The following is a 209139-nucleotide window of genomic DNA, read 5'->3' on the forward strand; positions in this document are numbered from 1 at the left end:
GTTCCCCTCGACAGATACACACCTTCGCCGCGCTCCTTCAGCGAGGCCGTCGAAGCCTTCGACTACCCACAGGGCGCCATCGTTCGCAAGGTTCAGAAAGAGGGCCGCGTCGCCTTGTGCGGCTACATCCTGCGCCTCTCCAAGGCATTTGGCGGAAAGGCCGTGGCCTTCATCCCCACCACCAAGGACGGCGTCTTCCAAGCCTTCTTCAGACATCAGAAAATAGAAACAGTCGACCTCAACCTCAGCAGACGATAAGTGACAAAACTGTTCGCGATGTCTCCGCACACCTGTTCGCGATGTCCCCGGTCCAAACAGGGGGGAGATCAGATGTCGCATATGGCTTCGCCAATCTTCAATGATGACGGAAGGGCGAGGCGCGCAAGCTGCCAATCTCCCCCCTTGAGGGGGAGATGTCCGGCAGGACAGAGGGGGGTGTTCACGCGCCGTCATCACCCTCAAAACCTCGGAATGTCCGGAAACGCCACCTGCCCGCGGTGCACATGCATCCGCCCGAGCTCGGCGCATCGCCGCAGCTGCGGAAATACTTTTCCCGGGTTGAGCAGATGGTTGGGATCGAAGGCGCATTTGACCCGCATCTGCTGGTCGAGATCGATCTGGGTGAACATTTCCGGCATCAGGTCGCGTTTTTCCACGCCCACACCGTGTTCGCCGGTCAAGACGCCGCCGACCTTGACGCAGAGCCGCAATATGTCGGCGCCGAAGCTTTCAGCCTTGTCGAGTTCGCCCGGTACGTTGGCGTCGTAGAGGATCAGCGGATGCAGATTGCCGTCACCGGCATGAAAGACATTGGCGACGCCGAGACCGTATTTTTCCGACAGCTCGCGCATGCCGGCGAGCACGCGCGGCAGCTCCTTGCGCGGGATGGTGCCGTCCATGCAGTAGTAGTCGGGCGAGATGCGGCCGACGGCCGGAAACGCCGCCTTGCGGCCGGCCCAGAAGCTCAGCCGTTCCTGTTCGGACTGCGAAATGCGGCAGGTGGTCGAGCCGTTCTTGTAGGCGATCGCCTCGACCAGCCCGATCAGATGATCGACCTCGACGCCCGGCCCGTCGAGCTCGACGATCAGCAGCGCCTCGACATCGAGGGGATAGCCGGCATGAACGAAATCTTCCGCCGCATGGATCGCCGGCCGGTCCATCATCTCCATGCCGCCCGGGATGATGCCGGCGCCGATGATGTCGGCAACGCACTGGCCGCCCTGCTCGCTGGTCGGGAAGCCGATCAGCAGTGCACGTGCCGTCTCCGGCTTCTTCAGGATGCGCACGGTGACCTCGGTGACGACGCCGAGCAGCCCTTCGGACCCGGTCATGACGCCGAGCAGGTCGTAGCCTTCCGCATCGAGGTGACTGCCGCCCAGCCGCACCACCTCGCCATTCATCAGCACCATCTCGATGCCGAGCACATTGTTGGCTGTGAGGCCGTATTTCAGGCAGTGCACGCCGCCGGAATTCTCCGCGACATTGCCGCCGATCGAGCAGGCGATCTGGGAGGATGGATCGGGGGCGTAGTAAAAGCCCTCCTGCTCGACGGCGGTGGTGATGCCGAGATTGGTGACGCCCGGCTGGGCAACGACGACGCGATTGGGAAAATCGATCCCGAGGATACGGTTGAAGCGGCTCATCACCAAAAGCACCGCGTCCTCGAGCGGCAACGCGCCACCCGACAGCGAGGTGCCGGAGCCGCGCGGCACGACGCGGATGTTGCGGTCGTTGCAGTATTTCAGCACGCGCGAAACCTGCGCCACCGTTTGCGGCAGCACGACAACCAACGGCAGCTGCCGATAGGCGGTCAGGCCGTCGCTCTCGAAGGCGCGCATGGAATTGGCGGCGTCGACAACGCCCTCACCCGGCACGATGATGCGCATGTCGGCGACGATCTCGTCGCGCCGGCGCATCGTGGCATCGTCTGGTTTCGGCATGGCCAGGCCGGACATCAGCAGCCTCATTTCGCTTGACTGGTCAAAATCTTTTACCAGTGAAGCGCGTTGGGTGCAAATCCTGTAATGGCGGCGAATCCAACTTCAAGGCGGAGACAGGCTTACGCAGCGGCAATCTGCCGCTGCTATTCGCCGGGCGGCTTGCCGGGTTCGGAGTGCATCCGGCGCACGCGGCGCACGCCCCACCAGACCAGCAGGATGGCGACAGGCACCGAAGCAGCGGTAATGATCTCCGGGGCGAAGGCATGGCCGAAGATCGAGGCGCCCTTGGCGACATAGCCGACAAGGCCGACCACATAATAGGAGACGGCGGCGACCGAGAGCCCCTCGACGGTCTGCTGCAGGCGCAATTGCAGGCGGGCGCGGTTGTTCATCGAGGCAAGCAGGTCGCGGTTCTGCTTCTCGACCTCGACATCGACCCAGGTGCGCAGCAGCGTCGTGGCGCGGGTCAGTTTTCGCGATAGATTTTCCTGCCGCTCCTCGACCGAGCGGCAGGTGCGCATTGCGGGCGCCACACGGCGCTGCAGGAACCCGCGCCATGTGTCATAGCCGGGCACAGCCTCTTCCTCGAGTGCGTCCAGCCGTTCGCCGACGATGCCGTCATAGGCGCGGCTGGCGCCGAAACGGTAAAGGCTCGACGCCGCGTCCGCCTCCAGCTCCGCCGCAAGTTCGGTCAGATCGGCCAGCAAGGTCTGGCTGTCCCGTGTCCCGGCGACCTTCATCTCCAGCGTGGTCTGCGCCAGCCGATCCTCGATGCGGCGGGCGCGGCCGGACAAGGTCAATGCCAGCGGCAGGCCGAGCATGGCCAGCGTCCGATAGGTTTCGATGTCGATAAGCCGCTGCGACAACGCGCCGGTGCGCGCCGGGGTCAAGCCGCGATCGAGCAGCAGCATGCGCGTCAGGCCATCGCCATCCTGGCGAAAATCGGTGACGATGGCGGCGTTTCCGCGCTCGACCAGCGAGTAGCACAGGCTGGTCGGATCGAAACCGGCTATCAGTTGCTCGCTCGCTTGCGTCCATTTGCGGATTTCGAGCCTGATGCCGGAGATGCAGGTTCCAGGCGGGGAAAACCCGTTGCCGAAGGGTGAGTCCTCCTGCGTCCTGCCGCTTTCGGAAAGCGGCCCTTCCCACAAATAGGTCGAGAATTCGGTGTGCCGCTCCCAGCGCAGCGAGCCCTTGCCCCATTTCATGGCATGGTGGCGGGCCTGGCGGTCGGGCGCGGCGATGCCGAGGCGCCGCGACAGTTCGGAAAGTACCGCGTGGTCGACGCCGGAGCCGCCCTCCGTCATGAAGGCGAGTTGCATCAGGACGCGTGGCTTTTCGATCAGCGGATGCGGCCGGGCATGAACCTCGCCGAGTGCGCCGGGCCGGCCCTCATGCGCGGGAAAGCCCATGACGCTGCCCTTGGCGCGCGGCTGGAATTCGAGATCGGACGGGTCGTCTGACACGGCTTGTTCCCCGGGGGTTTCCTTGAACCCGCTTGCACTCGCGTCCCTCTAGTGCCAATGGCCTGACGACGCAAACGGCAAAGTTAGCCGAAGATCACGGGATCGGGCGGGAAATCGGCCAGCTTTTTGTCAATTGGATAAATAATTTGACCAGTTGGCGAGGCAGGCTCTATTCTGCGGCATCGGTTCACCTTCCAGGCATTCTGTTGAGCGACATTTTTTCCAGGATCGAGCATTCGCGCACCGCCGACGAGGTGGTGCAGCAGATCGAGAGCCTCATCCTCGAAGGCGTGCTGCGCACCGGCGACCGGCTGCCGGGCGAGCGCGAGCTTGCACGCCAGTTCGACGTATCGCGGCCGATCCTGCGTGACGCCCTGAAGGCACTGGAAGGACGCGGCCTTTTGACGACAAGGCCCGGCGGCGGCACGCATGTCGCCGATGTCATCGGCCAGCTCTTCACCAAACCGGTGACGGACCTGATCTCGATGCACCGCAAGGCAGTGACCGACTATCTGGAATACCGCCGCGAGATCGAAGGGGTTGCGGCTGAATATGCGGCACGGCGCGCCACCCCAGACGACATGGCGCTGCTCGATAAGATCATGGCACGCATGGACGATGCGCACCGGACCGGCGACTTCGACGACGAGGCCGAGATCGACGTCGAGTTCCACCACGCGATCTGCGAATGCGCGCACAACATCATCCTTTTGCACACGCTGCGCTCCTGTTATCGGCTGCTGTCGGAGGGCGTGTTCCAGAACCGGCTGCTGGTGTTCACCGTACCCGGCGCGCGCGACGCCCTGCTCGCGCAGCACCGGGCGATCCATGCGGCGGTGAAGGCCGGCGACCCGGCCACCGCCCGCCAGGCGGCGATGGACCACATCACCTATGTCGAACGGTCGATGGCGGAGGCCGAGCGCAGCGGCGACTGGCAGCGCGTCTCGCGGCTGAGGTTGAAACAGCGCGTTGACGCCACCGATACAGAACCAGCACGCAAACGCTCCTAGCTATCGAAACGGGAAGCCCATGAGCCAGATCCTGACCATCGCCGACCTCAAGGACCTCGCACGCCGGCGTGTGCCGAAGATGTTCTTCGACTATGCCGATTCCGGTTCGTGGACCGAAAGCACGTATCGGGCCAACGAGGAGGATTTCCAGAAGATCAAGTTCCGCCAGCGCGTCCTCGTCGACATGGACAACCGTTCGCTGGCATCGACGATGATCGGCGAAAAAGTGTCTATGCCGGTGGCATTGGCGCCAACCGGCATGACCGGCATGCAGCACGCCAATGGCGAGATGCTGGCGGCGCAGGCGGCGGAGGAATTCGGCGTGCCGTTTACCTTGTCGACGATGAGCATCTGCTCGATCGAGGATGTCGCCTCGGTTACCACGAAGCCGTTCTGGTTTCAGCTCTATGTGCTGCGTGACAAGGATTTCGTGCTCAACCTGATCGACAGGGCAAAGGCGGCGAAATGCTCGGCGCTCGTGCTGACGCTCGACCTGCAGATTCTCGGTCAGCGCCACAAGGACATCCGCAACGGGCTTTCGGCGCCACCCAAGCTGACGCTGACCAACATCGTCGACATGGCCATCCGCCCGCGCTGGTGCGCCGCCATGGCCGGCACCAAGCGGCGGACCTTCCGCAACATTGTCGGCCACGCCAAGGGCGTCGGCAACATGGCCTCGCTGGCATCGTGGACGACGGAGCAGTTCGACCTGCATCTGTCGTGGAAGGACGTCGCCTGGATCAAGGAGCGCTGGGGCGGCAAGCTGATCCTCAAGGGCATTCTCGACAAGGAGGACGCGCTGATGGCGGCCAAGACCGGCGCCGACGCGATCATCGTTTCCAACCATGGCGGGCGCCAGCTCGATGGTGCGTCGTCGTCGATCGGCGTGCTGGAAGAGATTGCCGACGCGGTCGGCGACACGATCGAAGTGCATATGGATGGCGGCATCCGCTCCGGCCAGGATGTCCTGAAGGCGCTTTGCCTCGGTGCCAAGGGAACCTATATAGGCCGGCCGTTTCTTTACGGCCTGGGGGCGCTTGGCAAGGAAGGGGTTACCAAGGCGTTGGAAATCATCCGCAAGGAGATGGACATCACGCTGGCGCTGTGCGGAAAGCGTCTTGTCACCGACATGGGCAAGGACCAGCTCCGGCGCCAGGTCCCGTGACCGCCTGACCACGGAGACACCGAAAAGTTGGCAGAATCCGGCATCCATTTTCTCGACGCGCATGGGCCGGACGGCATCCGTCTCTATGCGATCGGCGACGTCCACGGCCGGCTCGACCTGCTGGCCGCCATGCATCTGCGCATCAGGGCCGAGATCGAGCAGGAGGCGCCTGCCGAGTGGCGCGTCATCCATCTTGGCGACTATGTCGACCGCGGGCCGGACTCGAAGGGCGTCATCGATTTCCTGATCGAAGCGCAAGAGCGAGACCCTCGTCACCTGATGCTGGCCGGCAACCACGACATCGGCTTTCTCGATTTTCTCAAGACCCCTGACCCGGAAGGGCTTTTCATCCGGTTCGGCGGCATCCAGACGGCACAGTCTTACGGCGTAGCGATCAGTGAAGGCACAAGCGTGTGGTTCGGCAAGGCCGAATCGGCCGTGCGCAAAGGACATCAGGCACTGGTCGAGGCCGTGCCGCAAAGCCACATCGACTTCCTGCGATCGCTGCCGTTTTCCGTGACTTTCGGGGACTTCTTCTTCTGCCATGCAGGCATCAGGCCGGGCATTCCTCTGGAGAAGCAAAACCCGCAGGATCTGATCTGGATCCGCGACGTCTTCCACAACCACCCCGACCTCTATCCGAAGATCGTGGTGCACGGCCACACGCCGGTGCCGGAGGCGGAAGTGATGGCAAACCGCGTCAATGTCGACACGCTTGCCTGGCAATCAGGCATGCTGAGCGCGCTCGTCGTCGACGGCGCGGACAAACGCATCCTGACAATGACGATCAAGGAAGCTTGAGCGCCGCGCGTCGTAGGACGCGAAAGACGCTTCCCGCTTTAGCGCAGCGAGGCGGTGACGCCGTAACCGTCGACGGCGTTGTGGTTGTTGGCTGCGTCGGCGGCATAGATGCCGAGACCGCACAGCACGATGGCGGACAACATGGCAAAGGACAGAAGCGCTGCTTTCACGGAGGTCATCTCTTGTTGAGCTTTCTGCATCTGTGCACCAGGCGGTTACCAATGCGTTGAAACGGAGAATTCGCTTCAAAGTTTCGACGATTTTGCGCTTCTAGGCATGTTCTGTATCAACGGTGTGTCGCGCGGGTCACACAAAAGGTTCATAGCCGTTGCACAGAAGATGCAGAGCGCGCGCCTTCTAGGATGGCGGGCGGACACAAGCCAAGAATGAAACCGTTTTCCCCAGGCGGTTTCACCGCCGCGTGCCAATTATGTCACGCTGGAGGGTACGGAGAGACCAACGCTCAGATGGTCGCTACCCAGGCCCGGGCAATGGCGAGGCCAGCGGCATCCGCATCGGGCCCGTTGCGGGCCATTTCGCCATCGAGCTTGCCGGCCCAGTCGGGATGGCGCGCAGCGATGGTCGGGGCAAAGGACGCGCTCCAGTCCTTGACCATCGGCCGGTCGGCCTCGAAGTGAAACTGGAAACCGTACACGGCGCGGCCGACGCGAAACGCCTGGTTCTCGGCGACATCGTTGCCGGCAAGCCGCACGGCGTTTTCGGGCAACACGAAGGTGTCGTCGTGCCATTGGAAGATCGGGAACTTTGCCGGCAGAGCGCCCAGCACCGGATCGGCCTTGGCGTCAGGCGTCAGCGACACGCCGTGCCAACCGAACTCATTGGCGCCGCCGATACGGTTCTCGCCACCAAAGGCACGAGCGACGAGCTGGCTGCCCAGGCAGATGCCGAGCACGGCGCGATCCTTGTCGGCAAAGTCGCGGGTCAGTTCGAGCAGTGCCGGGAAATAGGGGTACTCATCGTCGGCCAGCGCATTCTGGCCCCCGCCGAGCACCACCATGGCATCATGCCCGGCCGCGTCATCCGGCAGGGGATCGCCCCTGTAAGGGAGACGCAGGTCGAGATCGGCGCCCGCTTCCGCAAGTGCTGCGCCGACCTGGCCGAGGCCGGTATTGTCGTAGTTCTGGACCACCAGCACCCGCATCGCAAAACCCTGCTGACATGAAAAAGCTGCGACGAGCGATATCATGCCGCTCGCATTGCAGCCAAGATGCGTGTCCGGAGAGAAAACTATGCCACTGCAGAACCGGGTCGATCCGTTCGGTATCATCCACGCGGTGCCCGATCGCGGCATGTTCACCGGCAATCGCGGCATCATCCACGACCCCGAGACGAAGACGCTCAAGAAAAAGCGCTGGGCGCTTCAAGCCTGGATCATCTGCGTCTGCCAATTCCGAAATGTGCGGCGCGAACCGATGGGCCGCAACAGGAAGGGCGGTAAAGCGGGCTGGACCGAGCTGTTCTTCCTCGACGAGGTGACCGCACTGGCGGCCGGGCATCGCCCCTGCTTCTTTTGCCAGCGCGAACGGGCCAGGGATTTCGTCGGCCGCTTCGGCGAAGCCTTCGGCATCGCCGAACCGCGCGCGCCGATGGTCGACAAGCGGCTGCACAAGGAACGGCTGGCGTCAGGCGGCAAGCCGCCAGTGATTGCGGTTGAAGACCTTGCCGGCCTGCCGGACGGCGCCATGGTTGCGGATGGCGGCACTGTTTATGCCCTGCGTAGCGGCAAGGCACTGCGCTGGTCCTTTGCGGGATATGAGCACCCCAACAATTTCGACATGCTCAAAAGCAAGACACTCTCGCTACTGACGCCGGCCACGACGCTCTGCGTGCTGCGGCACGGCTTTCGGCCGGTGTGGCATCCGACCGCCGAGGCTTGACGCCGGCGGCCGGCTCGCTCATTCCTCGGCGATGCGCGCCAATTACAAAATGCAACGTCTGTTCGTGATCGACGATCTCGCGCCGGACATCGAATTCGAGGCCGGCCAACAGCAGAGCCACTATCTCCTGCATGTGCTGCGGCTTGGCGAAGGCGCCGAAATCCTGGTGTTCAATGGCCGCGACGGCGAGTGGTCGGCGGCCATATCGGCGAAGACGAAAAGGGCGGTGCGGCTGAAGGTGTCGGCGCTGCAGCGGCCGCAGCCGCCTCTGCCCGATCTCGTCTACTGCTTTGCGCCGCTGAAGCAGGGGCGGCTCGATTATCTCGTGCAGAAGGCGGTCGAGATGGGCGCCGGCATCCTGCAGCCGGTCATTACCCGGCACACGCAAGTGGCCAAGCCGTCGATCGATCGCCTGCGCGCCAATGTCGTCGAAGCCGCCGAGCAATGCGGCATCCTGGCGGTGCCTCAGGTGCGCGAAGCCGAAAAATTCGACCGCCTGTTGACCGGCTGGGACACAGAGCGACGGCTGATCTTCTGCGACGAGGATGCTTCGACCAACAATCCGCTGGCCGCGCTGCAGGCGGTCAAGGAAAAGAAGCTTGGGCTGCTGGTCGGGCCGGAGGGTGGCTTTTCCGACGATGAGCGCAAGATGCTGCGCGCCCTGCCCTTCGTCACCGCCATTCCGCTCGGCCCGCGTATCCTGCGCGCCGATACGGCGGCGGTGGCCGCATTCGCGGTGATGCAGGCAACGGTCGGAGACTGGTGAGACGTCATCCCTTGCAAGGGACGCAGAGTTCCAGCAACGTTCAATTCCTGTTGACCTGTGGCTCAGGATTTTTCGCTTGATCGTCTGCTGACATTTCGTCCATTTACCGCCGGCGGTCATCCGGCCGCCTCTGAGGGTACCATCATGGCGCGCGATACGACCGATTTCCGCCCGATCGAAGGTGTCGACGAACTCGTCGAGCACCTGGCCGAAGGCAACAAGCCGCGCGACAAATGGCGCATCGGCACCGAGCACGAGAAATTCCCCTTCTATGTCGACGGCAATGCACCGGTCCCCTATGGCGGCGAGCGTGGCATCCGCGCCATCCTCGAAGGCATGCAGGAAAAGCTCGGCTGGGACCCGATCGTCGATGACGGCCGCATCATCGGCCTGGTCGAACCGACCGGCCAGGGTGCGATTTCGCTGGAACCCGGCGGCCAGTTCGAGCTTTCCGGCGCACCGCTGGAGACGATCCACCAGACCTGCCGCGAGGGCAATGCCCATCTGGCGCAGGTGCGAGAGATCGCCGAACCGATGGGCATCCGCTTCCTCGGCCTCGGCGGCAGCCCGAAATGGTCGCTTGCCGAGACGCCGAAAATGCCGAAATCGCGCTACGAGATCATGACGCGCTACATGCCCAAGGTCGGCACCAAGGGCCTCGACATGATGTATCGCACCTGCACGATCCAGGTGAATCTCGACTTCGAGAGCGAGGCCGACATGCGCCGCAAGATGCAGGTGTCGTTGAAGCTGCAGCCGCTGTCGACGGCCTTGTTCGCGAATTCGCCTTTCACCGAAAGCCACCCGAACGGCTTGCAGAGCTGGCGCGGCGACATATGGCGTGACACCGACAACCAGCGCTCGGGCCTGCTCGAATTCTGCTTCTCGCCCGATTTCGGTTTCGCCGACTATGTCGAATGGGCGCTCGACGTACCGATGTATTTCGTCATCCGCGACGAGCGCTATCACGACATGACCCACATCACCTTCCGCCAGTTCATGGCCGGGGCCGCGCGCAATGAAGTGCCGGACGGGCTGCCGACAATGGGCGACTGGGCGAACCATCTGTCAACGCTGTTCCCGGATGTGCGGCTGAAGCGCTTCCTCGAGATGCGCGGCGCCGATGGCGGGCCATGGCGGCGCATCTGCGCGCTGCCGGCCTTCTGGGTCGGATTGCTTTATGATGAGGCCGCACTCGATGCCGCCGAGGCGCTGACCTCGAGCTGGACGTATGAAGAAACGCTGGCGATGCGCAATGCCGTGCCGGAACAAGGCATCTCCGCACCGTTCCGCAACACCACGCTGCGCGAGATCGCGCGTGACGTGATGGTCATTTCCCGCATGGGACTGAAGAACCGTGGCAAGAAGAACCGCGACGGCTACGACGAGACCTCCTTCCTCAACACGTTGGACGAAGTGGTGGCGCGGGGCACCACCAGCGCCGAGGAGATGCTGTCGGCCTACCACACGCGCTGGGGCGGCTCGATCGAGCCGGTTTTCATGGAATACGCCTATTAACCCTCGGATTTGGCAAAGCTGACCGGCCGGCAAAAGTCGCTTCAATCGGAAGTGGAAACAAACTAGGCTTCTTCGGCGAGGATTTCCGGAGGAGACGCCGATGCCCACCTTGTTCGACATGCTGACGCAGGCCCAGAACGGCAACGGCATGCAGGCCCTTGCCCAGCAATACGGGCTTTCAATGCAGCAGACGCAGGCGGCGGTTGCCGCATTGCTGCCGGCCTTTTCGCAGGGGCTGCAACGCAACACCGCCGACCCCTATGGGCTCGGCGCCTTCATGACGGCGATGGCCAGCGGCCAGCACGCCAAGTATTTCGAGGACGCAACCCGGGCCTTCTCGCCGCAAGGCGTCGATGAGGGCAACGGCATTCTCGGGCACCTGTTCGGTTCGAAGGATCTGTCTCGCGCCGTGGCCAGCCAGGCGGCGCAAGCCAGCGGCGTCAATCAGCAGATCCTGCAGCAGATGCTGCCGGCGATCGCCTCGATGGTCATGGGCGGGCTGTTCAAGCAGACGGCAAACCAGATGCAGGCCGCCGGCGGTTTTGGCGGCGGTGGCAACAATCCGCTCGGCGAGATCATCGAGCAGATGATGCGGCAAGGCGGCGGCATGCAGGCCCCGGCGCCGCAGCCGCGCCAGGCGCCGCCGCCCCAGAACCCGATGGACAACCCGCTCGGCAAGGTGTTGCAGGACATGTTCGGCGGCGGCGCGGCTCAGCCACAGCCGCAAAGCCAGCCGCAGCCGGCGCCCAATCCCTACGGCGACAATCCGCTCGGCAAGGTGCTGCAGGACATGTTCGGCGGTGGCGCGCCTCAGCCGCAGCCGCAAGGGCGGGCGCAGCCGCAGCCCCAGCAGACGCAAAGCCCCTACGGAGACAATCCGCTGGGGAAAATCTTCGAGGAGATGCTGCGGCAAGGTGGCGGTGGCTTAGGCGGCATCCCCGGCGGACAGCCGGCGCCGCAACAGCCTCAAGCGCCCCCGCAACGTCAGGCACCGCAGCCACAGGCCAATCCGAGCGGCCGTCCGAAAAACCCGTTCGACGACCTGTTCGGCAAGATGTTCGAAACCGGCGCCCAGCAGCGTGACGACTACCAGAAGGGCGTGGAGACGATCTTCGACCAGTTTAAGCGGGACATGGACCGGCGGTAGGCGGTCTTCGCTGAGGTAGAAAGAGAAAAGCCCGGTCCTGGGAGGACCGGGCAGAGTGCAGGCGGGCCGGGGGGATCCGGCAGGGAGTGGGAGCCTGCATACTCGTCAGTCGCGTCGAACCCTGAAAAGGTTCACGGCAACCTAAACAACAAGCAACCGATCAGGCCACCTTGCGAGCGAAATCCTCGATCGTTTCGATGCGATCACTGGCGATCTCGCGCAGCATCGCCGTCGGGTCGCGGCCAAACGGCACGTCGATAGCGACATGCAGATCGGCGCGCGTCAGGCCGATATCGGCGAGTTCGGCGTCCGACATCTCGCCAAGGCGATAGAAGGCGCGGCGGTTTTTCCAGGCGCGGTAGATGTTGGAGACGGTGTTGGCCACGCGCGTCGCAACGGCCGGACGCGAGGTGATGCGCGAGGTCTCGGTGGCGAAATCGAACGTGGTCATTGTCGGTCTCCTTCAGACTCGAACGGGCAAAGCCTTGCGATCGGCGCTGGCGACAGCGGCCGTTCCGGCTTCGATTCACATGCCTTCATGTGGACAATGCCAATTTGCCATCGGCCGATTGATTAATCCAACGAATGTTTCTAATCTTTACCATCAACACCAGTGATGGATCATATCGATGAAATCGCCGCTCGATCTCGATCAATTGCAGACCTTCATCTCGATCGCCGATACCGGCAGCTTCACGCGGGCAGCTGAAGAGGTGCACCGGACCCAGTCGGCGGTGTCGATGCAGATGCGCCGGCTGGAGGAGCGGATCGGCAAGCCGCTGTTCGAAAAGGACGGACGCACCAACAGGCTGACCGAGGAAGGCGACAAGCTGCTCTCCTATGCGCGGCGGCTGATCTATCTCAACCGCGAGACCCTGGCGGCCTTCGACGACCGGCGGCTCGAAGGCACGATCCGCATCGGCACGCCCGACGACTATGCCGACCGTTTCCTGCCGGAGATCATGGCACGGTTCACGCGCTCCAATCCGCGCGTCGAACTGACCGTCATCTGCGAGCCGACGCCGGGTCTGGTCGAGCATATCAAGCGCGGCAATCTCGACCTCGCGCTGGTGACGCACAACGACGTACGCGGCCAGTCGGAGGTGGTGCGGCGCGAACCGCTGCTGTGGGTCACCTCGGCCAATCATGCCACGCATGAGCAGGAAACGCTGCCGATGGCCTTCGGCCGGCCGAACTGCATCTGGCGGCGCGCCGCCGTCGATGTGCTCGACCAGCAGAACCGCGACTATCGTATCCTGTTCACCAGTTTCTCGGCCACCGTCATCACCGCCGCGGTGCTTTCCGGGCTGGCAATCTCGGTGCTGCCGGAATGCGCGCTCAGACCCGGTATGCGGGTGCTGGGCGAAGCCGACGGCTTCGGCGCCCTGCCCGATTGCCGCATCGGCATCATGCGCGGCCAGACGTCGCGGCCGGAGATCGTCGATGCGCTCGCCCGCCATATTTCGGAAAGCCTGGACAACATCTCGGTGCCGGTCGGCGAAGACCCCGGAACGTTCGATTTCGCAGCGCTCGCCTTCACCAAGCTGCGGCGAACCAAGCCGAACCAGATCCTGCCCGGCTGGTAGGCAGGGCCAGGTGTGCGGGTTATGAACGGCTGGCCCGACGCAACCGCCTTGACGCGGGCGCCCAACCGTTCCCCAATCGACGGATGAGCGAAGTAGCATCCGAATCACGCACCAACGCCGCCGAATATACGGTGAGCGAGATTTCCGGCGCGCTGAAGCGCACGGTCGAGGACGTTTTCGGCAATGTGCGGGTGCGTGGCGAGATATCAGGCTATCGCGGGCCGCATTCCTCAGGTCATGCCTATTTCGCGCTGAAGGACGACCGCGCGCGGCTCGACGCCGTGGTGTGGAAAGGCACGATGAGCCGGCTGAAGTTCCGTCCCGAAGAGGGCATGGAGGTGATCGCCACCGGCAAGCTCACCACCTATCCCGGCAAATCCAACTATCAGATCGTCATCGACAATCTGGAGCCGGCTGGCGCCGGCGCCCTGATGGCGCTGCTGGAGGAGCGCAAGCGGCGGCTGCAGGCCGAGGGGCTGTTCGACACCGGTCGCAAGCGGCTGCTGCCGTTCATGCCGCGCGTCATCGGCGTCGTCACCTCGCCGACAGGGTCCGTCATCCGCGACATCATCCACCGCATCAAGGACCGCTTTCCGCTGCATGTCCTGGTCTGGCCGGTGCGCGTGCAAGGCGAGACGTCAGGCGCGGAAGTGACCGCCGCGGTCAACGGCTTCAACGCGCTGGCATGGGATGGCGCCATCCAGCGGCCCGATCTGTTGATCGTTGCGCGTGGCGGCGGCAGCCTCGAAGACCTCTGGGGGTTCAACGACGAGGCGCTCGCCCGCGCGGTTGCCGCTTCCGGCATTCCGGTGATCTCGGCTGTCGGCCACGAGACCGACTGGACGCTGATCGACCTCGTCGCCGACGTGCGGGCACCGACACCGACAGGCGCGGCCGAAATCGCCGTGCCGGTGAAGGCCGACCTCGAGGCAACGCTTGCCAGCCTCGGTGCGCGGCTGAAAGCGGCGGTGCTGCGCAATTTCGAGCGCAAGCGGCAGGCCGCCCGTGCCGCCGCCCGGGCCCTGCCCTCGCCCGATCAATTGCTGGCGCTGCCGCGCCGGCGCCTCGATGAGGCGACATCCAGGCTCGGCCGGGGCCTGTTGGTCTCCACCGAACGCAAGCGTGCAAGGTTTTTTGCCGTGAAACTGACACCGGCAATGCTGTCGCAGCGCATTGCAGAGGCCCGGCGCACCAACGAACGCAATCTTTTGCGAGCACAAGGGGCACTGCGTGCGATGGCAAGAGCCCGGCGTGCGGAGCTTAACCGGGCGGCGGATCAATTGCCAAAATGTGCCAGGGCTTCGCTGCAGCGGCACAAGCAGCAACTGGCCATGCTGCAAGGCCGCATCACGATCGAGCCGACGGCACGGCGGCAACGCGTGCAGAGGGATTTGCTGACAGCTTTGACAAGACGCGGCACGCAAGCAGTGGTGCTCAGGCTGGAGCGCCTGCGCGGCCGCGTCGTCCAGGCCGACAGGTTGATGGCGTCGCTGTCGCACAAGGCCGTCCTGGCCCGCGGCTTTGCGCTGGTGAGAGATGCGGACGGCGCCGTCGTCAAGCAGGCTGCCGACGTGGCGTCGGGAATGGCGCTTTCGCTCGAGTTCGCCGACGGGACCGCCGATGCGGTGGCAATCAGCGGCACGGCAAAACCGAAAGCCGTGGCCAAGCCGGCGGCCAAGGCCAAAGAGCCTGGCAATCAGGGATCCCTATTCTGACACCATGACCGACAATCCGCATCATCTGGCAACGCCCTCAGGCAAACCGCGCGCGCGAAATTTCGGCATCGGCTTCGACGGACGGCCTGGACCGTTCAACGCGATCACCGATGTGCCCGGCGTCGCGGTCGGCTATGCGACGCTGATCTCGGGCGATGGCGCGCTTGTCGTCGGCAAGGGACCGGTGCGCACCGGCGTGACCGCGATCCTGCCCAGGCCGCTTGCCGACCTCGCCAACCCGGTCTTCGCCGGGATCTTCAGCCAGAACGGAAACGGCGAACTGACCGGCTCGCACATCGTCGAGGAAACCGGTGCTTTCAACTTCCCGATCACCATCACCAACACGCATTCCTGCGGTGTTTCCCGCGACGGCACGCTGCGCTGGATGCAAAGCGTGCTGCCGGCGGCGCTCGACAGCGGCTGGGGACTGCCGGTGGCGGCGGAGACCTATGACGGCTTCCTCAGCGACATCAACGGCCACCATTTGACCTCGGAGCATGTTGCGCAGGCCCTCGACGGTGCCGCCGGCGGACCGATCGAGGAAGGCAGCGTCGGCGGCGGCACCGGCATGATCACCTTCGGCTTCAAGGCCGGCTCCGGCACGGCATCGCGCATCGTCGAATGGCACGGCCGTGCCTATACGGTCGGCGCCTTCGTGCAGTCCAATTTTGGCAAACGGCGCAATATAACCATTCGCGGCCTGCGCGCCGGGCCGCAACTCGTCGAACCGGCTGTCCGCGAAGGCACACCGCGCGCCGAAAAGGGTTCGATCATCGCCGTCATCGCCACCGACGCACCGTTCCTGCCGCATCAGATGAAGCGGCTGGCCCGACGGGTGCCGCTTGGCGTCGCCATGACCGGAGGCTTCGGGTATCACAGTTCAGGCGACATTTTCATCGCCTTCTCGACCGCCAATGCGAGCGCCGCGCGGGCGCCATCCGGCCGCATCGCCAGTGCCGATTTTATTCCCGATACCGACATCGATCCGTTTTTCGATGCGGTGATCCAGACCGTAGAGGAAGCAATCCTCAACGCGCTGGTTGCCAATGACGATATGACCGGACGCGACGGGAATTTCGTGCCGGCGCTGCCGAAGACGTGGCTGAAGGAGACGTTTGGCTGAAGACAAAAACGCGGGCCAGAAGCCCGCGCTGCAACAATGTCGCCGCTATGCGATCATTCGGCGGCTTTGATCATTCCGCGGCTTTTCTGGGGGCCTGCTGGCTTTCTTCGGCCTCGGCCGCTTCCTCAAGCCGGGATGCGATAAGTTCCTGGATATCGCCGACTTCTTCCTGGATATCCTCCAGCGGAATGCCGACCTCGGCCGCCTCGGCGGCGCACTCCTTGGCCAAGGTTTCGGCCTGCTTGTCGATCCTTGCCTGGGAGGATTGGCAATGGACCTTTTCGCCGATCCATCCCCGCAAGAATTCGATGGCGTGTTCGCTCATACTGCTGTTCCCTGGCGGCAAAGCCGGTTGGTAATCATAAACGTCGACATCCCGCAAAGGATGCATGTCCCCATTCCAGCCGAGTCGCGGTCAGCCGGCAAGCCAATGCCGTCCAAGGTCCACAGAGCCATAGGAGATCGAGGGGTCAAGGGCATTTTCTGATTCTGGAGGGGTCGGTACCGTTGGCTGGGTCACACCCAGCGCTGCGCCACTGTTTCTATTTGCTTTTTTCCGGTTTCCGAGCCGATTTCCGTCACAATAGATGGCGCAAAACACTACACATTCACAGTTGCTTCGAGGTGCTGCCCTCGGGCGCGCGGGTCGAAGCCGCCGCTATATAGTGACATCCTCCTGCAATGTCGACTCCGCCCGCTATCCTGCTTCTTTCCGCCGCGCCGAAGGGCTCCGCGACGGACGCAGAACAAGTGACGATGAACCCGAACCGGGTGGAGCAGGCCCGGCGGAGCCGCTCAGACGTGCACAGCCACCACCGCCGCGCAGTCGCCGGCCTTAACCAGCCCGGGGAAATGCCGCGCCGCAAGCATGCCCGACATTTTTGCCCGGATCTCCTGCGGAGCGACGCCGGTGCGGCCGGTGGAATGAATGCGCGCCAGCACCGAGCCTTCTTTGACGGGCTCACCGAGATCGACCATGGTTTCGATCATGCCGTCGTCTTCGGCGAACGAGAAGCAATCGCCCGACGGCATGTCGAGCCACTGGGTTCGAGTCTTCTCGACCGCACCATCTACAATGCCGGCATGACGCAGCACGTTGAGAATGCCGCGCCTCGCGATCCGCACGGTTTGCGCGCGCGACGTGCCGCCGCCGCCAAGTTCGGTGCTGACGAAGACCTTGCCCATCTCCTCGGCTGCCGTGTCGTACATGCCGACGGCGTCGATCTCGATCATGCGCATCGAGAACGGAGCGGCAAAGGCCGCGACCGCGTCAAAGGCTTTCTGTTCCAGCGCCTTGTCGGGCAAAGTGTGCGCCGCGCAGAACGGCACGAAGTCCAGCGTCTTGCCGCCGGAGTGGAAGTCGAACACGATGTCGGCGCGGGGAAGCAGCTCACGCTGGAAATAATCGGCGATCTTCTCGGTCACCGTCCCGTCCGGCCGGCCGGGAAAGCTGCGGTTCATGTTGCCCTTGTCGATCGGCGAGGTGCGCGTGCCGGCGCGGAACGCCGGATAGTTCATTGCCGGCACGATGATCACCGTGCCGCTGACTTGCCTGGGATCGAGGGTCCTGGCGAGATCGTAGAGGGCCAGCGGCCCCTCATACTCATCGCCATGGTTGGCGCCGGACAGCAGAGCTGCCGGCCCGTTGCCGTTGCGGATGACGCAGATCGGGATCATCACCGAGCCCCACGCGGAATCGTCGCGGCTGTAGGGCAAGCGCAGGAAGCCGTGCTGGACGCCGTCGCGGTCGAAATCGACGGTCGGCGCGACCGGTGATGAGCGTAGATTCGACATCGGGCTCAATCCTTCACCACCAGCTTACGCGGCACATTGGCCAGGCACTCCACACCGGTTTCGGTGATCAGGATGGACTCGGTGATCTCCAGTCCCATCGTTTCCAGCCACAGGCCGGTCATGAAATGGAAGGTCATGCCGGGCTTGAGTTCGGTGCGGTCGCCGGGACGCAAGCTCATCGTGCGCTCGCCCCAGTCCGGCGGATAGGACAGTCCGATCGAATAGCCGGTGCGGTTGTCCTTGACGATGCCATACTTCTTCAGCACGGTGAAGAAGGCGTTGGCGATGTCCTCACAGGCGTTGCCGGGTTTGGCCGCGGCCAGCCCCGCTTCCATACCTTCCAGCGTCGCCTTCTCGGCATCGAGGAATTCCTGCGTCGGCTTGCCGAGGAAGACGGTGCGCGACAGCGGGCAGTGATAGCGGTTGTAGCAGCCGGCGATCTCGAAGAAGGTGCCCTCGTCCCGCTTCATCGGTCTGTCGTCCCAAGTCAGATGCGGCGCCGAGGCATCGGCACCCGACGGCAGCAGCGGCACGATCGCCGGATAATCGCCGCCGATGCCGTCGACGCCGCGCGTGCCGGCATCATAGATTTCGGCAACGAGATCGCATTTGCGCATGCCGACCTCGATCTTGTCGAAGATGCGCTGGTGCATCGCCTCGACGATGCGAGCCGCCTTGCGCATATAGTCGATCTCGGTCGGGCTCTTGATCGCGCGCTGCCAGTTGACCAGCGCGGTGGCATCGACAAAGCGGGCATTGGGCAAATGCTTCTGCAGCGATGCGAAGGCGGCGGCCGAGAACCAGTAATTGTCCATCTCAACGCCGACTGTCAGCTTGCCCCAGCCACGATCCGCAAGCACGCTGGCCAAAAAATCCATCGGGTGGCGCTCGGTCGACTGCACATAGTGATCGGCATAGCCGACGATGTTATCATGCGCGAGATAGGCAGTGCGCTTGGCACCGTTGGCGTCCTGGCCGCGGCCGTACCAGACCGGCTCGCCCGATGGCGGCACGATAACCGCCTGATGCACGTAGAACGACCAGCCGTCATAGCCGGTCAGCCAGGCCATATTGGACGGGTCGCTGATAACAATAAGATCGACGCCCTTCACCTCCATGGCTTTGCGTGTCTTGGCGAGGCGATCCGCATATTCGCCGCGCGAGAATCTCAGGTTCGGTTGCATTGTTCTTGGTCCTCGTTTGTTGGGCCTTGAGCCTGTTTCAACTTCGTTGAAACCGGCCCGTCGTTCTTGTTTGGGCGTGATCTTTCGGAAAACCGGTTCCCACTTTTCCGGATCACGCCTTGGCCAGCATCAGCTTTCGAAAATGGCCCCGGAACCGGCCACCCGCGCCCGATCGCGGGCGAACGTAGCTATCGCCGTATCCTGAACGCCGGTGCCGGTCAGATCGGCGATGGTGATGTCGCTGGCCGAGCGCCGACCATGCCGTTTACCGGCGATGATCTGGCCAAGTTCGGTCACCTCTTCGTCAGCGGCCATTACGCCCGCCGCGATGGCGTGATGCAGCTCACCCAGCCGCCGCGTCTGACGGGCGCTGTCGGCGACATAGAGGTCGGCCATGCGCAGGATTGCCGGCGCGATCTCGTTCTTGTGCTCGGCGTCGGAGCCCATCGCCGTGATGTGCTGGCCGGCGGAAACGAAACCCGCCTTGATCAGCGGCTCGGTCGAAGGCGTGGTGGTGACGATGATGTCGGCGCCGACAACTGCGTTTGCCGCGTCGGGCTCGGCATGCACGAGAATGCCGAGCTTTTCGCGCAGGGCTCCGGCGGTTGCCTCGGCCTTTGCCACATCGCGCGCCCAGATGCGCGCCTCGGCAATCGGCCGCACCAGCATCAGGGCTTCCAATTGCAACCCGGCCTGGACGCCGGCGCCGAAGATCGCGGCAACTGACGAGTCCTGCCGCGACAGATGTTTGGCGGCGACGGCGCCGGCAGCAGCGGTTCGGATATCCGTGAGATAGCCGTTGTCGAGCAGCAGTGCTTCGACCAGCCCGGTTTTGGACGACAGCAGCACCATCATGCCGTTGACGCTGGGCAGGCCGAGCTTCGGATTGTCGAAGAAGCCGGGGCTGATCTTGATGGCGAAACCGTCGATATCAGGCACGTAGGCGGTCTTCACGTCGACCTCGCCGCGATGCTCGGGAATGTCGAGCCGCAGGATCGGCGGCATCGCCACCGGCAGGGTGGCAAGCGCACGGAAGGCGTTTTCGACGCAGGCGACGGCATCGAGATCGAGTGTCACGATCGCGCGCAATTCTTGCTCGGTGAGGATCGTCATCCGACTCATGCGGCGTGCTCCTTGAGCGATGGCGCCTCGCCGCAGACGATCCTGCGGTGCGCGTCCATATCGATGTTGCGGCCGGAGAGAAGCACGACCACCGGCCCGTCCGACCTGACCTTGCCGGCGAGCAGCGCGGCGATGCCGACCGCGCCGGCGCCCTCGACGATTTCGCGTTCGCGCGCATAGGCGTGACGGATGCCGGCGGCGATCTCGTCCTCGCTAAGCAGGACGATACCATCGAGCAAGTCGCGGCTCATGGCGAAGGTCAGCCGGTTGTCGAGGCCGATGCCGCCGCCGAGCGAATCCGCCAGCGTCGGCAATTCCTCCACCAGCACCGGGCGGCCGGCATCGAGGCTGGCCTTCATCGCCGCGCCACGCGCCATCGAGACACCGATGATCTTTGTGCCGGGGCTGACGCCTTTGATGGCCGCGGCAACGCCTGAGGCGAGCCCGCCACCCGACAACTGCACCAGGACGAGGGCGGCATCCGGGACCTGTTCGATCATCTCAAGCCCGAGCGTGCCTTGCCCGGCGACAATGTCGGGATGGTCGAAGGGCGGCAGCATAACCAGCCCCTCTTGCGCCACCAGCCGATCGACCTCCTGCTGGGCATCGTCCTGGCTGTTGCCGATAATGCGAACCTCCGCGCCCAGCCGGCGGATCCCGTCGAGCTTGTTTTCAGGCACCAGCCGCGACATGCAGATCACGGCGCGCATGCCCTCAAGCTTCGACGCATGCGCCAGCGCGCGGCCGTGGTTGCCGGTCGAGGCCGCGACCACGCCACGCGCCTTCTCCGCGGTGCTGAGCGAAGCGACGGCATTCGAGGCGCCGCGCAGCTTGAAGCTGCCGGTGGTCTGCCGGTGTTCGAGCTTGAGGTGGACGGGGACGCCCAGCTCTTCGGAAAGACTTTGGGACAGCACGGTCGGCGTGCGCTCGACCTTGCCGGCAATGCGCTCACGCGCGGCGCGAATGTGCTCAAGAGTGACCTGTGTCATGATCATCAATCAGGCGGCAAATGGCTGCGTCATCAGACGGCCGAATTCGGGACGCGGCGTGTCATCTCCGCACAGCCGCAGACAATTCCAGGCGGTCGCCTGGTTGCTGGTCACCACGGGACGTCCAATAGTTTTTTCCATGCCGGTGACCGCGAGGGCGCTACGCAGCGCCGTGCAGGAGACGAACAGCGCATCGGCGCTGGCGTCGGTCGCCTCACGCGCCAGTTCGACGAGGGCCGCCGGTGCGATGCGCGCCATCTCGCGGTCGTCCTCGAAACCGAGGCAGGTGAAGCTGGCGATCTCGAAGCCGTGCGCCGCGAAATAGGTGGCCATCGGCCTGGATGTCTCGACCGTGTAGGGAGTGAGGATGCTGATCTTGCTTGCGCCCAGCGCACGCAGCCCGCGCACGCCCGCCATCGGCGGGGTGATTATCGGCACGCCCGGCTTTGCGACCTGGATCGCCGCCTCGATCTCGGCATCGCCGATCACCACCGAGGCCGAAGTGCAGGAATAGCAGACGGCATCGAGTGGCTCATCCGGCAGGATCAGGGCCGCGCCCGCCGTCAGCGCCGGCTGCATCTTGCGCAGGTTTTCGGGCGTCGTCGGGTTGGCATAGGGAATGCGCGCGACATAGACGCCGACGCGTTCGCTCGCCACCATGCGGCGGAAATCCGGTTCGCTGGTGTGGTCGGTGGCCAGGATGATCAGGCCGACGCGCCGCTCCAGAGGACGCGCATCCAGTGCCGGCCGTTTCGGATACACCTTGATCTCGGGCAAGGGTTTCATCGGCTACCTCTCGATCTTGCCGTAGCGGCGTTCCAGCCAGCGCAGCAACACGACCGAAAACAGACTGATGACCAGGAAGAAAGCACCGACCAGGGTGATCGGCTCGATATAGCGATAGTAGGTGTTGGCGACGCTTTTGGCCTGGTTCATCAGTTCCAGCACGGTGATCGCCGACAGCAGCGGCGTTTCCTTGAACATGGCGATAAAGTAATTGGCGAGCGCCGGAATCATCGGTGGGATAGCCTGCGGAACGATGATGTGGGTCCAGGTCTGACCGGCGCTCAAATTGCACGCCTTGGCGGCCTCCCATTGGCCGCGCGGCACATTGTCGATGCCGGCCCGATAGACCTCGGCCGTATAGGTGCCGTAATGCAGCCCGAGCCCGATGACACCGGCGACCAGCGGCGGCAGCAGGATGCCGATGTCGGGCAGCACGTAGAAGATGAAATAGAGTTGCACCAGCAGCGGCGTGCCGCGGATGAATTCAGCCGCCCAGCCGACCGTGCGCGACAACGCTTTGTTGGGCGAGCGGCGCGCCAGCGCAATGCCCAGCCCGACGATCGCCGCCAGCACCGAGCCGAGCAGTGTCGCCAGGATGGTGATCTTCACCCCCTGGATCAGCGTCGGCATGATTTCCCAGACGAAGTTCCAATCCCACTCCATCAGCAAGCCCAATTTATCAGAAGGGAATTGGCCATCAGGCACGCACCCCGTCGAGGCCGCGCGCCATGCGTCGTTCCAGCGAGCGCACGCCCCACGAGATGAGCAGGGCGAGGATGAAATAGATGATCAGGATGGTGGTGAACGGCACCAGGGTGTTGCCGGTCTGGGCGCGCACCACCTGCGCCTGGAAGGTCAGGTCGGTGAGCGAGATCAGCGACACCACGGCGGTCGCCTTGAGCAATTCGATGGCATTGTTGCCAAAGGTCGGCAACATCACCAGCAGCGCCTGTGGCAGGATGATGTGGCGCATGCCTTGCCAGCGGCCGAGATTGAGCGCTGTGCAGGCCTCATACTGTTCGCGGCCGATCGACTGGATGGCACCGCGCACCACTTCGGCGGCGTAGGCGCCGACATTGAGGCCGAGCGCCAGCACGCCGGCCTGCAACGGGGTCAGCGAAATGCCGATGAAGGGCAGCACGAAATAGGCCCAGAACAACTGCACGAAGATCGAGGTGCCGCGGAAGAACTCGATGTAAGCGGTGGCCAACCAACGCAGCGCAAAGAAGCGCGACACGCGCCCCATGCCGGCGAGGAAGGCCATGATCAGCGCCAGCACCGACCCCATCAGCGTCAGCTCGATGGTGACAAGCGCTCCCTGCAATATCAGGCCGAAATAGCCGGACCACTGGGTCATTCGGTTTCCAACGTTGGGTTTAGCTCCCTCTCCCCGTTCACGGGGAGAAGATGCCGGCAGGCAGATGAGGGCGGCGCGAACTTGCGAAGGTTTGGCGCCGCCCCTCATCCGTCACTTCGTGACACCTTCTCCGCGTTGAACGGGGAGAAGGAAGAATCACTTCGCCGCGCAGAGCTTGTCGCGGCTGGTCGACATCGCGGCTGCCGCCGAGAAGCCGTAGGGCTCGATGATCTTGGCGAACTCGCCTGATTTCTTCATCTTGGCCAGTTCCACATCGAAGGCGTCGCGCAGTGCCTCGTCGCCCTTCTTGAAAGCGGCGCCGTCGCAATAGACCGGTGCGCCCTGCACCGGAGCGATGACTTCGAGGTTCGGATCGTTGGCCTTCTTGACCAGATCATTGATCGACAGGACGGGCAGCGAATAAGCGTCGATGCGGCCATCCTGGAGCATCTTCACGCCGCTCTGGCCATCCGGCACGACGATGACGCGATCGCGTGGCACGCCGGCATTGAGCGCGAGCTTCTCCTCGGTGCCGCCGCCCGGCGCGCCGATGGTCGCAGTCGTATCCTTGGCGACATCCTCATAGCTCTTGAAGCCCTTTGGATTGCCTTTCTTCACCAGCATCGCCTCGGCGTCGCACAGCACGGGTTCCGAATAGGCGACCGCAGCACAGCGCTCCGGCTTCATGAACAGGCCGGCGGTGACGACATCGAAGCGACCGGCCTGCAGGCCGGGGATCATGGCGCCATATTCGGAGATCGAAGCGGCAACGTCGGCGACGCCGAGCCGCTTGAATATCTCGCGGGCCACATCAGGCGCGGCACCCGAAACCTTGCCGTCGGCGGCGACCGCCGTATAAGGCGGCTCGTTGGCGATGGCGAGGCGGGCGAAACCTTGCGCCTTGAGCTGCTCGAGCTTGCTGTCATCGGCCGAACCGGGGATCGAGGCGGCCAGCACCGCCGTCAGTGCAAGACCGGCAACGCCGGCCAGAATGCCAAGTTTGTTCATTGTTCCCAACTCCTTGTTTCTTGTCTTGCTTTGTTGCATGGCGGCCCTCGCCGCCTCGGGACGACTTCGTCGCCCTGGGCATTGCGGTCAGACCCGATGTCCGGCCGCGATGATCTTCTTCAGGAAACCTTGCGTGCGCTCCTGCTTGGGATTGCGGAAAATCTCGTCCGGTTTGCCTTCTTCGACGATCCTGCCGCGATCGAAGAACAGCACCCGGTCGGCGAAATCATGGGCAAAGCCCATCTCGTGGGTGACCAGCAGCATGGTCATGTCGGTCTCGGCGGCGAGCTTGCGCATGACGTTCATCACCTCCTCGACCAGCTCTGGATCGAGCGCCGACGTCACCTCGTCGAACAGCATGATCTTCGGCGACAGCGCCAGCGCCCGAGCGATCGCCACGCGTTGCTTCTGCCCACCGGACAGCTGCGCCGGCATGTTCTTGGCCTTGTCGGCCATGCCGACCATTTCGAGCAGTTCCATCGCCCGCTTTTCGGCGGCGGCACGCGGCGTGCCCTTGGTCAGCATCGGCGCCAGCGTGACATTGTCCATGACGCACTTGTGCGGAAACAGGTTGAACAGCTGGAACACCATGCCGATCTTCTGGCGCATCCTTGTCAGATGCCGCTCATCGGCGGGCAACAGCTGGCCATTGCGCTCCATGTGGTAGAGCTGCTCGCCGTCGATCTGGATATGACCGCCATCGATGCGCTCCAGCGTCATCAGGATGCGCAGGATCGTCGTCTTGCCCGAACCCGATGGGCCGATCAGTGCCAGCTTCTCGCCGGGCATGACTTGCATCGACAGGCCGTCCAGCACCTTGAAGCTGCCGAAGCTTTTCGAGATGCTGTCGATCTTGATGATGGGCGCTGGTGCGGACAAATGTATTTCCCCGTGCTGGAGAAGCCTATGCCCCTTAACGATGCGGAACGCGCCAAATCATGTCAATTGGGAAAATAATATCATGACAATTATTCTGATTCCGCGCAATTTCCGGGCAAACCGGACCTAGATTGCGAGCAGCAGATGCTCCGGATCGCCAAGCAGCAGCTTGGTGACAACGCCGAGGCCGGCGCGCAGTTCCCCCTCGGTGGTCGAACCCAGCGAGATACGCACCGCCGGGTGCCAGGGCGCACCCGAAATACGGAAGGATGTTCCGGGCGCGATAGCCACGCCTTGCAGGCGGGCCTGGGCGACAAAGCTTTCCTCGGCACGGTCCGCGGGCAGTTGAAGCCAGACATGCAGCCCGTCTCGCCGGGCGCGATAGTCGACCCCCGCCAGCACCTGCGCTGCAATATCCTGCCGGCGCCGCAAAGCCGCGCGCTGCCAGTGGACAAGCTCCATCGCCGTGCCGTCGGTCACCCATTTGGTGGCGATCTCGGCCACCAGCGGCGTCGCCATCCAGTTCGAAACCAGATGCCGGTTGGCGACGGCGGCGACGTAGCGGTCGGGTGCGGCCAGATAGCCGATGCGCAGGCCGGGCACGGTGATCTTGGTGAAGGAGGTGACGTAGAGCGTGCGCTCCGGCGCGAACGCGGCAACCGGCGGCGGCCGGTCTTCGACCAGCGGACCCAGCACATCGTTCTCGATGATGGCAATATCGTGCTTGCGCGCGACCGCCGCGATCTCTTCTCGCCGCCGCGCATCCATCAGCGTCGCCGTCGGATTGATGACCGAGGGCTGCACGAAGACCGCGCGGATGTCGGAAAGCCGGCAGGCCTCATCCAGCGCTTCCGGAATCAGGCCGTTGTCGTCGATCGGCAGGCCTTCCAGGTTGAAGCCGAGATAGCGTGCCAACGGCACCAGCGTGTGGTGGCCGATCGCCTCCGTGGCGACCGTAGAGCCCGGCGGCGCGACGCTCATCAGCGCCACTGTCATGCCGGCGGTGGCGCCGTTGGTCAGGCTGACGTTCTGCGGCGATGCATCGAGGCCGCACAGTCTCAACCATTCGACCGCCACCGCGCGGTGGCGGGGAAACACCATGTTGGGCCGGAACGAAAGTGCTGAACTCGACGGCAGGTTCTCGGCCAGCCATCCCAGTGCCTGCTTCAGCCGCTCAAGATGCATCGGCTCGCAGACCGGTTTCAGGATCGAAAGGTCGATGACTTCACCGAGCCGCTCCGGCAGATAGGGCGGCTCGGGCTCGCGGCGCTGCGTCTGGACGAAGCTGCCGCGGCCGATCTCGCCCGAAATCAGGCCGCGCCGGATCAGTTCCTCATAGGCGCGGCTGACCGTCTGCACCGAAAGCTTGAGGTCGTCGGCCAGCCTGCGATGGGTCGGCAACCGCGCGCCATTGGCAAGGCGTCCGTCATGGATGGCGCGCGCGAACTGGTCGGCCAGCGACTGATAGGCCGGCCGCCGGATAAGCGCGGGATCGGGTTGCCACAATGTCATGACTTATTAGAGATCGAAATCAGTGCAATTGACAATCGAAATAATGCGCCGTCATGGTACTCGACGAAAAAGTGAGCCCTGATGACATCAGCGAAACTCGACCCGATCGACCTGAAAATCCTCGACGCCATCCAGCGCGACGGGCGCATCACCAAGCTGGCGCTGGCCGAGCAGGTCGGCCTGTCTCCGACGCCGTGCTGGATGCGGTTGCGCAAGCTGGAAAAGGCCGGCATCGTCTCGGGCTATCACGCCAGGATCGCCATGCGCGTCGTGGCACCCGTTGCCACCGTGCTGATGGAGGTGACGCTGGCCAACCACCGCCAGGCCGATTTCGACCGCTTCGAGCGCGTTATACGCGATGTTCCCGAGATCGTCGCCTGCTGGTCTGTCGGCGGCGGCGTCGACTATCTGTTGAAGGTAATGGCGCGCGACATCGACGCCTATCAGCGGCTGGTCGATGGCTTGCTGGACCGCGAGATCGGCATCGATCGTTACTTCACCTACATCGTCATCAAGACCGTGAAGGACGAGGTGGCGCTGCCCATCGCAGAGCTTTTGCCGGCGTCGTCATAGGAGCGGAGAGATTCTCTCGCCGGGCAACCCGATAGAGAGAGTCTCTCTACGCCAGGACTTCCAAACAGCCTCTCTATCTGCATCGGGCGGATAGTCTTCCCGCATCAGTCCGAACCGGGAGGCCTTGACCATGTCCGCGCATTTCGCCCGCTCGCATCGCCATGAAGCGCTCGACGGCCTCGCCGACCGCCGGCTGCTGCGCGAACTCGCCTATGTCGATGGCCACTGGACCGCAAGCGAGGCTGCCGAAAGCTTCGAGGTCACCGATCCGGCCACCGGCACGACCGTCGCTTTCGTCGCCGCGCTCGATGGCCGGCAGACGACAAAGGCGATCGATGCCGCGGCGCGCGCCTTCCCGGCCTGGCGGGCGCTGTTGCCGCAGGAGCGCTCGACAATTTTACGAAAATGGTTCGAGCTGATCGTCGGCGCCAAGGATGATCTGGCTCTGCTGATGACGCTTGAACAGGGCAAGCCACTGCAGGAATCACTGGGCGAGATCGACTACGCCGCCTCCTTCGTCGAATGGTATGCCGAAGAAGCAAAACGCCTGAACGCCGAGAGCGTCACCAGCCATCTCCCGAACGCCGAGATGATGGTGCGGCGCGAGCCGCTCGGCGTCGTCGGCGTCGTCACGCCGTGGAATTTTCCGTCGGCCATGCTGACCCGTAAGGCAGCCGCCGCCCTTGCCGCCGGCTGCACCATCGTCGCGCATCCGTCCTCGGAAACGCCGCTGTCGGCGCTGGCGCTGGCCGAACTCGGCGAACGCGCCGGCCTGCCCGTGGGCGTCTTCAACATCGTCACCGGCAAGGCTTCGACGATCGTCGGCCGGATGTGCGAAGATCCGCGCGTGCGTGCCATGAGCTTCACCGGCTCGACCGAGATCGGCCGGCTGATCGCCGCCCAGAGCGCGCCGACCATGAAGCGGCTGGTGATGGAGCTTGGCGGTCATGCCCCGCTGATCGTCTTTGCCGATGCAGATCTGGACAAAGCGGTTGATATCGCCATCGACGCCAAATTCGCCACGTCGGGCCAGGACTGCCTCGCCGCCAACCGCATCTACGTCCAGCGTCCGATCTACGATCGGTTCTGCGCCGCCTTCGCCAAGCGCATCGAGACGCTGCGGACCGGCAATGGCCTTGCCGAGAAGATCGACATCGGGCCGCTGATGCATGAGCGCGCCATCAAGAAGGTGGAGGAACAGGTCGCCGATGCCATCGCTCACGGCGCGCGCTGCCTCACCGGCGGCAAGCGGCACCAGGCCGGCCCGCTGTTCTACCAGCCGACGCTGCTGGCCGATGTCAGTGACGAAGCGCTGATCATGCGCGAGGAGACGTTTGGCCCGGTTGCCGCCGTGACGCCGTTCGACAGCGAGGATGACGTGATTGCCCGCGCCAACGCCACCGAGTATGGCCTCGTCGCCTATGTCGTGACCGAGAATGGTGGCCGGCAGCAGCGCATGGGCCGCGCGCTCGACTACGGCATGGTCGCCATCAACCGCGTCAAGATCACCGGCGCGCCGATCCCGTTCGGCGGCGTCAAGCAATCGGGCATCGGGCGCGAAGGCTCGCGCCACGGGCTCGAAGCCTTCACCGATCTGAAGTATCTCTGTCTGGACGTCGCCTAGGTTCGTCCTGCCATCCCTAAAGGAGTCAAAAAATGCTCGACCAGTCCAACGAACTCGCCGCCTGGGATCGCGACCACTTCTTCCATCCCTCGACCCATATGGGCACGCATGCGCGGGGCGAAAGCCCGACACGCATCATGGCCGGCGGTGAAGGCGTCACCGTGTGGGACAACAATGGCAGGAAGAGCCTCGATGCCTTCGCCGGGCTCTATTGCGTCAATGTCGGCTACGGCCGCCAGAAGATCGCTGACGCCATCGCCGCCCAGGCGAAGAACCTCGCCTATTACCACGCCTATGTCGGCCACGGTACCGAGGCCTCGATCACGCTGGCCAAGATGATCATCGATCGCGCGCCGCAGGGCATGTCGCGGGTCTATTTCGGCCTCTCCGGTTCGGATGCCAACGAAACCAACATCAAGCTGATCTGGTACTACAACAACGTGCTCGGCCGGCCGGAGAAGAAGAAGATCATTTCGCGCTGGCGCGGCTATCACGGCTCGGGCGTGATGACGGGATCGCTGACCGGGCTCGACCTGTTCCACAACGCCTTCGACCTGCCGCGCGCGCCGATCCTGCACACCGAGGCACCCTACTACTTCCGCCGCGCCGACCGCTCGATGAGCGAGGAGCAGTTTTCGCAGCATTGTGCCGACAAGCTCGAGGAGATGATCCTGGCCGAAGGCCCGGAAACCGTCGCTGCCTTCATCGGCGAGCCGATCCTCGGCACCGGCGGCATCGTGCCGCCGCCGGCCGGCTATTGGGAAAAGATCCAGGCGGTGTTGAAGAAGTACGACGTGCTTCTGGTCGCCGACGAAGTGGTGACGGGCTTCGGCCGACTGGGCACCATGTTCGGCTCCGACCATTACGGCATCAAGCCGGACCTGATCACCATCGCCAAGGGCCTGACATCGGCCTATGCGCCGCTGTCGGGCGTCATCGTCGCCGAAAAGATGTGGCAGGTGCTGGTTGAGGGTTCCGACAAGCTCGGTTCGCTCGGTCATGGCTGGACCTATTCGGCACATCCGATCTGCGTTGCCGCCGGTGTGGCCAATCTCGAGCTGATCGACGAGATGGATCTTGTGACAAATGCCAAGGAGACCGGCGCCTATTTCCGCGCCGAGCTGGCCAAGGCGGTCGGCGGCCACAGGAATGTCGGTGACGTCCGCGGCGACGGCATGCTGGCAGCGGTGGAATTCGTTGCCGACAAGGACGACCGGGTGTTCTTCGACGCTTCGCAGAAGATCGGACCGCAGGTGGCGACAGCGCTTGCCGCAAGCGGCGTCATCGGCCGCGCCATGCCGCAGGGCGACATTCTTGGCTTCGCGCCGCCGCTCTGCCTGACCCGCGAGGAAGCCGACATCGTCGTGTCGAAGACCGCCGATGCGGTCAAGAGCGTGTTTGCCAATCTCTGAGATCGACTATGAATGCCATGACCAGAACCCTCCCCGCCACCATGGCCGCCGTGCTGCTTGTCGGGCACGGCGGGCCGGAAAAACTCGTCTACCGTAGCGATGTGAAAGTGCCCGCGCCTGCGCCAGGTGAAGTGCTGGTCAAGGTCAGCGCTTGCGGCATGAACAACACCGATGTCTGGGTGCGCCAGGGCGCCTATGGCACGGAGGAGGACGCTGCCGCCGTGTCGACATGGCGGCGCCAGGGCAACACGCTTGTTTTCCCGCGCATCCAGGGCACCGACACCGTCGGTACCATCGCCGCCGTCGGCGAAGGCGTGTCGCCGGAGCGTATCGGCGAACGGGTGATGGTCGATTTCTCCATCTACAATCGCGACGACGATTCGCTTGCCGACATCGACTATATGGGCCACGGCCGCGACGGCGGCTACGCCGAATACCAGGCCGTGCCGGCCGAGAATGCGCATGTCGTCGATACCGACATGAGCGACGTCGAACTCGCCACCTTCTGCTGCGCTTACCTGACCGGTGAACAGATGCTGGAGCGCGCCGGCTTGAAGGCCGGCGAGCGCGTGCTGGTCACCGGCGCCTCGGGCGGCGTCGGTTCCGGCATCGTGCAACTGGCACGGGCGCGCGGCGCCATTCCCTATGCCGTCGTCGGCAAGGGCAAGGAACAGGCGGTGCTGGACATCGGCGCCGAGGCGGTCATCACCCGTGGCGTCGCAGACCTGCCGCAAGCCGTGATTGAAGCGACCGGCGGCCAACCGATCGACGTGGTGGCCGACCTGATCGGCGGCGCGATCTTCAACGACCTCTTGCGTATTCTCAGGCCCGAAGGCCGCTACACGACCGCGGGCGCGATTGCCGGTCCGGTCGTGCAACTCGATCTCAGAACCATGTATCTCAAGCAGTTGCAGTTGCATGGTTCGAGCCAGGGCACGCGCGCGGATTTCCGTCGCATCGTTGGTTACATCGAGGCGAAGAAAATCCGGCCGCTGGTCGGTGGCGTCTACAAGCTCTCCGATTTCCACCATGCGCAGGCGGATTTCATTGCCAAGGATTTCGTCGGCAAGCTGGTGGTGGTGCCGGATGCCATGTGGGGTTCGGCTGGCTGAACACTCTATGCCTCAACCCTGCTGGGCCGCCCTCAACAGCATGCCGAACAGATCGCGCGGTTCGTCGGGGTCGGCCAGCATGTCGAGTTCCTGGTAGAGGCCGGTCGAGCGCAGTTGATCCCTGACATAGCGCAGCGCCGAAAAATCCTCGATGGCAAAGCCGACCGAATCGAACAGCGTGATCTGGCCGGAATCGCGCCGGCCTTGCACGGCGCCTGACATCACCTGCCACAGCTCGATCACCTCATGATCCGGCGCAAGCTGCTGGATCTCGCCCTCGATGCGGGTCTGCGGCGGGTATTCGACGAAGATGTCTGAGCGCAGCAGGATATCGCGATGCAATTCGGTCTTGCCGGGGCAGTCGCCGCCGACCGCGTTGATGTGCACGCCGGAGCCGACCATGTTGTCGGTGAGGATGGTGGCGTACTGCTTGTCGGCGGTGACGGTGGTGATGATGTCAGCCCCCTCGACCGCCTCCTGCGCGGTGCCGCAGGCGACCATGTCGAAGCCTAGACCGGCGAGATTGCGGATGCATTTTTCGGTGGCCGAGCGGTCGATATCGTAAAGCCTCAGCCTGTCGACGCCGAGCAGCGCCTTGAAGGCCACCGCCTGGAATTCGGCCTGGGCGCCGTTGCCGATCAGCGCCATGCAGCTGGAGCCGGCCGGCGCCAGATACTTGGCGGCCAGAGCCGACATCGCCGCCGTGCGCAGCGCCGTCAGGATGGTCATTTCGGACAGCAATACCGGGTAGCCATTGTGGACGTCGGCGAGCATGCCGAAGGCGGTCACGGTCTGGCGTCCCTCGCGCATGTTCTTGGGATGGCCGTTGACATATTTGAAGCCGTAGACCTCGCCGTCGCTGGTCGGCATCAGTTCGATGACACCCTCGGCGCTGTGCGAGGCGACGCGCGGCGTCTTGTCGAACAGCTCCCAGCGGCGGAAATCATCCTCGATGTAGCCGGCGAGTTCGACGAGGAAGCGTTCGACGCCGATCTTCAGCACCAGCTTCATCATATGGTCGACGCTGACGAAGGGCACGATGTTGAGATTGGGGATCATTTTTCTTTTCCTTGCCGCATGCAGGCGGTCAGTCCTGGCGATGCGCGTTGTGCGCCTTCATCATCGTTGCCAGCGCCGGATCGTTTTGCTCCGGCACCCTGATGGCTCCGCCTGTGTCATAGAGGCGCACTTCCTGGCCCATCTTGACCTTGGCTTCGAGCCGCCCGATCGGCAGGTCGAACCCTATGATACCAGGTATGCGCCGCTCCATGCCGCCTGGTCCGAGCTCACGCATGCGCCAGCGATCGTCGCGATCCTTCTCCAGCACGTCGACAAGCTGCAGGAGATGCCGGGCGGTGCCGTGATCGTCGAGCGGCACCGGATGCCCATGACAATGCACGACGGCAAAGTTCCAGGTCGGCGCGCTGTCGCGCACCGCATTGCGCGGATACCAGGACGGCGAGATTGTCCAGCGCAAAGCCCGGTGCGGCATCGGCAAAGGCCTGCGGCGACAATGTGTCGATGCGCGCGCCCTCGCCGCGGATGCGTTCGGCTGCCGACGTCCAGCTCGCCTTGTTGTCGTTGCCGCAGACCCACATCATGCCGATTTCGGTGACAAAGGATCCTTCGCCAGCGATTTCGGGCAGCGACACCAGGATCTCTCGGCCACGGATGGATAGCTGCGACAGTTCCGGCATCAGGTAGAAGGCGTGCAGCAGCGCCGACGATCTGCCCGACGGGCCGCCGGCGGGATGGGTCTGCTCGACCAGCGTGACCTTCACACCGGCTTTGGCCAGATCATAGGCCGCGCTCGATCCGACAATACCGGCACCGACGACGATGACGTCGCTTCCATTTCGCATGGCTGTTCCCCACAGTTCTCTTGGCTGCTTTTCGACAAGGTAGGGCCAGCGATCGCGCAATGTCAACATCTCTTCATTGTTGACCGAGATTTAAATCTCTGTAATAAACTCGACAAAACAAGAGAACACGGATTCCGGGGAGGCCCATGGCGATACGCGATGTTCTGATGCGCGGGGATCTTGCGCTGACGCCGTCGGAGGAGAAGATCGTCCGACTGCTGTTGACGGACTACCCGACCTCCGGCCTCGGCACCGCCTCATCGCTCGCCCGGCGCGCTGGCGTCAGCGATCCAACCGTGGTGCGGCTGGTGATGAAGCTCGGCTATGAAGGGTTTCCGGATTTCCAGGCGAGGCTTCTGGCCGAAGTCGAGGCAAGACTGCACTCGCCGCTGCTGATGATGGAGGCCAAGCGGCAGAGCGGTTCCAACGACAGCGCCGTGCTGGCCTATCTCGATAGCGTCACCACGGCCTTGCAGAAAGCCACCGCCGCGACACCCGTCCAGACTTACGAGCGGGCGGCCCGCTTGCTGATGGAGGCCAAGGGCGAGGTCGTGCTGGTTGGCGGCCGGTTCAGCCGCCACATCGCCGGCATGCTGGCCGGCTATCTCGTGCAGTTCCGCTCCGGGGTTCGCGATCTCGGCGTGCTCTCTCCGCAGATCTTCGACACGCTGGCCGACCTCGGCCGGCGCGACGTGCTCGTCGTCTTCGACTACCGCCGCTACCAACTCGATGTGATGGCCTATGCAAAACAGGCGGCGGCGCTCGATGTGCGCATCGTCCTGTTCACCGACCAATGGCTGTCGCCGATATCAGATCTCGCCGAAGTCACCATCGTCAGCCCGCTCGAAGTCGCCTCACCTTACGACACGCTGGCGCCGGCGATCGCACAGATGGAAGCGTTGGTCGCCCATATCGTTTCGACGCTGGGCGACGAGGCCCGCGCCCGCATCGAGCGACTCGAAAAGGTGCGGCATGCCAATGCCGTGACGCTCGACAGCGAACCGCAAGAGAACGGCGCGCGCAAGACACCCGGCCCCCGCAAGACACCGGGACCCAAATCAGCAAAGCAGGACGACAAAGCATGACCCAGGCCCTACCCAAACGAGACGAAGCCTTCCGTGCCGGCGAAACGGCACTGCTGCTCGTCGACATGCAGCGCATCTGGCTGGAGCCGGGCGCCGATCCGTCGCATCCGGAACGTGGCCCCGATCATTATTTTTACCGGCAGACATCCTCGCAGACGATCCCCAACCAGGAGCGCCTGCTGGCGGCGGCGCGGGCCAATGGCGTCGAGGTGCTGCACACCATCATCCAGAGCCTGACCGAAGACGGCCGTGAACGCTCGCTCGACCACAAGCTGACACCGATCCATGTTGCGCCCAGTCTCCCCGAAGGACTGCCGGTGGCATCGCTGGCGCCGGTTGGCGACGAGATCATGCTGCCGAAGACGTCGTCGGGCATCTTCAATTCGACCAATGTCGACTATCTCCTCAAGAACCTCGGCATCCGCTATCTCGTCGTGGTCGGCGTGCTGACCGATCAATGCGTCGACATGGCGGTGCGCGACGGCGCCGACCGCGGCTATCTTGTCACCTGCGTATCGGATGCCTGCGCCACCATCACCCAGGAACGCCACGACATCGCGCTCAAGGCCTTCGGCGGCTACTGCTGGGTGGCTGACACCGACACGGTCGTCGACCGCTTCAACGCTTTGGGAAAACCGGCATGACGTCGACTGTCGAGCCTCTGGTTGCCGTCGTCACCACGGATCTCTCCGCCGTCACGCGGGGCCGTTTCGTTGCCGAAAGCAAGTTGCAGAAGACCGCCACGACCGGCGTCGGTTGGCTGCAGGCCAATCTGTCGCTGACACCGTTCAACTCGATCGTCGATCCCAACCCCTGGGGCTCGTCGGGCGACCTGCGGCTGATCCCCGATCTCGAGGCGCGCTTTCGCACGACACGCACCGGATCGGCAACGCCATTCGATATGGTCGCCGGCGACATCGTCGAGCTCGACGGCAGCCCATGGCTCGGCTGCACCCGCACGATGCTCAAAGACGCGCTGGCCGATTTGAAAGCCGCAACCGGCCTGTCGGTCATCGCCGCCTTCGAGCATGAATTCAACGTCGCCGACGGCGGCTTCGCACAGGCGCATTCAATGTCTTTCGCCGCACTGCGCCGCGCCGACCCTTTCGCGCCCAATCTGATGGCGGCGCTCGAGGAAGCCGGCGTCGTGCCCGAGGTGGTCATCGCCGAATTCGGCGACGAGCAGTTCGAGGTGACGCACGAGCCGGCGGACGCGCTGACGGCGGCCGACCGCGCCGTCGCCATCCGCGAAATCACGCGCGAGTTGGCGCGCAATGCCGGCTGGCGTGCGAGCTTCGCCCCCAAGACAGCGCCAACCGCCGTCGGCAACGGCGTCCACATCCATTTCAGCTTCGTCGACGAGGCCGGCAAGCCGATGACTTACGATCCGGCACTGGCGGGCGGCCTTTCCGCCAAAGCGGGCGCCTTCTGTGCCGGCGTGCTGCGCCATCTGCCTGGGATGACCGCCATGACGGCGTCGAGCGTGTCGTCCTTCTACCGGCTGAAGCCGCACAGCTGGAGTTCTTCCTACACCTGGCTTGCCGACCGCGACCGCGAGGCGTCGCTGCGCATCTGCCCGACGGTGACGATCGGCGGACGGGATCCGGCGCGGCAATACAACATCGAATACCGGGCCGCCGACGCCACCGGCAATCCCTATCTGTCGCTGGCGGCGATCATCCGCGCCGGGCTGGAAGGGCTGAAGGCGGGCCTGCCGTCGCCACCTTTGGTCACCGGCGACCCGACACTGATGAGCGAGGCGGAGCGGGCAAGTCTTGGTCTGGTGCGCCTGCCCGAAACCCTGCCCGCGGCACTGGACGCGCTGCTGGCCGACGGCACCGTGACGGGATGGTTCGCGCCCGTCTTCATCGAAACCTTCGTCGGCCTCAAGCGACATGAAGCCGAGCGTCTTGCCGGTCTCGATCCGGCCTCCATCTGCGATCTCTACCGGACGCTCTATTGATGACCGCAGTGACAAAAAAAGATTGGCCCGAGGCCGTCGAGGCCCTTAACGAGCACGGCCGTTCCGATATCGTGCTGTTGTGCGAGCATGCGTCCAACCACATGCCGGTCGAGTATCGACAGCTTGGCCTCGATGCCCACCATCTGCAGCGCCACATCGCCTGGGATATCGGCGCCGCCGAAGTGACCCGCCTGCTGTCGTCGAAGCTCGATGCTCCGGCCTTCCTCAGCGGCTATTCGCGGCTGCTGATTGACCTCAACCGGCCACTGGGCACGCCAGGCAGCATTCCGGTACTGTCGGAAGACACTGACATTCCCGGGAATGTCGGCATCGATGCGGCGGAGCGGACCCGGCGCGCCGAGATCATCTTTTCGCCGTTCCATGACCGGGTGACCGCTTATCTCGACCGCCGGGCACAAGCAGGCCGGCAGACGCGGATCGTGACGATCCATTCTTTCACGCCGGTCTTCCTCGGCGTCAGCAGGCCCTGGCATGCCGGCGTGCTGCATGACCAAGCAAGAGGTCTCGCCGAAGCGATCCTTTCGGGCCTGCGCACCGATGCGGCGCTCAATGTCGCGGCCAACGTGCCCTATGTGATCAGCCGCGACGCCGACTACGCCGTGCCCATTCATGGCGACGATCGCGGCATCGCCGCCGTCCTCGTCGAGATCCGGCAGGATCTTTTGTCGACACGGTCCGGCATCGAGGAATGGGCGGACCGGCTGGCGGCGGCACTGCCGGCACTCGAGACAGAAACCGTGCCGTGAGCAATCCAAGCCTGCGCGAGCGCGACGCCGCGACCATCGCCCAGATCGGCAAGTTGCGTTTCTCGCCGCTCAGCGTCATCGGCAGCCGGGGCAACCGGCTGATCGGCGGCTGCTGGCAATCACGCCCCGCGGCCACGGCTGCGGCAGAAATTACCCAAGCAGCCCCGCCTGATCGTTGCGCGGCATCTATTCCGCGATACGCACGATCAGCTTGCCGAAATTCTTGCCCTCGAGAAGGCCGAGAAAGGCCTGTGGTGCATTTTCGATGCCATCGACGATATCTTCCCTGTAGCGGACGCGGCCGGACGATATCCATTCGGCCATCTCACGATAAAAGGCCGGGCGCTGGTCGACAAATTCACGCTGGATAAACCCCCTGATCGTCAGGCTGCGGTGCAGCACTTGCTGCATCAATACCGGCAACCGGTCGACGCCGGCATCCGCGATGACGTTGTACTGCGCGATCAGCCCGCAGACCGGCACACGCGCAAATTCGTTCAGCAGCGGAAACACCGCGTCCCAGACAGGACCACCGACATTCTCGAAATAGATGTCGATGCCACCGGGGCAGGCTGCCTTCAACTGCTCGGCAAAATCATCGGCACGGTGATCGACGACCGCATCGAAGCCGAGTTCGTCTCGCACGAAGGCGCACTTGTCGGCACCGCCGGCAATGCCGACGGCACGCGCGCCCTTGATGCGCGCGATCTGGCCAACGGCCGACCCGACCGCGCCGCTGGCGGCCGCCACGACGACCGTCTCGCCAGGCTTCGGCTGCCCGATGGTGAGCAGACCGGCATAGGCCGTGAAGCCCGGCATGCCGAGCACGCCAAGCGCCGTAGTGATGGGTGCCGCAGCGGGATCCAGCTTGCGCAGCCCGACACAGTCGGACAAGGCAAAACTCTGCCAACCGGAATGGGACAACACGATATCCCCTTCGGTAAATTCCGGGTGGCGAGAGATCACGACGCGCGCAACGGTACCGCCTTCCATCACGCCGTCGACATCGACGGGCCTGGCATAGGATTTCGTAGCGTTCATGCGCCCGCGCATATAGGGATCGAGCGACAGATAGAGGATCTGCAGCAGCAGTTCGCCCTCTCCCGGCTGGACGACATCAACCGTCTCGATGCGGAAATCATCCGGCTTCGGCCGGCCTTGTGGCCGCGCCGCGAGCACGATGCGGGTGTTGGACTGGATCGACATCGAAAATCTCCCTGCGAAGAAGGCTCTACTCGAAAAACCGGTTGGGCGGACGCTTCAGGCCGAGATTCTCGCGCAGTGTCGACCCTTCATATTGCCGCCTGAAGATCCCTCGCCGTTGCAATTCCGGCACCACCTTCTCGGCAAAATCATCGAGCCCGGCGGGCAGGTATGGAAACATGACGTTGAACCCGTCGGAACCCTCGCCGATCAGCCATTCCTCCATCTCGTCGGCGATTGTTTCAGGCGTGCCGACAAAAGCAAGGCCGGAATAGCCGCCCAGCCTTTGCGCAAGCTGCCTGGCGGTCAGGTTCTCCTCGCGTGCCAGTTCGATGACGCGCTCGCGGCCACTCTTCGAGGCATTGGTCTCGGGGATTTCGGGCAAGGGCGCGTCAGGATCAAAACCGGACGCGTCATGTCCGATGGCGATCGACAGCGAGGCGATGCCGCTCTCGTAGTAGACGAGACTGTCGAGCTTCGCCCGCCTGGCCTGCGCGTCCTCGACGCTGTCACCGACAACGACAAAGGCGCCGGGCAGGATCTTGATGTCGTCACGCGACCGGCCAAGCCTTTCCGCACGGCCTTTGACGTCGGCGAAGAAGCGCTGCCCCGCCGCGAGATCGGCATGGGCGGCGAAAATGACCTCCGCTGTCTCCGCTGCCAGCTGGCGTCCTGCCTCCGAGGCGCCGGCCTGCACGATGACCGGCCAGCCCTGGATTGGCCGCGCGATGTTGAGTGGGCCGCGCACCGAGAGATGCTCACCCTTGTGGTCGAGCACATGCAGCCTGGCCGGGTCGAAATAGAACCCGCTTTCGGCGTCACGGATGAAGGCATCGTCGGCAAAGCTGTCCCACAGGCCGGTGACGACATCGTAGAATTCCCGGGCCCGCCGGTAGCGCTCGTCATGCTCGACATGCTCGTCGAGGCCGAAATTGAGCGCCGCATCCGGATTGGACGTGGTGACGATGTTCCAGCCGGCGCGTCCGCCGCTGATATGGTCGAGCGAGGCGAAGCGGCGGGCAACATGATAGGGCGCGTCGAACGTCGTCGATGCGGTGGCGACCAGCCCGATATGGTCGGTGACGGCGGCGAGCGCCGACAAAAGCGTGAACGGCTCGAACGAGGTGACCGTGTGGCTGCGCCGCAGCGCCTCGATCGGCATGTTGAGAACGGCCAGATGGTCGGCCATGAAGAAGGCGTCGAACTTCGCCGCCTCCAAGGTCTGGGCGAAGCGCTTCAGATGCGCGAAATTGAAATTGGCGTCGGCATAGGCGCCCGGATAGCGCCAGGCGCCGGTATGAAGGCTGACGGGGCGCATGAAGGCGCCGAGGTGCAATTGTTTTTGTGTCATGAAAGTCGTTTCGACCGATCGATACAGTCGAGCACTAGCGCTCGAATCCTAAACTCAGGATCGGACGGTCCGCGCAACTCGGGAAGATATCCTGTTCCTCCACACCGGCCGTTTGCAGCATAGGTTTTGCGCTGTCCGGGACCAGGACAAAAAATGGCCGGGCTCGAATGCGGCCCGGCCAAAAGAAGGTTTGAACCTTCAGAGGGGAACACCGTCCAGCGGAATGGGAGGAAACCGCTAGACGATTTTACCTTTTTGCGCCTATCTCGAAGCCTTGGCGACGAATGGCATTCCAAAAAACACATGAAACGGCAAAAATTCGTGCAGAGCTGAGTTCACGAACCCGCCACTCCGGCCTGGAGAAGATCGGCATAGTGGCGGCGTGCCACGTCGGGATGTGAACGCAGTCGGCTTTTGAGCACATTGGTGCCGACATCGCGGAACAACGGATTGTCCGGATCGCTTGCCGGCCCGCGCGCTTCGGCCGCCAATTCCTCGGGCAGGGTCAGAAGCGGTATGGTCGCGTCCAGCCGCGCACTGAAGAAGAAGGGAACGGAGATCCGCTCGACGCCGGCAGGCGGCGTCACGACGCGGTGAACGGTGGCACGCAAATACCCATTCGATGCCAGTTCGAGCAGTTCGCCAATGTTGACGACCAGCGTTCCAGGGAGCGGATCCACATTCACCCAGCTTCCGTCATATTCGACCTGCAGGCCCTTGTTGTCGTCCTGCAGCAGCAGGGTGAGGAAGCCGCCATCCTTGTGCGCGCCGACGCCCTGGTCGCCTTCGATCGCGTCACGGCCGGGATAACGGACGATCTTCATGCGATGGTTGGGCGAGTCCCGATAGATCGCGTCGAAGGCGTCCTCGGGCTGATCGAGCGATAGTGCGAAGGCTTTCAGCAGCCGAATGGCCACCGCGGTCGCCTTGGCCTGCCATGCAAGCAGTGCCGGCTTGAGCTCCGGCAGTGCAGACGGCCACTGGTTCGGCCCCTGCAGCCGTGTCCACGGTGCAATTCCAGGTCCCTGCGCTATGGGCTGGCGCTCGACGCCGATGTCGAGTTGCTCACGCCAGTCGGCCGCGCCCTTGGTCAGTTCGCCGCCGGCGCGGGTGTAGCCGCGAAACTGCTGGGATTTGACCATTTCGATGGCCAGCTTGTCGGCCTCCGGCAACGCGAAGAACCGTCGCGAGGCATCGAGCACGTCGTCGATCTCCGGGGCGGAAATTCCGTGGCCGCTGAGATAGAAGAAGCCAACGTCCCGGGCTGCCGTACGCAGGTCCAGGAGAAAGGTACGATACTCGGACGCACCTTGTTCGAGGCGGCTCAGGTCAAGCACCGGCACAATTCTGGGCATGGTCAGCTTCCTTCTTTTCTCTGCCCTGGCTTAGGAGAAGTAGAAGCGACCACCGGCAAGAGCTTCGAGCATGAATGCATCTCAAAGTGACACGCAAGGCGTGCCGATCAAAGCAACAGGAAGTCCAATCCGGGCCGGATGGAAGAACGTCAGCGCTGCATATTATGACCTGTCGGCAAATAATTTCCCGACAAGTGCTTTACCCGCCCTGCCTCTCGTGGACCGCACTTTCCAGTGCGACAGCGTATAAGTCGCAGCGGAAGCGCAATCGCGCGTGATCGTCTGTAAATCCCGCCAGCCGACCGGCAAGACGGCTTCAAGCCAGCTCGAACCGCTCGATGGCGCGCATGATGCCGCGCAGCTCGGCGAGGCCCTTCAGCCGGCCGATCAGCGAATAGCCGGGGTTGATCCTGGTCTTGCCGATGTCGTCGGCAAGCAGATGGCCATGGTCTGGTCGCATCGGAATGCGCCAGTCGGCACGGCCTTCCCTGCGACGGCGCGCCTCTTCCTGCATCAGAGCGAGGATAACATGCGCCATGTCGGTGCCGCCTTCGAGATGCTCGGCTTCGTAGAACGAGCCGTCATCCTCGATGGTGATGTTGCGGAGGTGGACAAAGTGGATGCGGTCGGCGAATTCCTTGACCATGGCGACGATGTCATTGTCGGCGCGCGTGCCATAAGAGCCGGTGCAGAACGTCAGGCCGTTGGCGGGGCTGTCGACGGCGTTAAGGATGAAACGCGCATCCTCGGCTGTCGAAACGATGCGCGGCAAGCCATAGAGCGAGAAGGGCGGGTCGTCGGGATGGATGCACATGCGCACCCCCTCCTCTTCGGCCACCGGAATGATCTCGCGCAGGAACCAGGCAAGGTTTTGGCGCAGCTCCTTTGGTCCGATCGCATCGTAGTCCGCCAGGGCCTCGCGAAAACTGTCCCTGTCATAGCTGCGCTCGGTCGCCGGCAGGCCGGCGATCAGGTTGCGTTCGATCCTGTCGATCGCTTCGCTGCTCAATTCCTTCAGCCGCGCTTCCGCTTCGGCGATACGGGCAGCGGTATAGCCGGCTTCGGCATTGACGCGCTTCAGCACGAACAGGTCGTAGGCTGCGAAATCGATGGCGTCGAAACGCAGCGCATAGCCCGTCGTCGGCAGCCGATAGGCGAGATCCGTGCGGGTCCAGTCAACCACCGGCATGAAATTGTAGCAGACCGTCGCAATGCCGGCCTTGGCGAGCGCGCGGATTGAGTCGCGATAGTAGCCGGCGTAGCGCTCGCGTTCCGGCGCGCCGATCTTGAAGGAGTTGTGGACCGGAATGCTCTCGACCACCGACCATGTCAGGCCGGCGGCCTCGATGACAAGTTTGCGCTCCAGAATGCTCTCGAGCGGCCAGGCGCGCCCGTCATAGATATCGTGCAAGGCGCTCACCACGCCGGTCGCACCGGCCTGCCTGACATGATCGAGCGTTACCGGGTCGTTTGGTCCATACCAGCGCCAGCACTGTTCCATTGCCGCTTCCTTCTGCGAGAGGATGGCAACCTATTGTTGGACCACAATGGGTGTCAAACTAGGAACCGGTTTCGGACAGCGAATGAAGGAGTTTTCCCAATGAAGGATTTCGACGGCAAGGTTGCCTTGGTGACGGGGACGACCGGGATTGGCCTCGCAACCGCCAGACGCCTCGCTGCAGGGGGCGCTGCGATCGTCGCCTGCGGCATCGACCGCGCGGCCAATGCGGCGTTGAAAGCGGAACTGGAAAGCTCCGCAGCCGGGGCGCTGGTGATAGGCGCCGACGTCTCCGTGCCCGATCAGGTTCGCGACGCGGTCGCGGCCGGCGTGGAGCGGTTCGGCGGCCTCGATATCGTCGTCAATTCGGCGGCGGTGCATCCGTACGGAAGCGCCGTCAGCACCGATTTCGAGACCTGGAACAAGGCGATGTCGGTCAATGTCGGGTCGATCTATCTGACCGCGCATTTCGGCATCCCGGAAATGGTCCGCAGGGGCGGCGGCGCCATCGTCAACGTCGCTTCGGTGCAGGGCTTTGCCTGCCAGCAAAACGTCGCCGCCTATGCCACCACCAAGGGCGCCATCCACACGCTGACGCGTGCCCTGGCCCTGGACCATGCGCGCTCCGGCATCCGCGTCAATTCCGTCAGCCCCGGCTCGATCCGCACTCCGATCCTGGAGAAGGCCGCCCGCGGCGAGAACGGCGCGGACGCCGATGTCGAGGCCGCCTACAAGCGCTTCGGCGAAGCGCACCCCATCGGGCGCATCGGCGAGCCGGAGGAGGTGGCCGAACTTATCGCTTTCCTGTGTTCGTCGAAGGCCGGATTCTGCACTGGCGCGGACTACAAGATCGATGGCGGCCTGACCGCCGGCATCGGCGTGAAGTAGATCGCGAATGGGGCCTGGCCTTTAGCGGGAGCGGCCGGCATCCGACAATTGGTTTGCCGAATTCTTGCAGATCAATGCTCAAGCAAATCGAGCAGCGAAATTGAGCTTTAGCGAAATTTCGGAAACGCACCGCCATCAGGGGCGTTGGCCCAGCTCTGCAAGGTCTGGCCGCCGTCGATCAGCCAATCCACGCCCGTGACGTGCCTCGCCTCGTCGGAGGCGAGGAAAGCCACGGCGGCCGCGACATCGTCCGGCTGGCCGATGCGGCGCAATGGAATGCGGTCGGCGAAATGCTGGACGCTGCTCTTGAATTCGCCGTCACCGGAAGCCGGCACGCCAAGCGTCGTCTCGATCACGCCGGGGCAAATGGCATTGACGCGTATGCCGTAGGGCGCGGCATCGAGCGCCGCAACCCGCGTCAGGCCGACCACGCCGTGTTTGGAAGCGACATAGCCGGCACCGCCCGAAAGGACGTCCCAACCGGCCATGGATGAGCCCATGTTGACGATCGAGCCACCGGTCCCCGCCTTGATCATCGCCCGAAGCGATGCCTGCAGGACGAGGAAGATACCGCGCAGATTGATACGGATGGTCGTATCCCAGTCCTCGACCGGCAGGTCGTGAACGGGAGCGACGACGCCGGAAATGCCGGCATTGTTGAACGCCACGTCGAGGCCGCCGAACGTCTCGACGGTCGCCTCGACGGCGCGCCGCACATCCGCTTCATCGGTGACGTCGGCTTCGATGGCAATGGCGTTTTCACCCAGTGAGCGAGCCAGCTGCTGCGCCGCCGCGCCATTGCGATCGACAATGGCGACGCGCGCGCCTTCGTCAAGGAAACGCCGCACCGCCGCGCCGCCGATCGCGCCGGCGCCGCCAGTGACAAGGATCTTCTTCTGGTCGAATCGTTTCATCCCCCGGTCTCCGGCTTTGGATAGGAGCGCCATGAATATTGTGGTTCGAAGCCGATCGTTTCGCGCGCATGGACCGTGTCGAGCACGGTACCGAAACCGGCGATCGGCCGCGATAGAGCGACATCGGGATAGACCCGGCGCACGAGCGCTTCGGTTTCCTCTTCCATGAAGGTGTCGGCGGCGCTGAGCAGGACGCGCAGATGGCCGTCGCCTTGCCATTCAAGCGCCCGCAGGAAGCCCTGCCCGGCGTCGCGCGCGTCGAGATAGGCCCACAGGTCGCGGGCACTGTCGGCAGTGGCGCGGCGCGGCCCGACGCCCTCGAAAAATGAACCCGGCGTCTGGATCCACGGCATGCGGATACTGACCGCCGAAAAGGCGCCGCGGCGCACCGCCGCGTCGACGATTTCCTCGCCCAGCCATTTCGACAGGCCGTACGGATCCTGCGCGCCGACCGGGTGGTCCAGGTCGACCGGCAGATAGGGCGGTCGCACAGGTTTTTCGAAAAAGGGATAGCCGAAGACGCTGAAGGATGAGGCATAGATGAAGCGCCTGGCGCCGGCCATGGCGGCTGCCTCGACCACATTGTAGGCGGTCGCGATGTTGGTCTTGAACACCTCGCCGCCGGCCCGGCCGGTCGGCCGCGGAATGGCCGCGACATGCACAACGGCATCGCAATCGCGCACCAGCTGCAGTGTCGATCCCAGATCGGTCAAATCGGCGGTTGCGTGGCGCCATGCGACCTCACCCGGCACCACGGCGTCGACACCAAGCACATCGTGGCCGGCCGCAACCAGAGCCTCGGCCACATGGCGGCCAAGCAGGCCGCTGGCTCCGGTGACGATGGTTTTCATATCTCGGCCTCGGCTCCGCAATTCAGCGGCTTGAATATCATTGATGGTCATACAAATCGAGCACATGCCTGACAAGCGTTGTCAAGGCCATTTCGCGATGGGCAAATAGCGCATACGCTTGTCGGAGCGCGGTGCGCAAGGCCGACCAGCACGCTTTGCGTCGAACGGGATTGACTTGGCATCCACTAGGGTTTTTTGTATGAGCATCAACGATCGGTCAAAGGAGCTCGCCATGCCCGTGGACAGTTTTTCCTCACATCGGCACGATGATGCGGTGCGCCTCGATCCACGCCGTGCAGCCGTTATCGTCATCGATATGGTCAATGAGTTCTGCAAGCCCGGCGGGGCCATGGTCCTGCCTGGGTACGAGACGCTGGTCGCGCCGCAACTGGCCGTGATCGAGGCCGCGCGCGCCGCCGGCGTGCCGGTGATCTGGGTCCATGACAGCCACCGGCCGGGCATGCGACGCGAGCGCGAATGGCTGAAGCGCACACCGCATTGCCTGGATGGAAGCTGGGGGCCGGAGATCATCGAGGATCTCGGCGCCCGCGCTGATGAGATCCATGTCATCAAGCGGCGCTACTCGGCCTTCTTTCAAACCGACCTCGACCTGACGCTGAAAGACATGCAGGTCGACCAGTTGGTCATTTTCGGCGTGGTCACCAACATCTGCGTGCGCTCGACCGTCCATGACGCCTTTTTTCAGGGCTATGAGGTGGTGGTGCCAAGCGATTGCTGCGCAGCGACGGGACCGCGCGAGCAGGAAAGCTCGCTCTACGACATAGCGACCCATTTCGGCGTGGTCAGCGATTCGGCTGATGTCGTCGCAGCCCTCCGCGACGGGACGTCGCTTCAACCAGCGGAGGTCGCGGCTTGAGCTTTTCCAAACCGGCGACATCCGAGACAGCGGCGATAGGAGTCCGGTGTGACGACTGAAAAGAAACCGCAATCCGAAAAAGGCGCGACCTCGAAAACGCCGAGCGGCGATGCACCCCCGAGCCGCGAGCAAGTGCTGCAGCAATACGCCGAGACCGGCTATGAACTGGACCGTCACCCGGCGCACGTCATCCGCCGGGCGCATCAGCGCGCGACACTGCGCTTCCAGCAGGTCATGGCCGGCGAAGACCTTTCGCCAACGCAATTCGCGGCGCTCGCCACGATCCTCAAGCATGGCGAAGTCTCGCAGAACCATCTCGGCCGGTTGACGGCGATGGACCCGTCGACCATCAGCATCGTCATGCGTAAACTGCTCAAACACGGGCTGATCACGCGCAGCGCCTCCGAAACCGACCAACGCCTGACGATGATCGCGCTGACCAGCAAAGGGACCGACTATACGCTGGAGCGCCTCGAACGCAGCGTCGAGGTCGGGCGGCGGTTCCTGTCGCCGCTCTCCCCGGCTGAGCAGGCGACGCTGCTTCGCCTGCTCCAGCGCATCAATGACGACGACCCATCGAATGGCGACGGCGGCAAATAAGCCTCGTCCAGTCCTTTTTTCCATAACAGCAAAAGTGAGAACCGATGTCGTCCGACCTCCAGTCGTCTGCCAACACGCTCGTCGTCCGCAATATCGGTCTCATGCTGAGCGGCGATCTCGCACAACCGATCATCGACGCCGACACCATCGTCGTGAGCGATGGACGCATATCAGGCATTGGCAAGGCAGGCGACATTGATGGCGGCAGCGCGGCGACGATCATCGATGCGATGGGCTGTGCGGTCGCGCCGGGTCTTATCGACAACCACGCCCATCCGGTGGCCGGCGACTGGACGCCCCGGCAGAACCAGATCGGCTGGATGGATTCGACCGTGCATGGCGGCGTCACCACGATCATTTCGGCTGGCGAGGTCCACACACCGGGCCGACCGCGCGATCTTGTCGGGCTGAAGGCGTTGGCGATCGCGGCGCAGCGCACCTTCTCCAACTTCCGTCCGAACGGCATGAAGATCCTGGCCGGGGCACCGATCCTGGAACCCGGCCTTACCGAGGAAGACTTCCGCAGTCTCGCCGAGGCCGGCGTGACGCTTGTCGGCGAGGTCGGGCTTGGCGGCGTCAAGGATGGGCCGACCGGCCGGAAGATGATCGCCTGGGCGCGCAAATACGGCATGACCTCGATGACCCACACAGGCGGCCCGTCGCTGCCCGGCTCCGGCCGCATCGGCGCGGATGTCGTGCTGGAGGTCGACGCCGACATCGTCGCCCACGTCAATGGCGGGCCAACCGCCCTGCCCGACGCGGAAATACGGCAGATCTGCGAGAAGGGTTCGAGGGCGCTTGAAATCGTCCACAACGGCAATCTGCGCACCGGACTGTTCGTGCTCGACCTGGCAAGGCAGCGCGGCGAACTTTCGCGCGTCATCCTGGGCACCGACAGCCCGGCCGGATCCGGCGTGCAGCCGCTCGGTATCCTGCGGACCCTGACCATGCTGGCTTCGCTTGGCGGTATTGCGCCGGAAGTGGCGTTCTGTTTTGCCAGCGGCAACACGGTGCGCGTGCGCGGACTGGACGATCGCGGTTTGATCGAGGTCGGTCGCGCCGCCGACCTGATCTTCATGGATCAGGCGATCGGCGGCGCCGGCGACGGGCTGCTCGACAGCGTGGCGCTCGGCAATCTTCCAGGCATTGGAATGGTCGTCATCGACGGCGTGGTGCGGACCGGCCGGAGCCGCAACACCCCGCCGGCGATGCGGGTGCCGGAAATCGTCCCCAGTTGACGACGTTCAGGGTATGTTGAGGTTCAGGTCGCGACGAGCCGTTATATGCGCGAAGTTTTTGCTGCCTCGGCCAGCTCGGCCATCAGCTTGCTAGCGGAACGCAGTTTTTCTTTGCCCAAGCGACTGGACAGTTCCGCTTTAGCCAAGTTCCACAACGGGAGCGCATCGACGACAAGCTTGCGCCCAGATATCGTTAGGCCAATCTGCTTTCCCAAGCGGCCGCGTCCGCCCTTTGAATGAACCAAAAGTTGCCCTTCCAAGTTCTGAAGATTTCGGCTCAGGGTCGTCGGGTCGACTCCCGCGCTGTTCGCAAGATCGACGAGTGTCGTTCCCTCAACCGCTCCGATGCCCACGAGGAGGCTGAACTGCTCGGCCGTCAGCCCGAGCGGTTTGAAGCAGGCGTTGTAATAGCGCGTGACCGCACGCGCCGTCGCACGAGCCTGAAAGCCCGGACACTCCGCCGCGACGCCTTTCAACGTTTCCGGATCAAAACCGCTCACGTCCGCCCTCTAGACAATTTCATCCTCGGATAATAGTGTATATGCATTATTAGGAGAATTCCATGCCAGCGTACGTGCATATCAATCTGCGCATCATCGACGCCGCCAAACAGGCGGCTGTCGCTCCGCGCTTTCAAGCGGCTCTGCAAGAGGCCGGCGGGCGCATCTTACATTTCGGCCCTGTTGCGCAGGTTCTTGAGGGCGAGGACGCGCCGCTCCCGATGGCCGGCGTATTTGAATTTGCAACCCTCGCCCAAGCGCTGGCGTTCTACAATTCCGAGAGATACGCGCCGATCAAGGCCGAGCGTCGGGAAGCCCAAGAGGCACGGATGTTCATAGTCGAAACCGGCTAAGAACGCCCTCGTCGAGTTGCATCATTTCGGACGCCAAACAGAACTCATCCGACGGCTGGAAACTGAACTCCGGTTCTATTTCTTCGACTTTTTTGTGTGTCGCAAATATCTTTATTTCTCAGAACCGGAGCGCAGCGTACTTTCGGGTACGCGAGCACGGGAAGCGCAGGAAATCAACGTTTGCAGGCCGGCATCGCCTGAATGTCGGTTATCCTAGCTGACGCCGTCCTTGCCGACGACCTTGTCTTTGGTCAGTCCGCCGACGCGCGGGTGCGGTCTGCCGGAATCGGTGACGGCGATAGCGACGACGATCTCGTCGGCACGCGGTGCGTCGGGAATACGAACTTCCATACCGTCGAAATGGCTGCGCACCCGCGCCGCATCCTTGTGACCGAGCGGAATATCGAGCGGCACGCCGAGGCCGCCGCGCTTCTTCGATGAAGGAATGAGCGCGGCGCCCTTGCCCAGCACGTCGCGGAACGGGGCGCCGAGCTTTGGATGAAGGATGGCGGCGGCATGTTCGAGCTCGCCATCGGCGCCGACGGCGGCCGCCTTGCCGAAGCTCTCGACCCGGTCGCCGGCAATGCCCAGAGCAGCGACGGCGCGCCTGGGCAAGATTTCGCCCAACGCTTCGCCGATGGCGCTGAGTGCCGACAGATCCTCGACGTAGGTACCCGCATAGGGGTTGCGGATGACCGCAATGGCTGCGGCACGCCGCGTCGGCGGATCGACAGGCCGCCCGCCTTCGATCCGGGTTTCCTCGACGATGGTGATGATACGGCGGATTTCCGGGCTCATCGCAATCCGTCCTCGCCCTTGATGTCGGCGGCGGCAAGGCCGCCGACCCGTGCATGGACGCGTCCGCCGGTGGTCATCGCCAGGATGACCGCCATTTCGTCGCTGCGCGGCGCATCGGCAATGCCGATCTCGATCGCATCGAAATGGCTGCGCACATAGGAGGCGTTTATGTGCGTGATCGGGATGTCGATGCGCGTTCCGGGGCCGCCGACTTTCTTGGTCGAAGGCACGATCGCCTTGGCATTGCCGAGCAGTTCGCGCATCGCGTAGCCGCCCGGATTGTGCCAGAGCGCGCCATGTTCAAGCTCGCCGGCGGCGCCGACTATGGCACCCTTGCCATAACCTTCGATGGCCTGGCCGCCCTCACCAATGGCGTCGATCAGGCGCCGAGCCATATCGAGACCGAGCGGCTTCAGGTCTTCCATGAAGCCGGTGATCTCTTCGACATAGCGTCCGGCAAAAGGGTTGGCGATGACCGCGACGATCGCGCCTCGCTTGAGCGGGCGTGCCGCGTGGGGTCCGCCCTCATGGAATATCTCTTCGATCTGAACCAGAAATTTCCTGACCACCACAGCCGGCATTGTTCTCTTCCTTCATCCCGTCGTTCATAAAACTCGTTAGAGTATCAACAATTATGCCTATCGACATTTGTCAAGCACAGACGTCGGGCAAGCGGGCGAAGGGCCAAGAAAACTGCATCGGATGACGATTGACAGCCTGTTAAGCCGCTCCTAAACTCATATGACCATCAACGAACTCGCCGTTGTCCCGGCGATGTGTGGGGGATGGTCAAAGCGTGGCTTCAAAAGCTGAAAAAAGCTGAAGGGGAATGACATGAAAAGGGCGCTCAAGAGTTTATTCCTGGCCGGCACGATGCTTGCCATTTCGTTCGGACCGGCCGCCGCACAGGCCAAGGTTTCCGTGGCCGCCATCTCGGGATACTTTGCACAGGGTTTTGGCGTTTCGATCGTCAACGGCCTCAACAAGGCCAAGACCGATTTCGGCATCGATCTCAAGCTGGTCGACACCGGCAATCGCGCGCTCGACTACCAGCAGCAGTTCGAGAATCTTGCCAAGGGCAAACAGTACGACCTGATCTTCGTGATGGGCTGGGAGCTGGTGGACTCGCTGCAAAAGGTCAGCGCCGAATATCCTGACCAACGCTTCGTGTTCATCGATGGCGTCCTCGACAACCCCAAGATGATCTACGCCAATTTCGCCGAGGAGCAGGGATCCTTCGTCGCCGGCGCGCTTGCCGGCATGATCGAAGCCAAGGGCACCGCCTTCGACAAGATCGGCGACGGCAAGGCCATCGGCTTTGTCGGCGGCCGCGATATCCCGGTGATCCGCAACTTCCTGGGCGGCTACGAGCAAGGCGCCAAATATGCCGCGCCCGACGTCAAGGTGAACTCCGTCTTCGCCGGAACCTTCGACGACCCGGCCAAGGGAAGCGAACTTGCCCAGGCGCTTTACGGCCAAGGCTCCGACATTGTCTACAACGTCGCCGGCCCGACGGGTGAAGGCGTGATGCAGGCAAGTGCCGCGGTCGACAAATATTCGATCGGCGTCGACATCGACATGTGCGGCTCGGCCCCCGGAAATGTGCTCGCCAGCATGCTGAAGCGCGGCGACATCGCCGTCTATACGCTGATCAAGGACGAGGTCGAGGGCCGCAAGATCACCGCCGGCACCCGCACTTTCGACCTCGCCTCGGGCGGTGTCGAGGTCAAGGTCTGCGATGACATCGCCGCCAAGATCCCGGCAGAGATGACCGCCAAGCTCGACGAGATCAAAAAGAGCATCGTCGACGGCAAGATCGTGATCGCCAAGGCGAAATAAGCCAACATCAGCGCCTCCCTCCCAAGAAAGCGCTAGACTGATCCGCCGCGGCTTGCCGCGGCGGATCAGTGTCCAATCTGCGAGAGCCATGTTGTCGAACACGCCGGGGTCGCCGACCCTCCACAGCAATGCCGCGATGGCCGTCAAGTTGACCGGCATCACCAAGCGTTTTGGCGCATTCGTCGCCAATGACGGCATCGACCTTGCGGTCCGCCGCGGCGAGATCCACGCCATCATCGGCGAGAACGGTGCCGGCAAGACGACGCTGATGAACATCCTGTTCGGCCTCTTGCAGCCGGACGAAGGCTCGATCCGGCTGAACGGTGAAGAGATCGTGATCGCCGATCCGTCCATGGCGATAAAGGCCGGCCTCGGCATGGTTCACCAGCATTTCAAGCTGGTTCCCTCGCTCTCGGTTGCCGACAACGTCTTTCTCGGCATGGAAATCCGTCGCCATGGACTGATCGACCACGCTGCGCAGGTGGCGCGAACGCGCGACCTGTCGAAGCGCTTCGGCCTGCAGGTCGATCCGACCGAGCGCGTCGGGCTGCTCTCGGTCGGCATAGAACAGCGCATCGAAATCCTGAAGGTCCTGGTGCGCGGCGCGCGCACCATCATCCTCGATGAACCGACCGCCGTGCTGACGCCGCAGGAGAGCCGTGAACTGTTCCAGACGCTGCGCAGCTTCGTGGCCGAGGGCATGACGGTGATCTTCATTTCGCACCACCTGGAAGAAGTGATGGAAGTGTCCGACACGGTGACGGTGCTGCGCAACGGCAGGAAGGTGGCGACCAGGCCGACGGCCGAGCTCAGCAAGGACGAGTTGGTGCACATGATGGTCGGCCGCGAAGTGAGCTTCGACCGCCGGCCGCGCGCTTCGCTGCACGGCGACGTGGTGCTCGAAGTGAAGGATCTGTGGGCGCGCGACGATCGCCTGCTGCCAGCCCTTCGCGATGCCAGTTTCACGGTCCGCTCCGGCGAGGTGGTGGGGATCGCGGGTGTGGCCGGCAATGGACAGACGGAGCTGGCGGAAGTGCTTTCGGGCCTGCGGCCGGCAAGCCATGGCGGGGCCTGGCTGAAGGGCCAGAATCTCACCGATCTCTCGCCCGCCGCGATCCGCCAGGCAGGCCTCGCCCATGTTCCAGGCGACCGCATGGTACGCGGGGTCGATCGCAACGCTTCGATAGCGGCCAACACCCTGATGGGCCGCCAGCATCGCGCACCATGGAGTTGTGGCGGCATGCTCAACTGGAATGCCATAAATCAAAACGCCGAAACGCTGATCAAGAGCTTCGATATTCGCGCGCGCGGACCGGGCGATGCGGTCAAGCGGCTTTCGGGCGGAAACATCCAGAAGGTCGTTCTGGCACGCGAATTCACCAATGGCGCCGATTTCCTGCTGATCGACCAGCCGACGCGCGGCGTCGACATCGGCGCCCAGGAGGCCATTCATGACGAGATCATGCGACAGCGCGCCGCCGGCCGCGCGATCCTGCTGATTTCCGTGCAACTCGACGAACTGGCCGCCCTTGCCGACCGCATCCTGGTAATGTTCAACGGGCGGATCATGGGCGAGGTCTCTGGCGATGATGCCGACGAGGAGCGCATCGGCATGATGATGGCAGGCGTGGCCGCGCCGGAATTCGCCGCGGAGACCGCATCATGAAAGACCATTTGCATGCCGTTTCCGGCCAGGTCATCGCCATCGGCGTGGCACTGCTGATGGGCGCGATCATCATCCTCATGGTCGGCGAAAGCCCGGTGCGTGTGTTCATGACACTGTTGCGCGGCGCCTTCGGCGATCAGGAGAAGATTGCCGGGACCTTGCTGCAGACGACGCCGATCCTGATCTGCGGTGTCGCTGCCTGCATCGGCTTGCGCGGCGGCATGTTCAACGTCGGCATCGAGGGCCAGCTGTTCCTCGGCGGCTTCGCCGCCGCCTGGGTCGGCTTTGCCATGCCCCTGCCCGCGGGCATTCACACGCTGGCAGCACTGGCGCTGGCGGTCGTGGCGGGCGCGGCCTGGGTCGCCATCCCCGCCTATTTCCGCGCCCGCTACAACACCAACGAGGTCGTCTCGACGATCCTGTCGAACTACGTGGCGGTGCTGCTCACATCCTATTTCACCATCTTCCTGTTCAAGCGGCCGGGCGGCTGGTCGGAGACGCCGCCGATCCTGGCGACATCCTATCTGCCGGAGATCTTCGCCTTCTCGCGGTTGAACTGGGGCCTGGTCATTGGCCTGGTGCTGGCGGTCGGCGCGGCCCTTGTCTTCCGCTACACCAAATGGGGTTACGGCGTCACGATGGTCGGCTCGGCGCCGAAATTCGCCGAATATGGCGGCGTCAACGTGAAACGGCAGGGCTTCCTGGTCCTGCTGCTTTCGGGGGCCGTCGGCGGGCTGGCCGGCGGTGTCGAGACGCTCGGCGTCCACCACCGCTTCATGGAAGGATTTGCTCCCGGTTTCGGCTTCGACGGGCTGATCGCCGCCCTGCTCGCCAATGGCTCGCCGGTCGCCACCATCTTCACCGCACTGTTCTTCGGCGCCCTGCGCAACGGATCGCTGCTGCTCGAGGTCGACACCAGCGCGTCGCGCGAAATCATCACCGTGATCCAGGCGCTGATCATCCTCAGCGTGTCGGCCCAGGTGCTGGTGAGAAAGCGTGGCGACAGCCAGGCAGGGGAGCGGCGATGGAAATTCTAGACAAGCTCATCAACGTCGCGCTGATCGCTGCGACGCTTCGCACCACCGCGCCCATCCTTCTGGTCGCGCTTGGCGGCTCGTTCACCACCAAGGCCGGCATCTTCAACATCGGCCTCGAGGGGCAGATGCTGGTCGGCGCCTTCTTCGCCGTCCTCGGTTCGATCTGGACCGGTTCCGCACTGGCGGGCGTCGCCTGCGGCGTTGCGGCGGCGCTCGTCTTCGCCCTGGTTTTTGCTGTCCTGGTGGTGAGCTTCAAGGCCAATGAAGTTGTCGTCGGGCTGGCGCTCAACATCCTGGCCGGCGGCATGACGATCTCGCTGATGAAAGCGATCTTCGGCACGCGCGGTTCGATCGTCGGTCACGGCATCGTCGGCCTGCCGAAAGTCCAGCTGCCCGGCGCCCGCGACCTTCTCGGCTCCTGGGCGCCGCTGATCTCCGGCTTCACGCCGCTCGTCTATGCCGCCTTCATCGCCGTGCCGCTGCTGGTCGTCTGCTACAACCGGACGCGGCTCGGCCTCTATATCCGCGTCGTCGGCGAAAAGCCGGAAGCCGCCGAGGCGCTTGGCATCTCGATCACCCGCGTCCGCTACATCGCATCCCTGCTGTGCGGATTGCTGGCGGGCCTCGCCGGCGCGCATCTGTCCCTCGGCTACATCACCATGTTCACCGAAAACATGTCGTCGGGCCGTGGTTTCATGGCGGTGGCGATCCTGATCTTTTCCAACGGCGATCCGCTGAAGGTGCTGGCCGGCTGCCTGCTGTTCGGCTTCGCCGATGCCTTTTCGTTGCGCCTGCAGACGTTTGGCTATCCGTCCTACCTGGTTCTCACCGTCCCCTATGTCGTCGCGCTGATCGCATTGTTCGCGCTGTCCTACCGGGCGCGCCCGAGGATCATCGCGGAGACGCTGGAATCGATGCGGAAGCTGCTGTCGGTAGACAGGAACACTGAACCCGGCGGCAAAAATCCCCAGTGAAGGAAGCCTTTATGGAACGCATAATCCTCGACGTGGATTCAGCCGGCGACGATATTCTCGCCGTGCTGTTTGCAGCGGTCAATCCCAAGCTCCGGCTTGAGGGCGTGACCACCGTGACCGGTGCGGCCGGCCCGATCGAACAGGTCACCAACGTCGTCCTCAACACGCTGACGCTCGCCGGGCGTAACGACATCCCGGTTCACGCCGGTGCGTGGCGGCCGATCGTCGGCAACGCCAAGGCCGACATGGAGGCGCCGGTGCATTTCGAAAAACGGCTTGTCGCCCGTTTCGGCGATCGCCTGAAGAAGTTCAACCCGCCGGCGCCGACGCCGGTGCGGCAGGCCACGTCGGGACATGCGGTCGATTTCATCATCGAGACGGTCATGGCCAATCCGGGCGAGATCACGCTGGTGACGACCGGCCCGCTGACCAACGCGGCGATGGCGCTGTTGCAGGAGCCGCGATTGACCGGTGCACTCAAGCGGCTGATCGTGCTCGGTGGCAATTTCCAGACGCCGGGCAACATCACACCCCTGTCGGAATACAACATCTGGGCCGATCCGGAGGCGTCGCGCATCGTGCTCAACGCCGATGTCGAGAAGATCCTCGTCCCCCTCGACATCTGCGAGGACAACCGCGTCGCCGACTCGATGCTGACGCGCGACGACATCGCCGACATGCAGGCCGTCGCGAGGGACAATCCCGTCCTGGAGATGATCGCCGACAGCTTCCCGATCTACATCGACATCTGGCGCGAATTCTTCGACCTCGTCGGGTTCCCGATGGATGACGTGATCACCGTGGCGCTGGCTTTCGATCCCGGCCTGGCGACGATGACCGAGCCGCTGTTCGCCGACGTCGTGCTCGACGGCAGGCTGGCGCGCGGCCAGACCGTCGCTTATCGCGGCCGGCAATTGCTGCCCGGCGGCGGGCCCAAGACCACCCGCATCTGCACCGGCCTGGACGGCCGGCGTTTCCTCGACGGCTTCAAGAAAACCATAGCGCGCTACGAGCGGGCGGCGTGAAAGACGACATGATGACCAAGCCAACTCCTATCCTGTTCGACTGCGACCCCGGCCACGACGACGCCATCGCGCTGGTCATGGCGCATCGCTCGCCGGCCATCGAACTCATCGGCGTCACCACGACCTGCGGCAATGCGGAGGTCGAGAAGACGACCGCCAATGCCTTGCGCATCCTGGAGTATATCGGCGCCGGCGACGTGCCTGTCGCGCAGGGCTGCCACCGTCCGCTGGCGCGCCCGCTGGTGCTCGGCACCGCCGATGGCCCGAGCGGGCTCGAGGGCTCGCCCTACCTGCCGCAGGCGACGATCAAGCCGGTCGACCAGCATGCCGTCGATTTCCTGGCCGACAGGCTGCGCGCCGCGCCCGAACCGATCCTGGTCGTTGCCACCGGCCCGCTCAGCAATATCGGCCTGATGATCCTCAAGCATCGCGACGTGCTGCCCAAGATCAAGGAACTGATCTGGATGGGCGGCGTGTTCTACCGCAAGAGCGAGATCATCACGCCGACCGAATTCAACGCGTTCTGCGATCCCGAAGCGCTGAAGATCGTGCTGGACAGCGGCGTGCCGATCCTGATGGTCGGCCTCGACGTCACCATGCAGGTGCTGATCGAGGCGCCGCAATATGCCGAACTCGCCACCATCGACACGCCGCTCGGCCGGCTCGTCAACGACTGGCTGCTGTTCTACGAGAAGCTGCACCGCAACTCGATGGGCGTCGGCGGCGCCATGCACGATCCGCTGGCGCTGGCGCTGGCCATCGACCCGACATTGGTGCGCACGCGCCCTGCCCATATCGGCGTCGATCTGTCCGGCACCTACGCCTTCGGCGCGACCATCGCCGACTACTGGGGCGAGCGCGGTGAAAAGGACAATGCCCGCATCGCCCATGAGGTCGACGCGGACCGCTTCTTCAAGCTGATGTTCGATCTGCTGCGGGACTGAACATCCAACGGACTGAGGGTTAGCGGAACAGATATTTCGAGACTTCCGGGTTGCCGCGACGCCACATCACATTGTCCAGGAAGTAATGGTGCACGTTGATGAATATCCACGCGATGAAGAGGAAAAGCGACGAGCCGAGCACCTGTTTGTCGTAGGGAACCAGGGCACTCAGCGCCATCGGCACGAGCCAGAAACCGAGAGCACCGAGAATTGTGCCGGCGACGATGAATATCAGCACCCGCAGCCTGTACATCGGCCCAAGAATGGACAGCACCCTGAATTCCGGATCCTTGACGGCATCCACGCGGTCGCGCTCGACATTGGTCTGGTAACGCCAGACGACTGCCAAATACTGCAACGAATGGAGCGCCGGCACCACGAGCAGCCAAAGCGGATTTAGAGCCACGAACAGAATCCAGGCATAGAGCGACACGACGTAAGCGACGACGCCGTTATACGGCAGCGCGCCGCCATGTTTGCGCCAGCGATTGACGAACATCACGGCGGTGGCCGCCGAGGAGGCAGCGGCGACCGCGAGCGCGATGTTGAGGAGCCAGGGCGGGACAGCGAATGTGTAGTAGTCCAGGCCCCAGTACTGCCTTTCGGTGATCACCACGTTTGTCTGGAGCCAGGCGAACAGCCACACGGCATAACCGTTGAACAGCAGCACTTTCTTGTCCTGGTCGCTGAAGAATTTGCGCTTCAGCACCGCGTCCACCATCAGCATGCCATAGCCTTGCTTGACGTAGTGCCAGCCGACGAAAAAGCCCATCGCGTTGGTGGCATATCCCAGCAGGCGGGCGTTGCCGGTTACCGAGCCATAGGCGAAGAAAGCGAGCATGATCAGCGGAACGGCAACCCCCGCAATGATGTAGCGGATCTGGAGATTCCTGTCGTATCCGTCGCCGCGCACCTTGCGTGCGAAATTGCGATAGAAAATCTGGTAGGAATGGGCAAAGTGCGGCTGGTTGATGAGATGCGACAGCAAGAACGCCGCCAGCGCCACGACGCCCTCATATTTGAGCGGCACGAAATACAGGACCGGCAGGATCAGGAACGCGCTCCCGCCGAGCATGAAAAAATCGATGAACGGACCAAACAGGTATTTCTGTGGAGGCGCCGCGACCGAGACCGGAGCATCCGCCGAAAGGTGAAGTGCCATGCTGCCTTCTCCCTGTGATTGTTTATCTAGCCATCAACCTGATAGGAATTTTTTCTTGACTCCCTGCCCTCAGCTATGGTACATTTTTGCCCATGGTGCTGATTTGCGCCAGCGACCCCGCCGCACAGGCGGGTTTTTCGTTTAATACTCCCTCAACCTATGCGCCTGCGAAGGCTCCGAAGGAACCCATCAACCAGAACTGCTCGCCAACACCAAATTCTTGTAGATCAGGAACGCCAGCGTACAGATCGCGGCCATCGAGATCGGCACCCCGAACGGTACGACGCCTTTGCGATCCATATGCTGGACGTAGAGCCGGAACGCCCCCTCAGGCAGCATGAACGGGGTTTTCACCACCATCACCGTGATCAGGGCAAAGACCAGCAACAACATGGAAAACAGGACGAGACTGCTGCCCCCGATCAGGAACGGCATGACCGCCATCAGCTTGACATCGCCGGCGCCGATCTTGCGCAAGGCCCAGAATGGGAAGAGTGCGACAAACAGGAGAAGCCCGGCAAGGGCGCTCAGCCCCATGTCCCACCACGACCCGGATTGGAGCGACAGCAACAGCAAGCCCCCCGCACCCAGGCAGAGCAGCAGCAGCACGTCACGATTGGAAATCTTCTGGGCGGTGAAATCGACCCACGCAATCCTTGCCAGCAAAGGGATGGCGAGCGCCTTCAGCAGCAGGGCTTCGACGAGCAACATGCTAGCGCTCGACGTTCTGCACGCTGGACGACAAAAGCTTCAGATTGTTGGCGACGGTCGGGTCGTTGGGCGCCAGCTCGTAAGCCTTGAGGAAGTTCGAGCGGGCATCCTGCAGCTTGCCGCGCAGCAGGTAGGAATAGCCGACATTGTTGTAATATTCGGGCGTCGCGCCGCCCAGCTTGAAGGCCCAGGCATAGGCCCGGTCGGACAGGTCGAAGCGGTGGATCCGGTCGGTGCAGGCGGCCAGCCCCATCCAGGCGTTGCCATCATTAGGGGCCAGTTGCGTCGCTTTGAAGAACAGTGCGCCGGCATTGCCGTAATTTTCGGCACGGAACTGGTCCTTGGCTTCGGCGACAGCCTGGTCCGAGGCATAGTATTCGACGTCGCTGACCGTTTTCAGCCCGTCGAAAGCATCGCCAAAAGACGTCACGTCGCCCTTCGACGGCTCGTTCGTGCGAACGATCCCGTCGGTTGTATCCGCCGTCTGGCAGCCGGCAAGCACCGCCATGAACAGACAGGCCGCGGCCGCGATAACCCTCTTCATCAATGTGTCCCCTAGGGTCCCCGACTCATATTAGGACTAAAACATATACCTAACTAGTAGAAAATGCCCTTCATGCGAATGACCACAGGCAGCATCACAACCATCATGACGACCGGAAAGATGCACAGGCCCAGCGGAATCATCATCTTCACCGGAAGCGCGTTGCCGCGCTCCTCAGCGCGCAAAATCCGCTGGCTGCGCATTTCATCGCTATAGACGCGCAGGGCATCCGTCAGGCTGGTGCCGAGTTCCTCTGATTGTCGAAACAGCACGGCCAGGGCTCGCGCTTCGTCCAGCCCGATGCGATCCGACAGTTCGCGCAACGCTTCCCGTAACGGCTTACCCGCGCGCAACTGCAAGTTCATGATTGCAAGCTGGATGCCGAGCCATTTGTGGGTGCCGGCCAGTTCGGTGCCGACGCGCTCGACCGCCGCCTCCAAGCTCATGCCGGCATCGGCGCACGTGATCATCATGTCCATGAAGTCGGGAAAACCGCGACGATAGGTCTGCTTTTGCCGATTCTCGAATCGGTCGAGCGCGATACTGGGAATGACAATGCAACCAAGCCCGATCAAGGCCGCGCCCATAAATGCGAACAAGCCCGGCAGCACACGTGACAACAATGCATAGATGACGAGAAACCCGATACATACTGCCGCTAGGCGGCATAGCGTATAAATTATCGGGGCGCTGGATTTGTAAAAACCGGCCCGAAACAACTTTGCCTCCAGCGCATTCGGTTCGCCGCGTTCCTTCTCCAGAGCGCGAAAATAGGCATCAACCGGCCGTTGCGCCGAAATCCTGTTGATCTCCTGCTGGGCGTAGAGCGAGCGACGATCGGCAATCCCCTCGGACAAAAGGCTACGGGCCACGAGCCGTCGCGTCTGGACGACAGGTATGAAGGTGAAGGCAATCAGCAGGAATAGCGCCGCCCCCGCCAGGAAGATGGCGATGGACAACAACAGGCCTAGATTTTGAAGGTTTGCAAACAAGGTTTGTCTCGCTCGTCAAAAATCGAAAGTGACCATCCGGTACATGATGAAGTCGCCCACCAGCGCCCAGCCTCCGAAGATCACAAACACCGGCATGAGTATCGGACTGTCCCAGACATCGCCGTAATAGCTTGGCGCGATGAGCATCAAGATGCCGAACATGAAGATCGGAAAGAGCGAGATGATCCAGGCTGACATGCGGCCTTCAGCCGAAAGTGCCTTGATCTTCAGCCGCAGCTTACGCCGCTCTCGCAATACGGAGGACAAGTTCGATAGGATGCCGGTAAGATTGCCGCCTGTCTTGGCCTGAATGGAGAGCGACACCGATAGAAGATGAAGGCCTTCGAAGCCAACTCTCTCCGATAGTTTTCGAACCGCCTGTTCGAGGCTAAGTCCAAAAGTTATTTCGTCGGATACGATGCCGAATTCGGTGCCGAGTGGATCAGGCATTTCGCGCGCGACCAATCCGATCGCCACAGTGGTCGGGTGTCCGGCGCGCAATGAGCGCACGATCATGTCGAGTGCATCGGGAAGCTGGGCGGCGAATTTCAGGATTCGCTTGTTTCGCGCGCGCCGTAAGACGAGAAGCGGGAGGATGAAGCTGACAAAAACGAAGGTGATGGTCGCGGCAAGAGCCGAAAACCCCAGGATCATATTCAGCACCAGTGCCAGTGCGGCCCCGGCGAAGATGAATACTGCCGCGAAGGTCAGTGGATTGCCTGTAATTCCGGATTGGGTATAGAGCCTGTTGAGCCGAACCGCACCAAAGGCGAAGTCGCCCGTTGCCGTCAGCCCACGCTCCTGCAACAGTCTTTGGAGGCTTTGTTCTGCTGGCGCCTCCTCACCCAGCCGTTGCAAGCGGCGATTTATCGCCCCCGCCCGCGCCCGCCGACCCGCAAAGGACAGGTAAAAGGATTCGGCAGCAAGAATCACCGACGCTGCCGCCAGCACATAGATGAAATAGAGGAGCGTCTGGCCGGTCAGCATCAGAGCGCAACCTGCGGATTGAAGGCGTCCTTGGCGAAATGGTGGCCCAGCGTTGCGGCCTCCTGGGCAAAACGCGGCCGCACACCTGTGGCGCGGAACTCGCCGACAATGGTGCCGTCAGCGGTCACGTCGCGCCGGACGAAATGGTAGATCTCCTGCATCTGAACGACATTGCCCTCCATGCCCGTGATTTCCGAAATGGACGTCACGCGCCTGCCGCCGTCTGACAGGCGCTGCGTCTGCACGATGATGTCGATCGCCGACGCGATCTGCGCCCGGATGGAATCATGGCTCATCGGCATACCGGCCATGCCGACCATCTGTTCGAGCCGCGAGATCGCGTCGCGTGGCGTGTTGGCGTGGATGGTGGTCATCGAGCCCTCATGGCCGGTGTTCATCGCCTGCAGCATGTCGAAGGCTTCCTCGCCGCGAACCTCGCCGACGATGATGCGGTCCGGCCGCATGCGCAGGGCGTTCTTGAGCAGTTCGCGCTGGCGAACCTCGCCCTTGCCCTCGACATTGGGTGGGCGTGTCTCCAGCCGGCCGACATGCGGCTGCTGCAATTGCAGTTCGGCCGCATCCTCGATGGTAATCAGTCGCTCCTTGGACGGGATGTGACTCGACAGTGCATTGAGCAAGGTGGTCTTGCCGCTGCCGGTGCCACCCGAAACCAGGATCGATTTGCGTGCCTGGACAGCGATGCGCAGCAGGTCGATCATCGGTGGCCGGATCGAATTGAACGCCATCAAACGGTCGAGCGAATAGGGATTCTTCGAGAATTTGCGGATCGATACCAGCGGGCCATCGACCGAGACCGGCCGCACGGCGATGTTGACGCGAGAGCCGTCTTCCAGTCGTGCATCTACCATCGGCACCGACTCATCGACGCGCCGGCCAATGGCTGCGACGATCTTGTTGACGATACGCAGCAGATGCGCCTCGTCGCGGAAACGGATTGCCGTCTCTTCGATCATGCCGCGTCGCTCGATGAAGACCCGCTTGTGGGTATTGATCAGGATGTCCGAAATCGAATCGTCCTTCAGCAGAGGTTCGATCGGGCCAAGACCGAGCATCTCGTCTGCCGTGTCGCCGGTCAACTGGTCGAGTTCACGAGCGTTCAGCGGCACGCCGCGGCCACGAACGAATTCGCGCACGATCGGGCGGATCTCGTTCAGGATCTCATCCTTGGAGGCATTTTCAAGGGCAGTCAGATTGAATCGATCGATAAGGTGACGATGAAGTTCGACCTTGATCGTCAGAAAATCATTGCCATGCGATTCAATATCAGCGGCTGATGAAAGAGCCGGAGCAACAGGCTGCACCGCCAGCTGCTCGGTCTTTGACGCTGCCTGCTGTTCGCTTGGCCCCTTGATGAACCGCCCCAGCATAATTGCTTATACTCCCCTCGGACACGCATTAGCGGAAACTAAACGTTAACCAACGAGCGCACAAGCGCCCGGATGCCCGACGCACAGCCATTACTTTCAGCATAGTTAAGATCAAAGCCTGCAAATCCCTTGTTTATTTGATGCAGAGGGTATGCGGGGTTCTCCCAATTTATCCGGGGATCTCGGACTCATCCGACCGCGCCGCAGAAACGAGCAAAACTGCCGCTTAAGTCCTTAGATATAAAGGAATATGCATTCTAGCTAATGCTTCCATGATTTCGCCACATGAGCGGCTGAATTGTGAACGAATGGTTAAGGGCGATCGAAAAATGAAAGGAATCAATCCCTTGATAAGATTTGGCTTTGCTATCTTCTTACCGAATCACGTATATGAAAGTTAAGGAACCCTTAATGTCGTTTGACTCTGCATTTTCTCGGGACCTAGGATCGAGATGACGGGGGATGCTTGGGTATGGATTTCATCTCTTGCTCTGTCTCGTCGGGTTGAAACTCCAAAGGGAGAAATTGACATGAAGAAGCTCATGACGATGACCCGGCAGTTCCGCGACGATGAAAACGGCGCTGCCATGGTCGAATACACAGTACTGCTCGGCATCATCACGGTTGCGGTCATCGCTTCGGTGATCGTTGTCGGTACGTGGGTCAGTGGCAGATGGACTGGCCTTACTGCCGCGTTGGCAACTGTGCCAGCTCTGCCGGCAGCGCCGGCACCGGCGCCGGGGCCGTGATTGCTTAGCCAAAGCTCAGGGAGAGGCCTAGGCCAGAGAGTTTGGGCCTCTCTCCAGCAACTAGGGCAGGACCGGTCGCGGAGCGATCGGATTTGATCGGATAGACTTCTTATGCGCGCCAACACCGTCATCATGATCGTTCTCGCCGGCGTGTTCGGCGTACTGGCTGTCGTGCTTGCCAACATCTGGCTCGCCAACCAGCGCAGCGCCATGGCCCGGACGGAAGATGTGCCGCGCGACACCGTCGTGGTGGCCTCTGTAGCCCTCAAATTCGGCGACGCGCTGACATCGGACAAATTGCGCGAGGTCGCCTGGCCGGCTGGCGCCACGCCGATTGGCGCCTTCAAGACGACGAAGGAAGCCTTGGCCGGCGACGCCCCCAGACAGGCATTGCAGTCGATCAGCGCCAACGAGCCCATACTCGCCTCCAAGATCACTGGCCCCGGCCAGCGCGCCACGCTTTCGGCCGTGCTCGGCGAGGGCATGAAAGCCGTTTCCATCAGGGTGAATGATGTGCTCGGCGTTGCCGGTTTTGTGTTCCCGGGGGACCGTGTCGATGTGCTTTTGACGCGCACCGTGCGCGACAGCGACGGCGCGGACAGAAGCTTCGTCGACGTGTTGCTGCAGAGCATGAAGGTGCTTGCCGTCGACCAGGTCGCCGACGAAAGCAAGGACAGTCCAACCGTGGTCAAGGCAGTGACGCTCGAAGCCAGCACCAGGGATGCGCAGAAGCTGACGCTGGCGGCCGGCGCCGGACAATTGTCCCTGGCGCTGCGCCAGGCCGCCGCCAGCCAGGGCGAGACGACCGAACGTATTACACTTTCCGACCTGACCGGTGATACGCCGGAAGACGTCGCCGCCAGGCAGGCGGAGCTGGACAAGAAGGCAGCAGCGGAAGCGGAGGCAGCAGCCGAGCGCAAGCGCGCCGAAGACAAGATTGCCGGGTTGACCCAGGCCGTGGAAAAAGTGGGAAACCGTCTCGACGAACTGGGCCGGGCTAAGCCGGTTCCTGTCGCGGCACCCGAGACGAAGGAAGTCGTCAAGGAAGTGGTCAAATACATGCAGCCTGAGCCGCCGGCGCGGGCGACGGTCGGTGTTTTTCGCGGCGTGAAGCTCGAGACATATGACGTGCCGCGACAACAATAGCTAAGCGCGGCGAAACGGATGCTGCCACCGGCAGCGAGTGGGGAGACGGGGATGCGAGGTTCTTGGTTAGGGATAGCGACGGCCGCGTTGTCGTGTCTGGCGGCGCTGTTGCTGTCGAGCCTGGCGGCCAATGCGGCCGACCGTTTCATCGACGTGTCGACCCCTGCCGTCCATCGTGTTTTCCTGCCGATGTCGCAATCGGTGACGATCCAGGTGAGTGCCAATCTGGGTGACATCGTCGTCGGCGACGAGAAGATCGCCGATGCCCAGCCGATGACCGATCGCACGCTCTACGTCATCGGCAAGGGCGCCGGCACCACCACGGTCAATCTGTTTTCGACGGACAAGCGCTCTCTCGGCGCCCTCCAGATCGAGGTCGGCGTCGATGTCAGCGACATGGCTCAGGCGATCCGCCAGGTGGCGCCGAAGTCGCGCATCGAAATCGGCTCGGTCAACGGCAAGGTCAGGCTTGGCGGCCATGTCAAGGACGGCGCCACGCTGGCGTCGATCCTGGAAGTCGCACAGCAATATGGCCCCGACGCTGTCATCAACTCGGTCATCGTAGACGACAGCCAGCAGGTCAATCTGGAAGTGCGCGTGCTGGAAGCCAAGCGCAACGCCGGCCGCGATGTCGGCGTGTCTATCAAGAGCACCAACGGCAATGGCACAACCCGTACGGGTACCGGTGTTGCTGCCGTTGACGAAGACAATATTGTGCTCGGACCGGGCGGTCTGCTCAGCGGCCTTCTATCGAACACCAACCCGTTCGCGGCCCTTATCACCCGCGTGATCGACAGCAATATCAAGGTCGATCTGATCATTGAGGCACTCGAGGCCAAGGGCGTGGTTCGCACATTGGCAGAGCCCAACCTGACCACGCTTTCAGGCGAGCCGGCAAGCTTTAACGCCGGCGGCGAAGTGCCTATCCGCAGCGTTGACAAGAATGGCGAAGTCCAGATCGAGTTCAAGCAATTCGGCGTCAACCTACTTTTCACGCCGGTCGTGCTCGCCGACGACAAGATCCACATCAGGCTGGCGCCGGAGGTCAGCGACCTGACCGGCTTCACCACCGCCGGCGATCCGATCTTCACCAACCGTAAGCTGACAACCGTCGTCGAATTGCGCGACGGCCAGAGCTTCGCCGTCGGCGGCCTGCTGTCCAGCAAGACCATCAAGCAGCAGAACCAGGTGCCGTGGCTTGGCCAGGTGCCGGTTATCGGCACGCTGTTCCGCAATTCGAGCAACCAGAAAGAAGAAACCGAGCTGGTCGTCATCGTCACGCCGCATATCGTGCGGCCGGTGAAGCCCGGCGAACAGTTGGCGACACCGTTCGACAAGACGCGGCCTGCCAACGATCCGGAATTCTTCGTGCTCGGCCAGCTGGAAGTGACCAAGGACATGGTCCGCAAATATGAATTGGGCGAAGGCGTCACCGGCCCTTATGGCCACATGCTCGACTTCAAATCGAAGGACAAGATGCTCTATGTCAAGAAATAGCGCCTTGATCCTCATTCTGTGCGCCGGCGCGCTGTCGGGCTGCGCCGCGGACTATCTGAACCACTATGATTCGGTGACCCTGGCCGCCGGCGACACGCAGAAGTTCAATTCGATGCTGCAGACGGTTGACCCGCTCAACCCGGCTTCCAGGAACACACATATCGAAGGTGACGGCACACGCGCGGCAGCCGTTGCCCAGGCCTACAAATATCCACCGCCACCGCCACCGCCGCCGGCTATCACGGTCAACGTGGGTGGGTCGGGCGCGACGACGCAGTGAACTGAACGGAAGGATGCGGAGGGCGCCGGGCATGCGAGGGGCTCTGGCGCAGGAAAGCAGAGAGTAAGGTCATGTTGGGGACCATTCGTGCCTTCTGGAACGATCAACGCGGCATAGCGCTGATCCTCGTCAGCGTCATGCTGCCCGCAATCATCGGTTTTGCGCTGCTCGTGGTAGACATGACCCGCGCCTACAGCCTCCACAATGATCTCCAGAAAGGGGCCGACGCGTTCGCACTTGCCGGAGCGGCGGAACTCGACGGGCGAACGGACGCCATCCTCCGCGCGAATCGCGCCATCCTGAACCTTGTTCACAACAAATACCGCTTCTCCAACCAAGTCGGCCAGCAGACGTTGACTTCGACAACGTCGACGACGACCAGCGGCATTAGCGTGCGCTATCTCAGCAGCCTGCCTACCAACGACAGCGACCCTATCGCCAATGCCAACGTGACGACGGATCCGGCGGTTGCTCGCTTCGTCGAAGTTAGGGTCAAGCCTGTTGGCTTCGCTGCAACATTTCCCGCCTCGTTTCTGACTGGAAACGCCGCCAGCAATAGCATGAACATCGGATCGACGGCTGTCGCCGGCAACGCCGGCGCCACGGTTTGTCAGATGATCCCCGCGTTCATTTGCAACCCCTTTCCGGGGCAGGATCTCAATCAGGTCGCGACTTCGGCCAGCCTTCTGAGAAAGAGCCTAAAGCTCATCGCGGGCAGCAACTCTTGGGGTCCGGGCAATATTGGTTTCCTGCGGCCAAGCGACGGCCATGGATACGGAGAGACCGATCTAGCGACAGACATTGCCATCGGGCGCGTGCCCGAGTGTGTCAATTCCAGGTTGATCTACACTCAGACTGGCACTTTGAGCAACAAGGTCACGGACGCATTCAACACCCGCTTCGACATATACAAAAACGGCGGAGGTTTCCCGTCCAAGGGCGACAGCCGGTGGCCGCCAGCACCGAACGTACGCAAGGGATACAAGATGACAGATGCCTGCACCGGCACCCTCCAGGCGGACACCACGAAATTCCGCGGGCTGACGCCGGATTTGGCGTTCAGCGGCCAGATCGGCAACGGAAGCTGGGATTATGATGGCTATGTCAGCGTGAACAAGCTTACAGCTGGCCTGGCTGGCTTCAGAGATGCTAACGGCAATGCGTACAGCAATGCCAACCCACCATCTCGGTACGATCTCTACAAATATGAGATTGAGAACGGTCTTGTCGGCACCCAGTCCGTTGGAGGAGAAATTGGCACTCCCGCCTGTGCACCGACGACCGGCGGGATCGACCGCCGGCTGTTCCAGGCGGCCATTGTGGATTGCAGCTCTCAGGCCGTCGTAAGCCAACTCAATGGTCAGAGCGGCGCTGTACCCGCTATGGGCTTCGCAAGCGTATTTCTGACCCAGGCGGTCACGGGTGGCGCAGTCATGGCGGAGATCGTGGATATCAACGGCGTCCGCGGCCGCGGCACCCTGTCATCGCTGGTGCGAAACGAAGTGCAGCTTTACAGGTGATGTGATGCTGGCGGGGTTAAGCTCAATTCTGCGCAGGTTTGGTCTTGAGGAGCGAGGCGCGGTTCTCGTTGAGATGACGCTGATTACGCCGTTGATGATCAGCCTTTCGGCGGGCGTGTTCGAATTCGGCAATCTTTTTCACCAAAAACTGCTGATCGAAACCGGCCTCAATGACGGCGCTCGCTATGCAGCACGCTGCAACCAGACATTCAACCCATCGCTGGACTGTGCCACCTACGCCGCAAATATCGCCGCAACTGGAACCTACAATTGCGGCGGCAATTGCGGCATCGCCAGCCGCGTCACTGGTTGGCTACCGACTGCAGTTGCGGTCGATCCCAACTACCTTGTCATACCGGTGACCACCGACGTGAGCACCGGCCTGCAGAACTACAGTAGCTCTTCATTAAATGTCCGAGTGGTTCGGCTCTCCACCTCCTTCACATATACTGGAGCGTCTTTGCTCAATTATCTCGGTCTGGGACCGATCACCTTTTCTGCTGCTCACGAAGAACGGTACATAGGGTGGTGAGATGCGTACCCTAGCCCGTTTCAGAATTGATGAAGCCGGGGCCGTGATGGTTGAGGCCACCATAAGCATGGTCCTGCTGCTGGTGCTCACTCTTGGCTTCGTTGATTTCGGCTACGCATGGTATCAATGGAATGCTGCGGCGAAGGCCGTGGAAATAGGCGCGCGCATGGCCTCCATCTCGACACCAGTTGCACCCCAGATCACTGGCGCCGGAGTCGCGACAATACCAGGCAACCCGGTTCCCGTGGGCAACTACGATTATACGTGTAATGGCGCCACCAGCGCATGTACTTGCGTCGGTTCGGGGTGTGTAGCCGGAACCTTCACTCCAGCGAACTTCAATCGCGTCTTTCGCGGTGATGCGGTCGGTGTCGGCACCTGTCCAGCTCTCGCAGCAGGGCAACGGCCAGGCATGTGCCATTTCTTTTCGCGGCTCCAACCCTCCAACATCATCATCAAATACACGGCAACTGGGCTTGGATACCAAACCCGCGCGAGCGGGTCGGTGCCGACGATAACCGTGAGCCTTCAAAACATGAGCTTCCAGTTCTTCTTCCTGAGTGGACTGCTCGGTTTCAACAACATCGCCATGCCCTCCATGCTGAGCACGGTCACGGGCGAAGACATGAAGAGTACCGCGCCATGAACGCCATCAACACCAAGGTTACGCCGACCAAGCGCAAGCAGGTGGCGCTGTTTTCGTCGGATCCGAATTTCAAGCGCGATGTGGCGACGCGGCTCGATGCGCTGGCGATCTATGACGTCAGGGTTTCCGAGACGAGCGATTTTCTGAAAGGACCGCCGGCGGACACACGCCCGGGCATCGTCATCCTCGATCTCGGCAATGGCGAGCTGCTCGGCAGGCCCGGCATCGTCGAGGCGCGCGCGCTGTGGGCCAGCGTGCCGCTGATCGCGGTTTCCGACGAGCTGAGCTCGGAGCAGACGCGCGTTTTGGTGCGCATGAACGCCTCGGACTGGCTGCACAAGCCGCTCGACGGCAAGGAACTGCTCAACGCGGTGACCTTCCACGACACCGGCAACCAGGGAACCAAGAGCCGGATCATCACCTTCATCAGCGCCAGCGGCGGCGCCGGCGCCACGACGCTGGCGCTGTCGGCTGCCGAATTCCTGGCGTCGAAATCAGCTGAGCGCGCTGCGTCCACCTGCCTCGTCGACCTGGATTTCCAGAGCGCCAATTGCGGCGCCTATCTCAATCTGTTCAACCAGTTCGACCTTGCCGGCATCATCGGCCAGCCGGAGCGGCTCGATGTCGAGCTGATGGACGTCATCAAGCTGTCGCGCCCGTCCGGCCTCACCCTCTACGCATTCGAGCGGCCGCAACTGCCGTTCGAGCCGCATGGCAGCGATTTCGTCTTCCGGCTGCTCGACCTCGTCGCCTACCGCTTCGACGACATCGTCATCGACCTGCCCAATCTGGAAACGCCCTGGCACAATTCCGTGCTGTCGACGAGCGACGAGATCTTCATCGTGTTCGAACTCAATGTCGCGTCGCTGCGGCAGGGCAAGCGGCTCTACAAGAAGATCCGCGAGCTGCGCGGCAATGCGGTCAGCATCACGCTGGTCGCCAACAAGCACAAGCGCAAATGGTTCGGGAACCATTTTTCACGCAGCGAGCTCGAAAAGATCTTCAAGGCGCCGCACATCAAGTCGGTCGCGCTGGACAATGCGCTTCTGACCGATGCGCTGAACAGGGCCATCCCGCCATCGGAAGTGGATGGGCGGGCGCGCTTCAACAAGGATCTGAAGCGGATGTTCAAAGAGCGGCTCGATGACGCTGCCCGATAGATACCGGATCGCCCCAAAGCTCGCCGGCGCCTGCGTGCTCGGCATGGCGCTGGCGCTGTCCGTCCACGGCTTCGCCGAGGCGCGATCAGCACTTTCGGAGCGGCCGCCGCTGCCGGCGATGGGACCCAGCCTGCGCAAGGCCGTTACCTTTAGAACCGCCGAGCAGCCGGGAACGATCATCATCCGCAAGGACGAGAAGGCGCTTTACCTGGTGACCCGCCAGGGCCAGGCGCTGCGCTACCAGATCAGCGTCGGGCGCGACGGGTTCGGCTGGACCGGCATCGTCAAGGTGGGGGCGAAGACCGAATGGCCGGAGTGGCGCCCGCCGCAGGAAATGCGCGCGCGCCAGCCGGAGCTGCCGAAAATGGTGCCCGCCGGCCCCTACAACCCGCTCGGCGCAAGGGCGCTCTACCTGTCGCGGGACGGGCGCGACACGCTCTACCGCATACACGGCACCAACGACCCGTCGGGTGTCGGCTTCGACGGGACATCGGGCTGTTTTCGCCTCACCAACACGGATGTGATCGATCTTTTCAAACGCGTCGCGGTCGGCGCAAAGGTGGTGGTCCAATGACGATGATCAGCGAACCGGACATGCCGGCGATCGATATCGGAAACCAGGAACAGCGCGAACCGGCTGCCACCGGGAAACCCAGCAAGGCAAAGACGATCGCCGTCATCGTCGCCGGTGGCGCGCTTCTGATCACCGCGGTCAACATGGCGGCCGCGGTCTATCTCTATCGGGGCATGAGCGACCTGCGTTTCGTCGAGGCGCGGCTGGAGCAGCTCGGCGCGTTCGAGCAGCGGATCGCGGCCCGGCTCGACACGGTCAACAACGGTTTTCAGAGCCGGTTCGAGAAACTGGACAGCCAGTTGCAAGGCAGCTTCAACGAGATCGATGCCAGCATTGCCCGGCTTGGGCAGAATGTACCGGTCGCCGGCGGCGAGGCCATGCCGGGTGCGCAAGAACCCTCCGAGATCGCTACCAGCACGCTGGCGCAAGCGCCCGAAGCCCTCGACGGCGAGAGCGCGAGCGAACCCGGCGTCATCGAAGCGCCCGCACCCAGGAGGAGAATCGCATCGGCGTCGCCCCCTGCTCCCAGCTCCAATTACCAGCGCATCCAGCAGCCCGACGGCAAGGTCTATTACCGCCGGATCAACTAGACCCAGCAGAGCCCGGATCGTGCAAGGTGTAAGTGGCGAATGATCTAGAGATCGCGCTGCAGCGCCAGGATGCGGATGGCCCGGACGGACCGCTCCCGCGCCTCGGTGAGAAAGGCGATGTGGCAGTAGGCACAGGCCACGAAGCCCAAAAGCAGCACCAGGCTGTTCTTCAAGGTGAAGTCGACGGCCAGCGAATAGGGAAGACCCTTGGGCGACGTGAATTCGGCAATCGTGCTCGCCGTTTCCGAATGGCTGCCGACCGCGATCATCAGCCCGGCGAAAATCAGGGCGATATGGTTGGCGAGGAAGAAGAAAGCCGACCGCTTGGCGTGGCACGCCATCCAGCAGACGATCGATGCGGCGGCAAGGATAGCGGCTTCGAACGCCATGGAACCGCCCAGCCAGACATCCACCTGCTGCCAAAGCACCGTCGACAAGGGGCGCAGTTCAAGCCATAGCCACCATGCGGTGGGGCTGGCTGGATAGATGCCCAGCAACAAGGTCGCCATGCGCTCCCCTGCCAGGACCGCCAGAATGAGAAACGGAAAGGCGAAAAGCAGGAGCGGCTTGCGTTTCATGTTCCCTCGACAATCTGCAAACCAGGATAGACCGCATAGATTGCTCAAGGCTTAACAGCCCTACTTCCGGCCCTCTCCCGATTGCGAGCGTTCCAGGACGGCGAAGAAGATCACGGTGAGCAGAAGCACGATCAGCAGCAGCACGAACGCGGCTGCCGCGCCTTCGTTGAGCGAAAGGCCGAGAAAGGCACGGCGATAGGCAAAGAAGCTCAGCACTTCGGTCGCGTTGCCCGGCCCGCCCTTGGTCAGGACATAGGGCAGATCGTAGGTCCGGAATTCGTTGATCAGCTGGATGATGATGGTGATCGCCGCGACCGGCCGAAGCATCGGAAGCGTGATGTAGAGGAATTGCTGCCAGCCGCGCGCGCCGTCCACTTCAGCCGCCTCATAGGGATCGCGCGGCAAAGCGGCGAGCCCCGCGGCGAGGATCAGCACGACGAAGGACATTTGCTGCCAGATGTCGATCGCCGCCATCGTCCAGAGCGCCATGCCTGGCGTGCCCAGCCAGTCGAGGCGCGGCAGGCCGAACGTTTCCATCAGATGATTGGCGATGCCGAGATTGGGCTGGAGCAGCATGCGCCAGATCAGGGCGACGCTGATCGGCGACATCGCCATGGGAATGGTCAGAACCGCGAAATAGACCGGCTTCATCCGGACCGTCCGGTTGAGCATCAGGGCGATGCCGAGCCCAATCACGAATTCACCGACCACCGTCACCGCCGAATAGCGCACGGTGAGCCAGAGCGCGTTCCAGAACAGCTCATCGCCGATCATCGAAGCGAAATTCTTGAACCCGACAAGCGGCAGGAACTGCGGCTTGATCAAGGTCATCGAGGAGATCGAGAGGATGCAGGCATAAGCCAGGGGAAAGCCCATCACGATCGCCAGCAGCAGCAGGCCGGGCAAGGCGAAGGCCCAGCCGGTCCGCCACTCGCGGCCACGGGCAGCCCATCCTTTTTTGATCGCATTGTGCATCGTGGCCGAGCCTTGGTCGGGGTGGCGTTGCTGATCTCGTCAAGATCCGGGGTCTGGAAGATCCGGCGCGGCTGACACCGCCGCGCCGGGTCTCCTTGCCGAGCCGGACCGCTATTTGTCGAGGAGCCCCTGCAGGCCGTCGGAAGCTGCCTTCAGCGCCGCGTCCGATGTCGCCTGGCCGCCAGCCGCCAGCGAAAGCTGGGTACCGAGCAGATCCTCGTATTGCGCCGAATAGGTGAAGATCGGGAACGACTTGCCGGTCGCCACCACATCCTGGGCGGTCTTGTAGAAGGGATATTTCGCCAGCACCGCCGCATCGGCATAGACATCGCTGCGCACGGGCGCGTGGCCCTCGAGCGCGCGCTTCACCGAAACATCCTTGCTCTGCACCCACTGGATGAAGGTCCAGGCGGCTTCCTGCTCTTCCGGCGACGTGTTCTTGGGAATGCCCCAGCCCCAACCGCCGCTCTCGCCATGGCCGCCCGGCATCACCGACAGGCCGACCTTGCCGGCGACCGTCGGACACTTCACGGCATCGTCCATCTGCGGCAGCATCCACCAATAGGTGACCATGCTGAAGGCGGAACCGCTGCACATCAGGCGCATGGTGTCGTCGAGCGTCGCCGATACGGCACCTTGCTGGGCGCCGTGCTGGATATTGTCGACATAGAGATCGAGCGCCTTCTTGGCCTCTGCCGTGTCGAGGCTCGCCTTGCCGTCGGTATTGAGATAGCTGCCGCCGGCGGAGAACAGGTAGTTGGAGAATTCCATGCTGTTGGGATCGCCGCGCTGGCCCTGCATCGCGGCCCCGGCGACACCGGCATTGGCCTTCATGAATTTGGAAATTGCCACATAATCTTCGAGCGTCGTCGGCAAAGCGAGCTCCTTGCCGGTTGCCGTCTTGTAGGCGGCCTTGAGCTTCTCGTCGCCGACCAGGTCCTTCCGGTAGAGGAGGCCCATCGAGTAGTTGTACATGGGCACCAGGAACAGCTGGTCCTTGGTTCGGCCGAGCAGGTCAAGCGTCGAGGGAATGAAGGGGCTCAGATCGTATTTGGATTTCTCGACGAAGGGTTTCAGGTCGGCCAGCCAGCCGGCCGCCGGAAATTCGCCGGCCCACAGGAAGTCGACCTCGAGCACATTGTAGTAGCTCTGCGGCGCGGTCAGCTGCGACACCAGCTTGTCGTGCATGTCAGGATAGCCGATCTTCTCAAACTCGACCTTGATGCCGGTCTGCTTCTCGAATTCGGGCAACAGCGCTTCAATGATCTTGGTTTCCGGCACGTCCTCCATCAAGGCGTGCAAGGTGATGGGCTCAGCCGCCCTGGCCGGAAGCGATGCGCCGACAACAGCTGCCCCGCTCACGGCCGTCATCAGCATTTTGATCAAGGTCTGCTTGTTCCAAGTCATAACTCTCTACTCCTCTTTCCCTCTGGACGCGGCGGTGATCCCGCCACGATTTCATAACCGGCTAGCGAGCCATGTCGGCTCTCGGAGCGGCCGGCCTATTTCACGCTGCCGAACGTCAAGCCCTGGACGATGAAACGCTGGATGAAGCGGGAAGCCACGACCAGCGGCAGGATGGCAAGGACGACGCCGGCAGAAACCTTGGCGATCTGGACGCCGTTCGAGGTCTGCAACGCCGCAAGCGCAACCGGTATGGTTGCCGTCTTCGGCCCGCTCAAAACCAGGGCAAACAAAAACTCATTCCACGCCAGGATGAAGCCGAGCACGCCGGCGGCCGCGATACCGGGCATCGACACCGGCAGGACAATACGCCAGAAGGCGCCCCAGGCGGTCGCGCCGTCGGTCATCGCCGCCCATTCCAGATCCACTGGAATGCCCTCGAAGAAGCCCATCAGGATCCAGGTCAGGAAAGGCAGGTTGAGCGCGGCATAGACGATGATCAGCCCGGTCAGCGAATTGCTGAGCTCCAGGCTTCGGAACAGCGTGAAAGTCGGCAGCACCAGCGCCACGGGCGGCAGCATTTGCGTCGCCAGAACGGCAAAACGCGCCCAACGACCGCCCGTGCGGAAGCGGGCGAAGGCATAGCCGGTGGTGGCGGCAAAAGGCAATGCGAGCAGAACCGAGCCGAGCGCGACGATCAGGCTGTTGAGGTACGACTGACCGAAACGGCTCGACAGCAGCGCCGAATAATTGTCCGTCGTAAAGGCCGGCATCAGCTCGTTGCTGTAGGACAACTGCTCGGGGACGAAGCTTGTCCGCAGCACCCAGAGCGGTGGCAGCAGCACGATGGCGCAGACGACAATCAGCCCGAAATGCAAGCCGAAGCGGCGACGAAAGGCCGGCCGTTCGTTTCTGTCCATGCTGGTCATCGCGTGGCCCCCATGAGGCTCGGCCGCGCGATGACCAGTTCGGTTTCGGGATCAAAGAGGTGCATCGGCAGCGGGTCGATGTAGAGTTCGACCATCGAGCCGACGGGCGCCGTGAAATAACGGCTGAGGCGGGCGGCGATCTCCAACGGCTTGTCGCCCCCCGCGGGGTGAGCATCATCCCTGCCGGTGGCCTGACCGGCAATCTGGCCGATCAGGACGTTCTCGGCGCCGAGAGCCTCGACGGCCACGACCCGTACGGCAATCTTCTGCCAGTCCGGCTTGTCGGGGCTTTCGTGGAAATCCTCGGCCCGCACGCCCAGAATGACGCGGCGCCCGGCACGCTCGCCATAAGCGTTGCGGTGGCGGGCGGGGACGGCAAGCACGGCACCGCTGTCGGTCAGGACGGAGAGCCCTTCGCCAGGTGCGGCCTGAAGCGTGGCCGGAATGAGGTTCATCGGCGGCGTCGCCAGGAAGCGTGCGACGAAGGTGTTGACCGGGTCGGCATAGACTTCAAGCGGCCGGCCGGCCTGGATCAGGCGACCATCGCGCATGATGCATATGCGATCGCCCATGGTCATCGCCTCGACCTGGTCGTGGGTGACATGGACGATGGTGCGGCCGAGGCGCCGGTGCAGCTTCACGAGTTCGAGCCGCATCTCGGCACGCAGTTGCGCATCGAGATTGGACAGCGGTTCGTCAAGCAGGAAGGCCGCCGGTTCGCGAACGATCGCCCGGCCGAGCGCGACACGCTGCCGCTGGCCACCCGAAAGCGCTGCCGGCTTGCGGCCGAGAAGATTCTGCAGACCGAGCAGGTTAGCGGCGTCTGCAATCTTGGCATCGATGACCGCCGCGTCGGTGCCGCGCATCTTCAGCCCGAAGGCCATATTCTGCCGCACCGACATATGCGGATAGAGCGCGTAGCTCTGGAACACCACGGCGACGTTTCGGTCGCGCGGCGCGACATTGGCGACGCTCTTGCCACCGATGCGAAGATCGCCGGAGGAGATACTCTCCAGACCGGCAATCATCCGCAGCGTCGTCGACTTGCCGCATCCCGACGGACCGAGAAAGATCACGAATTCACCATCGGGAATGGTGAGATCGACCTCATGCACCCCGTAATTGCCATTGCCGTAGAGCTTGGAAACGCGATCGAGCTCGATAGACGCCATAGACTTTCCTCATGAACCCGTCTGACCCGGCTGACGCCGAAGGCCGAAGTCGAGCGAACGGTCATCTTAGAGAACAAAATATAACATTAAAAGCCTAACTTCTGATCATATGTGTTCACTTTTTTGGATAGGCGCGTGCCCGCATCAGTATCCGGCTACAGCCGCCGAAAGCCGTCAGGTCATGTAGACGCCGCCGGTCACGTTGACGCCCTGGCCGGTCATGAAGCGGGCTTGATCCGAGCAGAGGAACACGACGACGTCGGCGACATCCTCCGGCAGCTCGAGCCGGCCGAGCGGCGTCTGCGCAATATAGTCGGCGACCACCCGTTCGGGCGTGACTTGCCGCAGATGCGCCTCCCATTCGACTTCGCGCGACTGCATGCCGGTCTTGACGAACCCCGGACAGACGGCATTGACGCGTATCCCCTTGGGCGCGAGCTCGCGGGCAAAGGCCTGCGTCCAGCCGAGCACGGCGAACTTGGATGCCGAATAATGCGCCAGGAGCGGCGCACCGACCTTCGCGGCAAGCGAGGCGGTGTTGACGATGCAACCCGTGCCTCGCTTGACAAAATGCCGTCCAGCGATCTGATTTGCCAGGAATACACCGCGGGCATTGACCGAAAAGTTGAAGTCCCACTCCTCATCGGTCAGATCGAGCGCGTGCTGCATGGTGGACACGCCGGCATTGGCGATCAGGATGTCGCAGCCGCCAAGCGCTTCCAGTACGGTGGCAAAGGCCGCCTCGACGGAATCGCGGCGGCGGACATCGACCGTGACGGCGGCGGCACCGCCACCAATTTCCTCAGCCGCCTGACGTGCCGCCTTGGGATCCAGATCGCCGATCGCCACGGCGACGCCCTGCCGCGTCAGGGCGGTCGCGATCGCCCGGCCGATCCCCGCGCCACCGCCCGTCACGAAGGCTCGCTTGCCCGCGAGTTCGGCAAGCACGGGAGGCGTGACGGAGACAGCCGGCATGGTCGTATTCTCTCTGCTTGATGGCGGAACGCATTTTGTTGATATCGAGATGCATACCAATAAAATCGAACACTGCAAACATATTTTTGTTTGAAAATGTTTGATCATGCGATAGTGTGAAGATCAGCAGACCGCTTCGTCGGCGGCTTACCCACCGGATACATCGATGGCAGACGACACCACCCTTCCTGAGACATCGCCGCATGGCGCACCACGCGACGCCGATCGTCAGCGCCTTCTCGCGCACGACCGGCAGGCACGCATCCTGGCTTTGCTGCGCCGGACGGGGTCGCTCACCGTCGCCGCGGCAGCGGCCGAACTTGCCGTTTCCGACATGACGATCCGCCGCGATCTCGTCGAACTGGAACGCGAGGGTAGGCTGGTCCGAATCCATGGCGGCGCGATCGAGGCCGACAACCCGCCGCTGGTCGCCATGGACAGCGAAGAGCCGAGTTTCGATTCGCGCTTGCGCCAGCGCCGCGACCCGAAGGCCGCGATTGCCACGGCCGCGGCCGCGCTGGTTTCGGGATACCGCACGATCGCTTTGGATGTCGGCACCACCACCTATCTGATGGCCGAGCACCTCAGGGACCTTCCGCACGCCAAGGTGTTCACCAACAGCCTCAGGATCGCGGCGGCGCTGAATGGCGGTGTGCCCGAAGTCTATGTTGCCGGCGGCCGCGTACGGGCCGACGAGATGTCGACCGGCGGGCCTGCGGCCATCGCCCAGTTCGAGGCGCTGTGGTTCGATGTCGCCGTGATCGGCGTCTCCGGTATCACAGCGGACGGCCTCTTCGATTATTCCTTCGATGATACCGATATGAAGCGCGCCTATCTGAGGCGGTCAGGCACCAAGATCGTCCTGTGCGATTCCGCCAAATTCCTGCGCATGTCGCTGGTGCGGATAGCGCCACTGTCGGACATCGACATCCTCATCACCGATGCCGAGCCGCCGGCCAAGATCGTCGCGGCGCTCGCCGCGGCCAAGGTCGACCTGCGCATCGCGCCGCCACTGACGCGCGACTGAGGCGCGCCATTTTCACTTTATCCCCAAGGAGAAGACTCGATGGTATTTGAATTTTTCGGCGACAAGAAGAAGGCTGTCATCTCGATGGCACATATCGGTGCCCTGCCGGGAACGCCCCTCTATGATGCCGATGGCGGCCTCGACAAGCTGATCGATGGCGTACTCTCCGACATCCGCAAGCTGCAGAACGGCGGCGTCGATGCCATCATGTTCGGCAACGAGAACGACCGCCCCTATGTCTTCAAGGCGCCGCCCGAGGGCATTGCCGCCATGACTGCCATCGTCCAGGCGGTGAAGCCCGAGCTGAAAGTGCCGTTTGGCGTCAACTATCTCTGGGATCCGACTGCCAGCGTCGCGATCGGAGCCGCCACCGGAGCCCGTTTCGTGCGCGAGATCTTCACCGGCCTGTTCGCTTCCGATATGGGCTTGTGGGAGCCCGATTGCGCCGCCGCCTCGCGCCTGCGGCACAACCTTGGTCGCGACGACATGAAGCTTCTCTTCAACATCAATGCCGAGTTCGCACACTCGCTCGACCAGCGCCCGATTGAATTGCGTGCCAAGAGCGCGGTGTTCTCGTCGATGGCAGACGCGATCCTCGTCTCCGGTCCGATCACCGGCCAGCCGGCCGACCAGTCCCACCTGCGCAGCGTCTGCGAGACGATCAAGGACGTGCCGGTCTTCGCCAACACCGGCGTGAACATCGACAATGTCCGCGACGTCCTTTCGCTGGCGAGCGGCGTCGTGATCGGGACCCATTTCAAGATGGGTGGCAATACCTGGAACGCCGTCGACGGCGATCGGGTCAAGCGCTTCATGGATGTTGTCGCCACTTTGCGCTGAGGACGGCTTCCACGGCGATGCCGGCCATCGCGCCGGCTCGCGGTGATCATATCGATCGTTGCAGGCCGGCGTCCGGAATGATCGACTGGTATCGAGCAGTGCGACACAACGAGGCAGACAGGTTTCGCCCGCCTGCCCTTCCCAGCATTTCAATGGATTCGACATGGCGTTCGTTCTCGGTCTCGATATCGGCACCACCTCGACGATCGGCATCCTGATCCGGCTTCCCGATCAGGTGCTGGGCCTCGCCTCGCGCCCCGTCACGCTGCATTCCGAGCATGCGGGCTGGGCCGAGGAAGATCCCGCGCAATGGTGGACCAATGTCCGCGACATCGTGCAGGAGTTGCTCAGGACCAGCGGCATCAAGGCCGAGGAAATCGTGGCGGTCGGCACCACCGGCATGCTGCCGGCGGTCGTTCTTCTGAACGAGAAGGGCGAAGTGCTGCGGCCGAGCATCCAGCAGAGCGACGGCCGCTGTGGCGCCGAAGTGGCCGAACTGCGGACCGAATGCGATGAGACGGCTTTCATCGCCAAGGCCGGCAACGGCATCAACCAACAGCTCGTCACCGCAAAGCTGCGCTGGATTGAGCGTCACGAGCCGGAGGTGTTCAGCCGCATCGCCACCGTTTTCGGCTCCTACGATTATATCAACTGGCGCCTCACCGGCGAACGTGCGGTCGAGCAGAACTGGGCGCTGGAGGCCGGCTTCGTCGATGTTTCGACGCACCGGATCGACGATGATCTGGTGGCGCTCGCGCACATACCGCGCTCGGCCGTGCCACGAAAGATCGCCTCGCATGAGATCCTCGGCTCCGTCTCGGCGAAGGCCGCCGATGAGACAGGCCTGATGGCGGGGACACCGGTCGTCGGCGGTGCAGCCGACATGATCGCCTCCGCGCTTGGCGCCGGCGTCGCCAAGCCGGGCGATGTCCTCCTGAAATTCGGCGGCTCGGTCGATATCCTGATCGCTACCGATCAGATCAAGCCCGATCCGCGCATGTATCTCGATTATCACCTGGTGCCGGTCCTGTTCATGCCCAATGGCTGCATGTCGACAGGCGGCTCGGCCCTCAACTGGTTCGTACGCAATTTCGCCGGCGGCGAGATGGCCGCGGCACAGGCCGAGGGTATTTCCGTACACCAGCTGCTCGATGCACTGGCGGCAGAGCGTCCCGCCGGTGCCGACGGCCTCATCATCCTGCCCTATTTCCTTGGCGAGAAGACGCCGATCCATGATCCAGCGGCCCGCGGCGTGATCGACGGCCTGACGCTTTCGCACGATATCGGCCATGTCTGGCGCGCTTTGCTCGAGGCCTATGCCTTTGCCATCGCGCATCATGTCGAGGTGCTCAACGACATGGGCCATCGGACCGAGCGCTATCTCGCCTCCGACGGCGGCTCAAGCAGCAAGGTCTGGATGCAGATTGTCGCGGATGTCTTGCAAAAGCCGGTCCAACGCCTGACCGGGCACCCCGGCTCCTGCATCGGCGCTGCCTGGACGGCGGCGATCGGCACCGGCCTGACCGACGACTGGTCGGGCGTTTCCGGTTTCGTCAGCTTCGCCGACCGGCTCCATCCCGATCCGCGAAAGGCCGACATCTACCGCGACGGTTACCGCCGCTATCGCGATCTCTATACACGCCTATCGGCTCCTGGCGCGACCAAAGCGGGATCGCCATCGTGATGTATCGCGCCGTCGCCTGGGACATCGACGGAACGCTGATCGACAGCGAGCCGTTGCATCATCAATCTCTCCTCGCCGGCTGCCGCAACTGGAACGTCGATCTTGACGACCTGCCCGACCAGGCCTTTCGCGGCATCCATATGGGCGACGTCTGGACAATGCTGCGTCCGCGCCTCCCAGTCGGGCTTGACCAGGCGGAGTGGCTCGCCGCCATCAATGCCCACTACGTCGCCAACCGGGCGGACGCCATCCCGATCCCCGAGGCGGTCGAGACGATCCGGACCCTGGCTGACCGCGGCGTCCCGCAGGTCTGCGTGTCAAATTCCGACCGGCAAGTCGTCAATGCCAATCTCGATGCGCTCGGCGTGCTCGACCATATGAGGCTCACAATCAGCCTCGACGACGTTCCGGTCGGCAAACCCGACCCAACGCCCTATCGCGAGGCCTGCCGGCAGCTCGCCATAGCTCCGGGATCCGTCGTGGCTGTGGAAGACAGCCGCACCGGCACCAAGGCCGCACGGGCCGCCGGTCTGTTCGTGGTTGGCTATCTCCCCAGCGGCGGCCCGCTCAGCGACATCGATCTCAGTGCCAACCGTCTGTCGTCGATCCTGGACCTGTTTCCCGGCTGAGGGTTTTCGCGTCGCCGCGTCCGGGTGCGCGCTTGGGCAAGCCGGAGGATCGGGCGTCCGCCGGCTGGTCCCAAGCGAATGCCTTGGCAGGAACTGACGAACGTTGGACCGGGTTCCGCTCGTTCCGCATTCGCCTTGCGTCTCGCCGAGCGAGCGGTCCATGCCGCTCGGTCTGCGCAAGTGACGGGATATTTGTTGTTAAAAGCTGCATATCCCGTTTCTCGCGTGGGTCCAGAGAAAATTTTCTCGCATCTCCATGACGCCTCTCAACTATTTGTTTTCCAGCATTTTTTTAATCCGGCATGATTGGCTCGCGCCGACCAATGCCAGAATTCCTCTTGCGCCGAAGCTGAATTTTAGGCATTCAGGATCAAGTTTGTATCTTTAGCATGCAAACCTAATTATCGGAGGATCTGAATGCGGCGTCTTGGTATCCATTCATTTGTCTGGACAAACGGCCTGACCCAGGAGGGCCTGGAAACGGCGCTCGCCAAGTCGGCGGATCATGGTTACCGGCTGATCGAGTTCGCTTATCTGCGGCCCGAGAAATTCGACCTCGACCGCCTGGCGAAGCAAGCCAAGGAACTGGACATCGAGATCGTGGTCACGATGGGCCTGTCGGCGGATGCGGACGTCTCGAGCGAGGACAAGGCCGTGGTCACCAAGGGAAAGGCGCTCTTGTCCGACGCGGTCAAGGCGGTCCGCGACATCGGCGGCATCCGATTGGGCGGCATTCTCTATTCGATGCACGGCAAGTATGACGGGCTGCCCACGCGAACCGGCTGGATGAACAGCGCCGACGCCATCGCCGCGACAGCCGAGGTGGCCAAGGATAGCGGCGTGCAGATCGTTCTGGAAGTGGTGAACCGCTTCGAGTCCAACCTCTTGAACACGACCGCGCAAGGCCTGAAGTTCATCAAGGACACCGGCCGCGACGACGTCTTCCTGCATCTCGACACGTTCCACATGAACATCGAAGAGGCGAGCCAGGCCGAAGCGATCCGTCTGGCTGGGGACAAGCTCGGTTATTTCCACTTCAACGAGAACTACCGCGGCTATCTCGGCACCGGTACGATCGATTTCGCGAGCATCTTTTCCGCGCTGGTGGACATTGGCTTCCACAATCGCGACGTCACCTTCGAGAGCTTCTCCAGCGCCATCGTCGATGAAGCCCTGTCGCGTGTGTGCGGCATCTGGCGCGACACCTGGACCGACAACAATCCGCTCGCCGCGCATGCCAGGGCTTTCATCGAAAGCCGTTGGGAAGAAGCCGTGCGCCGGGCCGAGATCAACAAGGCTGCCTGAAGACGAAAGGGCTGCGGGCCGACAAGCGCCCGCGCCATCTCATCCCGAGGAGGACGGGAAGATGACGCAGAACGAAGCTATCACCAACGAGAACGGCGCCACCGCGCCGCTTCTCCTCAGCGCCGAAAATGTCGCGAAGAGCTTTGCAGGCGTTCCCGCCCTGGTCGACGGGCGGATTCGGTTGCGCGCCGGGACGGTCAATGCCTTGTGCGGTGGCAACGGTGCCGGCAAGTCGACCTTCCTCGGCGTGTTGATGGGGATGCTGCGGCGCGACGCCGGATCCGTCACGGTGAAAGGCCGGGAGGTGAATTTCTCCTCCCCCGCCGAGGCGCTCGAGGCGGGTATCGCCATCATCACCCAGGAGCTTAGCCCCTTCCTGGACATGACCGTCGCCGAGAACCTCTATCTCGGCCGCGAACAGCGGCGCGGCCGCTTCTTCGTCGACGACAAGTGCATGCTAAGCGACGCGGAGGCGATCCTGGCGCGGTTGAAATTCAACATCCCCGCTGGTGCGCGGCTGCGCGATCTTTCGATTGCGCAGGCCCAACTCGTCGAGATCACCAAGGCAATCAGCCGCCGCAGCGACATCCTGATCATGGACGAGCCTACCTCGGCCATTGGCGAGCGCGAGGCGCAGATGCTGTTCGACGCGATCCGCACTCTGACCGCGGAGGGCGTAGGCATCATTTATGTCTCGCACCGCCTGACCGAGATCTTCGAGATCGCCGACGATTATACGGTCTTCCGCGACGGCCGTTTCGTAGGCGGCGGATCGATTTCCGAAATCGACCGCAAGGGCCTGATCCGGTCGATCGTCGGCCGCGACCTGTTGGACCATCATCGCGAACCGAAGGATACCGGCCCGCAGAAACCCTTGCTCGAAGCCCGCGGCTTTGCATCGAAGGGAAAGTTCGCCGACATCGACATGACCGTTCATGCGGGAGAGATCGTCGGCATATACGGGCTTCTCGGCTCCGGTCGCAGCGAGTTCGTGAATGCGCTCTACGGAAACGAGCCGCGGGATTCCGGCCAGGTGCTGATCGAGGGCAAGCCTATCGATCTCAAGACGCCCGCCGATTCCATCGGCGCCGGCATTTCGCTGGTCACGGAGGACCGCAAGCGGACGGGCCTGTCGCTGACCGCGTCGGTCGCCCACAACATCACCGTGGCCAACCTGCCGCATTATGCGCGCAAGGGCTTCATGAACGGATCGGCGGAAGCCAGGAGCGTGGTCGAGCACATCAAGCGCTTCTCCATCAAGACGGCGTCGCCGGACCTGCCCGTCCAATCCCTGAGCGGCGGCAACCAGCAGAAGGTTGTCCTTGCGCGCTGTGTCGACACCAACCCCAGGATCCTGATCTGCGACGAGCCGACACGCGGCGTCGACGAAGGCGCCAAGCGCGAGATCTATGCCTTCCTCGGCAATTTCGTGAAGGCGGGAAACGCCGTGCTGATGATCTCGTCCGAGGTGCCCGAAATCCTCGCCAATGCGGATCGCATCGTCGTTTTTCGCCGGGGCCGCATCGCAGGCGAGGTCGCCGGACCCGAGGCCACCCAGGAAACCCTCGTTCATCTGGCTTCCTAGCCAGACGATCCATTTCGTGGAGAAGAATCCAATGGTATCCGCCAGTCAAAGCATGAGCGGCATGAGCCTGGGAAAGTTCATCGCCCGTTATGGCATCGTCATCTCGTTTATCCTGCTGTTCGTCGTGTTGTCGCTGGCGTCGCCGAACTTCCTGTCCACCAACAATCTGCTGAACGTTCTGCGGCAGGTCTCCATGAACGGTGTGCTGGCTGTCGGCATGACCTTCGTGATCCTGACGGCCGGCATCGATCTCTCCATCGGTTCGCTCCTGGCGCTGGCCGGCGCCGTGGCGGCCAGCCTGGTCACCGGCGCGGATGCGTTCAATCCGCTCCTAGCAGTCGCGGCCGGCGTCGCCGTGGGCGCGCTTTGCGGCGCCGTCAATGGCGGGCTGATCGCCTACTTCAAGGTGCCGGCCTTCGTCGCCACGCTCGGAATGCTGAGCGTGGCGCGCGGCGCGACGCTGCTTTACAGCGGCGGCCGCCCGATTCCCAATCTCAGCCTCGAATTCCGCTGGCTCGGACAGGGTCTCGTGCTCGGCATACCGGTACCGGTGATCATTTTCGCCATCGTCTTCGCTGTCGCGGCGATCGTCCTGCGCTATTCCATTTACGGAAGACGGGTCTATGCGGTGGGCGGAAACCCGCGCAGTGCAAAGACGAGCGGCATCAACACCACCGGCATCATCTTTTCGGTTTACGTCATCATGGGCGCGCTGGCCGGTCTCGCGGGTGTCATGCTGACGGCCCGCACCACGTCCGCCCTGCCACAGGCGGGCATCGGCTACGAACTCGATGCCATCGCGGCGGTGGTCATCGGCGGAACAAGCCTCACCGGAGGTATCGGCCGCATCGGCTATACGCTGGTGGGCGTGCTGATCATCGGCATGATCAGCAACGGTCTCGATCTGATGGGGGTGTCCTCATACTACCAGCAGATCATCAAGGGTTCGATCATCGTCCTAGCGGTGCTGATCGACCGCTCTCGAGCCGGGAGAGAGTAACAGGCGCAAGCGGCGCGGCCGCACGCAACATGGAGGAAATGCACATGAAAACGACAAGACGCTTCCTGATGGGAGCAGCGGCCGGCCTTGCCCTTGCAGGCATGGTGTTCGGGGGGAGTTCGGCCGACGCCAAGACGTTGAAGATCGCGGCGATCGTCCAGAGCCTCAACACCGAGTACAATGTTCTGTGGGCCGATGCCGCCAAGGCGCACCCCGCGCTTGCGGACGGTACCGCCACGCTGACAGTTCTCGACGGTCGCCAGGACGTGCTGACGCAGTCGAACCTGTTCGACACAGCCATCACCGAGAAATACGACGCGATCATCTTCATCCCGGTCGACATCGACGCCGGCAATGAACCGATCGAGCGCGCGAAGGCAGCCGGCATCCCGGTGTTCGGCTCCAACACGATGGTTTCCAACACCGCACTCTACGACGCCTACATCAATTCCAACGATGTCGAGGCCGGCGAAATGCTGGCCAAGGCGGTGATCGACAAGGCCGGCCCACAGGCCAAGGTCGTGATCCTGGAAGGGATGCTGGGCCAGTCGGCCCAGGTACAGCGGCTTGAAGGGATCCAGAAGGTGCTGAAGGAAAATCCCGGAGTGACCATCCTGGAGCAGAACACCGCCAACTGGTCACGCGCCGAGGCCATCACGCTGATGGAGAATTTCCTGACCTCGCATGGCGATGCGATCCAGGGCGTCCTGGCCGAAAACGACGAGATGGCCGTCGGCGCCATCGAGGGCATCCGCAACCACGGCCTGGATCCCAAGGCGGTTCCGGTCGCCGGCGTGGACGGCATCAAGGACGCGCTTGAAGCCGTCAAGCGTGGCGAACAGTCGATGTCCATCCTCCAGGATGCCAACGGACAGGCGCAAGGGGCGATCGACCTCGCGCTGCACAAGATCGTCGGCGACAGCTACAAGCCGCGCGCGGCTGTCTGGGACGTAAACGGCGGCAAGCTCGCCTGGAACAACGGCAAGGACCAGCATTACTACGTGCCGTGGCTGGCGGTGACCTCCGAGAATGTCGACAAGGTGCTTGTCGGCAATTGACGCTCCAACAGGAGGATGCCGCTCGCTCGCGGCATTCTCCTTCGCGTCCGGCGCAGCGGGAATTGCTTGCTTCCGACATCAGGCGGTTCATTCTTTTGAGGACTTTGCGTTGCCGGAGGAAAAACAAGCTCGGGTGAAGTATAGGCTGGGAACGAACATGCGGAGTCCGCCATGAACCATGTAACCTTCGCCAGCAGCTCGCCTCGCAGGATCCGCCAGAGCAATTCGGTAGCGACGCTGAACGCGCTCCACCGCTTCGGCCCTTTGAGCCGGGCCGATCTCGCCAGGCATATGGGGGTCAACCGCTCGTCCGCCGGCAATATCGTCCTGGAGTTGGTCGAGGCCGGACTCGTTCGCGAAGTAGCGGAGAACGATGTCGCGAATCCGGCGGGCCAGCCCAGGGCCGGAAGACCGGGTATCCTCGTGGAAATCGTGCCTGAAGCCGTTTTCTTTGCCGGGATAGAGATCGGTGTCGAACATATGACATGCGTCGAGATCGATCTCGCGGGCAAGATCGTTCGCAGCGCCATGACGCGCTTCGAAGGACATGACAGCGATCCGAAGGCCGCGGTCCACATGGCGATCGAACAGGTGTTTCTCGAGATGCGGAAGGATAGCCTGGCGCGATGTCAGGGCATCGGCATTGCGGTGCCCGGACAAATGAACCAGGATGGTTTCATCCACGTCGCACCGATCCTGGGGTGGCGCAATGTCGATCTCACAGGCCTTGCCCGCAGCCTTCTTCCGGCCGAGATCCCGGTATCCGCGGAAAATGACGGCAACGCATTCGGCATCGGCATCACATACAGCCAGCCGGAAGCGGCGAGCGGCGTAACCTTCTTCATGGTCATCGAGAACGGTGTCGGTGGCGGAATTGTGATCGACGGCAAGTTGTTCCGCGGCGGCAATGGCCTGGCCGGAGAAGTCGGCCACCTCAAGACACGGAACCCGACATACCGGAATCTGGAGCAGGCCTTCGGGCGCGACCGCATCCTGTCATCCTATCGCCAGTACAGGCCGGACGCCGACTTGGACTTGTTCCTGCGTGACGTCCGCGATCGTGTTCCTCAAGCGGTGCAGCTCGCCGAAGAATGGGCTGTCTTGTTCGCATTTGCAGTCGTGCAGATCTCGCGGCTGATCGACCCGAACCGCATCGTGCTGGGCGGGTCCGTCGCGGAATTGTATCCATTGGTCGCCGCACGGGTCGACGTGCATATCCGCGAGCTCCAGGCCGAGACCTTTCCTGTCCCCGAGATCGTTTTCAACGAGAGCGCCATCTATGGAGCTGCCTTCGGAGCCGCTTGCATGATGCATCAACGCTTCATGTCGCTCGACAACCAGATGCTCAACAAGGACGCGGTTTCCGGTCCAGACGCCTCGGCGTCGTGAAACCGCAAACGACACCACACCCAGGATTTGACGCTTGATGAACGACCTCCCCCAAACGCTTGCACCGGACTCGCTCGGGCCAACCGTGACGATTGGAGAAATCCTGGTAGAGATCGTCGCGAGGCAGACAGGCACCGGTTTCCGGGAACCGATCGACCTCATTGGCCCCTTTCCGAGCGGCGCGCCCGCCATCTTCATCGATCAATGCGCGCGTATGGGCGGAGCGGCCGCGATGGTGGGCGTGGTGGGCGACGACGATTTCGGCGCAGTCAACATGGAGCGCCTGAAGCGAGACGGCGTAGACACTTCCGCCATCGCTGTTTCCGCGGATTATCCGACGGGCAGCGCCTTTGTCCGCTACCGCACGGACGGAAGCCGCGATTTCGTCTACAACATCGCCAAATCCGCCGCCGCTCGACTGGAATGGACCCCGCAGGTCGAGGCGCTGATCGCGCGTTGCGGGCATATCCACGTCATGGGAACGGTGTTCACAAGCCCCGCGGCCTGGGCGATCACCGAACGCGCGATCCCGCTGATCAAGGCACGCGGCGGCACCATGTCGCTCGATCCGAACCTGCGCAAGGAATTGCTGGCGCACGGCCAGACCGAGGAGAAATTCGCGAGCCTGGTGGACAAAGCGGACCTGCTGCTGCCGTCGGGCAATGAATTGTTCCTGGCCGCCGGCATGGATGGCGAGGAACGCGCAATCGAGGCGCTGTTCAAACGAGGGGTCAAGGAGATCGCCGTGAAGCGCGGCGAACGTGGCGCGTCAGCCCGTCAAAGCACGGGCGCCAGTGCCGATTGTCCCGGCCTCATCGTCGAGGAAACGGACCCCACCGGCGCCGGCGACTGTTTCGGCGGAGCCTATGTCGCATGCCGGCGGTTGGGGATGCCGCTGCGGACTTCGCTCGAATTCGCCAATGCGGCAGGGGCGCGCAACGTCACACGCCTCGGCCCCATGGAGGGAGCCGGCACGCGGGCCGAACTGGAAGATTTCATGGCAAGAACGGCGAGAAGAAGCTGATGCGTGTGGCGATCGAAGATGTGCCGGGCCTGCACAGGGAAGGAAAGAAAATCGGGGTGACCTCGGTGTGCTCGGCGCACCCCCTGGTGCTGAAAGCCGCACTGCGGCACGGCCGGGACACGGGCACCACCGTCCTGATCGAAGCGACGTGCAACCAGGTCAATCATCTGGGCGGCTATACGGGCATGACGCCGTCCGATTTCGCGGCGATGGTGAAAGCGCTCGCGGCAGTCGAGCAGTGCCCGACAGAGCTGATCGTGCTTGGCGGGGATCATCTCGGTCCCAATCCCTGGAAAGACCGGCCCGCCGAGGAGGCGATGGCGCAGGCCGGGACAATGGTCGATGCTTATGTCCGCGCCGGCTTCCGCAAGATCCATCTCGATGCATCGATGGGCTGCGCGGGTGATGAACCGGCGACGCTAGACGACCATACGGTGGCCGAGCGCGCAGCCAGAATGGCGGGCGTCGCGGAACAGGCGGCCGCGCAGAGCGGCGGGGCAAGCCCGGTCTACATCATCGGGACGGAGGTGCCGCCTCCCGGTGGCGCCGATCACGCTTTGGATGCGATCACCCCGACCAGTCCGGAGGCGGCTCGCCAGACACATGCCATTCACGCCAAAGCATTCCAGGCCGCCGGGCTTGAAAGCGCGTTTTCCCGCGTCATCGGGCTTGTCGTGCAGCCGGGCGTGGAGTTCGGCAACCAGAATGTGATTTTTTACGATCGGACCAAGGCCAGCGATCTGGCGGCAACTCTGAACACATTGCCGTCGCTCATTTTCGAAGCGCATTCGACGGACTACCAGGGTGAGAGGCCGCTGCGTGAACTCGTCGAGGACGGCTTCGCTATCCTCAAGGTCGGCCCCGAGCTGACCTTCAAACTGCGCGAGGCGCTTTACGCGCTCGATCTGATCGCTTCCGATCTGGTGCCTTTCTATGGCCAGCGGCCGCTTTACCACGCCATGGAAGAGCTGATGCAAGCCGCGCCCAAGAACTGGGCAAGCCACTATCATGGCAGCGACGCCGACAAGCGGACGCTGCGCCACTACTCCTATTCCGATCGCATCCGATATTATTGGGCGACCCCGCAAGCCCGTGCCGCCTGCGACCGGCTCTTCGACGCGTTGAAGGGCCGCAAGGTGCCGGTGACGCTGTTTCTCCAGCACCTGCCTTCGGCGCTCGCTTGGGCCGACCGAGCCTGCGACGTCGAAGAGATCGCGATCGATCACGTCCAGCGAAGCATCGAGATCTACGCCCGGGCATGCGGCACCTGAGCCCTCGTCCGGTTCTTCAAGGCCAGAGCGGATGGGCTGGCGGGCCGCAGAAATACTTACAGCGATGGTCCCAATCGGATCGGGCTGCCGTCGCTGAAACGGGATTGACGGAACCTGTGGAGATTGTGCCCGGTCTCGTTGCCCTGGATCAAATCGGACAGGATGCGGCCCATTCCGGGTCCTATGCCGAAGCCGTGGCCGCTCATCCCGGTCGCGACAACGAGGCCTGGGAACGCAGCGGCGCGATCGACGATGGGCACGACATCAGGCATCGCATCGATCATGCCCGCCCAGCTCGCCTTGAGCGGTACGGTCGTGAACTGAGGGAAAAGCTCCCTGAACCCGCCGTCGATGGCGCGGAGCGCCGACGTCTCGGGAGCCGGATTGAGGACGCGCATCCGTTCGAAAGGGCTTTCTTCATCCGCGTTCCATCTGCGCGGGGTCGACCAGCCGTCCGGGTAGCCTCGCGGCGCGGCCGGCAGGTAGCGTGTGCCGAACGGATTGGCCATCAGGGCGCTGACATATTTGCCTGCATGGCGAAATGCGTCCGGCCCTATGTAGAGTTGGCTGCTGCCTCCCGATGCGAGCGTGTACCCGCCATCCTGCCTGCGCCGGAAAGCGATGCGTTCGTCCGCGGCGGCACCGGCGTGGATTTCCGCCATCGGCGCTGTCGCAGCGACGGTCGCCCTGACGCTGAGCTGCGGAATCGAGATGCCGTGGGCGCGCAGAAACAGCGACGTCCAGGCGCCGCTGGCGACGAGGACGCTCGAGGCCGCGATGAGCCCCTTCTCGGTCCAGACGCCACTGATGCGTCCCGCGGAGATGTCGAGCATACGTGCCGCGCAATTCTCGATGATCGTCGCGCCTTCGCGGGCCGCCAGGCGAGCAAGCGCGGGCACGGCGACCCAAGGTTCTGCCCGCATGTCCGATGGAGTGATCATTGCGCCTTTGAACAGTCGCGACATGGCCGGGATCAGGCTTGCCAGCTCACCCTGGTCGAGGAGACGCGTGTCGACGCCATGAGCCTGGGCGATCTTCAGGAATTTCGCGAAACCGGCCATCTCCTTGTCTGTTCGCGCAAGATAGGTAACGCCCGTCTGCTTCAGTCCGATGTCCTCGCCACATTCCTGCGCCAGTTGCCGCCAGAGGCGCTGCGCTTCGATGACGATCGGCAGTTCGTCGGCATCGCGGCCCTGCTGCCGGATCCAGCCCCAGTTGCGCGAGGATTGCTCGGCGGCGATGCGTCCCTTTTCCAGCAGCGTCACCGAGACGTTCCGCCGCGCCAGGAACAGTGCCGTGGTCACGCCAATGACCCCGCCGCCGATGATCACGACGTCCGAGGTCCTCGGCAGGGGCTGCTGGAACTGGATCGGGGTGGCTTCGGTGAAGGGGAAGATTGTCAAAGAGCACTATCCTTTGGTATTCCGCAGCGGCGTCCGGTCTACGCACTTGATATCAGGGCAGCGATATCTGGCCGCCGTGAGATGTCGATACCACGCGAGGAGATTGATCGTCAGCTGCTGCTTGCCGGGAACGACGAGGCCAGATCGCGGCGCCGGCAAATCCACGCTTCTGAAATCAATTTCCGGGCCATGGCGCCGACCGGGGGCACGCTTGCCTTCAACAGCGAGTCGATCGCCGGCCAGGCGCCGGAAAAGCTATGCCGGAAGGGCCTGGCACCGGTGCCGGAAGGCCGCAGTATCTTCCGGACACTGACGGTGCGGGAAAACCTGCTGCTCGGCGGCATGATCCGCAAGGACAAGGCCGAAGCGGCCGCCGATCTGGGAACGGGTTCTGGAAATCTTTCCGATCCTCAGGACCCGCTACCGCGGCGTTGCCGGCCACCTTTCCGGCGGCGAGCAGCAGCAGCTTGCCATCGGCCGCGCCATCTTGCAGCGCCCGTCGCTGATGATGATCGATGAACCGTCGCTTGGCCTTGCGCCGCTGGTGATCGACCAGGTCTACGAAAGCCTCCGCCAGCTTAACGCCAGCGGGCTGACCCTGCTCGTCGTCGAACGGTCCACCGCTCGCATTCTCGACCTCGCTTCCCGCGTCTACGTGCCGCGCAACGGCCATAACGCGCTGGAGGGTTCGGCAAGCGAGCTTGCCGACGGGCATGCGCTGGAAGAGGCCTATTTCGGCTATGGCGATCGTCAGACGGCGCACGCATAATCGGGCAGGCAAGGGCTACAACAATGATTTTCGACTACTGCGTCATCGGCGGCGGCATCGTCGGCCTGGCGACGGCCATGCGGCTGCTGGAAACATATCCCGGCTGCAGCCTGATCCTGTTGGAAAAAGAGGAGGCTCTCGGCAAGCACCAGACCGGCCACAACAGTGGTGTCATCCATGCCGGCATCTACTATCCGCCAGGCAGCCTGAAGGCCGAGCTCTGCCGCAAGGGCGCGGATGCCACCAAGGCCTTCTGCCAGGAGAACGGCATCCGCTTCGATGTCTGCGGCAAACTGCTCGTCGCCACCTCCGCACTCGAAGTGCAGCGCATGGAGGCGCTCCACGAACGCTCGAAGCAGAACACGATCGAAGTCCGGCGCGTCAGCGAGGGTGAATTGAAGGAGCGGGAACCGAACATCCGCGGTCTCGGCGCGCTTTTCGTGGCCTCGACCGGCATCGTCAGCTATGCCGATGTCTGCCAAGCCATGGGGCGGCGCATCAGGGCGCTTGGCGGCGAGATCCGCCTGTCGACGCGCGTCACCGGCATTCGCGAAGTCATCGATTCCGTCGATATCGCGTCGGCCGGCGAAAACTGGCAGGCGAAAAAACTGGTGGTCTGCGGCGGTCTCCAATCAGACCGGCTGGCCGTGCTCGCCGGGCTTTCGATCGAGCATCGCATCGTTCCCTTCCGCGGCGAATACTATCGCCTTCCCGCATCGAAGAACGACATTGTCCGCCATCTGATCTATCCCGTCCCGGATCCAGCCCTGCCCTTCCTTGGCGTGCACCTGACGCGGATGATCGACGGCAGCGTCACGGTCGGGCCGAATGCCGTTATCGGTTTTGCCCGCGAAGGCTATCCACGGCTTTCGTTCAATGTTTCGGACATGGCCGACTACGCGCTGTTTCCCGGCTTCTGGAAAACCGTGTTCGCCAACCGCGGATCTGCGGTAACGGAACTCCGCAACTCGCTCTGGAAGCCAGGCTATCTGGAGGAGTGCCGGAAATACTGTCCGAGCCTCGAGCTCGCCGACCTGCTCCCGCACGAAGCAGGCATCCGCGCGCAAGCCGTGCGCAAGGACGGTGCCCTCATCCATGATTTCCTGTTCGCACAAACGGACCGCATGCTGCACGTCTGCAACGCGCCTTCCCCCGCCGCCACCTCGGCGATCCCGATTGCAGAGATGATTCGAGATCGCCTCATACAGGGCTGCTGAAAATGAGGCGGTACGCACTGGAGCCCAACTGAACGCTGGAGTATCTGTCTTGGCCAAGAAGGGAATTAGGGCACCGGCCGCGGCCAACGCAGCTTTTGCGTCGGAACCAGATCGGCGTACCACCAGGCCAGCAATCCCGCTCCCGGCGAAAGGGTAGCAACTTGGCCTGCGGTTTCCGCAAGCAAAGGTTCCGTGTGGACGACGGCTTTTTTGGCTGCGCAAAGATCTCAGGCGAAACGACGGCTGACGTCATTGGCAGGGTTCGCTCCCGGCTGACCGCCATTTTGTTGACCGTCATAGCTGGACGGCCTCCCTATGGCACCAGAATGGTACACGTCCATAGGACGCACCGACACCCAAGCCAGCCTAGCTAACCAGAAGCCTTTAAGTCTTTGAAATTATGTCGCTATTTATGGTACCGTTGGCTGGGATCGAACCAGCGACCTCCGGATCCACAATCCGGCGCTCTAACCATCTGAGCTACAACGGCACGTTGCCTGAGCGGATCGAAACAGAAACTCATCCGCCGCTCTGTCGTTCGGCGATGCGTCCTTACGGGCTTATGGATTCTAATTCAAGGCTTTTGGAAAGCAAAGGTCACTTCCCCACATCGGCGCGGCATTCGCCCGGCAAGAAGGCGCAGGACTAGGCGACGGACAAAGAAAAAGGCCGGCGGGAGGAGGTGCCGGCCTTTTCCTGTTACGAGCCAGCGGGAGGAGGTGCTGGCTGGTCACCCCGGGGAGCAGAGGGAGGAGGTTCCACTCACCGGGTATTCCTTGATGGCTGCCATCATACACCTGATCGTTTTTAAGAAAATGCGACCTTTTGTTGCATCTTCAGATCATGCGCAAATGTTAGGCAACCTTGATTTCCTTCATCGCCTTCTCGAAGGCGGTCTTGATCGGCTTGGAGACGTCCTCGGCGGCCTTGGAGGCAACGGCCTGGAAGTCCTTGGCCTGCTCGACGGTCGATTCGACGCGCTTGCGCAGGAAGGCGGTCTGCAGCTCGACGACTTCCGACAGCGACTTGGCGCCGATCAGGGCTTCGAGGTGGGAAAAACCGGCCTCGGCATTGGCACGCAAAGCGGAGATGGTCTTGAGCGACAGGTCGTTGGAAACGGTCTTGGCGGTCTCGTAGGTCGACTCCAGAGCCTTCTGGGTCTCCTCGGCGCCGGTCTTCAGCTTGGCATAAGCCTCTTTCGACTGCTCAACGCCCTTTTCGGCGAAAGCGCGAATCTGGTCAGTCGCCTTGGAAGCGTCGAAGCTCGGGAATTCAACGTTTTCGATCGTCTCGGCGGTCTTGGTCCTGGACATTTTCCATCCTTTTCAGCGGCAGCGGCTTTGACAGAAAGCCGTCTCGTTCATGTATGATGGCAATATAAAGGCAAATTTTGTGCATTGCAATATCTTTGTTGCAGTGCACCATAAATTTCTTTTGGGCCGTTAACCAAGAGCCCAGATTCCAGCCTTTGCACGTTCTGGCTTGTGGACCTTCGCGCCTCCGGCTTTTATTAACAAAGCGTTAACTGCAAAATCGCCGCTCCGTGAGGTCCGCCAAGCGCATGCCGTCCGAATATTCCTTCCTCGATGTCGCCGTGCTCGACGCGGTCCGCCAGCGCTTTGCCGCAGGCGACGCGATCGCGATCCTGTCGGCGGATCTGGAGCAGGTGATCTGGGCCAATGGGCCAGGAGCCGCGATGTTCGGTTATCCCGACATCGAGGCGATCATAGGCGCCTCGGCGCAGTTGCCCGTGATCGCCAGGCGCCAGATCATGGCGACCAGCGGATTTCCCGAGATTGGCAGTGACCGCGCCATCATGGTGCGGCTGGCGACCGGCATGACCAGCCGCGCCGTCGGCTTCCTGGCCAGTGCGGTGACCATGCCGGACGCCGAGAAGGCGATCATGCTGGCAGTGCCGGCGGCTCAGACAGGGTCACGCAGTGCCGGCGAAATCGCCGCGCGCGCCATTAGCGGCTTCACCGAGGATGGTCATTTCATCGCCTTTGTCGATGCCAGGGGCAACGTCGAGGCGGCCTCGGAAGGATTTTCGGCACTGGGCATCCTGCCGGAGACGCTGGCAGCACTGGTTGCCGACGTCGCAGCCGAGAGCGACCGCATCGTCAAGCGCCTTGTCCCGGGCGGCACGGCCTCCTACCCGGCAGGTCTGGCAAGATTGACCGAGGAGCGGCATCTGCTGGTGGTGATCGACGAGGACCAGCTCGACGACACAGCCCCTGCGGGCGAACACCTCACGCAAACCATTGCCGAGGCGGCACCAGCTGGCGATGCGGCTTCGCAGCCGGAACAGGGTCGCGAGACACCGACCGAGGAACCAGGCGCCGCACTGCCGACCGAGGACGTCGCCGCATCGCAGCCGCATGCGATCACCGACGCGATCGGGCAGGCGCCGACGGCTGCCAATAGCGATCAGGCGGCAGCAGAGCCCACACCGGCGCAACACGACCATTGGTACTTCAACGCCGGCGAGGACGGAGGGGAACAGGCGCCGCGACCAGCTGCGTCCGGACCTGAAGCGCCTCAAGAACCGGCGGCCCTGGAAGTCCAGTCCACCTCCGCGGCCACGCCGACGACCGTCTCGGCGATAGACCGCGCAGCGGCGCCGGTGCGCTTCGTCTGGCGCACCGATGCCGAAGGCAAGTTCAGCGCGCTGTCGCCGGAATTCGCCGACATCGTCGGCAAGCCGGCGGCCGACGTGATTGGCCGACGCTTCAGGGATGTCGCCGCCACATTCGGCCTCGACCCCTCGGGCGAGATATCGGGGCTCCTCGAACGGCGCGATACCTGGTCCGGACGCTCCGTGCTGTGGCCGGTCGTCGGCACCGATCTGAAGATACCCGTCGACCTGGCGGCGCTGCCTGTCTATGGGCGCAGCCGCGCCTTCGAGGGTTTCCGCGGCTTCGGCGTCGCCCGCGCCAGCGACGCGGTCGTCGATCCGGAGGCCATCGGCATGGCGCTGGTGCCCAATGGCCGGGCGCCGGCAACGCCGGAACCGCAAGTCATCCAACCCGCGCCCGAACAGCCGAACGCTGAGGAGCCCAGGGCCGAGGACGCTCAGGCATCGGATCCGTTCAAGGGCGAGGTGCCGGCGCTGACCATCGTGCCGAAACAGGAGCGGCGCTTTGCCGACAAGGTGATCCGGCTCGCCGAACATCGGCAGCCAGCCAACGACAAGGGCCTCTCGACCCTGGAACGCAGCGCCTTCCGCGAAATCGGCGAGCGGCTGAAGAAGGAGAGTGCTCCGGTCGAGCCACCAGAGACTGAGACTGCTGAGGCGTCGGCAGCGGAGACCGAGGCTCCGGTCAAGGCGTCCGACGACCCGATGCGCACCGGCGGCACCCCTGCGTCAGGGCCAGAGAACGAACCGGTCGAGCCATCCGAGACCGATGTCGATGCCGAAGACGAGCAGGATCTGGCACGGCTTGACGGTCACCCGGACGAAGCGGCTCGTGAAGCCCCCCCTGGGATGAATGTGACGGGCTCGTTGCTGGACTATGCCGGCCAAGATGACGAACGTGGCCCCGTGGCGGCGGAACCAGAGAACACCGCTGCGGTTTCGCCCGGCGAAGAGCCTGAAGCCACTGACGCGACACATGATGTCCTCGATGACGACAGCATGACGTCAGCAGATTTTCGCGATGCCGAAGACAGCGAGGATTGGGCGCAGCCCGACGAGGAAGCCGCATCGCCTGACGAGCAGGCGGTTGCCGCGCAGGCCGTCAATGCAGGCGACGCTGCGGAAATACGCGTCGAGCGCCCTCGCCTGCAGGTTCCGCCGCTCAAGGCCGAAGGGTTCGTGCCGTCGGCGTTTTCCGCGGGAGATGAACACAAGGCCCCGGACACGTCGCTGCTCGGTAAGCTGCCCGTGCCGCTGCTCATCCATTCCGGAGACCAGTTGCACTATGCGAACGAGGAATTCCTCAGCCTGACCGGCTACGAGGCGCTCGACGATCTGGCGGATGCCGGCGGCCTCGGCGCGTTGTTTGCCGACCCCTATGCCGACGACGGCGTTTCCGACGGCACCGATCGCGCGCTGCGGCTGAAGACGCGTGATGGACAGGAATTCCCGATCGAGGCCATTTTGCGCTCTGTCCCCTGGCGCGACGGCAAGGCGCTGATGCTGGTCGTGCGACGCTCCGGCGAGGATGATGCGCCGGCGAGCCTGCATGTGGTTGGCGACGAGCAGACGCAGCCGGATATTTCCGAGCTCAAGGCGCGCATCGCCGAGATGCGCACCATTATCGACACCGCCACCGACGGCGTCGTGCTGATCGGCCGTGACGGCACCATCCGATCGATCAGCCGGCCGGCCGAAGCACTGTTCGGCTTCGACAGCGACGATGTGACCGGCAAGCCGTTCGCCTCGCTGTTTGCCATCGAAAGTCAGCGCGCGGCACGCGACTATCTCAACGGACTGTCCGAGCCCGGCGTGGCGAGTGTCATGAACGACGGCCGCGAGGTTATCGGGCGCGAATCGCAAGGCCGCTTCATTCCGCTGTTCATGACCATCGGCCGGCTGCCCAACGACAGCGGCTTCTGCGCCGTCGTTCGCGATATCACGCAGTGGAAGCGGGCCGAAGAGGACTTGACGCAGGCACGTGCGGTGGCCGAGCGCGCGTCCTCGCAGAAGACCGATTTCCTCGCCCGCATCAGCCACGAGATCCGCACCCCGCTCAACGCCATCATCGGCTTTTCCGAACTGATGGTCGACGAGAAGTTCGGACCTGTCGCCAACGACCGCTACCGCGACTATCTGCGCGATATCAACCGCTCGGGCAATCATGTGCTCGACCTGGTCAACGACCTGCTCGACATCTCCAAGATCGAGGCTGGCCAGCAGGAGATGGCCTATGAGGCGGTGTCGCTCAACGACACGCTGGCCGAGACGGTGGCGATGATGCAGCCGCAGGCCAATCGCGAACGGGTCATCATCCGCTCCAGCTTCGCTTCGCGGCTGCCGGAAGTGGTGGCGGACCTGCGCAGCGTGCGCCAGATCGCGCTCAACATCCTGTCGAATGCCATCCGCTACACCCAGGCCGGCGGCCAGGTGATCGTCTCGACCGCCTATGAGACGTCGGGCGACGTCGTCATGCGGGTGCGCGACACCGGCATCGGCATGAGCCATGCCGAGATCGAGCAGGCGCTGAAGCCGTTCAAGCAGATCAACGCGCTGAAGCGCGGACGCGGCGACGGCACCGGGCTTGGACTGCCTTTGACCAAAGCGATGGTGGAAGCCAACCGTGCCCGGTTCACCATCAATTCGACCCCGGGCGAAGGCACCTTGGTCGAGGTCGCTTTTCCATCGACCCGTGTGCTCGCGGAATAGATCAGCCCTCCACGCTTCGATCCCGATAAAAAGAAAAAGGCGCCCAAAGGCGCCTTAAGAGATGGGATTGCTGTCACAACGGGGGCTTGAGCGAATTCGGATCCTCGGGGCTGAGGAACGGGATTTCTCCCTCAAGTTACCTGCGACTATCGACGCCGGACCTTAACAACTCCTTACCGGGGCGCCGGAAAATTTACGAATGTGTACCACTCATGAAATCTAGGTAAATTCTAGCGAGATATTTCGTTAACCATGCCGGAACGTCTTTTTTCATGCATGTCGTTGTCTCAAAACCGGGCCACTTTTGAGCGACATGCATTAGCAGCTACTCGGCCAATTGCGGCAGGTTCTTGAACAGCTCAAGCGCCTCTGGATTGGCGAGCGCCTCCTTGTTCTTGATGGCGCGGCCATGCACCACGTCGCGCACCGCAAGCTCGGTGATCTTGCCCGACTTGGTGCGTGGGATGTCGGTGACGGCGACGATCCTTGCCGGCACGTGACGCGGGCTCGCGCCGCTACGGATTTTTGCCCGTATGCGTTTTTCCAGATCCTCGTCGAGCTGCACGCCGGCGGCCAGGCGCACGAACAGGATGACGCGCACGTCGTTGTCGAAGTCCTGCCCGATGCACAATGCTTCCAGGATCTCAGGCATCTGCTCGACCTGATTGTAGATCTCCGCCGTGCCGATCCTCACCCCGCCCGGGTTGAGCGTCGCGTCGGAGCGGCCATGGATGATGAGGCCGCCATGCTCGGTCCATTCGGCGAAATCTCCATGACACCAGACATTGTCGAAGCGCTCGAAATAGGCCGCCCGGTACTTCTTGCCATCGGGGTCGTTCCAGAAGCCGATCGGCATCGCCGGAAAGGCTTTTGCGCAGACCAACTCGCCCTTTTCCTGCCGGACCGGCCTGCCGTCGTCGTCCCAGACATCGACCGCCAGGCCGAGGCCGGGTCCCTGGATCTCGCCGGTCCAGACCGGCTGCGTCGGCACGCCGAGCACGAAGCAGGAGACGATGTCGGTGCCGCCGGAGACCGAGGCCAGATGTACGTCCTTCTTGATGCCGTCATAGACGAAGCGGAAATCTTCCGGCGACAGCGGCGAGCCGGTGGAGGAGATTGCCCGCACAGTGGACAGATCATGCGTGCGGATCGGCTTGAGGCCGGCCTTGCGCACGGAATCGATGAACTTGGCCGAGGTGCCGAGGAAAGTCATCTTCTCGGCATCGGCGAAATCGAACAGCACATTGCCGTCGGGGTAGAAGGGCGAACCGTCATAGAGCAGCAGCGTCGCACCCGAAGCGAGACCCGACACCAGCCAGTTCCACATCATCCAGCCGCAGGTGGTGAAGTAGAAAAAGCGGTCGCCGTCGGTGAGACCGGCATGCAGCCGGTGTTCCTTGACATGCTGGATCAGCGTGCCGCCGGCCGAATGGACGATGCATTTGGGAATGCCGGTCGTTCCCGACGAAAACAGGATGTAAAGCGGATGCGAAAACGGCAGCGGCTCGAAGGCGACGGGCTTGTCGGCGAAGGGCGACAGCGCCTCTTCCAGCGCTACCGCCTTGTCGATAGTCCCGGCAACATCGCTCGATGTGCCGAGATAGTCGACGATCAGGATCTTGTGGAGAGTGCCGAGCTTGGCCGCGACCGCGGCGATCTTGTCGGCGACTTCGATCGCCTTGCCATTGTACCAATAGCCATCCGGCGCGATGAAGACGACGGGCTCGATCTGGCCGAACCTGTCGAGCACGCCCTGCTCGCCGAAATCGGGAGAGCAGGACGACCAGACGGCGCCGATCGAGGCGGCGGCCAGCATGGCGGCGACGGTCTCCGGCATGTTGGGCATCATGGCGGCAATGCGGTCGCCCCTCTTCACCTTGAGCGACAGGAAAAGCTGCTGCAGCCGCGAGGTCAGCGCGTGCAACTCGTTCCAGGACAGCCGGCGCTCGACCTTGTCTTCGCCGCGAAACACGATTGCGTCGCCTGAGCCGGTCTTCTTCAGCAGATTCCCGGCGAAATTCAGTGTCGCATCGGGAAAGAAAGAAGCGCCGGGCATCTTGTCGCCGTCGACGAGCAGCTTGTCGCCCTTGTCGCCGACGATGCCGCAGAAATCCCAGACCAGGCTCCAGAACCCTTCACGGTCCTCGACCGACCAGGCGTGAAGCTGCGAATACGAGGAAAACGCTACGCCGGCTTTGACTCCGGCGGCTTTGGTGAAGGCGGTCAAGGGTGCTGCGTCAATCTGGTCTTGCGTCGGGGTCCAGAGCGGTTGTTCGGCAGCCATGATCGTTCCTCCACGGTCGCCATCGCTTATGCATATCGCAGCGCAGCAGAGCAAGATTTTGTTCGGCTGATGCGACCAGATGTGCGCAAATGCCATCGCCGGGCCATAAAGACTTGAAATGCCTCAGCCCTAAGTCGTAGTGACAACTTGAAGTCGTAGTGACGGCCGGAAGTCCTGGTCACGACCGGGGTCGTGGTGACGATCGGGGTCGTGGTGACACCTGGGGTTACACCCGTCGGGCGATTGTCGGAATGGAAGCATACGGGGCCATATGCCATCATCTATGATCCGGCGCGGAATATGGGCGATCGGCGCTGCCGTGATCGTCGTCGCGCTGGTCGTTGCCGCCCTGCCGCTGATTGCCTCCACCCGTATCGTGCGCGACCGCATCGCCTGGGAAATGAGTGCGTGGAGCGGCTTCCGTGTCGCCATCGACGGTTCGCCGCGTATCGAGGTCTGGCCGACATTCCGCGCCATCCTGACCGATGTGACGCTGTCACAATGGACCGACACCGAGGCGCCGCCGGTGGTCGAGGCAGAACGGGTCGAGGTCGACCTTTCCGCCATGGCGGCCTTGCGCGGCGACGTGGTGTTTTCGACGGCGCGGCTGGTGCGGCCGACGATCCGGGTCCAGCGCACGCCTGCCGGCCTTTTCCTGCCCGCTGTCCCGACCGGCGGGCGCATCACGCGCTCCATCGACACGGCGCGCGGCCTGGTCAACGCCGACCCCGCCAAACCGGACCTCGACAAGCTGCCTACCGACACCTTCGGCACGGTCGAGTTTCGCGACGGCCGCATGGTAGCCTCCATCGGCGGCAAGGACGTCGAGATCCTGAGCAGTTTGAACGGTCAGGCAAATTGGGCGGCGATGAACAGCAATGCGACGCTGTCGGCAACCGGCATCTGGCGGGGCGAAAGCGTCGCGCTGGACGTCGCCTCGGCCAAACCGCTTGTGCTGTTTGCCGGCGGCACGGCGCCGCTGACACTGTCCTTCAAGGCGGCGCCCGCCACCTTCTCGTTCGACGGCACGGCCAGCATGTCTGAAAATACCTATTTCGACGGTCAAGCGAAGTTCTCGGCACCCTCGCTGCGGCGTGTCCTGGAATGGTCGCAGGCCGGCATCGCTCCGGGTGCGGCGATCGGCTCGGTCAGCATTTCGAGCAAGATCACCGCGACCGGCGGGCGCGTCAAGTTCGACAACACGGCGATTGCACTCGACAACAATCCGGGGATGGGTGCGCTGGACCTCTCGCTTGGTGAAGCACAACCGGTGATCTCCGGCACGCTCGCCTTCGACACGCTCGACCTCAGATCGTTTCTGTCGGCCTTCACCCCGCTGGTGCCGACCGGAGGGGCGGGGCCTGGCGAAATCGACACAAGTTTCGCCGACAAGATCAATCTCGATCTCAGGCTGTCGGCGGCGCACGCCACGGCGGGGCCGATCCAGCTCGCCGACGTCGCCGCCACGGCCCAGGTCAAGGATGGTCTGTCCGTCTTCGACATCTCCGATGCCTCGGCCTTCGGCGGCAACATCCAGACCAGCCTTCGCTTCGATCGCAAGCCGGAAGGCTCGCAGGTCGAAATCCGCCTTCTGGCGTCCGACATCGACGGCGGTGCTTTCGGCACGGCGGCGGGGATGACGCGGCTGGTGCCGGTCGGCACGGGCACCGTCTCGGTGATCCTCAAGGGGCCGGGCAGAACCTGGGATTCCATCTTCGACAATGCCGACGGCTCGGTCTCGGCGACCTTCGGGCCGGGTGCGTTGAGCAAGCTCAACCTGCCGGCCTTCCTCAAACATACCGAACAGGGCGGCTTCTTCGCGCTCGACGATGTCTCCGACGGAACATTGCCGATCGACGGTGCCGAGATCAAGGCCACCATTTCGAAGGGCGTGGCGCGAATCGACAAGGCCGAGGCCAATTCAGCGAAGTACAAGATCTGGCTGTCCGGCATCGCGTCCTACGCCGGACGCGGTCTGGCCTTGTCCGGCGGCGTCATTCAGCCTGACCAGGCGGCAATGCAGGCCAACGGCCAGCAAGGTCCCAACCAGTCATCGTTCTTCGTCGGCGGAACCTGGAGCACGCCGTTCATTTCCCCGATCAGCCGCGGCGTTTCGGGGGAATAAGCGGTCGCGTTTTCGTCTTCAGCCGCGTTGCGCGGCCTGCTCGTCGAGCTGGCGCTGCACCTCACGCCGCTTGTTGGCAAGCGAGGCGATGATGACGCCGATCGCCACGACGGCGATCAGGATGGTGCAGGCGGCGTTGATTTCCGGCGTCACGCCGAGGCGAACCTGGCTGTAGATCTTCATCGGCAGCGTCGTCGCGCCCGGCCCCGAGGTGAAGCTGGCGATGACCAGATCGTCGAGCGAAAGCGTGAAAGCCAGCATCCAGCCGGAGACGATCGCCGGCATGATGACCGGCAATGTGATCTGGAAGAAGGTCTTCACCGGCGTTGCGCCAAGATCCATCGCGGCTTCTTCCAGCGAGCGGTCGAAAGTCATGAGCCGCGACTGCACGACCACGGCGACGAAGCACATGGTCAGCGTGATGTGGGCGAGCGTCACGGTGAGGAAGCCGCGGTCGAGCCCGACGGCGACGAAGAGCAGCAGCAGCGACAGGCCGGTGATGACTTCCGGCATGACCAGCGGCGCAAAGACCATGCCGGAAAACAGCACCCTGCCCTTGAAGCGCGTGTAGCGGGTCAAGGTGAGTGCCGCCAGGGTGCCCAGCACCGTCGCAACCGTGGCCGAGATCAGGCCAACACGCGCCGTCACCCAGGTCGCGTCCATGAGACCCTGGTTGTGGAACAGCGAGACGTACCATTTGGTCGAGAAACCGCCCCAGACCGTGACCAGTTTCGATTCGTTGAACGAGAAGACGATGAGCAGCACGATCGGCAGGTAGAGAAAGGCAAAGCCAAGCACGATCGAGGTGATGTTGAAGCGGCTCCAGGTGGCGTTCATGAGGTCACCTGTCCATTTCCTGAGCGCGCGCCTGAGCCCGCTGGAACAGCATGATCGGCACGATCAGCAGCAACAGCAGGATGACGGCGACGGCCGACGACACCGGCCAGTCGCGATTGGCGAAGAACTCGTTCCACAGCGTCTTGCCGATCATCAGCGTCTGCGATCCGCCGAGCAGATCGGGAATGACGAATTCGCCGACGGCCGGAATGAACACCAGCAGACAGCCGGCGATGACCCCGGGCAGCGACAGCGGGAAGGTGATCTTCCAGAACGCGCTGATCGGCGGGCAACCGAGGTCCTTGGCCGCCTCGATCAGCGAATAGTCCATCTTCTCGAGAGCGGAATAGAGCGGCAGCACCATGAACGGCAGGTAGGAATAGACGATGCCGATGAAAATCGCCGTATAGGTGTTGAGGATGATCAGCGGCTGGTGGATGATGCCGGTGGCGAGCAGCAGCTGATTGAGCAGCCCCTCGGGCTTGAGGATGCCGATCCAGGCGTAGACGCGGATCAGGAACGAGGTCCAGAATGGCAGGATCACCAGCATCAGCAAGGTCGGGCGGATCGTCGCCGGCGCGCGCGCCATGCCGTAGGCGATGGGGTAGCCGACGAGCAATGTCAGGACCGTCGAGACCGCGGCGATGATGACGCTGGTCACATAGGCGTTGAAGTAGAGCGCGTCCTGCGTCAGCCAGGTGTAATTGTCGAGGCTGAGCTGTTTCAGCTGAGCCAGGAACCCGGAAATGCCGCCGCTGAAATCGAGCGCCGGCGTATAGGGCGGGATGGCGATCGCCGTCTGCGACAGCGAAATCTTGAAGACGATGACGAACGGAATGAGGAAGAAGAACAGCAGCCAGACATACGGGATGATGATGACCAGTCGGCCAACGAAGGCAGCACCCAGCCTGGCAAGGATGGATTTGCCGGCATTGGATGCCGGCGAGGCTGTTGAGGTGGTGACGGCGGCGCTCGACATGGTCGCCCCCTACCGCGTCAGCACGACGCCGGCGTCGGGCCGGAAGGAAACCCAGGCGCGGTCGTTCCAGCTCAACGGATCCTCGGTGATGCGGGCCGCGTTCATGGTGCTGGCGCGCACCACCTGGCCGTCGTCCAGCCTGACATGATAGACGGTCATGTCGCCGAGATAGGCGATATCGTAGACCTCGCCCTCGATGGCGTTGACGGCCTCGGCCGGCTTCTTCGACGACACCTTGATCTTTTCGGGCCTGATGGCGAAGGTGACGGCCGTCCCGGCCCCGGCGGTGCCGGCATTGTCGGTGCGGATGGTGATGCCGTTGCCGGCGTCTATGCTGGCGCTGCCCGCCTCGCCACGCGCGATCTTGCCCTCGAACATATTCACGTTGCCGACGAAGCCAGCGACGAAACGCGATCCCGGCGCCTCGTAAACTTCGGCCGGCGTTGCCACCTGCATCACCTCGCCCTTGTCGATGATGGCGATGCGATCGGCCATGGTCATCGCCTCTTCCTGGTCGTGGGTGACGACGACGAAGGTCAGGCCGAGATTCTGCTGCAGGTCCATCAGTTCGAACTGCGTCTCTTCGCGCAGCTTCTTGTCCAACGCGCCGAGCGGCTCGTCGAGCAGCAGCACCTTCGGCCGCTTGGCGACCGAGCGGGCGAGCGCGACGCGCTGGCGCTGGCCGCCGGACAGTTGATGCGGCTTGCGCTTGGCGAACTGCTCAAGCTTGACCAGCTTCAGCATCTCGGCAACGCGCGATGCGATTTCGGGCTTCGGCATGCCGTCCTGCTTGAGGCCGAAGGCGATGTTGTTCTCGACCGTCATATGCGGGAACAGCGCATAGGACTGGAACATCATGTTGACCGGCCGCCGGTAGGGCGGGATGCCGCGCAGATCCTGGCCATCGAGCAGAATGCGGCCGGCTGTCGGCTCCTCGAAGCCGGCGAGCATTCTGAGCAGCGTCGACTTTCCGCAACCGGAAGCACCGAGCAGCGCGAAGAACTCGCGCTCGAAGATGGTCAGAGACAGATTGTTGACGGCGGTGAAGTCACCGAACTTCTTGGTGACGTTGTCGAACTGGATGTACGGCTTGGCGTTCGGGTCGTTCCACGGTGCAAAATCCCTGCGGATGCTGCCAAGCGATTTCATGTCCCACTCCGTCCTGATTTTCTTGCTTCTTGCCCCAGGTAAAAACGGTCCCGGCAGGTGACTGCCGGGACCGTGTCGGATTGCTTACTGGCCGGTGACGATCTTGGTCCAGGTGCGCGTGATGACGCGCTGTGTCTTGGGATCGTATGGCGAGACGGTGTAGAGCTTCTTTATGGTCTCGGCATCGGGATAAACCGAGGGATCCTCCAACAGTGCCTTGTCGACGAATTGCTGCGAAGCCTTGTTGCCGTTTGCGTAGAGCACGTAGTTCGACGACTTGGCGATAACTTCCGGCTTCATCATGTAGTTGATGAACTCGAGCGCCTCCGCGACATGCGGCGCGTCGGCAGGGATCGCCATCTGGTCGAACCACATCTGCGCACCCTCCTTCGGCACGGAATAGCCGATCTCGACGCCCTGCTTGGCCTCGACCGCGCGGTTGCGGGCCTGGAACACGTCACCCGACCAGCCGACGGCCAGGCAGATATCGCCGTTGGCGAGCGCGTTGATGTATTCGGAGGAATGGAACTTCCTGATATAAGGTCGGACCTTGAGCAAGGTCTCCTCGGCCTTGGCGATATCGTCGGGCGATGTGCTGTTCGGGTCGAGGCCGAGATATTTCAGTGCAGCCGGAATGATGTCGGCCGGCGAGTCCAGCACGTAGACGCCGCAGTCCTTCAGTTTGGCCAGGCTGTCGGGGTTGAAGAAGACATCCCAGCTGTCGATCTTGTCGGTGCCGAGTGCCGCCTGCACCTTCTTGATGTTGTAGCCGATGCCGACCGTGCCCCACATGTAGTTGACCGAGTATTCGTTGCCGGGGTCGTACTTGGCAGTGCGTTCCGAAACCGTATTCCACATGTTGGAGATGTTGGGCAGCTTCGACTTGTCGAGCTTCTGGAACACGCCGGCCTGGATCTGGCGCGCAAGGAAATTGCCGCTGGGCACGACGACGTCATAGCCGCTGCCGCCGGCAAGCAGCTTGGTCTCAAGGATTTCGTTGGAATCGAAGGTATCATAGACGACCTTGATGCCGGTTTCCTTGGTGAAATCGTCGATGATCGAACTGTCGATGTAGTCCGACCAGTTGAAGACGTTGACGACACGATCTTCGGCGTGACCGCCGACGGTGAAAAATGTCAGGAATGCCGACGTTGCCGAAAGCCAGAGCGCTTTGCGGATCATGCTATTCTCCTTTGATGAGTGTTCCTTCACCGGCTCGTCGCGACATCAGCGCGACCGGCATTTTCTTCAGACTATTGAGCTTTCCAAGGGGCGACAAGCGCGAACTGCCGAGACCATGCAGGCGGTTCGATGAGATGGTTGGATGCCCCTGAGGCGGCCTGGGAGGCGTGCCAATACCGTCAGAGGCTTTCGCCATGGCGCGGGCAGAGATACGACGATATGGTCCGGTCCCGATCGGACCGGCTGGGAGACTTGGCAAGATACGCCTGTCTTGTTGTTGCCGTATTCCCAGCCTGCCCGTGCCGCAGCGACGTTGTCAATGGCAAAGCTGCAGGCCGCTTCAATTAGGTGACGGCACCCCGGTGACCCCTGCGCGTTCGGGCCTTGCCTGGCGCTTGAATTCGAGCCCGATATGGACGAGCAGCGCCGTGACCACAACCGCGCCGCCGATGATGGTGCGCCCCGACGGCACCTCGGAATGAATGAGCCAGACCCATATCGGGCCGAGGATCGGCTCGAACGTGCCGAGCAGCGCCGCGATGGCCGCCGGGATCAGTCGCGCGCCGGTGGCGAAGAAGGCCAGGCCGAGGCCGAGATTGACCACGCCGAAGGCAAACAGAAAGCCCATGTCACTGCCAGATACGGCGAGGGTCGATGCCTGCGAGACGGCAAAGCCGGCCGCGAGCATGGTGCCGAGGCACGTCGCCGGCGTCATGCGCACGCCGGAGAACCGCCGGGTGATGACGGTGGCGACCGAAAACATGACCGCGATCAACAGCGCCAGCCCATCGCCCATGGGCGAGACGGCGCCATCGAGCGATTCCGACACCATGATGGCGACGCCGGTGATGACGGCGGCGATTGCCACCCAGGTCGCGACACCAACCCTTTCGCGAAACAATGCCCAGGCAAACAGCGCCGCCAGCAACGGCACGCCTGCCTGCATCAAAAGGATGTTAGCGACGGTGGTGGAGGCGAGCGCCACGACGAAGGCGGTCGATGCCGTGGCAAAGCAGATCCCGACGGCAAGGCCGGGCAACCCCATGTCACGGAACAGCTTCAGCATGCCACGCCAGCCGTCACGCCAAACCATGAAGCAGACCAGGAAGGCGGCTGCCCACACGGATCGCCAGAAAATGACCGTCCAGCTGTCACCGACAGTGATGAAGCGGGCGATGGCGCCGCCGAAACTCCACATCAGCGCCGACAGGAAGACCAAAAGCATGCCGACGCGCTCCTCGCGCGGCGAGACGGCTGGCGATGCGACGATCGGCGATGCGGTATCGATCATGGCTGCCACTGTCGGGCTCTTGTGGACGGGACGATGCGCAAGGGACGACAAAAAGATGCTCTGTTCGCGTAACGCAAAGGCGCAGGCCGGAACTGAGCCAGCGGCCGCCGACAATTGTGGCACCTTGCTCCATTTCAGAAGAACACGGCGTCACTGAAAATCGAAAGCACTCAGGCCCGTCACCATCTCGTCGAGGCCGAGCGGGCGCGTCACCGGCGGTTCTGCCCGTGCCAGGCAGCCGACGCGTTCGCAAAGCCGGCAAGCAGGCCCGACCGGCGTCGCCGCGACGGTGCCGGCCTTTGCGGTGATTGCCGCACCGGGCAATGCCGCGCCATAGACGATGTCGTCACGAAAGCCGATGTCGCAACCGAGCAGCAGCGCGGTGCGGCGCGGGCGTTCCGAGAATGCGCCTTGCGGCCCTTCCAGCGTGCGGGCGATGCACAGGAACTCGGCGCCGTCGGGCATTTCCACTGCCTCGACGAAGACCTGGCCGGGCTGGGTGAAGGCGACATGCACGGGCAGCTTGGGACAGCCGCCGCCAAAGCGGCTTTGAGGAAAGCCCTGGCTGCCGGCCTTGCGGAAGCGGTTGCCGGCATTGTCGACCTCCAGCATGAAAAACGGCACGCCCGAGGCACCCTGCCGCTGCAGCATGGTCAGCCGGTTGGCCGCCTGTTCGAAGGAGACCCCGAAGCGCGAACGCAGGACATCGATGTCATAGCGGGCGCGCACGGCAGCCGCGTGAAAGGCCTGATAGGGCATCATCAGCGCATGCGCCGCATAACGGCCAAGTTCGAAGCGGGCCAGGCGGCGCGCCTCGTCGGTGCTCAGCTTGAGCGCCTGGATCTCGCCGGCGACGGCGACCGTCATGCGGATCAGGCAGGCCTCCATCGCGACTTCGCGCAACTGGTCGAACGGCGACAGGCGTTCGGACAGGAACAGGCGCTGCGAATGACGATCGTAACGGCGGCGCCAGTTCGGCATGGTCGCGACCGGCAGCACCTTGACCACGATGCCATATTCGCGCTTCAGCCAGGCCTTCAGCGCGCCGAACAGATCGTCGCCGGGATCGAGCACCGAGGTGAACGCCGCGGCCTCCTCCTCGAGGGCAGCGAAATGGTTCGGCCGGCGCTCGAAAATCTCGTGCACCTCGTCGATCGGCAGGCGGGCGCCGGAGAGCGCCGTCGCCCGACCCTCGCGTGCCAGCAATTCGTTGAGGTCGGACAGGCGCTCGGCCTGCTCGCGATAGGCGCGGAACAGCTTTATCACGGCCGCGGACGCATTGGGCGCCGCCTCGGCAAGCTCGATCAGTTCCTGATCACCCGGCAACTCGCCGACCAGCAGGGGATCGGTGAACACTTCCTTCAAGGCAGCGACAGATCCCCTCGCCTCGCCCTGCAGCTCGTGTGGATCGACCTTGTAGACGGAGGCCAGCCTGAGGATCAGCTGCACCGTCAGCGGCCGCTGGTTGCGCTCGATCAGATTGAGGTAGGACGGCGAAATGCCGAGACCCTCGGCCATCGCCGTCTGGGTCAGGCCCTTGGCGTTACGAATGCGGCGGATGCGCGGCCCGGCGAAGATCTTCTGGTCAGCCACGGACTGTCCTTTACAGCAATTTACACGAATTTCCTGGGCACGGGCCTTTTACAATAATGACAAATTTACAACGCACTTCTGTCAAACGCAACACAGGTTTTCTCTTATATCCTCTCAGTTTATCTGTTTTTTGTGGCTGATTTCACGCAAAAATGTAAATCCAGTCATACCCAACTACCCCCAAATGATTGACGCCTTGACACAGATCAGCAATTCCTCGGAGTGACCAATGACTGATTTTTACAACCTCGTCCCATCGGCGCCGGAAGGTCGCTTCGACGGTATCGAACGACCCTACTCGGCGGCGGATGTGAAGCGTCTGCGCGGTTCGGTGCAGATCCGCCAGAGCCTTGCCGAAATGGGCGCCAATCGGCTGTGGAAGCTCATCCACGAGGAGGACTTCGTCAACGCGCTCGGCGCCATGTCCGGCAATCAGGCGATGCAGCAGGTGCGCGCCGGGCTGAAAGCGATCTACCTGTCGGGCTGGCAGGTTGCCGCCGACGCCAACACGGCTGGCGCGATGTATCCGGATCAGTCGCTCTACCCGGCCAATGCGGCGCCTGAACTGGTCAAGCGCATCAACCGGACGCTGCAGCGCGCCGACCAGATCGAGACCTCCGAAGGCAATGGGCTTTCGGTCGAAACCTGGTTCGCGCCGATCGTTGCCGACGCCGAAGCCGGCTTCGGCGGGCCGCTCAACGCCTTCGAAATCATGAAAGCCTTCATCGAGGCGGGCGCCGCCGGCGTCCACTATGAGGACCAGTTGGCGTCGGAAAAGAAATGCGGCCATCTCGGCGGCAAGGTGCTGATCCCAACTGCGGCGCACATCCGCAACCTCAACGCCGCGCGCCTGGCGGCGGACGTGATGGGCACGCCGACCCTGGTCGTCGCGCGCACCGATGCGGAAGCCGCCAAGCTGCTCACCTCCGACATCGACGAGCGCGACCAGCCTTTCGTCGACCACGACGCCGGGCGCACGATTGAGGGTTTCTATCATGTCAGGAACGGCATCGAGCCCTGCATTGCCCGCGCCATCGCCTATGCGCCTTACGCGGATCTGATCTGGTGCGAGACCTCGAAGCCGGACCTGGCACAGGCCAGGAAATTCGCCGACGGCGTGCGCAAGCATCACCCCAACAAGCTGCTCGCCTACAATTGCTCGCCGTCGTTCAACTGGAAGAAGAACCTCGACGACGCGACGATTGCCAAGTTCCAGAAGGAGCTCGGCGCCATGGGCTACAAGTTCCAGTTCATCACGCTCGCCGGCTTTCACCAGCTCAACTACGGCATGTTCGAATTGGCGCGCGGCTACAAGGCGCGGCAGATGGCGGCCTATTCCGAGTTGCAGGAAGCGGAGTTCGCGGCCGAGGCCGATGGCTACACCGCGACCAAGCATCAGCGCGAGGTCGGCACCGGCTATTTCGACGCCGTGTCGATGGCGATCACCGGCGGCCAGTCGTCGACCACCGCCATGCATGAATCGACGGAGCACGCGCAGTTCAAACCGGCCGCCGAATAGCGAACAGAAAAACTCAGAGGAAACGCCCGACAGGGCTTGGGACACAAGGAGAAAACCAATGGCATCGATAAGCCGCGTCAAGGAACGCGCCGAGGAACAGTCGACGACGATGAGCGTCGACCAGCAGGCGACGATCCGCATGCTGGCCAACGACCTGCACCGCCTCAACCAGTCGGTTATGAAGGCGGTCGAGGCGGGCGTCTCGGTGGAACTCGTGCGCTCGGCACGACATCACGGCGGCGACGGCAACTGGGGCGATCTGCTGATCCCGGTGATCGTCACGCAGCAGAGCCACGGCTGACTGAAATTCATGCAACCGACCCTTCACCTGCGCAGCCCCTGCGCAGGTGAATTTTCTTTTTATGAAATGCACGTATGGACAGTCGAGTACAGTAGCGTTGCTTGAAATTCACTGTCCCGGCGATGATTTCGGGCACTTTTATTTCAACTTGACATAGGCTGCGATCTCACGCCAATTGCGCTCCGGATTCAACTCTGCATTGAAATAGGGGCGAGCTTCTTGGCTGACTTGTGTGCCCGGTGAATCGCGAAGGCGAGACTCCAAGACATCCGAATCTGGTGACCCGCGGCTCAACCGCCGAGGCGATCCGTGATCCGTCGCAGGTGCTTGTCGTCGGCAGGTCGCCAATCAATCGCGTGGTGATTTCAAAAATCGTCGAGCGATCCGGGCTCAAGCCGATTTCGGAATCTCCCGACACGGCGGCAAGGATCTTGCGGTCGCTCATTCCCGGCGCGGTTGTCCTTGACGGCGGCGCCGACAACAAGGACTGCGACAATCTGATGTCCAGCATCGACGCGTTGCGCCGCGCCTCGGGCAAATCGCTGCCACCGGTAATCCTGCTGTCAACCAAGAATGGCACCACGGAAAGCCTGGGCCTGTCTGGTGTCATCGACGTGGTGATCGCCAAGCCGATCACGCCCGAACGGTTGCAACCGGTGATCGATCGCCTGATCGGCCGCTGAGGCAATTGCGGGAAAGTGTGTAGCGGTTTTTCCGTCCGGAATCGAAACCAGGTAAGGCCGGGCGACCACGGATCGCCCGGCGATCAGGGATCGATGATGCTTTCGATCAGTCCGGGCAGTTGTCCGAGATCGGATATCTGGCGGAACCTCGATTCGGTTACCGGCGCTTCGACATGCTCCAGCACCCAGGTCAGTTCATGCGGCACATGAACACCCCAGCCGCCGGCCTCGATGGCCGGCACCACATCCGACTTCAGCGAGTTGCCGACCATCATGCTTTTCGCCGGACCATCGCCGTGGCGCTTGAAGAGCCTGCTATAGGTGGCAGCATTCTTGTCGCTGACGATCTCGACCGCGTCGAACAGATCGCCAAGGCCTGAGCCAGCCAGCTTGCGCTCCTGGTCGAAGAGGTCGCCCTTGGTGATCAGCACGAGGCGGAATGCGCCGGCAAGCTTTTCGACCGTCTCGCGGGCGTGCGGCAAGGCCTCGATCGGATGGCTCAGCATCTCGCGGCCGGCATCGAGAATCTCCGCTATGACCGAGCCCGGCACGCGGCCTTGCGTGACCTCGATCGCCGTCTCGATCATCGACAGGGTAAATCCCTTGATGCCGAAGCCATAGACAGCGAGGTTGCGCCTTTCGGCCTCCAGCAATCGTGCCGAGATGTGCTCCGCTTCGCCATGGTCGACGAGCATGGCGGCAAAGCGCTTTTCCGTCAGCCGGAAGAACTGCTCGTTCTGCCACAACGTGTCGTCGGCGTCGAAGCCGATCGTCGTCAGTTTGTCATTGCGCCGCATTGAACGCCTCGATTGGAATTGGGACGGCCGAAACTAAGCCGATTGGCGTGTTTTTCAACCGCACCGGGCAATGCCCGACGCGGCTCCCCTTCCCTTCCATAGGAGGGCACGGCTATACTCCACAATCCGCAACCCAATCTGGTGAATGATGCCGCCTGCAAAAAAGGAAGTCCGTCCGTCGAGCCGCGGAGGACGCGCCCGCACGCCTGCCTTCGTGAAAAACCAACGAGGCGTCAAGAACTGGAAGGAAGTCAGCGCCTGGCTGGAATGGCGCGGCATCGAGGACATCGAGTGCATCACGCCCGATCAGGCAGGCGTCGCGCGTGGCAAGATGATGCCATCGAAGAAATTCACCTCCAACACCTCGCTGGCGCTGCCGTCGGCAGTCTTCATGACGACGATATCCGGCGGCTACCCCGAGGATGGCAACGGCTTCCACTACCCCGAAGACGACGGCGACCTCAAACTGATGCCCGACCTGTCGACGCTGACGGTGGTGCCCTGGGAAGAAGACCCGACGGCAGCGGTCATCTGCGACCTCGTCCACCAGGACGGACGCTCGGTCGAGTTCACGCCGCGCAACGTGTTGAAGCGTGTGGTGGCCGCCTATGACAAGCTCGGCCTGAAGCCTGTGGTGGCGCCCGAGATCGAGTTCTACCTGGTGCGCAAGAATCCCGACCCGGACTATCCGCTGACCCCGCCGGTTGGCCGGTCGGGACGCGCGATCGGCGGCGGCGCCGGCTATTCGATCGCCGGCGTCAACGAATTCGACGAACTGATCGACGACATCTACCATTTCTCCGAAAGCCAGGGCCTGGAGATCGATACGCTGATCCACGAGGAAGGTGCCGGCCAGTTGGAGATCAATCTGCGCCATGGCGACCCGATCGAACTGGCCGACCAGGTGTTCATGTTCAAGCGCACCATTCGCGAGGCGGCGCTGAAGCACGAGATCTACGCCACCTTCATGGCCAAGCCGATCCAGGGGCAACCCGGCTCCGCCATGCACATCCATCAGTCGATCATCGACAAGAAGACCGGACAGAACATCTTTTCGGCCGCTGACGGCTCGGAAACCGACGATTTTTTCCACTTTATCGGCGGCATGCAGAAGCATGTGCCGAACGCGCTGGTGATGTTCGCGCCCTATGTCAATTCCTACCGCCGGCTGACACAGGCGGCGTCGGCGCCGGTCAACAACAAATGGGGCTATGACAACCGCACCACGGCGTTTCGCGTGCCGCGCTCGGATCCGGCGGCACGGCGCGTCGAAAACCGCATCCCGTCCTCCGATGCCAATCCCTATCTGGCGCTGGCGGCATCGCTTGCCTGCGGGCTGATCGGCATCACCAACAAGATCAAGGCCGAGCCCCCGGTCCTGACAACGGCCAATGCCGACGAGATCGACCTGCCGCGCGGCCTGCTCGAAGCCGTCGACCTGTTCGAGGGCGACGAGGAACTCTGCGCGCATCTGGGCAAGTCGTTCGCCGCGACCTATGCGGCGATCAAGCGCGCGGAATTCGAGACCTTCATGGAAGTGATCAGTCCGTGGGAGCGGGAGTATTTGTTGCTGAATGTGTAGGGGAGTAGGGGAGTAGGGGAGTAGGGGAGTAGGGGAGTAGGGGAGTAGGGGAGTAGGGACGGATGACCGAAAAAACAGGGTCCTACAAGGACTTGCTGGTTTGGGAGCAGGCGATGGATCTTGCGGTGGCGGTCTACGGTGCTACGAAATCCTGGCCCAAAGAAGAACTTTATGGACTGACCAGCCAAGTGCGGCGCTCTGCAACGTCGGTGCCGGCGAACATAGCCGAGGGGTATGGCAGGGAAATTCGAGGCTCCTATCTGCAATTTCTCCGTATTGCCCAAGGATCATTGAAGGAACTGGAAACTCAGCTTCTGATTGCTGAACGTATTGGCATCGCGCCGAAAGCGACGTCCGGCCCATTGTTGGCGAGTACCGAAAGTGTGGGAAAGCTTCTTCGACTTCTCATCCGTAAACTTGCAGCCGAATAGCCTCCCCTACTCCCCTACTCCCCTACTCCCCTACTCCCTGCGAGCATCATGCCCTACCAATCCCCGATCTCCCCCGGCCGTTCCTGGTATGAGGACACGGCCGGCCCGCGGCCTGAATACCCGGCGCTGGATGGCGACCGGACATGCGACGTCGTTGTCATCGGCGGCGGCTTTAGCGGCCTGTCGGCGGCAGCGCATCTGGCCAAGGCGGGCGCCAATGTCGTTTTGATCGAGGCGTATCGCTTCGGTGATGGCGCCTCCGGGCGCAATGGTGGCCAACTTGGCACCGGCCAGCGCGCCTGGGCCGAGGACCTGGAGGCCGAGTACGGCTTGTCCCGCGCCAAGGCTCTGTTTGATCTTGCCGAAGAGGCGAAGGCGCATCTCCTCGAATTCACTGCCGCCAACCAGATCGATATCGACTATATGCCGGGCCAGCTCTCGGTGGCGCACAAGCCGCGCTATGTCGATGACTACAAGGCGCATGCCGAGATCATGGCGAGCCGTTTTTCCTACCCGCATATCTCGTTCATGGATGCCAGGGAGACGGCGGAGCGGCTGGGCTCGACCGCCTATCTCGGCGGCACGCGCGACACCGGCACAGGGCACATCCATCCGATGAAGCTGGTGATCGGCACGGCGCGGGTGGCAGCGCTTGCAGGCGCGCAGCTGTTCGAGGGGACTCAATCAACCGGCATCATGTCCAGTGGCGGCAAGGTCAAGGTTTCGACACCGAGAGGCACGGTGACGGCGCAGAAATGCCTGATCGCGGTCAACGCCTATGGCGGCACGCTCGAGCCGGTGAGTGCCGCGCACGTCATGCCGATCGGTTCGTTCATCGGCGCGACGGTGCCTCTGGGAGCGGACTCGAACGTTTTGCCGGGCGGCGAGGCGGTCGACGATTCCCGCTTCGTCGTGCGCTATTTCCGCAGGTCGAAGGACGGACGGCTGCTGTTTGGCGGACGCGAGGTCTATGGCGTCAACGATCCCCGGGATATCCACATCCACATCCGCCGCCAGATCGCGGAACTCTATCCGGCGCTCGGGGATGTCGAGATCACGCATGGCTGGGGCGGCTATGTCGGCATCACGGTGCCAAGAAAGCCTTTCGTGCGCGAAGTGATGCCCAATGTGATCTCGGCCGGCGGCTATTCCGGCCACGGTGTCATGCTGTCGAACTACTTCGGTAAACTCTATGCCGAAACCGTTGCCGGCAACCGCGACCGGCTGAAGCTGATCGAGGATCTGAAAATCCCGCCTTTCCCTGGCGGCCGGCGTTTCCGTACGCCGCTGCTGTTCCTGGCGCTCAACTGGTTTGCGCTGCGCGACAGGATCTAGCCGGCCGGCCTGATGTAATATTGTAATATTTGTTGTAACATTTGTTGCCCGTGCGACGCATTGCGCAATTTCCCGCAAAGGCGCAGAATCCCCTATGTTGGCGTACTGATGCCACAATCGCAGGCGAAAGCTGCCGGTTCTGGGCGATTGTTCGGGGATTGTTGCGGGCCTGCCCGCGTTGTTTTTGGGACCGATGCGGATCAGACGCCGGACTTCCGGCACCGATCGAAAGAACGTCGGCCCGCTTATGGAGGTGGCAAGAGTGAGAGAGCCCTTCAGTTTCGGTACGCCGGAACGTCGGCGCTTTGCCATGCAGTTCGGATACGACATGCGGCCGTCCTTCTGGCAGGAAGTCCGTTCGAACTCGCATCTGGTGATCGCCGCGATCGGCACCGCCGCACTGCTTGGCGTCGCCGCCGTGGCGCTGTGGCTGGCGCTGCCGGCCAGCGACAGGCAAGCGGCAGCGAGCCCCGAACAGACCATTCCAACGGTTCCGGTGAAGACGACGAAAATAACCCCGGTTGGGGCCGCGGTCGCTGCGGCAGCCGTACCGCAGGCGCGCAAGTCCGACGCAATTCCAACAACTGTGGCGGCCGCGCAAGACAACATTCCCGCACTCGCCGCCAATGACCCGCGCTGGACCGGTTCCCAGCTGAAGGCCGCATCCGCGTCCGATTCGACTGCTCCCAGCCAGGTGGCGGACAAGGCACCCGACAAGCAAACGGCGGCATTCGCGCAGCCGGCAGCCGATACCGATGCCGCCACCGAACTTGCCAAGGTAGCCGCGCCCGGCGCAACCGCGGGCAACCATCCCGACGGCGCACAAACCGCCGCCATTCCCGAGGTGCAACCGCAAGTGCCGGCTCAAGAGCCAGCGGCAGAAGGTGATGACAGCCAGGCCAAGGCGAAGCCAAGGAAAGCCGCAGCCGCCGGAACAGGACGCATCCTGAGGGCCGTGACCATGCGAAGCGGCCCGAAGAAAAATGCCGCCGCCATCGGTACGGTGCCAGCCAAAACCTCGGTGCAGGTGATGAGCTGCAAGAAATGGTGCCAGATCACCTACAACGGCAAGACCGGCTGGATCTACAAGAGCTACATCAAGACCGGCGCCTGACGTCTACCGCTCAACGACAGGTCCGTCTCCCGTTCCGATGCATGCCGTCGCTCCAAGACCGCTGTGCGCTTTTGGACGACATGCACCAGGCGTTCAGATGCAGCGGCCGCCGTCGACCTCCAGCGCCACGCCGGTGATGAAGGCGGCTTCGTCCGAAGCCAGCCAGAGTGCGGCGTTGGCGATGTCTAGCGGTGTCGAAAGCCGGCCGAGCGGGATCGATGCGCGGAACTTCTCGCGGATCTCGGGTGTGTCGGCGCCCATGAATTTCTCCAGCATGCCGGTCTCGCCGGCAACCGGGCAGAGGCAGTTGACGCGGATGTTCTTCGGCGCCAGTTCCACCGCCATCGATTTGGTGGCGGTGATCGCCCAGCCTTTCGACGCATTGTACCAGGTGAGGCCGGGGCGCGGCCGCAGACCCGCGGTGGAGGCCGTGGTCAGGATGACGCCGCCGCCCTGCCGCTCCATGATCGGCACCACGGCGAGTGCCGCGTGATAGATCGCCTTCATGTTGACGGCGGTTATCAGGTCGAAGGTCTCCTCGTCGACATTGAGCATGTCGCCGTTGCGATGGGTGTAGCCGGCATTGTTGACCATGATGTCGATGCGGCCGAATGCGCTTTTGGCGGCATAGATCATCTCGTCGAATTCGGAGCGCAGCGAGACATCGGTCTGGGTCCAGATCGCCGCTTCGCCGATCTCGCCGGCGACGCGCTCAGCGCCCCTGGCGTTGAGATCGGCGACAACGACCCTGGCACCCTCCTGCGCAAAGCGCCTGGCGATGCCCTCGCCAAAACCGGACGCAGCACCGGTGATGACGGCAACCTTGTTTTCCAGACGCATGTTTTTCCCGCTCATGATTGATGACGATCAACCGGCGCGCCGATAGCGCACATCCGCGCGAACCCGTGGCTTCTGGCCGGATTGCTCGAAAGATGTGCGGCCATCGCCGATTTCTCCTTTGGCTTTCGCGTCGATCCCGCTCTATGCTGCAACTGCGAAGGCTTCCGGTGCCGCGCCTGTCGACAAGCCTCCGGGTCATCGGACTGTCAAGGGGCAGGCGCATACACCCAGATGTGACACCATGGCACTGGAAAATTTAAATCGATTAGATTATATCAGCCGCGTCACAGCGACCGGCGTCAGAGCGGACAGACCATGACCAGCCAGATCATCCCCGTCGATCCTTTCGACTTCATCATTTTCGGCGGCACCGGCGATCTGTCGGAGCGCAAGCTTCTGCCGTCGCTCTATTATCGCCAGCGCGACCATCAGTTTTCGGAGCCGACACGCATCATCGGCACCTCGCGCTCGAAGATGAGCGACGAAGAATTCCAGGCCTTCGCCAAGCAGGCGATCTCGGACCACGTCAAACCGGCCGACATCGACGCCAAGGAACTGAAGACCTTTCTGGCGCGGCTGTCCTACGTCTCCGCCGATGCGACGAGCGGCGCCGGCTTCGACAAGCTCAAGAAGGCGATCGGCGACAGCGACCGCATCCGCGCCTTCTACCTGGCGGTGGCGCCGGCGCTGTTCGGCGACATCTCGCACAAGCTGAAAGAGCACAATCTGATCACGCCGAACTCGCGCATCGTGCTGGAAAAGCCGATCGGCCGCGATCTCGATTCGGCACGCAAGCTCAACGACCTGGTCGGCGACGACTTCCACGAAAGCCAGATCTTCCGCATCGACCATTATCTCGGCAAGGAGACGGTGCAGAACCTGATGGCGCTGCGCTTTGCCAACGCGCTCTACGAACCGTTGTGGAATTCGGCCCATATCGACCATGTCCAGATCACCGTGGCCGAGACCGTCGGCCTGGAGGACCGCGTCACCTATTACGACAAGGCCGGCGCGCTGCGCGACATGGTGCAGAACCATATGCTGCAGCTCTTGTGCCTCGTCGCCATGGAAGCGCCGTCGTCGATGGATGCCGACGCCGTTCGCGACGAAAAGCTGAAGGTGCTGCGGGCACTGAAGCGCATCAACGGCAACGAAGCGCCGAAGCACACCGTGCGCGGGCAGTATCGCGCCGGGGCTTCGGCCGGCGGACCGGTGAAAGGCTATGTCGAGGAACTCGGCAAGGACAGCAACACCGAGACCTTCGTCGCCATCAAGGCCGAGATCGGCAATTGGCGCTGGTCGGGCGTTCCGTTCTATCTGCGTACCGGCAAACGGCTGGCGACGCGGGTTTCGGAAATCGTCATCGAATTCAAGCCGATCCCGCATTCGATCTTCGGCGACAGCGCCGGACCGATCTTCGCCAACCAGCTTGTCATCCGGCTGCAGCCGGACGAAGGCGTCAAGCAGTTCATCATGATCAAGGATCCGGGCCCGGGCGGCATGCGGCTGCGCCAGATTTCGCTCGACATGAGTTTCGCGCAGTCCTTCGACGGCCGCGCACCGGACGCCTATGAGCGGCTGATCATGGACGTCATCCGTGGCAACCAGACCCTGTTCATGCGCCGTGACGAAGTCGAGGCGGCGTGGAAATGGATCGACCCGATCCAGAATGCCTGGGAAAGTGCCAGGCAGGAGGCGCAGGGCTACACGGCGGGCACCTGGGGCCCATCGGCCTCGATAGCGCTGATCGAACGTGACGGGCGGACATGGCACGAGAGCAATTGAACAGCGCCGCCTACAGCTGGAACGGCTTCAGCGGGCGCCAGGAACTGGCGGCAGCCCTGGCCGGCCATGTTGCAGGCAGACTGACCAAGGCGATCGCCGAGCGCGGCACGGGGTTGCTCGCCGTCTCCGGCGGCACCACGCCGGCAAAATTCTTCGCCGCCCTTTCAGCGATACCCATCGCCTGGGACAAGGTGATCGTGACGCTGGTCGACGAGCGTTTCGTGCCGGCCTCCTCGCCACGCTCCAATGCCGGGCTGGTGGCCGCCAATCTGTTGCAGAACGCGGCCAAGGCGGCTCGTTTCGTGCCGCTCTATCACGAAGCCACCAGCATCGAGGATGCAGCCTCGTCCGACGATGCAGCGCTCCGATCCTTGCCCTGGCCGCTCGATGTCGTCGTGCTCGGCATGGGGCCGGACGGCCACACCGCCTCGTTCTTTCCCGATGCCGCCGAACTGGCAACACTGCTCGACCCGTCTTCCGACAGGATCGTGCTGCCGGTTCATGCGGCAAGTGCGGGCGAGCCGCGGCTGACCCTGTCGCTGGCCCGCATCGTCGAAGCCGGCTTCATCGCGCTGCACATCGAGGGTGAGGACAAGCGTATCGCCTTCGACGGCGCGGTGGCGCCCGGGCCGCGAAAGCCAATCCGCGCCGTGCTCGACGCAGCGCAAAAGCCCGTAGAGGTTTTCTGGGCACCCTGATTCTCGATTTACACCGGGCCCGGCAAACGGCGGGAGGATGTTTCCGGGACCTCGCCTGAAAGGACCGATACCATGACCGCCAGACGCGACATCGAAGCCATCACCGAACGCATCCGCCAGCGCTCTAAGCCCGGCCGCGAGCGTTATCTCAGCCGCATCGCCGAGGCGTCGAACCGCGCCGCCAACCGGGCCGTTTTGTCGTGCGGCAACCTCGCTCACGGCTTTGCGGTGTGCAGCCCCTCGGAAAAGCTCGCGCTGGGCGCCGACAAGGTGCCGAACCTCGGCATCATCACCTCCTACAACGACATGCTGTCGGCGCATCAGCCGTTCGAGAGCTTCCCCGCGCTGATCAAGGATGCAGCCCGCGAAGCCGGCGGCATCGCCCAGGTGGCAGGCGGCGTGCCGGCGATGTGCGACGGCGTCACCCAGGGCCAGCCCGGCATGGAGCTGTCGCTGTTTTCGCGCGATGTCATCGCCATGGCCGCCGCGATCGGCCTGTCGCACAACATGTTCGACGCCGCCGTCTATCTCGGCGTCTGTGACAAGATCGTGCCGGGGCTGGTGATCGCCGCCCTCACCTTCGGCCATCTGCCGGCGGTGTTCATTCCGGCCGGACCGATGACATCAGGCCTGCCCAATGACGAAAAGGCCAAGGTCCGCCAGCTCTACGCCGAGGGCAAGGCCGGACGCGCCGAACTGCTGGAGGCCGAGTCCAAATCTTACCATGGACCGGGCACCTGCACCTTCTACGGCACGGCGAATTCCAACCAGATGCTGATGGAGATCATGGGCCTGCACACGCCGGGCGCGTCCTTCGTCAATCCAGGCACGCCGCTGCGCGAGGCTTTGACCCGCGAGGCGACCAAGCGGGCGCTGGCGATTACTGCGCTTGGCAACGCCTATACGCCCGTCGGGCGGATGATCGACGAGCGCTCGATCGTCAACGGCGTCGTCGGCCTGCATGCCACCGGCGGCTCGACCAATCACACCATCCACCTGATCGCCATGGCGGCGGCGGCCGGCATCGCCATCACATGGCAGGATATTTCCGACCTGTCGGAAGCGGTGCCGCTGCTGGCGCGGGTCTATCCGAACGGCCTCGCCGACGTGAACCATTTCCACGCCGCCGGCGGGCTCGGCTTCCTGATCCGCGAACTGCTCGACGAAGGCATCCTGCATGAGGATGTGCAGACGGTGTGGGGCGAAGGCCTGCGGCCTTATGCGGTCGAGGCAAAGCTCGGCGCCGACGGAGGCGTGGTGCGCGAAGCCTCGCCGCGGACAAGCGGCGACGAGAAGGTGCTGGCGCCTTTCAACAAGGCGTTCCAGGCGACCGGCGGCCTAAAGGTGCTGTCAGGCAATCTCGGCCACGCCGTCATCAAGACTTCCGCGGTGAAGCCGGAGCGGCGTGTCATCGAGGCGCCGGCCAGGGTCTTCGACAGCCAGCAAGGGCTGAACGATGCGTTCAAGGCAGGCACGCTGACCGGCGATTTCATCGCCGTCATCCGCTTCCAGGGGCCGAAGGCCAATGGCATGCCGGAGCTGCACAAGCTGACCACCGTGCTCGGCATCCTGCAGGACCGCGGCCAGCGCGTGGCGCTGGTCACCGACGGACGCATGTCGGGCGCCTCCGGCAAGGTGCCGGCAGCGATCCATGTCACACCGGAAGCGGTCGAGGAGGGTCCTATCGCCAGGATCCATGAAGGCGACATCATCCGGCTCGACGCCGATGCCGGCACGCTGGAAGTGCTGGTGCCGGCCGGCGATTTCGCGCTGCGCCGGACGGCGGATGCCGACCTCATCGGCAACGAGTTCGGGTTCGGCCGCGAGCTGTTTGCCGGCTTCCGGCAACTGGTCGGCCGCGCCGATCATGGCGCCAGCGCCTTCGGCACGGCCTGACGGCAGTTCTGCGCAACCCATGAAAAGGGGCGGCACTTGGCCGCCCTCTTGCGGTTGTGCATACGATTCTATTGCACGGTTAGCTCAGCTCGCTCGCCGGCTTTGACCGTCACGTTGCCTTCTTTCGAACTGTTGTCGGATTTCTCCGAGACGACGGCATAGTCGCCCGCCGGGATCGCTGCCTGGTACTTCTGGTCGAATGCATAGCCAAGCGACTTGCGGTTGCCGTTGATGTCCTTTTTGGCCTCGAAAATCTCGATCTTCGAGGCTCCCGGCGCGGTGATCGCCAGCACGCCGGCATTCATTGCGATTTTCAGATCCTGAAATTCGCCGACCTTGACGGTGAACGGCTGCTCGACAACGGCGAGATCAACCGTCGCAATCAAGACATAGTCATCGGCCGGCAGATCGAATTTGCTGTCGGGTCCGTAGGCATAGGTCACCTCGTCCCTGGTTCCATCGATCTTCTTTTTTGCCTTGAGCACCTTGAAGCCGATGCCTGAACCGTCCGCCTTGTCGCCGCCGGCAGCATAATAAGCATTGGCAACGACATGGCCGACACCGACAATCATGTCCTTTTCCACGGTCTTGCCGGCAGCCAGCGGAATCGTTTCGGTAGCCACGCCCTGCCCGATCGTGACCGTCACTTTCTCGTCGCCGGCCGGCAACACGGCTTTCGTGGTCCCATAGAAGGTGGCGGGCATGTCAGCACCCGGATAATCGATGACGATAGCCGCGCCATCGACGACATCTGCCCCCTCGCTCGGTCGCGGATGGATGATGAGCGTGCCGGCATTCAAGTTGAAGAGAGGCTCGTAGACTTGGCCCGCCTCGATCTTGACTTTCTGCTCGGTCTTGGCCTGGCCGTCGCTGGCCACGACGATATAGTCGCCCGGTTCCAGATTGGCCTTGTAGGCGCCGTATTCGGTACTGACGTAGTCGCCGCGCGTGCCGTCGGGTTTCGCCTTGTAGATCTCCCAGGCATTGCCGTCAGTGACGGGATCGCCGCCCTCGGCAAGCACCGCTATCGGCAGGAAATTGAAGTCCGGTTTGGCCGGCTCGGGCGCGGGTGCCGGCGCAGGTGCCGGAGCCGGTTCAGGAGCAGGTGCCGGCGCCGCCACGGTCTCGGCAAGCGCCTCCTGCAGCGCCTTCTCGTCGGAGGCCTGGATGTATTTGCCGCCGGTGTTGTCGGCGAGGCAGGCGATCTGCTTGCCCTCGTCGGCGGTCAGGCCGAAGCCGACGACATCGGCGGTGAAGTCGACGCCGGATGCCTCGAGCTCCTTGCCAAGCGCGCAGGGGTCGCCGCCGCATGTTTCGAGCCCGTCGGTGATAAGCACGACGGTCGCCTTGTCCTCGGTGTATTTCAGCGCCTCGGCCGCCTGTTTGACCGCCGCCGTCAGCGGCGTCTTGCCGAGGAATTTCAGGCTGTCGGCGGCGGCCGAAATGGCGCTGCCCGAACCTGCCTGCGGCGGCACGATCAGCTGGATGTCGTCGCAGCTGCCCTTCTCGCGATGGCCGTAGGCCATGAAGCCGATCTCGTCGTCGGTGGGGACCGATTGAAGCACGGTTCGAAGCGACTCGCGGGCGATTTCGAGCTTGGGCTTGCCGTCGATCTGCGCCCACATCGAGCCGGACGCATCGAGAATGATGATGACCTTGTTTGCGGCGAAGCCGAACGTCGTCATCGACAAAAGGAGGATCGCCGCAGCGACGCCCCGTGCAAGTCCCGCCATCGAAATCTCCTAAATCCGCCCCTGATCCGGGCGGCAAGCTATTTGACGCGGCGCCGGGACACAAGTCCGGGCGCCGGTGCGCAGGGCTGCGGACCCAGCTTAACAAAAGTCCTGACGACAGCCAGTTCGGCGGCGGCGGCAGCCTTTTCCCCGGTAATAGGAATTTTTTCTTGACACCATGACCTCAGCTAAGGTACATATTTGGCTATGGTGCTGATTTGCGCCGGTGACCCGCCGCAATAGGCGGGGTTTTTCGTTTGTTGCACCCGTCAGCCTACGCGCGGCGAAGGCTCCGAAAGAACCCATTAACCCGAATTCATGGCCTTGGCCCGATGCGCCGGGCCGAATGCCGAACTCTCAACGAAAACGAAAACCAGCTTAGTAAGTCGTGCGGCGTTCTTCCGAAGGCGGCCTGCCGAATTGCAGCCGGTAGCTCTGGGCGAAGTAGGAATGCGAGGTGAAGCCCGTCGCGATCGCCACGTCGAGGATCGGCATGTTGGTCTGGCGCAGCAGTTCGCGCGCCCGCTCCAGCCGCAATCGCATATAGTAACGGCCGGGCGTGACGCTGAGATGGCGCAGGAACAGGCGCTCGACCTGGCGCACCGAAAGGCCGGCGGATTTGGCCAGCTGTACCGCCGAAAGCGGCTCGTCGAGGTGGTCGGCCATCAGTTCGACGATGCGCCTGAGCTTCTCCGACTTGCCGGTCAGGTCGCGTTCGGGTCCGACGCGCTGACGGTCGCCGGCCGAGCGGATGCGTTCGTGCTGGAACTGGTTGGCGACGCCATTGGCCAGGTTCGAGCCGAAATCGCCGCGCACGATCTCCAGCATCAGGTCGATCGAAGTGGTGCCGCCGGCACAGGTGTAGCGCTTGCGATCGATCTCGAAGACGTTGCCGGTGCAGTTGATGTCGGGGAATCGCTCGACGAAGCCGGCACGGTTTTCCCAATGGATGGTGCAGCGATAGCCTTCGAGCTGGCCGGCCTCGGCCAGCAGGTAGGACCCGACCGACAGGGCACCCAGCGCATTGCCGCGCCGGCCCCAGCTTCGCAAAGCCGCCAGCACCTTGCTCTTGCCGGGGAATTCGGTCGTCAGCCCGACCGAGACGAAAAGGATATCGACCGGCGGCAGGTCGGCAACGGCGTAGTCGATCTTGAGCGGCAGGCCATTGGAAGCCATCACCGGATCGCCATCGGCCGACACCGTGGTCCAACCGTAGAAGTCGCGGCCAAGCAACCGGTTCGCCGACCGGAACGTATCGATCGCGGCAGCCAGCGAGAACATGGAGAACTTGTCTACCAGCAGGAATGCGAACTGCCGGCCGCCTTGAACGGGGTCAGTCATGACCGGCCGTTCTGAGGGAACACTGGGGTTCGGCAAAGCTGCAGCTTTCTGGCGGGTCAGAAGGACGGCCGTTTCAATCCGGCCGCAAGGTAGGCGGAGGCTAACGTATTGGCCATCAGCATGGCAATGGTCATGGGGCCGACACCGCCGGGCACCGGTGTGATGGCGCTGGCGGCCCTGGCCGCTTCGGCATAGGCGACATCGCCGACGAGGCGGGACTTGCCCTCGCCCTTTTCCGGCGCCGGGATGCGGTTGATGCCGACATCGATGACGGTGGCGCCTGGCTTCACCCAATCACCCCTGATCATCTCCGGCCTGCCGACGGCCGCGACAAGGATATCGGCGGTGCGGGCCAAGGCCGGCAGATCCCTGGTGCGGCTGTGGGCGATGGTGACGGTGCAGTTGGCGGCAAGCAGCAGGTTGGCCATCGGCTTGCCGACGATGTTGGAGCGGCCGACGACGACGGCGTTGAGGCCGGACAGGTCCTTGCCGCGCACCCGCTCGATCAGAAGCATCGAGCCGGCCGGCGTGCAAGGCACGAACGCTGTTTCGAGTTCACCGGTGCCGAGCTTGCCGACATTGATGAAGTGGAAGCCGTCGACATCCTTTTCCGGCGCGATGGTCTGGATGATCTTGCCGGCGTCAATGTGGGCCGGCAGAGGAAGCTGCACGAGGATGCCATTGATGGCCGGATCGGCGTTGAGGTCGCCGATGATCTTCAGCAATGCCTCTTCGGAGGTTTCGGCCGGCAGCGTATGCTGGACGGAATGAAAGCCGCATTCCTTGGCGGTGCGCGACTTGGACGCGACATAGACCTGGCTGGCCGGATCCTCGCCGACGATGACCACGGCAAGACCGGGCTTGGCCTTGCCCTTGGCGACAAGTTCAGCCGTCAGGGTCTTGACCGTCCCCACAACGTCCCCGGCAACGCTCTTGCCATCAATCACTTCAGCCATGGACCACCCTCAACACCAGAATGCCCAAGCGCGTCGCTTCCGGAAGCGACGCGCTTTTCGATCTTTCACAGCGTGGCATCTTCACGAAAAATCCAACATGCAATCCCGCCAAAGCGCCGTCCCATGCCGTTTACGCGAAACCGGCATGTTTTTGTACGGCACCGCGCAGATTTTTGTGGCTCAGAAGTAGCGGCGGCGCGTGCGGCTCTCGGTCAGTTCGCGAACCGCTTCGCGGAATTCGCGCAGGCTGGCGCGGATTTCCTCGATTGGCGCTTGCTGCTCGGCATCCTCCACGGCCCGCGACGGCTCCGCCGATCGCTGATGAGGCTGAGGCGCCTGCTGCTGCGCGACGGGCGGCTGTGGATAAGACTCGGAAGCGGGCTGAGCCGGATCGGACTGCTGCCCGGCATTGGCGGCCGGCATCGATTGCGGATAGGGATAGCCCGGCTGCTGCGCGTAGCCCAATGGCTGCGCGTAGGGATAGAGCTGCGGCCCGGAATATGGCCGCTGCGTCATCATGGGAGGCGGCAGTGGCGGCTGCGCCGTCTGCTGCGGATGGCCGCCGGGCTGGAAAGGTGGTGCCGGGTATGCTGTCGCGACCGCCTGCCGCGGCTCGAAGGCCGGCGCCGGCCGGGGATAGGCGCGGTATTGCGGATCCTGCGTTGGCTCCTCGTTTTCGGCAGAGGCCCATTCGACGGTATCGAACGGCTCCTCCCGGGATGGCCTGCGCGAGACGGACTTGTGCAGCCTCGACAGCAAGGCACCGATCCGGCCGGGACTTTCTGCCGGCGAGACCTCGGCTTGCTGGACAGGCGGTGGCGCGGCCGGCGGTGGTGATGCAGGCGGGGGTGTCGATGGCTGCGGCGCTGGTGGTAATGGCGGCGCCGGCGGCGGCGCTGCCCGATATGCCTTGTCTTCGTAAGGCGTCCGGCGTTCGTCCGCGCCATGGTCGCGACGCGAGCGCGAATTGGCGGTGTCACGCAGGCTCTCATAGGCGCCACGCATGGCTCCGAGGCCAATGCCGGAGGCGAAACCCAGCAACAGGCCGGCGAGCGCGACCACGACCCGCGACGGCCCGTTCGGCTCGAGCGGCGCGAAGGCCTTCGAGATCACATTGATGTTGGCGGTGTTGATGTCCTTCTGCTCGCCGGTCTCCTTGGCGCGCAGCAGGTACTGTTCGTAGACGGAACGCTTGGCGGTCGCCTCGCGCTCCAGTTCGCGCATCGACACGAGGTCGCTGTTGACGTCGCCGCTGCGGACCTTCAGCTGCGCCAGGCGAGAGGCAAGATCCTGTTCGAGTTGGACGGCGCGCTTGAGGTCGACCTGCAGCGACGAGCCGATGCGGCGCAGCTCCGAGGCGATGCGGTCGCGTGCGCCGGCAATCTGGGCATTGATCGCCTGGAGTTCGGGGTGACGCGGCCCGAGCCGGATGGCGGCGCGGTCAGCTTCCTGCTTGAGCGACGCATATTGCGAACGCAGATCGCTCATCGTGTTGGAGTTGATCTCCTCCGGCAAGGTACCGGTGAGAACCGAATTGACGTCGACCGAACGCGCCGAGGCCGCCCGGGCGTTGAGTTCCAGGGTCCGGGCGCGCGCGACCGACAGCTGCTCGTTGAGTTTCAGCATCTCATCGTCGCTGATGAGATGGCCCTGCGCGTCAACGAGATCGTGCGTGGCCCTGAAATCCTCGACCTTGCGCTCGGCTGCCTCGACGCCCTTGCGCAACTCGTCGAGCCTGGCCGTCAGTTCGTCGGTGGCGCGGCCTGCGGTGTCCGACTGTATCTGGCCGAAAGTCTGCAGGAAGACATCCGTCATCGTGTTGGCGATGAGGGCCGATTTCTCGCCATTCTGCGTGGTGGCGCTGACGGTGATGACGAAGGTCTTGCCGCCGCGCTCGACCGAAAGGCTCTCAGCCAGGTTGCCGACAGCAAGCGCGCGGCGACGGCTGTCGTCGACACCCCCCGGCCCATCATTGCGGGACAGGACGGAGCGAATGAGCGACATGACGCTGAGGCCGCCGCCGCCTTGCCCATTGAATTCCGGATCGTTGACCAGATTGAGCTTGTCGACGACCTTGTTGAGAACAGTGCCTGATGTCAGCACCCGAACCTGGTTCTCGACGATGGCCAGCGTGGCGTCGGAAGCGACGACCGACTGGGTGAGATCGCGGTCGGTGAGCTTCAGGTCGCGCGGGTCGACGATCAGTTCGGTGGTGGCCTCATATTTCTTCGGCGTCGACAGCGCTATGGTGACGCCGAGCGCAGCGCCCAGTAGTGTCGTCGTCACGATCAGCAGCTTCGACTTGCCGACACCACGCACGACCTGCATCGGATCGATCAGCGGCTTCCACTGCTGGCTGTCCGTGCCGTCGTTTCGGGATAACGACGCGTCGCCTGCAGCGTAAGGTTCCGATGCACGATCGGCGCGACGGGCGCCAGCGGTTTCGGCGGCACCAGGCTGTGTCCGTGGCGTGGTTTGCGCGCGGTAAGCTTGCTCATGATCCCCGTCGGTCGCGACCGGATCCGACAGTTTAGGGTTGCGCGCCTCGCGCTGCGAACGGGCGAGGCGATGACGCGTGGCGGCATCCTCGCGCCATGACGGGTCTGCCCGGTCGCCTATCGAGACCAGGGACGCGTCGGGTTCGTCGCCGCGCACAGCCTGGCCAAGCGCCAGCAATGAGCGCTCGCGCTTCCAGTCTTCGCGGTTTTCCCTGTCGACCATCGTCTGGAACTTTACCCTTGGCGACCTGCGAACGGAGATTGGCCATTCGTTAAGCCACGCTAAACAGGCATGGAAAACAAAAGGTTAATTTTCCCGCGCCGAAGCGTCGGTTTCTCGTTTCGGTTGCATCTATTTTCGACACAAGCCCAGCCGCCAGAACGGCACGTTAAGTTTTCCGGCCTAGGCTCTCCTTGAGACATGACGCAGGCCAGTGACATACCGCAAAGGCGGCCCCTCGCCCGGATCGGCAGCTTTTTGGCCGAACGACGGGGGCTGCTTCGCGACTATTTCTCAGCGATCAGCGGTGCCGGTGGGCGACTGGTGTTTTCGCTGGCCTATTTCATCGCGCTGGCCAACACGCTGTCGATATCCGAATTCGGCATGTTCGCCACGGCGTCGGCGGCCGGCGTCATGCTGTCGCGCATCCTCGCCTTCGGGTTCATCTCGGCGCTTTACCGCACCGCCACCATCCGCCCCAATCTGATCGGCACCTTTTCCGCCGGCTTCCTGCTGCTCGGCGTGCTGTCGCTGCCGCTGCTGGCCGTGGCCTCGTTCGGCGTCTATCTGCTTTTCTTCGCCGACACCGTGCCGCTGTCGGTGTTTGCGGCAATCGTCTTTGCCGAAGCGCTGTTGTGGCGGCCGGTCGAGGTGGCGCTGATCGTCAACAACGGCCTGGGCAAGTTCGGCCGCGCCGCGCTGCTGGCCATCCTGGCGACCGCGCTGCGGGCGCTCGGCGCGGTGCTGTTCATGTTCTCAGCGCAACACAGCGTCTGGATATGGTCCTGGTTCTATATCGGCGCCAATGCCGCCTCGCTGCTGATCGCCTTCGGCTTCTTCTACCCGCGCCAGAGGCTGCGGCTGCGCGTCGAGCTGTATCTTCGGCGATTGGCCGATTCCATCTATGTGGCCGGCGCCGAAGTGCTGTTCTACCTGCAGATGGAGTTCGACAAGCTGCTGGTGCTGGCGATCGGCGGCCCGCATCTGGCCGGCATCTACGCCATCATCATGCGGCTGGTAGACCTGACGGCGATTCCGATCCGCACCTTCTCGATGATGCTGGTGCAGCGCATGATGCGCGCGCCGGAACTGTTGTCGCGTCTGGCGGTCAAGAGCGGCATCGAAGGCGGTGTGTTCGCGGTTTCGACGCTGGCGCTGCTGACACTTGGCATCGTGCTGCATTTCTTCCCCAATGCACTCGGCAAGAATGTCGCCGAGGCTGCCCCGCTGGTGGTGCTGGCAATCTGCGTGCCGGGATTGCGCAATCTGGTCGAATACCAGGCCGAGCTTTTGTTCGCACGCGGCCAAACGCTGGTGCGGGCGCTCAATCTCGGCCTGCTCGCCGGATTGAAGGCGCTGTTGCTGACTTATGTGCTGACGACCATCCTCGACACGCCGAAGCTGGTGCTGTCGCTCAATGTCGTCTTCCTGCTTCTGTATCTCGCCTCGACGCTGCTCACCTATTCGGCGATGCGCAAGCCGGCAAAGCCCGTCTAGGGCTTTCTCATTTGTGCATGACTTCTGGACAAACGGAAATCGTTTGTCCGAGAAAACCGGTTTCCGCTTTTCGGGATGATCTAATCCAGCCCAATCAGACGGCGGATGCGGCCGATATCGGTGCCGATGAAGGATTGCATGCCGATCGCCACCTGCTCCGGCGCCATGGCGGCAACGAAGCGGCGGAACTCGTCATCCGAAAGCGCTTCGCCAGTCCAGTGCACGCGGCAGAACTCTTCGGAACCGTGGAAGTGGCCGGCTCCGTCCAGCAGATCGTCGACATAGCGGCCGTAGATCATGCATTCGGAGAATTTGCGCGCCGAGCCGACGACCTCGACCCAGTTGCGACCATGGACCCTTTCGATCGCACCGCACATGGCCAGCACGGTGTCGCGCCGCCAGGCGATCAGCGTCGAGATGTAGTCATGGTTCGACGTCCGGGACGGGTCGATGCCGAGTGCCGATCCCGCATTGCGCGACCAGATGCGATGCTCCTCATGACCTTCGTCCGCCAGCACAGCGTCGCGGCGGAACAGGCGCACCTTGCCGTCGCGCCAGAAGGCGCTGCAGTCGAAAGGTTTCAGGAACGCAACATCGGAATCACAGAAGATGAGCACGTCTTGAGATGCATGCGCCGAGATGGCGATGCGGCGCAACTGCTGCACATGCCAGCCGCGCAGCGGCTGCGTCTTCAGGCTGAGCCAGACGCGCCGGCGAAACAGGCTGAACGGGTCGTCGAAGGCGTGCAGCCAGCGCGGCAGCAATTCCCGCTCGTCGACCACCGTGCGGCGGCCGGTCTCCAATTGGCGAAACAGGCCGACATCGCGATGCTCGACCAGGATGTAATGGTGCGCCGCGCCAGAAACGTGGCGATCAAGTGTCTCGCACAGCAGGCGACAGCGCTCGAAATCGGGCGCATAGCTTGCCGTCACGATGGCCGCCGTCGGGGTCTGCCGGAGCGGGCTTGGCTCGACAGCGGCACCTGGCACGAACCTGCTGTTCATTTGGTATCTCCCGCGGCTTCGGGCGCAAGCGAGAATTTCTGCCTGACGACGCGCAGCAGGAACAGCGGGTTGCCGACCACATAGCGGCGCCACAGGCGGCCCGGCTCGACAGCCAACCGGAACAGCCATTCGAGCCGCAGCCGGCGCATCCACAAGGGCGCGCGGGGCACCGCGCCGCTCAGGAAATCAAGCAACGCGCCGACGGCGATCGGCAGCGTGCAATGGCGCGCGTCGATATGGCGTTCGATCCACAATTCCTGGCGCGGCACGCCCATGGCCACGAGCAGCACGTCGGGCCGAAGCGCGGCAATCCGGTCGACGATTTCCTGCTCCTGCGAAGGGGGGAAATAGCCGTCATGGATCACCACGAACCGGTGCTGCACGGCCAGTGCCGCCAGCTTGACCGACGCCGCTTCGGCGTTGACGCGCGTCGCGCCGAGCAGCCCGACGGTCAGCGGCGTCGTCGAGGCCTGCAGGAAGGCCGGGACGAAATCGGTACCATTGAGATTGTCGGGAAACGGCGCCCCGTAGAGGAGCCTCGCCGCCAGATCGATGCCGATGCCGTCGGGCAGGATGAGGAAATCATCGAGTGCTTCGGCGAACACCGGGTCGGTATAGGCGATGTTGGCGTTGTGGGCGTTGAGGAAACTGATCTTGGTGAAGCGCCGCTCGGCAATCAACCGGTTCAGCAGGGCGATGGCATCGTTCCAGCGGACCGCAACCACCGGGATGCCAAGGATCGTCTTCAGCGTGTCGAGCCCGAACGCGGCGCGGGCGGAATGCATGTTCATGCAAACGCCTCCTGCCTGAGAGGGGCGAGCTTTTCGAGGCCGAGCCGGATGGCAGCGTCGAGCGCCTTGACCTGCGAGCCCCGGAACGCGCTGCCGTCAACGTCGCGGATGTCGGCCGCTGCAGCCTCGAGAGCCCTGGCGAAGGCAACGGGATCGTCGGTGACGACGCAATTGGAAGGACGGTGGTCGATGCCGCGCAGCGAACGGCTGGTGGCGACCGAAGGCAGGCCGAGCTCGAAGGTTTCGATGGTCTTCAACTGGACGCCGCTGCCGGCGGTGCTGATCAGCGGGATGACGGCAGCACCGCGCACGAAAGCTTGCGCGTCGGGCACGCGGCCGACAAATTCGACACCCGGGTGCTTCGACGCGACGCCCGAAGGCATGTGGCCCGCAATGCGGATGCGGAAATCGGGCCGCAGATGCGGCACGACCTTGCCCAGGAACCAGTCGAGGCCGATGCGGTTCGGCTGCCAGGTCCAGGTGCCGATCAGTGCGGCGTCGCAGTCGATGCGGCGCGGGCTTTTCAGGGTTGGCGCCTGGGCACCGGTCACCAGCGGCAGCACCGCCGAGCGGTTGTCGGAGGCGACACCGAGCGCGGCGCGGTCTTCCTCGGCCAGGGTGAAGACGAAGCGCGCCCGGCGGCAGAGACGCTCTTCCATAGTCTTGAGCAGCCTCGCCTCGCGGCGAAACAGCAGGCGCTGGAAGAGGCTGCCGGCGGCAGCGGCATTCTCCCGCGCCGAAAGATGCTCGACATTGTGGGCAACGAAGATCGAAGGCCGCTCAGCGAACAGCTTTTCGAAGGCGCCAGCGAACTGCACGGAATTCAAGACATAGCCGTCAAACGGTCCGGCACGCTCAATGGCAGCGAGAACATCGCTGTCGGACACGGCGCGCAGCTTGACCGACGCGAAGGTGAGGCCCGAAAGCAGCGCCTTGCCGACCCAGGCCAGCTTTTGCCGCGCGGAGGCATTGTCCGTGCGCACGTCGATCGCACCCAGCACCACGGTGTTTTCGGGGTCGGCCGCGGGCTTCCCCGGCCAGGTGAAGCCGATGACGGTGACGCGCGCGCCAGCGCGCCGCAAGGCAGCGATGATCGCAGCGTTGGCGATCTCGTAGCCCGAGGCGAGAGCGCCGTCGGGCACGATCGATGTGGCGAACAGCAGATGCATCTTACCTATCCAGTGGTGTAGCCGGTAGCAAAGTGCGGTGAACCCTTGATTAAGCCTGCACATTCGACGGCCGAAAGCCGCTGCCTGGCGGGCTTCTCCGTACAAGGTGATTAACGAAACCTTATCAACCGTGGTGCTACCAGAGCCCAACTCACCATGTGGCTGGACACGGATGATCCCTTTGCCATCGGACGGTTCGGTATCGGTCGCGGGACGCACGCCGCGGCTTGACGTCGAGGCCGTCGAAGCCGTCGTCACCTTGCCGACCTTCAAGCGTCCGGAGCAGGTGCTGGAAACGCTGGCGTCGCTGCGCGCGCAGCAAACCGGCAGGCGCTTTGCCGTGATCGTCATGGAGAACGAAGCCGAGGCGCGGGCCGGCGCCAAGGCGGTGCTGCCGCTGTTCGAGCGGGGCGAAATGCCGGGCCTGGTGATCATCGCGCATGAGCGCGGCAATTGCAGCGCCTACAATGCCGGCTGGCAGACAGCCATCCTGCAATTCCCGAACTTCAGGCATCTGCTGGTCATCGACGACGACGAGATCGCCGATCCGCAGTGGCTGGAACGGATGTGCCTGGCTGCCGAAACGCTCGGCGCCGACATTGTCGGCGGCCCGCAGGTGCCCGTGTTTGCCGACCCCGCCCATGCGCGATGGGCAGACCATCCGGTGTTCGCGCCGCCTTACCGGGAAACCGGACGCGTGCCGGCGCTCTATTCGTCGGGCAATCTTCTGGTCGGGCGCAACGTGCTGATCGCCATGGGTCCGCCCTTTCTCGATCTCAGATTCAATTTCATGGGCGGCGGCGATTCCGACTTTCTCAGCCGGTCGGTGCAAAAGGGCTTTGTGCTGGGCTGGTGCGCCGAGGCCAAGGTGCTGGAAACCGTTCCGGCGCGGCGTATCGAAGCCGACTGGATCCGCGCCCGCAGCCTGCGCAACGGCGTCATCTCGACACTGGTCGAAAAGAAGAAGCGCGCCGGCACGCCAATGGCCGGCGCCAAAGTGTTGCTGAAGAGCCTGGCACTGCTTGCCGCCTCGCCGTTTCGCGGCATGATCCGGCTGGCGCGGACCCGATCGCCGGCGATCGCCATCTACCCCGTCCATGTGGCGCTGGGCCGCGTGCTGGCCGAATTCGGATATGCCAATGAGCAGTACCGCCAGCCTGAGAAAAACTGAGCGCGCGCCGCTCGGCGACGCGTTCACGCGCGAAGGCGTGGCCACCGCCATTGCCGCGCTGCTGTTCACCGTCATCATGGTGTCGTTCCGGCCGTTCCAGCCGGGCGGCGCCGAACTCACCGGTCAAGGCGGCGACATCGTCAACCAGCTTGGCTTCGGTTCGCTCGGCGCCATGTCGATCTTCTCGCTGATGGCCTTTGCCGATCCGCGCGTGGTGCGCTCGCTGCTGAGCCCATCCTGGGTGTTGATGCTGGGCTTCTTTTTCCTCTCGGTGATCCTGTCGACCGATCCGCCTTCGGCGATGCGCGCCGCCTCCTTCACCCTGATCGGCATCCTGACGATGGCGACGATCCTAGTGCTGCCGCGCGACGCCGAAGCCTTCTCGAAGGTGATCATCTTCACCGCCGTCGTGGTCATGGGCCTTTCCTATCTCGGCCTCATCGTCTTTCCGCACGAGGCGATGCACACAGCCGACTCGCAGGAGCCCGAACATGCCGGACTGTGGCGCGGCGTGTTCACCCACAAGAACATTGCCGGGCCGGTCATGGCCTGCCTCAGCTTCGCAGGCCTCTATCTCTACCGGCGCGGGCAGCGCTACTGGGGCGCCGGGATCTTCTTCGCGGCGATGATCTTCATGCTGCACACCGGCTCCAAGACGACAGCCGGCCTGGTGCCGTTCTCGATCCTGATCGTCATGTTCCCGAGCCTGATAGGCATGCGGCTCGGCACGCCGATCCTGTTTGCGCTGGCCATCATCGCCACGGCTGTCGGCACGCTGGGCATCGTCTTCCTGCCGCCTGTAAAACATCTGGCGGCGATCTATTTCCCCGGCATGACCTATACCGGCCGCACGACGCTGTGGGAGTTCGCCGGCAGCATGCTGGCGAAGAAGCCATGGACCGGCTACGGCTATGAGAGCTTCTGGGGCACGCCGCTCTTGCTCAACCAGGACCAGCCCTTCGACCGGCCGTGGGACATCAGGACCATCGTGCACGGCCATGACGGCTATCTCGACATCGCCGTGCTGATGGGCATTCCGGCACTATGCGTGGCGGTCTACACCTTCCTCATCGCGCCGCTGCGCGACTACATGCGCATTCCGTTGCGCAGGGAAAACATCTTTCTCGGCGACTTCTTCATGATGGTGGTGCTGTTCACGGCGCTTAACGCTTTCCTCGAAAGCTTCTTCTTCCATCGCGGCGACCCGGTCTGGCTGTTCTTCGTGCTCGGCGTGCTCGGCCTCAGGCAAGTGTCGCTGCGGCCAATCGCGGTGCGCGATCCCGATCGTGGCTCGCGATCCTGATGGGGCTTCCCCAGGGAAGCGCCAGCGTCTATGTGAAGGCCTTCCTTTGGAGGGCTTTCTATGACGATCAGGCTTGTTCTCGCCGGCTGCGGCAATATGGGCTACGCCATGCTCTCGGGCTGGCTGAAATCCGGCAAGCTCGCGCCGTCGGCGGTTTTCGTGGTCGAGCCCAATGCCGATCTGCGCAATCGCGCGGCAGCGCTGGGCTGCGCTACATCAGCCGATGCGGGTAGCATACCGGCCGATGCCCTGCCCGATCTCGTCGTCATCGCGGTGAAGCCGCAGGTGATCCGCGACGTCACGGCCGCCTACAAGCGCTTCGGCGACGGCCGCACCACCTTCGTCAGCATCGCCGCCGGCACGCCTGCCGCCACCTTCGAGGAAATCCTCGGCAACCGCGCGCCGATCGTGCGCTGCATGCCCAACACGCCCGCGGCGATCGGCAAGGGCATGATGGTGGTGTTCTCCAACAAGCTCGTGTCCGATGACACCAAGCGTTTCGTCGCCGACCTTTTGTCGGCGAGCGGCGAAGTGGCCACCATCGACGATGAGGGCCTGATGGATGCGGTGACCGCCGTGTCCGGATCGGGGCCGGCCTATATCTTCCATTTCATCGAAGCGCTGACGGTTGCCGCCGAGAAGGCCGGTCTGCCGACGGCGACCGCCAAGCTGCTCGCCATGCAGACCGTCTATGGCGCCGCCTCGCTCGCCGCCGAAAGCGGCGAGGAACCGGGCGTGCTGCGCCAGCAGGTCACCAGCCCCAACGGCACGACGGCCGCGGCGCTGGCCGTTCTGATGGGCGAGGACCGGCTGACCAATCTGCTGACGCAAGCGGTGGAGGCTGCGCGGCTGCGGTCGGTCGAACTGGGGAGATAAATCCTCAGCTTGTCCCGTACAGCATCTCATCCTGCAGCCGGCGCAAGGCGAACAGCCTCGTCGTCTGGTCGGGCGACGCATTATCCGCCGTCAGCAATTCGCCTTTCGTGACCGGTTTCAGCACCTTGCCGCCCTCGAGCAGGCCGACCGGCACGGCGCGCTGGGCGCGGGCTTCGCCGACGGTCATCGTCCAGGAGCGGTAACAAGTCTCGCCGATCGCATCGAAGGTCTCGCCGGGGGCAAGGTCGCGCTTGGCAACGGCGCAGACTTCGGCCACGGGCCGCGGCAACGGCACCATGTCGGGCTTGCCGAAAAGCACGATGCGGGCGGCGGTCAGCGGCACTTCCAGCGATGTCAGATGATAAGGCCGGAACAGGCTGTAATAGGGGCCGTGCCCGATATGTAGATCGTCCATGCGCTCGATGATGCGCGGATGCGTCGCCTCGACGATGACGAAGACGCCGGGCGCGACGCCCTTGCCGACCGTGTAGTCGACGACGCCTTTCTTCGTGAGCAGACCGCCATCCTCGCGCGGGATGAGCACCTTGGCGAGGTCGTCGCGATCGGCCTTGGGGCCGTGCATGCCGGGGACGTCCGGCACCAGCCCGGTGGCGTTGGCGATGGCGCACATCTCGACCATGGTCTTGGAGCCGTCGACGAACTCGACCAGCATGCGCGGGTTCATGTTGCGGCGGATCGCTTCGGCGCGATAGTCGTCCGGCACGGCATCGTGGTTGAGCGGGTTGTTCTTGCCCTTGCCGGCCGACACGATGGTCAGCCCGAGCGCCGACGCAAACTCGATCAGTTCCATGCAGCTCGACGGCTCGTCGCCCGCACCCACCGAATAGACGACGCCAAGCCGGTCGGCCTGCTGCTTGAGATAGCAGCCGATGGTGACGTCGGCCTCGACGTTCATCATCACCAGATGCTTGCCGTGCTCCATCGCCATGAGGTCGAAATCGGCGGCGACGCCCGGCTTGCCGGTGGCGTCGATGACGACGTCGATCAGCGGATTGGTGACCAGCATCTCGTTGGATGTGACGGCGATTTTTCCCGCCTCGATTGCCGCGGTGACTTTCGAGGCGGTGTCGGCTTCGACCGCCATGGCTTCGTCGCCATAGGCGATACGGATAGCGTCGCGCGCGGTGTGCGGGCGGCGCGTCGAGACGGCGCAGACCGAAATGCCCGGCATCAGCATGCCCTGCGTGACCAGATCGGTGCCCATTTCGCCCGAACCGATGACACCGATGCGCACCGGGCGGTTCTCGGCGGCACGCTTGGCGAGATCACGGGCAAGCCCGGTCAGGGCGACGTTGGTCATGCAGGAATGTCCACAGCTTCGTGATTTGGGGTCGGATAGCAGGGAATGGGTTCTATTTGCTAACGAAACCCGGTCGCGACCGGCAATTTCCCACGAAATCGTCTCGGAAGGCACGTCCGCCGGGGCTCGATTCGCCGAAGCCCAACCAATTGACATTGCAGCGGACAACCCCAATAAAACATTCGTTTGTCAACAAAGGCAAATGTTCACCGACGCGACAGTCGGGAAGCATTCGCCTCTGGGCAAATTGGGGAGTGTCTTTGCGCCACGGCGTCAAAGGCTGGATGGAGCATCATTGCGAGGCGTCGAGCGAAGGCTCGCGGCTCCAGGGGAGGAAAAATGGATACTGTTCTCGCGGGCCTAAAAGGGGCCATCGATACGCTTGGCCCGACGATCCTGCTGCCAATTGTCATTTTCGTCATCGCCGTGGTTCTGGGCGCCAAGGTCAGCAAGGCTTTTCGCGCCGCCGTCACCATCGGCGTCGCCTTCATCGGCATCAATCTGGTGCTTGGCCTCATGTTCACGTCGATTGGCGACGTCGCCAAGGCCATCGTCACCAACACCGGCATCCATCGCGACATCATCGATGTCGGCTGGCCCTCCGCGGCCGCGATCGCCTTCGGCTCATCGGTCGGCCTTTGGGTCATTCCGGTCGGCATCCTCGTCAACATCGTGCTGTTGCTGACACGCATGACGCGCACGCTCAATGTCGACGTCTGGAATTTCTGGCACTTCGCCTTTGTCGGCTCGCTGGTCGTCGCCGCAACCGACAATCTGGCCTATGGCATCGCGGTCGCAGCACTTGTCGCAGCACTCTCGCTGTTGTTCGCCGACTGGTCGGCGCGCGCGGTGCAGCAGTTCTACGGGGTACCCGGCATTTCCGTGCCGCATCTCGCCTCGGCGCAGATCCTGCCGATCGCCATTGTGCTCAACTGGATCATGGACCGCATTCCCGGGATCAACCGCATCAACATCAACACCGATACGATCGAGCGCAGGTTCGGCGTGTTCGGCGAACCTGTCGTGATGGGCCTCATCATCGGCCTCGTGCTTGGTGCGATCGCCTTCTACAATGCGGGTGATCTCAGCGTGGTGCTGGCCAAGGTTCTGGGCACCGGCATGACGCTGGCCGCGGTCATGCTGCTGCTGCCGCGCATGGTCAAGATCCTGATGGAAGGCCTGCTGCCGGTTTCCGACGCAGCCCAGGCATTCGTGCGCAAGCGCACGGGCGATCGCGAGCTTCTTGTTGGCCTCGATTCCGCGATCCTGATCGGCCATCCGGCCGCGATCTCGTCGTCACTGATCCTGGTGCCGATCGCGATCATCCTGTCCATCATCCTGCCGGGCAACCGCGTCATCCTGTTCGCCGACCTTGCGGTCATTCCCTTCATCGTCGCCATGACCGCGCCGCTGGTCAAAGGCAACGTGTTCCGCATGGTGGTGATCGGCACGGTGACGCTGGCCATCGGCTTCTACGTCGCCAACGCGCTGGCGCCGCTGTTCACAAGTGCTGCCGTCGCATCGGGCTTCAAGCTGCCGGCGGATGCGCTGCAGATCACCTCGGTGGTCGACGGCTTCCTGTGGGTGCCTTACGTGGTCATCGAGGCGATCCAGGGGCTTGGACTTGTCGGCATCATCGTGATCGCGGTGGTCATCGCGGCATTGTTTGTCCTCTACCGCCGCAATCCGCTCGGCTGGGAGCGGGCCGCGGGCGCCGAGGACGAGCCGGCCGAAGAGACGGCCTGAACCTGATAGGGTCCACCCTTCAACCGATCGTGCGCCCTCCTCGGGGCGCCCGATTTCATCGACGGAGCCCGATCGTGCGCCCTCCTCGGGGCGCACGATTTCATCGACGGAGCAAAGAATGTCCGACGGCCTCATGCAGCTTCTGGATCCCGACGCGATCGTGCTCGGATCCGATGCCTCGACCAATGAGGAGATCATCCGCATCCTGGCGGGCCGGCTGGAGAGACTTGGCTATGTCAAAAGCTCCTATGCCGACGCGGTCGTGCGCCGCGAATTGACCATCCCGACAGGACTGCCGCTGGAACGCTCCGACAATGTCGCGGTGCCGCACACCGATCCGGAGCATGTGCTGAAGCCTGGCATCGCGATGGGCACATTGAAGCAACCGGTGATCTTCGCCAACATGGAGGATCCCGACGAGATGCTGCCGGTCGGCTTCGTCTTCCTGCTTGCCATCAACGACAAGGACAAGCAGATTGAGGCGCTGCAGGCCGTCATGGCCACCATCCAGAACCCGCAAGCCTTGGATGATTTGAGGTCGGCCAGAACCCTCGAAGACGTGCGAGCCGTACTCGGCTGATAACCAAGGAGAGAAGCAGAGATGTCCAGACAGAAAACCATTCTCTTCGCCTGCGGCACGGGCATCGCCACCTCGACCGCGGTCAATGTCGCCGTCACCGAGGAAATGAAGAAACGTGGCCTCACCTTCAATGCCCAGCAGGCAAAGGCCACCGAAGTGCCCGGGCTGGCCGACAATGTCGACTTCATCGTCGCAACCACCCCGATCTCCGCTTCGGTGACCAAGCCGGTCATCAAGGGCCTTGCCTTCCTCACCGGCATCGGCAAGGACAAAGTGCTCGACGAGATCGAGGCTCAATTGCGCAAGTGACGGTCCAGACGCCACGCGCAGGCTGACGCGGCTTCACACCACCCTGACGTAGCTCGTCATTCCCGATTTCTGGTGCTCGATGATGTGGCAGTGCAGCAGCCAGTCGCCGGGATTGTCGGCGACGAAACCGAGCTGAACCTTCTCGTTGGGCTGGATGAGATAGGTGTCGGAAATGACAGGCTGAACCTGGCGCGTCGAGGACGACAGCACCTTGAAGCTCATGCCGTGCAGATGCATCGGATGGGATTGCGGCGTCAGGTTCTCCATGTCGATGACGTAGCTTTGGCCAAGCTTCAGTTCGGCCAGAGGCGCGGTCGGATCCTTGGTGTCGCCGGGCCACGGCACTTTGTTGATGGCCCAGAAACTGTAGCCCAGCGAGCCGCAGATGCCATCGCTCGGGACATTTTCCGCCGTGGCGCTGAGCGCCAGGGAAATATGCCTGGCACTGGCGAGATCCACTTCCGCCACCGGATTGAGCTCCAGTGGAGCAACATCGCGAATGTCCCGTTTGAGGGAGTTTCCTGTCGCGCGCAGGGTTGCCAGGATTTTTGGCTTGGTGCCTCTGACGTCCCTCAAGCTGACGATCGCGCCTTCCTCGTCGGGCATGCGTATGGCCAGCTCCATGCGCTGGCCGGGTCCAAGCAGCAAGGCATCGGGGGAAAAACGCTCAGGCACCGGATTGCCGTCGAGCGCCATGACAGTCGCCTGTGCACCGTCGACGTGAAAAGCGTAGATGCGCGTCACGTCGGTGATGGCGACGCGCAGCCGCGCCAGTCCGCCGGCCGGCGCATCATATTGCGGCTGGTCGAGCCAATTGGCGGTGCGCACCGTGCCGTAAGTGCCGGTTCTCGCGGCATCGCGCGGCCGGAACTGGTCGATGAACTGACCGTCGTCGCCGAGGCGCCAGTCGCGCAAATTGAGGACGATTTCGGCATCGAATTTCGGATCGTTGGGATTCTCGACCACGATCACGCCGGTCAGGCCATGGCCCATCTGCTCCAGCGTGTTGCAATGCGGGTGGTACCAGAAGGTGCCGGCATCGGGCGGCGTGAAGGCGTAGTCGAAATGATCGCCGGTGTAGACGTAGGGCTGGACCAGGAACGGCACGCCGTCCATCTTGTTTGGAACGCGAATACCGTGCCAGTGGATCGTCGTCGGATCGTCGATCGCGTTGACAAGGCGTGCAGCGAAGGGCTGGCCTTTTTTCATTCTGAGCACGGGCGGCATTCCGGCGTTGCCATAGGTCAGCACATCCCTGGTCTGGCCGATATCCATCAGCTTCGCCTGGATCTTTGCCGTCTGCAAAACCACCGGCTCAGGCGTGGCAGCGGCCCAGCCACCAAGCCGGCCCATGGCCGAAAGCCCGACCCCGCCTGCGCCGGCAATCGCTGCCGTTTTCAAAAGCCGGCGTCGGGTGAGTACGGTCATTTGACGCTCCAGCTGCAAAAGACGGCTGCCCTGGGTTTATCGCAGCCTTGGATCGTAAGCGAGCATCCTGTGCCTAAACCGACTCCGCCACCGGCCTTAAGCAAAAGACGCTGGCGTGGACGGACAATCGACCACAATAAGCATCGCTGGCGGAGCGGCGCGCGACTATTTCGGCCGCGCCCCATAGGCGGCAAGGAATGCTTCGACCGAAGCATCGGCGTGCCGCTCGAGGTCCGCCTTCGAACGCGGGTTGCTTCCGGTGAACATGGCTTCGTTCATTGGGATCCAGAGAAGCATTCCGAAGAGATGGCTGGCCGCCAGACGGGGATCGCTGGTCTGCAACAGGCCTCGACTGGTAAGCTTTTGAAAGCATGATGCCACCGAGGCAAGCATGCGTTCAAAACCTTTTTCATACCAGCTCCGGCCAAGCTGCGGCATCCGATCCGCGTTGGCGATAATCAGACGCCGCAGCTTCAGCAGCTCTTCGTCCATCAGCGTCGTTGTCATGCGTCGGGCAAGCTGCTGTAGCCCACCCTCCATGAATTTCGCCTCGGAAAGCAGCATCGTCACGGACTCGACGACATCGTTGGTCTGGCTGGCGGTGGACTCGACGACTTCGCCGAAAAGCGTCTCCTTGTCCGTGAAATGCTTGTAGACAGTCTGCTTGGATGCGCCTGCTTTGGTGGCGATCTCTTCCATGCTGGTTCCATCATAGCCCTTGGCGATGAAGGCGGCCGTAGCCGCTTCAATGATTTCACGATCCTTGCGAGCCGACCTGGTCTCACCATCAATTTTCATAGCGCCTCTCAACCAGTACTAGACGGTACCGTTCCCGCATGGTAGCCATGGTCACAGTACTAGACTGGCTAGTACCCATCAACGGCAGCAAGGCTTAGACCGATGACCAAAATGATCTTCCTCAATCTACCGGTACGCGATCTGCAGGCGGCGACCAAGTTCTATCTCGCGATCGGGGGCACGCTGAACCCGCAGTTCTCGAGCGACCAGTCCAGCTCGATCATGTTCTCAGACTCGATCGGGGTCATGTTGCTGACGCACCAGCATTACAGCCAGTTCACAGCGCGGCAGATCGGCGACCCCAAGCGGGACAGCCAGATGTTGATCGCACTCACCGTCGACAGCAAGGACGAGGTCAATGTCGTAATCGAGAAGGGCGTGGCGGCAGGCGGTCGCGCCGATCCCAACCCGGCGCAGGATCTCGGTTTCATGTTCAACCGCCACATCGAAGATCCGGACGGCAACGTCTGGGAGCTGCTGTGGATGAACCCGTCGGCCATGCAATAGCCCATAGGAATCGAAGCGGGCCAGGATGACAATGGAGAAGCGACCGGCATTCGCCTGTCGCTTCCGTCAGGCGCGCCGGCATCGGCTATTCAGCCGCCTCGGCATAGTGTGCCGGCACGTAGTTGAGGATGGGGCCAAGCCAGCGCTCGGCCTCGACCAACGGCATCGCCTTGCGGCGCGCATAATCCTCGACCTGGTCGCGCTCGACCTTGGCGACGCCGAAATAATAGCTTTCGGGATGCGACAGATAGATCCCCGAGACGGATGAACCCGGCCACATCGCATAGCTTTCGGTCAGGCTCACGCCGGCATTGCCTTCGCCGTCGAGCAGCCGGAACAAAGTCGCCTTCTCGGTATGGTCGGGCTGAGCCGGATAGCCGGGCGCCGGTCGGATGCCGCAATAGGGTTCGCCGATCAGCTCGTCGGGCGCCAGCGATTCGTCTGGCACGTAGCCCCAGAATTCCTTGCGCACCTTCTCATGCATGCGCTCGGCAAAGGCTTCGGCGAAGCGGTCGGCCAGCGCCTTGACCATGATCGAGGAATAGTCGTCGTTGGCGCGTTCGAAGCGTTCGGCGATCGCCACCTCCTCGATGCCGGCGGTGACGATGAAGCCGCCGATGTAATCGGCCTTGCCGCACTCCGCCGGCGCGACGAAGTCCGCCAGTGCAACATTGGCCTTGCCGTCGCGCTTGGTCAGTTGCTGGCGCAAGGTGAAGAACGTCGCCAGTTCCTGCGACCGCTTCTCGTCCGTAAACAGCCTGATGTCGTCGCCGACGGCGTTGGCCGGCCAGAAGCCGATGACGCCGCGCGGCGCGAACCACTTTTCGGCAATGATCTTGTTCAGCATCGCCTGCGCATCCTCGAACAGCTGGCGCGCGGCGGCGCCTTGCGCCTCGTCTTCGAGTATTTTGGGATAGCGGCCCTTCAGCTCCCAGGTCTGGAAGAACGGCGTCCAATCGATGTAGCGCGCGAGCTCGGTCAGGTCCCAGTTCTCGAACACCTTCACGCCTGTGAAGGACGGCTTCGGCGGCTCATATTCGGACCAGTCTATCCGATGCGCATTGGCCCTCGCCTTGGCCAGCGGCAAACGCTGCTTGTCGGCTTCCGAGCGGGCATGCGCATCGGCGACCTTCTTGTATTCGGCGCGCACCGTATCGACAAAGCCGCCCTTGCTCTCGTTGGACAGCAAGGATGAGACCACGCCGACCGCGCGGCTGGCGTCGGTGACATAGACCGTCTGCCCCTTGCTGTAGCGCGGGTGGATCTTCACCGCCGTGTGCACGCGGCTGGTCGTCGCGCCGCCGATCAGCAGCGGAATGTCGAAGCCTTCACGCTCCATCTCGGCAGCCATGTGCGCCATCTCGTCCAGCGACGGCGTAATCAGGCCGGACAGGCCGATGATATCGACATTTTGCTCGCGCGCCGTCTGCAGGATCCTGGCCGCCGGCACCATGACGCCGAGATCGATGATCTCGTAATTGTTGCAGGCGAGAACCACGCCGACGATGTTCTTGCCGATGTCATGGACATCGCCCTTGACCGTCGCCATCAGGATTTTTCCGGCCGTTTTGCGTTCGCCATTGTCGATGCCGTTGGCGGCGTTTGCCAGCTTCTCGGCTTCCATGTGCGGCAGCAGTCCAGCCACCGCCTGCTTCATCACCCGCGCCGACTTCACCACTTGCGGCAGGAACATCTTTCCCGCACCGAACAGATCGCCGACGACGTTCATGCCGGCCATCAGCGGACCTTCGATGACATGCAGCGGCCGCTCGGCGGCAAGCCGTGCTTCCTCGGTGTCGGCGTCGATGAATTCGGTGATGCCGTTGACCAGCGCATGGCTGATCCGCTGTTCGACAGTCCATTCGCGCCAGACGAGATCGCGCTCCTGCGCTTCCTTGCCGGCCGTGCCCTTGAAGCGTTCGGCGATCTCCAGCATGCGTTCGGTGGCGGTGCCGCCGGCCTTGGGCGCGCGGTTGAGCACGACATCCTCGCAGGCCTCGCGCAGATCAGGCTCGATCGTATCGTAGACGGCGAGCTGGCCGGCATTGACGATGCCCATGTCCATGCCGCGCTGGATGGCATGGTAAAGGAATACGGCATGCATGGCCTCGCGCACCGGCTCGTTGCCACGGAACGAGAAAGACAGGTTCGACACGCCGCCGGAAATGTGGACATGCGGCAGCGTCGCGGTGATCTCGCCGGCCGCCTCGATGAAGTCGACGCCGTAATTGTCGTGCTCCTCGATGCCGGTGGCGATGGCGAAGACATTGGGATCGAAGACGATGTCCTCGGGCGGGAAGCCGCCCTGCTCGGTGAGGAGCTTGTAGGCGCGGGTGCAGATCTCGACCTTGCGCGCCTTGGTGTCGGCCTGGCCGTCCTCGTCGAAGGCCATAACGACGACGGCGGCGCCATAGGCGCGGACCAGCCTGGCATGATGCAGGAAGGCTTCTTCGCCCTCCTTCATCGAGATGGAGTTGACCAGCGGCTTGCCCTGCACGCATTTCAAGCCGGCTTCGATGATCTCCCATTTCGAACTGTCGACCATGACAGGAACGCGGGCGATGTCCGGCTCGGCGGCGATCAGGTTGAGGTATTCGACCATGGCCTTCTTCGAATCGATCAGACCCTCGTCCATGTTGATGTCGATGATCTGCGCGCCGTTGGCGACCTGGTCGCGGGCGACGTCGAGCGCGGCGACATAGTCGCCCGCCGTGATCAGTTTCCGGAACTTGGCCGAGCCGGTGACATTGGTTCGCTCGCCGACATTGACGAAGGGGATCTCGTCGGTGAGCGTGAATGGCTCCAGCCCGGACAGGCGCATCCTGGGCTCAATGTCCGGAATGGCGCGCGGCGGATACTTCCGCACCGCCTCGGCGATGGCGCGGATGTGCTCCGGCGTCGAGCCGCAGCAGCCGCCGACGACATTGACCAGTCCCTCACGCGCGAAATCCTCGATCTGGGCGGCCATGAAGTCCGGAATTTCGTCATACCGGCCGAATTCGTTGGGCAGGCCGGCATTCGGATAAGCGCAGACAAAGGTGTCGGCGACACCGGATATTTCGGCCAGATGCGCTCGCATGGCGTTGGCGCCGAGCGCGCAGTTGAGGCCGATGGTGAAGGGGTTGGCATGGCGCACCGCATGCCAGAAGGCGGTCGGCGTCTGGCCCGACAGCGTGCGGCAGGAGAGGTCCGTGATGGTGCCCGAAATCATCACGGGCAGGCGCACGCCCTTCTCGATGAAGATCTCTTCCGCCGCGAAGATCGCCGCCTTGGCGTTCAGCGTGTCGAAGATGGTCTCGATCAGGATGATGTCGGCGCCGCCATCGATCAACCCGCGCAGCTGCTCGCCATAGGCGAGGCGCAAATCGTCGAAGGTCACGGCGCGATAGCCGGGATTGTTGACGTCGGGCGACATCGAGGCGGTGCGGTTGGTCGGCCCGAGCGCTCCGGCGACAAACCTTCGCTTGCCGTCCTGCTGCTCGGCCCGAACAGCGGCGCGCCTGACCAGCCGCGCGCCATCGCGGTTCAGCGCATAGACGGCATGTTCCATGCCGTAGTCGGCCTGGGCGATCGAGGTCGAGGAGAAAGTATTGGTCTCCAGGATGTCGGCGCCTGCGATGGCGTACTGGTAATGGATCTCCTCGATCGCCCCGGGCTGGGTCAGGATCAAAAGGTCGTTGTTGCCCTGCTGATGGCAGGCGCAGCCGGCGAAAGCCTCGCCGCGGAATTGGTCCTCGTTAAACCCGAGGCCCTGGATCTGGGTGCCCATGGCGCCGTCGAGGATGAGAATGCGCTCGCGTGCCGCCGCTGTCAGCGCGGCAAGCACTTCCGAGCCGTCCGGTTTTGCCGCGACGGGGCCGAACAATGCGTCCAGCGAGGCAGAATTCTGCGACATTTTTTATCCCTTTGGCGACAGGCCTTTTCATGTCACATAAGGATATCTTTATGTCAATATACGGCAGATGCGCGTGATTGTCACCCACCCAACGCGAAGGCGGGTCCGTGGCGCCGGTTTTCCGACGGACCTACGCTCTGTCGACGCTCGCCAGGAAGCGGGCGAAGACCGGATCGAAGCGATCGGGCGAATCCCAGAACGGCGCGTGGCCGGATTTGTCGAGCAGATTCGCCTTGCCTTCCCATAGATTGGAGAATTTCACAGCCGAGACGAAATCGGTGTTGACGAATGGCTCGTCGATGCCGTTCAGAACGGCGATCGGCGGCGTCTTGCCGGCCACGATCTCGCGCTGGTTCCGGCCAGTGCCGGCCGCGAACTTTTCGAACATCAGGCGCCGCGCCCGTCCATCGGTGCGCGCCACCGTGTCGATGAGAAACGGCTCGAACGGCTCGCCGCAAGTGCTGCGCGCATAGGCCTCCACGTCGGCGCCGGTGAAGGTCTCCTGCCCGGCGAGATGCATATGCGGGCTCGGCTTGAATCCGCTGCCGACCTCCTCGGGCGAGACAGGCGGCGTGCCGGTGATCATCAAGCCAAGCAGGCCGGGAAAGCGGTCGATCATCTCAAGCCCGATATGGCCGCCGAGCGACCAGCCGAAGACGATGGCCTTGTCGATGCCGAGCAGCCCGAGCACTTCGGTCATGGCATCGGCATAACCTTCCATGCTGTAGGAACGCTCTGGATCGATCGCATCGCCGGACGCTCCATGGCCGGGCAGGTCGGGAGCGATGAGGTGATATCGCTCGCCCAACGGGCCGTCCAACTGGTTGCGGAAAACGGCACTGGAAGATGAATTGCCGTGGATCAGCATGACAGCGGTTCCCTGGCCGCTGGTCTCACGCACCGCGATCTTGCCGTGGCTGGTTTCAAGGGTCTTCTGCGAGATCGTCATTGTCCGCTCCGTCGGGACTTGCCCTGTTTTAATGCAGTTGCGCAGCAAAGCGCCACGGCTTCCATACCTTTGCGGGAACCATCTTCCCGGCCAGGTTGCGTTGAAAAATCCTTTTCAAATAAGAACAATTATGCGTAGATTGTCAATTATCCAACTCCCGATGAACGGGAGGAAAACAGGGAACAGCACGATGAAGCCCAAATCCGCCGCAAGTCGAATCCGCCATATACTGATGAGCACGACGTTGATCGGCATGTTTGCCGCATCAGCCGCCCCCGCCTTTGCCGACGTCGTCAAGATCGGCCTGCTTGCGCCGCTCACCGGCCCTGCCGCGGCGGACGGCCAGGAATTCCAGCGCGGCGTGCAGATGGCCATCGACGAAGCGAACGCAGCCGGCGGCGTTGCCGGGGATACGTTCGAACTGGTGGTCGGCGACGTCAAGGATCAGTCCGCCGGCAACGTCACCAGCGCCGTCGAACGCCTGCTTGGCGATCCGGGCGTGCACTTCATGCTGACCGGCTATGCCAGCTTGACCAATTTCGAGATCGACAACATGGCCGAGGCGGAAATGCCCTACATGCTGGCGGCCACCTCGCAGCAGACCAGGGACATCATCGCGCCGAGCCCCGACAAATACATGTGCTGCTGGTCACTGACGCCTTCCTTCGACGCCTACAACACCGACGTCACCCTGTTCGTCGAGAAGCTCGCGGCCGACGGCAAGATCACCCTGCCGACCAAGAAGGTCGCCATCATCTCGTCCGACAATGCCTATTCGAAGACCATCTCCGAAGGCATGAAGAAGACGTTCAAGGAGAAGGGCTGGACCATCACCGTCGACGAGATCGTACCCTTCGGCGAAGTGACCGACTGGCGTTCGATCCTCGCCAAGGTGCGCGAGAACGTTCCCGATGTCGTCATCAACACCGACTATCTGCCGGGCAATTCGGCGTCGTTCCTCAACCAGTTCCTCGAGCAGCCGACTAAGAGCCTCGTCTTCCTGCAATACGCGCCGAGCGTTCCGGAATTCGTCGAGCTGACTGGCAACAAATCGGATGGCGTCATCTACAACCTGCTCGGCGGCGCGCTGACGACGCCGAAGAACCCGCGCGCCGATGAGGTGGCAGCCAAGTTCAAGGCAAAATACGGCGTCGAGAGCGGCACCTACGGCGTCGGCCTCTACGAAATGACCAATGTCTATTTCGATGCGGTCAAGAAGGTCGGGGGTGCATCCGACCATGCGGCGATCATGAAGGCGCTGTCGGAGACCGACAAGCAGGTCGCGGAAGGGCGGCTGAAATTCGATCCCGCCACCCACCTGGCCACGCAGGGCGACGACTATATTCCGATCACCTTCTTCCAGATCTGGGATGGCCAGCGCACGCTGATCTCGCCGGAGAAATATGCCACCGGCGCCTTCAAGCTCCAGCCCTGGATGAAGTAGGGAATGGCCCTGCTTGAACTGGACGACGTGTCGAAGGCCTTCGGTTCGCTGAAGGCCGTCGATGGCGTGTCGTTCAAGGTCGAGGCCGGCGAGATCTTCGGCATCGCCGGCCCAAACGGCAGCGGCAAGAGCACCCTGTTCAACATCATCACCGGCATCCCGTTCGGGCCCGACCGGGGCAACATCCGCTTTGACGGCATTGCCATAAACGGCAAATCGGGACACGCCATCGCGCGCCTCGGCCTTGCCCGGACCTTTCAGCGCGAGACCAGCTTCGACGGGCTGACCGTGTTCGAGAACGCGCTGATCGGCGCCAGCTACGGCAAGCAGGAAAAGACAGCGGCCACGGCCCGCAATGCCGCCGCCGAGGCGCTGGAGTTCGTCGGCCTGGGATCCCAGTCGTTCGGCCGGCTTGCCGGCGAATTGTCCGTGTTCGAGCGCAAATGCCTGATGCTTGCCACGGCGATCGCCATGCAGCCACGCATGCTCTTGCTCGACGAGCCGGCATCGAGCCTGACCAAACCCGAGATCGAGACGTCGATCGGCCTGATCCGCCGCACCGCCGAACGCGGCATCACCATCCTGTTGATCGAGCACGTGCTGACTTTCCTGATGAGCCTTTCGCAGCATCTGCTGGTGCTCAACAATGGCCGCGTCCTGGCCGCCGGCGATCCGGCAGGCGTGATCGCCGATCCGCACGTCATCGAGGCCTATCTCGGCACGAGGAGGTCGGCGGCGTGAATCCCATCCTCAGCGTCGAAGGCGTCATCGCCGGCTATGGCCGCGTCACCGTGCTGCACGACATCTCGCTGGAGGCCGGCCGCTTCGGCAATGTCGGCCTGTTCGGCCCCAACGGCCATGGCAAGACGACGCTGCTGCGTGCGATCTCCGGGCTTCTGCAGCCGAAGAGCGGCCGCATCCTGTTCGACGGGCAAGACATTGTCGGCCACAGCGCACGCGCCATCGTCGGCGCCGGCCTGATCCATGTGCCGCAAGGCAATCGGCTGTTTCCCGATCTCTCGATCGCCGACTGCATGGCGCTCGGCGCCTATTCGCCGCGGGCCCGGCCGCATGAGGCGGAAAACCGCGAAAAGGTGGTCAAGCTGTTCCCGAAACTGGCGGAACGCTGGCGCCAGCGCGTGCGCACGCTGTCGGGCGGCGAGCGCCAGATGGTGTCGATCGGCACGGCGCTGATGAGCCATCCGCGCCTGCTGATCCTCGACGAGCCGACGCTGGGGCTGGCGCCCAAGATCAAGGACGAGCTCTGCGCCTCCGTCATGGACATTTCGCGCGGCGGCGTACCGCTCATCGTCGTCGAGCAGGACATCGAATTCCTGCTGGAACTGACGCAGCAACTCTACCTCGTCAACCATGGCGCCGTTGCGACCGAGATCAAGCCGGGCGAAAGCCTCGACCACGGCGAGATCATGTCGATGTATTTTGGCCATTAGGAAAATCCGAAGATGAGCGCATTGGCGGAAATCCTGTTCGGCGGCCTGTTCCAGGGCTCGCTCTACGCCATGATGGCGGTCGGGCTGGCTCTGGTCTGGACGACGATCGGCGTGTTCAATTTCAGCCATGGCGTGTTCATGATGCTGGGCGCCTACATCGCCTGGCAGCTGGTCGAACTCGGTCTGCCGGCGGCGGTCGCCTTTCCCATCGCCGTCGTCGTCATGGCCGGCGTCGGCTGGATCCTGCAGGTGAGTGTCGTGCGGCCGCTGATCGGCCGACCCAACATCGTGCTGGTCGTCGTCATCACCACGCTGGCAGCCGGGTCGCTGATCGAGAACGGCGCGCTGACCATCTGGGGACCGCGCTCGAAGCAGATCCCGGCGCTGATCACCGGCAACACCACCGTCGGCGCCGTCGGCGTCTCCCTGCACCAGATCGCCATCATCGTCATCACGCCGCTGATCCTGGCCGCACTTTGGATGTTCCTCAACCGCACGCGGCTCGGGCTGGCGCTGCGCGCCGTGGCGCAGAATGAAGATGCCAGCCATCTGGTCGGGCTGAACGTCACCGCGCTCTATGGGCTGGCCTTCGCCATTGCCGCGTCGCTTGCAGGCCTCGCCGGCATCTTCATGGGCGGCTATCGTTTCATGTCGCCGGTGATGGGCAGCGACCCGCTGCTCAAGGCGCTGATCGTCGTCGTATTCGGCGGAATATCGAGCATCTCGGGACCGATCTTCGCCGCCTATCTGATCGGCTTCTTCGAGGCCGCCTGCAGCTATTATTTCGGCCTGTACTGGACGCCGGCGCTGCTGTTCGGCGTGCTGATCCTGACCCTGATGGTGCGCCCCGAGGGCATCTTTGCCAGCCGCTCCCGAGGCCTAGCATGACCGACACGACATCGCCGATCACCCTTAGCCACACAGAGGCGGCAACCCCGATCGCTCCCGGCCGCACGCCGTGGAAGCAGGAGGCCATCGGCTTCGTGCTCGGCTTCGCCTTTCTGGCACTGCTGCCGCTGATCTTCGGCGACACCTATGCCCGCCACATCCTGATCATGGCCTTCATCTATGCGATCGTCGCCTCGAACTGGGACCTCAGCCTCGGCTATGGCGGCGTCTTCAATTTCGGCCATCTGGCGCTGTTCGGCATCGGCGTCTATGCCTACAGCCTGCTGACCAAGCTGGCCGAATTCGATCCGTGGATCGCGCTGTTTGCCAGCGGTGTCATCGCCACCCTGGCGGCGATCCTGGTGACCATCCCGATCCTGCGGCTGAAGGGCATCTACATCATCCTGGTCACTTTCGGCTTCGCGCAGCTGGTGATGCAGGTGATCATCAGCCAGTCCGCCATCACCGGCGGCACGCAAGGGTTGGTGCGCATTCCCGGGCTATACGTCTTCGACCACAACATGGTCCGTGACGGCAAATCAGCCTATTTCTACATCGCGCTGGCGCTGCTGGTGGCGAGTACCCTGTTCCTGCGCGTGTTCGTGCGCTCACGCACCGGGGCCAGCATCGTCGCCTTGCGCGACAATGAGGAATACGCCATCAGCCGCGGCGTCTCGATCGTGCGCCAGCGCATGCTGACGCTTGCCGCGAGCGCCTTCTTCACCGGCATCGCCGGCGCCTTCTACGCCGCCTACCAGCGCAATGCCTCGATCGACGTCTTCGGCATGAGCCTTGCGACCATCATCCTGTCGATGGTGCTGCTTGGCGGCACCAGCACTATTTACGGCGCCATCATCGCCTCTTTCGTGCTGACGATCTTCGCCGAATGGATGGCCGATTTCGGCGCGTGGCGGCCGATGATCACGGCGGTGCTGATCATCGGCGTGATGCTGGCCTACCCGAGCGGCTTGGTCGGCATGATCAAGGCTTCATGGGGCGCCGTCGCCGGACGCCTGAAGCGCCCAGCCTGATCGGCTCGGAGCGGCGGCTCCGCCTCAGCGGATGCCGCACCAATCGATGACGGACGCCGCGATCACCTTGGCGGTCTCGACCACCGATTCGACCTCGACATATTCGTCGGAACCGTGAAAGCCGTCGCCTGACGGGCCGAAGATGACACCGTCGACGCCGGCGCCGGCATAGTGCGCGGCATCGCACACGGCGACGAAGCCACGCGCCTGCGGCGCCTTGCCGACCATGGCCTTGCGCTTCATCAGCGATCTCACCAGCGGATGGTCGACCGGCGTGTTCATCGGCGGAAAATGCAGCCCGCCGAGCTCCCATTGGATCGCAGGCGGGTTGTCGCGCAGCCACGCATCGGTCTGAGCGAAATGGTGGACGAACGCCTCGAAATCGCGGCGATAGTCGGCCGAGTTCTCGTCGGGCAGGAATTTCATGTCGAGATCGAGCACCGCGACATCGGGAATGATGGCCGGGTTGGTCATCACGGTCGGCAGGCCGTGCTCGCCAAGGCCGGTGCCGCCATGCATGACGCCGATGTTGATGGTGTTCATGCCGAGCGGCAGCAGCGGATGGGATTTTGCTCGCGTCCGGTCCAGCTCATACTGGCGCATGGCGGCAATGAAGCGGGCGGCGATCTCGATCGCATTGACGCCCGGCTCCAGCCGGTCCTTGTCGTGGCGCTGCGGATAGATCTCGTTGTAGCGCAGCGCCGAATGGGCGTTGCGGCCACGGATCGTCACCCGCGCCCATTCCAGCCCGCCTTCGACCGGCAGGACATCGCCCCAGGTCGGTTCGGCGACCAGTACCGCCTTGGCGAGCTTGCCCTTCTTCACCGCGTCCATGGCGCCGAAGCCGCCGGCTTCCTCGTCGACGACCGAGTGGATGGCGAGCCGGCCCTGCAGCGTGATGCCCGCCTTGCGGATCGCGCGCGCGGCGGCGATGCAAGCGGCGACGCCGCCCTTCATGTCGACGGCGCCGCGGCCATAGAGCCGGCCATTGGTGATTTCGCCGCCGAACGGATCGACCGACCAGTCCTTCATCGCGCCGACCGGCACGACGTCGATATGGCCGCACAGGATCAGGCTGCGGCTCTCGTCTCCCGCCCATTCGCCGACCAGATTGGGCCGCCCGGGCAAGGCATCCCATTGCTCTGTCCTGAACCCGTCCTGCTTGAGGATCGGTTCGAGCAGCGCCTGGACATCCGCCTCGCGGTTGATCGCCGGATTGGGCTCGAATTTGGGGTTGACCGAAGGGATGCGGACCATGTCGCGGGTCAGGCCGATCAACCAGTCGCGATCGGTCTCGATCTCAGCCTGCACGGCGTCGATGATGGTCTGGTTGTCGGGCATTGTCGCTTCCTTTTCTGCGTCGCGGCGCTTTGCATCGCTGCACTGGGCGCAACGACACTATTTCCTTGTGGCTTTGGATTTGGCGGCGTCGTCGGCCGATGACGATAGGACGGTATCGAGCGTGACCGCGTTGGCGCTGCGGATCTTCTCGATGTCCTCGATGCGCTTGCGCACCCCGGCGCCATGGCCCTCCAGCGCGTGGGCAAAGACGGTTTCCATCTGGGCAACGGCCGTCGCCAGCGTGTCGAACGGCGAGTTGGCGTCGATCGCCGCGACCATGGTCAGGTCCGCGATGTCAGATATCGGCGACAGCCAGACATCGGTGAACAGCAGGATGGAGACGCCGCGCTCCTTGGCCTGCTGGGCAAAGCTCACCACGTCCGACTGGTAGCGCCGGTAATCGAACACGACGAGGAGGTCGCGCTTGCCAAGGTCGATCAACAGGTCGAAATCGGCGGGACTCAACGAACCGATGTCGCGCACGCCGGAGCGGAACTGCAGGAGATAGCCGGCCAGCATGGAGGCGATATGCCGGCTGAACCGGCCGCCCAGCAGCACGACCTGGCCCTTGCTCTCGAGCAGCATGTTGACGGCGCGCGTGTAGGCCTGCACCGGCACAGCCGTGCGCGTACGCTCCAGGCTGTCGGAAACCGAATGGAAATAGGCAAGTGCGGTGCCTTCGCTGGAGCCGCCCGGACGCTTGGCCTCCATCATCAAAAGCGGCGAATGCAGCCTGGATTCGACTTCGGTGAGCAGGCGTGCCTGGAAATCGGCAAAGCCGACATAGCCAAGCTTGGTCATCAGCCGCGTCACGCTCGGGTCGCTGACGCCGGCGCGCCGTGCCAGCCGGGTTGCGGTGCCCAGCCCCGACATCGGGTAATCGGCGAGCAGGACCTGGACGATCTTCTCTTCCGCGGAGGTGAACGCCACGGTCGTGTTGGCCAGTTCTTCGCGGATCGACATGGTCATCGCCTATCGCTGACGGAAGATGATTATCTTACAATTTTGTGAAATGGTGTCAAATCTGGAAAAAGTTTTACAGGATTGAATCTAGCCGCGTAGATCGCCCGCATCCGCCAGAATCCAATCCTTGCTCACTGCCATATGCACTTTCGATCTCGCTTGAGTATCTTGGCGGCGAGCCTGGTTCTCACGGACCCCGTTCCGGGGCCGGTTGTTACGGACGTGAAGTGAGGGTCATAACCTCAATCCAAAACCCCATCAAAGCGTCATTGGTGAACTGGTGCCCGCCGAACACGGATCGTGACGAAGCTGAACTGGCATTCGAACTTTTTCGCCAGTTGATGCATCTTAAGTCCATGGGCTACGAAACTCATATCGTGCCGAGTGATGCCGAACTGGCCCTTGCCGCTCGGGGCGGCGATTGTGGTTGCCTCGGCCTGCTGCTGGAACGTCATCGCGCACGGCTCTATGCGATAGCGCTGAACATGCTCGGCTATGGGGCGGACGCCGAAGATGCTGTGCATGAGACTTTCCTGATCGCGCTGAGGCGCATCGGCGAACTCAAGGATCCGCAAGCCGTCGGTGGCTGGCTTCGCACTGTGTTGCACCGCTGTTGCCTGCAACAATTGCGTCGAAGACGACGCGAGATCTTGACCGCCGACATTCCAGACCGCCCAGACGAACGCGCAAGCATTGAGGAGCGGCTGGAGAAAGTCGCGCTTCGCGAATGGGTTTGGGACGCCCTACGCAAGCTTCCCGAGCCGCTGCAGGCGACCGCCATGTTGCGCTATTTCGGAAGCTATCAGTCTTACGAGGAACTGGCCGCCATTCTGGGTGTCCCGATTGGGACGGTTCGCAGTCGTTTGTCGCAAGCCAAACGCAAGCTTGCCGAGATGCTGCTGGAAACGGCGGGCCTTGCCGACACAGAGGCTCGCTCGCAGTCTCGCGAGCGCCAGCGATTCTACTCCGAAATTTTCAATGGGCTCAACCAGCATGGCGAGCGTGACCGCTTCCTTGGGCACTTTGCAGAGGACCTGCATCTTGTCCGCGGGACGAGCAAACCAGTGCTGGGTCGCTCATTCCTTGCCTGGGAAGTCGACGCCGACACGGAAGCCGGCGTCCGCCTGGAACCGCAGCGCATTCTCAGCGCCAGCCAGGTCACTGTGATCGAGGGACTATTCGTCAATCCGCCGGAAGACCCTTTCCACTGCCCGCCGGGTGTCGTCCTGGTGATCTTTCAGCGAGACGGCAAGGCCCGACGCTTGCATCTTCATCTTTCGCCGCGTCCGCCTAGAATCGACGACGACTGATCGAACTTTTTCTCCCGTCCGTGACTCCTTACAGCACGCGGGCATCATCTGGCCCGGATGCAAATGGTTCCAAAGAGGAGAGAGATCATGTTCGCCTTCGCAGTTCCCCATGTTGCTTCCATCGCACACCACGGCGAGCTCGGGCCCAGCCGCTCGCGCCGCCTCCTTCACACGGCGTTCGCATCGACTGTCGTCTGCGCCACATTGTTGTCATCAGGCTTAGGCTGGGCCGGTCAGGCTGAGGTCGACGCCACCTATAAGGACGTCGAGCGGACGCTCGGCTCGGTGCCGACCTTTCTCCATCAGGTTTCAAAAGCAGCGCTGCCGGGCGCATGGGCAGAGGTGAAGGCTCTGCAGTTCTCCAGCGAAACCGCCCTGCCGCCGAAGGTCAAGGCTCTGATCTCGCTCGCCGTCTCCGCACAAATTCCCTGCCAGTATTGCATCTGGGAAGACACCGAGAGCGCAAAACAGGCGGGCGCAACGGAGGACGAGATCGAAGAGGCCGTCGCTATCGCCGCTCTGTCACGGCACTGGAGCACGATCTTCAACGGCATGCAGGTCGACTTTGAGACCTTCAAGAAGGATCTCGGCGGCGACGCTCAGGCTGCCGCGCCTGCCAAGTAGCGCGAGCCTTGTCGGCACATTGTCGGGATTGGGGCCAGGCCGCGGCAACCGTCGTCGGCATCCGCGGACCGGAATAGGGAGTGGAATTCTCATTTTACAGGGAGGTAAAGATGCCAGTAGTCTTCGGAGAAACCGTCAGCACAGTCAAAGATATCGTGTCCGTGCTAAAGAAACACGGTGACGCGGTGCGTGGCACCTATCGTGCCCGCTACCGCTTCGACCCGCAATCAGGCGATCCTTACACAACACCGCTACTGGAGCGACCGGCGAGCCTCAAGGACAATTCGCCGACCGCCGTCTTTCCCTGGGAGCAGATCTTTGCCGCGGCGGCTGTGTGCGCCGGCTCGGATTATCCGATGCTGGCAGCGCATGCGGGAGTCGATCTTCGTTCGGTCGATTTCATCGCGGAAGGCGTGTTCGACCCGCGTGGCGAGTTCGACGGACTTGATGGGCTCGCGGCGCCCGTGGACGCCCGGCATTGCTACGTGTCCCTGCACCTCAGCGCGACCGTGTGTTCTTCGGCGCCCCGCGCCGATCTGGAGAAAATTCATGAGCGCGCGATCTCGCACAACATGGTGCTTGGCGCCCTTAGAGGAATTCCCATGACCAGCGAATTGGTGATTCACCAGGCGTGATCCGTGTCGCAGAACGCGCCCGCTGGGCGGCCTGTGGCTTAGTCCCGCCGGTTGCGGCCGGCGGGCCAAATGTGCCTCGTGCACGTTTGCGCCACCACGATCCTGGGTTGCGAATCCCGTAACGGCCCCGGCCATCGATATGGCGCAACACATTTCGATACTGGATCGAACGGTGCTTTCGCCCTCTATTTGAAACTGGCGATGGGCAGGAATTTCACCGCGGAGCCGGTGAAGCGGCGGTGATCGGACGTCCGTCCCCGCGGTTGGAATCCATCGAGATAGACATGCTCCGGCGCCGTGCGGATGAAATTGGCGGCAATCATGGGCGCCCCTGTTGATGCGGCCCCACCGGTAATAGCGCGATCTGCCTCGGAATCGGGGCGCCGCTGGACACGGTCGGCCTTGGGGTTCGTCCTGACGCGATCTTCTGGCTTTGACGCCGGCGCCGCGATCCGCTCGCCGGCCAGCCCGTCGTCGGGGTGATGCATGGCCAGCAAGACACCGATGGCATCGCCAGATTTGGCTGCTTCCAGCTGGCGCGTCGGGCTTGACTGGCTTTCCGGCCGCCATGTCGGCAATGGGACGTTGAGCGCCATCATGTCCGGCGCGACGCTCGTGGCAGCGGCATCGGCATTCGCGGCGTCCGGCTTGGCAACGGCCAGCTCGGCCTGCGCCGTGGACGCGCCGGCGATTGCCAACGGTGCGGTTTCCGGGGTGGGAACGGGTGCCGTGAACTCGGCGCGCGGTGCGAAGGCCGGCAGCGGCACTGAGCCCGGCGCCATCGCCATGACGATCGCTTCAGGCGTCTTCCCCTTCTGCCCGGCAAGCGGTTCTTCGCCTGGATCGCTGGCAGCAATCTGGATGTCCGCCCGCTGGGCATCCTGCGGCGGCACGATAGCGATACGCTGTCCGGCCGGTCTGGGTTCGACGGACCTCGCCGGTTTGCGTGGCGCCGGCACCGCTTCCGCGACATCGTCGGACTCGTCTGCGCCGCCCCCGCCCAAGAGCGTCGCCAGCAGGCCACGCGGCCTGCGTTGGCCGCCGTCGACGCTTGCCAGCTCGATGTTGGGCGTGCCGGCGCCCTTGCGCGATTTGTAGGCGGCAAACGCCTGCTCATAGCCGGGCAGCGGTTTGCCGTCGCTCGGCACATGCAGTGTGTTGCCGTTCGGAAATACCCTGGCGAGTTCCTGGCGGCTGATGCCCGGCCAATGCCGCACATTGCCGACATCCATGTGTATGAAAGGCGAACCGGAGGTGGGGTAATAACCCACGCCGCCGCCCTGCATTTTGAGGCCGATGTCGCGCAGCTTCTTCAGCGGCACATCCGGCAGGAAGAAATCCATCGCGCGGCCAACCATGTGTTGGCTCTCCCGGGCCACACCCTTCGAGCGGCTGCGCAGCATGGCGTTCGTCGCCGGCGAACGATAGGCGCTGACCACATGGATATAGGCTGTCGAGCCGCTGGCGCGATAGGCCTGCCAGACAAGATCGAGCAGGCGCGGATCCATCTTCGTCGGTTCGTTGCGACGCCAGTCGCGCAGCATGAGATTGATCTTCTTCAATCCCGCCGGATCATAGCGCCCATTGCGCTTGAAGACGATTTCAGCCTTCTCGCCCGTATGGAGATGTTGAATCCTCAAAGCACGCGTCTCCGCGAACGCGCCGGTAGCGCACAGGCAAAGGAACGCTGCGATGATGGCAGGCAGGGTCCAAAGACGGGAAGCACCGGGGGCGTTTTGCACGTTTTCGCTCACGTTCATGCCTTGCACGTTCTTTTGTTTCGGGCGATTTAGATTTCCGCCCAGATCAGGAGCCTTTCGGCCCTCTTCCTGACAAGCATGGATCTGACCGGCGAAGACGGGCATCCATGCCACAATACGTCATGTCGATGAATAGCATCTTGGTTAATGAATCGTGTCTTGCCGGGATGCGCTTCGGCTGGATTTGCCTGTGGCAGCCATTTTCTGAAGCAATGAACCGCTGATCGGGTCTGCCGGCACGAGAGCCGCGCCATCCCATGTACCCGCCTCGCCCTCGCAAATGCAGAGGACGATCGTGCGGCAACAGGGATGTTGGAAACTGGTGCTGCGAGAGAGGATTGAACTCTCGACCTCTCCCTTACCAAGGGAGTGCTCTACCACTGAGCTACCGCAGCAACGGGCGTCTGAATAACCGCTGTCACCTTGAATTGCAAGGCGTTGAGCCCCTTTTCGGCACCCCGCGCCAATTTGGTACGTTGGTGCCAATGTGGCACCACACGGGCACTGCGCACACAGCAGCCAGCACCATTCGAGTGAGAGCTACACCATTCTTGTAACCTGCTTGGTGCCACAACGGTTTCGAATTAAATAGAGCCCCGTACAGAGGTTTCTCGCACCCCCGCCCTTCACTCACTACCAGGAACGGGCTCCGCGCGCGTCCTTGGCCCCGCCACGGCTCGAATTGATGCGGTTGCGCGGGTTTGCCTCCCCCCGATTCTCGCTAGAAGCCTTTTGCTTGGGCATAAGGCGACGGCTTTCGTGGCATGTCGGCCAGGTAATCGGTGAACTCACGCTCAAGCGCAGCGACCGCTTTTTCCTTGGTAGGCTCACGTCCGCGCTGCCCCCCATGCTTGCGCCAGCGGTCGTCATGCGTGGAGATCGACCAGGCCCAGGTGCCGGCGCTCGGACCGTGCTGCTCACCCAAGATGCGGCCGACGCTGTCTGATCCGAGGAAGGTGGGAGCAAAATCATGCGGTCGCGCCCCTCCACTGATGATGGTCCGGTCCCAATCGAGCCAGAGCCGTGCGCCACGATCCCGAACAAACCGGACTGCCTCAACTATGGTCTCGAAAGACCGGATCGGCTCGCCGTCCTCCAGCACCTCATAACCATCGGCCGCGGCGTCGCGGACCTTCAATCGATCAGCCGGCATCGTCGATCATCCTGGTGTACATGAGGGCCGAGATAGGATCGTCATCTTGAGCGGTCAAGCCGGTCGACAGCCTCAGCCTTTCATGCATTGCTGCCAAACAATCGTGAACCGAGGAGATCCTATGAGCAATCAAATCCATAACGAGCGCATTAAAATGCGGGCCGACTACATCAACAATCTCGCTGCAGTAGCAATGTCGACCGGCGTCATCATCCCTGCGGTGACCGCAGCTCTTACCACCCAAGAGCTAGGTTGGCGCACATTCATACCCCTGCTTATTGGAGGCATCTCGGCGACAGTGCTGCGCTTTTTGGTATCAGCTGAGTTGGCGCACCTCAAAGAAGATTGAGGGCCGGTTCCGGCGAGCGCAGCGATATCAATCCATGATCAGGGTCAAGGAGTGCCGCCTTCGCGATGGTCAATGGATTCGGCGATGACCTCGAACATTTGGGCACTTCCTCGGTAATCTCGGTCGTGGCGATGCCTGCTTTGTCGGCCGCTTTCATCGCTTTGTCTGCAAGATCGCTGATGACAACCGGATCGTCGATAGCGGTTTCGGGCAGCTGCTCTGCCATCCATTTGTCGAGGAAATTGATGCCGCGTGTGCTCATGAGGCAAGAATCCCCTCGGAACACTTAGGTTCCGTCGTCCCGCAAATCCTGCACCGAAGCATGGCGCAGCTTAGCCTCGCCGCGCAGATACCGCACTCGGGCCGTCATGCCAGGTCCGACCCACTCCACATTCGGGCCGACCACCGCCGTCGGCACGCCGGCAGGCGGTTGACCCTTGCGCACGCGCGCCATCAGCCGCTCGCGCAGCGCCTTGGTCAGCGCAATTGTGGCAGGACCAGCATATTTACCGTCGCGTGCCATCAGCCCGACCGTCTCCTTGCCCGGCTCGCGCTTGATGCCCAGCAGGTCGAACTCGCCGAACTCCCAGCACTTGGTCTTGACCCAGATATCGGACGGCCCGCTTCGGTAGGGGCTGCCCTGGCGCTTCGAGACGATGCCCTCCAGGCCCATCTTCTCAGCCGCTTCGTAGAACTCGGCGCCACCGCCCAGAACGTGCTGGCTGTATTGGATGATGCCCTTGGCCGGCTTCACCAAATCCCACAAAATCTCTTTGCGCACGATCGCCGGCCGCTGACGCAGATCCTCACCGTCCAGATACAGGATGTCGAAAGCGACGAAGGCCAGCAGCTCCGCGTTCCAGACCATACGGGAGTGCATGGCGTGAAAGTTGGGCCGCCCATCCGGTTCCGGCGCGATCACCTCGCCGTCGATGATAAATGATTTGGCCTTCAGCTGCTCGGCCGCGGTGACGATCGGCCAATAGCGCTTCGACCAGTCATGGGCGTTCCTGGTGAAGGCGCGAACGCCGGCCCAATCCCGGATCAGCTGGGTGCGGAAGCCGTCGAATTTGATCTCGTGAAGCCAATCGTCGCTGACGGGCGGCTCCAGCACCAGCAAAGGCTCCTGCGGCTTGATGAACTTCAATCGCGGTTCCGCGTTACGCATGCACACAAACTCCAGACGCAACTCAAGGCGCGATAGGCGGGTTTGGTTGCATTTTAGACAAATTGAATATGAGAATGGTTGATGAAGATCGAAGCTGATGAATGCCGGGCAGCGCTGACACTGATCAGACGCACGATCGAGGAGCACTGCCCGCCTGGTGTTTTGCCCAGCGAGGAGATGGTCAATGGGCTCTACAGTCCAGAGCTGATGGGCGAGGCCGAAGCCATCGCTGCCGCCATAGTAGCGACTGTCGCGAAACTCGAGGTTCAGCGTCGTTGAAGCCGCCGGCGCAGAGCATCAAGGAGTAGCCGACTGCGAGGACCTGTGGCGTTTGCCGACTGAGGCGCGGAAGAGTTCGCGGCTTGCTGTTGCTTCACTGCGATATCTAAGAGGATCGCGAGAAGCAGCAAACGAGCCGGAGCACGCGGGAGGCGGTCTGTCATGTCCGGGACAACGCGCCGAAGTAAGAAGTTCACGCTGTCCCCTCGGAGTAACCCCTAAGCGTTCCAGCCAATTACCTTGGTTTCATCAGGTGAGGCCAGCAATCCGATGCCCAACAGCATGTCGCTCAGGTCAATGTCGCATTGACAGATATGAGCCTGTGGGTCGCGAAGGCAGAGACGCAGTTGGGCTATGATTTCCGTCTTCAAAGCGTCCTTCTCAATGCCTTCAGGCAGCACCGCCTTGGGCACCAACGCTATGTCGCAATGCTCAGGACGATCGGGCTCTATCGGCGTCGCAAACAGCTCAACAGAATACATTCCCGTCGTGTCGATGCCTCTCACTTGTGCAACATCGAGCCAATAGGAGCCTCTGTAGTGGGTGGTGTCCTTGCCTCTACGAAGTTTCTTATCGGGTTTATCTGCTTGTTTTTGAGCTGTACTGGCAGCCGCGACTTTGCATCCGTAATTATGGACTTTCTCGAGGGTATCGAGAAGATCACATCTGCCACCCGACATGGTCTCAGCCTGTACACCATCATCGTAAGCTTCAGGTCGGAACTTCGCCAGCACAGAAGCCGGCGATACCACTCTCGGATCAGAAAGCTTTTGAACCGACCTCGGCACCAACGCACAAATGACGATTTCCTGGCATTCAACGGGGATTTGTGGCGGCATGCGGGGCGCCCAAAGCCTTAATTGCGTCCAGAACTTTGAAATCAGAAATGGTCTGCGACGGATATCGACACTTCACCTTAGTGAGCCGGTCGATATCGAGAACGGCAGCGGAGCCATGACTTATCGTCAGATACCTGCTCACTCGCGGTAGGTCCCAAGAGAAAACCACTGCGGTTCCGCTATGGGAAAATATTTGCGGCGCAGGCAGACTACGAGATTCAATTGCCGCCAGAACTCTCCATGCGTCATGCGCTGTGTCTAAGTCGACAGCTTCCTCGTCAAGATCGTCGTCCGTCGCGAAGAGTCGGATAGCACCGAAAAGGCCTATGTAGCGTTCTGACTGCATAGGAATCACAATCCCGGATGATACGCCTGATCCCTCTACCTCGAAGGCCCAAGCGGCATTTGCGGCGGAATTGCTTTTGCGGAAGATCAGATGTTGGCGGATGAAAGGAAGCGTCGATGCCGACGGCGTTTCATCCTCCTGTGGAAATCGAGCCGAGCCTGAAACGTAGAGTTTGTACCCATCCGCGAACATCAATCCAGGACCTTTATCGAGGGATCTGCGACAAATTTTGACGCCTCATTAAGCAGGATATCCCATATGGGTTTAAGCTCTCCTCCTTTAAAGACCACGTCGCTCGGCACCGTGTTGAAGTCACCGACGGCGTTAGCAGCAAATGTCTGCATTGCAGTCGGCGCGCTTTGAATCATCCCGGGGGTTAGCTCGAGACGAACGAATTGAAACGTTCCTACCGAATACCTCAGAAGCCTATTTATTTGGGTTTTATCTATCAATTTTGGCCGATTGACCTGTAGCGACACATCGGCGGCATCATCAAACGGAAACGGGTTTCCTGTCAGGCCGCTTATGGTTTTCGTAGCAGCAGCACCAGAAGGCTCGAGATTCATCAGATTGACAACACACGCCAGTCGGAGAGCCGGGATTTCAGGCCTACGAACACCATCTGCGTTGGCGGCTAAGAGGGCAGCTGGCTGTTCAACCAGTCCCGGTCCAAATTCCATCTCCACGGCTGACTGAACGAAATAGTCGACCCGTCCTGGCTGAATGGTCAACCGATACTGCAGTTGCTCAATTTGCGCCTCAGCAACTCCCAAAAAGGGGTTGTTCGGGCGCGGTACCTTGCTGGATTGGACCGATTCCGGTTCGGAACCGACGATGTCAGAGAACAATTGAGCAGGATTCAGATTTGTCGTGTCGGCTACGAACCACACAAACTGGAGGTTCAAAGCGCTCCATTCGGCCATCAGGTCCCCCCGGTTTTGAGGTTTCTGCACCATGTTTCGTCCATTGGCAAGTTTTTCAAGGCCTCGTCCGAGCGTGGGGCGATGTCATTTTCGTGAATTTTGATTGCCACGGAGGAAAGCCTGTCAGCCGATCTTCATATGAGGTGAGCAATTCGTAAACCTGCCTGGACAGCTCTGCTCTGAGGTCGAAGGCCCTAGAAAAAGAAAAGAACCCCACCGGCCGAAGCCGATGGGGAGACTGGAAATGGGTAGGAAGGTGCTAGGCGGCCGGCGGCGCCGGAAGCTTGGCAGTGTTTGCCGAAATCGCTGCGGTGTTGGCATCGATGATGTCGGCGACGGCGTTCAGCGCGTCCTGGCTGTCAGCGGCGGTGCCGGTTCCGATGCCGGCAGCTACGGCTGCTGCGACGGCGACGGTGTTTGCGGCGATGGCTGCGGTCTGCGCAGCGGCCGAGGCGTTCAGACGGTCCAAAGCAGTGGTCATTTCAAGGGTCCTTTCAAGGAGCCGATGCAAAAGCTCGTGGGAGTGAGCGAGCATTTGCTTCAATTCTCGGTTGGAGCTCATTTCGGTTCGCTCCGGTGATGGGGGGTTACTCAGGGGGGGAACGCTTACTGGCACAAATGTTGGAGATTTCAGGCGGCGCGCAGCACCTTCATGATGGCGTCCCACCAGTAGACGATGAAACCGACGGCCGCGCCGCCGATCGCGGTGCCGGCGATGCCGGCGACGAACAAGGCACCGACTCCGCGCTGCTTCCATTCCTTCACCTCATCGGTGATTTTCTTGCTGTCAGCGACGTCGGTCTTCATCGTCTCGACGTTGGTCTTTAGCTCGCCGACCTCAGCGACGAGGTCATCGACGCGCTTGTGGACGGCTGCGCGATGCAGATCAGCCCGCCGGTTGCTTTCGACTGACCTCTCTTCCGACGCCTGAAAATCGCGGCGGATGCCGGCTACTTCGGCGCGCAGGCTGCCGATCGCCTCCGATATCTCGTCGAGTTTCGACGTCATTTCACAAGCCCCTTGATGGTGATGGCTTTGGCGTGGTTGAGAGCGACGACACTCACGGTCGCCACCCGCAGAGCTGTTGGCCCTTACGGTCGTGGGCCAGGATCGCGGCCACCGATGCATCCGAGAGCATGGCGACTTCGGCTTTCGTCGGCCGGATCGGATGCTCGACCTTGCAGAAGCTGCCGCCCGTAGTGGTGCAGCCGGCTCCGAGCGCGAGCACTGCCGCCAGCGTCAGGATTTTGACCATTCGCCCAATTCCTTCCGGTTGTCGGCCGGCGCGCTGCCAGCCACGGCATCGTCGATCTTCTGACCTTCAACAGTCGCGGCGGCATCGTTCGCCGCCTGCTTGTTGCGCTCAGTGGCAACGCCGGTGGCGCGGCCATGAAACCAGGCGCCGGCCGCGCCGATGATCCCGGCGACAATGGCGAGGATGGTCGGATTGGTGAGTAGAAAGGTGAGGATCGCGGTCATCAGCACGATCTCCAGACGCCGTCAGTCAACCAGCCGTGCCAATGCCCGATGTGGTGCACGGACGGCATGAGCGTCGGCGCTTCCTTTGATCCATTCCAATGCCACGACGGCGACTGCGCCGGCTTCTCGCCCGCCTTGACGCGGACTGCGCCGGCCGCGCCACAGCCGCAAGGACAGGAATAGTACCAGTATTCGGAGCCGTCGCCGGTCGGCCGCTCGTCCTGCGACATCACCAGGAGCGCGCCAGGAACACGCGTCCTCATGTTCTCGTCGAAGAAAGCCGCCTCGCTCTCGGCGAACGTCGCCGCGACCGGCTCTGTCTTGACTTCGCTCATCTCACGACCCCTTGCAGTCGGGATCGCGGCGGCGGCGGGCGTACTCGGTAAGGACACCGGACGCCAGCAGATAGATGGGCACATACTGCGTCGGCACATAGGCCTGAAAGACGCTCGGATCGAGAGCGCAGAACGCCCCGACGACGAGGCCGCCGAACATCTGCACGCGAGCGACCAGGATGGTCTCGGAGTTGAGGAAAAAGCTTTTGATCTTTTCCAGCATGGCGAAGTCCTTTCAGAAGAACGAGTGAATCCAGGCGGCCAGTTCATGCCAGCGCATCGCGATGGCGGTACCGATGACGGCGAGAAGGCCGACCGCGACGGTAGGTTTGCTACTGCTCGGCGTCGGCTCGGGAACGGTAGGCGCGGGCAGGTTCAATGGCGCGGGCGCGGCAGGCACGAGCACGGTCTGCTCCGTGACTGTGTCGCCGTGCTGGACGACGACCATGACGCTGGGCTTGTCCGGGAACAGCACGGGTGCTGCCACCGGTTGAGGAGCTGCAGGTGCCGGAGCGGGTTGTGCCGTCTGCACCGGCTCCGCAGTCTGCAAGGCTTCAAGGGCAGCGATGACGCGGTGCGTCAGGGCGATGCGATCGGCCTCGGCGTTAGCCGGTTTGCTCGATTTCGGGTTGCCGCGATTGACGCCGCGGCTGACTGCGGCCGTGTCGTTACGGTCGGCATAGACGTTGAGGTTGTTCTTCTGCCAATACCAAAGCGACGTCGCGAAGCCGACGGCACGGTCCGTGGCGACCAGATCAGGCGTCGCCTCGAGATCGATGTCAGGGCGGCCAAGGAGAGTGCGGACGAACGGCGTCGCCTCGCGATAGTCGGCCCGGCCGGTGAGCTGGATCGGGCCGCGCCCCTTGAACCGCTTGCCATCCCCCGGCTGCGTGTTGCCGAGATCCTCACGGCCTTCATAGGCAGCCCCGCTGGCATATTCCTCATAGGTCCGGAAATAGTTGCTCTCGACACCGCACTGGCCGATGAACTGGCCGAGCCGAAGCACGCTGCCGAGGACGTCTCCGGCTGTTGGGCAGGCCGCCAGGAACGGGCCGAGGTTTGCCGGATCGGCATGCGGGAAAAGTGGCGCGAGGTCGGCCGCGCTCGGATAGACGAGCATGGTCAGTCCTTTCCGCCCCGGGAGGGCAGGTTTTGGGATGAGGATCAGGGATTGCAGGACCCACGCCGGCTGGGTCCTCTAACGGTCAGAGCAAAGCAGCTGCCGTGAAGAAGGCGTCGATCTGGGCTGACGTGCAGCCAAGGGCTGCGAAGCCGGTTTCCATCATCGGCTCGCTGCGCAGGAAGCTCCCGCTGTATTCGAAAGCGTCCTGCACCTCGACCGGCTGCTGACCGATCCAGGTCGTGACCTGGTCGCGCAGACCGGCAACACTCAGCTGGAGATGGAATTGCCGGGCCGACACGCTATCGGGGACGCCAGGTGCCGGCGTCGGGGGAGCCGAGAACGCTCCGTTGACGTACTGCCCGCCGATATAAGCCGGTGCCTGGTAAGGCACCAGCGTGAAGCCTTCCAACTGAAAGTCGGCGTCGGCTTCGATGATGTTGACGACGTTGTTGCTGGCGTCGATGACGACAAACTTCATGGGTGTGATCCTTATTTGAACTCGAAGATGACGACGACGCCCGGAGCACCGGAGCCGCCAACGCCAGCGCTATATGAGCCGCCGCCGCCGCCCGCGCCGAATGCCTGTGCAGCGGCACCGGCATTGTGGCCGCCGGCAGTCTGTCCGCCTGCGCCGCCGCCGCCCCAAAAACCGGCGCCACCGGTTCCCCCATAGGAGTTGGTGGTCGCGTTGGTGCCAGAGCCGCCGTCGCCGCCGGCCAGGTTGAGAGTGCCCGTGCCGCTCGCCGCGCCACCGCGACCGCCGAGGGTTTGGGAGGCCGAGGCGCTGCCGCCGTTCGCCGTGAGAGAACCGAATGCAGAAGATCCACCGGCAGCGCCAGCGCCGCCGCCCGCTCCGATCGTAACGCTCTGGGCCGATACCGGGTTGAAAAAGTATAGCGTCGTGCCGCCTGCACCGCCGCCGCTTTCACTGCCGCTGCCTGTGCCGGTCGTACCGCCGGCACCACCGCCAGTCACAAAAACGATGGCCCGCGTTGCACCGGCGGTTGGGGAGTACGTGCCCGAGCTGGTGATGGCCTGGACGTTGATGAGGGTGCCCGCAGCCGCGACATCAACAAACGCGGTGGTGGCGATCTGCGTGCTGTTGGTGCCGGCAGCCGGGGTTGGCGCGGTTGGAACCCCGGTCATTGCCGGACTGGCCAGCGTCTTGTTGGAAAGCGTCTGAGCCGTGGTCTTGTCCACGGTGATCGTGGGGTCGATCGCGAACTGCGTGCCCACGAGGGTAAGGCCATTGCCCGCTGTATACGCTCCCACCCCTGCAGTCTGGGCAAAGGTGATCGGATTGGTGCCGATGACCGGGTTTTCGGTGCCGTTCTGCACAAAGGTCGTAGCGCCGAGCGTTGCTCCACCCGTCACGAAGGTCTGGTCGCCAAGGTCGATATCGGCGGCGAGATTGTAATAGGTCGCACGCGTCAGCACAAAAGGCGCGCCGGCGCTGCCGGTCGCCGAGACCGTGTAGATACCATTCTGGAACGTCGAGGCCTGGTTCTTGACCAGGATGACATCGTTCACGTTCGCGGCCACGCCATCGACCGTCAAAGCGCCGTTGGCAGAAGTCGTAAGCGTGGCACCGACGCCAGATGCTCCGTTCGCATAGGTGACAGTCGCAAGCGCGGCGGTCGTGGCTAGTCTGCAAGCCGGCAGCGTCGTGGTCGCGTAGATCGCTGCCTGGACATAGGCAGTCGTCGCCAGCTTTGTCGAGTTGTCGCCAGGCGTCTGCGTGACGGCGGTCGAGGCAGCAGCGAGAGTAATGGTCGGGTTTGTCGCGAACACGAGCGGTCCGCTTCCGGTCTCGTCGACCATGGTGGCTGCGAGTTGCGCACTCGTGCCTCCCGCCAGGAAAGCCGCCATGTTTGCGGCCAGACCGGAGATGTCGCTGATCGCCGGCTGCGCGAACGTCGGGTAGCCGCTCAAGTTGATGCCCGTGGCGAAATTGTGGGCAGGCGCGGCGGCCGAAAACACGCCGCCCAAGGCCACGGTCTGAGGCGTGGGAAGATCAGCTCCGACCAACACCCGGAACGCGGGCGCGCCGGCTCCCGCACCTGGCGTGGCGAGCACGAGGTTGGCCGCGTGCGATTGCAGCGAGATCCCGCTGTCCTGGACGCCTGTGCCGTTCGTGTTGGAAAACACGGCGATGTTGCCCACCAGGGCGCTCGACGGCCCAACGACATTGCCGTTAGAGATTGGCCCGATGGTTTGGCCGCCGATCTGGAAAAACAGACCGTAGATCGTCGACCAGAACATACCATCGACGGGCGATGCCGGAGTCTGCCCAGGAGGAATGGAAAAGCCGGCACCATTGGACGTCGAGGCAAAGGTGTTAAGCGGACCTTGCATCGAGTCGCCGGCCCGGTTGACGGGGGTGTAGCCGAGCGCGTTCTGCTTCTGGTTGAAAAGCAGGTTCCACTGGCCAGGCGTTAGCACCACGCCATAGCTAAACGTCACCATGAGACCTATCCGATTATGTGAGGTGCAGTTGCAGGCGGCTCAGGTGCCTCAATCAAACTCGAAGATGACGACGACACCGATACCGCCAGCACCGCCGGCACCGCCCCCGTCGCCACCGCCGCCGCCGCCGCCAAGAGAGCCGGGACCGCCGTTTACTTGGACGCCGGTCGAAGGCGTTGCGCCGCCGAAGCCGCCGCCGCTCCAGAAGGAGCCACCGCCGGCACCACCGTCGTGGCCCGAACCAGCCGAGCCGCCATTGCCCGCGATCAAAAGGGTTCCAGCCGTTCCAGTCCCTACCGACTGGCCGCCTGCTCCGTTTGAGTTGGTGCCGCTGGAAGAACCGCCGGCGCCACCCGTGGCAACGGCAAGGGCGCCGAAGGAAGTTGTTCCTCCAGAACCGCCGATGAGATCAGAACCGGATGACGCATTGGGGACCCCACCAGCGGCGATCGTGACGACCTGGGAGGACACCGGTCCGAAATAGACCGCCGTTCCGCCCGCGCTTCCGCCGCCGCCAGTGAAGCCGCCCGTGGTGGCGTTGCCGCCACCTGCGCCACCGCCGCCCGTGGCAAAGACGAGCATGCTCTTGGCACCGGCCGTCGGCACGTAGGTTCCACTGGCCGCGATGACGCGCATGGCCTTCATCGCACCAGGCAACACTGCGGCGAGCGCCGCGAGCGTGACCTCGCGATCCGCAGCGTCCGACAACACGTGCAGCGGAAAGCTGTCGCCCAAGGAAAGCGCTCCGGTCGGCGCCGGCAAGCTCGGGATGTTGAGGGAGAGAACCTGCTGATCGGTCGCCGAAAGACCGGCATTGGCAGCGACCGTCACGGCAGGGTTGAGCAGCCGAAACGACGTTGTGGCAAGGTTATATTCGAGGATGCCGGTGCCGCTCGCCGGCCATTGCTTGGCCGTCAGTGCAGTGCCGTCCATGTTGACGATGGGATGCGAGCCGAGCGCTTCGATGTTGCCAGTCATCGCGCCGTTATTGTCGAATGCGGCCTTCTGGATGAAGAAGACCTGACCGTCGACATAGGCGATCGGCGCCGGCAAGACATTTGCCGTGACGACGTTCGCCGAACCGGTATCGGCACCCACCATAATGGGAGAAGTCGCCGCGCCGATGTTGACCCAATTCGCCCCCCCGGTATCCGGGTCCGACGTGTTGTCGTCGGCGGTGCTCAGCCAGACGATGCCCGCCACAGCTCCGAGCAGGACAGCACCGAAGGGATAGCCGCCGATAGTCGTCGAGAAGCTCGGATCGTAGGGAACGAGACCGCCTGCGTTCTGCCACTGCGACCACTGCGTGATCTGCTTGAGAATGCCGTTCATGTCCTGGCCGAACGGCGGCACGCCGCCCGATCCCACCGGCAGGAAGTTGAGCGGCGGAAAGCCATCGGTCAGGGAGGCCGCGCCATTCACGATCCCGATCTGCGAGCCGAGCGGAATGGCGCGAATGTAGCTTGGGCTCGCCGTGGCCCCCCAGACTGCGGGGAACTTCGGCGGCAGTGCAGAAAGCTTCATGACGGGATCCTTAGATGATGACGACCGACGCGCTGACGCCTGTCGGCTTCGGCAAGACGCCGGAGTTTTGGACGATCGCGAGTTCGACGGGGGTGAGCTGGAACGCGAAGGTGTAAGTCATCGTCATCGTCGCGATGGACGAGCCCGCGTAGAACGATGCCTGGCTGAAACCGACGCAGTTCAGCGATTCCTGAAAGCCAAACCAGGTCCCGTGGGTGCCGCCTTCGGTGACGTAGGCGTTGCCCCTATTCGGGAAGAGGCTGAGCAGTATCTGGTTGATCGCTGGGATCGAACCGTTCGTGATGTTGGCGGCCGCCTTGGCGAAGATCAGCCGGCGAAACGCATCATCCGAGAGCGCGAAATTCGACGTCAGAGAAGCGCCGGAATAGAATGCGCCTTGCTCGAATGGGTCAGCTCCAGGGCTCGCCTCATCGAAGCCGAACCAATCTCCGGACGTGACCTGGAGAACGCGATTGACGCCGACGATGCGGCCCCAGACGTCGAGCCCGTAGCCCTGCGCTGTGTCGACATTCCAGATGCAGTCGAAGAACGCGTCGAAGTTGGCGGTTTGGTCGAGATACGAGAAAATGTTCCCGATCAGCTGGGTCAGCGTGGGCGCGTTCGCATACTGGCTGATGACCGTGCGCCAGACGTCGAACGGCGGGTAGTCGCCGACCGGGCTGACGCCGAGGGCGAACTGCCCAAAGCCGTTCGGGATCCCGGCCGGCGGCCTGGGATAGGGAGGTCCTGTATCGGCCATGATCAGCTCAGCGTGACGATGATGTCGTTGGGCGAGATGGTCGGCACCTGGTCGATATCGACGCTGATGTCGAAGCGATTGGGGATAGCCGCCGTCATGCTCTCGATCGACACATTCTTGTTGTTGGAGACGGTATAGGTGCCGGTGCCCCCGGTACCGCTGCCCAGCGCCGTGATCGTGGTGCCGACGGTCAGTGCGCCGGTTGAGTCGGAAATGACCTGACCCACGGCCAGCGCTCCCGATGCGACCGCCGATACAGTCAGCGTCGCTCCGACGATTGTCCCGGTGAAGACGGCCGACGGATTGTTGTTCGAGCCCACCTCGATCGAGATGATCTGCGCCCACGAGCCAAGCGCGGCCACAGGCGCGTAGAACCGGCTGGCGAATAGCGTGGTGCCGATCTTGGCGCGCGGGCCTCCGTCACCTCCAGCAAAGGCGCTGACGATGGCGTTCTGGATTTGCGTCGCGGCGTCGGCCGGCACCAGGTGCGAATTGACGATGTTGACCGCAAACAGGATCGCCAGCGGATTGGGGATTTGGAAGGAGACCCGATAGGAAGGGTACGGCGGCACATAGCCGGGGCTCTGGTCGTAGATCGTGACCGCCGTGTTGCCGTTATAGCCGCAGCCGGGGGCTTTTCGCGACCAGATCGCCTGCGCGATTTCGTCGGCATCGCCGCCGACCACGGCGACATAAAGCGAGTTGGGATAGACCGAGACGCCGCCAATGGTCTGCACATTGTTGCTGGCGTTCTCGGTCACGAACGCATCGATGACGTTCGACACCGCCAGGACCGCGCCAAGCACCGAAGGAAGCGAGCCCTGCGAGTTCAGCGCGACCGAGGCAGCGCGGCGCGCTTCAAAGGCCGCCCGGCTCTCGACGTTGTTGCCCAGCACGCCGTCATCCGGGTTGGTGATCGAGTCCCATCCGGGAATCGACCGGTAAATCTGGTCGAGGCTTCCGGCCGGGCATGGGATTGGGCCGACCACCAGGCATTCGAAGGGCAAGGTGACAGTGCCGTCGGCACCGATGACGCCGTCTTCCGTGCACAGATACTGGTTGCCATCCTCGGCCAGCGCCAGCGATCCGGACGGAATGGCGACGCCCGGCAAGCCATTGCAAAGGGCCTGGACGACGGTCGGCTGAGCCGGGTTGCGCTCGATAAAGTAGATGCGCGCGATCGCATCCTGCATGCGGCCGGTGGCGTAAGCCGGATCGACCTGGTTGGTGAAGAAGAGGAAGGTCGAATTGACCTCGTCGATCACCGCTGTTTCGCTGCTGGCCAGCTGCCCTTGCGGCGTGTTCAAGGCCGGGTTGAGCACGCCCCCGAACGCTTCGTTGATGTCATCCTGGACGCCCGCGAGCACTTCCGCGGCCGAGGGGATCAGGAAGCCGGTGTCGGTCCACTGCGGCGGGGGAACATTGGTGGTTTCGACCATGTGCTAGAAGCCCGCTGCGGTGATGTTGCCCGCCGCGTCCCTCACCTGCACTTGGCCGGTGATTTCGCGGTCGGTCCATGACTGGATGAATGTCTGCGCCGAGACGACGCCGGGGACCGTCAATGCGGCCTGGTTGAAATACGCCTTCATCAGCGAGACCGGCGGCGCCCTGCCGAGTATCTGATCGAAGTAGGGAATCCCCTGCGTCGTGTCGTAGTAGAGTTCCCCGAGGAACAGCCGGATCGCGCTCGCGGCGTCCTGCGCCAGCGAATAGGACGGCTCGGCGATCGCGATGTTGCCCGAGGCGTCGGCGGTCAAGTCCCAGGTGTCCGTGGTCAGAAGCATCGTCTGCATCAGGTTCCGGGCTCCGGTGGGCCTGACGTCCCGCCACCAGGCTGGACGCCGGTATGGAGGTGGTTGAGGAGGCTGATGTTGGCGCCCCCCGATCCTGCGATGACGTCTCCCGTCACTAGCAGTTGCGCCGTCGTGATCGTGATCGAGCCGGCCGCGAACTCGATGATCTGGCCGTTCTTGTCGAAAAGCTTGATGCCGGTCTCGGTGAACTGCACCGCCTGGTCCTGGTTGGCCGGGTTGACGATCGCACCCATGTAGATGCCGTCCGACATGTTGCCGCGCCGGAAGCTGCCCGGGTTCGACTGCTTGCCGGCGTTAGCTTTCAGCGCCGAGATGTCCCGGTCTGGGATCGTCATGTGGCCGATATCGCCGACCTTGGGGTCGTTGATGATGCCGTTCGTGCCGCCTTGGCTTCGCATTGTGGCGATGCCGTAGATGATGCCGTGGGGCGTCTGGTTGCCCTGCCCGTCGGTCTGATTGACCAGCGGCATAACATCGATCGTCGGCGGCGCGCCGACGCCACCGCCGTACACCGCCACAACCTTGACCGGAATGCCCGTGCGATGCTGTGCCAGCTCCTGCCGGATCAGGAAGCGCAGCCGGTTGATCTCGCTGGTGTCGTCCGATGTGGTCTGCTGACCGAAGAAACCTTGCCCGCTCATGCCGGCGCCGAGGCATCAACGGCGATGCATTCGAGCACCATGAACCATTTGCCGTGCGGCATCATCGACTCCAACTGATACTCGAGGCGGTTGACCTTCCACGTGCCGTTGGCGGGCGTCAGGTCGCTCTGAATTTGCACCTTGCCCTGATACTTCACGGCCGGGTTGTAGAGCGCACGGACCAGCACGAACGCCTGCTGGAAGAACGGGTAGCCGACCATGCCGGTGTCGGCCGAGATCAGGACGGTGTCGCTGTTGCGCGCCTTGCCGGGCGGCGTGATCACCATCGTTGCCCGATCGAAGCCGACGTCGAACCCGCCGTCGCGCGCGATCGCCAGCGCCTGCGTCCACGCGGTGCCGGGATAGTAGGGGTTGGCGAACTTGACCTTTACGCCGGCGTCCTCGAACGCCATGCCCATCTGCCCCGCGAGGCTTTTCATCATCTGGGAGGCGTCGCCCGAGCCTTTGATGCTGAGCGGCGGAATTGGCTTTGCGGCATGGAACACGCCGGGGAGCGAGCTGATCCGGAAGCACACGTCAGGCATTGCCTGCGCGTCGACATAGGCATAAACGATCGCCCCGGTCCAAACGACGTTCTGGCCGGTCTCATCGTCTCCGGCGAGCACCGAAATGCCGTTCTTGTACATCTGTAGATACTGTGAACCGACTGTGGATAGCTGGTTCATCACGGCGAGCGGCAGGCCCCAGATTGAAATCTCGGCTTGCCCCGAGCCCTGCCCTGCGTTGACGATGTTGCAGGCGACGCGCAAGCCGAACACCTCTGCGGTGTTGCCGCCGCCCTCAAACTGGCCGTTGGCCAGCTCGAACTCGACGGAAATTCGCTTCTGGCTGAACGCCATCCCGACCACCGCCCGTCATGAAAAGGTTACGCTTATGTCGAAAGTCCTTGCCGCCGCGACAGCCGCCCTCCTCGTCTTCACCGTCGCACCCGCGCTGGCGAAGCCAAACAAGGCCGCCCTCGAAAAGAGCTATCTCGATTTGAACGAGCAGTGCCGCGGCGGATCAGGCGACGATCCGGACACGATCAAGGCGTGCGATCAGCGCGAAGAGGTGTCGGCGCAGCTGCGCCAGCTCCACGTCTGCTTTGCCGGCGACCGTTTTCAGAAGTGCAAGAAATGATCAGCCGCGCGCCCACGCAAGGGGAGCTGAGAATGCAAGCGATACGGTTTATGCGGCTGCTGATCGAGGGGGCGATGCTTATCGCGGGATGCTACCTGTTCTACGAGGTGATGCACCTATTCCACGCCTTCGACCAAATGGGTGACGGGCTCCACCAGGTATGGCACGGCCTAAAGGGATCAGCCCTGCCCGGGCAGTAAGTCGGCCGGCGACAGGTAGGCCAAGCTGTAGCGCGTGCCGAGCCCGGTATAATACGGGTCGGTGTCGCCCTGGTTGTCGATGAAGATCAGGTCGCCGGAAAATCCGAGATAGAGCGACCGCACGATCCGGTTGATGTTCTGGCAGATCACCCCGCCGATCACGAGCACGTTGTCGACATAGACGTCGATGAACAGGCCCGTGCTCTTCTGGTAGAGGCTGATCTGCGAGACCTGGCCGTCCAGCGTCACCCCGACCGCCTGGTTGGGAACCGCCTGCAGGGGAATGATGACCATCAGAAGCCTCCGGCCGGCAGTCCCGACGATGTTTGGAATTTCGCCAGCTGAGCGCTGGTCGCCGGCGCGGTCTGCACCGTGCCGCCGTTGACCTGCGACGCGCCGCTCGGATCCTGCGTGTTCGACATGCCGGCGCTGACGGCCTGGCGAACTTCGATCAGCCAGATATCGACCGACAGAAGCCCCATGCCCTCGTTGGCGCGCCGGCTGTAGTCGTAGTGGGTGAAGTTGCAGGAGAGATAGACCGCCTCCGGCGTCACCACATCATAGAGGTTGGTGTCGCCGGCGACGGCTGCGATCGACGCCAGCATGGCGGCGCGATTTGCCGCCGATCCGCCGGCGGTGAAGCGCAGCCGCGCATCGTAGGGGATTTGGACCTTATCGTAGCTCTCGAATGCCCCGCGCTCGACGGGGAAGTCAGAGATCGACCATTGCTGGCGATACTGCACCTCGACGACGTTGTCGGCCACGATCACGGGAACGCCGCCGAAATAGATGCCCCATGGCTGCTGCGAAAAGGCGCCGGAAAGCAGCCCGATCGCGTCTTGCGTCAGAAGCTCCAGAATGCCGGCCATCACGCCAATCCATTGTTTGCCTGAGCGGTGAAGAGACGCCGGCTGAGCGCGTCGTTGATATCAGACGCGATGCCGTTTGCATCCGTCGCCTGACTATGAACCTCGACCTTGCCGATATGGGCCTCGACCGAGCTGGTCGACGTCGTGGCGTTATGTGTGCTGGAGATGTTGGAGAGCGCAGCACCCTTGGCTCCGGTGTTGATCCCCTTCATGCCCCGGTAGGTTTTGCCGGTGAAGTTGTCCATGCCGTTCCAGGAATTGTAGCCCTCGGCGCGTTCGTACATCGATGCGCCGGCGGCACCCTGCGCATCGGTCCTGGCATTGCGCAGCGCCCGGCCGGCCGCACTCTCGGGACCGTTCAGTTCCGAAAGCGAGAACTGCAACTGCGTGTCGAAGTCGTTCCAGTTCTTGCCACGTGCTTTGGCAAAGGCCATCAGGCGCGCCCTGCGAGGGCCAAGCCATTGCGCCATGCCAGTTGCGCCGATGCTGTTGACCGTACCAGGACCGCCGCCCGCCTCGACATTCATCCAGCGCGACACGAGACCGCGTGCGCCGGCATCCGACAGGCCGCCGGCCGTGAGCGTCTGGTAAGCCTGCGATTGCCGCTCGGGCGTCCACCAGCCCTTTGTGCCACGCGAGGCACTCTGAGGGCCGCCGACCGCATCGCCACCCGCGCCGCCAGCGGCTGGGGTGCCGAAGGCGTTGCGCGCGCCAGCGCTCAACATGCTGCCGATGCCGCTCACCAGGTTGCTCCAGAAGCCGCCACCGTCGGTTTTCTGGTCGGAGATCGTGACGGGGAGCGGGTTGCCCCTCGAAACGGGCTTGCCGTCGACCGTCGTTTCGGCACCGCGCCCATTATGGAAGCGCGATTGCGGACCGCTGCGATCGTAGTGTTTCATCTGGGAAATGGTGTCGATATCCCGATCGGTATAATAGACGCCGTTCCCTTTCCCCTGCGGGGTATCGCCAGAGAGCGTAAGCATGGCCAGGAAGGGCGACAGCTTGCCCATGAGCCCCATCAAGCCAGCGCCGGCAGCACCTTCCCCAGCGGCCGCCGCCGCGCCACCACCACCGCCGCCGAGCAGCGCCCCGCCTAGCGTGCGAATGTTGCCAAGCACGCTGAGGAACTTGGCGCCGGCCCACAAGCCGAACAGGATCTCGGTTGCCCTGATGACGCCGCCCAGCCCGTCGACCACGTCCTTCGCCCCGTTGGCAAATGTCTGCATGCCGGCGCCGACGGCGTTCCAGTCGATCTTTTCGAGGAAGTCGATGAATTTCTTCACCGCATCGACGATGCCGGTCTGGATCCAGTCCCGGTTCTTGTCGATCCATGCCGACATCTTGTTGGCGGCGTCGACCAGGACCGGGCCGAGCTTGTCATAGATCGCGTTGGCGAGCGCGATAATGTTCTGGAGGAGTTCGTTCCAGCTCGCCTGCAATTTCTGCGCGGAATCGATTGCCGCATTGCTGGGCGACAGGCTTTTCTGGAGCTTGTCGAGATAGACGTCGATGCCCGCGCCCATCTTGTACATGAGCTGTTCGGTGGCCGGGTCGAGGCCGAGCGCCTGCGCGACGTTGTGGGCCGCGCCTGCATCGATCTGGTGCAGCCGCTGCAATGCGGCGGCGACATCGGAGAGATATCGATCGAGCCCATGGTTGGGATCGATCCTCATGCCCGTCCAGGCTTGCAGCTGCGAGAACTCGCGCGGCAGCGCCTCGCCGTTCTTGTTGAGGTTGTAGAGTTGCTTGTTGACGCGCTCCAAGGTCGACGCGGTCGCATCGGCCGAGCCGCCGAAACGTTCGGCCGCATTCTCCCAGGCCGCGATCCGCTGCGGCGATTCACCCAAGCTCGACGCGAACCGGCCAAGCGAGGCGTCGGCGTTGGTGATCTTGCGCACGAAATCGCTCAGCGCCTGCGAGCCGGTGATGACGGCGAAGAGTTCGAGCACGCGCCTGGTGATCAGGTTGACCGTCTCGGCAGCCTTTTTCGAGCTGTCCTCGATTTCCTTGCCGCCCTTGCGGAACTCGTCGCGCGTCTTGAGCCAGGCTTCGGCCTGCTTCTTCTGACCCTTTTCGAAGTCCTTGGGATCGAGACCAAGCGTAACGATCAGGCTGTCAATGACCGTTGGCATTCTCGTCTCGCTTCCTCAGCAACATCATGTTGTGGGCGTCCACCATCGCCACCTCGAGGAGGTCGTGGACGTCCTCGATCGACAGCCATTCGTCGAGCTCTCTCAGGGACGTTTTGCCCTTTGAGAGAACCTGACCGATGGCTCGGGAGACGTTTCCGTATTCGGCGAGCCTGACTCCGGCGACGGCGAGTTCGAGATCGATTTCGACTTGCCGCCTTTGGTAAAAAAACCGACGTGAAGGTTGATCACCTCCTGCCGCAGCTGGATTAGCGTCGCGATCTCCTCGACATCGCCTTCGATCAGCGGACGCTGGATGGCGGGATTGCGAGCGTCGGGCTTGATGGTGACGCATTCCATCATCTCGTCGAGCAGCGGCTCGGCATCCTCGAAGGCGATCTTGGTGATCGCCTTGATGCCGACGATGGCGATGCCCTGCATACCCATGCCGGCGAAGTCGTCGGGAAGCTCGACGCCGGAGCGCGCCACGGCGAGCAGCGCGCGCATCGCCCATTTCTCCGCGCGCGTCGCCGGCATCTCGCGAATGTGGAAGGTCTTGCCCTCGTCACGGCCCTCGTCAGTGATGGTGACGTCGATCTCTTTACGCATGACTTACCCTCAGTTCGGTACGCTTTGAACGCTCTCCCAGCGGATCGCGAAACGGCGAGGCTGCAGGATCTTGGCCGCCGCCGGCATCGGCGGCAGGCTGATCAGGAAGCCCTTGGTCGACACATAGGACCGGCCCACGGACGGGAGCGTGGTGCTGCCGTTTGCGGTGTAGACGTCCTTGGCCTGCTTCTGGGTCGCCGCCCAGGTTTCGAAGAAGGCGATCGACGGGGAATCGGCCTGCAACACAAAGGTCTGGTTGACCGGGTTGAAGACGAAGCCGCCCGACAGGATGCCATCGACGCCCATGGCCGTTTCGACCAGGTCGACGTTGTCCATGTCGTAGATGTTGTCGGCCGCGAAGCCCTGCAGTTGGACCGGTGTCGGGAAGAGGTTCGCCACCGCAAGCGTAATGACCGCGTTCGCGGCCGTCAGAGACGACATGATCTAGCTCCTTGAAGGAATGGGGTTGCCGCTTACTGGACGAGGGTCGAGGTCAGCTCGATCTGCTGCACGGACTCGCCGTCCATGTACCAGAAGTTGATGGGCGGGCTCTGGCGGGCCTGCCGCACCTGCGGCGTGGCATCCTTGACCTGGAGGTACCAGCCTTGCAGCTGGAGGGTGTCACTCGCCTTGAGGCCGGCCGCCGAGTTGATCTGCGCGATCTGGAGCGCCGACAGCGTCACGCCGGCGCGGATCGCACCGAAGTTCACCGCCTGGTTGATCGGGTCGAGGCAAGCCGCCTTGATCAGCTCGTAGCCCGCCGAATTGTAGGGCACCGAGTTGATGTTCTGGAGCAGTTCCATCAGTGCGAGCTGGAGCTGGTTGTTCAGCCAAATCTGGTTGATGTAGCTGTCCAGCCATTCGAACTCGCCCGACACCGAGCCGTTCTGGAACTCCAGGAACTGCTGGGCCGCCGTCGCGTAGGCGCCGTAGAAGTTATAGCCGTTGGCGAAGAGATTGTTCGCCACCGTCGCGGAGGTCACGCCCGCCACCAGGCCATCCTGCCCCCGGAATGCGAAGGTGATGCGGCCGTTGGTCTGCTCGAAGTCGATCGAGGCCGCAGCGCCGCAGATGAAGGCGGCGATCTGTGCCGGCGTGGTTGAGCCGCCGGCGGGCTGGTAGATCGAGCAGGTGCCGTCGAGATTGGCGCTGCTGACGATGTTGCCGAAGCTCGACGTCGCTTCGCCATTCTCGGTCGGGGTGATGTCGGTATCCCAGGCGATGTAGGCGTAGCGCTTGTTGGTGTCGTTGACCCATTGGGCGAAAGCCTGCTTCTGCGCAGAGCCCGAGCCGCAGTCCGGATCAAAGATCGACATGAAGGTCGCCCAATTCTGGGTAAGCTCCGTGATGGCGGCCATGAAAGCCGCCGGCGTCGTTCCGTCCGCGCCCTGCGACAGCGTCGCGCCGGTGGCCTGCGTCAGGAAGAGATCGTCGGAAACCGTGCCGGTCGCGAAGGCAGCGCTCGACGCCTCGCCCGCCACACCAGAGGTGATGACGAAAGCGCCTGAGACGGAGTCGTAGGAGACCGCCAGCGGTGTCGCCGATGCCGTGATGGTTTCGCTCGCCACCGTCTGCGTCAGGTTGACGAAATAGGTGCCGGTGAGGCCCTGACCGCTGCCGAGCTGCGTGATGCGCGTGCCTACGCTCACGCCGGCACCGGCAAGCGTCTGGCCGACAGACAGGGTGCCAGAAGCGAGCGCACTGACCGTGAGGGTGCCATAGGTCGCCGAGATCGCCTCGCTGGTCACTACTTGCGGGATGGAGACCGCATATTCGCCGATGCCGCCGGGCGTTCCCGACAACTGGTTGGTGATCACCGTTCCGGCCGAGACGCCGGTACCGGACAGCGCAGCACCGGCCACAAGGGAGCCCGAGGTGACGCCGGTCACATACATGACGCTGCCGGCGATCGAGGCGGTGACCGAGGCCGTTGCCGCGGCGATGGAGGCCGTCACAGACGCGGCTTGCGGCAAGGCGGCGTTGAGGCCCGTCTGGATCAGCGCTGCCGCCGCCGAGAAGCTGGTCGCGGTTGCCAGGTCGATCGCATTGGCGGTTCGGACATAGCCGTCGACATCGACGATGAGCGTGCCGCTCAAAGCCTGGAGCTGCGCCAGGGACAGTTGCGCCACGCGGCCGCCGCGCAGGTAGGCCGCGACCGAAGCTGACGGATACTGCGTGAACAGGATGGTTGCGGGCTTCTGGGTCGAGTTGTTGAAGCCGTTGAAATAGACCGAGGCGATCTCGGTCTCCTCGGCCGATGCGCCGAAGAAGTTCGCCACCGAAACACCATCGTTCGGGAAGGCCAGCACCTGGCCGACCGGGACGCGGGTGTTCTGGGTCAGCACGAGGCCGTTCATCACGAGCGCGTTGCCGCCGGCATTGAGAACGTTCGGGATGACGTTCACAAGCTGAGAGGCCGGGATGGTCGTCATGGACCAGGTCCTTTCTGTTTCGATTGAGGGGTCAGACCGGGAAGGTCGCTTCGACGGGGAAAACGTCGATCACGGCCTGGTCGGCAAATTGTTGCGGCAGGCCGAGCGCCTGGTTGGCCTGGATATGCACGTCGACGACGTAGCGGGTTTCGTATTGCTGCTCGCCGTTGAGGAACGGCACCTGACGGGGATCCTCGGCATAAAGAGGCGCGCCATCCAAACCGGCGTCGGCGAAGAAGCGGGTTGCCCGCTCATCGCGTATCAAGGTCGAGATCGTCTGCGCCATGTCGGAGGCGATACCATCCGAAGCGCTGTGCACGTCGAGCTGCATCACCGCATCGGTCGGCTGCATGATGGTCTCGGCGCCACTGGCGAGCGTCTGAGCGGTCACGGCCTGCGATGGCGCTACGCCATAGGTTCCGATGCCACCCGGCGTACCGGCCGTCTGCGGGCCGATCAGAGTGCCATCGGCCACCGATGCGCCGAAGACGGTCGCTCCAACCAGGAGCGTGCCGAACTCGATATGGGTCACCGTCATCACCGCGCCGTCGATCGAGGCCGTGAAGGCGCAATCCTGATAGGTGTCGACATTGGTGGAGAGCCGACCGCGGCGAAGCACGTTCATGGTGACGAAATCGCCGGCCGGCTCCGCTACCCGGTTGTCCTGTGCCGAGACCACCTCGACGCCCGCCGGCAGGATCGACAGCAGGAAGCTGCGCAGGACCGTCTGGACGGCCGACTGGCTTGGGCTTGGCATGACAGGAACCTTATGGATCAGGGGATCGTGATGCCCTTGGCGGTCGCGTTGGCGCGCAGGCTGGTTTCGATCGCCACGTGATCTCCGGCGGAAGCGCCTGCTTTCATGGCAGCGCAGATGACGGCACCGCCCAGCGCGTCGGCCACTGCGTTGCTGTTCCAGCGCCCGGCAATGGTCGGCCGGATAAGGCGCTTGCCGACATAGAGCGAGCCCGACACCGTGCCGGTGTAGACCTGCACGCCGTTGACAAACATGCTCAGCGTCGTGCCGATTATCTCGAAAGTGCACATCGCCCAGGTCGCGGCGGTGAGCACCACGGCCGCGCTCGAGACGTTGAAGTTCGTGGCGCCGTCAGCTGCGGTGTAGCCGATGAAGTTCAGCTTGCCCGCATTGTTGCGGAACATGAATTTCGCGTTCGGGCCGAGATCGTACATTGCCAGGACCATCTGCGTCCCGGTGATGGCCGTTGGCTTGATGATGCCGCCGCCAGCGATATTGGCGCTGTCGTAGCCGACGTTCGGCGGCAGCGAGATAACCTTGCCGGTCGACAGAACAAGGCCCCATTGGCTGGTTCCCTGATCGGTCCAGACCGGGTCGATCGTCTCTACGATCTTCATGGCCCCGAGATTGCCGATGACCTTGCCGTCGTCGGATGTGACGGTCTGCCCGGTCCCCTCGTTCATGCTCATCATGAAGCTGGTGACGTTCGGCCGGTTCGCCATGATGAAGCCATCGACAATGATGTCGATAGGGTTGGCGATGCGATCGTCGGCGGCCACCTTGGCGAGGTAGCTATGCGGTCCCGGCGTCGCCGCAGACCATGTGACGACGCCCGTGCCGTCAACAGTGATCGAGCCGTTGGCCCCGCCAACCGAGAACAGCGAGCCGAGCCCATAGATCGCATAGTAAGTCGCAATCGGATCCCACGATGCGCGCCGGCCGGCGCTCGAGATGTAAGTCGCGCCTCCCAGGTCGAAGGCATAGCGAATAGGATCGACCAGCGGGTCGGCATCCAGCGGCGCCATGGTGTTGACGGTGCCGCCGACCTCGCCGCCGGTCCACATGAAGGGGACCGTCGACGGCCAGTTGGCGATCACATTGTTCGACGACGCAAGATCGCGCGTCATGTTGTATTCCGCCGCGCCACCGGACGGGAAATTGCCCGCCATCTGGACGGCGCGAGAGACGTTTTGCGCGATCAGCTGAGCGCCAGTGCGCGCATCGATGCTGTCTGCCGGGGAAGACAGGAAGCGCGAGAGCGCCACCGGAGCTCCGATGCCGATGATGGTGCAGCCCTTGTTGCTGCTGACCAGGGTGCGGTAGCCGGTCAGGTCGTCGATAAAGGCCGTCCGGGTCTGTCCCGCCACACCGAAGCGATCGCGAAGCTGGGTGGGATAGGTCACGTTGTACGTGCCGGTCGAGCCCTGGTAGGCATAGATTGGGATCGACTGGTAGCCATAAGCCTTGAGCAGCCCATAGAGACCGGGGGCGGATGTCGGCGTCGTGCTTGAGACGATGAAGCCGACGATCCGGATTTTCCCGACCTTGTGCGCCGCCAGGGCCACCGCCATGGCCATCGTGTCGTCGGGGTCGCCCGTAAAATCGGTGTCGATGATGAAGGCCGGTGGCAACGCTTTGCTTCCGCCGATAACCCCCTTGGCTATCCGCCGGGCAGCACTCACCACGCAACCCCGATGCGCAGCGACATGTCCGAGAACGAAGCAGGGTTCACCGGAACGTTCTTCGTGATCACGACGGCATAGAGCGACGTCGATGTGGCAACGATCTGCTTGGCGATGCCGTCGAGGTTGTAGACGGTATGCGTGCCGAGCGGGCTCTGATTGGCCGTCATCGGGAAGACGCCCAGAAGGATCGCGCTATCGGCCGCAGCAATGGCGGGAGCGCCGTGATCGGCAAAGGTGCCGGCCGGCGATCCCGAGAAGATCGCGACATCAAATTCCGTGGTCTGGACCGTGCCCTTGAATTTCAGGGTGAGGCTTTCGAGAATGCCATTGAAGGTCGCCGGCAGCACGCCGGGAAAGGCGATGATGCCGCCAATGACGAAGCCAGCCGTGTAGGCCCCGGCCGTCACAGGCGGTACGGTTTCAACGGCAGCGCCGTTGCCATTGACCCTGCCGATCGTGTTTGCGCCAGCCGGAGTGGGCGCGACAAGCGCCGCGTAGGCTCCCTTGAGAAGCGCGATGACGGAGCCCGCAGCTGCACCAGTGCCGTCTGCATAGGCAGCGTCAGCCCGCGCACCCTCCGCGACGTCGGCGCCGTCGGCGATCGTGGCCGCTCCACCGCCGCCACCGCCGCCGCCGCCGCTCGTGGGCAGAGGATTGCCGCTCGAAAAGGGAACGCCGGTCGCATCGACGAGCGTCACTGCCCTGTCGTTGACGCTCATTGTCAGGCTCCATTCTGTAGGGTTATCGCGACCTTGTACCAGTCGGGCCATTCCTCCAGCACATGGGCGACGAGCCATGTATTGCCCTCCGGCAGAGTGCCGGCAGGGAAGAGGAAGAGATCGCCGCCTGTTTGCAGCGGGCGCACCACGGCCAAGGCCTGCCCATTGAGGTAGACGGCGCGCCGCACGCCCTGGATGTTCAAGCCGTCGAGCTGCTGCAGGTCGCTATAGCCCAGGGCCTGCACCTGCACCGAGACGCCAGGCACGTCGACATAGGTTGGCGTGCGTGTGCCGTCGGCCGCAGTCGTGTAGCCAGAGGACCGTTTCAGCGTGGCGGTCACGAACGGGTTCACCATCGCAATCGCGGCCGAAGCGATCCCGTGCAGGTTCATTTTCGATCAGCCGACGCGATAGACCGAGAAGGTGTTCGGCGCCGTGCTCTGGAAGCGCAGGATGCCGCTCGACGGGATGGTCGGGCCGCTATGGGCCGGGAAGTCCATCGAGCCGACCAGCGTCATGCCGGTGTTGGTGGTGATGGTCGCATCCTCGGCATCGACGACGGAGGTGTTGATCACCGCCAGGTCGAAGGTGTCGTTGATGGCGAAGTTCGCCGGCAGCGCGGCCTGGAGAGCGGCACCGGTCGGCAGCTGCTGCGCCGAGGGAGCGCCGCCGCCCTGGAGGATGGTGATGATGCCGGCGAGCAGTTGGGCCGCCGTCAGCAAGCCAGAGACGGTGACCGCCGCCGGCACAGAGTTGTTCAACAGCGCGACGTTGGCATTGATCGTGCCGCGCTGGCTGTCCCAGATTGCAAGACGCATTGTCAGGATCTCCTTGAAATGAGGTGCCGGGCTATTTCTTCACGGCATAGTCAACCGAGGCGAGCATGTGGCCCGTGTCCACAAGCTGCTTGTCGTTGCCCTTGCGGGCGATGGTGGCGGGTTTCAGGGTCGGGCCGACATAGGCGACGATCGCCGCCTGCAACTGGCCCTTGATGGCCGCTCCGGTCTGCCCCAGGGTCTTGTCTGCGTCGTAGTCGTTGGCGACGAGAAGGTTGCCAACGGCATCAGGCCATTCGGGGCTCTTGTCGGCGATCATGCCACGGAAGAACGGGCGCGGTGGCGTGTCGGCCGAGCCGAACTCATTCACCGCGGCGACCGGTGCAACGGGCGTGCCGTCCGGATAGGTGGCATCCTCCAGGAAGCCGATATCGACGGATACGGCCTTCTGGAGGTTTCGCGATATCTCGGCAAGCTTGGCAGCGAGCTTGTCGCCGCCCGTGAGCTTGACCATAGGCTTACGCGCTGCCCTTTGCAGCCTTCGCAGCGGCGGCCGCATCGGCGGTGCCGGCGGTGGCGTCTACGGCCGCAGGGGTGGCCGGCGCAGCGGCAGCAGGTGTGGCAGGAGCGGCGGCCGGCGTAGCAGCGGCGGGCGTGGCCGGAGCCGCCGGCGTCTCTGGCTCGGCCGGAACCACGACAGGTTCTGGCGACTCGAGGCGAAGGCTGCGCTCAAGGGTCTTGATGCGGTCCTCGGCCTGCTCGCGGAACGCGCGAAACTCGCGCTGCAACATGGCAAGAAGCTTTTCCATGACGACGTCCTTTTCTACTGGTTGGGCCGCGGGTTGAAGGTGCGGCGCGGGCCTGGGATGTAGCGCATCGTCCGATAGGCGGCGGTCGCCTGCCAGAAGGCCGCGCCAAACGGCGTCTGCATGAACCAGGCGTTGTTTGGCGTCATCGGGAACTCGGCCGCGACCGAGACACTGCCTTCGCTGGCATTCGAAACGCGCCCGACGATCCCTGCCGGCGCCTGGCCGTTGGCGCCATAGGTGATCTGGCAGATGTGGGCGACCATGAGGTTGAGCAGCATGGTCTGCGTCTCAGCCTTGGTCACCGGGCCGCCGCCATCGTTGCGGCAATAGAGTTCCGCGATGGGAAGCGCGCCCTGCAGGACCTGTGGCTGGCTGAGCGTGGCGAACTGCGGGTAGATCGCGATGAAGCTCGCGAAGTCGAAATTGACGATCACACCCATGACTTGTCTCCGGCGTCGCCGCTTTCCCGCTTCAATGAGCCGGGCCATCGACCGGCATCCCCGCGCGGGCTCTTCCAAGGATCGAGCGAGCAACTTTGTCCCCCTAGCCGGCATCGGGAGTGGGGTGAGCGCGGGGGAACTGGTTAGGCGGCTTCCTGCTTGTAGGTCTGGATGCCGCGCGGAAGGTTGTTCGGGTCGATCGGCTCGAAGCCCGATTTCTGCGTCTCGTGCTCCTTGACGAAGCCCTCGACCATGTCGGCCTCGCCGTGCGCCCAGATCAGGTTGTTCTTGACGGCGTCGAGGTCCTTGTTCTGATCGAGCCATTTCTTGAAGAAATCGGCATCGACGTTGTAGGTCAGCGCGTAGCTGCTGCCCTGCGCCACCGGGGCCGGCTCGAGGCGCCGGTCGAAGCGGCGGCTGTAGCCTTTCAGCACGACTGGCTCGCCGATCACCTGGGCGCGCTTCACCTTGCGAAAGCTGCCGCCGGCGGTCGGCTCGTTCATGTCCACCATCTCATGGAGGCGCAGAATGAGGCCATGCGGGAGCTTGCAGGCGACGGTGACTGTATCGGGCATTGAATGTACTCCGGGGTTTGAGGGGGTTCGAGCCTCGCCAGAGATGATCATCAGTGCCCCCACCAAAGATCACCTGCGACGCGGCCCGAGGGCTGGAGCGGATGCCAGGTGTCAATCCTGGCTCAGCGCCTGTGGAACAGGCACCTCTCACGGAGCATCCGCAAACTGTAGGGGGACGGCTGGACCGCTCGCTTCCCACCCCGGCTTGGCGACTGGTTTCGGTGGGTCAGCGTCCAGCCCGAAGGCTGTCTACCACTCCCTGCCTGTCGCCTCACGGGCCAAAGCCTCGTCCGTCCGCCGTCCCCTGGTTCCCTTGCGGGAACCGGCTGCAAGGCTGCGTTGCCGCGCCAAGCTGTCCTGGGAGGACATCTGAAATTCCGAGGGCGAGCGCGGTGCCGGTTCGTCCGTTTACCCGCTCGCCCCATACGGGCCTACGTTCCCGCTTATCGGCGCAATCACACAAGCATTTGCGCTCGTGGAGTTTGAACGTTTCACGGTCGTCGCGACCGCCTTTATGTTCAAGGAGCCCCCGGCTAACGTTTCGGTGTCCCGGACCTCTACCCGTGACCGCGTTAAGCGCCGTCACCGACCTTTCTCAGGAGGACCGCCCCGTACACCGAAGTGCAGAGGGGGCGGCCATGTTGGTGTGGTGGGTGCCGGGTTTACTCCCCACCGAGCGATTTCTCCGCCCGACTCTGCCTGTCCGTTCCGCGCATCGTCGCCGGACCCAGGGTCATCTGCTCTTGCCGTCTAGATCGGCCGTCAGCGCAGGTCGCACCCTCAAAACTGTGCCCGGTCTCTCAACCGGGCTGGGCCAGATGCTTGCCTTTAGCGCCATCATCTCGGCTCGCCACAACAGCGGGGGGCTCCGACGATTTGGTTGCGGGGGTTGGATTTGAACCAACGACCTTCAGGTTATGAGCCTGACGAGCTACCGGGCTGCTCTACCCCACGGAATTGATTTGGTGCCAAAATGGTTACGATCCGGCACCAACCGTTGTCAAGCGGGTTAGACGCCGACCATCTGGGAAATGCCCATCGGCTGGCGGACGATCGCGCCCCAGGTGCCGCTGGTCATCTTTTTCTTCCACGAAGACAGCGCGCGCACGATCGGGTGAGCGCGGAGCTTTTCGTTGAAAGCGCAGTAGCCGGTCTGCTGGCCTTCGATGCCGTCGGCGATCAGCTGCACCTCGTTGCCGGCCGCGATGCCCGCCGGGTTGATCGACGTCAGCGCGCCATACTGCACCGCCGAAACAACCCGAAGGCTCGGGAAGTTCTTCTTGAGCAGGTCCTCGACGTTGACGTTGAACGAGTTCGTCGCGGTCATGGCGAGCTGCGACTCCGGTGCCAGCGCCAGCGTCATCTTGGTGTTCTGGTCGACCATGCCGGCGCTCTGGGTGACGAGCTGCAACCACAGCGACTGGATATCGGCGTAGATTTCGTTCGCCGTGGCGACGATCTGGCCGTTGTTAATCCACTTCACGCCGCCATACGCCTTCGGGGCGGGAGTGATCGGCGCCGCGAGGTTGGGATCGTTGAGCAGACCGTAGTTCTGCAGGCCCTGCACACCCTTGAAATAGGTGGTGTTCAGGAAGCGGGCGAGCACGGTGACGCCAGCGCCGTCGACCTCGCTGACCCAATTGACGCGGCCGAGGCCGGCGCGCTCGACTTCAAGCTCGCCATACTCGGAGATGACCTGGAACAGGTAGGACTGGCGCTGCGGCCAGTTCATGTTCGCGCCGGCGCGGCCGTTGTCGTTGTAGTCGCCATAGCTCGACACTTCGCCGGTCTGCTCGATGACCGGGAACATGGCGGTCTGGTCGATCCAGGTGCCCTTGCGGGTCTCGCCGAAGATCTCGGCGGCCTTGGTCGGGGCAAAGAGGATGCGATAGACCTCCGGGTCCACAAGAGTGGTCAGGAACGCCGGAATGCCGCCGTTCGCCGTCGTTGCCAGAGCGGGCTGCGCATCCATCGCGAGGTGGTTGGTGCGGAAAGACTCGACGACGTAGCTGCGGGCCTCGGGAAGGTAGATGCCGGCCTGCTCGAACATCGGGCGATGCTGTGCCCATGTTGCGGCGGCCTGATTGAAGTCGTGGAATTGCATGGTGGTTCTCCTCACAGACCGCCGGCTTCACGGCCGGCGAATGGTTCGAGGTTGATGGGGAAGAGTGGGTTTAGCCCTGCGGCCAGGACGTGATCTTCATCAGCTCGCCCGGCTGGGCGAAGGAACGCACGCGCCACTTGGTCTCGACGTTGGTGGCCGACGTGAGCGCCGCCGCGTTGACGACGGTGTTAACGTCGACGGCATAGGTGCCAGCGCCACCGGCGGGACCGGTAAGCTGCTGGGTGATCATGGTCGTAGCGGCGATGCCCGCGCCAGTGACGGTGTCGCCGACGCCGAAAACACCGGTAACGACGCCGCCGACGGAGAGAACGCCATAGGTGCCCGCAATCGCGGTGCCTGCGGCGACGTTCTGGCCCGGGATGCTGACCGAATACGTTCCGATGCCACCGGGCGTGCCCGAAAGCTGGGATACGATTTTGGTGCCAGCGGCGACGTTGACGCCGGAGATCGTCGTTCCGGGGTAGATGGTGCCGGCGCCGACGGCCGAAACCGTGAGCACGTTGCCGACGATAGCGCCGGTGAACGCGTTCGTCGCCGCAGCGATCGAGCCGGCCGATGTGGTCGCGCCGTTTGGAGTGCCGGTCGGGGCGGCACTTGCCGTGCCGTCGGCATAGTTGGCGTAGACCTTCATGTCATACTGCGCCGGGGTCGGGCCGGAATTCTTCACCCAGAAATCGCCTTCGTTGAAGACGGTGACGGGGAAACCGGCCGGAACCAGCATCGTGGATTCCTGGAGATAGACCTCCATGAGACCCTGCTGCTCGCGGTGGATGAAGCCCGCGACCGGGCCGCTGCCGAAGGTGTTGACCACAGCCGGGGCGCTGTCCGAGTCGAGCTGGTTGTAGCTCAGCCAGGCAAAGCGGCCGATGGCCGCGCCGAGCGCACCGCACACCAGCGCACCAGCGGCGGCGAGCACGGTGGTGCGGGGATTGGTGGATGCGAAGTCGCCCTCGACAGCCGGGGCGGGATTGTAGGCGGCCTGCGTCTGAAAGCCAGACATGGGCGATACTCCTCATGAAAAGAGCCGGCTCGCTGGCCGGCTCGAAGGGTTTCTGGGTTTAAGTCGCTCGCCTTAGAGCGACTTGACGATGTGGATCTTGGAGGCCGGGAACATCTCGTGGAACGAGCTGACGCCGGCGGCATCCATGGCGACGCCGGCAGGCTTCTGCATCTGGTGGGAGCCCGGCAGCGGCTGGGCCTTGAGGATGGCGGGCAGCGCCGAGGCGTGAACCCCGGCGATATCGACGCCAAGCGAGGTGAGCGCGGTGCGGTAGACCGCATCAGCGCTGTCATGGGCCATGGCGAGCTTGCCGATGTAGGGACGAACCGCCTCTTCCGCAGTGCGGATATCGGCGGCCGTCTTCAACATCTCGGCGCGGACCTCGGTCTTGGCCTGCGTCACTGCGGCGGCGATCGCCGAGTCCATCGCCTTCTTGTCGACCTTGTCGTCGTCGTCATCCTTGTCGGCGTCCTCAGCGGCCTTCTTCTTGGCCTCTTCCTCGGCGGCGTCTTCGGCTGCCTTTTTCTTCTTGGCCTCCTCGTCGTCGTCGTCCTCGTCGTTGGCTTCCTTGACCTCGACCTCGTCGAGCGCGACCAGGACCGCCTCGAGGCCGTCGAGCTTGGCGTCAGCCGCCAGCTTACCCTTGGCTGCCTTGCTCACCGCCTCGATGATGGCGGGCCGCTTGGCCTTGAAGTTTTCGGCCGTGACGCCGGCGAGAGCCCCGCTGACATCGATCTTCTGATCGCTGGCAAGCTTCGGCATGATGTGGGCAAGGATCGCGCCCTGGGCGACAGACGCCATGCGCGACAGCAGTGCTGTTTTCTTCATCGTGATGATCTCCATTTTGCTGTCGCCGACGACTACATCAGGCCCGGCGCGGCCTTCCTCAACCAAGGCGACGTGATTGGCGGAAATGTCCCGCATCACGCCGTCGTAGGATTCTCCAGCCAGCGTGCCGGGCGTCATGTCGGCCCGGTAGCGATAGCTGCTCGAAAGTTCTTTCTGCCGATCGGATTCGATCAGCGCGATTGCCGCCCCATCCCAGATGCTGAGCGGCGCCATGAGGTACGGCGCATGGAACTCCACGGCATCACCCAGCGCGCCGACCACGGCTTCGCGCGGATGGTCCCTGGCGCTGACCGGGATGTGCTTGAGCAGCAGCGGCTTGCCGACGAAGGTCGGGGCGGCTTTCGCCAGCTCGTCGGCATCGCGATAGAGGCGATAGACGCGCTCGGGATCGAGCCCAAGCGCTTCGAAATCGGGGATTTCCCGACCGTAGTACGGGCACACATTGGCCTTGGAGATCGGCGTCATCTCGACGCGCAGATGACCGTCCTGGTCGAATGTGCGGATGCTGTTGCGATCCATGGCCAGCGCGTCCTTGACCGCAACGGGCTTGGGCTCCTCAGAAGTGGCAAGCATGTTCAATCCTCTAGGCAGAGTCACACAATGGCGCTTCAAAGCGTGTGCCTCAAAAAGCCGCCGACCACCCCAATTGTCTCGAAATTACCAAGTCCCGGCTAACCGGAACAAATTACCCAACAGCAGCTTTGGCCGATCGAGTTAACGCTCGTGTCGCGGGTTCACCAATCGAAGTTTGGGGCCGCGAGTGAACGCGACCTACTGGTGGGAGCAACCCAATGGTTGCAGATGATATTGCAGCAAGACGCCTGAAAATGCTGGTCGAGCAATATGTCGAAAACAGAAAAAGGCGACATGACTTCATTTCTACCTCGACGGCAGAAACGGCCATTCGGGAGGTGCTCCCGAACTGTCCGATTTCCGGGAAAGCCCTTGATGACCTGATAGCAGCCAGCGCCATCGCACACGGTCTTGGCGTACGGTTTGACCGATCGGCCTCAATGGAGAGCGCTCGCTGACGCAGCTGTTGAGCCCGTTAATGCGGCCGCGCGTGAATATCCCCATTTGGTACGTTTCCGACGCTATCCATCAAGCGCGCTGCATTTAAAAAGTCGAGCAAGGTGGAGCAACCATGCCGAGATTCTTCTTTCACATTCGAACCCGCGACGGTCAGCTCCTCAAGGATCCAGAGGGTCAGGAGTTTGCAAACTTGCAAGAGGTAGAGGACGATGCCATGGCGTCTGCCAAGGAAATCCTGGCCGAAGGGCTGCTGGCCGGGAAGCCGGTACTAACCGGCCATGCCTTCGAAATCTTCGATGATCGCGAACTCTTGGTCCTGGAATTCCCCTTTTCGCGCGCGGCGGAAAAGCCCGGTGCCCGGCCATAATGCGTAACGTGATTAGGTGTTGGTGCCAGCAGCACCTATATGTGGCTTATCGTTCGCACGTTTTCACGGGCGTGAACGGCTGGGAGATCACAGAGCTCTTGCCCCATGGAGGGTGGAGACATGTCTAATCAGCCAAATATCACCTATCGCAATGCCTTGTTGAAACGGCTTTCTCGCGCAGACCTGGACTTATTAGAGCCGCATCTGAAGCGGGTGGTTTTGCCATTGCGGGCCCCGCTTGAGACGGCGAAGTCTCTCATCGAACACGTCTATTTTCTCGAAAGCGGCATAGCGTCGGTCGTTGCTAAGATACCGAAGGGCCGCGATACCGAAGTGGGCCTGATAGGTCTGGAAGGCATGACCGGCGCGCTGTTGGTGCTTGGCGGCGATCGTGCCGCACATGATACCTACATGCAGATTGCCGGAGATGCGTTCCAAGTGCCTGCGTCAGCGTTATCGGCAGCCATGTTGGAAAGCACAACGCTTAAGGCCCTGCTGCTTCTGTATGTACAAACGCTCTTCATTCAGACCAGCTACACCGCGCTGGTGAATGCCCGATCGAAATTGGATGAACGCTTGGCCCGGTGGCTGCTGATGTGCCAGGACAGGGTAAGGAGTGACAGATTTGCGATCACCCATGAGTTCATGTCTGTTATGCTCGGTGTGCGGCGACCTGGGGTGACCGTCGCCATCCAGGAACTTGAGGGCAGAGGACTGATCAGGGCAAACCGGGGTGAGATCCTTATCCGCGATCGCGATGGCCTGTTTCAGATCGCCGATGGCACCTATAGCGAGCCGGAGCATGAATATGATCGGCTGCTCGGTAAAATTTAGCCATGGTCGGCGGCAGCGGCGAAGGTGACTGTCGCGACAACCGTCCCGTTATCGAGTGCGACCTCATACGCGGCATCGCGTATCAAAGGTTTCCCGGCGCGCAATTCCTCAGCCATTAGCTCCTTGGCCGCCCAAATCGCCTCCCGAACAGCGCTTTCCTCGTCAGGGAGCTCGCTACCCTCCGGATCAAGGCGCCGTTGTCCGGCTAGGACGAGGTGCAGGAAAAAGCGTGGCAACCGGTGTCTCCGCCAGCGGCAGTCCGGCCGCTATAGGGATGTAGGCTTGCAAATAGTTTCTGCAATCGTACCAACGGCCGCCTTTGCCGTCGACAGAGTATGCGGGCTGATCCTGTCGTACATGGGCGAGCGCCTGCTGATTGAGTTCAACTAAGAAAACCCTTTGATAACCGGCTTGCCGACGCATCGGCAGCCGGGCTCCTCGCCAGGCCGGATGAAGCGCTTAAGCGCCGGGTCGTACCAGCCAGTCGAAATCTTGTAGCGGACCTTCTCGCGGCCAGCCTGGACGTGTGTGGGGCGAGGTTCTTTCCCGCCGCCACTGTGGTGCCACTCGGCTTCGTCGATGCCGAGTTCGAGCTGGCGCGCCGTGTTGAAGACCGACGTCGCCTTGTTGTTCTGATCGAGCGCGATGAACGCTGCCCGGCGCCTGGTGATCCCCGAGTAGCGCTCCAGCTCCGCGACCAGGCCGGCAAGGTCTCGGCCGGTCTGCACCGACCGCATGACAGCGCCTTCGACCTGGTCGAAATACTGCGACGGAATCGACTTGATCAGCGCCACATTGGCGTGGATCGTGGCGTCGACAACGTCGCGCATCGCGGCCGTCATCCTGAATTCGACCGAGATGCCGCCATCGCGCAGGATCTTGCGGAGAGCAGCGCTCGACCGTTTCTCGACCGAGAGCGCGAAGTAGTCGCCCAGCTGATCCGATGCGATATCGAAGCGCTTGGTCCACTGCGCGGCAAGCTTGCGGATCGATCGGCGCAGCGCATCCGCTGGCGTCTCGTCCTGCGCCATTCGAGGCGTATTGGCCCGGTAGGAGGCTCGGAGCCAGTAGACCACGCTATCGCTCATGGCGTCGATCAGGCGCGTCAGGCGGCCCCGGTAGGCCGCTTCAATCCCGACGTTTGGCCGGACCGGGCGCAGCACCTTTTCGTTGCGCTTGGCCGTCCGTCGGCTTTGGAGGCTGGACATCACGATCCCTCAGCGTCTCGGCGATCTCGTGATCGTCGGGCGTCTGTGCTTTGATGATTTCCCAGAGGTTGAGCGTGATCAAGCGGTGCCGGTGATGTCCGTGTCGGGAGCTGCACTATCTGCCGGCTCCTCGGCATTGGCAACACCGGCCTCCAGGACAAACCGTTCCAGGTTGAGAACGGTTTCCACGATGGTCTCGGGATAGAAGCCCTCGCGCCCCACCATCTCCAGCAGACGAAGCCGGATTTCCCGTCTCTCGTTCATGCCGCTTCCTCTTGGTTGCCGGAGCCGCCCTTGACGACAAGGCCGTCCTCTTCCTCTTCGAGGAGGTCGGGCATGTCGTCGACGTCGATCGACGAGAAATCGGAGTCCGGATCGGCGGCGACGCGCTTGCGCGATTCCTCCGGAGAGATCACGCCGGTATCGATCAGGATCTGGTCGCGCTCTGCCTTGGTCTTTTCGACGTCGGCCGCTTCCTTTTCGTCGGTCTCTTCGAGCTTTTCGAACTCGAAGTCGATGCCGTCGTCAGGCGCGCCCCAGAGCGAGATCATCACCAGGCCAAGCAGGCGATGCAGCGGCTGGCGAAACAGGTGCTCCTGGAACGAGTGCACATAGTCGTTGAACGAGCGCATCTCGCCCTCGGACGAGGCGTTGAGGCCGGCCGGCTGGGTGCCGAGCAGCTTGACCAGCGGAATGTGGCTGACCGATGCCATGTGCTCCTGCGCCTGCGCCTGGAGCATATCGAGGCCGGAGAGCGACGCGGAGACGTTCTGGAACTCCTCCGTCTCCTTGTCGATCAGCATCAGGCCTTTGTTGGACCGGAGCAGGTTGAACAGCTCGGCCCGCTTGAAAATCTGGTCGCCGTCGGCCTGGAGCGATTCCCCCAGGTTGGTGCTGAGCACGAACACCGTGAAGGCACTGATGATGTCGTTCACCGACTGGCGGGTCTCCAGCCAGTTGTCGACATAGGGTTTGACCATCTGCGACAGCGACAGGCCGCCGAACGAATAGGTCGGCTTCAACAGGTCGGGCACTTCGCGGCCGATGAAGGTGATCAGCCGCGTGGTGTGAACGATCTTGGCCTGCACATACCAGCTGTCGGGCCGGTACCAGTTGTCCTTGAGAGGATCGTTCGAGTTGTAGGACGTGGGATAGCACCACACCGCCTCGACGGTGCGCAGCGCCTCGATCGGCTTCTTGGCGAACTTGGCGATGCTGAGCTTGTCCCAGCCCGTGCCGATCGGCTTTTGCAGCTCGTCCGGATTATCGGTGTCGCCGGTGTCGATGTAGATGTGACCGCGGCCGAAGAAGCCATCCTGCTCGGCGGCGCGGCAGAACAGGTCGCGCACGTTGAGGCGTTTGAATTCGGCCTCCAGCTCCTTGATCTTCTCGGTCTTGTCGTCGCCGTCATTGGCGGTGAAGCGGACCCACTTGCGCGTCATCTCGCTGGCGATGGTTTCAGCGATGACACGGTATTCCGGACGCTGCGCCAGCTCCGAGAGGTAGGCATAGCCCAGGAAGGTGATGCCCTCGGTGAGGTAGCCGTTCTGCGCAAAGCCGTTGGCCCATGTCTGGACGCCGCCGATGGCGCTGTCCATCGCGAGGCCCTTGCCCTCCGGCACAACTCCGGCCGGATGCTGCGGCACCGAGAACACCTGCACCTGCTGGGCAGGCGCGGCCTTCTGCGCGCGGATCGCCGCCAACATGGCATCCGAGATGCGTGCAGGCCTGCGCGCGCCAGGTGGCGTCGCGCTCGGTTGCGGCGCTGGTGCTGCTTCGGCCACGGGCTTGCGCCAGAGGCCGCGCGCTGCGCGGAGAGCCTTCCTGATCATCGCGGCGCCGGCTGGGAGGCGCGGCGAAGCACGTCGTCGCTGATCACCATGGCCCCCTTGATGTTGAGCAGCCTCGTAAAGGCTCCGGAAGATGCGTCGACCTGGTCCATGAGTTTACCGGCCGGGAAGATGCAGAGTTCGTCGAGATAGAGTTCGTTCCATTCGCCTTCGACGATGAAGACGTTGCCGTATTCGCACTGAGCCGAGAACGGCTCGGCGCGCGTGATCTTGTCGCCGGTTTCACCCTCGGCATGGACACGGTAGCCGGCGAGGTCAGAGACATAGTCCTGAACCTGCGACTTGCCGGCCTGCCCGGGATCCTGCGGCAGGCTGATGTTGACCGTCTTGCCGTCGATCGCCGCCTGCGCCTTGATGGTCTTGCGAACCGATTTGCCCTCCTCGCGAAGGGTGACGACATGGCCGACGTAGTAGTGACCGTCGAGATCGCGGCCGAGCTTGACGCCGGCGGTGCGTGCGCCAGTGCCGCCTCGAGTGCCGGCCAAGTCCCAATGGCGGACCCAGACCGTACCTCTTGGCGCTTGCCTGACGAACTTGCCATCGAACCAGGAGCGCTTGAACATGCCGCCTTCGCGAGGCGCGGGGCGCTGCTGGAACTGCCCCGCCGAGGCGTAGCTGCCCATGATCTTCTTGTCGCGCTCGACGACGTGGGGCGGGAAGCGCTCGGGAAACAGCAATTCGCCGTCGACCTTGCGAGGATCCTCGAACCCGATCGAGGTGTAGCATTTGCGCTCGGGCTCAAACTCCATCGGCAGCATGAGGTGCTCATAGCCGTAGTCGTGGGCCAGGATGACGCCCGAAGGGTCATCCTCGTGCAGCCGCTGCATGATGACGATGATCGCCGACGAATCGGGATTGTTGAGACGCGTCGGCAGCGCCTCATGGAACGTGTCGTTCGCGGTCTGGCGCTCGACTGGTGACTTGGCCTGCGCGACCGAAAGCGGATCGTCGAGGAGGACGCGATCACCGCGAGAGCCCGTCATCGAGTTGAACGCCATCGCCTCGCGGAAGCCGGTCTTGTCGTTCTCGAATTTGGTCTTGGTGTTCTGGTCTCCGATCATGGAGAACTGATCGCCCCAGCGATCTCGATACCATTTGGACGTGACCAAACGTCGTGTTTTGACGTTGTCGCGGATCGCCAGCGAGTCCTTGTAGGACGTCCCCATGAACCGCAAATGCGGCATGGCGCGCGGTCCCCACTCCCACGACGGGAAGAAGACGCCCGACAGCAACGATTTCATGGTGCCCGGAGGCACGTTCATGAGCAGCCGCAAAATCTCGCCGAGTGTCACCGCCTCGAGATGGTCGCAGATGGCATCGATGTGCCAGCCGTGCTTGTAGGGTTGCCCGGGCTCCAGCACATGCCAAGCCCGCTTGACGAACTCGGCGAGCGAGCGAGCGCATGCTCGCCGATCCAGCTCAATCCGGATTTCCTCCGGTGTTGGCGGGATGACGCCTGATATGCGCGCCATGGCTCACTTTCCGCCGGCTGTGCTCTCCCGCTTTTCTGCGGCGCGCAGCAGGATTTCCAGTTCCTCGTCTGACATGTTGGCGAGATCGGGCTTTTGCCGCGTCTCCACCGGACCGCCGTTCTTGCCTGTCTGCTCGATGCGGCGCACATAGCCCCGGTCCTTGCCTTTCAGCTCCAGGTACCAGCGCACGGTCTGCAAATCGCCAGAGCGAAGCGCGATCACCACCTGCCCCTCGGCGACGTCGAGCAGCTCGTCGGCAATCTCGGAATCGGCCTCCTGGATTTCAGGATGCTCGTTCAGGAAGGCGTAGAGCGTGGTGCGCCCGACGTTCAGCCGCTCGGCCGCGACGGTCTTGATGCCACCGCACTGGCGCAGCATCGCAATGACGCGCGGCACGTCGCGGGCTGTCAGCTTCGGCGAGGCGCCGCCCTTGCTGGGCTCATCCGGCTTCGCCTGTGGTGCCGGCTCAGGCTTGGGAGAAGGCTGGGCAGCAGGCTTCGGCTCAACAGGGGGCTTTGGCTTGCTGGCCGGTTTCTTCTTGCCCCGCGTCGGCTTTTTTTTCGGACCGGCTTCGGGCTTCGCTTTGGCCGGTGCAGCCTTGCGCTTCGCGGTCGGCTTTGATGCCGTCACGCTCGACTTGGTCTTGATCACCGGACGGCTCGCGCGTGTGAGTGTTCGGAATGTTCGGGGTGGCTCTTTTTTTTTGCCACCCATCCCGCAACCCATGGACATCATGCCGCGAGCCGAACCGAATGCGATTGCACTGGACAAATCAGGCTGCAAAGCCTTGGCGGGCTTGGCGTTGGTCAACCTGCGCAATTCGGCAAACTGACCCACAATGCTTGCAGCTGCGACCATGCTAACCACCGACACTGCGTTACACACACACGAGTGCATGCCGATCACACGAACAGGACGCGTGCGAGACACACGAGGAAGCCGAACGCGAACATCGCGCCGACGATGATTGCGGGCATCGCGAAAGCGGGCGCGGCCGGCGTTGCGGCGGGCTCGGAGAACGCGCCGCGCAGATTGGGAAGCTCATGCCGCATCAGGTTTGTCCTCCGCTTCGGCTTCGAGTTGATCGAGCCGCTCGCCGGCAAGGCGCGCCATGGCTGCGAGAGCAATGCCCGAGTTGACGATGTTGAGCCCCTGCTTGGTGCGCACGATGGTGTCGAAGAAGTCGTCGAACCTCGACTGCGGGGCGGCATGGATGCGGAAGCGCTTCGCCCTCTTGGCGATGGCGTCCATCTCGACCTCGAACTGCACGCGGTCCTCGGGGAGGAAGGCGAACAGCAGCTCGTCGTATTTGATGTTGGCGCCGCCGAGTGCAGCAGCGCCTGGTCCCTTGTCGCCCGACAGCACGCTGTCATCAAGACCGGAAAACTTCTTCGCATCGATGTCGAGCGAGGCGTACAGCTGGGCCAGCAGCGACTGGTCGTCTTCGCCGTTGATCGAGTTGTGGCTGAGCTGGATCGCCACCTTGCGCTTTTCGCTCAAATGCGAGGTGATGACGAGCGCGTCGACCAGCGGCAAGCCGGCCTCAATCGCGGCGGCGGTGCGGTGATGTCCCGACAGGATCTCGAGAGAGCCGTCCTTGTCCTGGCACACCAGGACCGTTGTGGTCAGTCGGCCGTCGATTTTGACGTTCTCGACAAGGCGCTTGAACATGGCGGGAGCCATGTAGTGCGCGTTCTTCTCGCGACGCCGGAGCGCCTTCGGGTCAACCTGCCGCGCCTCGACATCGAGGGACTTCCAGTCAACGGTTGAAGTGCTTGCCATACCACCACTCGAACGCTTGTTGCGGCGTCTCATCGATGCGGGCGCCGACGTAGTGCAGTCTGAATTTGCCTTCCGGCCCGTCGATCTCTTCGCGCTTGGTCTGCTCGAAGATGCCGCGATATTTCATCGAGACCGGATGGTCCGAGAAAGCTGACGTCTGCACCTTGTTGAAGCGGTCGATGAAGCGCTTCCCCAGGTCGCGCAGGATCTCGCCATTGCAGGCGAGCCTGGTGACAAGCTTCGACAGCCTGCCCTCACGCGAGATCGAGAAATCCGACAGCAGGTACATCGACTGGCGTGCGAATTTGTCGAGGTTGTAGATCAGGCCGCCGACCAGCATGTCATCGACGCGCACCAGGTAGTTCACCATGCCGGGCGTGTGGGTGATGCCCTTTTTCAGGTAGACGTCCTTGAGGAACGTCATCTGGGCGGCATCGGCCCGAGCGATCGTCACCACCGAATCCGGCTTGATCTTCTCGACGTCGATCGGCTTGTAGCGGAAGGGTGCTGACCGCGGCACCAGCTGCAGGAAGGACGACTTGCCCGTCGACACGTAGCAGTAGTGCGGGTGGCCCCGGCCGGAGACGAATTCCAGCTCCGGTTTCAGATCGTCGTAAATCTGGTCCGAGAGGATGCAGTAAGGCACGCCCGCCAGCCGCACGCGCTCGATGAGACCGCGCAGCGCCTTGGGGTCGAACAGCTCATAACGGGGAGCGTCCCATTTGATGTTCTCGGCCAGAAATTCGAACATCTTTTCGTAGCCGCCCTTGTAGAACGGCGGATAGGAGAAGATGGCGGCCTTCCGGTCGATCGCCTCGTCCAGGTGCTCGATCCAGTCGCGCGGCGAATAGCTCTTGATCGGTATCATCCCCGGCAGCTTGCGGACCTTTTCCAAGGTGCGCTCGACATAGCCGGCGAAGTTCGCGACCAGGTGGTTGCGGTGGCTGGTCTTGTAGACGTTGGCCTTGCCACCAGCGAAGCGGCCGAGATTGAAGGCGACGGCCAGCGCTGCGAGGCGCTGATCAGGTTCCCTGAAATCGAACTCGTTCACGAAGTCGAGCGCGCCGTGGAATTCGTAGTCGATCGGCTTGCCCAGCACATAGCCGGCAATCGCCGAGGAGTAGAGGCTGACGTCGTTGGAGTGCATCTCGACGCCGGGGAAAGTGGCCAGCGTGATCTGCTCGAACCGGAACGTCCCGGAGCAGCAGTTGTAGACCCTGCCCCACTTGTCGACCTCGGAGACGCGAAGGATTTGCGCGATGCATTCCTTCGGCACAACACCCTGAAACATACGCTCGAAACCCCGATTTTTCTCTTGCAATAGGGGTGTAACCGCATAAGTTCACTTGTAACCAAATTGGTTACACCACTTCTGCGAAGGACACCCGCCATGAGCTTGGTCGCAATCACCGAAGGGCTTCACAAGAAATCCGGTTTCACCGGACCTCGCCTCCAGGCGGTCACGTTCGCGACCGCGCTCGTCATGGCCGATTATGCGGGCTCCGAGCATCAGGACTATTTTCGCCGCCGCTTCCGCGAGACCTTGGAAACGCTGGATGGCGAAGGCGTCAGCGACGTAGTCGGCTTCATCGCCGGTCAGCTCGGCATCAAGCCAGCACCGGTTGAAAACGCCTTCTGATTTGGGGGAGCAGCCCGACGCGCACGAGAGAATCAGGCTGCTTGTTTTTTGCCTCGCCCCCCCGGCTTCTGTCAAGAGACTTTCTGCAACCACTTTGACACCACCCCTACCACGGAGACCAAAGACCATGGCCAGCTACCTATCGCCAACCGGGAGCCCGATCACCGGCACCCTGGAGCGCCTTACAGGGCGTGCGCACCTCCTCGATATCGATCCGGAGACCGGCGAGCCCGAACACTCGGGCGGCACCGAAATCTTCTGGAACGATCAGGAGACCGCCAAACGCGGCGGGAAAATCGTGTTCCTCGACGAGGAGGGCGACGAGTGGACTTTCGACCAGCTCGTCCGCGAAGACGTGGATGAGGAGGAAGACGACGGTTGCCCCAAGCGCGATCCCGAATGCCTCGGCAACAATGGCGACTGCCACGATGCCTGCGTGTCTCCCGCATGTTTGGACATGACCAAACAGAGCGAGGCCGCGTGATGATCCGCTATCTCGTCACATGGGAGATCGACTACGAGGGCGAAGGCGATGCCGAAGCCGCCGCCCGCTGGGCGTGGGAAATCCTGCGCAAGCCGCACTCCACCGCCAACGTTTTCACGATGATCGACGAAGCCGGGAACGAGACCAAGCTCGACCTGGCCGAGATCGACGAAGAGCGGCTTGAGACTTCCATCGGCAGCGTCGGCGACGTGCTGCGCAGACTGGCCGGGGAGCCCGTCGATGCCCATCGGTAGTCATCATTCCGCTGCCGAAAAACCGTCGCACAAGTGCACCCGGTGTCCGGAGACCGATCTATCCAAATTTGGTCTCAAATCCGGCAGGATGCGTGCAACGTGCCGCACATGCACCAATGCAGAAAACGCGGCCTCTCGAAAGCGCGTAAGAGAAGCCGATCCAGAAGCCTACCAACAGCGCAACAGCCGCTGGTGCAAGGAAGCGCGGCGCCGGCTTGGTGAGCGGGCTGCTGTCACATACCGCAAGGAAAGACTCAAAACCAAATACGGTATGACGCTCGCTGACTTCGACACTCTCCTGCTGAAGCAGAATGGCGTTTGCGCAATCTGCGAGGGTGAAAAGGGAAAAGGTCGCCATTGGCATATCGATCATGACCATGCGACCGGGGCCGTCCGGGGAATCCTTTGCAATCGCTGCAACACCGGTCTCGGATCATTCCGAGACGATGTGCGTAGTCTCATGCGAGCGGCTGCTTACCTTGGCGGGGGCAGAACAGCATGACAATAGGATCGCATCACAGCGCGCGAGCCGGCACCGACGTCTGGCTGACACCTCCCGCGATCCTGGCCGCGCTCGGCGGTGCCGAAAGCTTCGACCTCGATCCCTGCGCGCCGCTCGATCGGCCGTGAGTCATGGCGCGCCAGCACTACACCATAGCCGACAACGGTCTGGCCCGGTCCTGGCACGGTCGCGTGTGGCTGAACCCGCCTTACTCGAACAACGTGATCGGCCGCTGGATGGGCCGTATGGCCGAACACGGCCGCGGGATCGCGCTGATCTTCGCTCGCACCGAAACCCAGGTGTTTCATGAGAGCGTCTGGCGCGCCGCCGATGCGCTGCTGTTCATGGAAGGGCGGCTGCATTTCCACGACGCCGGCGGGACACGAGCCAAGGCGAACGCCGGCGCGCCGTCGGTGTTTTGTGCCTATGGCGCAGATGACGCTGACCACCTTGCCGCCAGCGGCATTCCCGGCGCGTTCGTGCCGCTGCGGCTGCGCTCGCTCATTTTCGGCTTTGCCGCCGTCGGCTCGTGGGTCGACGAGGTGTTGAAGGTGATGCAGCGCGCCGGCGACGCCGTGCGGCTCGACGATCTCTACCGCGAGATGGCGACCAGCCCGAAGGCCGACCGCAATCCGAACTGGAAGGCGAAGGTCCGCCAGACCCTCCAGCGCGGCCCATTCGAGGCGCTCGGCGACGGCGTCTGGCAGGTAGCAGAGGGGCGGCTGCTATGAGCCCCGACGAGAAAAAGGCGGTGATCGCCGCGTTCGTCGCACTCAAGATGCTGCATGACAACGCCCCGACGCCAGCTTTCAAGCGTGTAGCCGCCCGAGGCGCCGGAAACTGCCTGCATGCGCTTGGAATCCCCGAATTCGGTGGAATCGCCGCCGAGCCGCCAGAGGGCGCGATCGTGGAAATCGGACCGGGCCAAAGGATGCTGCCATGAAACAGGCAAAGGCGAAGAAGGAACCGAAGAAGTTCGCATGGCAGCTCGAGGCCGAGGCGATGCGCCGCGAGCAGGACGAGATCGTCGCCATGCTGCGCAACGGTCCCGATGACTATCTGGTGTCGATCGCCCGGGAAGCGCTCTGCGGCTACCACGCGGCGATGATTGCTTGCGACAAGCCGGCGCGTCAGCCCTACGCGATGGTGATCGATGCCTGCGTTGAGACGCTTTACCGCATCACCGAATATGGCGGGCAAGCGCACCGGCCCGACGGTAGCGGTCACTCCTGGCCGGCGAAGGGCCGCTCCCGCTTCGACTGCTGGAACACGGCATCGGTGTGGCTCGGCCGGCAGCTCGCCGCGCCCGATGGTGAAATCCCCATGCACGGCCAGCCCGGTCGGTTCATGCTCATGATCCACGGCTGCAGGACCGACGTCGAGTATCCCGGCTTGCTTGCCGGGCCGGGGCTCCACGGCAAGGTGATCGACCTGGACAAGCCGTTCTTCAGCGAGACCGGCTTCCGGTCCTTCACGACTGGCGGGCTGTCGCACGAACGCTGGTTCGTCGAGGAGCCGCTGGACGTGGGCGAGATGCTGACGATCCTCATGGAGGAATCGCTGCTCAGCGAAAACGGCAAGCGGCAGGCGAAGCCGAAGTTGCACGACGCCCCATTCGGTTGGAGCCACTGGACCGGGAAGGTCCGCCATCCCCCATCAGACGAAAACCTTCGCGAGGAGCGGCACAAGGATCGCGCCTACCAGCCCGGCGGCTTCATCCACTCATTGCCGGGCCTCACGCCTATCGGAATCGCCAGCCGAGTTGAGAAGACCGGCCAACTCGCTTTCGCATTTTGAGGAACACGATGAACCGCTCACCGAGCGCCATCGTACAATTTGCCACTCGACGGCGGCCGAAGCTGCCATCCAGCTTCAACGGCGCGCCGGGCCGCCTTAGGCCAGCTCCCGGGCCTTTTTGTGCATTAGCGGAACCGGATATGTCGAGGCTGGTTTGAAAAGCGGCAGCGTCCCCCGCTGCCGGTCGAGGCCCCCAAGCCTCGGCCGGGTCCGCCTCTGCCCGCCAGTAGGGGCGGACCCACTGGAACATAGATCCGAAAATGAAGTTTGGATCGCGCTCGGTTCCCCTGGCCGAGCAGATCACCGGAAGGCCCGTCACTGCTTCCCTCAGTGGCGGGCTTTTTTCAATGGAAGGTTGGCCGGAGAAAGGTCATGTCGCGGTTCTCGGCTACCTCTACCTCTACCCTGAACTGCTGGATTTCGTTGCCTTTGGCATCGCAGACCTTGCATCTCAGTTCGAGGCGCGAACCAGCCCCAGAACGCGCCAGCTCCTCAAGGATCTCGGTCAGCGCATCGGTGTCGTGAAGGTCGAAGAAATAGCGAGCCATTGGGCAAAAATCGTAAAAGCCGGAATGGTTGCTGTACGGTTTTTACCAAGGCAACGACGCCAAGTCGGTTCACTGGATCAGTGGAACAAAACCGCGCTGTCGAAATTCGGTCGTCGCACTGTTCCCATTCAGTGCTTTCCCCCATGAGAACTGCCCGCTGGCCTGACGGCTGGCGGGCTTTTTTGCGCCATGTTCCGGGAGACGCTCAGACCCTATTCGCTGGAACCGCCGCTTCAATACGAAGTTAGGTGCCCGAGGGACATTCAAACATGGAGTTGAACATGAAACAGCTACTCTTCGCGTCCGCCATTGTGGCACTGTCAACTGGGTTGGCCTTTGCCCAATCGAGCAACACCACCGGTACTGGCGGGTCATCCACGACGACAACCAAGTCCATGCCGAGCACTACGACCGATCAGGGCACTGATTCGACCACCACGAGTGGAACGAACTCGAACTCCGCCAAGGACTGCGCTCCGGGTCAGCAGACCGGCAGCGCCAAGCAGGCCGCGCCTGGCCAGCAGGATACGAACGCCAATTCCGCAGCTCCTGGCCAGGTTAAAAAGACGACCGAAGGTTGCTGACGCGCCGGCGGAACCACCTCGCTCGTCCCGAGATGGGACACAGCGGTCGATTCTCAGGATGTAGCCGCTCAGAAAAAGGCCCGTCGTGCTAGGCCAGCACGGCGGGCTTTCCCGTAGGACTAAAGGCTTGGATGTGAGATCCAAAGGTCCGGTCTGTGCTAATTGGTTCTCGGCTTGTCTGGCGGCTGTTCTATTACATTAGCAATTCAATATATATGTTTGAGGTGCCGCAATGTTGTATCGTTATGAACCATTGAGCTTGGCACTTACTTTGCATCGCAAATATTAGCAGGGGAAAACCAACACCCCGGCAAGTCCCGCTATCCCTAGGGACGGCCCGCCGTTGCCGTGAATGGGGCGGCGGGCTTCTTGCTCTACCTTGAAAACCAGTGAGGGTGAGCCCGCCGCCTATTGGGGCGCCGACGGCGGACCCTGTTCAAGCGGCTACATCCTTTGGAATCGACCGCTCAGAGGGTCAATGTGCCACCTGAGGGTGAGTTCCATATATTTGAGGCAGTGGCAGCGCGGATATCCGCAACACCCGCGACATAGGCCATCAGGCGTAGTTGTAGCAACGCCAGTGTACCGGTAGCATATCAAGCCTGGACATTAGGCCCACCCTCGTGTCCAGCTCTGGTCGGCACGGTCACTCAACCCGTTTTTGGTCTGCCTGATCGTGCCGCCTACTGCCCAGCCAGTGATCGGTGGTCCAAGGTCTGATAGCCGGTCATCGACCGCCCAGAGCTTTCGCTTCGCGCTCCAGCGTCTCACGGTCGTTGCCGTGCTTTTTGATAAGTTCCCGCACTTCAGGGATGGTAAGCTGGAACTTGCTGGCAAAATAGCCGACCTCATATTCCTCGTCGCCCGATACCCGGTCCCGGTCTCGAAAATCACGCTTGTTTTTGTCGTCTGGCATGGTCGTTCCTCCAGAGAGAAGAACAGCGAAAGTGGCGCCGGGTTCCACATAGGGGAGGCCACCAACCGCCCCGGTGCGTTCCTTTGCAACCATTTTAGCTTAATCTAATTTAACTCGGTCAGTCCGAGTTCGCGTATGTTGAAGTTCATCCGGCCAATGTTCCCCACGCTTGTCGAGGTGCCGCCGACAGGGGACAACTGGATTCACGAAATCAAGTACGATGGCTACCGGACGCAAATCATAATCGAGGACGGCACGGCCCGAGCGATCACCCGAAGGGGCTACGACTGGTCATTGACGTACAAGACGATAGTCGAGGCGGCGGCAACCCTTTCCCCCAAGTCGGCAATCATCGACGGCGAGGCAATCGTCCTCAACGGGAAGGGCGTGTCGGATTTCCANTCGCTGCGGTCCGCGATGCGATGGGCGCCGGATCGGATTATCTTCGTCGCCTTCGATCTACTGC

Annotated in this window: 210 protein-coding genes, 3 tRNA genes and 3 pseudogenes; 98 read left to right on the forward strand and 118 right to left on the reverse strand. The window is 63.0% G+C overall.

Going from position 1 to position 209139, the window contains the following annotated elements; all coding sequences use genetic code 11:
• A pseudogene (locus M729_RS1000000138845) lies at positions 1–258 on the forward strand (IS481 family transposase); the annotation flags it as partial.
• Positions 259–458: 200 nt separating this feature from the next.
• Here the strand turns inward: M729_RS1000000138845 and M729_RS0116355 are convergent.
• Positions 459–1955 carry an FAD-linked oxidase C-terminal domain-containing protein gene (locus tag M729_RS0116355; RefSeq protein WP_013530350.1) on the reverse strand — a complete coding sequence of 499 codons (1497 nt, stop codon included), beginning with the start codon at positions 1953–1955 and terminating at the stop codon, positions 459–461.
• 128 nt (positions 1956–2083) lie between these two features.
• Entirely contained in the window at positions 2084–3406 is a 1323-nt protein-coding gene (locus M729_RS0116360; protein WP_013530349.1) for a DUF3422 family protein, read from the reverse strand.
• 206 nt (positions 3407–3612) lie between these two features.
• Here M729_RS0116360 and M729_RS01000000135270 point away from each other — a divergent pair, with 206 nt between their 5' ends.
• From M729_RS01000000135270 to M729_RS0116385, 3 genes are read left to right on the forward strand one after another with little or no spacing between them, the layout of a single operon-like run.
• Entirely contained in the window at positions 3613–4416 is an 804-nt protein-coding gene (locus M729_RS01000000135270) for an FCD domain-containing protein (protein WP_032808722.1), read from the forward strand.
• Positions 4417–4435: 19 nt separating this feature from the next.
• Entirely contained in the window at positions 4436–5581 is a 1146-nt protein-coding gene (locus tag M729_RS0116380) for an alpha-hydroxy acid oxidase (RefSeq protein ID WP_013530347.1), read from the forward strand.
• 27 nt (positions 5582–5608) lie between these two features.
• On the forward strand, positions 5609–6382 hold the full coding sequence (locus M729_RS0116385; protein WP_027162213.1) for a metallophosphoesterase: 774 nt from the start codon (positions 5609–5611) through the stop codon (positions 6380–6382).
• 38 nt (positions 6383–6420) lie between these two features.
• Here M729_RS0116385 and M729_RS1000000139700 read toward each other — a convergent pair whose 3' ends face one another.
• Both M729_RS1000000139700 and M729_RS0116395 read right to left on the reverse strand, forming a co-directional pair.
• Positions 6421–6552 (reverse strand): hypothetical protein, encoded by a 132-nt coding sequence (locus M729_RS1000000139700; RefSeq protein WP_013893872.1) that lies wholly within the window; start codon positions 6550–6552, stop codon positions 6421–6423.
• Positions 6553–6845: 293 nt separating this feature from the next.
• Positions 6846–7544 (reverse strand): type 1 glutamine amidotransferase, encoded by a 699-nt coding sequence (locus M729_RS0116395; protein WP_027162214.1) that lies wholly within the window; start codon positions 7542–7544, stop codon positions 6846–6848.
• A gap of 88 nt (positions 7545–7632) precedes the next feature.
• Between M729_RS0116395 and M729_RS0116400 the strand changes: the two genes are divergently transcribed.
• From M729_RS0116400 to M729_RS0116415, 4 genes are all read left to right on the forward strand, one after another.
• Positions 7633–8280 carry a hypothetical protein gene (locus M729_RS0116400; RefSeq protein ID WP_027162215.1) on the forward strand — a complete coding sequence of 216 codons (648 nt, stop codon included), beginning with the start codon at positions 7633–7635 and terminating at the stop codon, positions 8278–8280.
• A 31-nt stretch (positions 8281–8311) separates the two neighbouring features.
• A complete protein-coding gene (locus M729_RS0116405) occupies positions 8312–9046 on the forward strand; it encodes a 16S rRNA (uracil(1498)-N(3))-methyltransferase (RefSeq protein ID WP_027162216.1) in 735 nt (244 codons plus the stop codon).
• Between the two features lie 144 nt (positions 9047–9190).
• Entirely contained in the window at positions 9191–10564 is a 1374-nt protein-coding gene (locus M729_RS0116410) for a glutamate--cysteine ligase (RefSeq protein WP_024502321.1), read from the forward strand.
• Positions 10565–10664: 100 nt separating this feature from the next.
• Positions 10665–11711 (forward strand): DUF937 domain-containing protein, encoded by a 1047-nt coding sequence (locus M729_RS0116415; protein WP_027162217.1) that lies wholly within the window; start codon positions 10665–10667, stop codon positions 11709–11711.
• 160 nt (positions 11712–11871) lie between these two features.
• On the opposite strand, the gene M729_RS0116420 is transcribed toward M729_RS0116415, so the two are convergent.
• On the reverse strand, positions 11872–12162 hold the full coding sequence (locus tag M729_RS0116420) for a DUF1127 domain-containing protein (protein WP_013530339.1): 291 nt from the start codon (positions 12160–12162) through the stop codon (positions 11872–11874).
• Between the two features lie 178 nt (positions 12163–12340).
• On the opposite strand from M729_RS0116420, the gene M729_RS0116425 reads away from it, so the two are divergent.
• The 3 genes from M729_RS0116425 (at position 12341) to M729_RS0116435 (ending at position 16135) form a co-directional block, all read left to right on the forward strand.
• On the forward strand, positions 12341–13297 hold the full coding sequence (locus tag M729_RS0116425; protein WP_027162218.1) for a LysR substrate-binding domain-containing protein: 957 nt from the start codon (positions 12341–12343) through the stop codon (positions 13295–13297).
• An 83-nt stretch (positions 13298–13380) separates the two neighbouring features.
• On the forward strand, positions 13381–15012 hold the full coding sequence (xseA, locus tag M729_RS0116430) for an exodeoxyribonuclease VII large subunit (protein WP_013530337.1): 1632 nt from the start codon (positions 13381–13383) through the stop codon (positions 15010–15012).
• 4 nt (positions 15013–15016) lie between these two features.
• Positions 15017–16135: a P1 family peptidase gene (locus M729_RS0116435; RefSeq protein WP_027162219.1), complete on the forward strand. Its 1119-nt coding sequence runs from the start codon at positions 15017–15019 to the stop codon at positions 16133–16135.
• 70 nt (positions 16136–16205) lie between these two features.
• Here the strand turns inward: M729_RS0116435 and M729_RS0116440 are convergent, their stop codons facing one another.
• The 11 genes from M729_RS0116440 to M729_RS0116490 all read right to left on the reverse strand — a co-directional run bounded on the left by M729_RS0116440 (position 16206) and on the right by M729_RS0116490 (position 26766).
• The gene (locus tag M729_RS0116440) at positions 16206–16517 is read right to left on the reverse strand and encodes a hypothetical protein (protein ID WP_224675447.1); all 312 of its coding nucleotides are present in this window, start codon (positions 16515–16517) and stop codon (positions 16206–16208) included.
• 413 nt (positions 16518–16930) lie between these two features.
• Entirely contained in the window at positions 16931–17929 is a 999-nt protein-coding gene (gene doeB, locus M729_RS0116445; protein WP_024502317.1) for a N(2)-acetyl-L-2,4-diaminobutanoate deacetylase DoeB, read from the reverse strand.
• A 5-nt stretch (positions 17930–17934) separates the two neighbouring features.
• Positions 17935–19113, reverse strand: a complete 1179-nt coding sequence (gene doeA, locus M729_RS0116450; RefSeq protein WP_027162220.1) for an ectoine hydrolase DoeA — start codon at positions 19111–19113, stop codon at positions 17935–17937.
• 129 nt (positions 19114–19242) lie between these two features.
• Complete coding sequence (gene eutC / locus M729_RS0116455) at positions 19243–20235, reverse strand: ectoine utilization protein EutC (protein ID WP_027162221.1); 993 nt, start codon at positions 20233–20235, stop codon at positions 19243–19245.
• Entirely contained in the window at positions 20232–21224 is a 993-nt protein-coding gene (gene eutB / locus M729_RS0116460) for a hydroxyectoine utilization dehydratase EutB (protein WP_198032103.1), read from the reverse strand. Before eutB ends, eutC begins: the two co-directional genes overlap by 4 nt.
• 9 nt (positions 21225–21233) lie before the next feature.
• On the reverse strand, positions 21234–22010 hold the full coding sequence (eutA, locus tag M729_RS0116465; RefSeq protein WP_027162223.1) for an ectoine utilization protein EutA: 777 nt from the start codon (positions 22008–22010) through the stop codon (positions 21234–21236).
• 3 nt (positions 22011–22013) lie between these two features.
• The gene (ehuD, locus tag M729_RS0116470) at positions 22014–22673 is read right to left on the reverse strand and encodes an ectoine/hydroxyectoine ABC transporter permease subunit EhuD (protein WP_027162224.1); all 660 of its coding nucleotides are present in this window, start codon (positions 22671–22673) and stop codon (positions 22014–22016) included.
• A 34-nt stretch (positions 22674–22707) separates the two neighbouring features.
• Entirely contained in the window at positions 22708–23367 is a 660-nt protein-coding gene (gene ehuC, locus M729_RS0116475; RefSeq protein WP_013530328.1) for an ectoine/hydroxyectoine ABC transporter permease subunit EhuC, read from the reverse strand.
• A gap of 156 nt (positions 23368–23523) precedes the next feature.
• Positions 23524–24375 carry an ectoine/hydroxyectoine ABC transporter substrate-binding protein EhuB gene (ehuB, locus tag M729_RS0116480; RefSeq protein WP_013530327.1) on the reverse strand — a complete coding sequence of 284 codons (852 nt, stop codon included), beginning with the start codon at positions 24373–24375 and terminating at the stop codon, positions 23524–23526.
• Positions 24376–24462: 87 nt separating this feature from the next.
• Positions 24463–25254: an ectoine/hydroxyectoine ABC transporter ATP-binding protein EhuA gene (ehuA, locus tag M729_RS0116485; protein WP_027162225.1), complete on the reverse strand. Its 792-nt coding sequence runs from the start codon at positions 25252–25254 to the stop codon at positions 24463–24465.
• 126 nt (positions 25255–25380) lie between these two features.
• Positions 25381–26766, reverse strand: coding sequence for a PLP-dependent aminotransferase family protein (locus tag M729_RS0116490; protein ID WP_013530325.1), 1386 nt, complete (start codon positions 26764–26766; stop codon positions 25381–25383).
• A gap of 81 nt (positions 26767–26847) precedes the next feature.
• Between M729_RS0116490 and M729_RS0116495 the strand changes: the two genes are divergently transcribed.
• The 4 genes from M729_RS0116495 to M729_RS0116510 all read left to right on the forward strand — a co-directional run bounded on the left by M729_RS0116495 (position 26848) and on the right by M729_RS0116510 (position 31487).
• On the forward strand, positions 26848–27339 hold the full coding sequence (locus M729_RS0116495; protein WP_013530324.1) for an Lrp/AsnC family transcriptional regulator: 492 nt from the start codon (positions 26848–26850) through the stop codon (positions 27337–27339).
• Positions 27340–27469: 130 nt separating this feature from the next.
• Complete coding sequence (locus M729_RS0116500; protein WP_027162226.1) at positions 27470–28963, forward strand: NAD-dependent succinate-semialdehyde dehydrogenase; 1494 nt, start codon at positions 27470–27472, stop codon at positions 28961–28963.
• Between the two features lie 32 nt (positions 28964–28995).
• On the forward strand, positions 28996–30375 hold the full coding sequence (locus M729_RS0116505; RefSeq protein ID WP_027162227.1) for an aspartate aminotransferase family protein: 1380 nt from the start codon (positions 28996–28998) through the stop codon (positions 30373–30375).
• Between the two features lie 8 nt (positions 30376–30383).
• Positions 30384–31487, forward strand: a complete 1104-nt coding sequence (locus M729_RS0116510; protein WP_027162228.1) for an alcohol dehydrogenase family protein — start codon at positions 30384–30386, stop codon at positions 31485–31487.
• Between the two features lie 12 nt (positions 31488–31499).
• Here M729_RS0116510 and M729_RS0116515 read toward each other — a convergent pair whose 3' ends face one another.
• The 3 genes and pseudogenes from M729_RS0116515 to M729_RS01000000135280 form a co-directional block, all read right to left on the reverse strand.
• A complete protein-coding gene (locus tag M729_RS0116515) occupies positions 31500–32546 on the reverse strand; it encodes an ornithine cyclodeaminase (protein ID WP_027162229.1) in 1047 nt (348 codons plus the stop codon).
• Between the two features lie 28 nt (positions 32547–32574).
• Complete coding sequence (locus M729_RS01000000135275; RefSeq protein ID WP_245267590.1) at positions 32575–32979, reverse strand: FMN-binding negative transcriptional regulator; 405 nt, start codon at positions 32977–32979, stop codon at positions 32575–32577.
• A 1-nt stretch (position 32980) separates the two neighbouring features.
• Positions 32981–33418: pseudogene (locus tag M729_RS01000000135280) on the reverse strand (FAD-dependent oxidoreductase); the annotation flags it as partial.
• A 77-nt stretch (positions 33419–33495) separates the two neighbouring features.
• Between M729_RS01000000135280 and M729_RS0116530 the strand changes: the two are divergent.
• From M729_RS0116530 to M729_RS0116545, 4 genes are read left to right on the forward strand one after another with little or no spacing between them, the layout of a single operon-like run.
• The gene (locus M729_RS0116530) at positions 33496–34434 is read left to right on the forward strand and encodes a MurR/RpiR family transcriptional regulator (RefSeq protein WP_027162231.1); all 939 of its coding nucleotides are present in this window, start codon (positions 33496–33498) and stop codon (positions 34432–34434) included.
• Positions 34431–35078, forward strand: a complete 648-nt coding sequence (locus M729_RS0116535; protein WP_013530318.1) for an isochorismatase family cysteine hydrolase — start codon at positions 34431–34433, stop codon at positions 35076–35078. Before M729_RS0116530 ends, M729_RS0116535 begins: the two co-directional genes overlap by 4 nt.
• Positions 35075–36397: a glutamine synthetase gene (locus M729_RS0116540; RefSeq protein WP_024502303.1), complete on the forward strand. Its 1323-nt coding sequence runs from the start codon at positions 35075–35077 to the stop codon at positions 36395–36397. Before M729_RS0116535 ends, M729_RS0116540 begins: the two co-directional genes overlap by 4 nt.
• Positions 36397–37164: an N-formylglutamate amidohydrolase gene (locus tag M729_RS0116545; RefSeq protein WP_024502302.1), complete on the forward strand. Its 768-nt coding sequence runs from the start codon at positions 36397–36399 to the stop codon at positions 37162–37164. Before M729_RS0116540 ends, M729_RS0116545 begins: the two co-directional genes overlap by 1 nt.
• A gap of 186 nt (positions 37165–37350) precedes the next feature.
• Here the strand turns inward: M729_RS0116545 and M729_RS0116550 are convergent, their stop codons facing one another.
• The 4 genes from M729_RS0116550 to uxuA form a co-directional block, all read right to left on the reverse strand.
• Positions 37351–38370, reverse strand: coding sequence for an NADP-dependent oxidoreductase (locus M729_RS0116550; RefSeq protein WP_027162232.1), 1020 nt, complete (start codon positions 38368–38370; stop codon positions 37351–37353).
• Positions 38371–38395: 25 nt separating this feature from the next.
• Positions 38396–39718, reverse strand: coding sequence for an LLM class flavin-dependent oxidoreductase (locus tag M729_RS0116555; protein ID WP_027162233.1), 1323 nt, complete (start codon positions 39716–39718; stop codon positions 38396–38398).
• Positions 39719–40053: 335 nt separating this feature from the next.
• A complete protein-coding gene (locus M729_RS0116560; protein WP_027162234.1) occupies positions 40054–41073 on the reverse strand; it encodes an isopenicillin N synthase family oxygenase in 1020 nt (339 codons plus the stop codon).
• Between the two features lie 316 nt (positions 41074–41389).
• Positions 41390–42574: a mannonate dehydratase gene (gene uxuA, locus M729_RS0116565; RefSeq protein WP_027162235.1), complete on the reverse strand. Its 1185-nt coding sequence runs from the start codon at positions 42572–42574 to the stop codon at positions 41390–41392.
• Between the two features lie 99 nt (positions 42575–42673).
• Between uxuA and M729_RS0116570 the strand changes: the two genes are divergently transcribed.
• Positions 42674–43459: an SDR family oxidoreductase gene (locus M729_RS0116570; RefSeq protein ID WP_027162236.1), complete on the forward strand. Its 786-nt coding sequence runs from the start codon at positions 42674–42676 to the stop codon at positions 43457–43459.
• 107 nt (positions 43460–43566) lie between these two features.
• Here M729_RS0116570 and M729_RS0116575 read toward each other — a convergent pair whose 3' ends face one another.
• A complete protein-coding gene (locus tag M729_RS0116575) occupies positions 43567–44373 on the reverse strand; it encodes an SDR family oxidoreductase (protein WP_013530305.1) in 807 nt (268 codons plus the stop codon).
• On the reverse strand, positions 44370–45224 hold the full coding sequence (locus M729_RS0116580; RefSeq protein WP_027162237.1) for an NAD(P)-dependent oxidoreductase: 855 nt from the start codon (positions 45222–45224) through the stop codon (positions 44370–44372). The genes M729_RS0116575 and M729_RS0116580 overlap by 4 nt, the downstream gene beginning before the upstream one ends.
• Positions 45225–45456: 232 nt before the next feature.
• On the opposite strand from M729_RS0116580, the gene M729_RS0116585 reads away from it, so the two are divergent.
• The 3 genes from M729_RS0116585 to M729_RS0116595 are packed head-to-tail and all read left to right on the forward strand — an operon-like array spanning position 45457 to position 47939.
• Positions 45457–46101, forward strand: a complete 645-nt coding sequence (locus tag M729_RS0116585) for an isochorismatase family cysteine hydrolase (RefSeq protein WP_027162238.1) — start codon at positions 45457–45459, stop codon at positions 46099–46101.
• Positions 46102–46149: 48 nt separating this feature from the next.
• Positions 46150–46701 (forward strand): MarR family winged helix-turn-helix transcriptional regulator, encoded by a 552-nt coding sequence (locus M729_RS0116590; protein WP_027162239.1) that lies wholly within the window; start codon positions 46150–46152, stop codon positions 46699–46701.
• A gap of 44 nt (positions 46702–46745) precedes the next feature.
• Positions 46746–47939 (forward strand): amidohydrolase family protein, encoded by a 1194-nt coding sequence (locus tag M729_RS0116595; RefSeq protein ID WP_027162240.1) that lies wholly within the window; start codon positions 46746–46748, stop codon positions 47937–47939.
• A 41-nt stretch (positions 47940–47980) separates the two neighbouring features.
• Here the strand turns inward: M729_RS0116595 and M729_RS0116600 are convergent, their stop codons facing one another.
• Complete coding sequence (locus M729_RS0116600) at positions 47981–48439, reverse strand: MarR family winged helix-turn-helix transcriptional regulator (RefSeq protein WP_027162241.1); 459 nt, start codon at positions 48437–48439, stop codon at positions 47981–47983.
• A gap of 74 nt (positions 48440–48513) precedes the next feature.
• Here M729_RS0116600 and M729_RS0116605 point away from each other — a divergent pair, with 74 nt between their 5' ends.
• Complete coding sequence (locus M729_RS0116605; protein WP_198032104.1) at positions 48514–48792, forward strand: DUF1330 domain-containing protein; 279 nt, start codon at positions 48514–48516, stop codon at positions 48790–48792.
• Between the two features lie 213 nt (positions 48793–49005).
• Here M729_RS0116605 and M729_RS0116610 read toward each other — a convergent pair whose 3' ends face one another.
• Both M729_RS0116610 and M729_RS0116615 read right to left on the reverse strand, forming a co-directional pair.
• Entirely contained in the window at positions 49006–49590 is a 585-nt protein-coding gene (locus M729_RS0116610; RefSeq protein ID WP_027162242.1) for an amino acid synthesis family protein, read from the reverse strand.
• Complete coding sequence (locus M729_RS0116615) at positions 49587–50171, reverse strand: amino acid synthesis family protein (protein ID WP_013530297.1); 585 nt, start codon at positions 50169–50171, stop codon at positions 49587–49589. The genes M729_RS0116610 and M729_RS0116615 overlap by 4 nt, the downstream gene beginning before the upstream one ends.
• 253 nt (positions 50172–50424) lie before the next feature.
• On the opposite strand from M729_RS0116615, the gene M729_RS0116620 reads away from it, so the two are divergent.
• The 6 genes from M729_RS0116620 (at position 50425) to M729_RS0116645 (ending at position 57075) form a co-directional block, all read left to right on the forward strand.
• Positions 50425–51429 (forward strand): BMP family ABC transporter substrate-binding protein, encoded by a 1005-nt coding sequence (locus tag M729_RS0116620; protein ID WP_027162243.1) that lies wholly within the window; start codon positions 50425–50427, stop codon positions 51427–51429.
• 88 nt (positions 51430–51517) lie between these two features.
• The gene (locus tag M729_RS0116625) at positions 51518–53095 is read left to right on the forward strand and encodes an ABC transporter ATP-binding protein (RefSeq protein WP_027162244.1); all 1578 of its coding nucleotides are present in this window, start codon (positions 51518–51520) and stop codon (positions 53093–53095) included.
• A complete protein-coding gene (locus M729_RS0116630; protein WP_027162245.1) occupies positions 53092–54132 on the forward strand; it encodes an ABC transporter permease in 1041 nt (346 codons plus the stop codon). The genes M729_RS0116625 and M729_RS0116630 overlap by 4 nt, the downstream gene beginning before the upstream one ends.
• The gene (locus M729_RS0116635; protein WP_013530293.1) at positions 54120–55106 is read left to right on the forward strand and encodes an ABC transporter permease; all 987 of its coding nucleotides are present in this window, start codon (positions 54120–54122) and stop codon (positions 55104–55106) included. Before M729_RS0116630 ends, M729_RS0116635 begins: the two co-directional genes overlap by 13 nt.
• An 11-nt stretch (positions 55107–55117) precedes the next feature.
• On the forward strand, positions 55118–56131 hold the full coding sequence (locus M729_RS0116640) for a nucleoside hydrolase (RefSeq protein WP_024502285.1): 1014 nt from the start codon (positions 55118–55120) through the stop codon (positions 56129–56131).
• On the forward strand, positions 56128–57075 hold the full coding sequence (locus tag M729_RS0116645) for a nucleoside hydrolase (protein WP_024502284.1): 948 nt from the start codon (positions 56128–56130) through the stop codon (positions 57073–57075). The genes M729_RS0116640 and M729_RS0116645 overlap by 4 nt, the downstream gene beginning before the upstream one ends.
• 19 nt (positions 57076–57094) lie before the next feature.
• Here the strand turns inward: M729_RS0116645 and M729_RS0116650 are convergent, their stop codons facing one another.
• The 6 genes from M729_RS0116650 to M729_RS0116675 form a co-directional block, all read right to left on the reverse strand.
• Complete coding sequence (locus M729_RS0116650; protein WP_027162246.1) at positions 57095–58237, reverse strand: hypothetical protein; 1143 nt, start codon at positions 58235–58237, stop codon at positions 57095–57097.
• 189 nt (positions 58238–58426) lie between these two features.
• Positions 58427–58948 carry a prepilin peptidase gene (locus M729_RS0116655; protein ID WP_024502282.1) on the reverse strand — a complete coding sequence of 174 codons (522 nt, stop codon included), beginning with the start codon at positions 58946–58948 and terminating at the stop codon, positions 58427–58429.
• A gap of 1 nt (position 58949) precedes the next feature.
• Complete coding sequence (locus tag M729_RS0116660) at positions 58950–59492, reverse strand: tetratricopeptide repeat protein (protein ID WP_027162247.1); 543 nt, start codon at positions 59490–59492, stop codon at positions 58950–58952.
• A 53-nt stretch (positions 59493–59545) separates the two neighbouring features.
• Positions 59546–60484 (reverse strand): type II secretion system F family protein, encoded by a 939-nt coding sequence (locus tag M729_RS0116665; RefSeq protein ID WP_027162248.1) that lies wholly within the window; start codon positions 60482–60484, stop codon positions 59546–59548.
• Positions 60485–60499: 15 nt separating this feature from the next.
• Positions 60500–61471: a type II secretion system F family protein gene (locus M729_RS0116670; protein WP_027162249.1), complete on the reverse strand. Its 972-nt coding sequence runs from the start codon at positions 61469–61471 to the stop codon at positions 60500–60502.
• Complete coding sequence (locus M729_RS0116675; protein WP_027162250.1) at positions 61471–62859, reverse strand: CpaF family protein; 1389 nt, start codon at positions 62857–62859, stop codon at positions 61471–61473. The genes M729_RS0116670 and M729_RS0116675 overlap by 1 nt, the downstream gene beginning before the upstream one ends.
• A gap of 530 nt (positions 62860–63389) precedes the next feature.
• On the opposite strand from M729_RS0116675, the gene M729_RS01000000135285 reads away from it, so the two are divergent.
• From M729_RS01000000135285 to M729_RS0116725, 10 genes are all read left to right on the forward strand, one after another.
• Positions 63390–63608: a Flp family type IVb pilin gene (locus M729_RS01000000135285; protein WP_050596273.1), complete on the forward strand. Its 219-nt coding sequence runs from the start codon at positions 63390–63392 to the stop codon at positions 63606–63608.
• Between the two features lie 111 nt (positions 63609–63719).
• A complete protein-coding gene (gene cpaB, locus M729_RS0116685; RefSeq protein ID WP_027162251.1) occupies positions 63720–64754 on the forward strand; it encodes a Flp pilus assembly protein CpaB in 1035 nt (344 codons plus the stop codon).
• A gap of 51 nt (positions 64755–64805) precedes the next feature.
• Complete coding sequence (locus M729_RS0116690) at positions 64806–66251, forward strand: type II and III secretion system protein family protein (protein WP_027162252.1); 1446 nt, start codon at positions 64806–64808, stop codon at positions 66249–66251.
• Positions 66238–66531, forward strand: coding sequence for a hypothetical protein (locus tag M729_RS0116695; RefSeq protein WP_027162253.1), 294 nt, complete (start codon positions 66238–66240; stop codon positions 66529–66531). Before M729_RS0116690 ends, M729_RS0116695 begins: the two co-directional genes overlap by 14 nt.
• A 71-nt stretch (positions 66532–66602) precedes the next feature.
• Positions 66603–68051: a pilus assembly protein TadG-related protein gene (locus M729_RS0116700; protein ID WP_027162254.1), complete on the forward strand. Its 1449-nt coding sequence runs from the start codon at positions 66603–66605 to the stop codon at positions 68049–68051.
• A gap of 4 nt (positions 68052–68055) precedes the next feature.
• Positions 68056–68583, forward strand: coding sequence for a TadE/TadG family type IV pilus assembly protein (locus tag M729_RS0116705; protein ID WP_032808679.1), 528 nt, complete (start codon positions 68056–68058; stop codon positions 68581–68583).
• Position 68584: 1 nt separating this feature from the next.
• Entirely contained in the window at positions 68585–69229 is a 645-nt protein-coding gene (locus M729_RS0116710; protein WP_027162256.1) for a TadE/TadG family type IV pilus assembly protein, read from the forward strand.
• Positions 69226–70389 carry an AAA family ATPase gene (locus M729_RS0116715; RefSeq protein ID WP_024502270.1) on the forward strand — a complete coding sequence of 388 codons (1164 nt, stop codon included), beginning with the start codon at positions 69226–69228 and terminating at the stop codon, positions 70387–70389. The genes M729_RS0116710 and M729_RS0116715 overlap by 4 nt, the downstream gene beginning before the upstream one ends.
• Positions 70373–70963 carry a L,D-transpeptidase family protein gene (locus M729_RS0116720; RefSeq protein WP_013530276.1) on the forward strand — a complete coding sequence of 197 codons (591 nt, stop codon included), beginning with the start codon at positions 70373–70375 and terminating at the stop codon, positions 70961–70963. Before M729_RS0116715 ends, M729_RS0116720 begins: the two co-directional genes overlap by 17 nt.
• A 20-nt stretch (positions 70964–70983) precedes the next feature.
• A complete protein-coding gene (locus tag M729_RS0116725) occupies positions 70984–71553 on the forward strand; it encodes a hypothetical protein (RefSeq protein WP_245267591.1) in 570 nt (189 codons plus the stop codon).
• 44 nt (positions 71554–71597) lie between these two features.
• On the opposite strand, the gene M729_RS0116730 is transcribed toward M729_RS0116725, so the two are convergent.
• The 6 genes from M729_RS0116730 to M729_RS0116755 all read right to left on the reverse strand — a co-directional run bounded on the left by M729_RS0116730 (position 71598) and on the right by M729_RS0116755 (position 77586).
• Entirely contained in the window at positions 71598–72131 is a 534-nt protein-coding gene (locus tag M729_RS0116730) for a hypothetical protein (protein WP_027162258.1), read from the reverse strand.
• 60 nt (positions 72132–72191) lie between these two features.
• On the reverse strand, positions 72192–73106 hold the full coding sequence (locus tag M729_RS0116735) for a sugar ABC transporter permease (RefSeq protein ID WP_024502266.1): 915 nt from the start codon (positions 73104–73106) through the stop codon (positions 72192–72194).
• 111 nt (positions 73107–73217) lie between these two features.
• A complete protein-coding gene (locus M729_RS0116740) occupies positions 73218–74513 on the reverse strand; it encodes a sugar ABC transporter substrate-binding protein (protein WP_084652661.1) in 1296 nt (431 codons plus the stop codon).
• A gap of 95 nt (positions 74514–74608) precedes the next feature.
• A complete protein-coding gene (locus tag M729_RS0116745; protein ID WP_032808731.1) occupies positions 74609–75430 on the reverse strand; it encodes a carbohydrate ABC transporter permease in 822 nt (273 codons plus the stop codon).
• A 5-nt stretch (positions 75431–75435) separates the two neighbouring features.
• The gene (locus tag M729_RS0116750) at positions 75436–76611 is read right to left on the reverse strand and encodes an ATP-binding cassette domain-containing protein (RefSeq protein ID WP_024502264.1); all 1176 of its coding nucleotides are present in this window, start codon (positions 76609–76611) and stop codon (positions 75436–75438) included.
• Positions 76612–76785: 174 nt separating this feature from the next.
• A complete protein-coding gene (locus tag M729_RS0116755) occupies positions 76786–77586 on the reverse strand; it encodes an SDR family NAD(P)-dependent oxidoreductase (protein WP_032808683.1) in 801 nt (266 codons plus the stop codon).
• Between the two features lie 166 nt (positions 77587–77752).
• On the opposite strand from M729_RS0116755, the gene M729_RS0116760 reads away from it, so the two are divergent.
• From M729_RS0116760 to M729_RS0116810, 11 genes are all read left to right on the forward strand, one after another.
• Complete coding sequence (locus M729_RS0116760) at positions 77753–78613, forward strand: DeoR/GlpR family DNA-binding transcription regulator (RefSeq protein WP_027162262.1); 861 nt, start codon at positions 77753–77755, stop codon at positions 78611–78613.
• A gap of 39 nt (positions 78614–78652) precedes the next feature.
• The gene (locus M729_RS0116765; RefSeq protein ID WP_027162263.1) at positions 78653–79453 is read left to right on the forward strand and encodes a BtpA/SgcQ family protein; all 801 of its coding nucleotides are present in this window, start codon (positions 78653–78655) and stop codon (positions 79451–79453) included.
• A gap of 163 nt (positions 79454–79616) precedes the next feature.
• The gene (locus tag M729_RS0116770) at positions 79617–81137 is read left to right on the forward strand and encodes an FGGY-family carbohydrate kinase (RefSeq protein ID WP_027162264.1); all 1521 of its coding nucleotides are present in this window, start codon (positions 79617–79619) and stop codon (positions 81135–81137) included.
• On the forward strand, positions 81137–81766 hold the full coding sequence (locus M729_RS0116775) for an HAD family phosphatase (RefSeq protein ID WP_027162265.1): 630 nt from the start codon (positions 81137–81139) through the stop codon (positions 81764–81766). Before M729_RS0116770 ends, M729_RS0116775 begins: the two co-directional genes overlap by 1 nt.
• Before the next feature lie 417 nt (positions 81767–82183).
• Positions 82184–83071 (forward strand): sugar phosphate isomerase/epimerase, encoded by an 888-nt coding sequence (locus M729_RS0116780; protein ID WP_027162266.1) that lies wholly within the window; start codon positions 82184–82186, stop codon positions 83069–83071.
• 61 nt (positions 83072–83132) lie between these two features.
• Positions 83133–84656 carry a sugar ABC transporter ATP-binding protein gene (locus M729_RS0116785; RefSeq protein WP_050596276.1) on the forward strand — a complete coding sequence of 508 codons (1524 nt, stop codon included), beginning with the start codon at positions 83133–83135 and terminating at the stop codon, positions 84654–84656.
• Positions 84657–84687: 31 nt separating this feature from the next.
• A complete protein-coding gene (locus M729_RS0116790; protein WP_027162268.1) occupies positions 84688–85656 on the forward strand; it encodes an ABC transporter permease in 969 nt (322 codons plus the stop codon).
• Between the two features lie 44 nt (positions 85657–85700).
• Positions 85701–86714, forward strand: a complete 1014-nt coding sequence (locus M729_RS0116795) for a substrate-binding domain-containing protein (protein WP_027162269.1) — start codon at positions 85701–85703, stop codon at positions 86712–86714.
• A gap of 171 nt (positions 86715–86885) precedes the next feature.
• Entirely contained in the window at positions 86886–88103 is a 1218-nt protein-coding gene (locus M729_RS0116800) for an ROK family transcriptional regulator (RefSeq protein WP_027162270.1), read from the forward strand.
• Positions 88104–88140: 37 nt separating this feature from the next.
• Complete coding sequence (locus M729_RS0116805; protein WP_027162271.1) at positions 88141–89127, forward strand: sugar kinase; 987 nt, start codon at positions 88141–88143, stop codon at positions 89125–89127.
• Entirely contained in the window at positions 89127–90398 is a 1272-nt protein-coding gene (locus M729_RS0116810) for a D-tagatose-bisphosphate aldolase, class II, non-catalytic subunit (RefSeq protein ID WP_032808685.1), read from the forward strand. Before M729_RS0116805 ends, M729_RS0116810 begins: the two co-directional genes overlap by 1 nt.
• Before the next feature lie 56 nt (positions 90399–90454).
• On the opposite strand, the gene M729_RS0116815 is transcribed toward M729_RS0116810, so the two are convergent.
• Positions 90455–91801: an FAD-binding oxidoreductase gene (locus M729_RS0116815; RefSeq protein WP_027162273.1), complete on the reverse strand. Its 1347-nt coding sequence runs from the start codon at positions 91799–91801 to the stop codon at positions 90455–90457.
• Positions 91802–91882: 81 nt separating this feature from the next.
• Here M729_RS0116815 and M729_RS1000000139290 point away from each other — a divergent pair, with 81 nt between their 5' ends.
• From M729_RS1000000139290 to lhgO, 3 genes are read left to right on the forward strand one after another with little or no spacing between them, the layout of a single operon-like run.
• Positions 91883–92320: a hypothetical protein gene (locus M729_RS1000000139290; RefSeq protein WP_027162274.1), complete on the forward strand. Its 438-nt coding sequence runs from the start codon at positions 91883–91885 to the stop codon at positions 92318–92320.
• Entirely contained in the window at positions 92208–92570 is a 363-nt protein-coding gene (locus M729_RS1000000139295; protein ID WP_245267593.1) for an ATP-binding cassette domain-containing protein, read from the forward strand. The genes M729_RS1000000139290 and M729_RS1000000139295 overlap by 113 nt, the downstream gene beginning before the upstream one ends.
• A gap of 26 nt (positions 92571–92596) precedes the next feature.
• Positions 92597–93787, forward strand: coding sequence for an L-2-hydroxyglutarate oxidase (gene lhgO / locus M729_RS0116830; RefSeq protein ID WP_198032110.1), 1191 nt, complete (start codon positions 92597–92599; stop codon positions 93785–93787).
• 413 nt (positions 93788–94200) lie between these two features.
• Here lhgO and M729_RS0116835 read toward each other — a convergent pair.
• Positions 94201–94277 (reverse strand) — tRNA-His (locus tag M729_RS0116835).
• Between the two features lie 364 nt (positions 94278–94641).
• Positions 94642–95100, reverse strand: a complete 459-nt coding sequence (locus tag M729_RS0116840) for a phasin (protein WP_013530255.1) — start codon at positions 95098–95100, stop codon at positions 94642–94644.
• 248 nt (positions 95101–95348) lie between these two features.
• On the opposite strand from M729_RS0116840, the gene M729_RS0116845 reads away from it, so the two are divergent.
• Positions 95349–99131: a PAS domain S-box protein gene (locus M729_RS0116845; RefSeq protein WP_027162277.1), complete on the forward strand. Its 3783-nt coding sequence runs from the start codon at positions 95349–95351 to the stop codon at positions 99129–99131.
• Between the two features lie 325 nt (positions 99132–99456).
• On the opposite strand, the gene M729_RS0116850 is transcribed toward M729_RS0116845, so the two are convergent.
• A complete protein-coding gene (locus tag M729_RS0116850) occupies positions 99457–101415 on the reverse strand; it encodes an acetoacetate--CoA ligase (RefSeq protein WP_027162278.1) in 1959 nt (652 codons plus the stop codon).
• A 271-nt stretch (positions 101416–101686) separates the two neighbouring features.
• On the opposite strand from M729_RS0116850, the gene M729_RS0116855 reads away from it, so the two are divergent.
• Positions 101687–103540 (forward strand): AsmA family protein, encoded by a 1854-nt coding sequence (locus M729_RS0116855; RefSeq protein ID WP_027162279.1) that lies wholly within the window; start codon positions 101687–101689, stop codon positions 103538–103540.
• An 18-nt stretch (positions 103541–103558) separates the two neighbouring features.
• On the opposite strand, the gene M729_RS0116860 is transcribed toward M729_RS0116855, so the two are convergent.
• From M729_RS0116860 to M729_RS0116885, 6 genes are all read right to left on the reverse strand, one after another.
• A complete protein-coding gene (locus M729_RS0116860; RefSeq protein WP_013530251.1) occupies positions 103559–104377 on the reverse strand; it encodes an ABC transporter permease subunit in 819 nt (272 codons plus the stop codon).
• 4 nt (positions 104378–104381) lie between these two features.
• Positions 104382–105356, reverse strand: coding sequence for an ABC transporter permease subunit (locus M729_RS0116865; RefSeq protein WP_027162280.1), 975 nt, complete (start codon positions 105354–105356; stop codon positions 104382–104384).
• Positions 105357–105365: 9 nt separating this feature from the next.
• On the reverse strand, positions 105366–106505 hold the full coding sequence (locus M729_RS0116870) for an ABC transporter ATP-binding protein (RefSeq protein ID WP_013530249.1): 1140 nt from the start codon (positions 106503–106505) through the stop codon (positions 105366–105368).
• 84 nt (positions 106506–106589) lie between these two features.
• Complete coding sequence (locus tag M729_RS0116875) at positions 106590–107687, reverse strand: polyamine ABC transporter substrate-binding protein (protein WP_027162281.1); 1098 nt, start codon at positions 107685–107687, stop codon at positions 106590–106592.
• 340 nt (positions 107688–108027) lie between these two features.
• Entirely contained in the window at positions 108028–108978 is a 951-nt protein-coding gene (locus M729_RS0116880) for a DMT family transporter (RefSeq protein WP_027162282.1), read from the reverse strand.
• A gap of 150 nt (positions 108979–109128) precedes the next feature.
• Positions 109129–110571, reverse strand: a complete 1443-nt coding sequence (locus tag M729_RS0116885) for an XRE family transcriptional regulator (RefSeq protein ID WP_013530246.1) — start codon at positions 110569–110571, stop codon at positions 109129–109131.
• 229 nt (positions 110572–110800) lie between these two features.
• Between M729_RS0116885 and aceA the strand changes: the two genes are divergently transcribed.
• From aceA to M729_RS0116900, 3 genes are all read left to right on the forward strand, one after another.
• On the forward strand, positions 110801–112090 hold the full coding sequence (gene aceA, locus M729_RS0116890; protein WP_027162283.1) for an isocitrate lyase: 1290 nt from the start codon (positions 110801–110803) through the stop codon (positions 112088–112090).
• Positions 112091–112148: 58 nt separating this feature from the next.
• Positions 112149–112391 (forward strand): hypothetical protein, encoded by a 243-nt coding sequence (locus tag M729_RS0116895; RefSeq protein WP_006202762.1) that lies wholly within the window; start codon positions 112149–112151, stop codon positions 112389–112391.
• Between the two features lie 278 nt (positions 112392–112669).
• The gene (locus tag M729_RS0116900) at positions 112670–113074 is read left to right on the forward strand and encodes a response regulator (RefSeq protein ID WP_244506851.1); all 405 of its coding nucleotides are present in this window, start codon (positions 112670–112672) and stop codon (positions 113072–113074) included.
• An 83-nt stretch (positions 113075–113157) separates the two neighbouring features.
• Here M729_RS0116900 and M729_RS0116905 read toward each other — a convergent pair whose 3' ends face one another.
• Positions 113158–113871 carry an HAD family hydrolase gene (locus M729_RS0116905; protein WP_013530243.1) on the reverse strand — a complete coding sequence of 238 codons (714 nt, stop codon included), beginning with the start codon at positions 113869–113871 and terminating at the stop codon, positions 113158–113160.
• Between the two features lie 145 nt (positions 113872–114016).
• On the opposite strand from M729_RS0116905, the gene M729_RS0116910 reads away from it, so the two are divergent.
• From M729_RS0116910 to M729_RS0116925, 4 genes are all read left to right on the forward strand, one after another.
• Complete coding sequence (locus tag M729_RS0116910; RefSeq protein WP_027035719.1) at positions 114017–115453, forward strand: glutamine synthetase family protein; 1437 nt, start codon at positions 114017–114019, stop codon at positions 115451–115453.
• A gap of 62 nt (positions 115454–115515) precedes the next feature.
• Positions 115516–115884 carry a four helix bundle protein gene (locus tag M729_RS0116915; RefSeq protein WP_013530241.1) on the forward strand — a complete coding sequence of 123 codons (369 nt, stop codon included), beginning with the start codon at positions 115516–115518 and terminating at the stop codon, positions 115882–115884.
• 48 nt (positions 115885–115932) lie between these two features.
• Positions 115933–117219, forward strand: a complete 1287-nt coding sequence (locus M729_RS0116920) for an FAD-binding oxidoreductase (protein WP_027162285.1) — start codon at positions 115933–115935, stop codon at positions 117217–117219.
• A 262-nt stretch (positions 117220–117481) separates the two neighbouring features.
• On the forward strand, positions 117482–118333 hold the full coding sequence (locus M729_RS0116925; protein ID WP_027162286.1) for an SH3 domain-containing protein: 852 nt from the start codon (positions 117482–117484) through the stop codon (positions 118331–118333).
• A 93-nt stretch (positions 118334–118426) separates the two neighbouring features.
• Here M729_RS0116925 and M729_RS0116930 read toward each other — a convergent pair whose 3' ends face one another.
• The gene (locus M729_RS0116930) at positions 118427–119173 is read right to left on the reverse strand and encodes an SDR family oxidoreductase (protein ID WP_027162287.1); all 747 of its coding nucleotides are present in this window, start codon (positions 119171–119173) and stop codon (positions 118427–118429) included.
• A gap of 315 nt (positions 119174–119488) precedes the next feature.
• On the opposite strand from M729_RS0116930, the gene zwf reads away from it, so the two are divergent.
• From zwf to edd, 3 genes are all read left to right on the forward strand, one after another.
• On the forward strand, positions 119489–120958 hold the full coding sequence (gene zwf / locus M729_RS0116935; protein ID WP_013530236.1) for a glucose-6-phosphate dehydrogenase: 1470 nt from the start codon (positions 119489–119491) through the stop codon (positions 120956–120958).
• On the forward strand, positions 120940–121656 hold the full coding sequence (gene pgl, locus M729_RS0116940; RefSeq protein WP_027162288.1) for a 6-phosphogluconolactonase: 717 nt from the start codon (positions 120940–120942) through the stop codon (positions 121654–121656). Before zwf ends, pgl begins: the two co-directional genes overlap by 19 nt.
• A gap of 72 nt (positions 121657–121728) precedes the next feature.
• Complete coding sequence (gene edd / locus M729_RS0116945) at positions 121729–123552, forward strand: phosphogluconate dehydratase (protein WP_027162289.1); 1824 nt, start codon at positions 121729–121731, stop codon at positions 123550–123552.
• A 68-nt stretch (positions 123553–123620) separates the two neighbouring features.
• Here the strand turns inward: edd and M729_RS0116950 are convergent, their stop codons facing one another.
• The 4 genes from M729_RS0116950 to M729_RS0116965 all read right to left on the reverse strand — a co-directional run bounded on the left by M729_RS0116950 (position 123621) and on the right by M729_RS0116965 (position 130303).
• A complete protein-coding gene (locus M729_RS0116950; RefSeq protein WP_027162290.1) occupies positions 123621–125285 on the reverse strand; it encodes a VWA domain-containing protein in 1665 nt (554 codons plus the stop codon).
• 378 nt (positions 125286–125663) lie between these two features.
• Entirely contained in the window at positions 125664–126626 is a 963-nt protein-coding gene (locus M729_RS0116955) for a GlxA family transcriptional regulator (protein WP_013530232.1), read from the reverse strand.
• A gap of 56 nt (positions 126627–126682) precedes the next feature.
• Positions 126683–127582, reverse strand: coding sequence for a bifunctional methylenetetrahydrofolate dehydrogenase/methenyltetrahydrofolate cyclohydrolase FolD (gene folD / locus M729_RS0116960; RefSeq protein ID WP_013530231.1), 900 nt, complete (start codon positions 127580–127582; stop codon positions 126683–126685).
• 180 nt (positions 127583–127762) lie between these two features.
• On the reverse strand, positions 127763–130303 hold the full coding sequence (locus M729_RS0116965) for a GumC family protein (RefSeq protein ID WP_027162291.1): 2541 nt from the start codon (positions 130301–130303) through the stop codon (positions 127763–127765).
• Positions 130304–130501: 198 nt separating this feature from the next.
• On the opposite strand from M729_RS0116965, the gene M729_RS0116970 reads away from it, so the two are divergent.
• Positions 130502–131797 carry a lipopolysaccharide biosynthesis protein gene (locus M729_RS0116970; protein WP_027162292.1) on the forward strand — a complete coding sequence of 432 codons (1296 nt, stop codon included), beginning with the start codon at positions 130502–130504 and terminating at the stop codon, positions 131795–131797.
• An 80-nt stretch (positions 131798–131877) separates the two neighbouring features.
• Here M729_RS0116970 and M729_RS0116975 read toward each other — a convergent pair whose 3' ends face one another.
• The 3 genes from M729_RS0116975 to M729_RS0116985 are packed head-to-tail and all read right to left on the reverse strand — an operon-like array spanning position 131878 to position 134761.
• On the reverse strand, positions 131878–132801 hold the full coding sequence (locus M729_RS0116975; protein ID WP_027162293.1) for a DUF6492 family protein: 924 nt from the start codon (positions 132799–132801) through the stop codon (positions 131878–131880).
• Positions 132798–133592 carry a WecB/TagA/CpsF family glycosyltransferase gene (locus M729_RS0116980; protein WP_013530227.1) on the reverse strand — a complete coding sequence of 265 codons (795 nt, stop codon included), beginning with the start codon at positions 133590–133592 and terminating at the stop codon, positions 132798–132800. The genes M729_RS0116975 and M729_RS0116980 overlap by 4 nt, the downstream gene beginning before the upstream one ends.
• A complete protein-coding gene (locus M729_RS0116985) occupies positions 133589–134761 on the reverse strand; it encodes a glycosyltransferase family 4 protein (protein ID WP_027162294.1) in 1173 nt (390 codons plus the stop codon). Before M729_RS0116985 ends, M729_RS0116980 begins: the two co-directional genes overlap by 4 nt.
• Positions 134762–134933: 172 nt before the next feature.
• On the opposite strand from M729_RS0116985, the gene M729_RS0116990 reads away from it, so the two are divergent.
• Genes M729_RS0116990 through proC form a run of 3 tightly spaced genes read left to right on the forward strand, consistent with a single transcriptional unit; the run spans position 134934 to position 138111 of the window.
• Positions 134934–135932, forward strand: a complete 999-nt coding sequence (locus tag M729_RS0116990; protein WP_027162295.1) for a glycosyltransferase — start codon at positions 134934–134936, stop codon at positions 135930–135932.
• Positions 135901–137235, forward strand: coding sequence for an O-antigen ligase (locus M729_RS0116995; protein WP_027162296.1), 1335 nt, complete (start codon positions 135901–135903; stop codon positions 137233–137235). The genes M729_RS0116990 and M729_RS0116995 overlap by 32 nt, the downstream gene beginning before the upstream one ends.
• A 60-nt stretch (positions 137236–137295) precedes the next feature.
• Entirely contained in the window at positions 137296–138111 is an 816-nt protein-coding gene (gene proC / locus M729_RS0117000; protein ID WP_027162297.1) for a pyrroline-5-carboxylate reductase, read from the forward strand.
• A 4-nt stretch (positions 138112–138115) separates the two neighbouring features.
• Here the strand turns inward: proC and M729_RS0117005 are convergent, their stop codons facing one another.
• Positions 138116–139432 carry an NAD(P)H-dependent oxidoreductase gene (locus tag M729_RS0117005; RefSeq protein WP_027162298.1) on the reverse strand — a complete coding sequence of 439 codons (1317 nt, stop codon included), beginning with the start codon at positions 139430–139432 and terminating at the stop codon, positions 138116–138118.
• Between the two features lie 339 nt (positions 139433–139771).
• Here M729_RS0117005 and M729_RS0117010 point away from each other — a divergent pair, with 339 nt between their 5' ends.
• The 3 genes from M729_RS0117010 to M729_RS0117020 all read left to right on the forward strand — a co-directional run bounded on the left by M729_RS0117010 (position 139772) and on the right by M729_RS0117020 (position 142067).
• Positions 139772–141178 carry a PTS sugar transporter subunit IIC gene (locus tag M729_RS0117010; RefSeq protein WP_013530221.1) on the forward strand — a complete coding sequence of 469 codons (1407 nt, stop codon included), beginning with the start codon at positions 139772–139774 and terminating at the stop codon, positions 141176–141178.
• Positions 141179–141296: 118 nt separating this feature from the next.
• Positions 141297–141758 carry a PTS sugar transporter subunit IIA gene (locus M729_RS0117015; protein WP_027162299.1) on the forward strand — a complete coding sequence of 154 codons (462 nt, stop codon included), beginning with the start codon at positions 141297–141299 and terminating at the stop codon, positions 141756–141758.
• 21 nt (positions 141759–141779) lie between these two features.
• Positions 141780–142067 carry a PTS sugar transporter subunit IIB gene (locus M729_RS0117020; RefSeq protein ID WP_023809203.1) on the forward strand — a complete coding sequence of 96 codons (288 nt, stop codon included), beginning with the start codon at positions 141780–141782 and terminating at the stop codon, positions 142065–142067.
• A gap of 33 nt (positions 142068–142100) precedes the next feature.
• On the opposite strand, the gene M729_RS0117025 is transcribed toward M729_RS0117020, so the two are convergent.
• Both M729_RS0117025 and M729_RS0117030 read right to left on the reverse strand, forming a co-directional pair.
• Positions 142101–143495 carry a multicopper oxidase family protein gene (locus M729_RS0117025; RefSeq protein WP_027162300.1) on the reverse strand — a complete coding sequence of 465 codons (1395 nt, stop codon included), beginning with the start codon at positions 143493–143495 and terminating at the stop codon, positions 142101–142103.
• Between the two features lie 165 nt (positions 143496–143660).
• Positions 143661–144293 carry a TetR/AcrR family transcriptional regulator gene (locus M729_RS0117030; protein ID WP_024504795.1) on the reverse strand — a complete coding sequence of 211 codons (633 nt, stop codon included), beginning with the start codon at positions 144291–144293 and terminating at the stop codon, positions 143661–143663.
• Between the two features lie 102 nt (positions 144294–144395).
• Here M729_RS0117030 and M729_RS0117035 point away from each other — a divergent pair, with 102 nt between their 5' ends.
• Entirely contained in the window at positions 144396–144800 is a 405-nt protein-coding gene (locus M729_RS0117035; RefSeq protein WP_027162301.1) for a VOC family protein, read from the forward strand.
• An 85-nt stretch (positions 144801–144885) separates the two neighbouring features.
• On the opposite strand, the gene metH is transcribed toward M729_RS0117035, so the two are convergent.
• Both metH and M729_RS0117045 read right to left on the reverse strand, forming a co-directional pair.
• On the reverse strand, positions 144886–148695 hold the full coding sequence (gene metH, locus M729_RS0117040) for a methionine synthase (protein WP_027162302.1): 3810 nt from the start codon (positions 148693–148695) through the stop codon (positions 144886–144888).
• A 130-nt stretch (positions 148696–148825) separates the two neighbouring features.
• Positions 148826–149644: an alpha/beta hydrolase gene (locus M729_RS0117045; protein WP_027162303.1), complete on the reverse strand. Its 819-nt coding sequence runs from the start codon at positions 149642–149644 to the stop codon at positions 148826–148828.
• Positions 149645–149834: 190 nt separating this feature from the next.
• On the opposite strand from M729_RS0117045, the gene M729_RS0117050 reads away from it, so the two are divergent.
• From M729_RS0117050 to M729_RS0117070, 5 genes are read left to right on the forward strand one after another with little or no spacing between them, the layout of a single operon-like run.
• The gene (locus M729_RS0117050) at positions 149835–151088 is read left to right on the forward strand and encodes an ABC transporter substrate-binding protein (RefSeq protein ID WP_027162304.1); all 1254 of its coding nucleotides are present in this window, start codon (positions 149835–149837) and stop codon (positions 151086–151088) included.
• A gap of 3 nt (positions 151089–151091) precedes the next feature.
• Positions 151092–151829 carry an ATP-binding cassette domain-containing protein gene (locus M729_RS0117055; RefSeq protein ID WP_024504790.1) on the forward strand — a complete coding sequence of 246 codons (738 nt, stop codon included), beginning with the start codon at positions 151092–151094 and terminating at the stop codon, positions 151827–151829.
• A complete protein-coding gene (locus tag M729_RS0117060; RefSeq protein ID WP_027162305.1) occupies positions 151826–152539 on the forward strand; it encodes an ABC transporter ATP-binding protein in 714 nt (237 codons plus the stop codon). The genes M729_RS0117055 and M729_RS0117060 overlap by 4 nt, the downstream gene beginning before the upstream one ends.
• 12 nt (positions 152540–152551) lie before the next feature.
• Positions 152552–153427 (forward strand): branched-chain amino acid ABC transporter permease, encoded by an 876-nt coding sequence (locus M729_RS0117065; protein ID WP_027162306.1) that lies wholly within the window; start codon positions 152552–152554, stop codon positions 153425–153427.
• Positions 153424–154458 (forward strand): branched-chain amino acid ABC transporter permease, encoded by a 1035-nt coding sequence (locus tag M729_RS0117070; RefSeq protein WP_027162307.1) that lies wholly within the window; start codon positions 153424–153426, stop codon positions 154456–154458. The genes M729_RS0117065 and M729_RS0117070 overlap by 4 nt, the downstream gene beginning before the upstream one ends.
• A 24-nt stretch (positions 154459–154482) precedes the next feature.
• Here M729_RS0117070 and M729_RS0117075 read toward each other — a convergent pair whose 3' ends face one another.
• Positions 154483–155799: an ArgE/DapE family deacylase gene (locus tag M729_RS0117075; protein ID WP_027162308.1), complete on the reverse strand. Its 1317-nt coding sequence runs from the start codon at positions 155797–155799 to the stop codon at positions 154483–154485.
• A gap of 57 nt (positions 155800–155856) precedes the next feature.
• Positions 155857–156762 carry a MurR/RpiR family transcriptional regulator gene (locus M729_RS0117080; RefSeq protein ID WP_013530207.1) on the reverse strand — a complete coding sequence of 302 codons (906 nt, stop codon included), beginning with the start codon at positions 156760–156762 and terminating at the stop codon, positions 155857–155859.
• Positions 156763–156989: 227 nt separating this feature from the next.
• Here M729_RS0117080 and M729_RS01000000135300 point away from each other — a divergent pair, with 227 nt between their 5' ends.
• The 3 genes from M729_RS01000000135300 (at position 156990) to M729_RS0117095 (ending at position 159331) form a co-directional block, all read left to right on the forward strand.
• Entirely contained in the window at positions 156990–158072 is a 1083-nt protein-coding gene (locus M729_RS01000000135300) for a sigma-70 family RNA polymerase sigma factor (protein ID WP_167355185.1), read from the forward strand.
• 87 nt (positions 158073–158159) lie between these two features.
• Positions 158160–158696, forward strand: a complete 537-nt coding sequence (locus M729_RS0117090; RefSeq protein WP_013530205.1) for a carboxymuconolactone decarboxylase family protein — start codon at positions 158160–158162, stop codon at positions 158694–158696.
• 110 nt (positions 158697–158806) lie between these two features.
• A complete protein-coding gene (locus M729_RS0117095) occupies positions 158807–159331 on the forward strand; it encodes an OsmC family protein (protein WP_027162310.1) in 525 nt (174 codons plus the stop codon).
• Between the two features lie 185 nt (positions 159332–159516).
• Here M729_RS0117095 and M729_RS0117100 read toward each other — a convergent pair whose 3' ends face one another.
• The 3 genes from M729_RS0117100 to M729_RS0117110 form a co-directional block, all read right to left on the reverse strand.
• A complete protein-coding gene (locus M729_RS0117100) occupies positions 159517–161091 on the reverse strand; it encodes a DUF882 domain-containing protein (protein ID WP_050596277.1) in 1575 nt (524 codons plus the stop codon).
• 320 nt (positions 161092–161411) lie between these two features.
• A tRNA-Thr gene (locus tag M729_RS0117105) sits at positions 161412–161486 on the reverse strand.
• A 326-nt stretch (positions 161487–161812) separates the two neighbouring features.
• Positions 161813–162244, reverse strand: a complete 432-nt coding sequence (locus M729_RS0117110; RefSeq protein ID WP_027162312.1) for a hypothetical protein — start codon at positions 162242–162244, stop codon at positions 161813–161815.
• A gap of 121 nt (positions 162245–162365) precedes the next feature.
• On the opposite strand from M729_RS0117110, the gene M729_RS0117120 reads away from it, so the two are divergent.
• The gene (locus M729_RS0117120; RefSeq protein ID WP_027162313.1) at positions 162366–162593 is read left to right on the forward strand and encodes a hypothetical protein; all 228 of its coding nucleotides are present in this window, start codon (positions 162366–162368) and stop codon (positions 162591–162593) included.
• On the opposite strand, the gene M729_RS01000000135305 is transcribed toward M729_RS0117120, so the two are convergent.
• Both M729_RS01000000135305 and M729_RS0117130 read right to left on the reverse strand, forming a co-directional pair.
• A complete protein-coding gene (locus M729_RS01000000135305; protein WP_032808699.1) occupies positions 162580–162855 on the reverse strand; it encodes a DUF768 domain-containing protein in 276 nt (91 codons plus the stop codon). The two genes, M729_RS0117120 and M729_RS01000000135305, sit on opposite strands and share 14 nt — an antisense overlap.
• Before the next feature lie 24 nt (positions 162856–162879).
• Positions 162880–163761: an RNA ligase family protein gene (locus M729_RS0117130; RefSeq protein ID WP_032808700.1), complete on the reverse strand. Its 882-nt coding sequence runs from the start codon at positions 163759–163761 to the stop codon at positions 162880–162882.
• Positions 163762–163842: 81 nt separating this feature from the next.
• On the opposite strand from M729_RS0117130, the gene M729_RS0117135 reads away from it, so the two are divergent.
• Positions 163843–164040, forward strand: coding sequence for a hypothetical protein (locus M729_RS0117135; RefSeq protein WP_032808701.1), 198 nt, complete (start codon positions 163843–163845; stop codon positions 164038–164040).
• Between the two features lie 218 nt (positions 164041–164258).
• Here the strand turns inward: M729_RS0117135 and M729_RS0117140 are convergent, their stop codons facing one another.
• From M729_RS0117140 to M729_RS0117225, 17 genes are all read right to left on the reverse strand, one after another.
• Positions 164259–164879 carry a hypothetical protein gene (locus M729_RS0117140; protein ID WP_156949305.1) on the reverse strand — a complete coding sequence of 207 codons (621 nt, stop codon included), beginning with the start codon at positions 164877–164879 and terminating at the stop codon, positions 164259–164261.
• Positions 164880–165416: 537 nt separating this feature from the next.
• Positions 165417–166181 (reverse strand): hypothetical protein, encoded by a 765-nt coding sequence (locus tag M729_RS0117150; protein WP_027162318.1) that lies wholly within the window; start codon positions 166179–166181, stop codon positions 165417–165419.
• Positions 166182–166407: 226 nt separating this feature from the next.
• Positions 166408–166629, reverse strand: coding sequence for a hypothetical protein (locus tag M729_RS0117155; RefSeq protein ID WP_027162319.1), 222 nt, complete (start codon positions 166627–166629; stop codon positions 166408–166410).
• Between the two features lie 149 nt (positions 166630–166778).
• Positions 166779–167156 (reverse strand): DUF1515 family protein, encoded by a 378-nt coding sequence (locus M729_RS01000000135310; protein ID WP_050596278.1) that lies wholly within the window; start codon positions 167154–167156, stop codon positions 166779–166781.
• A 52-nt stretch (positions 167157–167208) separates the two neighbouring features.
• Positions 167209–167403: a hypothetical protein gene (locus tag M729_RS0117165; RefSeq protein ID WP_027162320.1), complete on the reverse strand. Its 195-nt coding sequence runs from the start codon at positions 167401–167403 to the stop codon at positions 167209–167211.
• The gene (locus M729_RS0117170; RefSeq protein WP_027162321.1) at positions 167388–167627 is read right to left on the reverse strand and encodes a hypothetical protein; all 240 of its coding nucleotides are present in this window, start codon (positions 167625–167627) and stop codon (positions 167388–167390) included. The genes M729_RS0117165 and M729_RS0117170 overlap by 16 nt, the downstream gene beginning before the upstream one ends.
• Positions 167627–167962, reverse strand: a complete 336-nt coding sequence (locus tag M729_RS0117175; RefSeq protein WP_027162322.1) for a DUF6527 family protein — start codon at positions 167960–167962, stop codon at positions 167627–167629. Before M729_RS0117175 ends, M729_RS0117170 begins: the two co-directional genes overlap by 1 nt.
• 1 nt (position 167963) lies before the next feature.
• Positions 167964–168185 carry a hypothetical protein gene (locus tag M729_RS0117180; protein ID WP_027162323.1) on the reverse strand — a complete coding sequence of 74 codons (222 nt, stop codon included), beginning with the start codon at positions 168183–168185 and terminating at the stop codon, positions 167964–167966.
• Between the two features lie 12 nt (positions 168186–168197).
• Complete coding sequence (locus M729_RS1000000136540) at positions 168198–169082, reverse strand: glycoside hydrolase family 19 protein (protein ID WP_050596279.1); 885 nt, start codon at positions 169080–169082, stop codon at positions 168198–168200.
• Positions 169083–169167: 85 nt separating this feature from the next.
• Complete coding sequence (locus M729_RS0117190) at positions 169168–169563, reverse strand: hypothetical protein (RefSeq protein ID WP_027162324.1); 396 nt, start codon at positions 169561–169563, stop codon at positions 169168–169170.
• Between the two features lie 11 nt (positions 169564–169574).
• Positions 169575–171551, reverse strand: coding sequence for a hypothetical protein (locus tag M729_RS1000000136545; RefSeq protein ID WP_050596280.1), 1977 nt, complete (start codon positions 171549–171551; stop codon positions 169575–169577).
• Positions 171552–171599: 48 nt separating this feature from the next.
• Positions 171600–173075, reverse strand: coding sequence for a hypothetical protein (locus M729_RS1000000136550; protein WP_050596281.1), 1476 nt, complete (start codon positions 173073–173075; stop codon positions 171600–171602).
• Positions 173076–173085: 10 nt separating this feature from the next.
• A complete protein-coding gene (locus M729_RS0117205; RefSeq protein ID WP_050596282.1) occupies positions 173086–173835 on the reverse strand; it encodes a DUF2612 domain-containing protein in 750 nt (249 codons plus the stop codon).
• A gap of 2 nt (positions 173836–173837) precedes the next feature.
• Positions 173838–175274, reverse strand: coding sequence for a baseplate J/gp47 family protein (locus tag M729_RS0117210; RefSeq protein WP_027162326.1), 1437 nt, complete (start codon positions 175272–175274; stop codon positions 173838–173840).
• Between the two features lie 3 nt (positions 175275–175277).
• Positions 175278–175628: a hypothetical protein gene (locus tag M729_RS0117215; RefSeq protein WP_027162327.1), complete on the reverse strand. Its 351-nt coding sequence runs from the start codon at positions 175626–175628 to the stop codon at positions 175278–175280.
• Positions 175628–176290 (reverse strand): hypothetical protein, encoded by a 663-nt coding sequence (locus tag M729_RS01000000135335; RefSeq protein WP_050596283.1) that lies wholly within the window; start codon positions 176288–176290, stop codon positions 175628–175630. The genes M729_RS0117215 and M729_RS01000000135335 overlap by 1 nt, the downstream gene beginning before the upstream one ends.
• Positions 176287–177150: a hypothetical protein gene (locus tag M729_RS0117225; protein ID WP_027162328.1), complete on the reverse strand. Its 864-nt coding sequence runs from the start codon at positions 177148–177150 to the stop codon at positions 176287–176289. Before M729_RS0117225 ends, M729_RS01000000135335 begins: the two co-directional genes overlap by 4 nt.
• Positions 177151–177184: 34 nt before the next feature.
• Here M729_RS0117225 and M729_RS0117230 point away from each other — a divergent pair, with 34 nt between their 5' ends.
• Positions 177185–177430, forward strand: coding sequence for a hypothetical protein (locus M729_RS0117230; protein WP_027162329.1), 246 nt, complete (start codon positions 177185–177187; stop codon positions 177428–177430).
• A 179-nt stretch (positions 177431–177609) separates the two neighbouring features.
• On the opposite strand, the gene M729_RS0117240 is transcribed toward M729_RS0117230, so the two are convergent.
• The 19 genes from M729_RS0117240 to M729_RS0117330 all read right to left on the reverse strand — a co-directional run bounded on the left by M729_RS0117240 (position 177610) and on the right by M729_RS0117330 (position 193977).
• Positions 177610–177924, reverse strand: a complete 315-nt coding sequence (locus tag M729_RS0117240) for a hypothetical protein (protein WP_027162331.1) — start codon at positions 177922–177924, stop codon at positions 177610–177612.
• Positions 177924–178499, reverse strand: coding sequence for a hypothetical protein (locus tag M729_RS1000000136555; protein ID WP_050596284.1), 576 nt, complete (start codon positions 178497–178499; stop codon positions 177924–177926). Before M729_RS1000000136555 ends, M729_RS0117240 begins: the two co-directional genes overlap by 1 nt.
• Complete coding sequence (locus tag M729_RS1000000136560) at positions 178499–180631, reverse strand: phage tail tip lysozyme (protein ID WP_027162332.1); 2133 nt, start codon at positions 180629–180631, stop codon at positions 178499–178501. Before M729_RS1000000136560 ends, M729_RS1000000136555 begins: the two co-directional genes overlap by 1 nt.
• A 102-nt stretch (positions 180632–180733) precedes the next feature.
• The gene (locus M729_RS01000000135350; protein WP_198032106.1) at positions 180734–181237 is read right to left on the reverse strand and encodes a hypothetical protein; all 504 of its coding nucleotides are present in this window, start codon (positions 181235–181237) and stop codon (positions 180734–180736) included.
• 9 nt (positions 181238–181246) lie between these two features.
• A complete protein-coding gene (locus tag M729_RS0117260; protein WP_027162333.1) occupies positions 181247–181678 on the reverse strand; it encodes a hypothetical protein in 432 nt (143 codons plus the stop codon).
• Positions 181679–181710: 32 nt separating this feature from the next.
• Complete coding sequence (locus M729_RS1000000136565) at positions 181711–183669, reverse strand: DUF3383 family protein (RefSeq protein WP_050596285.1); 1959 nt, start codon at positions 183667–183669, stop codon at positions 181711–181713.
• Between the two features lie 31 nt (positions 183670–183700).
• A complete protein-coding gene (locus M729_RS1000000136570) occupies positions 183701–184426 on the reverse strand; it encodes a hypothetical protein (RefSeq protein WP_050596286.1) in 726 nt (241 codons plus the stop codon).
• A 17-nt stretch (positions 184427–184443) separates the two neighbouring features.
• On the reverse strand, positions 184444–186057 hold the full coding sequence (locus tag M729_RS0117275; protein ID WP_027162334.1) for a hypothetical protein: 1614 nt from the start codon (positions 186055–186057) through the stop codon (positions 184444–184446).
• A 47-nt stretch (positions 186058–186104) separates the two neighbouring features.
• Positions 186105–186830, reverse strand: a complete 726-nt coding sequence (locus M729_RS1000000136575; RefSeq protein WP_027162335.1) for a hypothetical protein — start codon at positions 186828–186830, stop codon at positions 186105–186107.
• Positions 186831–186832: 2 nt separating this feature from the next.
• Positions 186833–187222, reverse strand: a complete 390-nt coding sequence (locus M729_RS0117285) for a hypothetical protein (protein WP_027162336.1) — start codon at positions 187220–187222, stop codon at positions 186833–186835.
• 6 nt (positions 187223–187228) lie between these two features.
• Complete coding sequence (locus M729_RS0117290; protein WP_027162337.1) at positions 187229–187648, reverse strand: hypothetical protein; 420 nt, start codon at positions 187646–187648, stop codon at positions 187229–187231.
• A gap of 31 nt (positions 187649–187679) precedes the next feature.
• Positions 187680–188120, reverse strand: a complete 441-nt coding sequence (locus tag M729_RS0117295; protein WP_027162338.1) for a hypothetical protein — start codon at positions 188118–188120, stop codon at positions 187680–187682.
• 4 nt (positions 188121–188124) lie between these two features.
• Positions 188125–188415: a hypothetical protein gene (locus tag M729_RS1000000136580; RefSeq protein WP_050596287.1), complete on the reverse strand. Its 291-nt coding sequence runs from the start codon at positions 188413–188415 to the stop codon at positions 188125–188127.
• 14 nt (positions 188416–188429) lie between these two features.
• The gene (locus M729_RS1000000138850) at positions 188430–188855 is read right to left on the reverse strand and encodes a DUF4054 domain-containing protein (protein ID WP_032808706.1); all 426 of its coding nucleotides are present in this window, start codon (positions 188853–188855) and stop codon (positions 188430–188432) included.
• 143 nt (positions 188856–188998) lie between these two features.
• Positions 188999–189430: a hypothetical protein gene (locus tag M729_RS1000000138855; RefSeq protein ID WP_032808709.1), complete on the reverse strand. Its 432-nt coding sequence runs from the start codon at positions 189428–189430 to the stop codon at positions 188999–189001.
• 877 nt (positions 189431–190307) lie between these two features.
• Positions 190308–190384 (reverse strand) — tRNA-Met (locus M729_RS0117315).
• Positions 190385–190439: 55 nt separating this feature from the next.
• Entirely contained in the window at positions 190440–191480 is a 1041-nt protein-coding gene (locus M729_RS0117320) for a hypothetical protein (RefSeq protein ID WP_027162339.1), read from the reverse strand.
• Between the two features lie 124 nt (positions 191481–191604).
• The gene (locus M729_RS0117325) at positions 191605–192555 is read right to left on the reverse strand and encodes a hypothetical protein (protein WP_027162340.1); all 951 of its coding nucleotides are present in this window, start codon (positions 192553–192555) and stop codon (positions 191605–191607) included.
• Between the two features lie 72 nt (positions 192556–192627).
• Complete coding sequence (locus M729_RS0117330) at positions 192628–193977, reverse strand: DUF2213 domain-containing protein (RefSeq protein WP_050596288.1); 1350 nt, start codon at positions 193975–193977, stop codon at positions 192628–192630.
• 218 nt (positions 193978–194195) lie between these two features.
• On the opposite strand from M729_RS0117330, the gene M729_RS0117335 reads away from it, so the two are divergent.
• From M729_RS0117335 to M729_RS0117345, 3 genes are all read left to right on the forward strand, one after another.
• A complete protein-coding gene (locus tag M729_RS0117335; protein WP_027162342.1) occupies positions 194196–194435 on the forward strand; it encodes a hypothetical protein in 240 nt (79 codons plus the stop codon).
• Positions 194436–194650: 215 nt separating this feature from the next.
• On the forward strand, positions 194651–194803 hold the full coding sequence (locus tag M729_RS1000000139075) for a hypothetical protein (RefSeq protein ID WP_210163520.1): 153 nt from the start codon (positions 194651–194653) through the stop codon (positions 194801–194803).
• A 120-nt stretch (positions 194804–194923) separates the two neighbouring features.
• On the forward strand, positions 194924–195637 hold the full coding sequence (locus M729_RS0117345) for a Crp/Fnr family transcriptional regulator (RefSeq protein ID WP_027162343.1): 714 nt from the start codon (positions 194924–194926) through the stop codon (positions 195635–195637).
• On the opposite strand, the gene M729_RS01000000135400 is transcribed toward M729_RS0117345, so the two are convergent.
• From M729_RS01000000135400 to M729_RS0117395, 9 genes are all read right to left on the reverse strand, one after another.
• Positions 195634–195873, reverse strand: coding sequence for a hypothetical protein (locus M729_RS01000000135400; protein ID WP_032808714.1), 240 nt, complete (start codon positions 195871–195873; stop codon positions 195634–195636). The two genes, M729_RS0117345 and M729_RS01000000135400, sit on opposite strands and share 4 nt — an antisense overlap.
• 150 nt (positions 195874–196023) lie before the next feature.
• Positions 196024–196800, reverse strand: a complete 777-nt coding sequence (locus M729_RS0117355; protein ID WP_245267592.1) for a phage head morphogenesis protein — start codon at positions 196798–196800, stop codon at positions 196024–196026.
• A gap of 123 nt (positions 196801–196923) precedes the next feature.
• Entirely contained in the window at positions 196924–197109 is a 186-nt protein-coding gene (locus M729_RS0117360) for a hypothetical protein (RefSeq protein WP_027162345.1), read from the reverse strand.
• On the reverse strand, positions 197106–198629 hold the full coding sequence (locus M729_RS0117365) for a DUF1073 domain-containing protein (RefSeq protein ID WP_027162346.1): 1524 nt from the start codon (positions 198627–198629) through the stop codon (positions 197106–197108). Before M729_RS0117365 ends, M729_RS0117360 begins: the two co-directional genes overlap by 4 nt.
• 44 nt (positions 198630–198673) lie before the next feature.
• Positions 198674–200167, reverse strand: coding sequence for a phage terminase large subunit (gene terL, locus M729_RS01000000135405; RefSeq protein ID WP_084652664.1), 1494 nt, complete (start codon positions 200165–200167; stop codon positions 198674–198676).
• 3 nt (positions 200168–200170) lie between these two features.
• A complete protein-coding gene (locus tag M729_RS1000000136585; protein WP_198032108.1) occupies positions 200171–201025 on the reverse strand; it encodes a helix-turn-helix domain-containing protein in 855 nt (284 codons plus the stop codon).
• A 44-nt stretch (positions 201026–201069) separates the two neighbouring features.
• The gene (locus M729_RS1000000138425) at positions 201070–201219 is read right to left on the reverse strand and encodes a hypothetical protein (protein ID WP_156949307.1); all 150 of its coding nucleotides are present in this window, start codon (positions 201217–201219) and stop codon (positions 201070–201072) included.
• A complete protein-coding gene (locus M729_RS1000000136590; protein WP_050596290.1) occupies positions 201209–201949 on the reverse strand; it encodes a ParB/RepB/Spo0J family partition protein in 741 nt (246 codons plus the stop codon). Before M729_RS1000000136590 ends, M729_RS1000000138425 begins: the two co-directional genes overlap by 11 nt.
• Positions 201927–203240: a hypothetical protein gene (locus M729_RS0117395; RefSeq protein ID WP_027162349.1), complete on the reverse strand. Its 1314-nt coding sequence runs from the start codon at positions 203238–203240 to the stop codon at positions 201927–201929. Before M729_RS0117395 ends, M729_RS1000000136590 begins: the two co-directional genes overlap by 23 nt.
• Positions 203241–203339: 99 nt before the next feature.
• Between M729_RS0117395 and M729_RS0117400 the strand changes: the two genes are divergently transcribed.
• The 3 genes from M729_RS0117400 to M729_RS0117410 all read left to right on the forward strand — a co-directional run bounded on the left by M729_RS0117400 (position 203340) and on the right by M729_RS0117410 (position 204326).
• Positions 203340–203588, forward strand: a complete 249-nt coding sequence (locus M729_RS0117400; protein ID WP_027162350.1) for a hypothetical protein — start codon at positions 203340–203342, stop codon at positions 203586–203588.
• A 127-nt stretch (positions 203589–203715) separates the two neighbouring features.
• A complete protein-coding gene (locus M729_RS0117405) occupies positions 203716–204072 on the forward strand; it encodes a hypothetical protein (protein ID WP_027162351.1) in 357 nt (118 codons plus the stop codon).
• Complete coding sequence (locus M729_RS0117410; RefSeq protein ID WP_027162352.1) at positions 204072–204326, forward strand: hypothetical protein; 255 nt, start codon at positions 204072–204074, stop codon at positions 204324–204326. The genes M729_RS0117405 and M729_RS0117410 overlap by 1 nt, the downstream gene beginning before the upstream one ends.
• A 58-nt stretch (positions 204327–204384) precedes the next feature.
• Here M729_RS0117410 and M729_RS1000000139300 read toward each other — a convergent pair whose 3' ends face one another.
• Positions 204385–204705 carry a hypothetical protein gene (locus tag M729_RS1000000139300; protein WP_050596291.1) on the reverse strand — a complete coding sequence of 107 codons (321 nt, stop codon included), beginning with the start codon at positions 204703–204705 and terminating at the stop codon, positions 204385–204387.
• 119 nt (positions 204706–204824) lie between these two features.
• Between M729_RS1000000139300 and M729_RS1000000139705 the strand changes: the two genes are divergently transcribed.
• The 6 genes from M729_RS1000000139705 to M729_RS0117440 all read left to right on the forward strand — a co-directional run bounded on the left by M729_RS1000000139705 (position 204825) and on the right by M729_RS0117440 (position 207757).
• Positions 204825–204956 carry a hypothetical protein gene (locus M729_RS1000000139705; RefSeq protein WP_280940170.1) on the forward strand — a complete coding sequence of 44 codons (132 nt, stop codon included), beginning with the start codon at positions 204825–204827 and terminating at the stop codon, positions 204954–204956.
• A gap of 3 nt (positions 204957–204959) precedes the next feature.
• The gene (locus tag M729_RS01000000135425; protein ID WP_198032109.1) at positions 204960–205559 is read left to right on the forward strand and encodes a DNA N-6-adenine-methyltransferase; all 600 of its coding nucleotides are present in this window, start codon (positions 204960–204962) and stop codon (positions 205557–205559) included.
• Positions 205556–205771, forward strand: coding sequence for a hypothetical protein (locus tag M729_RS0117425; RefSeq protein ID WP_027162353.1), 216 nt, complete (start codon positions 205556–205558; stop codon positions 205769–205771). The genes M729_RS01000000135425 and M729_RS0117425 overlap by 4 nt, the downstream gene beginning before the upstream one ends.
• Entirely contained in the window at positions 205768–206625 is an 858-nt protein-coding gene (locus M729_RS0117430; RefSeq protein ID WP_027162354.1) for a hypothetical protein, read from the forward strand. The genes M729_RS0117425 and M729_RS0117430 overlap by 4 nt, the downstream gene beginning before the upstream one ends.
• A 260-nt stretch (positions 206626–206885) precedes the next feature.
• Complete coding sequence (locus M729_RS1000000138430; protein WP_156949308.1) at positions 206886–207320, forward strand: hypothetical protein; 435 nt, start codon at positions 206886–206888, stop codon at positions 207318–207320.
• 134 nt (positions 207321–207454) lie between these two features.
• Positions 207455–207757 carry a hypothetical protein gene (locus tag M729_RS0117440; protein WP_156949309.1) on the forward strand — a complete coding sequence of 101 codons (303 nt, stop codon included), beginning with the start codon at positions 207455–207457 and terminating at the stop codon, positions 207755–207757.
• Between the two features lie 727 nt (positions 207758–208484).
• Here the strand turns inward: M729_RS0117440 and M729_RS0117445 are convergent.
• A complete protein-coding gene (locus tag M729_RS0117445) occupies positions 208485–208673 on the reverse strand; it encodes a DUF3606 domain-containing protein (protein WP_027162357.1) in 189 nt (62 codons plus the stop codon).
• A 135-nt stretch (positions 208674–208808) separates the two neighbouring features.
• Here M729_RS0117445 and M729_RS0117450 point away from each other — a divergent pair.
• Positions 208809–209139, forward strand: a pseudogene (locus M729_RS0117450) (hypothetical protein); the annotation flags it as partial.

Source organism: Mesorhizobium sp. WSM1293, assembly GCF_000513875.1.
GTDB lineage: Bacteria > Pseudomonadota > Alphaproteobacteria > Rhizobiales > Rhizobiaceae > Mesorhizobium > Mesorhizobium ciceri.

What these genes read in the sequence shown, in the direction of transcription:
- M729_RS0116355 (WP_013530350.1), bottom strand. Translation starts at nt 1,955, where the DNA reads ATGTCCGGCCTGGCCATGCCGAAACCAGACGATGCCACGATGCGCCGG.
- M729_RS0116380 (WP_013530347.1), top strand. Translation starts at nt 4,436, where the DNA reads ATGAGCCAGATCCTGACCATCGCCGACCTCAAGGACCTCGCACGCCGG.
- M729_RS0116395 (WP_027162214.1), bottom strand. Translation starts at nt 7,544, where the DNA reads ATGCGGGTGCTGGTGGTCCAGAACTACGACAATACCGGCCTCGGCCAG.
- M729_RS0116400 (WP_027162215.1), top strand. Translation starts at nt 7,633, where the DNA reads ATGCCACTGCAGAACCGGGTCGATCCGTTCGGTATCATCCACGCGGTG.
- M729_RS0116405 (WP_027162216.1), top strand. Translation starts at nt 8,312, where the DNA reads ATGCGCGCCAATTACAAAATGCAACGTCTGTTCGTGATCGACGATCTC.
- M729_RS0116410 (WP_024502321.1), top strand. Translation starts at nt 9,191, where the DNA reads ATGGCGCGCGATACGACCGATTTCCGCCCGATCGAAGGTGTCGACGAA.
- M729_RS0116415 (WP_027162217.1), top strand. Translation starts at nt 10,665, where the DNA reads ATGCCCACCTTGTTCGACATGCTGACGCAGGCCCAGAACGGCAACGGC.
- M729_RS0116420 (WP_013530339.1), bottom strand. Translation starts at nt 12,162, where the DNA reads ATGACCACGTTCGATTTCGCCACCGAGACCTCGCGCATCACCTCGCGT.
- M729_RS0116425 (WP_027162218.1), top strand. Translation starts at nt 12,341, where the DNA reads ATGAAATCGCCGCTCGATCTCGATCAATTGCAGACCTTCATCTCGATC.
- xseA (WP_013530337.1), top strand. Translation starts at nt 13,381, where the DNA reads ATGAGCGAAGTAGCATCCGAATCACGCACCAACGCCGCCGAATATACG.
- M729_RS0116435 (WP_027162219.1), top strand. Translation starts at nt 15,017, where the DNA reads ATGACCGACAATCCGCATCATCTGGCAACGCCCTCAGGCAAACCGCGC.
- doeB (WP_024502317.1), bottom strand. Translation starts at nt 17,929, where the DNA reads ATGTCGAATCTACGCTCATCACCGGTCGCGCCGACCGTCGATTTCGAC.
- doeA (WP_027162220.1), bottom strand. Translation starts at nt 19,113, where the DNA reads ATGCAACCGAACCTGAGATTCTCGCGCGGCGAATATGCGGATCGCCTC.
- eutC (WP_027162221.1), bottom strand. Translation starts at nt 20,235, where the DNA reads ATGAGTCGGATGACGATCCTCACCGAGCAAGAATTGCGCGCGATCGTG.
- eutB (WP_198032103.1), bottom strand. Translation starts at nt 21,224, where the DNA reads ATGACACAGGTCACTCTTGAGCACATTCGCGCCGCGCGTGAGCGCATT.
- eutA (WP_027162223.1), bottom strand. Translation starts at nt 22,010, where the DNA reads ATGAAACCCTTGCCCGAGATCAAGGTGTATCCGAAACGGCCGGCACTG.
- ehuD (WP_027162224.1), bottom strand. Translation starts at nt 22,673, where the DNA reads ATGGAGTGGGATTGGAACTTCGTCTGGGAAATCATGCCGACGCTGATC.
- ehuC (WP_013530328.1), bottom strand. Translation starts at nt 23,367, where the DNA reads ATGACCCAGTGGTCCGGCTATTTCGGCCTGATATTGCAGGGAGCGCTT.
- ehuB (WP_013530327.1), bottom strand. Translation starts at nt 24,375, where the DNA reads ATGAACAAACTTGGCATTCTGGCCGGCGTTGCCGGTCTTGCACTGACG.
- M729_RS0116490 (WP_013530325.1), bottom strand. Translation starts at nt 26,766, where the DNA reads ATGACATTGTGGCAACCCGATCCCGCGCTTATCCGGCGGCCGGCCTAT.
- M729_RS0116495 (WP_013530324.1), top strand. Translation starts at nt 26,848, where the DNA reads ATGACATCAGCGAAACTCGACCCGATCGACCTGAAAATCCTCGACGCC.
- M729_RS0116500 (WP_027162226.1), top strand. Translation starts at nt 27,470, where the DNA reads ATGTCCGCGCATTTCGCCCGCTCGCATCGCCATGAAGCGCTCGACGGC.
- M729_RS0116505 (WP_027162227.1), top strand. Translation starts at nt 28,996, where the DNA reads ATGCTCGACCAGTCCAACGAACTCGCCGCCTGGGATCGCGACCACTTC.
- M729_RS0116510 (WP_027162228.1), top strand. Translation starts at nt 30,384, where the DNA reads ATGAATGCCATGACCAGAACCCTCCCCGCCACCATGGCCGCCGTGCTG.
- M729_RS0116515 (WP_027162229.1), bottom strand. Translation starts at nt 32,546, where the DNA reads ATGATCCCCAATCTCAACATCGTGCCCTTCGTCAGCGTCGACCATATG.
- M729_RS01000000135275 (WP_245267590.1), bottom strand. Translation starts at nt 32,979, where the DNA reads ATGCCGCACCGGGCTTTGCGCTGGACAATCTCGCCGTCCTGGTATCCG.
- M729_RS0116530 (WP_027162231.1), top strand. Translation starts at nt 33,496, where the DNA reads ATGGCGATACGCGATGTTCTGATGCGCGGGGATCTTGCGCTGACGCCG.
- M729_RS0116535 (WP_013530318.1), top strand. Translation starts at nt 34,431, where the DNA reads ATGACCCAGGCCCTACCCAAACGAGACGAAGCCTTCCGTGCCGGCGAA.
- M729_RS0116540 (WP_024502303.1), top strand. Translation starts at nt 35,075, where the DNA reads ATGACGTCGACTGTCGAGCCTCTGGTTGCCGTCGTCACCACGGATCTC.
- M729_RS0116545 (WP_024502302.1), top strand. Translation starts at nt 36,397, where the DNA reads ATGACCGCAGTGACAAAAAAAGATTGGCCCGAGGCCGTCGAGGCCCTT.
- M729_RS0116550 (WP_027162232.1), bottom strand. Translation starts at nt 38,370, where the DNA reads ATGTCGATCCAGTCCAACACCCGCATCGTGCTCGCGGCGCGGCCACAA.
- M729_RS0116555 (WP_027162233.1), bottom strand. Translation starts at nt 39,718, where the DNA reads ATGACACAAAAACAATTGCACCTCGGCGCCTTCATGCGCCCCGTCAGC.
- M729_RS0116560 (WP_027162234.1), bottom strand. Translation starts at nt 41,073, where the DNA reads ATGCCCAGAATTGTGCCGGTGCTTGACCTGAGCCGCCTCGAACAAGGT.
- uxuA (WP_027162235.1), bottom strand. Translation starts at nt 42,574, where the DNA reads ATGGAACAGTGCTGGCGCTGGTATGGACCAAACGACCCGGTAACGCTC.
- M729_RS0116570 (WP_027162236.1), top strand. Translation starts at nt 42,674, where the DNA reads ATGAAGGATTTCGACGGCAAGGTTGCCTTGGTGACGGGGACGACCGGG.
- M729_RS0116575 (WP_013530305.1), bottom strand. Translation starts at nt 44,373, where the DNA reads ATGAAACGATTCGACCAGAAGAAGATCCTTGTCACTGGCGGCGCCGGC.
- M729_RS0116580 (WP_027162237.1), bottom strand. Translation starts at nt 45,224, where the DNA reads ATGAAAACCATCGTCACCGGAGCCAGCGGCCTGCTTGGCCGCCATGTG.
- M729_RS0116585 (WP_027162238.1), top strand. Translation starts at nt 45,457, where the DNA reads ATGCCCGTGGACAGTTTTTCCTCACATCGGCACGATGATGCGGTGCGC.
- M729_RS0116595 (WP_027162240.1), top strand. Translation starts at nt 46,746, where the DNA reads ATGTCGTCCGACCTCCAGTCGTCTGCCAACACGCTCGTCGTCCGCAAT.
- M729_RS0116610 (WP_027162242.1), bottom strand. Translation starts at nt 49,590, where the DNA reads ATGAGCCCGGAAATCCGCCGTATCATCACCATCGTCGAGGAAACCCGG.
- M729_RS0116615 (WP_013530297.1), bottom strand. Translation starts at nt 50,171, where the DNA reads ATGCCGGCTGTGGTGGTCAGGAAATTTCTGGTTCAGATCGAAGAGATA.
- M729_RS0116620 (WP_027162243.1), top strand. Translation starts at nt 50,425, where the DNA reads ATGAAAAGGGCGCTCAAGAGTTTATTCCTGGCCGGCACGATGCTTGCC.
- M729_RS0116625 (WP_027162244.1), top strand. Translation starts at nt 51,518, where the DNA reads ATGTTGTCGAACACGCCGGGGTCGCCGACCCTCCACAGCAATGCCGCG.
- M729_RS0116630 (WP_027162245.1), top strand. Translation starts at nt 53,092, where the DNA reads ATGAAAGACCATTTGCATGCCGTTTCCGGCCAGGTCATCGCCATCGGC.
- M729_RS0116635 (WP_013530293.1), top strand. Translation starts at nt 54,120, where the DNA reads ATGGAAATTCTAGACAAGCTCATCAACGTCGCGCTGATCGCTGCGACG.
- M729_RS0116640 (WP_024502285.1), top strand. Translation starts at nt 55,118, where the DNA reads ATGGAACGCATAATCCTCGACGTGGATTCAGCCGGCGACGATATTCTC.
- M729_RS0116650 (WP_027162246.1), bottom strand. Translation starts at nt 58,237, where the DNA reads ATGGCACTTCACCTTTCGGCGGATGCTCCGGTCTCGGTCGCGGCGCCT.
- M729_RS0116655 (WP_024502282.1), bottom strand. Translation starts at nt 58,948, where the DNA reads ATGTTGCTCGTCGAAGCCCTGCTGCTGAAGGCGCTCGCCATCCCTTTG.
- M729_RS0116660 (WP_027162247.1), bottom strand. Translation starts at nt 59,492, where the DNA reads ATGAAGAGGGTTATCGCGGCCGCGGCCTGTCTGTTCATGGCGGTGCTT.
- M729_RS0116670 (WP_027162249.1), bottom strand. Translation starts at nt 61,471, where the DNA reads ATGCTGACCGGCCAGACGCTCCTCTATTTCATCTATGTGCTGGCGGCA.
- M729_RS0116675 (WP_027162250.1), bottom strand. Translation starts at nt 62,859, where the DNA reads ATGCTGGGGCGGTTCATCAAGGGGCCAAGCGAACAGCAGGCAGCGTCA.
- M729_RS01000000135285 (WP_050596273.1), top strand. Translation starts at nt 63,390, where the DNA reads ATGAAGAAGCTCATGACGATGACCCGGCAGTTCCGCGACGATGAAAAC.
- cpaB (WP_027162251.1), top strand. Translation starts at nt 63,720, where the DNA reads ATGCGCGCCAACACCGTCATCATGATCGTTCTCGCCGGCGTGTTCGGC.
- M729_RS0116690 (WP_027162252.1), top strand. Translation starts at nt 64,806, where the DNA reads ATGCGAGGTTCTTGGTTAGGGATAGCGACGGCCGCGTTGTCGTGTCTG.
- M729_RS0116695 (WP_027162253.1), top strand. Translation starts at nt 66,238, where the DNA reads ATGTCAAGAAATAGCGCCTTGATCCTCATTCTGTGCGCCGGCGCGCTG.
- M729_RS0116700 (WP_027162254.1), top strand. Translation starts at nt 66,603, where the DNA reads ATGTTGGGGACCATTCGTGCCTTCTGGAACGATCAACGCGGCATAGCG.
- M729_RS0116705 (WP_032808679.1), top strand. Translation starts at nt 68,056, where the DNA reads ATGCTGGCGGGGTTAAGCTCAATTCTGCGCAGGTTTGGTCTTGAGGAG.
- M729_RS0116710 (WP_027162256.1), top strand. Translation starts at nt 68,585, where the DNA reads ATGCGTACCCTAGCCCGTTTCAGAATTGATGAAGCCGGGGCCGTGATG.
- M729_RS0116715 (WP_024502270.1), top strand. Translation starts at nt 69,226, where the DNA reads ATGAACGCCATCAACACCAAGGTTACGCCGACCAAGCGCAAGCAGGTG.
- M729_RS0116720 (WP_013530276.1), top strand. Translation starts at nt 70,373, where the DNA reads ATGACGCTGCCCGATAGATACCGGATCGCCCCAAAGCTCGCCGGCGCC.
- M729_RS0116725 (WP_245267591.1), top strand. Translation starts at nt 70,984, where the DNA reads ATGCCGGCGATCGATATCGGAAACCAGGAACAGCGCGAACCGGCTGCC.
- M729_RS0116730 (WP_027162258.1), bottom strand. Translation starts at nt 72,131, where the DNA reads ATGAAACGCAAGCCGCTCCTGCTTTTCGCCTTTCCGTTTCTCATTCTG.
- M729_RS0116735 (WP_024502266.1), bottom strand. Translation starts at nt 73,106, where the DNA reads ATGCACAATGCGATCAAAAAAGGATGGGCTGCCCGTGGCCGCGAGTGG.
- M729_RS0116740 (WP_084652661.1), bottom strand. Translation starts at nt 74,513, where the DNA reads ATGACTTGGAACAAGCAGACCTTGATCAAAATGCTGATGACGGCCGTG.
- M729_RS0116745 (WP_032808731.1), bottom strand. Translation starts at nt 75,430, where the DNA reads ATGGACAGAAACGAACGGCCGGCCTTTCGTCGCCGCTTCGGCTTGCAT.
- M729_RS0116750 (WP_024502264.1), bottom strand. Translation starts at nt 76,611, where the DNA reads ATGGCGTCTATCGAGCTCGATCGCGTTTCCAAGCTCTACGGCAATGGC.
- M729_RS0116755 (WP_032808683.1), bottom strand. Translation starts at nt 77,586, where the DNA reads ATGCCGGCTGTCTCCGTCACGCCTCCCGTGCTTGCCGAACTCGCGGGC.
- M729_RS0116760 (WP_027162262.1), top strand. Translation starts at nt 77,753, where the DNA reads ATGGCAGACGACACCACCCTTCCTGAGACATCGCCGCATGGCGCACCA.
- M729_RS0116765 (WP_027162263.1), top strand. Translation starts at nt 78,653, where the DNA reads ATGGTATTTGAATTTTTCGGCGACAAGAAGAAGGCTGTCATCTCGATG.
- M729_RS0116770 (WP_027162264.1), top strand. Translation starts at nt 79,617, where the DNA reads ATGGCGTTCGTTCTCGGTCTCGATATCGGCACCACCTCGACGATCGGC.
- M729_RS0116775 (WP_027162265.1), top strand. Translation starts at nt 81,137, where the DNA reads ATGTATCGCGCCGTCGCCTGGGACATCGACGGAACGCTGATCGACAGC.
- M729_RS0116780 (WP_027162266.1), top strand. Translation starts at nt 82,184, where the DNA reads ATGCGGCGTCTTGGTATCCATTCATTTGTCTGGACAAACGGCCTGACC.
- M729_RS0116785 (WP_050596276.1), top strand. Translation starts at nt 83,133, where the DNA reads ATGACGCAGAACGAAGCTATCACCAACGAGAACGGCGCCACCGCGCCG.
- M729_RS0116790 (WP_027162268.1), top strand. Translation starts at nt 84,688, where the DNA reads ATGGTATCCGCCAGTCAAAGCATGAGCGGCATGAGCCTGGGAAAGTTC.
- M729_RS0116795 (WP_027162269.1), top strand. Translation starts at nt 85,701, where the DNA reads ATGAAAACGACAAGACGCTTCCTGATGGGAGCAGCGGCCGGCCTTGCC.
- M729_RS0116800 (WP_027162270.1), top strand. Translation starts at nt 86,886, where the DNA reads ATGAACCATGTAACCTTCGCCAGCAGCTCGCCTCGCAGGATCCGCCAG.
- M729_RS0116805 (WP_027162271.1), top strand. Translation starts at nt 88,141, where the DNA reads ATGAACGACCTCCCCCAAACGCTTGCACCGGACTCGCTCGGGCCAACC.
- M729_RS0116810 (WP_032808685.1), top strand. Translation starts at nt 89,127, where the DNA reads ATGCGTGTGGCGATCGAAGATGTGCCGGGCCTGCACAGGGAAGGAAAG.
- M729_RS1000000139290 (WP_027162274.1), top strand. Translation starts at nt 91,883, where the DNA reads ATGTCGATACCACGCGAGGAGATTGATCGTCAGCTGCTGCTTGCCGGG.
- M729_RS0116840 (WP_013530255.1), bottom strand. Translation starts at nt 95,100, where the DNA reads ATGTCCAGGACCAAGACCGCCGAGACGATCGAAAACGTTGAATTCCCG.
- M729_RS0116845 (WP_027162277.1), top strand. Translation starts at nt 95,349, where the DNA reads ATGCCGTCCGAATATTCCTTCCTCGATGTCGCCGTGCTCGACGCGGTC.
- M729_RS0116850 (WP_027162278.1), bottom strand. Translation starts at nt 101,415, where the DNA reads ATGGCTGCCGAACAACCGCTCTGGACCCCGACGCAAGACCAGATTGAC.
- M729_RS0116855 (WP_027162279.1), top strand. Translation starts at nt 101,687, where the DNA reads ATGCCATCATCTATGATCCGGCGCGGAATATGGGCGATCGGCGCTGCC.
- M729_RS0116860 (WP_013530251.1), bottom strand. Translation starts at nt 104,377, where the DNA reads ATGAACGCCACCTGGAGCCGCTTCAACATCACCTCGATCGTGCTTGGC.
- M729_RS0116865 (WP_027162280.1), bottom strand. Translation starts at nt 105,356, where the DNA reads ATGTCGAGCGCCGCCGTCACCACCTCAACAGCCTCGCCGGCATCCAAT.
- M729_RS0116870 (WP_013530249.1), bottom strand. Translation starts at nt 106,505, where the DNA reads ATGAAATCGCTTGGCAGCATCCGCAGGGATTTTGCACCGTGGAACGAC.
- M729_RS0116875 (WP_027162281.1), bottom strand. Translation starts at nt 107,687, where the DNA reads ATGATCCGCAAAGCGCTCTGGCTTTCGGCAACGTCGGCATTCCTGACA.
- M729_RS0116880 (WP_027162282.1), bottom strand. Translation starts at nt 108,978, where the DNA reads ATGATCGATACCGCATCGCCGATCGTCGCATCGCCAGCCGTCTCGCCG.
- aceA (WP_027162283.1), top strand. Translation starts at nt 110,801, where the DNA reads ATGACTGATTTTTACAACCTCGTCCCATCGGCGCCGGAAGGTCGCTTC.
- M729_RS0116895 (WP_006202762.1), top strand. Translation starts at nt 112,149, where the DNA reads ATGGCATCGATAAGCCGCGTCAAGGAACGCGCCGAGGAACAGTCGACG.
- M729_RS0116905 (WP_013530243.1), bottom strand. Translation starts at nt 113,871, where the DNA reads ATGCGGCGCAATGACAAACTGACGACGATCGGCTTCGACGCCGACGAC.
- M729_RS0116910 (WP_027035719.1), top strand. Translation starts at nt 114,017, where the DNA reads ATGATGCCGCCTGCAAAAAAGGAAGTCCGTCCGTCGAGCCGCGGAGGA.
- M729_RS0116915 (WP_013530241.1), top strand. Translation starts at nt 115,516, where the DNA reads ATGACCGAAAAAACAGGGTCCTACAAGGACTTGCTGGTTTGGGAGCAG.
- M729_RS0116920 (WP_027162285.1), top strand. Translation starts at nt 115,933, where the DNA reads ATGCCCTACCAATCCCCGATCTCCCCCGGCCGTTCCTGGTATGAGGAC.
- M729_RS0116930 (WP_027162287.1), bottom strand. Translation starts at nt 119,173, where the DNA reads ATGCGTCTGGAAAACAAGGTTGCCGTCATCACCGGTGCTGCGTCCGGT.
- zwf (WP_013530236.1), top strand. Translation starts at nt 119,489, where the DNA reads ATGACCAGCCAGATCATCCCCGTCGATCCTTTCGACTTCATCATTTTC.
- pgl (WP_027162288.1), top strand. Translation starts at nt 120,940, where the DNA reads ATGGCACGAGAGCAATTGAACAGCGCCGCCTACAGCTGGAACGGCTTC.
- edd (WP_027162289.1), top strand. Translation starts at nt 121,729, where the DNA reads ATGACCGCCAGACGCGACATCGAAGCCATCACCGAACGCATCCGCCAG.
- M729_RS0116950 (WP_027162290.1), bottom strand. Translation starts at nt 125,285, where the DNA reads ATGGCGGGACTTGCACGGGGCGTCGCTGCGGCGATCCTCCTTTTGTCG.
- M729_RS0116955 (WP_013530232.1), bottom strand. Translation starts at nt 126,626, where the DNA reads ATGACTGACCCCGTTCAAGGCGGCCGGCAGTTCGCATTCCTGCTGGTA.
- folD (WP_013530231.1), bottom strand. Translation starts at nt 127,582, where the DNA reads ATGGCTGAAGTGATTGATGGCAAGAGCGTTGCCGGGGACGTTGTGGGG.
- M729_RS0116965 (WP_027162291.1), bottom strand. Translation starts at nt 130,303, where the DNA reads ATGGTCGACAGGGAAAACCGCGAAGACTGGAAGCGCGAGCGCTCATTG.
- M729_RS0116970 (WP_027162292.1), top strand. Translation starts at nt 130,502, where the DNA reads ATGACGCAGGCCAGTGACATACCGCAAAGGCGGCCCCTCGCCCGGATC.
- M729_RS0116975 (WP_027162293.1), bottom strand. Translation starts at nt 132,801, where the DNA reads ATGAACAGCAGGTTCGTGCCAGGTGCCGCTGTCGAGCCAAGCCCGCTC.
- M729_RS0116980 (WP_013530227.1), bottom strand. Translation starts at nt 133,592, where the DNA reads ATGAACATGCATTCCGCCCGCGCCGCGTTCGGGCTCGACACGCTGAAG.
- M729_RS0116985 (WP_027162294.1), bottom strand. Translation starts at nt 134,761, where the DNA reads ATGCATCTGCTGTTCGCCACATCGATCGTGCCCGACGGCGCTCTCGCC.
- M729_RS0116990 (WP_027162295.1), top strand. Translation starts at nt 134,934, where the DNA reads ATGATCCCTTTGCCATCGGACGGTTCGGTATCGGTCGCGGGACGCACG.
- M729_RS0116995 (WP_027162296.1), top strand. Translation starts at nt 135,901, where the DNA reads ATGAGCAGTACCGCCAGCCTGAGAAAAACTGAGCGCGCGCCGCTCGGC.
- proC (WP_027162297.1), top strand. Translation starts at nt 137,296, where the DNA reads ATGACGATCAGGCTTGTTCTCGCCGGCTGCGGCAATATGGGCTACGCC.
- M729_RS0117005 (WP_027162298.1), bottom strand. Translation starts at nt 139,432, where the DNA reads ATGACCAACGTCGCCCTGACCGGGCTTGCCCGTGATCTCGCCAAGCGT.
- M729_RS0117010 (WP_013530221.1), top strand. Translation starts at nt 139,772, where the DNA reads ATGGATACTGTTCTCGCGGGCCTAAAAGGGGCCATCGATACGCTTGGC.
- M729_RS0117015 (WP_027162299.1), top strand. Translation starts at nt 141,297, where the DNA reads ATGTCCGACGGCCTCATGCAGCTTCTGGATCCCGACGCGATCGTGCTC.
- M729_RS0117020 (WP_023809203.1), top strand. Translation starts at nt 141,780, where the DNA reads ATGTCCAGACAGAAAACCATTCTCTTCGCCTGCGGCACGGGCATCGCC.
- M729_RS0117025 (WP_027162300.1), bottom strand. Translation starts at nt 143,495, where the DNA reads ATGACCGTACTCACCCGACGCCGGCTTTTGAAAACGGCAGCGATTGCC.
- M729_RS0117030 (WP_024504795.1), bottom strand. Translation starts at nt 144,293, where the DNA reads ATGAAAATTGATGGTGAGACCAGGTCGGCTCGCAAGGATCGTGAAATC.
- M729_RS0117035 (WP_027162301.1), top strand. Translation starts at nt 144,396, where the DNA reads ATGACCAAAATGATCTTCCTCAATCTACCGGTACGCGATCTGCAGGCG.
- metH (WP_027162302.1), bottom strand. Translation starts at nt 148,695, where the DNA reads ATGTCGCAGAATTCTGCCTCGCTGGACGCATTGTTCGGCCCCGTCGCG.
- M729_RS0117045 (WP_027162303.1), bottom strand. Translation starts at nt 149,644, where the DNA reads ATGACGATCTCGCAGAAGACCCTTGAAACCAGCCACGGCAAGATCGCG.
- M729_RS0117050 (WP_027162304.1), top strand. Translation starts at nt 149,835, where the DNA reads ATGAAGCCCAAATCCGCCGCAAGTCGAATCCGCCATATACTGATGAGC.
- M729_RS0117055 (WP_024504790.1), top strand. Translation starts at nt 151,092, where the DNA reads ATGGCCCTGCTTGAACTGGACGACGTGTCGAAGGCCTTCGGTTCGCTG.
- M729_RS0117065 (WP_027162306.1), top strand. Translation starts at nt 152,552, where the DNA reads ATGAGCGCATTGGCGGAAATCCTGTTCGGCGGCCTGTTCCAGGGCTCG.
- M729_RS0117070 (WP_027162307.1), top strand. Translation starts at nt 153,424, where the DNA reads ATGACCGACACGACATCGCCGATCACCCTTAGCCACACAGAGGCGGCA.
- M729_RS0117075 (WP_027162308.1), bottom strand. Translation starts at nt 155,799, where the DNA reads ATGCCCGACAACCAGACCATCATCGACGCCGTGCAGGCTGAGATCGAG.
- M729_RS0117080 (WP_013530207.1), bottom strand. Translation starts at nt 156,762, where the DNA reads ATGTCGATCCGCGAAGAACTGGCCAACACGACCGTGGCGTTCACCTCC.
- M729_RS0117090 (WP_013530205.1), top strand. Translation starts at nt 158,160, where the DNA reads ATGTTCGCCTTCGCAGTTCCCCATGTTGCTTCCATCGCACACCACGGC.
- M729_RS0117095 (WP_027162310.1), top strand. Translation starts at nt 158,807, where the DNA reads ATGCCAGTAGTCTTCGGAGAAACCGTCAGCACAGTCAAAGATATCGTG.
- M729_RS0117100 (WP_050596277.1), bottom strand. Translation starts at nt 161,091, where the DNA reads ATGAACGTGAGCGAAAACGTGCAAAACGCCCCCGGTGCTTCCCGTCTT.
- M729_RS0117110 (WP_027162312.1), bottom strand. Translation starts at nt 162,244, where the DNA reads ATGCCGGCTGATCGATTGAAGGTCCGCGACGCCGCGGCCGATGGTTAT.
- M729_RS0117120 (WP_027162313.1), top strand. Translation starts at nt 162,366, where the DNA reads ATGAGCAATCAAATCCATAACGAGCGCATTAAAATGCGGGCCGACTAC.
- M729_RS01000000135305 (WP_032808699.1), bottom strand. Translation starts at nt 162,855, where the DNA reads ATGAGCACACGCGGCATCAATTTCCTCGACAAATGGATGGCAGAGCAG.
- M729_RS0117130 (WP_032808700.1), bottom strand. Translation starts at nt 163,761, where the DNA reads ATGCGTAACGCGGAACCGCGATTGAAGTTCATCAAGCCGCAGGAGCCT.
- M729_RS0117135 (WP_032808701.1), top strand. Translation starts at nt 163,843, where the DNA reads ATGAAGATCGAAGCTGATGAATGCCGGGCAGCGCTGACACTGATCAGA.
- M729_RS0117140 (WP_156949305.1), bottom strand. Translation starts at nt 164,879, where the DNA reads ATGCCGCCACAAATCCCCGTTGAATGCCAGGAAATCGTCATTTGTGCG.
- M729_RS0117150 (WP_027162318.1), bottom strand. Translation starts at nt 166,181, where the DNA reads ATGGTGCAGAAACCTCAAAACCGGGGGGACCTGATGGCCGAATGGAGC.
- M729_RS0117155 (WP_027162319.1), bottom strand. Translation starts at nt 166,629, where the DNA reads ATGACCACTGCTTTGGACCGTCTGAACGCCTCGGCCGCTGCGCAGACC.
- M729_RS01000000135310 (WP_050596278.1), bottom strand. Translation starts at nt 167,156, where the DNA reads ATGACGTCGAAACTCGACGAGATATCGGAGGCGATCGGCAGCCTGCGC.
- M729_RS0117165 (WP_027162320.1), bottom strand. Translation starts at nt 167,403, where the DNA reads ATGGTCAAAATCCTGACGCTGGCGGCAGTGCTCGCGCTCGGAGCCGGC.
- M729_RS0117170 (WP_027162321.1), bottom strand. Translation starts at nt 167,627, where the DNA reads ATGACCGCGATCCTCACCTTTCTACTCACCAATCCGACCATCCTCGCC.
- M729_RS0117175 (WP_027162322.1), bottom strand. Translation starts at nt 167,962, where the DNA reads ATGAGCGAAGTCAAGACAGAGCCGGTCGCGGCGACGTTCGCCGAGAGC.
- M729_RS0117180 (WP_027162323.1), bottom strand. Translation starts at nt 168,185, where the DNA reads ATGCTGGAAAAGATCAAAAGCTTTTTCCTCAACTCCGAGACCATCCTG.
- M729_RS1000000136540 (WP_050596279.1), bottom strand. Translation starts at nt 169,082, where the DNA reads ATGCTCGTCTATCCGAGCGCGGCCGACCTCGCGCCACTTTTCCCGCAT.
- M729_RS0117190 (WP_027162324.1), bottom strand. Translation starts at nt 169,563, where the DNA reads ATGAAGTTTGTCGTCATCGACGCCAGCAACAACGTCGTCAACATCATC.
- M729_RS1000000136545 (WP_050596280.1), bottom strand. Translation starts at nt 171,551, where the DNA reads ATGGTGACGTTTAGCTATGGCGTGGTGCTAACGCCTGGCCAGTGGAAC.
- M729_RS1000000136550 (WP_050596281.1), bottom strand. Translation starts at nt 173,075, where the DNA reads ATGAAGCTTTCTGCACTGCCGCCGAAGTTCCCCGCAGTCTGGGGGGCC.
- M729_RS0117205 (WP_050596282.1), bottom strand. Translation starts at nt 173,835, where the DNA reads ATGGCCGATACAGGACCTCCCTATCCCAGGCCGCCGGCCGGGATCCCG.
- M729_RS0117210 (WP_027162326.1), bottom strand. Translation starts at nt 175,274, where the DNA reads ATGGTCGAAACCACCAATGTTCCCCCGCCGCAGTGGACCGACACCGGC.
- M729_RS0117215 (WP_027162327.1), bottom strand. Translation starts at nt 175,628, where the DNA reads ATGCAGACGATGCTTCTGACCACGGACACCTGGGACTTGACCGCCGAC.
- M729_RS01000000135335 (WP_050596283.1), bottom strand. Translation starts at nt 176,290, where the DNA reads ATGAGCGGGCAAGGTTTCTTCGGTCAGCAGACCACATCGGACGACACC.
- M729_RS0117225 (WP_027162328.1), bottom strand. Translation starts at nt 177,150, where the DNA reads ATGGCGTTCAGCCAGAAGCGAATTTCCGTCGAGTTCGAGCTGGCCAAC.
- M729_RS0117230 (WP_027162329.1), top strand. Translation starts at nt 177,185, where the DNA reads ATGTCGAAAGTCCTTGCCGCCGCGACAGCCGCCCTCCTCGTCTTCACC.
- M729_RS0117240 (WP_027162331.1), bottom strand. Translation starts at nt 177,924, where the DNA reads ATGGTCATCATTCCCCTGCAGGCGGTTCCCAACCAGGCGGTCGGGGTG.
- M729_RS1000000136555 (WP_050596284.1), bottom strand. Translation starts at nt 178,499, where the DNA reads ATGGCCGGCATTCTGGAGCTTCTGACGCAAGACGCGATCGGGCTGCTT.
- M729_RS1000000136560 (WP_027162332.1), bottom strand. Translation starts at nt 180,631, where the DNA reads ATGCCAACGGTCATTGACAGCCTGATCGTTACGCTTGGTCTCGATCCC.
- M729_RS01000000135350 (WP_198032106.1), bottom strand. Translation starts at nt 181,237, where the DNA reads ATGCGTAAAGAGATCGACGTCACCATCACTGACGAGGGCCGTGACGAG.
- M729_RS0117260 (WP_027162333.1), bottom strand. Translation starts at nt 181,678, where the DNA reads ATGTCGTCTCTGACGGCCGCGAACGCGGTCATTACGCTTGCGGTGGCG.
- M729_RS1000000136565 (WP_050596285.1), bottom strand. Translation starts at nt 183,669, where the DNA reads ATGACGACCATCCCGGCCTCTCAGCTTGTGAACGTCATCCCGAACGTT.
- M729_RS1000000136570 (WP_050596286.1), bottom strand. Translation starts at nt 184,426, where the DNA reads ATGCCAAGCCCAAGCCAGTCGGCCGTCCAGACGGTCCTGCGCAGCTTC.
- M729_RS1000000136575 (WP_027162335.1), bottom strand. Translation starts at nt 186,830, where the DNA reads ATGAGCGTCAACGACAGGGCAGTGACGCTCGTCGATGCGACCGGCGTT.
- M729_RS0117285 (WP_027162336.1), bottom strand. Translation starts at nt 187,222, where the DNA reads ATGAACCTGCACGGGATCGCTTCGGCCGCGATTGCGATGGTGAACCCG.
- M729_RS0117290 (WP_027162337.1), bottom strand. Translation starts at nt 187,648, where the DNA reads ATGCGTCTTGCAATCTGGGACAGCCAGCGCGGCACGATCAATGCCAAC.
- M729_RS0117295 (WP_027162338.1), bottom strand. Translation starts at nt 188,120, where the DNA reads ATGGTCAAGCTCACGGGCGGCGACAAGCTCGCTGCCAAGCTTGCCGAG.
- M729_RS1000000136580 (WP_050596287.1), bottom strand. Translation starts at nt 188,415, where the DNA reads ATGGAAAAGCTTCTTGCCATGTTGCAGCGCGAGTTTCGCGCGTTCCGC.
- M729_RS1000000138850 (WP_032808706.1), bottom strand. Translation starts at nt 188,855, where the DNA reads ATGGGTGTGATCGTCAATTTCGACTTCGCGAGCTTCATCGCGATCTAC.
- M729_RS1000000138855 (WP_032808709.1), bottom strand. Translation starts at nt 189,430, where the DNA reads ATGCCCGATACAGTCACCGTCGCCTGCAAGCTCCCGCATGGCCTCATT.
- M729_RS0117320 (WP_027162339.1), bottom strand. Translation starts at nt 191,480, where the DNA reads ATGTTCGAGCAGGCCGGCATCTACCTTCCCGAGGCCCGCAGCTACGTC.
- M729_RS0117325 (WP_027162340.1), bottom strand. Translation starts at nt 192,555, where the DNA reads ATGTCTGGCTTTCAGACGCAGGCCGCCTACAATCCCGCCCCGGCTGTC.
- M729_RS0117330 (WP_050596288.1), bottom strand. Translation starts at nt 193,977, where the DNA reads ATGCTTGCCACTTCTGAGGAGCCCAAGCCCGTTGCGGTCAAGGACGCG.
- M729_RS0117335 (WP_027162342.1), top strand. Translation starts at nt 194,196, where the DNA reads ATGGTTGCAGATGATATTGCAGCAAGACGCCTGAAAATGCTGGTCGAG.
- M729_RS1000000139075 (WP_210163520.1), top strand. Translation starts at nt 194,651, where the DNA reads ATGGCGTCTGCCAAGGAAATCCTGGCCGAAGGGCTGCTGGCCGGGAAG.
- M729_RS0117345 (WP_027162343.1), top strand. Translation starts at nt 194,924, where the DNA reads ATGTCTAATCAGCCAAATATCACCTATCGCAATGCCTTGTTGAAACGG.
- M729_RS0117360 (WP_027162345.1), bottom strand. Translation starts at nt 197,109, where the DNA reads ATGAACGAGAGACGGGAAATCCGGCTTCGTCTGCTGGAGATGGTGGGG.
- terL (WP_084652664.1), bottom strand. Translation starts at nt 200,167, where the DNA reads ATGGCGCGCATATCAGGCGTCATCCCGCCAACACCGGAGGAAATCCGG.
- M729_RS1000000136585 (WP_198032108.1), bottom strand. Translation starts at nt 201,025, where the DNA reads ATGGTCGCAGCTGCAAGCATTGTGGGTCAGTTTGCCGAATTGCGCAGG.
- M729_RS1000000138425 (WP_156949307.1), bottom strand. Translation starts at nt 201,219, where the DNA reads ATGCGGCATGAGCTTCCCAATCTGCGCGGCGCGTTCTCCGAGCCCGCC.
- M729_RS1000000136590 (WP_050596290.1), bottom strand. Translation starts at nt 201,949, where the DNA reads ATGGCAAGCACTTCAACCGTTGACTGGAAGTCCCTCGATGTCGAGGCG.
- M729_RS0117395 (WP_027162349.1), bottom strand. Translation starts at nt 203,240, where the DNA reads ATGTTTCAGGGTGTTGTGCCGAAGGAATGCATCGCGCAAATCCTTCGC.
- M729_RS0117400 (WP_027162350.1), top strand. Translation starts at nt 203,340, where the DNA reads ATGAGCTTGGTCGCAATCACCGAAGGGCTTCACAAGAAATCCGGTTTC.
- M729_RS0117405 (WP_027162351.1), top strand. Translation starts at nt 203,716, where the DNA reads ATGGCCAGCTACCTATCGCCAACCGGGAGCCCGATCACCGGCACCCTG.
- M729_RS0117410 (WP_027162352.1), top strand. Translation starts at nt 204,072, where the DNA reads ATGATCCGCTATCTCGTCACATGGGAGATCGACTACGAGGGCGAAGGC.
- M729_RS1000000139300 (WP_050596291.1), bottom strand. Translation starts at nt 204,705, where the DNA reads ATGGTCATGATCGATATGCCAATGGCGACCTTTTCCCTTTTCACCCTC.
- M729_RS1000000139705 (WP_280940170.1), top strand. Translation starts at nt 204,825, where the DNA reads ATGACAATAGGATCGCATCACAGCGCGCGAGCCGGCACCGACGTCTGG.
- M729_RS01000000135425 (WP_198032109.1), top strand. Translation starts at nt 204,960, where the DNA reads ATGGCGCGCCAGCACTACACCATAGCCGACAACGGTCTGGCCCGGTCC.
- M729_RS0117425 (WP_027162353.1), top strand. Translation starts at nt 205,556, where the DNA reads ATGAGCCCCGACGAGAAAAAGGCGGTGATCGCCGCGTTCGTCGCACTC.
- M729_RS0117430 (WP_027162354.1), top strand. Translation starts at nt 205,768, where the DNA reads ATGAAACAGGCAAAGGCGAAGAAGGAACCGAAGAAGTTCGCATGGCAG.
- M729_RS1000000138430 (WP_156949308.1), top strand. Translation starts at nt 206,886, where the DNA reads ATGAAGTTTGGATCGCGCTCGGTTCCCCTGGCCGAGCAGATCACCGGA.
- M729_RS0117440 (WP_156949309.1), top strand. Translation starts at nt 207,455, where the DNA reads ATGAAACAGCTACTCTTCGCGTCCGCCATTGTGGCACTGTCAACTGGG.
- M729_RS0117445 (WP_027162357.1), bottom strand. Translation starts at nt 208,673, where the DNA reads ATGCCAGACGACAAAAACAAGCGTGATTTTCGAGACCGGGACCGGGTA.